The sequence below is a fragment of the Bacillus ectoiniformans genome, assembly GCF_016908875.1.
Classification (GTDB): Bacteria; Bacillota; Bacilli; order Bacillales; family Domibacillaceae; genus Bacillus_BX; species Bacillus_BX ectoiniformans.
Window position 1 is genome coordinate 115,343 of record NZ_JAFBES010000003.1, and the last position, 230,686, is coordinate 346,028.

The window sequence follows — 230,686 nt, forward strand, 5'->3', positions numbered from 1 at the left end:
TGCTGGCATTGTATAAAGACTGCCTAAAGCCATCATCGTCGTAATGGATGCTAATTTGATTTTTTGTTTCATAATTCTCTCCCTTTGCCTAAAATTAGTTTGTTTACCCTTTTCACAAAAACTATAACATGAAAAATAAGGGCATTTGCTATGTAATTGTTGGGCTTATTGCCAATAATTTAAGATTGATTTTTTGAGGGTTTATAGTAAAGGGCAAGAAAGCTTGTCTGTGAGACTCCTGCATTGATCATCTTAAGCCGAGGAGCCGCTGATAGAATGCGAAAAGCCGCCGATAAAACCGAAAAGCAGCTGATAGAACCTCAAAAAACCACGGATAGAGTGTCAAAAAGCGTCCATACCGAAAAACCCAGAATCATTCCATATATGTGGCGATCATCCTGGGCTATCTATTTAAGATTTGCTTTAGAAAAGAATAAACTATCGTTTCAGTGCCTGCCATCTGTAGGAACGGACTTAAATTTCGTGTACATCTATTCTAAGTGAAAGGTGATTTCTTTGGCTGCTTGTTTGGCATTTAAGCGTGCTTGCTCTCTAGTTTCACCAGTGGCGAGCACATACGCATAGCGGTGGCCCATGGACATCGGCACAGATAAATACGTTCCTTTTCTAGGTTTAATATACACTTCCACAACCCCTGGCGAATTAAGCGCACGGTTTCTGCCAGTTACTCTTTGAAGCACGCCGCCTTCATCAAGAGTGACGTACTGGGCGAAAACGGGCTTCGTATGTTTAGTTTGAAAGTCTGCTTTCTCCCCAGCTACCATTTTCAATGTTTCTGCTACCACATTCACTCCATAGGCTGCTTCAATGATACGATTCATCGCGCCTCCAGAAATACGGGGGTTGATCTCAATCAGCTTCCAGCTCTCAGGTGTTCCCCGAAGTTCGACATGCAAACTGCCATCACGGATTTTTAACGAATGGGCGATTGTAATTAAGACTTCCTGCAGGGAGGTATGAACTTTTTCAGGAGGATTGACCCATACATTGTATCCTGTAACGATAAAGCGTTCGGCTTTTAGAATCTCTTGTTCCAAAATAGCTAAGATTTGTGGGACGCCATTTTGAACGACGGCTTCGATAAGAATTTGTTCGCCTTCTACATACTCCTCAATCAGCAAAGGGGTTTTTGGGTCTTGTTTCCTAAGTACATGAACCGCTTTATAGAACTGCTTTTCATTCTCGACCAGGATGACATCCTTAGACCCGGTGGAATAAGGAGATTTAAGGATAAACCTCTCAATTTTTAACCTTTTCCAAATGCTTTCAATATCCTCATCAGGTGAAATAATTCGATAAAATGGAGTGATGGAGGAATTCTTCAGCGCTTTGCGCGTTTCCAGCTTATCTTCCATTTTAAAAATGGCTTTCGTACTTATTCGGCCGATTCCTAATTGGTCAGCGAGTTTAGCAGCTTGATAAACATACGTATCAACAAAGCTCACAATTGCTTGAATCTCTTTCCCTTGTTTTTCAAGATATCGAACGACGTCGATTACTGCTCCTGTTTCAAAGGATTCCATATATTGCATGACATGTACATCAGGATATTCGCTTCGTTGTTCTATTGCTTTTTGTCGTGTGGTCAAGAGGATCGTGTGGTACCCCAAACTTTCAGCTGCGCGAATCGCGTCGCGGCTTGAACCGGACTTATTAGTCTCGAGAAAAATGATGCTCTTCATATTGTCCTCTCCTTTTAGAAAAAGATCACTTACATAATGTATGACAGACACAGCCAGAACGTTATTTAATATCAAAAATTATTTTCGGAGAGAAAGCCTGCCGGGCATTTTGAATGGATGAGGGTGAGAAGGCGGACATGACATGTTATGATAAGACAAAATACCGGAATACGGATGGGATGATTCTATGTATAAAGAAAAAAATATAAAAGTAAAAAGTCAGCACGTAAATAAGTTTCAAAAAGGATACCCGCTTATTTTTAAAGAAGCGCTCTCAGATCCGCGTCTTCTTCAAGAGGAGGGGCAAATCATTAACCTTGTTGACGGCCGCAATCAATTTATCGCTAAAGGATATTACGGAAGACAGAACAAAGGATACGGCTGGGTGTTAACGAGAGATGAGCGAGAGGACATTGATCAAGCGTTCTTCAAGAAGAAAATTACTAAGGCACTCAACCACCGTTCACACTTATTTCAAGATGAAGAAACCACGGCTTTTCGCGTATTTAACGGAGAAGGAGACGGTATTGGCGGCCTGACCATTGACTTCTTTGACGGATATTATTTAATTAATTGGTACAGTCACGGCATTTATCAGTTTAAACAAGAAGTGGTGGAGGTCCTGCAGCAGACAGAGACATATAAAGCAATTTATGAAAAGAAACGGTTTGACGTGAAAGGACAATACATAGAAGATGATGATTTTGTCTCTGGTGAAAGAGGGCAGTTTCCGCTTATGGTAAAGGAAAATGGCGTGAACTTTGCCGTTTACTTAAACGAGGGCGCGATGGTTGGTGTGTTTCTGGATCAGCGTGAAGTCAGAAAAAGAATCAGAGACGCTTATTCAGATGGGAAAAACGTGTTGAATATGTTTTCTTACACAGGCGCTTTTTCTGTATTCGCAGCAGCTGGAGGGGCGTCAAAAACAACCAGTGTCGATGTAGCGAACCGCAGCCTCGCAAAAACAATTGAGCAATTTTCTATCAATGGAATGGATCATGAAGCGCAAGATATAATCGTCGAAGATGTCTTTAAATACTTTAAGTATGCGGTGAAGAAAAATCTTACGTTTGATTTAGTGATTTTAGATCCGCCAAGCTTTGCGAAATCGAAGAAGCATACATTTAGTGCATCCAAAGACTATAAAGATCTTTTAAAGGATACGATAGCTATTACAGAGAAAAATGGCGTCATTGTGGCTTCAACGAACTGCAGTACGTTTGATATGAAGAAGTTTAAAGGGTTTATTGATGCCGCCTTTAAAGAGTCTGGCGTCAATTACAAATTGCTAGAGGAATATTCTCTTCCGGAGGACTTTAAAACGATCAAAGAGTTTAAAGAAGGAAATTATTTGAAAGTCGTTTTTATCAAAAAGTATTAGAATAGCGGGTTTAACGTCAGGGTATTTATTCACACGGAGGGGTGGCATGGAGCGTCAATTAGAATTAAAGTACGACATTATGGACGTGAGTCTGCTGGCGGGGAAGATTATGCTTGAAAGCGGGGCAGAAACCTATCGGGTAGAGGATACCATGGGACGGATCGCTAAAGCATTTGGCATCAGAGAATCACATAGCTACGTCACGCCAACAGGGATCATGTTCTCGATTGAAACAGCTGAACCAACAAAAACGAAACTGATACGTATATCTAATCGTACCACTGATTTACAGAAGGTCAGCTTGGTCAACAGTATCTCAAGGAGAATCAGCAACGGTGATTTATCGGTGGATGATGCCTATCAGGAGCTGCAAGAATTACAGAAAACAGGTATGGCCTTTCCGCTGGCTGCCCAGATTATTGCAGCGGCTGTGGCAAGCGCTTGTTTCTTAATTATGCTGCAAGGAAGCTGGACGGATTTCATACCTGCCATGCTTGCGGGGGGCTGCAGCTTCTCCGTCTTGATTTATGTAAGCAATCATGTGCAGATTAAGTTTTTCTCTGAATTTATTGCCTCGCTATCTGGGGGGCTATTAGCTTACTTTTTGTACTGGACAGGTGCAGGTGCGGAGCTGGATAAAATTATTATTGGGTCAGTCATGCCGCTTGTTCCCGGCCTTCTGATTACCAATGCCGTGCGGGATTTAATGGCCGGTCATTTAATATCCGGCCTTGCAAAAGGGGCCGAAGCCTTTCTGACTGCTTTTGCGATTGGCTCTGGAATAGCTGTGATTTTGACGATATTCTAAAGGTAGTATCCAAGCAGGCACGCTTTTGAGAGGAAGATGTGAATGGTAATTGCAGTTCATATAGTCATGAGTTTTATTGCTTCTGTTTCGTTCGGTATTATTTTCAGTGTGCCAAAGGAATCTCTGTTAAAATGCGGATTTGTTGGCATGGTGGGCTGGATGATTTATTTTTTAATGACACTTAATGGGGTAGATGCTGTGCCTGCTACGGTGATTGCCGCTTTTGTGATTGCAGTGATCAGCCAGATCTATGCCAGAGCGTATCGAACGCCAAGTATTGTATTTACAGTGGCTGGAATCATTCCGCTTGTTCCAGGGGGGATGGCTTACAATGCGATGCGGCATTTCGTTCAAAATGATTACAGCACCGCATTAAATATGGCAGCGAAAGCCTTTATGATTTCCGGCTCGATTGCCATGGGGCTCGTATTCTCAGAAGTGATTAATGAATTAATTAAAAATAAACGATCGGTGAAGTTATAAATGGAGCTGTCTCATAAACTGAGGCAGCTTCTTTCTTGTCACGCTTTCCGTCTTCGCGCATAGGATAGAACGATGATATGTAAAGCATTGAAGGAGAGAGGGACAAAGGATGAAAAATCCTTCCTATTATTTTAGGAATAATATGTATGTACTTGATTATATAAGAGGAGATGTGACGGGGGACGGAGCGAACGATCGCATCTTTTTAATCGGTCAAAAAGAAAATTCACAAGCAGCCTTCGCTGACAATATTATGATGGTTATTCAAAACGGAGCGACGGGTCAATATATGACTCTGCCGTTAAAAGAAAATGCAGGATATGGAGCGAGCTTGTTTTTAGCTGATTTCACGAAAGATAGCGTATTAGATATTCTAGTAAGTATTGATTCGGGCGGCAGCGGCGGCTTAGCCTATTACTATATTTATTCAGTCAGTAAGAATCAGCCGGTATTAATTTTTGACTTTGAGGTGTTTAATCAGGCTTTTCCATACACCGTCCGCTTTTTAAACGGATATAAGCTTGAAGTGGTCAATGTAACGATGAAGGAACAGTTTATTCTTGATATTACGGGGAGAGGCCAGGAATATTTAGATGAAATTTATAAGCCGGATGGGACACTGAAAGAACCAATTGAAGGCTGGGTAAATCCGCTTGGAGGCTTGTTTCCCATTGTTCGCGATAAGAAAGCTGGAACCTATGATCTGTTAGCTATGCAGCGAATTGTAGGAAGATATAACGCGGATTCATTTGGATATGCCCAGACATTTTTAACGTGGAATGGCAAACACTTTGTGGCGATGAGCGCAGATGTAGCGGTATTTGGCAATGACATCAGCAAGGAGCAAGGCGATTAAGGACAATGAGGGGTGAGAGACAAGTGTCAGTATTCAATCCTGAAAAACTGTTTGTAGAATATAGAGGCCAAACAACAGCTGTTTCTCCGATCGTTCCGAGAAAGTACACGCTGACCCACTCGGATATAACCGGAGATTTATTCTTAACGGTTGGTCCTGCATTTGCTTTTGATAAAATAAATGAAATGAGAGATGAAGTGCTGGCAAAATGGCAGGTGAAGCCTTCTCCAGCCTTAAAGGTCTATCTGCACGTCGATGGGGCCGTCGGAGGACAGCAAGTAACCGCTTTTCGCGATGCTATTTTTAGGCGTGAACTGCCTCTCGCGCTTCAGGCGATTCGCTTTGGTGACCGCGCCTTTTTTATGGCGCACCCAGAGTTCGATCAAGCGCCTATCCTGGTCGCCTTTCAATCGAAATGGCCTCAATATAACAGAACGGAGTATTGGGGCACACCGGCAAGCTATCGGACAGATGCTGGTATTCAAAGGAATTAGTGAGAATAGAGGATATCGGCGACTTTCACGATATATCGGCAACTTCGGCGTTTATATCGGCAACTTTCAAGATATATCGGCAACTTAGCTTTTTTATCAGCAACTTTAAGAATATATCAGCAACTACCACTTTTCATAATATAAATAAACAAGCCGCCGTTCCCTAACAGGAATGGTGGCTTGTGGCAGTTTACTCTTCTATCGGTTCAATATGAACATGCGTATGTTCAATCTGAAACTGATTGAACAAGGCTTCTTCGATATCTTCGGTGATCTTGTGGCTTTCGATCACATTCAGATCGGCTTTTACACAAATGACGGCATCCACAAGAGTGTGCGTGCCGTGAGAACGGGCTTTCACATCACGAACAGCTAATACGCCGGGGATCTGTCTAATCGTCTCTTTAATTTCCATTAACAAATGCTGATCGAATCCGTCTGTCAATGAATGAGAAGCTTGCATGAATATATCCCAAGCCGTTTTGATAATGATCAGACCAACGATTAGAGCTGCAATCAGATCTAGCCATTGCAAGCCAAACTGTGAGCCCATAATTCCTACGAAGGCGCCGATACTGACTAAAGCATCGGATTTATTATCTTCGGCCGCGGCTTTGATCGACTGGCTATGTATCTCTTTAGATAGTTTAATATTATAGCGGTAGACAAGATACATCACACCTGCACTGAATAAGGCGACCCACGCAGTCATGAGATCTGGCACATTCTTTTCTGCCACTAGAAAAGATCGTCCCGCTTCTAGCATTACTTGAAACCCGACAGAAATCATAATAAAAGCTGCGATTAAGGACGCGATTGTTTCTGCACGGAAATGTCCGTAATGATGGTCTTCATCAGGAGGTCTTTGGGCGATTTTTAATCCTATTAAGATAGCGATGGAGGCGATGACATCCGTTGTATTATTGAACCCATCTGCCTGAAGGGCTTTAGAGTGTCCGATATATCCAGCTGCAAGCTTTATACAAGATAGAGAAATGTACGCTATAATGCTGATCCAAGCACCTTTTTCTCCTCTTTTCATTTCCTCATATCTTTCCATTTACAATCCCCCAGGCGCAAGGTGCGCTATTTGAATTATAAGCATACCAAGCAAAGGCTGAGTGGGTCTATAGCAACAAGGTTGCCTAAGGGAAAAGATTCTAGACTCGCGAAATTTTGAGGTGGAGAAAAGAAAAAGCGAAACAGACGTTAATCCGTTTCGCTAAAGAAATCGAGTGAAAGTTCTTTCGGTGTATCTTGTTTAGAGTTGGCAGAGTCATCTGTTTGATGACGGTTCGATTGCATCTGCCACATTTTTGTAGAAGCTCTGGTCTCTGTTTGCTGGTTATATTGAGATCGTAATGACTTAGCTTTTTCATTGGCTGACTTAATATCAACAATGGGCGAAGAATATTCTACTGTATGAAACCTAGGATATAACCACGGTTCATGAATATACTCCGAAGGAACGGAAAGCAATTCAGGAAGATGCTGCTTAACGAATTTCCCATCCGGGTCATGCTGTTTACCTTGATTGACAGGGTCGAAAATAGGAAAATCACTTTCTTCTAAGACTCCTGCATAAAATTCGACTTGGTGATTCAAGATGCCAGGCTGATAGTCTAGTGATAGCTGAGCAAGTGCAGAAGCCGGCTTTTGCCAATCTAAGAGCAATGTGTTGCATGCGAAGGAAATGAGCATCGCACGTGAACGGAAGTTGAGCCAGCCAGTATCACGCAGGGCTTTCATCGCCGCATCAATCATAGGAATTCCAGTTCTTCCTTGGAGCCAATATTGGTACATTTCTTCCTTCCATTTGCGAGCGTCATTCAGACCAGTGTGAGAGTCTTCTGACTGGCGATTATGTTTTTTGTGATAATAGATCATGGACCCAACGCTTGATTGGAGTCTGGAAATGTAGGATGACAGCTGTTTCTTGTGGGAGATATTGTCTGAAGATAACAAGGCTTTTTCTGCACGCTGTACCACCTGCCTTAGAGAAATGTTTCCCCATGCAAGGTAGGGTGACAGTCGGCTGCTTGAAATCCCTGCTTCAGCAGGTTTCTTTCGGTTCTGTTGATAATGCTGAAAGCGAGAGGTGAGAAATGTATTTAACGTTTCTTCTGCATTGCGCTCTCCGCCTGTCTGCCCCCTTTTAAGCAAGAGTCCTTCTACATAATAATGATCAAGCGGTGCAAGACTGGGTGCCAGTTGATTTGGAACCTGTGCTTTTGATATTTTAGTTAGTTTGTCAGGCGGCTGAATAAGCGGCTGGCTCATAAAGCGATGCCAAGATGTTTGAACATCGTCAATATGAGCCAGCTTTTCAGAGCCGAACATGCTGTATTCCTTCCATTCGAGCTGATGATTGTCCATCCAGCTTTTCACTCTTCGATCTCTTTCACGGATCGAGGGAGTAGCCGATTCCTCCTCTGAATAAAGGGTGAAAGGTCCGGCTGTATCATAAATCGATTGAAGGAGGTCTTCCATTTTTGCTATTCCTGTATATAACGGGACGCCCCGGTCAAATAAACTTTTAGATAAATCACTTAAACTTTCTTTAATAAATTGAAAGTGGCGAACCGATAAGTCATTTTGTTCCCAGATGGAGGGTTCAACTATATAAATAGGCAGCACAGGCTCACCGTGCTTAGCGGCTTGCACGAGCGGTTCATGGTCAAGAACCCGTAAATCCCGCTTATACCAAATTACATGAATCATAATGTTACCACTCCTGCCTAATCTCATAAGTTAGTTGTTATCCTAGTACATACATACCCGGATTTTTGAAATCAAACGCACAGCAGGAGCAATTTTAGATTCTCTCTCACTTGTTGCTTAAAACCTGTTGGATCACTAAATTGGTGATATTCGGTACGATTTCAAGCGAATAATTCATTTCTAACCTCTCAAATTTTTTGTGAGCATCCAAACCATAAGGGCCAATATTAATCACAGGGACGTTAATGTCTCGAATATCATTGTAATTGACGAAATGCTTGGTTCCCCAGCCTGGATTATTATCGATCACCGCTTGGATGCCTGCCTCATCATCACTTAGTGCAACGAAGCTCATATCTGAAATGTACGGGAAGAAATTCCGCGTAACAATGGGATGAGGATAAGATTCCTGCATGGCATCCACTGCTGTGTTTAGCGCTTCTATTAAGCGGGATTCTAACTCATTCTTTCCGGTCATTTCAATCCTTGGCGAATAAAGAGAAGAATAGAAAAGAATCATTGCCGGGCTTTTGTCCTTCATCCATTGCCAGGATTCCTCTACCACACGGGCTGCGAACATGCGGGTATCGAGTGAGTCATCGCGAAGCAGGCTTTCTTTAAATTGCTGCATGTGAGTGATGTAGCTATCACCGAATTGCTCTGTTAATTCAAGTTCCATTTCTTCGTAAGTAAGAACTCGCGGCTTCCATATCATTTCTCGAATTGGCTCTCCGCTCACTTGACCGTACTGTTTATAGCGTTCTTGATACTTATGAAGCGCGCGATCAAAGGCAATTCTAGCCTGCTCTTTTAATCGATCCAGCACATCTTTCGGCGTCCATGAATAGATAAAGAAATTATAATATACATAAGCTGATAAAGCTGTTTGCACCGTATAAGAAGGCTTTAAATCTGATTGTTTCAGAGAGACGGGAGGCACAGTGATCTCTCCATAGGCTTCATTGCATAGATCGGGATTGTAATTAATTTGGCTTGTTAATTCAGCTGCCAAAAAGTTAGGATCCAATCCCTCAAAGCAAGAACCGACATGTGTTTCTGAGCCAGTAATGAAAAACGATGGAAGAAGCTTGCCGACGGTTCCCTTGTAAATATAACGATTCGGGTCGCCCTTAAATCTTGGTGCTACAAAGTCAGAATTAATGGCGGCAACATAGTCGAAGCCGTGTTCTTTTTTCCACGCTTTCAATTCTTTTAAAGCGGATAAAATACCATGGGAGCCGTCTTCTTCGTCACATTCTGAAACGAGAACTAAATTGCCCTCTAGTTCTTCTGGATGCTCAGAATAGTATTTTAATAGATAGAGGTGGCTTGCTAACCCGCTTTTCATATCAAGCGAGCCGCGGCCAAACAGCCATTCTCCAGATTCTAAATCCTCTTTCACCTCATCCGGCACGGTCTCGGTCTTTAACTTCTCCATTAGGCTGTCGGGGTCGCAAGCGAGATCCTGAAGCTGGTTAAAGTCTTCAATCCCGACGGTATCCATATGCCCCATTAATATCACGGTTTTTTGACTGCTGCCTTTGGTGCCTTTGACGAAAGCCAGCACATTGTATCGTTCCCTTTCGTCACCAAGAGTCTGAGTTTTGCATACATAAGATGGATTTTTTATAAAGTAAGGAAAAGAAGAAATTAAGGTCAGCAAGGTTTGAGCCATCTCTTTTTCTCCTGGTGTATTCACCACGCTTTTTACTTGTACAAGCTGTTTGGTTAAAAACAATACTTCGTCTCTGCAATGTAACATGATGTATTCTCCTTTTCGTAGGACTGTTGGATTTATTATTAAGCCTACAGAATAGACAAAATTTTGTAAAATCTAATTGTTTGTCTTATAAGAGAAAAATTAGATTGAAGCAAATAACGAATTGTGGTATTGTTTATGTAAACGGTTACATATAGTTTTAAAGGAGAGGAAAGCGGTGGCTACTATTAAAGATGTGGCAAAAGCAGCAGAGGTTTCAGTTGCGACAGTATCTCGCGTGCTTAATAAAACAGGGTATGTGCATGAAGATACGAGAAAGCGCGTGGAAACAGCGATTAAAGAGTTGAATTACAGTCCAAATGAAGTTGCAAGATCGCTTTATAAAAGGGGATCTAAGCTGATCGGGTTGCTGCTTCCTGATATTACGAATCCTTTCTTTCCTGAGCTTGCGCGCGGTGTGGAAGATGAGGTGCAAAAGCAAGGCTACCGCTTATTATTCGGAAACAGTGATGAAAACATAGATAAAGAACTCGAATATATTCACACATTTGTTCAAAATCATGTCGCGGGGATTATTTCAGCGACCGACCAGGCAGGGAAGTTAAATTATCAGCATTTAAAGATCCCTTCTGTATTCTTAGACCGGGCATCTGATGGGGAATTCTCAGTGTATGCGGATGGAAAAGAGGGAGGAAGAATCGCGGCAAGAGAAATCGTTCAGCGAGGAAGCCGGAAAATCACTGTCTTAAAAGGGCCCGTTCACGTTCAGCCGGCACAGGATCGCTTTCAAGGAGCGCTTGAAGTGTTAGGGGAATCGAATGTAGATTTCCATGTGATGACAACCTCTTCTTTTTCGTTTCAAGAAGCGAAGCAATGGGCAGAAGAACTGTTTACCAAATACCCGGAAGCCGATGGGGTAATTGCTAGCAATGATATCACTGCAGCGGCTGTCATACACGAAGCCTCACGCTTAGGAAAAATGATTCCCGAGGACGTACAAATTATTGGTTTTGATGATATTCCGCTTAGCAGCCTGCTGTTTCCGTCTTTATCTACAATTAGACAGCCTGCCTATGATATGGGCAGAGAAGCAGCAAAGCTATTACTATCGCAAATCGCTAATAAGCCGATAGAGTCCCAGCACATTAAGCTGCCAGTAACATTTATAGAACGAAACACAACAAGAAAGGTTGATAACAATGGTTAAAATTGCAGTCGTTGGCAGCTCGTCAATGGATTTAGTGGTAACATCTTCTATCCGGCCTGGAGCAGGCGAAACGGTTCTTGGTGAATCGTTTCGAACGGTTCCAGGAGGAAAAGGAGCGAATCAAGCAGTAGCGGCAGCTCGCTTGGGAGCGGAAGTATATATGATCGGCTGTGTAGGGGACGATCATTACGGAAAAGAAATCATTGAGAACTTCCGTAGAAACGCAGTTCACACGACCTATGTGGAACCGGTTACCGAAATGGAAAGCGGAACGGCTCATATTATTTTAGCTGAAGGCGACAACAGTATTGTGGTGGTAAAAGGTGCCAATGATTATGTAACACCGGATTATATTAAAAAAGCGCAATCGGTGATTCAAGACGCCGACTTAGTCATGATTCAGCAAGAAATTCCGGTAGAGACTGTTGAATATGTCAGTGAAATGTGTGAAAGCCTGCAGGTGCCAATGCTTCTGAATCCCGCGCCAGCACGACCATTGCCGCAATCAATTATTGACCGGGCAGCTTTCATTACACCAAATGAACATGAAGCGGCCGTTCTTTTTAACGGTATGAGCCAAGTGGAAGCGCTCAAAAAATATCCTAACAAAGTGCTGATCACAGAAGGCAAAGCAGGTGTCAGGTATTTTAACGGAACAGAAGAAGTAGTTGTGTCATCGTTTCCGGTAGAAGCGGTAGATACTACGGGTGCCGGGGATACGTTTAATGCGGCCTTTGCGGTAGCTGTGGCTGAAGGAAACAGCTTAGAAGAAAGCTTGAGATTTGCAAACCGGGCAGCCTCACTTTCTGTTACTAAATTTGGCGCGCAAGGCGGGATGCCGATGCGGAAAGAAGTGGAGGATCAGTTATGAAAAAACAAGGGATCCTAAATAGTCATATTTCGAAAGTTCTTGCTGACTTTGGCCATACGGACTGGCTTGTGATTGCTGATGCAGGTCTGCCAGTGCCAGATGGCGTGATGAAAATAGATTTAGCCTTAACTTTAGGAACGCCAAGTTTTGTGGAAACGGTTACTGCTGTGGAAAAAGATATGGTCATTGAAAAAGTGATTGTGGCAGAAGAGATTGTGACGGCGAATGAAGCCGCAAGCAGTTATATAAAGGATCAATTTAAAGAAACGAAGATCGAGTATGTTTCGCATGAGTCGTTTAAAGAAATGACCAAACAAGCGAAGGCGGTGATTCGAACGGGGGAAGCAACGCCTTACGCGAATTGCCTATTACAAGCAGGTGTAATCTTCTAGAAAGAGGTGAGTGCCATGAAAATTGAAATGACAAATATCCATAAAGCATTCGGGAAGAATCAAGTGCTGACAGGCGTCGATTTTGACCTGCTGCCTGGAGAAGTGCACGCGTTAATGGGTGAAAACGGCGCCGGTAAATCTACCTTAATGAATATTTTAACGGGTCTTCACAAGCGTGATCAAGGAACGATCAAGATCAACGGCGAGGAAAGCACCTTTGCAAGCCCGAAAGAAGCGGAGAAAAGCGGAGTAGCGTTTATTCATCAAGAATTAAATATATGGCCGGATATGACAGTGCTTGACAATTTGTTTATTGGCAAAGAATTACGGACGGCATTAGGGCTGTTAAAAACAAAAGAAATGAAAGCGTTGGCACAGAAGCAATTCAATAAGCTGTCCGTATCGATTCCGCTTGAACAGGAAGCAGGGCAATGTTCGGTCGGCCAGCAGCAAATGATTGAAATTGCCAAAGCATTGATGACGAATGCAGAGGTCATCATTATGGATGAGCCGACTGCTGCTTTAACAGAAAGGGAAATTGAAAAGCTATTTGAAGTGATCAACGCCCTTCGAAAAGAAGGCGTATCGATTGTCTATATTTCTCATCGGATGGAAGAGATCTTCGCCATTTGTGACCGAATTACTGTCATGCGCGATGGAAAAACCGTCGAGACGCAGCCAATTCCCGAAACTTCCTTTGATGAAGTCGTGAGAAAAATGGTCGGGCGAGAGATCACGGACCGATTTCCGGAACGAAAGCCGGTACTTGGTGAGACAGCTCTTGAAGTCAAAGGACTGACAAAGTCAGGCGTCTTTTCGGATATCCATTTTTCGGTCAAAGCTGGAGAGGTTGTTGGCGTATCTGGCTTAATGGGGGCAGGCCGCACAGAAATTATGCGGGCAATATTTGGTCTCGATGCGTATGACCATGGGGAAATCAAGCTGTTTGGCCAATCGGTCCAGCTGAAAACACCGCAGCAGGCAGTTGAACATGGCATTGGCTTTATAACAGAAGACCGAAAAGGAGAAGGGCTGATACTAGATTTTTCTATTAAAGATAACATCGCCCTTCCGAACTTAGTCAGCTTTGCGCCCAAGGGATGGATTGATGAGAAAGGCGAGAAGGATTTTGTTGATTTGCTGATCAAGCGCTTAACGATCAAAACAGAATCTGCAGAGACGAGCGCAAAGAACCTTTCGGGAGGAAATCAGCAAAAAGTGGTGATTGCCAAGTGGATTGGCATCGGACCGAAAGTGCTTATTTTAGACGAGCCGACAAGGGGAGTCGATGTCGGTGCGAAGCGGGAAATCTACCAGCTGATGAACGAATTGACGGATAGAGGAGTAGCGATCATTATGGTGTCCTCTGAACTTCCGGAGGTTCTGGGCATGAGCGACCGCATACTCGTCGTGCACGAAGGCAGAATCAGCGGCGAGCTGACGAAAGAAGAAGCTACTCAAGAAAAAATAATGACGTATGCAACAGGAGGGCAGTAACATGACGACGAATGGAATTCAGCCTGTAGGAAAACTAAACCAATTCAATACGTTTACCCAAAAGCTTGGGCCGCTTCTTGGCTTGTTCATATTAATTGCGATTGTATCTATTTTAAATCCAAGCTTTTTAGCTCCTTTAAATATTTTAAACTTGCTGAGACAAGTAGCGATCAATGCCTTAATTGCCTATGGAATGACTTTTGTTATTTTAACAGGCGGAATTGACTTATCTGTCGGTTCGATTTTGGCGCTTTCAAGTGCATTAATGGCCGGAATGATTGTATCTGGCATCGACCCGATGTTAGCGATTCTAATCGGTTGCTTGTTAGGAGCGGTCATGGGTGCCATTAACGGATTGTTGATCACGAAAGGAAAAATGGCTCCGTTTATTGCGACACTCGCAACAATGACCATTTTCCGCGGACTGACATTAGTTTATACAGATGGTAACCCGATCACGGGCCTTGGAGACAACTATTTATTTCAACTGTTTGGACGAGGATACTTTTTAGGTATTCCGGTGCCGGCTGTGACGATGGTGCTGGCCTTTGTGGTTCTGTGGGTGATTCTTCATAAAACGCCATTTGGACGAAAAACCTATGCGATCGGCGGCAATGAAAAAGCGGCGCTGATCTCAGGTATTCATGTGACAAAGGTAAAAATTATGATCTATTCCTTAGCTGGTTTACTTGCAGCACTTGCAGGAGCCATCTTAACATCTCGATTAAACTCTGCGCAGCCGACAGCGGGAACGTCTTATGAACTCGATGCGATTGCTGCGGTCGTACTTGGCGGAACAAGCCTGTCTGGAGGACGCGGCTTAATCGTCGGCACGCTAATTGGCGCATTAATTATCGGTACACTGAATAATGGATTAAACCTGCTTGGCGTTTCATCATTTTTCCAAATGGTGGTCAAAGGGATTGTCATTCTGATTGCTGTCTTAATTGACCGCAAAAAAGCCGCATAGGAGGCCTTGAAAATGAAAAAGATTGGAATCTTGCTGCTGTCGGTTTCTTTGCTTCTTTTAGGAGGCTGTTCTTTGCAGCCGCCTGAATGGGCAAAGCCGGCTACAAAGGAAAAATTAGAAGATATTAAAATCGGATTATCCGTTTCTACTTTAAACAATCCATTCTTTGTCTCTTTAAAGAACGGAGTCGTGCAGGAAGCGAAAAAGAACGGAATGGAAACACTTGTGGTTGATGCCCAAAATGACTCGGCGAAACAAATTAATGATGTAGAAGACTTAGTTCAGCAAGGGGTAGACGTGCTGTTAATTAATCCAACCGATTCATCAGCGATCTCGACTGCTGTTCAGTCAGCTAACAATATCGGCATTCCTGTGATCACATTAGATCGCTCAGCTGAAAAAGGAGATGTCGCTGCGCTTGTCGCTTCAGATAACGTGAAAGGCGGAAGAATGGCGGGTGAATTTATCGCCAAGCAAGTAGGCGAGGGAGCAAAGGTCGTTGAATTGGAAGGAGTTCCTGGTGCCTCAGCTACACGTGAGCGGGGGAAAGGCTTCCATGAAATTGCTGATCAAAAGCTCGATGTGGTGGCGAAGCAATCCGCCAATTTTGACCGGACAAAGGGGTTAACTGTCATGGAAAACCTACTGCAAGGAAACCCGGATATTCAAGCGGTCTTTGCGCATAACGACGAAATGGCATTAGGTGCAATGGAAGCCATCAGCAGTTCAGGAAAAGATATATTGGTCGTAGGCTTTGATGGAAATGAAGATGCCATTCGTTCTGTAGAAGCGGGACAATTAGCAGGAACCGTCGCCCAGCAGCCGGAGTTAATTGGCGAGTTAGCTGTACAAGCAGCAGGCGATGTTCTTAAGGGCAAAAAAGTAGAGAAAACCATTCCTGCCCCTTTAAAGTTAGAAACGAAAGAATAACAGCAGGCAGCCACAGGGCTGCCTGTTTTAATTTTGCAAGAAGCGGGTGTTGGAGAGACGAGTAACCTTGATCCATTTTTATAAATTCATGCGCACATTCAGGATGAATCCACATAGAATGGCTAAAAATAGTCATTACTCATCATGATAAGACTTTGGCTTTGACAACAAAAGTTGCCTTGGTGCAAAATAGGAACAAAGAAGAAGGTTTAGCTATATGACTATTGGCAGTTGATTAAGTTAGTGAAGAAAGGAACGGATCTATATGTTTATGGATTGGTTTTCAGGATTAAATCCAGCTGTGCAGGCTTTATCAGGCGGGATGTTGACTTGGGGGCTAACGGCTCTTGGTGCATCGGTTGTTTTTTTCTTTCGCACCATTAATAAAACAGTGATGAATATGATGCTTGGGTTTGCGGCAGGCGTCATGATCGCAGCGTCTTTTTGGTCACTATTGGCTCCGGCGATTGATTTCAGTGAACAAAATGGTCAAATACCATGGCTGGCGCCAGCGATCGGCTTTTTACTAGGAGGTTTATTTATCCGCCTCATGGATTTTGTCGTTCCCCATTTACACCTTGGAACGAAAGAGGATCAAGCGGAAGGGCCGCAAACACAGCTTAAAAAATCGACCTTATTATTTTTAGCGATCACACTCCACAATATTCCAGAAGGCTTAGCGATTGGCGTGGCTTTCGGTGCAGCAGCGATTGGATTGAATGATGCTTCTTTAATAGGAGCAATTGGTTTAGCTATTGGAATTGGCATTCAGAATATGCCGGAAGGGGCTGCTTTATCGGTACCTTTGCGTGGAGAAGGGATGTCCCGTCTCAAAGCATTTAACTACGGACAGCTTTCAGCCATTGTGGAGCCAATCGCAGCGGTCATTGGTGCAGCAGCCGTTATAATGGTTCAGCCTATCTTGCCATATGCTTTGGCATTTGCTGCGGGCGCCATGATATTTGTTGTTATTGAGGAGCTGATCCCTCAATCTCAGTCTGCACGAAGTACGGATCTTGCCACGCTTGGTGCAATGCTTGGATTCACAGTAATGATGATCTTAGATGTAGCGCTTGGATAAAAGAAAGGAGCCGCCTCAGTGAATGAGATGGCTCTTTTTAGCGTGTCCAGCCAATCTCGCTAGGAGCTCGGGAAAAAGATCAGGCACCATAAAAGGCCAATAACGCCATTTTTGGTACCTGTCTATTTGTCTGTCGCTCCTGAACAGCGCGATTGGCTTTTCGGTTAAACGGCTTTTTCTGCGGATTGCTCAATCTTGTCCGCAAGTTTGATATATAATTCATGAACGGGTGGATCTTCAGTGATGGTTACATCAATTTTAAATCCATTCGTGTCTAATAAACAATGATGATCTTTGGCCCACTTGTACATAAGGCTGAACGACTTCCAAACCGTGCTTTGAGATCCTTGATGTTCGAAAAAAATGCAGGACTGCGAAGGAATTGTGAAGTCCTCCATTCCTTCAGGGATTGACTCATAGCTGTTTACTTCAGTTCCCACAAAATGAGTGACGCGAGTGCCGACTTTTTTGATGCAAACATTGATTAAGTGGTCATCCACTTTAAGTGAAATTTCATCTGCACGTTCGCGAAAATTGTTCTGGAGAATCGGCAGCTCTTTAGCTAAGGCAGCTTCTTCAAACGTCTTAGACAGACCCACGACTTTTACTTCCTTTAACTCAACAATCTTAGGTACCATTTGGATCCCTCCGCTCGTTGATTAGTTTCTCTTACTATCATACTACGAATAACGGAATCTTCCGACAATTTTATTAAAAAATATTGAAATGGGGTCAGACCCCCGGCGCTTTAACGCGCTGAGGGTCTGACCCCATTTTCATTATTTCATATCGCGTACTTTAACGAGCTGTTTTCCGGTGTTTTCTCCGCTGAATAATCCAATAAAGGCTTGTGGTATGTTTTCGAATCCGTCTGTAATGGTTTCTTCATACGTCAGTTTTCCTTCTTGCAGCCATTTGGATAAGAACTTAAATCCTTCGTTGAAGTGTTCTTTAAAGTCTCCGACTGTAAAACCTTGAATCAATGCACTGGATTTAATCAGATGACCTTGAATACGCGGCCCTTGATCGTTTGGCTTGTTATAAGAGGAGATCGCTCCGCATTGGACGATTCGGGCGAATTTATTCAGGAGCGGGTAGACGCCATCGGAAATCTCTCCCCCGACATTATCAAAGTAGACATCCACACCATCTGGACAAGCATTCTTCAAAGCTTGAGCAACATTCTCTGTCTTGTAATTGATTACTGCGTCTGCGCCAAGCGTCTGTTTTACGTACTGGACTTTATCGTCTGTGCCGGCAATGGCGACTACACGAGCACCAGCGATTTTGGCAATTTGCACGACTGCGGACCCTACTGCGCCAGCCGCACCTGAGACGACTACGGTTTCTCCTTCTTTTGGCTTTCCAATATGCATTAAGCCAAAATAGGCGGTTAAGCCAGGCATGCCCATGATGCCAAGAGAGGCGGTCACAGGTCCAAGGTCAGGGTCAATCTTTCTTAATCCTGCAGCTGATACTGCCGAATATTCTTTCCACGGAAGCATCCCGGTCACAATGTCACCTTTCTCAAATTCACTTGAAAGAGATTCAACGACTTGGGCCACAGCGCCGCCTTCAATAGGTTCGTTCAATTGAAACGGAGGAATGTACGATTTCCCCTCGTTCATTCTTCCTCGCATGTAAGGGTCCACCGATACATATAAAAGTTCGACTAGCACTTCACCGTCGTTAGGAGTTGGGATGACTGTTTCTGTTATTTTCATATGATCCTCACTAGGCTCATTTTCAGGGCGTTTCACTAAAAGTATTTCGCGATTATTACTCAAAAGTCTCACTCCTCTTTTTTAAAATTCTGTTCCTATCATACGCCTATCAACAGTTTAAATTCAAAGATTAAGGACTGACATCAGAAAACACACTCGCTCGTTTAAGGAATTTCTGAGGAGGGAATAAAGCTGTATATCCTATGTGATGCCTAATTTTAAGGAATGTTTAAAAAAGGATTCTCATCTAAAGGTGGGGGGCAATTGAGATGAAAACGCAAGTGTGTATCTCTGGAGGTGGAATCGCGGGATTGACTCTCGCTTTAAAACTGGCTCAGTGCGAGATAGATGTAACTGTGATCGAAAAAGATCGTACGCCAAGTGTGAAGTATAAAGGAGAGCTTCTGCAGCCGAAAAGTCTGGAGATATTATCAAAAATTGGGCTTTATGAAGAAGTGTACAGCCGCGGATTTCCGCTTAAAACGACGGCGATTAAAGAAATAGATGGAGATCGTGTGCTAAAAGAAATTACCTTTCACTATAACGCGGTAGATCATCCATTTAATTATGCACTAATGGTGCCTCATGAGACGCTCAAAAGTGTGATATTAGAAAAAGCCAAATCCTTCCCTCATTTTCATTACTTGCGTCCAATGAAGTTTACCGGATTTAAAGAAGAAGGAGTACATAAACGGACAGGGATGCTCGAGAGTAAAGAAGAAGGTGCCATAGAGATCGAAGCGGATTTCTTTATTGGAGCAGAAGGAAGGATTTCGCCTATTCGAAAAAGCTTAGGAATTCCGTTGAAAGATACAGAGTATAACCATTATTTCTTGACCGTCAGTTTTCCGAGGCCGGAATCATTGACGGAAGCCATCATGATCGTAGAGGGGCATTATTTTCTCGGGCTTTTCCCACTGCCTGACCAGCAAGTCCGAACCGTTCTTTTAATTAAACCGGAAGAGTATAAACAGATGAAACGGGAGGGGCTGCCTTCATTCTACGATTGCTATACCCGCTTGTTTCCAGATTTAGATGGCTATGTACAGCAGATTACAAGCTGGAAGGATATTCAGCTGATGATCCCGATTCGTCATAATGCCAAATGTTATGTAAGTGGAAATTGCGCCTTAATGGGGGATGCCATTCACAGTGTCCACCCCATGGCAGGAGAAGGAATGAATTTAGCCATTCAAGACGCTCATACGCTTGGAGATTTGCTTTGCTGTATGTATGAAAACGGCGATTTACGCCCTGAGCAGTTAAAGCTGTATGAAAGTGTCAGAAAGCCGCGTGCTGAATATTTATCGAAGCTGAGTCATCAGTCTGCGCTGGCCTATTCCTACTGGCAACCGTTTTGGAGAAGAATCCGCACCCATGTGCTGAAACGGATGGAAACGACCCCTTCTCTTCACTTTAAACAAATGCTGAATATTTCAGGACTTGGCATATGGAAGGAAACGTGGATTGACCGGCTCGTTCAGATCGGGATGCTTCCAAAAGGCGTGCTCCCAAAAGTCACAAATCAAGAACGGCATTTATTCGATGAGAAAGATGAACAGCCATGGAAGTTTCAATCATAGACAGTTGTAACGGAGGAGAGATCGTATGATAGCAGAATATAAAATGATGTGGGAAGCGCGTACTTGGATGAAAAAAAACGAATCCTTCTTGCCTACTTGGCATGCATATGTAGGATATACATTAGATTTATTCGACAAGTTTCGTAATGGAGCAGACCCCGAAGACGTCATCAGAGAAAACGGATATGATGAAAATCTGTTTTACTCCTGGTGTGATGCTGGACTTGTGTTAGGTCATTTAAAAGGTGATGGTGAAAACGTGAAATCATCGTCTCGCATGCTGAAATACTTTACTAAAGAAAGTGAACAATGCATCGGCGAATTGCTGAAAGAAATGATTGAAATGCATATGCCGGCGTTAATGAATTATCCGGAAATGATTGAAACGAAGCAGAAGAATCGTTTTTGCGGTGAGGAATATGGGCAAACGGTTGCTGCGACATCTTCTCTGATCGAGAAAAAAGCCTTCTCGTATGTGTATGAAGATACAGCTGCACAAAAACCGAAGTGGGTGCTTGATGTTGGCTGCGGAACAGGCGGCTATCTCATGAAGCTTGCCAGAAAGATGAACAAGGGGATGTATGTGGGTGTAGATATTAGCAAAGAAGTCGTAGAGACAGCCCGAAAGAAGGCGAAAACACGAAATCTGGATCATAAAGTCAAATTTTATTATGCGGATATTGAAAGCTGGGATGTTCCGCATGGTATGTTTGATGTGATTATGATGAATAACCTTCTTCACTATTACTCTCCCGATGCGAGGGAAGAGCTGTTTAGCAAAGTGTCGCAATATCTAAGTCCAAATGGAACGATGATTGTGATTACTCCTCTCTATTTAGAAAGAGGAGGACAACCTTTCTCCGCCGCATTTAATTGCTTTATGACCGCCCATGATAACTTATACCCGCTGCCGCGCAGAGAAGAGCTGGTTCATGATTCAGAAAAAGCTGGATTAACGCTTCATTCCATGAAAACGATTGTGAAAGAAGGCAGCTGGTATTATATGAGTTTTAAAAAGAGCTGAATTAGTTGTATAATAGAAAAAATCTGAAAAAGGGTCTGTTCTCCAATGGCTGATGATCCAGCATAGGAGACCAGCCCTTTGTTGCTGAAAAGGAGAAAGAACATGACAATAGCGTATTTTAACGGAAAGATTGTAGAAATGGATCAGCCGGTTGTCCCAATTGATGAGCGCGGCCATCAGTTCGGTGATGGTGTCTATGAAGTCATAAAGGTGTACAAAAATAAGCCGTTTATGATGAAAGAGCATATGGATCGATTATATAAAAGTGCCGAAGCCATTAAGCTGACGATTAATGAAAGCCGTCAGGAAATGGAAGAGCTTTTACATGATTTAATCCAAAAGAGCGGATTGGAAGATGCAGAAGTCTACTTGCAAGTGACCAGAGGAATTGCCCCTCGAAATCACTTGTTTCCAACATGCCCAAGCTCACTTTCTGTGATTGTGAAACCGCCTCGCCATTTGCCGGAAAAAGCACGGACGGAAGGAGTAAAGGTGCATCTGACAGAAGATCTAAGATGGAAGAAGTGCTATATTAAATCATTAAATTTATTGCCAAACACTTTAGCGAAGCAAGAAGCATATGAAAATGGCTGTTTTGAAGCGATTCTTGTTCGAGATGGTTACATAACGGAAGGCTCAAGCTCTAATTTCTTTCTTGTGAAAAATGGGGAATTAGTGACAACGCCTTTATCAGATTCAATTCTTCACGGAATTACCCGTCTCGCAGTGAAGCAGATTGCAGAAACAGATGGTATTCCTTTTGTCGAAAAGCACCTAACGCCAGATGATTTGTTTGAAGCAGATGAAGCGTTTGTGACAAGCACAGGGGTAGAGGTGGCTCCGATTACAACAGCGGATGGCCATACAATTGGCAGCGGTCAAGCAGGTCCGATTTCTAAAAAGCTGTATGAAAAATTTATTGAACTAACTAAATAAAACATAAAAAAATAGACCTCGGAAATCGCTCCGGGGTCTAATTAACTTTTATAACTTATGGAAACCTTCTTCATCTAAATACTGCGCCGCTTCTTTATAAGAAGTAAATGTGCCATCCAGGTTCGGTCCAGCATAGACATTCCATAAATCTTCTTCCTCCGCTACTAGCGTTAAGATATGATGGTCGGCGTTTACCCATATTTCCTTAAAATCCTCTACTGGTTCTTCAGGTTCGTTTCCTGGAGTAAGAGAATAAATCGCCTCTTTAATCAATACCCGCAGCTCTTCTTCAGAATACTCCCGAATATTCACTAATCCTTTAGAATCTGTTTTCACACCTTTAACTTCACCAGCATAGACGAACCCATTTCCATTCGGATGAAGGTGATAGACGATATTCTTCTTATCAGATTTACTGTTTTCGAAATGAAAGTTCACTCGTCCAAGTGACACATTTCTGCGTTCAAGTTCAGGGAAGGATTCAATAATAGATAGTTTTTCATCAAATGTTAGCATATAGCCTCCGTATGTTTTCATAGTGTGTTCATTATAACATATGGAGCGACCTCCGCTTTATTGGCAATAATAAGGATTTTTTTTTATTAAATTAAAGTAAATAAGTAAGTGAATGGGCTTCTTTTTTGATAAAATGAAAATAATGTAAATATTAATTTAGCATTTTCGACAATATTCTTTTTAAATAGGAAGGTGGCAGCTGAATGATAAATAAAGAAGAATATGCACTCATCCAACAGCTGCAGCAAAGAGTAATGGAGTTGCAACAAAATGAGCAGCTCCTTACCATACAATTAGAAGGGGCCTCGGCATTTAACCATTCGATATTAGATGCTTTGCCCATTGATATATTTCTGCATGACGAACTTGGAAAAACTGTTTTTATGAATAAAGAAGGCTGCAAGCGCCACGGCAAACCGCTGCATGAACTGGTTGGTAAGACTGTTTATGATTTTTTTCCGAAGCAGATCGCTGACGTGCTGCGAAAAGATGACCTGAAAGTCTGGCAGACAAAGACGCAATTGATCAAGAGTGTGAAGGTGGAGTTTAGCGGAAAGCCTGTTCATTTATTAACAGGCAAATCCATTGTTCGAGAAAATCAGACCAACAAAGAATATTTATTAGGCTATGCTCTGGATGTAACAAAACAGATTCAAGCAGAAGAACAGGTTGAACACATTGTCTATCACGACTCACTGACAGGCCTTCCCAATCGGTGGTATATAGAACAGAATGGGGAAGAATACCTGCAGGATACAGAAGGGTGTGCGGCTATGCTGCTTCTTGATCTGGATCATTTTAAAGTGATCAATGACAGCATGGGTCATCAAGCGGGAGACTTACTTCTGCAAAAGGTAGCAAGCCGGCTAAAAGAGCTGGAAGAGAAAAATATCATGCTGGCACGCTTAGGTGGGGATGAATTTGTTTTCATTCTAAAAGGTGTGTATGGAATAGATAAGATCTGCGATTTCAACGAGAAGATCATTCAAATATTATCTAAGCCTTTTACTGTAGAGGAGAAACAAGTTACGATTACTCCGAGCATTGGGATCAGTCTCTATCCTAAAGATGCAACGACAATTTTTTCGATGATCAAGAATGCGGATATTGCTATGTATCATCTAAAGGAAAAAGGAAGAAACGGCTATCAATTCTTTACAGATAATATGAAAGAGTCCGCCAATCATCGGATGGATATGGAAATATTATTAAGACAAGCCATTGATAAAGAAGAATTTATTTTGCATTACCAGCCTAAGCTGCACTTAGGAACAGGGAAGATCTATGGTGTGGAAGCATTGGTCAGGTGGGATAGTCCCGATCATGGATTGCTATACCCAGGAAGCTTTATTGAACTGGCTGAAGAAACGGGGCTAATCGTTCCTTTAGGGGAATGGGTGTTAAGAGAGGCCTGCAGGCAGTGTCGGGAATGGCATGATTTAGGTTACAAGGATTTGACGATCAGTGTAAATGTCAGTGCGCAGCAATTTAGAAAGCGCGACTTAGAAGAAACAGTTAAAGACGTGTTGGAAACGACAGGCCTTGATCCCAAAGCGCTCGAACTTGAACTGACAGAAAGTACGGTGATGGAAAATCCGGTTGAAGCCGCTGCCGCACTTAAGCGTCTTCAGAAAATGGGGATCTCAATCTCTATTGATGATTTCGGCACAGGTTTTTCATCATTAAATTACTTGAAGCATTTTCCGATCAACACATTAAAGATCGATCGATCGTTTATACAAAATGCAGAGAAAGATAATGCAGATGCGGCTATTACGCTCGCTGTCATCACGCTTGCCCATAATTTAAACCTGAGTGTAGTGGCGGAAGTTGTAGAGAATGAGCTGCAGCTTGATTTTGTTACCAACGCTAGATGTAACGGCGGACAAGGTTACTTTATCAGCCGTCCCCTAGATCGGGAAGCAATGATAGAATATTTAAGGATAAATGAAGGTGGCAGATAAGGAAACAGCCTTGTCTGCTACTTTTTTTACCATTTAAATTTGTGTACGGCTCTTAAATTACATACACTATAAGAAAAGAAAGGAAGAGTGCTTTTGATGATCATAAAAAAAGTGGCTGCTTCGGTTTTTGCAGCTATTCTTATAATCATTTCCACTGCGCCAGCTGCAAGCGCTTCTTCTGGCATCAATTATTTAGCGCTTGGGGATTCTTTAGCGGCAGGTCAAACACCCAACAGAGAAATTGGGGCCAGTTATACAGATTTAATTGCACTCGCCCTAGGTCAAAGCGGCAGCCTGGAGAATTTCTCTAAACAATTTGCGATTCCCGGCTATACGACAGGTCAAGTGCTAGAGCAGCTTAAGAAGAAAGAAGTACAGAAAGCGGTTAAACAAGCAGATTTAATGACTATTTCTGCGGGAGCGAATGACTTACTGCGTATAGTAAAAAACGATTCAGTCCGTGGAATCCTAACGTATGACGCGATACCAGCTGCGTACTCATTGAATAAAGTTCGAGAAAATTATGTATTGCTTTTTGAACAGCTGAATCAATTGAACCCTAATGCAGACATCTATGCAATGGGATATTATTTTCCTTATCCGCATGTACATGATCAGCATAAGCCTTCTGTCAATGAGCAGCTACAGATATTAAATCAGATCATACAGCAAGAAGCAGAGCGGGCAGGAGCAACGTTTGTACCTGTTGCAGACTCATTTGGAACTAGCGCTAAGCAGCTGATTCCTAATCCAAAGGATGTCCACCCTTCAAGTTCAGGTTATTTAGAGATGGCGAATTCCTTTTTAGCTGTTTATAGACCTGGTGGAATGAAGATCCCGGCGAGTGCTTTAGATCAGCTGCCGCCACCGGTCTCCTTTTCAAAACTGAGGGAGCTTCAACCGCAGACAAGCAGTGAAAATGAAACCGAGGCAGAGATAGAGGCTGATGAAACGGAAGAAGGCCAGGAGAACACGGCAGAGCCTGAAGAGGTTTCACAGAGCTCTCAGCAGGCTCCGCTGCGAGCGTGTTCTAAACAAGAAGTGCTCGCTATGAATTAGTAAACCTGTGATCATATGCAGCAAAAAAGCCCATTTTTCTGATAGCAGAAAATGGGCTTTTTCAGGGTTATGCGTCTATTTGATGATCTAGAGGTGAGCGAGAAGAAGTTAATTGCTTCTCTAGCCAGTTCTTTCCTTCGACTAGGCGAGTCACAAGCATGGCACAAACCGTATTGCCGGTTGAATTTAAAAGAGTGGCTGGTGCATCAATAATCGTGCTAATGACAGCGATAATCGGCAGTACCTCTGGAGGAAAGCCGAACACACTCAAAATCAGCATCTCTCCAATCATGCCTCCGCCAGGAATGGCTCCCATAACAGCTCCTACTAAGAAAGAAACAGCTAATATGCTTAATATACTTGATGGAGTGACTAAATCTTTGCCAAATAAGCTAAATAAGAAGACAATTTTTAATACGCCGCCAAATACAGATCCGTCTTTGTGGGTATTGGCTCCAAGTGGAATAATGGTTTCAGCGATATCTTTAGGTACGCCCATTTTTTTAACGGCAGCCAAATTGACAGGGATGCTCGCCGCGCTTGAACAGGTAGCGATCGCTGTAACGGAAGGTGTAATCGCGTGCTTCCAAAAAACTTTGACTCCCTTTTTTCCGCCCGCAATAAATGCATATAGCGTAAAGAATCCAAAATAATAAATGACCGTTAATCCTAGATATAACACGAATGTGCGAACGTAGCCGCCTAAAATTTGCGGGCCTAACTCGCCAATGACAGCTGCAAAATAGCAGCCAAGACCAATCGGCGCATAATACATAATAATGGAGACAATGCGCATCATGACCGTGGTTCCTGATTGTAGAAATTCTGCCATCGGTCGGCCTTTTTCTTTAGACATCGCTGTGGCCAGTCCAAAAAGAATAGAGAAGACAATTAATTGCAGCATGTTGCTTTTAGACAGCAGCAGGTTGAAGTCAGATACCGTAAACGTTTGAACGAGCTGATCAGGAAGAGTGACATCTTCTGTCTCTGTATCCACCGGTTCTGATTCGGCCATTAATTGCTGAATGGAAGAAAGATCAGTTTTCTCAAGTGGGTTGAAAAGAATGGCTCCTGTATAACCCAGTACAGCTGAGATCGCTGCTGTTGCCAAAAATACGAGAAAGATGCTTCCCATAATTTTTCCCAGTCGCTTCATGCCGTCCATATTAGCAATAGCGGAAGCGATGCTGAAAAATACCAGCGGCACGATAATCATAAACATTAAATTTAGAAATAAATCCCCAAAAGGCTTAACTACAGCGGCATCAGGTCCAAATATAACACCTGCGGCTCCCCCGATGACAATGGCGCCTAAAAGAAGAAAAGTGAATTGATAGTTTTTCCAAAACCGTTTCAAGTTGTGTTCCAGCCTTTCTGTAAGTCGGTTAATTATGCAACTTATCTATGATAAATCTTTTCCAGTAAAAAGAAAAGAGCGACTTCAAATGCCGACGTGTATCGACATTTTTAGCCGCTCTCTTACTCATTTTTTGATTAGATAATGCCTTGTGCTTGCATTGCATCTGCTACTTTAAGGAATCCAGCGATATTTGCTCCGACTACAAGATTTCCTTCGTAGCCGAACTCAGATGCCGCTTCTACACTGTTGCGATAGATATTCTTCATGATTGTATGCAGTTTTTCATCTACTTCTTCAAATGTCCAAGGCATTCTTGCGCTGTTTTGAGCCATTTCAAGAGCAGAAACGGCTACGCCGCCTGCGTTGGCTGCTTTAGCTGGGCCAAATAATACTTTGTTGTCCAAGAATACGTCTACTGCTTCTAAAGTTGAAGGCATATTTGCACCTTCCCCAATCGCTTTCACTCCGTTCTTGACTAATGTTCTAGCCGCTGCTTCATCAATTTCATTTTGTGTCGCACAAGGAAGAGCGATATCGCAAGGGATGTTCCAGATACCCGTACAGCCCTCTGTATATTGAGCTTCCGGATGTTCTTTCACGTACTCGCTGATGCGTTCTCTTTCAACTTCTTTCAAACGCTTAACTGTGGCAAGGTTGATTCCGTTTGGATCGTAGATATAGCCGCTGGAATCGCTGCAAGCCACAACTTTAGCTCCAAGCTGTGTCGCTTTTTCGATCGCATAAATGGACACATTACCTGAACCAGAAACGACAACTGTTTGATCTTTAAAGCTGGAACCGTTTCCTTTCAGCATCTCTTCCACGAAATAAACCGTTCCGTAACCAGTTGCCTCTGTACGCGCTAAGCTTCCTCCGTAATTAAGGCCTTTTCCTGTTAATACACCTGCATGGAAAGCGCCTTGCAGACGTTTATATTGTCCGAACATGAATCCAATTTCACGGGCGCCGACACCGATATCACCAGCTGGAACGTCTGTATCAGGACCGATATGCTTTACTAATTCTGTCATAAAGCTTTGAGTGAAACGCATCACTTCAGCATCCGACTTTCCTTTTGGATCAAAGTCAGATCCGCCTTTACCGCCGCCGATTGGCTGGCCAGTTAAAGAGTTTTTGAAGATTTGTTCAAAGCCAAGGAATTTAACAATGCTGGCATTCACAGAAGGGTGAAAGCGCAAGCCGCCTTTATAAGGACCGATCGCACTGTTAAATTGAACACGGAAGCCGCGGTTGACTTGAACTTTACCATGATCATCTACCCAAGGAACACGGAAAGAAATCACGCGTTCTGGCTCAACCATACGCTCTAAAATTCCGCTTTCCATATATTTAGGATACTTTGCGAAAACAGGAACAAGTGATATGAAAATTTCTTTTACTGCCTGATGAAATTCTGTTTCGCCCGGATTGCGCTTTTGTACAGTTTCAAAGACTTCGTTTATGTAGTTTTGAGCAGTTTGCAACGCGTTTTCTGTCATCTCTTTAGTAATTGTCATGATAATCTCTCCTTATCGCCTTTTGTGAATTTTTTGAATTATTTATTATATCTTCATGTTACTTCCAATTGACCAATCTCGTCAATGCCGTAAAGTCATGGCATTAATGCCATATTGATATAGAATGTGGTATTTATATAAAATATGCCAATTCACCTTTATTAGTTTGGAATATATCCTTTAAGTACAAGAATTAAACAATGGGATATAAAAGAGTAAATGTCTGATAGGAGACGTGCAAACAAGACAAAATAGGGGAAACCCCCTATCGTATAAAATACAGTCAATCACTATGATAAATGTATAAACAGTCCTTAAAACTAATTTCATACTTTTCAGACGAGAGTAAGAAATAGGGAGGAAGATAGAATTGGATAAACATTTCAAAATCATTATTGTAGGCGGGGGATCAGCTGGAATCAGTACAGCTTCAAGGCTGTTGAAAGGAATGAAAGCGCTTGCTAAAGAGGTAGCTATAGTGGATCCTGCAAAAAATCATTATTATCAGCCGCTATGGACGCTAGTAGGAGGAGGGGCAGCCAAGAAAGAAGCTTCTGAACGAACGATGGAAGAGGTGATTCCGGAAGGGGCGGTGTGGCTTCAAAGCGCGGTTGCGTCTTTTGATCCTGAATCTAACTATATTAAACTCACAAATGGAGAATCAATTTCTTATGACTATTTGATTGTTGCTGCTGGTATAGAAGTGAACTGGGATGGCGTGAAAGGGTTAAAGGCTGCGATTGGCAAAGATGGAGTTTGCAGCAATTATTCTTATGACTATACCGATTATACATGGGAAGTTATCCGGAAGTTTAAAGGCGGGAATGCCGTTTTTACACATCCGGCTACACCAGTCAAATGCGGGGGAGCCCCTCAAAAAATTATGTATCTAGCAGAAGATTACTTTAATCAAAGCGGAGTCCGAAATCAAACCAATGTCTTTTTTGGATCTGCTAACCCTGCCATTTTTGATGTGCAAAAATATCGAGATACATTGGAAAAGGTGATCGTTCGAAAGAAGATCGATGCCCGGTTCCGGGAGAACTTAATTGAAATACGTGCAGATAAAAAAGAGGCCGTATTCGAAAACCTGGACACCCAAGAACAGACGGTCGTTCCATACGATATGATTCATGTCACGCCGCCTATGCGTGCCCCGATGTTTATTCAAAACAGTCCCCTTGCTGATGAAGGCGGCTGGGTGGATGTGCAGCCATATACACTTCAGCACAATACCTATGAGAATATATTTGGAATTGGAGATTGTGCGAACCTGCCTACCTCTAAAACTGGCGCAGCCATTCGAAAGCAAGCACCGGTTGTAGCTGAGAATGTACTGGCTTTACTGAAAGGTGAGCCAATGAAAGCCCAATACGACGGTTATAGCTCCTGTCCGTTAGTCACCGGATACAACCGATTAGTGCTGGCAGAATTTAATTATAAAAAGGAACCAACTGAATCTTTCCCGCTCAATCAAGCATTAGAGCGCCGCAGCATGTACATGATGAAAAAAGATTTACTCCCTGTTATGTACTGGGATGGAATGCTAAAAGGAATTATGTAAGGAAAGAGGTGGGACAGTGGCAACTCATGTTGAAAATCGTGACTGGACGGACGAGCTTGACAGCAAGGAAGTACAAGAATCCCTTCAAGTATTACTCGCGAAGCTGCCTGATCTTGTATCAAAGCTTGAGCAAGCGGACCGCGTATTCGCATTTGGTCAGGCAGTATTGAATGACGACCGAACGATGGAAACAGTTAAGAACAAAATGGACCAAACGAACCTTAATCTTGACACGTTAGAGGCGGCTATTCGCCTGTTGGAAAAACTGCCTGCATTGCTGGAATTAATAGAAAAAGTAGAACCTATCATTCAATTTGCTGAGAATGTTCTGAAAGACCAGCAATCTATGGAATATTTACAAAACAGTGCAGAAGGATATATGCAGCCAATCCGTGAAAAAACAGAAAAAGGCAAAATCCTATGGAAAGAAGTCCAGCTCAGAGCTGAGACGAACACTCAGAATATATCTATTTTCACCATTTTGAAATGGATGAAAGATCCTAATGTGCAGAGGAGTCTATCCTATGTGCAAGGTTTAATCGAAGTTTTGCCAAAGTTAAATAATAAATAGGGGAGAGTGAAAGGGATGTTGTTACGTTATTTTTATGATGAAAAATTGGCTCATGCGTCTTATCTGGTAGGTTGTCAAAGAACGGGTGAATCCATTGTCATTGATGCTTCAAGAAATATTGAACAGTACGAAGAAGCAGCCAAAAAAGAAGGATTAAAACTGACAGCAGCTGCAGAAACTCACATTCATGCAGATTTTGTGGCAGGTTCTCGTGAAATGGCGGATCGTTTTGGTGCAAAAATGTACGTCTCAGATGAAGGAGATGAAAACTGGAAGTATCAAAACCTTGATGGCATCGACCATCAGCTATTAAAAGACGGAGATACATTCAAGATCGGGAATTTAACGCTAGAAGTCATGCATACACCGGGCCATACACCAGAAAGTATTTCGTTTATTTTAACGGATAACGGCGGCGGAGCAGACCGTCCGATGGGTATTTTTACAGGTGATTTTGTGTTTGTTGGAGATATCGGCCGTCCGGACCTGTTAGAGAAAGCGGCAGGATATATGGGTACTGCTGAGGCGGGGGCTAAGCAGATGTTTGTATCTGTAGAACGATTTAAGCAACTTCCTGATTATTTGCAAGTGTGGCCTGCTCATGGAGCGGGGAGTGCATGCGGTAAATCGCTCGGTGCTGTGCCATCTTCTACTGTAGGTTATGAAAAGATGTTTAACTGGGCTATGCAGTTTACAGAAGAAGCTCCATTTGTTAAGGCATTACTTGAGGGGCAGCCAGAACCTCCAAAGTATTTCGCTGTAATGAAGCATGTGAATAAAGTGGGAGCTGCATTGTTTAAGGATCTGGAATTGCCGGTTGAAGCGGATGATGCATCCGTGTTACAAGCATGGATAGAGAAAGGCATGGTCATTGATACACGAGTTCCGGCGAAGTTTGCAAAAGGGCATGCAGAGGGAACGATCAATATCCCGTTTAATAAGTCATTTACAAACTGGGCGGGCTGGCTCGTGAATTACGAAGCACCTCTGTATGTATTACTTGAAGAAGAAGGACAATTACCTGAAATCTTAACCGCCCTTCGTTCCATTGGAATTGACAAAACAACGGGCTGGATGAAGGTGAATGCAGCTTTAGAAGGAATAACCCTTGAGAGTTATGATGAAATTGAGCCTGGAAATGTCAAAGAACAAGTGGAAAATGGGGAAGTGACAGTTCTTGATGTCAGAAATCTAACAGAATGGGAGGAAGGGCATATTCCAGGTGCTGTTCATGTCATGCTTGGCACGCTGCCGAACCGTTTAAATGAGGTTCCTCAAGACCGGCCGATCTTAATTCAATGTGCTTCAGGTATGCGCTCTGCTATTGGGGCAAGCATTCTTCAAGCAAGTGGAATAAAAAATGTAACAAACTTATCAGGCGGATTCCAGCGCTGGAGTAAAGAAGTTCAATTAGTCTCTCAAATATAGTAGAAAGGCCGCCGGTTAAAAGGTTAATAACCGGCGGTTTTTTGTATACAATGAAAGAATATCATTACTCTAAAAGGAGAGCGGGAATTGGAAAATTACCATGTAGATCAGAAATATCTTCACCAAATTTTTGAGCATATCCAGGATGGGATCATCGTCATGGATCAGCATAGAGAAATATTGATAATGAATCCTGCAGCGAAACGCCTGACAGGCTGGAAAACAGGAGGATCTGTTCCGTTTTGCTCCTATTGTAAGAAACGCAGAGTAAAAGATGACAATAACCGCTGTTATTTAATTGCACGAGACGAAGTTCCTTATTTTTTATCACAAATGCCCGTTTATCATGGGAACAAGCTTGATGTGGAAATGAGCACAGCACTTATTTATCATGATCCAAAACAGCATAAAAAAGAATATTTACTCGTGCTTAGAGATCAAACGTTAAGGCAGAAAGAAGAAGAAGTACGCATGTCAAAGCAAATGATCAAAAAGCTGATTGAAGCACAGGAAAAGGAACATAAAAGGCTTGCCCATGAACTTCATGACGGCGTCAGCCAGTCCTTATACACCGTGTCTGTCGCTTTGCAGGCAATTGAATCAAGAGTTGATGATGCCCGCCTTCATGAGTATTTAAATGAAGTGAGAGCAGAACTTGAAAAAGCAATGTCTGACATCAAAGCCTATTCTCATCAGCTTCGTCCGACCAGTTTAGACGGCCTTGGATTAGTTTCTGCATTAGAAACATTGATTGAATCGGTGAAGAATACGTCCTCCCTACATATCCATTTTAAAACAAATGTAACTGAACGCTTACCTTCAGCAATGGAAATCAACATTTATCGAGTGATTCAAGAAGCGCTCCATAATACCGTAAAGTATGCAGACTCTCATCACGTATATATTTTACTGTGGAAAGAACATAATCAATTGATTATCGAATTTCAAGATGACGGAAAAGGGTTTATTTTAGAACAGGCCAAAGGGGGACTCGGTCTCCAGCATATGAGAGAAAGAATCGGGCAGCTGAATGGAAGCCTTTATATTGAATCTGAACCCGGAGACGGAGCAAGAATAACGGCGAAGATCTTATTAACAAACTCTTAGAACATCTGCTGCTCCTTTAGTTATCGTTAGAAAATATTAAAGAATAGAAGGAAGATACGAATGATAAAAGTGATGATCGTAGATGACCATGATTTAATTAGGAAAGGGATAATCCTGCTTTTAGAAAACTATATAGACATTGAAGTGGTGGCAGATGCGGGAGATGGTCATAACGCACTGGTGTTAGCCATGCAGCAGGAGCCTGACGTTGTGCTTATGGACATTTCTATGCCTAATGGGATAGACGGCTATACGGCAGCCAGGCAAATGCTGCAGCAGCAGCCAGCTATTAAGATTATTCTCTTAACGATGCACGATGAAGAAGCGTATATCCGTAAAGCGATTCAGACAGGGGTAGATGGATTTATTCTAAAGAAAAGCCAGGGAAGTGAACTGTATGAAGCGATTCAATATGTCTATCATGGACGGAAATACTATAATACAGGATTAACTGAAGCGCAGCTTGAAAAAATGTTTAAATCAAAAGGGGAATGTGCGTCTGTGCTCACATTAAGAGAGCAGGAAATAACCCGATTAACTGTGCTTGGCTACACGAATAAGGAAATGGCAGAAAAGCTTCATATCAGTGCGAAAACGGTAGAAAATCATAAATCTAATATTATGAATAAGCTTGGATTAAAATCTAAGCACGAATTCATTCAGTACGGGATTAAAAACCATTATATAAATGTCAATTGACGATAGGATTTCCCCATCAGTGATCCATCTAGAAAGTCTTCAGTGGATTCTCTTTCTATAGGGGGACGCCCCTATTTATAACTATATAACTTCCTTCTATACTTGAGAAAGGTGAGGATATTCGACCGATTGAACAAAGTATAAGGCAGCTGAGGGAGGTAAAAATGGATCTTTACTATTGGGGGATTATATTTTTAATCGGTTTTATTGGATCGTTTATTTCGGGCATGGTAGGGATCGGCGGTTCTATTATAAAATATCCGATGCTTCTATACATACCGCCGCTTTTGGGGTTTGCGGCGTTTACGGCTCATGAAGTATCAGGGGTCAGTGCGGTGCAAGTGTTTTTTGCCACAATTGCCGGAGTATGGGCTTATCGCAAGAGTGATTATTTAAATAAAACATTAATTATTTATATGGGATCGGCGGTTCTAATTGGAAGCTTCATTGGAGGATTCGGCTCAGAAGGGTTTTCAGAAGAGGTCATCAATGTTGTCTACGGTATTTTAGCTGCACTTGCCGCTGTGATGATGTTTCTGCCTAAGAAAAACTTAGACGATCGTCCGTTAAGTGAAATTGTCTTTAATAAATGGCTGGCCGCTTTCCTGGCATTTGTGGTAGGGATTGGAGCCGGAATTGTCGGAGCAGCGGGAGCCTTTCTGCTAGTGCCAATTATGCTGGTCGTTTTGAAAATACCGACGAGAATGACAATCGCCAGTTCATTGGCTATTACCTTTATCTCCTCCATCGGATCAACAGCTGGAAAGCTTATGACGGGGCAAGTGTTATTTATGCCGGCGCTTATTATGGTAGTAGCGAGTATTTTAGCGGCACCGCTTGGGGCAAAAGCAGGGCAGAAAATGAACACAAAAGTTTTACAATGGCTGCTTGCTGTTTTAATAGCAGCGACAGCGATTAAAATATGGATAGATATCCTATAGAAAAAAGAGAGGTTCTGCAAAAGGTATACTTTTGCAGAACCTCTCTTCATTTTATCCTACTATGCCAAGCGTATTTAAGAAGACAAGAACAATGACAGCAGGCACGGCCCATTTCATTAACATCAACCAAACAGAGAAGGTGCCAGATGATTGAGTCCGTCCTTGCATAAATTCTTTTTCGACGAGAGATTGATCCATTCGCCAGACAATGAATAGGGCAATCAGCAAGCTCCCGACCGGCAAGAGAATATTACTGACGAGATAATCTGTTGAATCAAATACATTCTTTCCGAAAATCTGAATATCTGCCAGTGTACTGAAAGAAAGAGCAGCTGGAATACCGGCAAAGAAAACGATGATTCCTGAAATCCACGCGGTTTTCTTTCTTGAGCGTCCTTTGTTTGTAAAAGCTGCCACAATTATTTCTAATAGGCTGAAAGAAGAAGTAAGGGTAGCAAACAAGAACAATAGTAGAAAGATAAATAAGAACAGCTCGCCAAGCGGCATTTGTGAAAATACAGATGGCAATACAATAAACAAGAGACCCGGACCTTCTGTCGGCTCGTAGCCAAACGCGAACACGACAGGGAAAATGGCTAGTCCCGCAAGCACTGAGACAAAGATATTCATGATCGCAACAGATCCTGCGGAAGAAGGGATGCTGATATCTTTTTCTAAATACGAGCTGTATGTCACCATGCAGGAAAATCCAACAGCAAGCGAGAAGAAGGACTGTCCAAGCGCATAGAGCACAGACTCTCCTGTTATTTTAGAAAAATCCGGCTGAAGAAAGAAACGAACTCCTTCCATAGCCCCTTCAAGCGTTAAAGCGCGGACAACTAGGACGATAAAAAAGATAAATAAAAGCGGCATCATATATTTGCTGGCTTTTTCGATTCCGTTTTGTATCCCGGAAGACACGACAATCATATTGATAAGCAGAAAGATAGCTAAACCAGTTATGGTAATAAGCGGAGAACCGGTAATTTGTCCAAACAGTGCACCGTAATCGGCCTCGCTCTTAATCACTTGTCCGCCTAAAGCTGTTACCGTATAGGTTAGTACCCAGCCCCCCACTACGCTGTAAAAGGAAAGCAGCAAAAAGCAGCCAGCAACACCTAGTTTTCCGACGATGGTCCACACACTGTCAGGCGCCAGTTTTCTGTAAGCACTGACGGCTTCTTTGCCCGAGCCTCGTCCAATAATAAATTCTGAAATCAGCATAGGAAGCCCAATTAATAAAGTAAATAAAATAAATAGCAAAAGAAACGCTCCGCCGCCGCTTTGGCCGGTAACATAAGGGAATTTCCAGATGGCACCAAGTCCAATAGCAGCTCCGGCAGATGATAATATAAATCCGAGCTTAGAGGACCACTGCTCTTTTTTCTCCATACATACACTCCTTACATGCGAATCACACTATAGCTTCGTACGCAAATCCCATAATTCAGGGAAGAAGCGATGATCCAGCACTTTCTTTAAATAAGTAACACCAGAGGATCCGCCTGTCCCCATTTTAAATCCGATAATTCGTTCGACTGTTTTCATGTGGCGAAAGCGCCATTGCTGGAGCCAATCTTCAATATCAATTAATTTCTCTGCCAGCTGGTACAAGTCCCAATATTGATCGACGTTTTTATAAACGTCAAGCCAAGCGGCTTCAACAGTTGGGTGGCCTGTATAAGTAATAGAAAAATCTCTAGTAAGTAAATCCGGGTCAATTGCGAACCCAGCTCTGGCCAGCGCGTGAATTGATGCGTCATAAATGCTTGGAGCCAAATACGCTTGTTCTAATATACCATGAAGCTCTGGGTCTTTTTGATAAATTGATAAAATGTGGCTTGTTTTGTAACCCAGCATAAATTCGATTTGGCGGTATTGATAGGATTGAAAACCAGAAGCCTGTCCGAGCTTTTCGCGGAATTCCATGTATTCAGCTGGCGTCAGCGTAGAAAGAACATCCCAAGCCTGAATGATTTGGGTTTGAATCTTGGATACGCGAGCAAGCATCTTAAAGGCTGGCTGAAGTTCACCCTTTTGTATCAGGTCGATCGCTGCCTGCATCTCATGAATAATTAACTTCATCCATAATTCACTGACTTGATGAATGATAATAAACAGCATTTCATCGTGATGGCCGGAAAGTCTCGTTTGAGAAGAAAGCAGCTGGTCGAGTCCTAAATATTCGCCATACGTCATATTATTGCTGAAATCTGTATGAATATGTTTTTCTTTATCAAACGGCTGATTAGATGAGGTCAAAGGGATTCCTCCTTATTTGTCGTTTCGATTGGCCGAAGTACCGCGCGCACAGGACTGCCGTCTGCTCCTTCAAGCGGAAGCGGCAGAGCAATCAGTTCATAGTTACCGGGGGAAACGTGGTCCAGCAGCGCATTTTCTAAAATATGAATGCCGTTTTGGTGAAGAGAATGATGGGCGGCCATTTCCTTGCTGTCTAATGGATCAATTGATGGCACGTCTACTCCTAGTAACACGATTTGTTTTTCTTTTAAAAAGGGACCAAGGTTCGGATGAATGGGAATCACTTTCCTAGGAAATATATTTGGCTGATTAGGTACGGATGTTTTCAGGAGAAGTCTTGACTCTCCATCTAATTGAAGCGCTTCCAATTCTTTTCTGCCAATCATCTCAAAAGACGAAACGTCGATCACACGGGCAGGTCCAATAAATGGGTCAAGCTCTAGCTCAAGTATGGTTTTCCCCTGGTCATCAAAATGGAATGGAGCATCTATATGTGTACCGGTATGCAAGCTAGTCGTCATTCGGCCGATGTTGACCGAACCTGTTTGCTGTTTGATATAAGTGAGTTCATATACAAAAGGAACATCACCAGGCCAATGGGCCACAGAATTGGTCAGCGGCTGTGAGATATCAATCCACTTCATTAAGCGACCACATCCCGTTCGTTAGGATATTTTTTATACTCTTCATTTTTCATAATATCTTTAAGGATTTGAACGGTGTTCCAAACGTCAAGAAAACTATTATACAGAGCAACAGGAGCCAGACGAATGCCATTGGGTGATCTGAAATCCGGGATCACATGACGATCTTTTAATGCTTTGCAAATTCGGGCAGCTTCAGGGTGTTCGAGAAACAGGTGGCCTCCGCGCTTTAGATCGTCTTTCGGATTTCTGATAATCAGTCCGCTGTCAGTAAGCTCTGCGCTAATTAACTCCATCATGTAACGAGTCAGTCTTAACGATTTCTGTCTGATTGCATGAATGCCTGCTTCTGCAAAAATGTCTAACGATCCAATTAGAGGAGCTGCACTAAAAATATGAGGTGTGCCCATTTGAAACGCACCTGCGTGTTCGGCATGATCCAATTCATGATCCATATCGAATTGCTTCTCTTTCTTTGAACCAAACCAGCCAGCAAGGCCAGGGGATGTGCCGAAATGTCTTTTATTCACGTAAAGAGCGGCTGAACTCCCTGGGCCGCCATTTAAATGTTTGTAATTGCACCAAAAGGCGAAGTCCGTGCCCCATTCGCTTAATTCGTGGGGAACCGATCCGATAGAATGGCAAAGGTCAAATCCGATCAATATCCCTCGTTCATGAGCCTCTTTTGTTAATCGCTTCATATCAAGAATTTGTCCGCTCCGATATAGTACGCTCGGTAAAATAATAAGCGCCACATCCTCTTTCATGGCTGCAATAATCTCCTCTTCATTCAAGGTCATCCCATCAGTGCTTTTAACTTGGATTAAGTGTTCATCCGGAGAGTACCCCTTATATCGAAGCTGACTTTTAATCGCATAAATATCAGTAGGGAAGGTTAATTCGTCCGCAAGAATCTTCGTTCGGCCGTGATCTGGACGATAAAAGGTGGCTAGCAGCTGATGCAGGTTAGAAGTAGTGGAACCTGTAACGATTACTTCCTCTTTTGCAGCACCTGCAAGAGGAGCCATTCTTTCTCCCAGCATTTCTGATAAGTAAAACCACGGATTCTCTCCCTTTGTCCAGCCGTCAATTCCAAGTGCCTTCCAAGATTCCAGCATCTTTAACAAAGACTGTTCAGCACGTTTAGAAAGCAAACCAAGCGAGTTGCCGTCTAAATAAATTCCCTCTTCGATAAAGTAGAATTCACTGCGAAAGTGAGCTAATGGATCTTGTTCATCCATTAACAGAGCATATTCTTTATTTACATCAATGGGTTCGCTGTACATTTACATCCCCCTTTTTTAATTTTTGTTTAATTCTGTTAATTAACTATAATTCAATGGGGGTAATTAGGTCAATGAGGCCTGTTTTTATTTAATTAATAGGAAGGTTTTAAAAAAATATTCCGCATTTGTGGAATTTTCCGTTTTGGCGGAATTTATATGCGATATTATTCCGAAAAAACGGAATAACTTAGAGGTGAAAGGGAGAGGAAGGTGACAAAAAATTACCGATAAATTTTGTCTAATTAACGACTTTTAGGATTTTGAGAGAAAAAGAATGAAAGTTGGCATACTAATTGCAATAAAAGTACTAAAGAATTGTTTGTTTATTTTAATTGAAAGCGTTTGCTTTTATAAAGGAGGTACATGAAATGGATTTAATCATCATTTTGCTCGCTTTAGGTTTGCTGATGTTTGTAGCATATCGGGGCTTTTCCGTTATCTTGTTCGCGCCGATCTGTGCACTATTAGCGGTTATGCTGACGGAACCAAGCCATGTCTTACCATTCTTTTCTAATATTTTCATGGAAAAAATGGTTGGTTTCATTAAGCTGTATTTCCCTGTATTTTTACTAGGGGCTATTTTTGGAAAGATCGTTGAGATGTCAGGCTTGGCTGAGTCCATTGCCAAAACCATTGTTCAATTAGTAGGGGCTAAGCGTGCAATATTAGCGATCGTGTTAATGGGCGCGATTCTAACATATAGCGGAGTCAGCTTATTCGTTGTTGTATTCGCGGTTTACCCATTCGCTAAAAATCTGTTCCGTGAGGCGAATATTCCGAAACGCTTAATACCAGGAACCATAGCACTCGGAGCATTCACATTTACAATGGACGCACTGCCGGGTACACCGCAAATTCAGAATGTTATTCCGACGACGTTCTTTAAAACAGATATTTATGCAGCACCCACACTTGGAATTTTAGGTGCGATCTTCGTTTTAACGGTAGGTATGCTTTACCTTGAGTCACGCCGCCGAAAAGCGGCTAAAGCAGGGGAAGGGTATTTCGGTATCAATAATGAAATTGAGGAAGAAGAAGATTCGAATGCAGATGAAGCACCGGCAGAAGAAAATCCATCGACAGCTAAGAAAATTCTTGCCTTTGTTCCGCTTGTACTTGTCGCTGTCATGAACAAATTCTTTACAGAAACACTGCCTAAGCTATATCCAAACGGATTTGATTTTACCAAAATTGGGTTAGACTCGTATGGGAAAATCGACTTGTCAACTGTCCTTGCTATTTGGTCCGTGGAATTGGCTCTCGTGACAGGGATTGTGGCTGCACTATTATTCAACTGGAAACGTGTAACGATCAATTTCAAGGCTGGACTAAACACAGCCATTGGCGGCGCGCTTTTGGCTGCTATGAACACGGGTGCTGAATATGGGTTCGGGGGTGTCATCGCCTCACTTCCAGGCTTTACGGTTATCAGTAAAGGCATATCAGAAACATTCACGAATCCGCTCGTTAACGGAGCCGTCACGACGACCACGCTTGCTGGTGTGACTGGTTCAGCATCAGGCGGAATGGGGATTGCGCTAAGTGCGATGGCTGATAAATATATGGAAGCCATCACTCAATACAATATTCCTCCAGAGGTCATGCACCGTGTCATTTCTATGGCATCAGGCGGAATGGATACTCTTCCTCATAATGGAGCGGTCATTACGCTGCTGGCTGTTACTGGCCTGACTCACCGTCAGTCTTACAGAGATATTTTTGCCATCACAGTCATTAAAACATTAGCTGTATTCTTTATTATTACTGTTTATAACTTAACAGGATTGGTTTAATACAAAGACAAGAGGAGGACGTTTTTTATGGGGAAAGGAAAAATTTTCGACTCATTTGATGATGCGGTACAAGATATTCAAGATGGAGCGACACTTGTTGTAGGAGGTTTCGGATTATCCGGAATTCCAGAGAAATCGATTCTTGCTATTCAGGATAAAGGTGTTAAGGATCTGACAGTTGTGAGCAACAACTGCGGAGTGGATGACTGGGGACTTGGACTTTTGCTTGCGAATAAGCAAATCAAAAAAATGGTTGCTTCTTATGTTGGGGAAAATAAGATTTTTGAGCAGCAGTATTTAAGCGGAGAATTAGAAGTGGAACTGGTGCCTCAAGGAACACTTGCTGAGCGGATGAGAGCAGGCGGTGCAGGAATTCCTGGTTTCTACACAGCAACCGGTGTCGGCACGGCTATTGCAGAAGGGAAAGACCATAAAGAATTTGATGGAAAAATGTATTTGCTCGAGCGGGGAATTGTTGGGGATTTCGCTCTTGTAAAGGCATGGAAAGCGGATACGATGGGGAACTTAGTGTTCCGAAAAACAGCTCGCAACTTTAATCCGGTAGCAGCGATGGCAGGCAAGATCACGATTGTGGAAGCAGAGGAAATTGTGGAAGCAGGAGAATTAGATCCAGATGAAATCCACACACCAGGCATTTATGTACAGCGAGTGTTAAAAGGGGAAAATTACGAAAAAAGAATCGAAAGACGAACGGTCAGATCATAAGGGGGAGGAAGTCAAATGAGTGATGTTCGATTAAAGATTATTAAACGTGCGGTAAAGGAAATTAAAGATGGAATGAATGTCAATTTAGGCATCGGCATGCCAACATTGGTGGCTAATGAAATTCCAGATGATTATCAAGTGCTGCTTCAATCAGAAAATGGATTATTAGGCATTGGTCCTTACCCTGCAGAAGACCAAGTAGATCCTGATCTAATCAATGCCGGTAAAGAAACAGTCACGGCAGCGCGTGGAGCTTCTTTCTTTGACAGTGCCGAATCATTCGCTATGATCCGCGGCGGACATATTGACTTAGCGATTCTTGGCGGAATGGAAGTGGCTGAAAATGGTGATTTAGCTAACTGGATGATCCCTGGCAAGATGGTAAAAGGCATGGGCGGCGCGATGGATCTAGTAAATGGAGCAAAGCGTGTGGTTGTCACGATGGAGCACACAAATAAAAAAGGTGAATCTAAAGTAAAAAAAGAATGTGAATTGCCATTAACTGGACAAGGAGTAGTAAATCGCTTAATTACAGATTTAGCTGTTTTTGATTTCACAAATGAGGGAATGATATTAACCGAACTTCAAGAAGGCGCAACACTTGAAGAGGTAAAAGAAAAAACGGCTGCAGCATTTACAGTAAGCGAGCAGCTTAAATAGGAGGACTAGACAATGGCAGATATGTTAAAGGGAAAAGTAGCTATGGTGACAGGATCAGCGAGCGGTATCGGACTTGAAGTAGCTCGAGCTTTTGCAAAAGAAGGAGCAAAGGTCGTTATTTCGGATTTAAAAGAAGAGGCGGCAATGAAAGCAGCAGAAGAATTAAAGGCGCAAGGATATGAAGCGGCTGCTGTAGTCTGTGACGTGACGAATGAACAGCAGGTGGAAGACAGCTTTAAGTTTACTGCAGATACATTTGGTAAGTTAGATATTTTAGTGAATAATGCGGGTCTGCAGCACGTTTCACCAATCGAAGAATTTCCTACAGAGAAATTTGAACTTTTGATTAAAGTGATGCTGACAGCTCCATTCATGGCCATTAAAAAGGCACTGCCGATGATGAAAGAGCAAGGCTACGGCCGAATCATTAATATGGCTTCTATCAACGGATTAGTCGGTTTCTCAGGGAAAGCAGCTTATAACAGTGCCAAGCACGGTGTGATCGGTTTAACGAAAGTAGCAGCTTTAGAAACAGCTGAGCACGGCATCACGGTTAACGCGTTATGCCCTGGATATGTGGATACGCCGCTTGTGCGAGGCCAGCTGACGGATTTGGCTAAAACGAGAAACGTTGAGCTTGAAAGTGTACTTGAGGAAGTTATCTATCCATTAGTTCCTCAAAAGCGTCTTTTAGGTGTAGATGAAATTGCTGATTACGCTATATTCCTGGCAAGTGAAAAAGCAAAAGGAGTGACCGGTCAAGCGGTCGTTCTTGACGGCGGGTATACAGTTCAATAACAATAAATAATAAAACATAAAGAGTGACTCTTGCAGGCCAGATCAAACTCGAATGAGAAAAGATCTGAAAAGACATGGCAAGGGTCACTCTTTTTGGCATGGGACAAATGTTTATCTGCTTTAATGGTTGTAGTATGATAAGTAGTAGATCAAAAACGAATCATTCGGCAAGGAGATACAGAATGAAACATTCATCGAGTAAATTGCCCTATGAATGGCTCGAAGAAATCATTAACTTAGCGGCTGAGTGGGTAGTCGTTGTAGACTGTGATGGAGTCATTTTATATATAAATTCAGCATACTGTGACTTTCTTGAGACAAGTGTGAAAGAGGCTATAGGCAGGCATGTCACAGAAGTCATTGAAAACACGAGAATGCATATTGTGACGAAAACAAGACAGCCTGAAATTGCTTCGATTCACTCCATTAAAGGCAGTGAAATGATAGCTAACCGCCATCCGCTATTTGTGAACGATCAGCTGGTTGGCGCAGTAGGCACAGTGATGTTTCGAAACTCAGAGGATTGGCTCGCTTATTCGAAAAAGGTTCAGCCGCTGTTAGAAGAGTTGAAATATTATAAAAAGCGCTTTGAAAACGAGTTGAAAAGCAAATATAGCTTTGATGATTTAATCGGAGAGAACGAACAATTTGTCAACGCAAAGAAATTAGCTCAGCGGGTGTCAGGAAGCCAGTCAGCGGTTTTGCTGCTGGGGGAATCTGGCACAGGTAAAGAATTGTTTGCTCACGGAATACATGGAGCCAGCAACAGAGGAGTCTTTCCTTTCGTTCGAGTCAATTCTGCTTCGATCCCGGAGCATTTATTAGAATCTGAATTGTTCGGCTACGAAGAAGGAGCATTTACAGGAGCTAAAAAAGGCGGCAAAAAGGGAAAGTTTGAGTTGGCACATCGCGGGACCATTTTCTTAGATGAGATCGGGGATATGCCTCTTGCTATGCAAAGTAAATTGCTTCGGGTTCTTCAAGAAAAAGAAATAGAGAGAGTAGGCGGTCAAACGCCAACACCAATTGATGTAAGAGTGATTGCGGCAACTCACCGAAACTTAGAAGAAATGGTGAAAAGGGGCGAATTTCGTCAAGATTTGTATTACCGGCTGAACGTGATGAAGATTGAAATTCCTTCATTAAAACAACGAACAGAAGATCTAGAAGCCATCGCTAACGTTTTGCTAAAGAAGCTTGAAAAGAAGTTTAACCGCCAGCATATTACGATCTCCCCTGAAGTAATTAACCGTCTCTTGCTTCATTCCTGGCCGGGAAATATCCGAGAGTTAGAGAATGTGCTTGAACGTTCGGTCAATGTGCTTGATGAGAATGTGATTCGAAGAGCACACCTCCCTTTGTATTTGAGGGAAGACATTCAGCCTAACGAAGCGGATGAAGAGGCACAAGACGCATTCAAGAGAGATCCTGCGGGAATTTTGCCGCTTAAGCAGACATTAGCGGCAGCGGAAGTGAAAGCATTAAAGCAAGCGTTAGCCGCAGCTGACGGAAATAAACAAGAGGCAGCCAAAATTCTAGGAATAAGTAAAACGAGTTTTTACGATAAATATAAGTTTTACGGCTTATGAAAGAAAAGTATGTAAATTTTCAAAAAACGATTCCAATCAATTTTTTGTTGCAGTATAATTGATAATCAACATGAAAAGGCAGGGTAATTTTAATGAAGATAAATGTACAGGACAAACCTTTTGTTCAACAGGAGAAAATGGGGAATCGCGGCAGACTGCTGGTTAAATGTCCGGACCGTCCAGGAATTGTAGCAGCCATTTCTAAATTCTTGTTCGAACATGAAGCAAATATTATAGAATCCAACCAATATTCGAATGATCCGGAAGGTGGAACATTCTTTATTCGGATTGAATTCGAAGCGCCGAATTTAGCAGAAAAAGCAGCAGCTATGGAAAATGATTTCCTGGCTTTATCTGAAAAGTTTGAGATGGAGCACCAATTTGCTTACGGAGAAGGCAGAAAGAAAACAGCGATTTTTGTGTCGAAAGAATCTCACTGCCTGCTTGAATTGTTATGGGAATGGCAAAGTGGAGATCTAAAGACAGATATCGCGCTAGTGATCAGCAACCATGAAGATACGAGAGGCATTGTCGAGTCTTTAGGCATTCCGTTTTATTATATTCCAGCGAATAAAGATATTCGCAAACAGGTAGAAGAAGAACAAATTAAGCTATTAAAGGAACATGAAGTCGATTTAATTATCCTCGCTCGTTATATGCAGATCTTAACTTCTGACTTTGTGGATCATTTTCCTAATCAAATCATTAATATTCACCATTCATTCTTGCCGGCGTTTATCGGTGCTAGACCATATGAGCGCGCTTACGACCGCGGAGTGAAATTAATTGGGGCAACTTCTCATTATGTGACGAATGATTTAGATGAAGGTCCAATTATCGAACAGGATATTGAGCGTGTGAATCACCGAGATCATGTGCCGGGTTTAAAAAAGATAGGCCAATCCATCGAACGCCGTGTGCTTGCTAGAGCAGTGAAGTGGCATTTAGAAGACCGCGTGATTGTTCACGGAAATAAAACCATCGTTTTTCATTAAAAGAGTCCAGCGGCTTCCTAAATAGGAAGTCAGCTGGACTTTTTTTGTTACACCGCTTTGTATAAATGAACCCTGTTTTTGCCGGACTGTTTGGCTTGAAACATCGCTTGGTCCGCTTTTTTAATAAGAATTTCGGGGTGATCGCCGTGTTCAGGGTATAGGCTGATGCCAATACTTGCAGATACAGAAGCGTGGGCCTCGTGAATTTGGAAAGGCTGTGATAGTGTTTGGCCAATTCGTTCGGCAATATCTTGTGCTTCTGTTTCGCTCTTTAAGTCACGAAGAAAAATTGTAAATTCATCCCCGCCTAATCGTGACACGACATCTGTTTCACGCAAGCAGCTTTTAATCTGCTGAGCCACATGCTGTAATAGAAGATCGCCCCCATCATGCCCAAGCGTGTCATTGACTTGTTTAAATCCGTCCAGGTCAATAAATAGAATAGCGGACAAGCGTTTAGTCGCGTGTTGAGGAGAGAAGGCTTCATTCATCGCTTTATAAAAGAAGGCCCGATTTGGCAAGCGTGTCAGCGTATCTTCATAGGCAAGTGTCATAATTTCTTGTCTGGATGTTTCTAGAGAAGTGAGGAATGCATTAAATTCATTTTCTAAAGAAGATATTTCATCGTTTCTATTAATGGTTATTCGAGAAGATAAATCATTGCTGTGACGAATTTGGGTCACCGTATGAGCGAGTTCCCGAAGCCGCTTAAACACGGATTTATCTAAAAAATACAAGCTAATATTAAATAGTACAACTGCTGCGGAAGCTAGCAGAAGTAAAAGAGAGACGACACTGCTCTTTCCCTGCATAAAGAATGAACGTTCATTCGGCAGGCGGAGCGCGATATTATTTTCACCGTGTATATCGGTTAAGATCGTATAGGCCGCTTGATTAGAACTGTCGTATGTTTCAACCCATATCGGCGCTGTTTCTAATGATACAGGCTTCTTTGGCAAGATGTGAGCTGGAATATTTACTTCTTGAATGTCTTCAAATTCGGCAGGCAGAAGTGTTTTTTCTACTAGCCGAGACAGTACTTGTTTATCGAGAAACCGTCCGGTAATCATCGTGCCGGCAGATGGACCGGAGAAATCACTTTGCAGAATCGGCTGCGCTACAACGAGCATGGGGCCTTCTGGCAAATTAACAATGCCAGTAACCGTTTGGCTGCTAACGAGTACGGTGTCTTTCTGTACCATCTTCACTAAGCTTTGGGATACCTTTTCAATTTGTTTAGTTTGTAAATTATACCCGCCTTGATAAAGAATGTCTCTATTCTTATTTAATAAAATAATTGCGTTAAACCGGTTAATGCCAAACGTTTCTTTCGAGAAATTTGCATTCTCATATAACGGATTTGGGTTATTCGCATATCGATAGGTATCATCCCAAACGGCATAATCCTGGGTTTTATAAGTAAGTTGATCTTTCGAATCCGAAAGAGAAAGCAGTACGCGCTGCATATCCTCTTTAAGATTTTCTTCCTCAAGCCGAGAAAAGTTCCCTAAGAGAAGATAGTTGGCGGCAAGGTACAAAAAAAGCAGGCTGAGAAGCAAAGCGGCTGTAAAAAAAATAATTATTTTTTTTCGAAGTGTCATGTCAATCTTTTCTCCTACTGTTCAAAATCGTTTCGTGATACTTTTACCCCATATTGATCCTCTCGAAACGGGTACTTCCCTGTAAACAAACAAAAAATAAACTAATTGTAAATAATGTAAGGGTTTGCATTTGACGAATCTCTTTTATTAGGATAGATTTACTTTGAATTTAACCTAAAAAGTATTTTACAACAAGGAGGGATTTTATGAAAAGAATATTTATTATCCATGAAAATAATGAGTGGACGATTCATTTGACCAACCGTTTAGATGAGCTTGGGCTTCCATATGAGGACTGGTTTTTAAATAAAGGGATAGTGGATATGACAACTGAACCTCCCGAGGGTGTGTTTTATAACCGAATGAGTGCTTCTTCTCATACACGAGGTCATCGCTATGCGCCTGAGCTGACGAATGCGGTGCTGTCATGGCTTGAAAGTCATAACCGCCCAGTAGTGAATGGAACGGGGGCGCTACGGTTAGAAGTCAGCAAAGTGAATCAGTATCTGGAGTTGAACAAATTCGGTATTCGAACGCCGAAAACAGTGGCAGCGGTTGGAAAAGAACAGATTATTCAAGCTGCGGAGAAGTTTAATGGGCCGTTTATCACGAAACACAACCGGGCTGGAAAAGGTCTGGGAGTTCAGCTTTTTCACACGTTAGATGCGTTAAAAAGCTATGTGGAAAGTGAAGATTTTGAGGAACCGATTGACGGTATTACCTTGATTCAAGAATATATTCAAGCGCCTGAGCCTTATATTATTCGCTGTGAGTTTATTGGCGGCCGCTTTCTATATGCGGTACGTGTAGATACATCTGAAGGGTTTGAACTATGTCCGGCAGATGCTTGTGTAATTGAGGATTTATTCTGCCCGGCTGAAGAAAAAGAGGAAAAAGCGAAATTCGAAATTATTGAAGGGTTTGATCATCCAATTCTCGAAAAATATGAGGCTTTTTTAGCAGCGAATGGGATACAGGCTGCCGGGATTGAAATGATTCAAGATGAGCAAGGTGAGATCTACACGTATGATGTAAATACAAATACGAATTACAATAGTGAAGCAGAAGAGAAAGCAGACAAGTTCGGTATGCTCGAGCTTGCGAAGTATCTTGGATCGCTTTTGAAATAATAAAGAATAAGGGCCAGCCGAAGCTGACCCTTATTTCTATTGAATCGTAAACCGGACAATGACTGGATATTTTAACGCCTTTCCGCTTGGAGAGGTAATGGTCGTGTCGATGTACAAATAGTAAACGCCTTTTGAAACATAGCCTTCGGCTGGAGGCAGAATTTGCACCGATTTCTGATCTTCACTTACGATCAGGGAAGTTCCTTCGATATATTGTCCATCGTGTCTGACAAAGACGCTTGAAGCATTCGCTGACTCAGGAAGGATGGTTCGGCTGAAACGGACAAGCAGTGTTTTATTAGAAGGCAAATCTAATAGGGATGAAAATTCTACTAAACCAAGCTGCTGGCGGATGTAGTCAATCTGTTCGGTTAAAGCCAGCTTTTCTTCACGATCTGGCATGCGTTCAATCGTATAGCGCGCCGCATCATAGTCCCATAGCTTGCGAGTTTCATCCGCTTTAGCCAGCTGATCAGTCGCTTCTTCAAGCTGAAGCAAAAATTCTTCATCTGCATTTGAACTTGGTGTAGAAACGACTCCGTCTTGGTAAGCAGGCATTCCATATCCATACCAAGGATCTCTTCCAGACACTCCGAGATCAGCAGTATAGCTGAGCAGGCTGCTGCGAAGCTGTTCAGCCGTGGCGTTAGGGCTGGCTTGCTTTAATAAAGCGAGTAAGCCTGATACATGGGGAGCCGCCTGAGACGTTCCATCCATTTTGGCATATTGGCCGTTAAGGTACGTGCTGATAATACCCACGCCTGGAGCTGTATATTCTACTTCGGCGCCGACAGAAGAAAAGGATCCTCTTTGCATATATTGGTCAACGGCTGAAACAGCAATCACACTGTCGAATTTCCCTGGGTAATTTACAGAGTTACCAGTCCCGGAAGCATTTCCACTGTTTCCGCTTGCCCCAACGAGCAAAATCCCTTTTGCATATGCCCGGTCTGATAAGTCTTTCATCAGCTGGGAATATGAATTGGTACCGAGACTTAAATTGATAATATCCATATTATTCGCAATCGACCAATCGATTCCTTCTAAGATATCCTGCAGTGTACCTTCTCCTTTTTGGTCCATGACTTTCACTGAATAGATTTCTGAATCAGGCGCAATTCCAACGATTCCTGATCCGTTTTTCTTTGCTCCTATAATGCCGGCTACATGTGTGCCATGACCGTGGTCGTCTCTCCATGAAGAGGTGTAGTTCACAGTTGAAACTCCTCCGGCCACCTGTAGTTCAGCATGATTAGCAATCCCTGTGTCTATCACCGCTACTTTCAATCCTTTTCCCGTCAGGCCGCTTGAGAATGCTTGAGAGGATTTCATCGCTTGAAACCCCCATTGGGATTCCTCTTTCGTAGAGAGAGCACTAGCAGATTGTGACTGGACTTGCTTTTCGGTTAATACTTGCTTATTAGAATTGGCTAAGTGAAAAACGGTGTTTTTTTCAATGTACGCAATGTCTTTATCTCTTTTCAATTTTTTGATTGTCCCATTTGTCATCGTTGTAGACATAGCAGGCACCGTTTTAAATTGATGGTCGACTTCTTCGCTTGTTTGAGCGGCTTTCTTTTTTCCGGCGGCGTTTTTATAAACCACAATGACTTCTTGTTCAATATTGTCATTGGCATAAGTTTGGAGATTAGAGTGAAGCGGCATTAGGCTTAAGGATGCAGCTAAAAACGGAATGGATAACCGCTTAAATAATTTATTCATAGTAAATTCCTCACAGTTGTTTTTAAAATGGTTAAAAAAGTAAAAAAATAATCTTAATCTTTAATCTATGTTTATATCGGATTATATAAATGAGAATGAAGTGAAACTTAAGTTTTAGAAATGAAGATTTTGTGAAGGTCTAATTGACGATATAGGAGATAATTGGTATAGTATATATAATTTTTCAGAATAGTTGTTTATTTGTTAGCAGAGGAGAGAGATGAGATGAGCAAAGTGAGTGTAGAAGAGGGTTATTTTGGACAGTTTGGCGGCAGTTTTGTTCCGCCGGAAATGAAAAAAGCATTGGATTATATTGCTGAACAATTTAATAAATATAAAGATGACCCAGAATTTAATGAAGAATTTAAATATCATTTAAAAGAATATGTCGGCCGGGAAAATCCGTTAACTTATGCCTCGCATTTAACGGAACAGCTTGGCGGAGCGAAAATCTATTTAAAACGTGAAGATCTGAATCATACCGGTTCTCACAAGATTAATAACGTAATGGGGCAGATTCTGCTCGCGAAGAAAATGGGTGCGAAGCGAGTCATTGCGGAAACAGGAGCAGGCCAGCACGGGGTAGCCACGGCAACGGTGTGTGCGATGTTTGGCATCGAATGTGTGATTTATATGGGTGCAGAAGATACGCGCCGTCAAGCATTGAACGTCTTTCGCATGGAGCTCTTAGGGGCAAAAGTCGTTGCGGTAGACAAAGGCCAGGGACGGTTAAAGGATGCTGTTGACGAAGCATTAAATGACTTGGTAGAAAACTATGAAAATACATTCTACCTGCTGGGATCAGCTGTCGGTCCTCATCCGTATCCAACGATGGTTAAGCATTTTCACTCGGTGATCAGCGAAGAGTCTAAGCGCCAAATTCTTGAAAAAGAAGGCCGCCTGCCGGATGCGGTGATTGCTTGTGTCGGCGGAGGCAGTAATGCGATTGGGGCTTTCGCTCATTATATAGATGAGCCTTCGGTGCGACTGATCGGTGTCGAGCCAGATCAAGCGGCGGCTTTAACGAAAGGCAAGCCAGCGGTTATTCATGGATTTAAGTGTTTAGTATTAATGGATGAAGAGGGGAATCCGCTTCCGACTTATTCTATAGCAGCGGGGTTAGATTACCCGGGAATCGGACCTGAGCACAGTTACCTGCAGGAATCAGGAAGAGCAGAATATTACACAGTAACAAACGAAGAAGTGTTAGCTGCTTTTCAAACATTGTCTCGTACAGAGGGGATCATTCCTGCTTTAGAAAGTGCGCATGCTGTGGCTCATGCAGTGAAATTGGCACCAACGCTTTCTAAAGATCAAATTTTGATACTGAACATTTCTGGCCGAGGCGATAAAGACGTTGAGCAAGTGTTTGACATGCTGAAAGATCAATAAAGCCAATTTGAAAAGCCATCCGGTCTAAAATCGGATGGCTTTTTGCGTGGTGACTTTTTGCTGCTTAGAGTTGGTCCGATAAATAGGCAGAGAAATTTCGCTTAATTCAAAAATAGCATGGAAAATAGTTTAAATAGACGGAGGGATTCCGGTTATTGACTCGAAAAACGTGATAATGGAGGATTTTACTTTGAATAGCCGGAAAATCTACCCTTATACACCTGTAAAATGAGCTTCATTCTATATATAACCGGATATTTTCCGCTTAGCATAGGTTACTCAAGCCTCTCAAGAAAAAACAGGGCTATTCACTTTTTTAAACATACCCATATTCAACATTCACAGTGGCGGTAATGGTTAGTTCCCCAGGCTGCAGAGGAGGGGCTGAACTTTTGACGGCAAATTGGGCTTGAAATGGGACAGGTCCGGACACGCTGGAAATTTCCTGAATCGACACTGGAACTTTATTCAGTGTGATGCCTGCCGTGGCTGCGAGAGCGAGGGCTTTTTGTTCTGCGTCTTTATAGGCGGCAGCGAGTGCTTCATTGTAAAAGGCTTCGGAGTTAGAGAGGGAGAATCGAACGTTTGATACGGTGTTCGCTCCGTTCTTAACGGCAGTATCTAATACTTGGCCCGCTTGCTCCATCGATGTTGTGATTTGGAGAAGGTGAGTGACTTGGTACCCTCTGAAGACCTGCTTTCCTTCAATATAATCATAGAGAATATCGATTCTGTAATCTTCGGTTTTTATTTGTTCTGGCAGAATCGCGAGGGCAAGAATGGCAGAAATCATGTTAGATACAGTTTCAGCACTGGTTTTTTGAGCGGTGTCAGGATTTGAATCCTCCGTAACAAAACCGAGCGTGAGAATCGCTCGGTCTGGTGCTGCCGTTCTCACGCCTTCTCCTGTTACCTTTAATGAATGATCTGCACGCCGCTCGCCTTCAACATGAGGTGGGTTCATCTTTGACCTCCTTCTGAGATCCTTCTCTTAAATTAGAGATTTTGCATTAGCCGTTTAGCGATGGCCTCATAATGATCTTTCGTAATGCCGGGGGCAAATTCTTCTGGCAAATCATCTAAATTCGGGATAGGAGCTCCTTTTGGGGTTCCTTCAATAACTTTAAGCTCTTGGCCGTTTTCAGGATTTGTTCCTTTCCAGATCTTTCGGATATCTTTATAGTCTGTTTCGCTCCACGTGTAAAGGATATTGTTTAATCCTTGCTCTTCATATTTTTTCGCATAATCAAATTTAGAGTTGTCGAGGTTTGGAATTGGCAACATTTTTGTCACGTCTGTTCCTGTGGCTATTTCAATAGCCTTTGCATAGGCAAGAATATGAGTGCCGCCGCGGACAAGCAAATAGCCGATCATTTCTCTCGCGGTCGGATGATCTGTCATTTCATACACTCTCATTTTGTGAGTTCTGGCTCCGGTTTCAAGGAAGAAGTTATGGAGCAAATCGAGCACTAAGTTTCCGCTGTTAAATACATTGTTTCCCGTCCACGGCTGGCCCATGGAGTCTCCTGGTATGGAAGCCTGAGCAGTTGCGATATAGTGCTGAGTATTGCGCTTGTTTAATCCGTTTTGTAAAGGAGTAATATCAGGGTCTCCAGGGAAAGTCAGATTAGTCGAAAGCAAATTAATAGTATTGGACACTAATTCCACATGACCGAATTCTTCCGCTGTAATACTGGCCACTAAGTCGTAAAATGGACGCAGCTTTTTCTTCTGGCGAAAGTTAAACGACTGAAACATGTAATTGTTCAACGTCGACATTTCACCGAATTTACCACCGAGTAATTCTTGAACGGCAGCGGCTGCATTGGCATCTCCATATTCGGGAACAGTTAGCTCAATGGCCATTTTATCCATTCGTTTAAACATAGTACCGCCTCCCCTTAATTAGGAAATACCCAAACAATTTGCTGGATCCGAACGAAAAATGGTGTGCCGCTGACCTCAATAACTACATGATCCGGCATGACCGTCTTTAATGAGCCTCGCAGAGATCCTTGCATGGTTTGTACGGTTACTTCTTTCCCAATAATGGTTTGCAGCGTTTGATACACATAAGGGTCAATTAAACTGAAAAAGCTTGGTTGAGATGAATTCATCGTCATCCACTCCTCTATATTCGTTTCAACTCTCTATAAATATGTGAAGGGATTGAAAATAATGAATGTCCATCAAGGATTTTCAAAAGGGCACAGAAAAACCTCAGGCGATGGTATAGCCTGAGGCCGAAACTATCTTATTTTCTTTAAAAGTCTTCGATGGGAACGAAGAGTGGATAAATAGTAAAAGAAACTGATAATGAATAACGTACCGCTACCGTAAAGCAATATACTCTGCTCAAATAGACTGGCGATCCCTCCGAAAATTAAGCTTATGATCATAAAATAGAAGGCGTCTCTCTTTTTAGAAAGCACATAGGTTTGCTCTAGCGCCAGCCGATCTTTCGTCTCTATCCATTCCCGGTATTGTCTAGGTTCGTCGAGTGCCTGCTGAATTTGTCGCGGCAATGAAAGAAGGGGACGGATAGACTGATTAAAAACTTGTAAAGCTTGCTTTCCTGCACTTTTCCCTTTCTCTGCCGAATTTTCATTGATCCATTTAAGAACAAGGGGTTTTCCCACTTCCAATAAATCAATATGTGGATCTAATATGTGCAATATTCCTACGAAAGTCGAAACAGCCCGTCCTAAAAAAGCGAATTCACTTGGCAGCTGTATAGGCTGTTTTTTGACTATTCTTTGAATATCCTCTAGGATTTGCTGAACGACATAGTCATCCATAGCGGTTAAGTCTTGTTCGGTATAAGTATGGATCAAAGTGGTAATAACTTTTTTTATCTGGTTCTTATCCGCTGAAGGAAGGAGGAATCTGAGTCTTTCTAACGCTATTAGTACCTGGTCGTAATTTTCGACAATAATCCCTTCTACTAATTGTCGAATATAGGTGGCATCTTCTCGATTGACTTCACCTACCATGCCAAAGTCAATTAAAATAACCGTGCCATTAGGCTGAATCAAAATGTTTCCTGGATGGGGATCAGCATGAAATTTCCCTTCCTGCAACAGCTGTTCTAAGAAGATCGAGACGAGCTGTTTGGCTAAATCGTGACGGTCAATCTTGTGCTTAGAGAGGAAGTTTAAATCGGTAATCCGTGCCCCTTCGATCCATTCCATCACGAGAACGCGTTTGGTGGAATAATCTTCGTAATAAGCAGGAATATCGACGCCGGGTGTCGATTGATATCGCTTTTTAAAATAAAGGCCATTTTGCAGCTCTTTCCGGAAATTTAATTCCTGTCCAATGACAACCGTCATTTCGTGATAGAGGGAGGAAAGGTCGGTCTGTTTGCCGAAAGAAGTAAATCGATTAGCAAGCCACATCACAATTTTGACGGCTTTAAAATCCGTTAAAATAATTCGTTCTATTCCGGGCCGCTGTATTTTAATAGCTATCATGTCACCATTGGGCAATTGAGCGCGATGGACTTGCCCGATTGACGCTGATGCAGCCGGCTGCTCGTTGATCTCCGCTACAACTTGGTCATAAGGACTGTTCCATTCTTCTTCAAGCGTCTCTTTTGCTTCTAGCCAAGGCACGCTCGGCACGCGATCAATTAAGTCTTCTAATTCATGAATAAAGACAGGAGGCATGATATCGGCTCGTGTACTCAAAAATTGTCCAAGTTTAATCAGTAAACCTTCTAAGTGAAGAGCCGTTCGTTTATATTCAGAGGCTTGTCTTTTTAAAAGAGCTTCAAAGCGGTCGTTCACTTGTCTGTTCCAGTTACGTTTATGTCTTTTCTGAAAGTAAACCACTTGTATAAAGAACTTTACAGCCATGCTGACAATAATTACTATGCGATAGAGAGATATGTTTTTCATATCGTTCGTCCTTTCTGGCAAAGATCAAGCGTTTGTCTGTATTGTAAAACAAATGGATTCTGTCTGTACAATAATAGGTGCATAAGAAGTAGCACCTGTATTTATTATCTGTGTTTAATACCAAGTATTAAATTTATTGACAAATTAGAAAATGGAGTGGTACGATTAGGCATAGTGAAACTGTAAATAGTCATTAGGGGATCTATTGTTTTCGATCAATTTTAGAAATGAGGGAATGTAAAAGTGAAAGATGATCTTCAATCATTTGGCTGGTACGCTGCGCGTGTCGCACCGCACCTTCCGAAAGAAGCATTTAAACCGGTTCCTGGTAGACTTTGGGGTGGTCTTGCTTATTTGCTTGTTGTTACAGCAGGGATTTTAACAATTGCATTAACTGACTTTAATATATGGACGAACCTACTCATTGCCTTAGTTCTTGGCGGCTGTTATGCAGGAATGGGGCTTCTTGGACACGAGATTCTCCACGGAACGGTGGTAAGAAAAGCGTGGATTCGCGATTTAACGGGCGCGATTGCCTTTGCTCCATTATCGACAGGGCCTCGCCTTTGGAGAAAATGGCATAATATGACGCACCATATTCATACTCAGGATGAGAGTAAGGATCCGGATGCCTGGCCGACGATTGAAGAGTTTGCAAGCAGCAAATTTCTTCAAAGAATGTATCGTATGCCATTTTCTATTCGTGCTTTCTTGGGACTAGCTTTCTTGGCCATCACGTTTACCTTTCATTCAAGCCGGATGTTCGCTAGGTTTATTTCTGAATTTAAACCAGAAAAACGCGCGGCTGTTTGGATGCAACTGATTATTCCTTGGACAGTATGGATTGGATTATTGGTATGGATAGGGCCTGTGAAGTGGATTTTCGCCTTCTTGATTCCGCTGCTAATCGGAAACTTCATCGTAATGGCGTACATTTCGACCAACCATCGTTTAAATCCATTAACTCCGGTTAATGATCCATTGGCTAACAGCTTGACAGTGACGGTGCCTAAATGGGTAGATTTTCTGCATTTTAACTTCTCCTACCATACAGAGCATCACTTATTTCCGGGTATGAGTTCTAAGTATTATCCGCTTGTAAAAGCAGAGCTGAAGAAGCGCTGGCCGGAACGTTATCATGAGATGCCATTAGTAGAGGCGCTTGCGACGCTGTACAAAACACCTCGTATTTATAAGACAAAGACTGAATTGGTTGACCCTTATCCTGACCGTACATATGGCACTTTAGGACACGGCCTTGACCCAAAAGATATTCAGGAAAAGCCAAAAGAACTGAAAGAAAATTCAATAGCCAAAAACCCTCGTGATTCAATGGGCGGTTAATGATTGAAAGGCTCCAAGCCAGAAGTGGTAGGGAGTCTTTTTTTTGTGCATAATAAGAAACAGAAAAACAAATGCAATTCAAGCGTTAAGCATGAAAAAAAAGGGGGAAAAAGATAAGATAGGACTATACAAAAAATCAGTATAGAAGTGAGGCGTTTATGTTCGATTCCCTATTATTTAACTTAATGATTATTGGATTAATTGGTGTTGTTTCACAATGGATTGCCTGGCGCTTTCGCATGCCTGCTATTGTTGTTATGTCTTTAGCTGGGCTGGCCATTGGACCGATGTTTGGTCTGGTTAATCCGAAAGAAGTGTTTGGTGATTTATTTAAGCCGTTCATTGCGATGGCTGTGGCTATTATCTTATTTGAAGGAAGTTTAAATTTAGACTTTCGGGAGATTCGTGGAATTGGACGGCCGATTACGAGGATTGTCACTCTTGGCGCATTTATTGCTTGGATCTTAGGATCACTTGGTGCGCATTATGTGGCGGGCTTATCTTGGGCGGTGGCGTTTGTCATCGGCGGCTTGTTTATTGTGACAGGGCCTACTGTTATTTTGCCTTTACTGCGGCAAGCAAAGCTTAAGCCGAGAACAGCAGCCATTTTAAAATGGGAAGGGATTGTGGTCGACCCATTCGGAGCGCTTCTAGCGGTCTTCGCTTTTGAATTTATTCAATTTTTAACAGGGCAAGTAAATGTGACGACTTTGCTTCTATTCTTGGCTGCTTCCACCTTTGCAGTGGTGTTAGGCTGGGCATTAGGGAAATCAATCGGAATCATGCTTGAACGCGGGCATATTCCCGAGTATTTAAAGTCTCCCATTGTGCTTGTAGCTGTCATTGCGTGTTTCGCTATTTCGGATGAAGTCATGCATGAGACAGGACTGTTAGCTGTTACGGCAATGGGAATGGTTATGGCCAATATGCATATTTCTTCCATTAATGATATGCGCCATTTTAAAGAAAATATTTCTATACTGTTGATTTCCACTATCTTTGTTATGCTGACAGCTTCTTTATCAGTAGACACATTAAAGCAAATAATGGATATTCAAATTATACTTTTTGTGCTGCTTATGCTGTTTGTTGTTCGCCCATTATCGATTTGGGTCTCTACCATAGGAACAGATTTAACGAACAAGGAAAAAGCGCTGGTCGGGTGGATAGCTCCGCGAGGTATTGTGGCCTTAACCGTCTCAAGTTACTTTGCCAGTTCATTGCTCGAAGCGGGATATGAAGATGCCAAGATTTTAACTTCATTAACGTTTGCTCTTGTGTTTGCAACCGTATGCGCACATGGGTTCTCAATTGGCTGGCTTGCACAAAAACTAGGCTTAGCTGTAGACGATAAGCCAGGTGTGCTTCTAGTCGGGAGCAGTAATTTCTCAGTTAGACTTGCTAAAACCCTTGATGATCTGAACATTCCTGTCTTAATTGCAGATGCTTCTTGGCAAAAGCTGCATGCCGCAAGAACAGCAGGAGTTCCGACGTATTTTGGAGAAGTTCTATCGGAACAAACAGAGTATCACTTAGATATGAACCCATATGAACACTTAATTGCAGCGACTGATGATGATGCTTATAACGCTTTAGTGTGCAATACATTTATTCCAGAAATCGGCCGAAACAATTTATATCAATTAAATAACTATGTTGATGGTCAGCAAAAATCTAATGATTTTGGGCATACCATCGGAGGCCGTTCGTTATTTACAAAAAATACGACATGGCTTGATTTAAATACGAAAGTGAACAATCATTACGTTTTTAGAAAAACAGAGCTGACTGAGCAATATACGTACAAACAATATTTGAGTGAACGAGATGATTCAGCTATTTTACTGTTCATTTTAAAATCAACAGGAAAGCTTGAATTTTACACGAAGAAAAACGAAGTAAAAGGAGAAACGGGCGATGTCGTTGTCAGTCTGTCACCTCCAAGCAAGGAAATAAATAAAATTAAAGAAAAAATAGCTGAACAGAGAAATGGAAAGTAGAACATCAAAAAACACACGAATGCCAAAGTGCATTCGTGTGTTTTTTGTTTCGGTGTTGTCTAGTAAAATGCGGTAGGAGCTCGGGTCAAAAGACCTTATCCCTTAAAGGCAAAGAACCCTTTTAGAGATAAGCCTATTTGCCAGTCGCACCTAAACAGCGCATTTTACATTTCGTCATAATCCTTCTTAAAGAGCAATTCCCGAGGGACTTCTGTGCCTCTTGCTCCTCGGATATCTACTTCACTGGCTTCGGTCGGATAAAAAATGAGGAAGCTTTCTGGGATGACGGTCGCCATTTTTTCAGGAACTAATTCTAATTGTGGATGCCAGGCAATGGTTCCTTTTCTGGCACTTATAACAATCACTAGATCATTTTTTCTTAACTCTTCTACTCTATCCCGATAAAGCTCTTCCCAGCTCTCAACAGTTGTGAAAACAGTTGGCGTAACAGGTTTTATATGATTAAACACCTTTTGGAAAATTTCCTTTTCACCCCTGAGCAAGAGGCAATGGATCGGTGCATTCAGCTGGGCGGATATTTGCTTAATGATCTTCAAGCTATCTTTAAACCCAGGCTTTTGATGAACGTTTTGCGGAATTAAAAGCACAAGTCGATCCGTTGTATTGAGCGGGTGCCCAAGCTTAGCAATAATCGTTCGCTGGTTTGTATGGTCAAGGAAATTATCAATGACACCGCCAAACAAGCGTTTCTCCGTTGATTTTAAACCGTTCCAGCCAGCAATGATAGTGGTAATTCTCTCTTCCGCTACTGCTCGCTCGATGCCTCTTCCCACGTTTTCATCGACTCGTGTCAGCAAGCGAACGGGAACCTCTGCACCGGAACAGTACATGACGGCATGCCCAAGCATTTTTTCAGCCCTTGCTACTTGATGCTCTGCTTGTTTGACATCTTTTCTTACTACACTGAGGGGATAGAGAGGTTCCTCAGTCATTTTCGCTTGGCGAATGACAAAGGCTAGATCTAACAGGGATTCCATGGTGTCGGGATTAGCCACAGGGATAAGGATGCGTTCTGGGCTCTCCACTGTGCTTTCCTCTTCTGCCTCATCAGCCGTAGATAATTTTCTACCGTACTTTTCTGTCATGTAAGGACCAATAATACATGTGACAAGAATCATGATAATGACTGCGTTTACCGTAGCCTGATCAAGCAATTCCAGTTGGAAGCCGATGAGTGTAGATGCAAGGGTAGCGGCTGCTTGAGAGATCGACAACCCAAAAATGACCCGGTTTTCCGCTTTAGAGTAGTTATAAACTTTAGAAGCAATCCAACCGGCTAATGCTTTACCGATAATCACGCCTGCTAAAATAAGCAGGGTCAGAATCCAAGCACTAGGATCTTTCATTAACACCTTTAAGTCCATCAGCATTCCAACGGATAATAAGAAGAATGGAATAAACAAGGCATTAGCAGAAAATCGAATTCTATTCATTAAGACGCCATGATCATAAATGTACCGATTTAAAGCAAGACCTGCTAAGAAGGCGCCAATAATCGGCTGCAGACCAGCGAAAAGAGCTAAAGAACCTGACACAAATAACACAGTCATGACGAAATTAAACTCAAGTGTACCTTCATTATGGGAATTGCGAAAGAACCATTTAGAGATTTTAGGTGTGCCAATCATGATAAATAGAACGAACGCCACAGTGGATAAAGCAAGTGTAATCCCAAATTGCAGGCTTAGTTCACCAGAAGCAGCACCTGCTATTACTGCTAAGAAAAGCATGGCTAGTGTGTCTGTCATAAGCGTGCCGCCAATGGCAGTTGTTACTGCTTTATTTTTGGCAATTCCAAGTCTGCTTGCGATCGGGTAGCCAAGGAGTGTGTGTGAACCAAGTATTGATCCGAGCAGAATAGCGGCAGCCCAGCCAAATTCTACATAAAGACCGATGGCCGTACCAAAGATCAGCGGAATAAAAAAGGACAGGAGCCCAAATAAAATACTGCGATGGCGGTATCTCTTAAATCCATCGATATCAAGCTCCAAGCCGGCTATGAAAATGATAAATAATAAACCGACGGCTCCAAGCAATTTAATTGTTTCGTCAAGGGCAAGCAAGCCGAATCCATTAGGTCCAATAATTATACCGGCAACGATCGGTCCGATAATTCCTGGTATTCTCAACTTATTCATAATTAACGGAGAGACAAGAAACACAATAATCGCTATGCCGAAAATAATAACAGGCTCTTGTACTGGAATATTCATTTGCACGCACCTACTTTCTTGATGTCGGAATTTTTAGGACTGAAAACACTAAAGTTAATATACTTCCCGTTGTTTGATTAAATGCAGTTTTCAGATACTTTATTATATAGAGTAGATCGGTATTTGCCTAGTAAAAAGGCGGCTCATATTGAGCCGCCTTTTATGACAGTTAGAGATAGGGTTTCGTTTTTTTATCATTATTTTATATTAACGCCAGGCGGCTTCAGGACTTGTGCGTCGTTTGCTTGAGATTAGGAAAATGGGTTTTGCAACATCCGCCGCCTTGCCGACGTTATCAATAAGTATGGCTATAGTCTTTGGCTTCTGCCATTTTCATCGTACCTTTAGAAGCGTAGTTTGTATGCCAGGAAAGAGCCTTTTCCAAGATGTGAGGAGTTTGGCCTCCGCGCTGTTTCGCTTCTTCAAAGTAAGCGGACAGCTGTTGTTTATATTGCGGGTGTACGCAATGATCAATGATCTTGCGTGCTCGTTCACGAGGAGCCAATCCGCGAAGATCAGCATATCCTTGTTCAGTCACCAATACATCTACATCGTGCTCCGTATGGTCCACGTGTGAAACAAACGGTACAATGCTCGAAATATTTCCTTCCTTAGCGATAGACTTCGTGACAAAGATCGCCAAACGGCAATTGCGGGCAAAATCACCTGAGCCCCCGATGCCATTCATCATTTTTGTACCGGAAACGTGAGTAGAATTAATATTTCCATAGATATCAGCTTCAAGAGCCGTGTTAATCGAAATTAGACCCATGCGGCGAATCAGCTCTGGATGATTAGAAATTTCCTGCGGACGCAGAACGAGCTGATCGCGATACTTATCCAGCTGAGGAAACACCTCAGCCATTTTTTCCTTAGATAAAGTAATCGAACATCCAGAAGCGAAACGGACTTTCCCGCTGTCCAGCAGATCAAACACAGCGTCCTGCAGAACTTCTGAATAGACTTCTAGATCTTCGAATTCAGAATCCAGCAGCCCGTGCAGAACGGCATTCGCTACAGAGCCAATACCAGACTGAAGCGGAGCCAGTGACTTGGTTAACCGGCCGTTGCTGATTTCTTCACGAAGAAAATCAATTAAATGGGCAGCCATTGTCGCCGTCTCTTTATCTGGTGGAACGATCGTGGACGGAGAATCTAGGTCATCTGTTAATACAATTCCTTTAATTTTGTTTACATCGATGTGAATGCCTGTCGTACCAATTCGGTCATTCACTAATGTTAATGGAATCGGTAAGCGCTCTCCTTGGTTACCTGTATCATAAATATCATGAAGCCCTTCAAGTGCAGCTGGCTGAGCTAAATTAAGTTCAATGATAATATTTTTTGCTTTTTCAAGAAAAATAGAGGAATTGCCGACAGAAGTGGTTGGAATGATCACGCCATCTTCTGTGATAGCCGTTGCTTCTACAATCGCAAAGTCGATCGGATTTAACACATCCGCACGAACCCATTCAGCTACTTGAGATAAGTGCTGGTCTGTAAAATACATGTCCCCTTGATTAATCTTCTTGCGCATCGAAGAGTCAGCTTGAAATGGCAAACGTTTGTTAATAATTCCGGCCTCAGCCATTAGCTTATCAATATCGAATCCGAGGGAAGCCCCAGTATAAACATCTACTTTAAACGAGTCTTCTTTAGCGCGATCCACTAGGGCCATGGGCACTGCTTTCGCATCTCCTGCTCTTGTAAATCCGCTTAATCCAAGTGTCATGCCGTCTTCAATCCAAGAAGCGGCCTCATCAGCTGTGACAATTCTTTGTTGTAAATCAATATTACGCAAGCGATCCGTAATACGTTGGTTCACCGCAAATCCCCCTTGTCGCTTTTTTAATATTCTATCAATTTAATGATTAGCTCTCATTCGTTTTGGAATGAAAAGCCTTAAAATAGAGACAAAGCAGAAAATAAGCGGCATAAAGCACGAATTAATAATTTAATGCCTTTCGAAATGTACTTGAATAGGTTTGGCTTACCGGGATTTTCATTCGATTCTTCATAATGAGCAGGAAAGTAGAATGAGAATCGGGCTGAATTTCTTGAATATGATTGACGTTTACAATATAAGACCGGTGAACGCGGATGAATAAATCATCAGGAAGCATAAATTCAAGCTCCGTTAAATTCAGTTTGTGATAGCCGTCCCCGTTCAGCGCCTGTACTTTTGTTTTCCTATTTTCCGCTTCTAAATAAATAATTTGTTCATATGGAACAGGGTACCAGCGGTCTTCCGATTTAATAGTAAAGAAATTAGTTGAGATAGGAGTAGGTTTAGCAGGGAAAATGGTAGTAATAGCACCTGTCACTTCCTCGCCGTCAAAAGTAGGCACAGACATGGCGTAATAGGGAATCCCATACACTTCACTGTCAATATATTCGGACACCTGGTGTTTTTCAGCAATAGCTTTTGCTGTTACGCTGCCTTGTTTCACAGGTTCTCCCGGCTGAATATGCAGATCAACTAATTTACTTGGCTGATAATAAATAAATGTCTTCGCGTTTGAAACAGCCACCGAAGTATTAGATGGGAAAAATTCTTTCATCACTTCCATAATGGCTGATGTCGTATTATGATCCATAGTTTTCATCTCACCTCTTTTTTAGATTATACTTATTGCATACCGATTTTTAAAGAAGGGGTGTCCGTTGTGAGCAAAGCCAAGACAAATGCGATGAGAATGCTTGATTCGAGCAAGGTTCCATACGAAGTCTATACATACGATTCTAATGATGGAAAGATTGACGGAGTATCTGTCGCAGCGAAAGTTGGAAAGGACCCAAAGGAAGTATATAAAACACTTGTTACTGTCGGAGCAAGTAAACAGCTTTATGTGTTTGTCATTCCGGTAGAAAAGGAGCTGGATTTAAAAAAGGCGGCAAAAGCAGCAGGAGAGAAAAAGCTAGAAATGCTTCCGGTGAAAGATATTCAAAAACACACAGGCTATATTAGAGGCGGATGTTCGCCTGTAGGAATGAAGAAGCTGTACTCGACATTTATAGATGCTTCCTCGTCAACTCTGGACCGGTTGGTAGTCAGCGGCGGTAAGATCGGCGCTCAAATGGAGCTGGCTGTAGATGATTTAAAAAGGGTGATAAAAGCAGTCAATGAGTATGAATTAACAGTCAATGAGCAATAGGTTTTATCGTCTAAATAGTGTGAAAAATAACTATATTTTTACTTTTTATGGAAGATCATCTCGAGAGAAAAAATCAATGAAAATTGTGTGAAGGATATGTTACTGTTATGTGTGTTTTTTATAAAATCACTGTAATAGGGGTACTCTTTTTATATGGATTTTATATAATAGGCTCATAACTTAAGAACAGGAAGTGAATGAAAGTGATCGTTGAAAACCTTGTGGATTCTAAAAGCTATTTTACTGGTGAAATGAAAGAAAATTTTATGGTGATTTATGAGAAGCTGCAGCAGTCAGACGCGATTTTTAGCGAGAATGGTTTTGAAGAAATTGAAGGCGATACTGCTGAGTATGTAAAAATCATGAAAGATCCTGGAGAAGAGTGCTGCTTGAAGAGTATTAAAAGCTACAAGATTGGCCGGGAATTTAAGTGTGTAGATGATGTGCTAGCCAGTATTAAAGAAGCCCACCGAGACATTTTTAAATAAGCCACATGTTTCTAAAACGATCGTTTAATAGATAGAAGAGAGCGTTCCATCAGCTATTGCTATGGAGCGCTTTTTTTCGTTAGGCAACTTGTTTGTCAGTAAAAATGTTCATGTTTTTTCAGCATAAAGCATATAGATAAGGGATGGAAAAAAAGGATAAAGAGGTGTGAGCATGAGCAGTAAAACCATACGATATTTCACAAAAGGAAACACGGCTAAAGGTTATTACAGTTTGCTTGACACGAACTTAAAGGATATGGAGCGGCTGTTTATTTTAAAAGGCGGCACGAGCTCAGAGAATTTAACTTGTATGCAGCAGCTAGAACAGCATTTATTAAAAGCAGGGGAACGGGCAGAGTTCATTCATTGTTTAACTGCTCCTGAGCAGCCCGAGGGCATTGTCCTGCCAGAGAAAAGAACGGCTATTGTGATTGAATCCACGCTTGGCGCCACTAATCCTTCTTCGATAGCCAAAGATGTTCAATTCATTACATTAGAAGATCGTGCATCCAAGCAAGAGACGCCTTTGCAAGCGGAGCGGTATGAGATCGCCCATAAAAATGCCTATGCTTGTTTTCAGCAGGCGCTCGCTGTTCATGATGAGTGGGAACATATATATATCAGCCACTTAAATAAGGAAAAAGCGAATGAGCTCGCAGATACAACCATTCAGCAGCTATTTGGGGAAAAAGAGGCTAAAAAGAAAGCCACGGTTAAGCGTCGGTTCTTAGGGGCGGCTACCTTTAAAGGGGCAGTTGATTTTGTGCCGGAATTAACGGAGGGCTTATCGGCCAGATATTTTATTAAAGGTCGTCCCGGAACAGGAAAATCAACCATGATGAAAAAAATCGCAGCAAAAGCCGAAGAAAAAGGATTTGACACAGAAATATATCATTGCGGATTAGATCCTGACAGTTTAGATATGATTATAGTCCGCGAACTTGGATTTGCGATTTTTGACAGCACGGCTCCGCATGAATATTTCCCTGAAGGTCCGAATGATCACCTCATAGATGTCTATCAAGAAGCGGTGGTAAGCGGCACAGATGAGAAATTTGAAGTGGAGCTGAATGAGATCTCTGGGCGCTACCGGGAATGGATGAAAAAAGGGACGGCTTTTCTTGAAGAAGGCAAACGCTCTCGAGAAGAGGCCGAGGAACTTCAAGGGAAAGAGATCAACCCATCCGTTATTGAGCAGATATGCAAAGAAATCCTTCACAGGCTTTAAATAAGTATATTTCCAGGGAAATATACATGATTTTGTCGAATGATTGTATCTTACGCTGGTTATAGTCATTACACATAAGAAACGCTCCCGAACAGTGTATTCGGGAGCGTTTCGTTAATTATTCCATAAAAAGTTTCCAACAAGCCGATCAACTTTTACACTCTCATGTAATCCGCTATGCGAAATGCTGCGGTCGTCAATGATCGTTTCTTTATAATTAGAGGCAGGAACAATCTTTTCTAATGCCTGTGCGCTTTTTACCGTCACTAGTTGGTCTCCGGTGCCGGCAATGGCATATACTTCAACTTCTGTTGGAAAATCCTTGCGATGTTTATATAAATCTTGCAAGGCTTTTGAGTTTGGCATTAGGTCGTACTTTGCCTCTCCGTTATTTTTTTCAAGATATTGTCGATTCTTCAAGCCGTTAAACGGGCTGCCGATGGCAATGAACTTCTTCACTTTTGGGTAGGAAGAGTCCTTTGAGTAATCTTCCAAATATTTAGTTGTAATTAAGCCTCCCATAGAATGACTGACAATATTCATCTGGCCAATATCATATTTTTCCTTTAAGACATACATGACTTTTGACAGCCAATAAGAGGTGTCCTTAAAGCTTGCCCGATTGCTTTCAAAGTGCACTTGAATAAAAACATTATCATTCGCATCATACGAAGAAGGCTCTGTGACTAAAACATTCCCTTCCTTCGTTACTCGGCAGATTAAGCTCTTTTTCCCCCAGCCATATTCATGTTCAAAACGGTAAAGCATGCTTTGAAAAGAATGGAGAGTTCCTTTATATCCGTGTACAAAGACAGTGGCTGTATGCTCCGAATCGTTATTTTGCGACCGTGCAGAATCGCTGCGAGACAATAGATAATAGCTGAAAGAAATCAGAACAATAATGAAAACGGCCATAATTGAATTTTTTTTCAACGAAAAAATCTCCTTTGTCCATCTAAGTTGTTATTCTCATGTTGCAGGCAGCAGAGCGAATTTTATAGAAAGAAAGCTACACTTATACCTATTAAACCAGCGGTAAGCACGTAAAAAAGCATGGGAATCATCGTCATTCGAATGATTGCTCCTTCCTTGCCGACTAGACCTACGACAGAAGCGGCTGCTACTACATTTAATACACAAATCATATTGCCGGCGTTAGATCCAAGCACCTGCAGCGCTAGGATGAGTTCGGGATTCATGTCTAATTGGGCGGCAGCGCTAAATTGAAACAGTGAAAACATCATATTGCTGAATGTGGCACTTCCAGAAATAAATGATCCAAGCGATCCAATGAGAGGAGCGACAATTGGCCATCCATTTCCAACTGAATTAGATATAAGAGAAGCCAGCTCCAAAGGCATACTCAGCAAATCAGCTTGGTTCACTCCAGAATTAATGAAGATTCTGACCATTGGAACAGCTGAACCTAGAGCGATGGCGCTGCCAACGAGCGTGCGAGCCGACGTCTGCAGGGTTTCGCTCATTTCATTCCACTTCATTTTATGAATGAAAAACGTAATCAATACCACCGCAATAAATACTGTACCCGGAAGATACAGGGGTTCAAACGAGGTACTTATTGGTGTATTTAAAATGTTGCTCCAGCCAACCTTGACAGACTGCAAAGCAGATTTAAATGGAAGTACATTTAAACGGGTTAAAATAAGAAAGACAGCTACTAATACATATGGCACCCAAGCCAGCCACAAAGGAAGCGGCTGTTTCTGCAAGGAAGATTCATTTGCCTTGCTTGCCTTTTCTTCTGACTCAAAGCCCCACGCAGCTTCAGGAAGCAAGAAGCCTTTTTTAGCCGCAGGTACAACAATAGCTAGGCCGACCAGTCCACCTATGATAGATGGAAATTCTGGACCAAGCAGATTGGCTACGATAAAAGCAGGAACGGTAAAGCTTAATCCAGCAAAAAGGGCAAATTTCCATAAAGCTAAGCCTTCTTTCCATGAACGATTCTTGCCAAAGAAACGAGTCAGCATGGAAATCAGGATCAGAGGAATAAAGGTTCCAATGAATAAATCGATGGTTGATGCTTGAACCGCGACACCTTGCAGGTATTGTTCAAGTGTTTGATTCTGTGCAGAGAGAACAGGAGCCACTTCTTTCGCAATGGAACTGCCCTGCTGAAGCCCTTGATCAACACCGACTATGATGGGGGTTCCAACGGCTCCAAAAGAAACGGAGCTGCTATCCGCAATTAAAGCAAGTGAAACGGCAGCGAGTGGTGGAAATCCTAGTGCCACTAGCAAAGGGGCACCTATGGCGGCAGGAGTTCCAAATCCGGCGGCGCCTTCAATAAATGAACCGAATAGCCAAGCGATGATAATTAATTGAACCCTTCGGTCGGGAGAGATACCGATAAAGCCTTTCCGTATCGAGTCCAGCGCACCGCTTTTTGTCAATGTATTCAGTAATAATATCGCGCCAAATACGATCCAAAGAATGGATACGGCGATGATCATCCCTTCAATAGTAGCCGCTGCAATATGAGTAGCCGGCACTTGCCAAATGAAGTAGGCGAGAAGGGCTGAAGCGATAAGACTAAGCGGCATCGCCTTTGCAGCGGGAAGTCTTAATAATACGAGTAAAATGAAAACAGCTAAAACGGGCATAGCTGCCGTTATGATCTGAAGCACATTCATATTTTTTCCTCCTTGTCTTGCAGATATGCTCAAAGATATCATTTAAACAGGTGAATAATTTTTCCAAAACGTGAAAGGTCTAACATCATACTTCTTCATTATACTAAAATACTTTTAGAGCTAAAGAGCTATCCTCCCGATTTTTATGAAATATTTAAGAAGGAAACCTAGCAAGTTATACCCTTTACCGATAAAATTAATTAATAGAAAAATCAAAAAATTAGGAGGTTGAATATGAGGGAATTCGTTGGAAAATGTGAAAAATGCCAGAAAGATATTTATTGTTTAGATGGGTTTTTAAATGGAATGAAGATAGAGGGAGCACTGCTCTGTTTTGAATGTGGAGAGGAGAAGAGTGATTTTAAAAAAACCCCCTCACAATCCTAAAAAGGTCTGAGAGGGAGTGAATGATAAAGGCCTGTTAGACTTCTTTTGTAGCCATGTCTCTGATTTCTTTACGCTTATGATACAAATTAGTCGCAATCGTTTTGATTACGGCATAGGTTGGGATGGCTAAGATAATTCCCCAGATACCGGCGATGTTTCCGGCAGCTAAAATAAGGGTGATCACTGTTAATGGGTGAATATCTAGCGCTTTTCCCATGACATTAGGTGAAATTAAGTTCGATTCTACTTGCTGCGCGACTAGCATAATAATGGCCACATAGATGACCATTTGCGGATCTTGAGTCCAGGCAACGAATATCGCTGGAATGACGGCAAGGTAAGGGCCGAGAAAGGGAATGACATTCGTCACCATGCCGACGATCGCTAAGATCAGAGAATAGTCGAGACCAATGATTAAATATCCGATTAGAAGCATGACACCAACCAGGAAGCTGACTAGCAATTGTCCTTGTACATAAGACTTTAAGGTTTCATCAAGGTCCTTCAAGGTTTTTCTTACCCATGCTTTGCGGTCTCCCGAGAAAAACCCTGCTATAAATGGAGCGAATGCTTCTCTGTCTTTCAACATATAAAATAAAAAGAAAGGAACTAATACAACTAGGATCACTGCTTGGAGCAGCCCTTGCAGAAAGGTGATGAGCCATGTGCCAAGTGACATGGCATAGCTCTCAATTTGACCAGCCGCATCTTCTAATGATTCAATGGCGAACTTTGGCAGTCTTTCTTTTTGGGAAATTAAGTAATCAATTCCTTCTTCCGCTGTTTTCGTCATCTGCGGAACATTCTTTACAAGCTTGGATACCTGATTGTTAAAAATAGGTCCGACAATGGCATAAATAATCCAAAAGGTTAGGCCTAAAAGTATAAATACAGATAAAATGGCGGCCCAGCGCGGCAATTTTTTGTCTTCAAGCCAATTGACTAAAGGACGGGTTAAATAGAACAGAACGCCTGCGAAGATAAGCGGCAAAAAAACGGTTTTAGCCACGATATACAAAGGACTGAAAACGTCGCGTATATCTCTAAAAAGCATAATAATTAACAAGAAAAGTATGATGGCAATTCCTGTTTGAAACCAGGTTTTATTGGTCACGTTAACAAACACTTCCTTTCGATGTGATCTTTCATTCTAGTATACTAATGATTTTTACTTTTTGCTTTATTCAAGCCTTTTACTTAGTTGAAAAAAGCAAAGAACCTGTCCTAAATGAATCAGACAGGTTCTTAAATATGCGCCCATCTCGTGATTAGAAAATTAAATGAGCGGCGGCAGCGATGATAGGTAATGTAATAAGGGTTCTTAATAAGAAAATAATAATTAGGTCTTTTAAGTTAACGGGAATCTTTGAACCGAGCAATAGACCGCCCATTTCGGACATATAAACCAATTGTGAGACAGATAAACAAGCGATAACAAAGCGTGTTAATTCACTTTCAATATCCGCTCCGATGATGGCCGGCAAGAACATATCGGCAAAGCCAACCATGATGGTTTCTGATGCGGCAGCTGCTGATGGAATTTGCAATAGCTCTAATAAAGGAATGAAGGGAACACCTAACCATTGGAAAACAGGTGTATATTCCGCAATAACTAAAGCAATCGTTCCAAGCGCCATGACAACAGGTGCTACACCAAGCCACATATCAAAAACGTTTCTGAAGCTATCTGAAACAACTTCTGAGGGTTTATTTTTCTTCGCTTGCACAACAGCTTGTTCAAACCCATAAGAAATAGGTGAATAGCCAGATGGAATGCTTTCTTCATCGCCCTTTCTCTCGTCATCATTAATAAAGGTATCTCCTTTGTTAGCTAAAGGATAAATGCGAGGCAAGATCAAGGCGGCTATAATTCCAGAAACAATGACAGTTACGTAAAACGGGATAAAGTAACGCTCAAGTCCTACTTGAGAAATCACGACTAAACAGAAGGTAACAGAAACCACAGAAAAGGCAGTACCCACAATAGACGCTTCTTTTTTCGTATAATAGCCTTGTTCGTACTGTTTGCTCGTCAATAAAACGCCAATCGTTCCATCACCTAACCATGAAGCTAAACAATCGACAGATGAACGGCCAGGAAGCTTAAACAGCGGTCGCATAATTTTCGTTAAAGAATAACCAACGAATTCAAGTAAACCAAAGTTCAATAGTAATGGAAGAAGAAGTCCAGCAAATAAAAATGTAGAAAACAAAATGGCCAGTAAGTCATTTAAAAGCAGCCCGCCAGTAACATCTGAATGAATGATTTCTGGTCCGACTTGATACAAAGCCATAAAGGCAAAAATAGCACCAATGACACGAATCACTGCCCAAACAGTTGATATATCGAACAATGTCGCTAAGAAAGCCGATTTTCTAACGAAAGCCGGGCGGAAAAGCTTAACAATGACTGTACCTAAAGCCGCAGCAATGATTAAATACGTCATGATGGCAGGAATATAATCACCGATCCATCCCTGTAAAGAATCTGATAGCAGGGCAATCGGAATGGTTACCCCGTCTTCAGTTGGAAGCGGCACCATGAAAAAAGCTAATCCTATTAATGAAGGAATAATAAACAATAATATAGAAGATAAAGAAAATTTATTGGCAGATTGCATATTGTGACGTCCTCTCGTTGTATGTTTGTATAATTATTAATGATTATTCATTTTAATTCATTTGCGCATAAAAATCTATGGTCTTTCTTGTTTTCATAATATATAAATAATTTGTAGTTTTCACTTGAATATATCACATGAAAGTCAACATGAAAAGTAGTTTTGTCACAATATTGACAAGAAATTATTTGGTTTTGAAAAGTTCAAATACAGCAAAGAAGAATTAGCCAATAATTGTCTTATAATAGGTAATAAAGACCATAATTGGAACGGTTTAAAGGATTAAGATTTGGGAGTGGACAGGATTGATACAAACTTTATTTTTGAATATTGCTGTACTTGCGTTTGGTGTATTCCTTGCTGGTATTATTTTGCAAAAAATGTCTGTGCCATCTTTGAAATCGACTCTAGTTATAGGAGTATTAGCTGGATTGCTTGGGTGGGAATTAATGCTTTTATCATTAAAGCTGGACTCACATACGGTGTCGGATATGAGACATATTGTGACAGTCGCAGCTGCTGTATACATCGGGCCGCTCGCAGGCCTTATTTCGGCTATTGTGATTGCGGCGGGAAGAATTATTTTATTTGAAATTTCACCGCAAGCTTTACTGGCCGCAGCTAATATGGTTCTAATAGGGATTATTTGCATGGCTGCTTCAAGATTAAAGTGGAGCAAAAGAGCCGTATTTATGCTATTTATTTTAATTGGGGAAGGTATTGTATGGATTTCGCTATACATTAATTTAGAAAATCACGCCGGTTATTTCACATTACTTGGCTTTCGTTTGTTTGTCTCTGTCATAGGAGGCTACTTTATATATAGGCTCATCGAATATGTAATTAAAACGAATTCTCTATTTATGCAAAATATGACTGACGCCAATACGGATCATTTAACAGCTTTAGGCAACCGTCGAAGCTTTGATAAAGAATTAAAGCTTCTATTTCAGCAATCAACTGATAAGAAGCCTGTTCCATTCTCGTTAGTCTTATTCGATATTGATCATTTTAAGAAGTTCAATGATCAGCATGGCCACGTAGCGGGGGATGAATTGCTCAGGTCACTAGGGAAAATTGTAGATGATGTTGTTGGTGATGCGGGCAGTGCTTACCGTTACGGCGGAGAAGAATTCTGTTTAATTATTAAACAGAAGGCTCATAAAGAAGCGGTGCTTATTGCAGAGAAGCTCAGAAATCGGATAGCGCGTTCTTCATTTACGGTCAACCAATTAAAAGTAAGAGTAACGGTTTCCATAGGTGTAGCCTCCTTTCCAGAGAAGGTTAGCCAGCCGGAAAGAGTGTTAACAGAAGCAGATCAGCTGCTTTATGCTGTGAAAGAAAGCGGAAGAAATCAAGTGGGGTATTAATGGCTGTATAAAATGGAAGGGCAGACGGTTCATCGTAACTGTTTGCTCTTTTTTATATAATTTCACCAGCTTGCGCATGATAATGACAACTCATAAGCGTATGAATGAAGAGATAAGAAAAAGCATGTTACAATATTTTCGTACAATAAATTCCAATATTGAAGGTGAAATCATGATTAAGTGTATAGCAACAGATATGGATGGTACTTTATTAAATGGAAAAATGGATGTCAGTGAGCAAAATCGAGAGGCTATAAAGAAGGCTCAGTCAGAAGGGGTCGAAGTCATTGTGGCCACAGGCCGTTCTTATTCAGAAGCGCGTTTTGCTTTAGACGAAGCAGATATTGATTGTCCAATTATTTGTGCGAATGGAGCGGAAGTGCGCGATGAGTTTGGAAATATAGTCAGCCAGGCTTATATGGAAAAAAGCCAAGTACATGACATTTATCAAATACTAAAAGAGATGAATCTTTATTACGAGCTTTATACCAATCAAGAAACATATACGGCGAATTATGAAGCGGCGTTAGATATAATGGTCGATGTTTATCTAACGGCACACACAGAAGTGCCGAGGGAAGAAATTCGAGAAGCAGCAAAAGAACGATTTACAAAAGGTCACGTTCACCTTGTAGACGACTATCAGCAAGTGATTGATGACGAATCACAATTCATCTATAAGTTTCTTGTGTTTTCTTTCGACAAAGATGAATTAGAAGAAACGGCTAGCCGTTTGAACAGAATTGCCCGTTTGACGGTAAGTTCTTCAGGGAGTGAAAATCTTGAACTGACTCATTGTGACGCGCAAAAAGGCATTGCTCTAGAGAGGTTCGTCGATAAGAAAGGCATCAAACTTGAGGAAACCATGGCCATTGGAGATAACTTTAATGATGTATCCATGCTAGAAAAAGTGGGTCGGTCTGTGGCAATGGGGAACGCTCTTCCTGAAATAAAAGCGATATGTGATTATGAAACGTCTTCAAATGATGAAGACGGCGTAGCAGAGGCTATTATCCAAGCACTAACCACTGACACGCGTACTATTGAAAAAAGATAGGAAAATAAGACATAAAGAGCGCTTTTTGCGTTCTTTTTATCATATATTTTGCCATGTTTTGATAGCTGCCGACAGGGAAAAGGTGAACAAAAAATGAAGGGAGAATTAAATGGAGCAGCTGTTTACTTTAGTGCTGGCGGTTGGATTTGCTATTATTCACTTCACCTCAAAATATATGAGATTTTTAGAAGTTGTGCCGCGAAGCCGATTTTTATCTGCGGCAGGAGGAATCGCCGTAGCATATGTTTTTCTTCATATACTCCCTGAGTTAAATGAGCATCAAGAACGAGTGGGACATGTGAGTCTATTTAAGAAAGAAATATATGTATTCGCGATGGTCAGTTTAGCCATATTTTATGGATTAGAAAAAATGGTCACAAGAGATAAGAGCCGGAATGTTTCTAAAGGCACATTCTGGGTTCATATGACTTCATTCACGATCTATAACGCATTAATTGGATATTTACTTGCACAAGGTGAATTTGAAGGGGTTAAAGGCTTGCTCTTTTATTTCATCGCAATGGCCGTTCATTTTATTGCCAATGATCATGGATTATATGAAACCCATAAGGAATCCTATAACAAACGGGGACGGTGGGTATTATCCGTCGCTATCCTCGCGGGCTGGTTTATAGGTGTTTCTACGAAGATCCATGAGAGCGCCGTTGCGTTTTTATTTGCCTTTATAGCAGGCGGCACGATCTTAAATGTTATGAAAGAGGAGCTCCCTGAAGAAAAAGAAAGTGATTTTCGGGCCTTTTTTGCAGGGCTTTTTATCTATTCCCTGTTGTTAACTGTGAAAGTCTAGATAAGAGGCAACTATATGAACACATAGAAAGATGGGAGAGGAGTGAAGTAGCAGTGAAATGGTGGGAGAAGGCAGTCATTTATCAAATTTACCCTAAAAGTTTTGCTGATGCGAATGGTGATGGCATAGGTGATCTAAAAGGTGTGCTCACGAAACTCGATTATTTATCTGAACTAGGAGTGGATGCAATATGGCTCACCCCGGTATATTGCTCTCCTCAGAGGGACAATGGCTATGACATCAGCGACTATATTCAAATAGATCCATTGTTTGGGACCATGGAGGATTTTGATCAATTGCTTTCGGCTGCCCATAAAAAAGGTATTAAAATCATTATGGATATTGTAGTTAACCATACTTCAGACGAGCATTCATGGTTTAAAAAAGCATTAGCCGATTCTGACAGTCCATATCGGGACTACTATATCTTTAAAGATGGAAAGGAAGGGGGAGCGCCGAATAACTGGACTTCCTTTTTTGGCGGAAGCGCTTGGAAACAAGCACCTGACGGACAATATTATCTGCATTTGTTTGACGAATCTCAGCCGGATTTAAATTGGGAGAACGAATCCTTACGACAAGAGTTGTATGAAATGATGCGCTATTGGCTTGAAAAAGGTGTCGATGGGTTTCGCTTAGATGTCATCAATCTTATTTCTAAAGAGCAATCTTTTGCAGATGATGCGTCAGACGCCACTTCGAAAGGAAAAAGTTCTTTCGTACATGGGCCGCGTCTTCATGAGTATTTAAGAGAAATGAATCATGAGGTATTTGCTCCTTATCAGGCAATGACTGTAGGAGAAATGATGTCCATGACACCTGAATTGGCTGTTGATTATACAAAGCAGGAGCATGAGGAGCTTGATATGGTATTTATGTTTAACCATATGCAGGTTGATCAAGAAGGAGAGAAATGGAACGTCAAGCCATTTGATTTTATTCAGCTGAAGACCATTTTGTCTGAGTGGCAAGTAAAGCTTCTAGAGCATGGCTGCTCGAATGCCTTATATTGGTCTAATCACGATCAGCCGCGCGTACTGTCAAGGTTCGGAGATGAAGGGGAGTGCCGGATTCAATCAGCCAAAATGCTCGCAACGGCTTTGCATATGCTGAGCGGAACGCCATATATTTATCAAGGCGAAGAAATCGGCATGACGAATGCCCATTTTGATTCACTTTCTGATTATCGTGATGTGGAAACATTCAATATATATGAGGAAAGAAAAGCGAAAGGAATGCCGCATGAAGCTATCATGAAAGGCATTAAGGCAATGTCCAGAGATAATAGCCGAACGCCTATGCAGTGGGATGATACGGAGCACGCGGGGTTCACAGCAGGCGATCCATGGATTCGTGCAATGGATAATTACCAGGAGATCAATGTAGAAAACGCATTAAACGATCCGGACAGTATCTTCTATCATTATCAGACATTAATTAGGCTGCGCAAAGAGCTTGAAGTCATTTCAACCGGGAACTACATTCCGCTTCATCTCGATCACCCTTCTGTTTGGGCCTATGCCCGGATAAACAGTAAAGAGGCAGTAGTGGTAGTGAACAATTTTTACAAGGAAGAAACAGATTTTATTATCCCGTTTGAGCTATTGCCAAAGTTGAAAAACCCGCAGATCATCCTATCTAATGAAAAACAATCGCCTCTCCCGGGTGAATCCGGAAAACTTCACTTAAAGCCGTATGAATCGATTGTTTATCAATACGAAAGGTAAAAGGATAGCTTGAACAATTTTAACTGAGAGAACAATGGCATTCGGTGACACTATTCCAGTCAAGCTCATACAATAGTACAAGAACTTTTGCAGGGCTTGAGCAAATAGCAGAATTTTTTATATATTTCGGCTTTTACCTATCTATGCAAGGGTTCATATGTTAAAATACTTTTTAAAACTTACACAAAGAAGGGGAAAATTGTGAGCAAAGCCTTAACGAAAGTAAAAGTTGAAGATATCGTGGTTGCGAACCAAACACTTAAAGATGTAGTGGTGAAAACACCGCTTCAAAAAAATGAATTACTATCAGCAAGATATCAATGCAATGTGTACTTAAAGAGAGAGGACTTACAGACGGTCCGCTCCTTTAAATTGCGTGGAGCTTATAATTTCATACATAGCCTCACAGAAGAAGAACGAGCGAAAGGGGTTGTGTGTGCCAGTGCAGGCAACCATGCGCAGGGTGTGGCTTATTCATGTAAACAGCTGAATATTAAAGGGAAAATCTTTATGCCATCCACAACTCCGAGACAAAAAGTGTCACAAGTGAAGCTTTTCGGCGGAGAGCATGTGCAAGTGGTGTTAACTGGTGATACATTTGATGATTCATATACAGCGGCGAATGAGTACTGCATAAATGAAGGCATGGTCTTCATCCATCCGTTTGATGATCGCCGCACGATTGCGGGCCAAGGAACCGTTGGTGTAGAAATTATGAATGATATGCATGACCCTGTAGACTATGTTTTCTGTTCAATTGGCGGAGGAGGACTGGCTGCAGGTGTCGGGTCGTATATTAAAAGCATCAGTGCCCAAACAAAGATTGTTGGTGTAGAGCCTGAAGGCGCGCCTGGCATGAAAACATCATTAGAAAACGACAAGGTGGTCAGATTAGACCGGATTGATCCGTTTGTTGATGGCGCGGCCGTGAAGCAGGTAGGCGACTTGACAATGGAAATCTGTAAAGAAGTTGTAGATGATATTGTCATCATTCCTGAAGGAAAAGTTTGTACAGCCATCTTGAATCTGTACAATGAAAATGCGGTGGTCGCAGAACCAGCAGGAGCGTTATCTATTGCAGCTCTAGATTTTTATAAGGATGAAATTAAAGGAAAGAATATCGTATGTATCGTTAGCGGCGGCAATAATGACATTGATCGTATGCAGGAAATTAAAGAGCGTTCACTGATCTATGAAGGATTGAAACATTACTTTATTGTTAACTTCCCTCAGCGAGCAGGTGCGCTTCGAGAGTTTATGCATGAAGTGCTCGGTGCGCAGGATGACATTACCCGCTTTGAGTATACAAAACGGACTAATCGAGACGAAGGACCGGTTCTCGTTGGAATTGAATTGAAGTATAAAGAAGATTATTTCCCACTAATTGAACGAATGAAGCAAAAAGGCTTCCCATATAAAGAAATTAACAATGATCCATTTTTATTCAATCTGTTAATTTAATCAAAAACGAGCTGCCTAATGATGGGCAGCTCGTTGTTTACTCTTTAAATGAATATGTCCAAAACCGTTCAAATTTAACTCGTTTGACGGTTTCTTCATCGTTTTTAGCCAATTGAGCTTCCATTTCTTTTAACAGCCAGATCGTTTGCGAAATATGAGCACGCATTGCATCCATCTTTTGATCAAAGACGTGACTGATATCGTACACAATATCCGGTTCCCCTAGTTTTTCGAGTGTATCATTAGAAAACGCAACTAGATGAAGTTTAGGGCGGTCGGCTTGATTCATTTGTTCAACAGCTCGAACCACAGCCCGTGCAGTGGCTTCGTGATCCGGGTGAACGGAAAAGCCTGGGTAAAAGGAAATGATCAGTGAGGGATTTAATTCATCGATCAAATCAGTAACGAGTTTGGTCATTTTTGCGTCATCTTCAAATTCTAATGTCTTATCCCGAAGACCCATCATTCTAAGATCAGTAATGTTTAAAGCCTCTGCTGCCTTTTGCAGTTCAACTTTCCTGATTTCAGGCAATGATTCGCGCGTGGCAAAAGGGGGATTGCCTAAATTTCTGCCCATTTCTCCGAGTGTTAAGCAGGCATATGTAACAGGTACATTCATGTTTGTATAAGTAGCAATCGTTCCTGACACCCCAAAAGCTTCATCATCCGGGTGCGGAAAGATCACCAGCACTTGGCGTTCTATTTCAATTTCCTTTAACATGTGAAGGGCTCCTTTCCTTTTTTGCTTATTTGAATGGTGTTTCTCCTATTTGAAGGGCTACAGCCAGCTTCCCATCAAAATCATGGCCAGCTAAAAGCATTCTTCCTTGTTCGTCATAGCCGAAATGGGTTAATCCCTCTGCATATACCCAGCCGATTTCAAGCTTTAAGCCTACTCGGTAGGGACCTTCACCGACGATCTTTCCATGTTCATATGCCAGCTTAGCGTTTCGAATATAGGCGCCAGCAGAGAAAAACTTTTCGTTAAAGTGAGAAGCGTAAGCACCATTTGTCGTTTCTAAATGGATATATACTTCTTTATTCGCGAAATCATCAATGGATTCTTGTACTTTTGAAACAATGATAGGCTCCATCATGTTCCTCCTTATAAGATTGGTATCCTTCATTTTACTAGAATCTTGAGGGGAAAGCGAAATTTGAGCTTGAAAAAAGAGGCCGTTTACAACAGCCTCTTCCTCAACATTATTTGTCCATTTTGTTGTAAGCGCCGTGCATAACGGGACCTACATATTGGTTTAATTTAAATCCGTGGCGGATCGCCGCATTCACGAATTCTTTGGCATTGGCTACAGCTTCATGAACAGGCTGTCCGTTTGCCAAGTTAGAAGTAATGGCAGCGGCGAATGTACAGCCTGCTCCATGATTATAAGTTGTTTCTACCTTTTCAGCTTCAAGAACAGCAAACTCTGAGCCATCGTAGAAAACATCAACAGCTTTCTCATGCTCTAGCTGCTTGCCGCCTTTAATCACCACGTTTTTTGCTCCGAGGTCATGGATTTTCTCCGCTGCTGCTTTCATATCCTCAATTGTGCGGATCGGCCCCACTCCAGATAACTGCCACGCTTCAAAAAGGTTCGGAGTGACAACTGCTGCAATCGGAAGCAAGAATTCGCGCATCGCATCCGTTGTTTCAGGATTTAATACTTCATCTTCCCCTTTACATACCATGACCGGGTCGATAACGACTTTATCGATGCCGTTTGCCTTGATATGCTTGGCTGCAAGTTCGATAATTTCAGGTGTAGCAAGCATTCCGGTTTTAAGTGCATCAATGCCAACAGACATCGCTGTTTTTAATTGTGCTTCCAACGTATCTAAAGAAAGCGGGTGCACACCATGATGCCAATGGTTATCGGGATCCATTGTAACGACCGTAGTTAATGCCGTCATACCGTATACACCATGCTCCTGGAATGTTTTTAGATCTGCTTGAATGCCGGCGCCTCCGCTCGTATCGGAACCGGCAATTGTTAATGTCTTTTTCATTGTCATGTTGTTAAACCCTCCTAAATTTCATCAACCAACATATTACGAAGAAGTATGAGGCTTCATTATTTAATATGTAATAATATTTTAAAAAATAAAACCATTTAACACAAGGAAGAAAGTTTCAGATTGGAAATTAGCAGGAATGCATTAAGTTCTTTAAAGGGAAAAGAATAGTGTCAAATGGGCGCCGTGGGGTATAACATAGACAGGTAAGGAGGGGTTATATGTCTAAAAAAATACTGACAAATGATTGGGCACCATTACTAGAGGAAGAATTTTCGAAGCCATATTATTTAAAGCTAAGGGAATTTTTAAAAGAAGAATATACAAATCATGTCATATATCCTGCGATGGATGACATATTTAATGCTTTACACTATACGCCTTATGAGGACGTGAAAGTAGTGATCTTAGGACAAGATCCTTATCATGGACCAGGTCAGGCCCACGGGTTTAGTTTTTCGGTGATGCCGGATGTTCCATTGCCGCCTTCATTAAGAAATATATTTAAGGAATTGCAAGCGGACGTTCAATGCGATATGCCGGCAAGCGGCAATTTGCTTCCTTGGGCCGAACAAGGTGTTTTGCTGCTTAATACGGTGCTGACAGTTCGGCAGGGAGAAGCGCATTCTCACCGCAGGAAAGGCTGGGAAACCTTTACCGATACAGTCATCCAAACGCTCAACGACAGAGAGAAACCTATTGTGTTCATTCTGTGGGGAAGACCTGCCCAAACCAAGCTCGCACTTATAGATGAGACAAAACATCGAGTGATTCAATCTGTGCATCCGAGTCCGCTTTCAGCTAGACGCGGCTTTTTTGGCAGCGCGCCATTTTCCCAAGCGAATGCATATTTAAAGGAAATAGGAGAGAAACCTGTCAAATGGTGTCGCCTTCTAAATGAATAATCAGCATATTCTGATGTTTCACGTGGAACATTGACAGCTATCGACACGGTTATATTGGCAGAACATATGGACTTAAAAGAAATACGTCATGAGAGATAATTTTTTGTTAAAATAAGAAGAAAAAGGTTGGGGGCACGTGAGGAGGGAATCAGTTGCAGCAGAAAGTCAATTGCTTTGAATGCAAAAACTTTTTTGTGACATGGGATCAGCGTAATCCGCGCGGCTGCAAAGCATATGGATTTAAGACAAAGCAGCTGCCGTCCATCGTTGTTCAGCAGGCATCAGGACACCCTTGCTATAAATTTTCTCCGAAACAGCCAAAAGGTAAATGAACCATGCCATTTAATATAAGAAAGAGATATGTTCATTTTATTAATAGCATCATTCTCATGTTATGTATGAATGTGATCGGAACCATTGGGTTTATGTACTTTGAGCAGCTATCTTTTTTTGATGCGCTCTGGCTGACAGTGATTACGGTGTTAACCGTCGGATATGGCGATACCATTCCAGTTACGGATGCGGGTAAATGGTTTGCTCTCATTATTATACCGGTCAGTGTTGGGGTGGTTTCCTATTCCATTGGTTCCATAGCTTCTTTAATCGTCGAAGGAGAATTGTCAACGTCAGTGAGGGTGAGGAAGATGAAGAAGAAAATTGATCGTCTTGAAAATCATGTCATTGTCTGCGGGCTGGGCCGTGTCGGTGAACAGGTCCTAGAACATACAAGGGAAAGAAAAGATATGCAAGCGGTGTTCATTGATAGAGATGAAGAGGCACTTGATAAATTTTTAAACAATGAAGAGTTATATATTGTCGGAGATGCGACGGAGGATTCTGTTCTAAAAGAAGCAGGGATTGATCGTGCCTCTGCTTTAGTTGCGACGCTACCAAGTGATTCTGATAATGTGTTTATTACGTTAACCGCCAAAGGTTTGAACCCGGATATTCAGATTATTGCCCGTACAGAAAGAGAAGCGACGGTTGCCAAGCTGAAAACAGCAGGTGCTTCCAGAGTCATTAATCCTTCTTTAATTGGCGGCAAGCAGATGGTGATGTCGATTTTAAAACCGTTAAGTGTCCAGTATATCGATATGGTGCTTTCTGCCGGACACCATGAATATGGCATTGAGGAGATCTTAGTGAAGGATGGATCGCTGCTCGCAGGCCGCTCATTAAAAGAATTAGATATACGCAATACATATAATGTGACAGTTGTGGCACTTTTAAGAGAAGATAACATGATGGGAACGCCTAAAGCAGATGACAGGTTCCTGGTTAATGATAAGATAATAGTGTTTGGTTCTGATGACGATCTTCTTCAATTTGAAAAAGAGATTACACGCTGACAGGAGGGACAAAATTGAATATTTCACATCAGTCTGTTTTAAGCAGGATTGAACAAGAAGTGCGAAAAGCAAAACAGGCAGAGAAGAGCGATTCCGTAAAGCAGCACTTATATACGATCAAAACATTGTGTGAAGTCATGTTAGATACTCCTGGTGAAACAGGGAGTCAAAGTTTTAAGCCTTCCATCACTCCGCAAATCCAGCCGATGGTACAATCGCCATTGCCACAGAAACCTGCGGTAACGATCAATCAAGAAGAGAAGCTGGAAACAGAAGACGGAGCGAATGGTGATTCCATTTTTGATTTTTAAGGAGAGATGAATGAATGAAAGTTTTTATTATAATTGGAGCAATTAATGCCTTCTTATCCGTAGCATTAGGGGCATTCGGTGCGCATGGTTTAGAAGGAAAGGTAGAACCTAGATATTTAGATATTTGGAAAACGGGTGTTCAATACCAGATGTTTCATGCAACCGGTCTGATTTTAGTCGGAATCCTGATCGGCCAGATCTCACCAAGCTCGTTGTTAAACTGGTCAGGCTGGGCGATGCTGATCGGAATTATTTTATTCTCAGGCAGCTTGTATGTACTGACATTGACGAAGATTAGTGTGTTAGGTGCGATTACTCCGCTCGGCGGCGTAGCATTTTTGGCTGGATGGGTATTATTAATTATGGCGGTTGTAAAAAGCTAACTCACTAATGTATAACTAAAGGCAGCCTGGGTTCTTACAAGGAACTCAGGTTGTTTTTGTTTGAGGCAATGAATGAAAAACCCCGAAGAGCGAGGGAGAGGTCCGTGTCTTCGGGGCGGATAAATATAAATTAGATGTCATTATCTCGGCGGATAATTCGTAAGCGGCACGTTGTTGTTAAACGGATATTCATATTCAATTTCTTCATCAAATGTGATGTAATCTAAGTAAATCATCGGCAGTAAATAACGCATTCCAGTCTGGGGATCGCTTAGAATCAGATGGTCACGGCCGGCTGCTTCGATTACACCTTTAAATACCTTCGCATTCCATTCTGAGTTATTCTCGAACGTCATATAAACAGTAGCGACTTTGCCTCGATTTAGTCGTAATATATTTTCAATATATGATTCCTCTACAGGCAGCATCTGCCCTGGCATTTGCGAGCCAGTTCCTGACCCAGGAATCGCACCGCCTGATGGAGTTGTGTAAAAAGGGGAGCCGTAACCCTGTTGATAGCTTGGCATTGTGTACATTTGATAGGGATTCATTTGATATTGCATAGTAAGAAAACCTCCTCGTAAATTTATAGTTAATATACCGTAGGACATGCAGACTGAAGCGGTGTGAAAAAGCAATGCGATTTAAATCGGCCGGAATTATTTTGGCCGTACCATTGGGCAGGACAGTTGCCTTCTGGACGGAAAAACCAAAGAGAGTTTGAAGCAGGATGATAGCGTCCGCCTTTAATAGTTTTACGGGCTAAATCAATATCCTGCTGGCGAGCTCTTTGGTAGAAGTAGCCTTTTTGAGTCGCTTCAAAGCCGCCAGGACGCTGGTACACCATGTTTCTAACAGTCCGGATGTCTTTAAAATCAAGGCAATCCGCGCGCACGCGATTCACTCCAACATTTCCAACCATCAGCATGCCCAGCTGGCCTTCACCTTCTGCTTCAGCTCTCATTAAACGCGCAAGAAGCTTGACGTCTTCCTCGTTGTAGGGAATAACCATTCGCTTCCACCTCACTTTTTCGAACGGCTTATCACTTAATATGTATGTACGAATTAGTGATTCATGACAGGCTTTTTTCATAAAATAAAATGTCAGCCGTTGAGTTCGGCTGTTCAACTGTCCTCTTTACTCATGAAAAAAAGCCGAAAATTTTAAGTGTGACCTTAAAATTTTCGGCTTATCTTATTGATTAATTAACGTGCAGCATTTGAGCAAGCTTTTCTTCTGTCATCAAGTTTCCAACGAAGAAGGAGCCAAACTCACCGTAACGCGCGCTGACTTCGTCAAAGCGCATTTCATAAACTAATTTCTTAAATTGAAGGACTTCATCCGCAAACAATGTCACGCCCCACTCATAATCATCAAAACCAACGGAGCCAGTGATGATTTGCTTAACAAGACCTGCGTATTGGCGGCCGATCATGCCGTGGCTTTTCATTAGAGCGCCGCGGTCTTTCATCGGAAGCATGTACCAGTTGTCTTCGCCTTGGCGGCGTTTATCCATTGGATAGAAGCAAATGTGCTTCGCCTTTGGAAGCTCTGGATACAGGCGAGCTCTGATTTGCGGATTTTGATAAGGGTCTTCCTCAGAAGATAAGTAATTGCTCAGTTCAACGACTGATACATATGAGTAGCTAGGAATTGTGTACTCGGCAATTTTCAATTTGTTAAATTCGTTTTCAATGGCATTTAACTCTTCCATCGTTGGACGAAGAATCATCAGCATGAAATCGGCTTTTTGACCGACGATGCTGTAGAATGCATGGCTGCCTTCTTTTGCCTCATGTGCTTTGTTCAATTTATTTAAGAAGCCTTGGAATTCATGAATTGCTGTTTGGCGCTCATCACTTGAAAGCATCTTCCAAGTCGCCCAGTCAATTAGCCTGAAATCATGCAGGGAATACCAGCCATCTAGAGTTTTTGCTGCTTCGCTCATGTCATTCACTCCTATGTAAAAGTTTGTCTTCTTACTTAATATATCACAAACTTACCTGTGAATTCGAAGCATACTCCTTATTTCCTGATGATTAATTAAGGGATAGCTGGGAATAGTAAAAAGTGGCGAGATTATTTTTTGAAAAGTAGAACTTTTGTCTGCGAAATTGAAAAAATAGCATTTTATCTTGAATTTTGTTATGAGTGGAGTATGCTAAAAATGGATGAAACATGAGGAGGACATACATTGAGTAACTTATTTACAACATTGAAAGAAAAGGTAAGCGGAACAGATAGAAAAATCGTGTTTCCTGAGGGATTAGATGAACGAATTTTAACAGCAGCCAGCCGTTTAGCCGCTGAAAATATATTGACACCAATCTTAGTTGGTAAAGAAGAGGAAGTAAAAGCAAAAGCGACAGAACTTTCCCTTTCTCTTGAAGGCACCGAAATATATGACCCTAGTACGTATGAAAAGTTGGATGAATTAGTACAATCTTTTGTTGAACGCCGTAAAGGCAAAGCAACGGAAGAACAAGCACGCCAAATTTTAATGGATGCAAATTATTTCGGAACGATGCTCGTTTATAACAATCTTGCACATGGCTTAGTGAGCGGAGCGATTCACTCGACAGCGGATACGGTTCGCCCAGCCCTGCAGATTATCAAAACGAAGCCGGGTGTAACGAAAACATCAGGTGTGTTTATTATGGTGCGCGGCGATGAACAATATGTGTTTGCGGACTGTGCCATTAATATCTCTCCAGACAGCCAGGATTTAGCGGAGATTGCGGTTGAAAGTGCGAAAACGGCGGAAATGTTTGATATTAACCCTCGCGTCGCTATGTTAAGCTTCTCAACGAAGGGATCTGCGAAGTCTCCTGAAACGGAAAGAGTAGTAGAGGCAGCTCGTCTTGCGAAGGAGAAAGCGCCTGAATTGCTTGTGGATGGCGAATTCCAATTTGATGCGGCATTCGTTCCATCAGTGGCGAAGAAGAAAGCGCCAGATTCTGATATTCAAGGGGACGCAAATGTGTTTGTCTTCCCAAGCTTGGAAGCAGGAAATATTGGGTACAAGATCGCTCAGCGTTTAGGCAATTTTGAAGCGGTCGGTCCGATCCTTCAAGGATTAAATGCACCAGTAAATGATTTATCACGCGGATGCAATGAAGAAGACGTGTACAAGCTGGCATTAATTACAGCTGGACAGTCTTTATAAGAAAGAGAGAAAGCCGGCTGTTGCCGGCTTTTTTTAAGAGAATGAACAGATTTTTCGGGTGAGGTAAAGGAGATTGGCAGATGAGTAAAGAGTTAGAGCTGTTAAGACAAAGAGAATGGCGTTTGATCGATCAATCAAGCCTCGGACCGATGTTCGATGCGCTGCAGTCGTTTGCCGCAGATGATACGCTATGCACATCTGTGGGAGCAGGGCAAAGTCCTGCTGTTGCAAGAGCCTGGGTTCATCATCAAACGATTGTGCTAGGAATACAGGATACGAAGCTGCCTGATCTTAAGGATGGATTGCAGCTGTTAAAAGACGCTGGCTTCCGTGTTATTGTCCGCAATTCTGGCGGTTTGGCTGTAGTTCTCGATGAAGGAGTATTGAATCTTTCACTGATCTTTCCTGATACAGAAAAGGGAATTGATATCGACCGCGGATATGAGGCTATGCTTTCGTTAATCAAGCAAATGTTTAAAGAATTCCCTGTAGAGATTGAGGCGTTTGAAGTGGTAGGTTCCTATTGTCCAGGCAGCTATGATTTAAGTATCGGAGGAAAGAAATTTGCCGGCATCTCTCAGCGCCGCCTTCGAAATGGTGTCGCTGTGCAGATTTATTTATGCATCAATGGAAGCGGGGCAGAACGGGCGGAACTGATCAGACGGTTTTATGAGGCTGGGAAGCAAGGAAAGGCAACCAAGTGGGTATTCCCCGATATAAAGCCGGAAACGATGGCTTCCCTGTCAGAGCTTCTGCAAAAAGAATTAACGGTTCAAGATGTCATGCTCCGTTTTTTGACCGCACTGAACGGATTTGCTGACCATTTGTTTGCGAGCTCTCTGCAAGAACAGGAGTTGGAGTGGTACCAAGCCTATTTACAGCGGGTCACAGAACGTAATGAAAAAGCACTGTTGACTGAATGAGAAAGGAAGAAAGAGCTGCCTTCAATTGTTTGAACTCTGAGATCAAACAATTGAAGACAGCTCTGGCACATCCATCTATTATTCGGCCATCTTCTCTAGGTTTCCATTGCGATCCATCTTAAAGGCCGTGGTATTCGGATCTTCTTCATCGAATAGAACCAGCTTTCTCGCACGGTTCATGATCTTCATAAGCGTTTCGTAATCTTCCTGCATCGTTTCGGAATTTTGTTCTAGCTGGCGTACGCGGCTTTCAAGCCTTTCCTTTTCTTGGTTCATAGCGGCAAGCTCTTGCTTCAATCTTGCATTCTCTTGTTTTAAACGATCCGACTGATAATGCGTGCCTGCCATATTTTGCAGAAAAACGATCACTTTCTCTAGTGAAAGTTCACTTGTTTCAGAGGCGGACGGCTTTAAAGGCAGCGACAGAGGCTCAACAGCTATTTCTGTATCGCTTGCAAGCGGCTGGACAAGTGCTTCTACTTCTTCGATCGATGGAGCCGGTGGCTGGTAGAGTAGCTTCTTCTTACCGCTTTGTTCTTTTCCAAGCAGACGATTGCGTTGTTTTCTTTGTTTTTTTGCAAGACTTAGAGCTTGCTCGTATTGATGGCGGACGACGGCATTCCATCTGAAACCGCACGCAGCGGATGTGCGATTTAATTGATCTCCAACTTCTTCAAATGCGTTTAATTGTGTACTTCCTTCACGAACGTGGCGAAGAACCGTTTCAGCTAGCAATAAATCATTCTCCTCAGACCATGCATCTTGTCTATTTTTCATGTTTATTCAGCTCCCTTAATTTGTTTATTGTTTGTTAGCTACAGGATGGGCATAATGGAATAGTTTTATACAATATGAAAAATAATTTTTTTCTGATAGTTTCACTGTTTCTTGGTATGAAGCCTAATGCTGGTTCTATGCAAACTTGCAAACGAGCCGTATTCAAGGTAAAATACCGTTTAGCTTCATTTTGAAAAAAGAAGGGATTGTATATAGATGGCAAACGAATTTCGAGTTTGCGATGACTGCCAGGCAGTTAACTTGAAAACGCTGTTGCCTAAGCTGAAGGAAATCGATCCGGAAGCGGCAATTGATATTGCCTGTCAGTCTTATTGCGGACCTGGGCGTAAAAAAACATTTACTTTTGTCAACAATCGTCCACTAGCAGCGCTGACAGAAGATGAACTGATGGAAAAAGTAAAGAAAAAGCTAAAGAAATAAATTGGAAATCACCTGCCGACTCGTTGGATAGGGTGATTTTTTGTTTGTCTGGCTCAAGTCAGTAAAAAAAGTATTTTTATAGGATGTAATTAAGTATATGCAGCGACCCCTATTTTTCTTCCTAATTGTCAAGGTTCCGTTCATCTATTCGGGGGATTTTTCGCTATAATGGAGACATGATTGATTAGGAATGGGGGTACAGAATGGAATATTCAAAGAAAAAGCTAGAAGAAGAAAAGGTATTTAAAGACCCTGTTCATCGGTATGTCCATGTGAGAGATCAAGTCATATGGGATTTGATTGGGACAAAAGAGTTTCAGCGTCTGCGCCGGGTTCGGCAGCTGGGTACGACTTTCTTAACTTTTCACGGAGCTGAACACAGCCGCTTTAACCATTCCCTTGGCGTCTACGAGATCGTCCGCAGAATTGTAGATGACGTGTTTGCCGGACGGCCAGAGTGGAATGTGGAAGACCGTTTGCTGTCTTTATGTGCGGCCCTTTTACATGATGTTGGGCACGGTCCGTTCTCTCATTCCTTTGAAAAAGTCTTTCATCTTGACCACGAAGAATTTACGAAAATGATTATTTTAGGCGAGACAGAAGTGAACCGAGTGCTCGCAAAAGTGGACGTGGCCTTCCCTGGAAAAGTAGCGGAAGTGATCGGGAAAACGTATGAAAATAAACTGGTTGTCAGCTTAATTTCGAGTCAGATTGATGCGGACCGGATGGACTATCTTCAGCGCGATGCCTATTTCACAGGAGTCAGCTACGGCCACTTTGACATGGAACGGATTTTGAGGATTATGCGTCCGCGCGAAGATCAGGTTGTCTTTAAGCAAAGCGGAATGCATGCGGTAGAAGACTATATCATGAGCCGCTACCAAATGTACTGGCAAGTCTACTTTCATCCGGTGACGAGAAGTGCAGAAGTGCTGCTTTCTAAGATTCTGCACCGGGCTAAGGAACTTTATTTGAATGGCTATACATTTAAACAAGATCCGTTTCATTTCCATTCGATTTTTAAAGAGCAGTACACCTTGAAGGACTATTTAAAGCTGGATGAATCCGTCATGCTCTATTATTTTCAAGTGTGGGAAGAAGAGGAAGATCCTATTTTAAGTGATTTGTGCCGGCGTTTTGTAAACCGCAATCTTTTTAAATATGTTGAATTTGATCCGGCGAAAGAGTACCGCAAACATAGTGAATTAGAATCTTTGTTTAAAAAAGCCGGAATTGATCCGGACTATTATCTTGTGTTTGACTCTTCTTCGGACTTGCCGTATGACTTCTACCGGCCGGGTGAAGAAGAAGAACGACTGCCTATTTATTTGCTGATGAAGAACGAGGAGCTCCGGGAACTGTCAAGGGAATCAGATATTGTCGATGCCATTTCAGGGAAAAGAAGAACGGATCATAAGTTATATTTTCCTGCGGATTTATTGGATGATGAAACATCGAAGCGAAATATTAAACGACAGATAAAAAGCATATTGGAAATTTAAGTTTTTGGGAATGAAGAAGCGGGAGTTGAATAATGTGTTAAAAGAGCATGCAAAATTACTGGGAGCCTTTGCTGCCTGCGGAGAAATTACTGGACGGAAGAAACTGCAGAAAATGATTTATATCGCAAAAAAGATCTCTTTTCCCTTTCAGGAGAAGTTTCAGTTTCATTTTTACGGGCCTTATTCTGAGGAATTAACGCTAAGAGTGGAAGAGCTTTGCAATATGGGGTTTATTGAAGAAGTGAGGGAAAAGAAGGGCGGTTACTATCAATACCGTTATACAGTGACGCCAGAGGGAGCAGACTTCTTGAAGCATACGGAAGTAGCTATTCCTTCTTTAAAGGAAACCGTGACTGAAATGAATGGACAAAGTGCGAGATTTCTAGAACTCGTGTCTACGGTGCTCTACTTTGATCACTTGAGCCGGGAAGAAGTAGCGGATAAGATCTTTACGTTAAAAAGGAAGCAGCGCTACACAGAAGAAGAAATTGACCAAGCTTACGATTATATTGAACAATTGAACAAACAATTGACGCATTAAAAGATAAAAGGAGTTTGCGGTCATCTGCAAACTCCTTTTTACAAGCTGCGCCTATTCTTCGTCGCTTAATCTCTTTCCTGCTACGGCATAGTGATTTTTAGGCATTTCTTCAATGAAGACAGCAATTTTTTCAAGAGGTGCTCCCGTTGTTTCGCTCACTGCAGCGGTTACTTTTTCTGCTAAGGCTTTCTTTTGATCCTCTGTGCGGCCTTCAAGCATCTTTACAGTTACATATGGCATTTGTATTCGCTCCTTTTCTAATATGTAAAATCATACTCAAGTAAGATTGTATTCTTTTCTGACCGGACAGGCAACATTGAAAGGGAAAGGCAAATAGTAGAATATTCAGCTGGAAATCAGTTAAAATGAAGAAATGACTAGAACGTAAAGCAGGAATATCGCTGTGTAACGGATAATTTATGTAAAAGGAGCTTATAATTTGGAGAGTTTTTTAGCATTTTCATTAGAAGAGCTGCCATTTGTGGTGGTCTCGCTCATTGTGGCTTTTACGGTGCATGAATTTGCTCATGCGTATGTGGCCTATAAATTTGGGGACGATACAGCGAAAGACCAAGGCAGGCTGACGTTAAATCCCATCCAGCATTTAGACCCAATTGGAACGATTTTAATTTTAATTGCGGGGTTTGGGTGGGCGCGTCCTGTACCCGTCGATCGCCGTAACTTTCAAAATCCGCGTCTAGCTGGTGTTTTAGTGTCATTAGCAGGACCGATGAGCAATTTTATTATTGCACTGATTGCCTATGCGATTCTATTCTTTTCGCTGGGAGGAGGCATTCCTCCATTTTTCTTAGACATGCTGAATATGATGGTGTGGCTGAATGTCGTCTTGTTTGTGTTTAATTTGCTGCCATTCCCGCCGCTTGACGGGTATCGGATTATTGAGGACTTATCGCCGGCGTCTGTGCGGGTGAAACTGTCTCAATATGAACAGTACGGGACACTCATCTTTTTAATCGTAGTCATTACACCTTTATACCAATATACGATTCAACCAATTTTCAGTACGATCATGCCTGCTGTCTTGCAGGGGTTTAATAGCATTTTTATGACATTGTTTGGCTGATGAAGCGAGAAAGGGGAGGTTTTTTTACATGGAAAAGAAGAAAAAGGTTGGCTTTAATATTATTAAAAACGATCCGACAGATGGACATAAAGGGTACGGAAAAGGGGCGCTTAGCCTTGAAAATGTGTCGCCGGTATTTATTGATGTCAATGAGGGAGAAGCTTTCATTGATGTAGGCGCTATGCATGCCCGCAGTGCGGTGGAGAAGGGAATTAAGTTTCTTCCGAATAAAGAGGATGTTCCTGATGCGAAACCTTTCTGGCTTGTGTGGGTGACGATTGACCATCGCGGTGAGGGTCCTTTTTACGCAGGCGTGACGGCTTGCGAAATGACTGTTAACCGTGAGATTCGCCGGGGATATAAATCTCTTCCGGAGCACGTCAACCGCATGGATAAATCGCTGAAAAGCCAGATTATTGTTGAGCATATGGATGACCGTTCGAAGGAAGTGCTGAAGGATTTCCTGCAATCTCATAACGCAGAGATGTGGGAGCATTCTAGCGAAGAATTAAAAAATGGTTTGAGTGTTTAATTTGTTCCAATATATTACTTTTTAGTGAACAATGTTTGAACGTTTTTTGAAATCATTGTTCACATCTTGCCGAATAATAGGAAAAAAAGTACACTTAAGGCAATGCATAAAATGCATAAGCTAGGACATTAAAAAACCCCGGGACGCACACCCGGGGTTTTTTAGTTTGTCTAAAAATGCAAGTGAGCAGCGTGTGGACGTTACGCGCTCCATGATTTAGGCGGTTGCCGATAAATTCACCGAAGTTGCTGATATATGGCCAAAGTTGCTGATAAAGTCGTTGAAGTTGCTGATATATGGTCAAAGTTGCCGATAAACCGACCAAAGTTGCTGATATCCGTGTAAAGGTACTGAAAATCAATTCTTCCCCCTTAAAAATGAGCCGATGATGGATCACTTTAGAATAAATAGGCAAAAACAACCTGATTTTCTCCGAATTTTCTTTGTGTTTTATCGGGGGATCAACGCCTATAGGCTGTCTAACGGCGGCTTTTAAGATTCTATCGGCGATTCACCATCTGACTCAAAATATAGCCTATTTGCCTGTCGCTCCTGGGCGAGTACGTTTTGCTTTTCTTTATTGTCTAGCAAAAGCCGTTAGGTGCTTGGGACAAAAGATCTTCTACCCTAAAGGCACAAAACGCCTTGAGGGTAGAAGCCTATTTGCCCTTCACACCTGAGCAAACGGCTTTTGCTTTTCTACCTAAACATCGGAAACCATCGCTCTAGCCAGCCTGGTTCTTCTGCTTTCTTTTCTTTTGGTTTTTTCTTTTTGGTGTGTTCTACGCAGTATTCTTCGGGTTCGGTTCCTTTAATGAAATACATTGTTCGGGAAGAGGGGCATCCGTCTCCGGCAATTTGGCCGCTTTCCGGGTTCACATTGACCGCTATGACTCCATCTGGCGTATCAAAATCCTTCGCTTTTTTGCCTTTGTGTGCCCGCTCCATAAATTCAATCCAGATTTTTTTTGCATAAGGCTTATCTTGGGTCTTCGTAAAGTTTGCCCCGTTGTCATAACCTGTCCATACTCCAGCCGTCAGCTCCGGGGTGAATCCGATCATCCAATAGTCGTACTTCGTCGATCCGGATTTTCCGGCATAGGGTCTGGTCATCTTAGGCGCAAGTGATTGACCTGTCACTTTGGCATAGCCGCTTAGCTGTTTATCAAACATGCCCGTCATCATATGGGTAAGGATCGCCGTTTGCTGAGGATCAAATCGCTGTTCCTGTTCAGATTCATGCTCGTAGATCACTTCCCCAAAAGCATTCTCCACCCGCTTGATAAAAATCGGCTCTTGGTATTTCCCCCCGTTCGCAATCGTGGCGTAGGCATTGACCATATCAAGAACCCTTACTCCAGATGTTCCAAGAGCGAGAGAAGGTACTTTTTGTAAAGTAGTAGATATCCCGAACCGCTTAGCCGTTTCGACAAGTGTTTTCGGTTTTAAAAATAAGTGTGTTTTCACCGCGTAGACGTTATCCGAAACCGCCAGTGCCTGTTCCATCGTCACTTCTTTCTCCGCATAGCGATGATTAAAATTATGTGGCGTGTAGATGCTTCGGCCATTGTCATAACGGAATGTGGACGCTTCACTTCGAAGTGTGGTCGCAGGTGTGAAGCCATTTTCTAACGCTGCATAGTACAAGAAGGGCTTAAAAGTGGACCCGGGCTGCCTAATTGCCTGTACGGCCCGGTTATAAGAACTCTCATTGTAATCACGGCCGCCCACCATAGCTGTGACATAATGATTCTTAGGTGAAATCGCGACAAACCCAGGCTGAATGTCAGAGTGTTCATCGATCGTGTCTTTCATAACCTCTTCTGCAATCTGCTGATGTTTAACATTTAATGTGGTGTATACACGAAGGCCTCCAAGGTCAATTGTTCGTTTATCAATTCCTAATTTATTTGCTAAAATGTTTTGAACCGTATCGCGAAAGTAGGGAGCTATTTCAAATTTGGAATGAAGATGTTTTCCAGTGATGGCAAGTGCCTCAGATGATGCCAGCTGCATTTGCTGGTCGTTAATAGCTTTAGTTTTTACCATTTCCCGGAGAATCAGCTTTTGCCGCTCTTTTGCTTTCTCTAAAGAGACAACAGGTGAATAGATGCCAGGACCTTTTGGAATACCAGCTAATAGACTTGCTTCTGCTAAACTTAACTGACTCGCCGATTTCGCAAAATAAAATTGGCTCGCCGCTTCAATTCCGTAAGCACCGTGACCATAATAAATCGTATTTAAATAGCCTTCTAAAATTTGCTCCTTTGAATAATTCATTTCCAAACGCATCGTATAAGCCGCTTCAGACAGCTTGCGTTTCCACGTTTTATCATGGGATAAGAATAAATTACGGGCATACTGCTGGGTAATCGTGCTCGCTCCCTGCACTTTTGCCATCGCTTTAATGTCAGCAATCGCTGCTCCAGCCATACGCTTATAGTCAAAGCCGCTGTGGTCAAAGAATTTTCGATCTTCCACCGCCAGAGTCGCTTCAATAAGAGCAGGAGAGATCTCATCCAGCTGCACCCAGTACCTTTTTTCCCCGGCGTGGCTTTCACCAATGACCGAACCATCTCCTGCTAAATAGAGAGTAGATTGCGGGACAGCAATTTCAGGCTCTCCTAAATATTTTATATAAAGATAGCCTGCACCAACTAACAGAATAAGAGACATACACAGAAAGAAACTGATAAACAGAAAGGCGCGGATCCATTTAATTGTTTTATGAGATGCTGACAGGGTAATGACTGTCATATAAGCTAACCTGCCTTATGAATAAGATTACTATTAGTATGGAAAAAACTCTTGGTCACTAAACGTCAAATGGAAATATTCTATGAAATAAAAAATTCACTTGAAATTTTGCCGTATTCTACTATACTTTTTTCAGTACACATCGAGCATAATGTTATTTGGATAAATGTACTCTCAAATGAGAAAGGAAGATGAATATGAGTGGTTTATGGTATACAGAAAAGCAAACGGATGCTTTTGGCATTACAATGAAAATTAAAAAGACGCTGCATACAGAGCAAACAGACTTTCAATATTTAGAAATGGCTGAAACAGAAGAATGGGGCAACATGTTGTTCTTAGATGGAATGGTCATGACGTCTCAAAAAGATGAATTCGTTTATCATGAAATGGTGGCGCACGTTCCATTATTTACTCACCCGAACCCTGAGAACGTATTAGTTGTCGGCGGTGGAGACGGCGGCGTTATTCGTGAAGTGCTGAAACACCCAAGCGTGAAAAAAGCGACACTTGTCGATATCGATGGCAAAGTCATTGAATTCTCAAAGAAATTCTTGCCTGAAATTGCAGGAGAATTAGAAAACGAGCGCGTTGATGTGCAAGTCGATGACGGTTTTATGCATATTGCTAAAAGTGAAAATGAATACGATGTTATCATGGTTGATTCCACAGAACCAGTTGGGCCGGCTGCGAACTTATTTACAAAAGGCTTCTATGCTGGAATTTCTAAAGCATTAAAAGAAGACGGTATTTTTGTCGCGCAAACGGACAACCCTTGGTTTAAAGCAGACTTAATTCGCGAAGTTCAGCGTGACGTGAAAGAAATCTTCCCGATTACTCGTCTGTACACAGCGAATATTCCAACTTACCCAAGTGGAATGTGGACATTCACAATCGGTTCTAAAAAGCACGATCCGCTAGAGATCAGCGAAGACCGCTTCCATGAAATCAATACGAAATATTATACAAAAGAACTTCATAAAGCAGCATTCGTACTTCCGAAGTTCGTTAAAGATTTAACAGAATAATTGAAGAAAGCGGGGAACGATCATGCGTTTCGATGAAGCCTATTCTGGCAAAGTATTTATTGGCAGCCATCCCACCTACGAAGACAGCAAAGCCGTATTATACGGGATGCCGATGGACTGGACGGTAAGCTACCGCCCGGGGTCTCGCTTCGGCCCGGCGCGTATTCGTGAAGTATCTATCGGACTAGAAGAATACAGCGCCTATTTAGACCGTGAGCTTGAAGAGATTAATTATTATGATGCAGGGGATATCCCGCTTCCATTCGGAAATGCGCAAAGAAGCCTGGATATGATTGAAGAATACATTGACGGCTTGCTGGAGGATGGGAAATTCCCACTTGGTATGGGTGGAGAGCATTTAGTTTCTTGGCCGGTGATGAAAGCCGTGGCTAAGAAATATCCGGATTTAGCGATTATCCATATGGACGCCCACACGGATTTGCGTACTGAGTATGAAGGAGAGCCATTGTCACATTCTACGCCAATTCGCAAAATTGCCGATCATATCGGACCATCTAATGTTTATTCATTCGGGATTCGTTCAGGCATGAAGGAAGAATTCGAATGGGCAAAAGAGAACGGCATGCATATTTCTAAATTTGATGTGCTAGAGCCATTGAAAGAAATCCTGCCGACTTTAGCCGGACGTCCGGTGTATGTCACAATTGATATTGATGTGCTAGATCCTGCGCACGCTCCTGGTACAGGAACGGTCGATTGCGGAGGTATTACATCAAGAGAATTACTAGCTTCCATTCATGAGATCGCCCGTTCAGAAGTGAACGTTGTAGGCGGAGACCTAGTAGAGGTGGCTCCAGTTTATGATGCGTCTGAGCAAACAGCTAATACAGCGAGCAAGCTGATTCGCGAAATGCTGTTAGGCTGGGTGAAATAAGAGACGGTTTCTGCGGAACTGGCTCATATTCTAAATATCGAGAACAAAAAACCGGAAATGTCAGCACATTTCCGGTTTTTCTTATATCAACAAGTGCTCTCAATTTTGATTAAAAATCCTTTAGGTCATTTAACTTGTATTTCCCGAGAATGCCCATTTCGTCAATGTGGCGGCGCGCTTCTGCATCACCGAATTTATAGATTAAAGCATACACCGTAATTAATTCACGGTCGTAGTGATCATCCGCTTTGTCATTAGAATAGTCAAGAAAGGGAACATGGGCACGGACAAAGGTTTCCAATTCGGCATTGTATTCTTTATTAAATGCAGATCTAATATGTGCTGCTTCCTGTTCAGTAGCCATAATGCGAAAATGTCCTTCACCTTCTGTATTAGGTAACACTTCTTTGCTGCCCGGATCTACATAGTATTCGCGTCTTTGTTCATCCATACTTTCATCTCCTCTTTTACTAGGCTTTTTAAGTTATTACCACTATTGACGATTCTTTAACCACGGGATGCGATAAAATTTTATTTTCCGCTTGTTCATTGCATTTTTAAATGAACCTTTTTATAATTAGTTAGTTATAGAGATGAAAAATATTAAAGGACGTGAAAAGCTTGGCCACTGATCAGCCATCACATATTCCTGTAAGTATTCATTTGAAAACGACCGTGGAACATGAAGGTGAGAAGGAAAGCTTTGAATTGTCACTAATCGGGACGTTTATTCAAAAGAATCAATCTTACTTCTTAAAGTATGATGAAATTCAAGAAGAAGGAACGATCCATACGATTGTCAAGTTTTCTGAAGGACAAGCACTTATTCTTAGAAGCGGTGCGGTAAAGATGCGTTTGGCTTTCAATCTTGAAGAACAATTAAACGGTTCTTATGAAAGTCAGTATGGCACACTGTTATTAACGACTGATACACAAAAGCTAGTTTCTAGCCGTACATATAATCAATCATTGCTCGAAGGATCTTTTGATTTGAATTATCACTTGATGATGCAAGGATCACCGGTTGGCCGGTATTCGATGAGCATACGATTCTTGGAAAACAAGGAGGAGTAAAAGAATGAATATTGCAGAAAAGGTTCAAGAGGATTTAAAAGCGGAAATTAAAGCAGCGGTATTAAAAGCGGAACTTGCGAAAGAAGAAGAGATTCCTGCGGTTATTTTAGAAGCGCCTAAAGATAAGTCTCATGGGGACTATGCAACGAATATGGCGATGCAATTGGCTCGAGTGGCTAAGAAAGCACCTCGCATGATTGCTGAAGCATTAATAGAGAATTTTGATTCTACAAAAGCATCTATTGAAAAGATCGAAATTGCAGGACCTGGTTTTATTAACTTCTACATGAATAATCAGTACTTAAGTGACCTGTTGCCGGGTGTTTTGAAAGAAAATGAACAGTATGGAAAAACGAACGCAGGAAACAATCAAAAAATCCAAGTGGAGTTTGTTTCTGCCAACCCGACAGGAGATTTACATTTAGGACATGCCCGCGGAGCAGCGGTCGGTGACTCTCTATGTAACGTTCTGGAAATGTCTGGTTATGATGTAACGAGAGAATATTATATCAACGATGCTGGTAACCAAATTCATAATTTGGCTTTATCAGTAGAAGCTCGTTACTTCCAAGCGCTTGGTCAAGATAAAGAAATGCCGGCAGATGGATACCACGGAAAAGACATCGTAGGGATTGGCCAAAAGCTTGCTGAAGAGCACGGAGACAAGTTTGCTCAGATGTCAGAAGAAGAACGTTTTAAAGCGTTCAGAGAATACGGTTTGAAATATGAAATGGAAAAATTAAAAACAGACTTGAAGAATTTCCGCGTCGATTTTGATGTGTGGTATTCCGAAACGTCTTTATATGAAAATGGCAAGATCGATGAAGCCCTTGCTACATTGCGCGAATTAGGCCATATCTACGAGGAAGAGGGAGCAGTTTGGTTCCGTTCTACACCATTCGGAGATGATAAAGACCGCGTGCTGATTAAGAATGATGGCACGTATACGTATTTAACACCTGATATCGCCTATCATAAAGATAAGTTTGAGCGCGGCCATGAGAAAGTCATCAATATCTGGGGAGCGGATCACCACGGCTATATTCCGCGTATGAAAGCAGCGGTTGAAGCGCTTGGGTTTAAAGCAGACAACTTAGAAGTAGAAGTCATTCAGCTTGTTCACCTGTTTAAAAATGGTGAAAAAATGAAAATGAGCAAGCGGACAGGTAAAGCAGTAACGATGCGTGAATTAGTAGAAGAAGTGGGCTTAGACGCCGTGCGTTATTTCTTTGCGATGAGAAGCGGAGACACGCATATGGACTTTGACCTTGATTTAGCGGTATCTGAGTCCAATGAAAATCCAGTCTATTATGCACAATATGCCCATGCGCGGATCAGCAGCATTCTTCGCCAGGGAGAAGAGCAGAACCTGACAGTTGATGCAGAAGCAGATTTATCTCTAATTGGAGCAGAGAAGGAAATCGATTTATTAAAGAAAATCGGAGACTTCCCTCAAGTCGTAGCAGAAGCGGCGGAAAAGAGAATTCCGCACCGAATCGCGAATTATACGCAAGAGCTAGCTGCGGCATTCCATAGCTTCTATAATGCTGAGAAAGTTCTTGATCCAAGCAACGAAGAACTTTCTAAAGCACGTCTTTTGCTAATCAAAGCGGTCCAAATTACGCTTAGAAATGCCCTTAAATTAATTGGTGTGTCCGCACCTGAAAAGATGTAAAACTTGCGTGCAGCGCCTGGGTATTTTTTACTTTTTAAAAACTGTTTTCACATATCGCTATCTTTTTTCAGATAGGCATGCTATACTAAGTTTAATTATTGTTGTTCGGTATTGAATGTTAGAAAAATGGCTAAACAAAGTGATTTTTGTCTATAATGAATATCTAGAGCAAGAATATTAATACGATTGTGGTTCATCCACGCACAGGAGGAAATTAACATGGTACAAGGTACAGTAAAATGGTTCAACGCAGAAAAAGGTTTCGGTTTCATTGAAGTAGAAGGACAAGACGACGTATTCGTACACTTCTCTGCTATTCAAGGCGAAGGTTTCAAATCACTTGAAGAAGGCCAAACAGTTCGTTTCGAAATCGAAGAAGGTCAACGTGGACCTCAAGCTGCTAACGTTCAAAAGTAAGCAGTTCTAATAAAAAGACTCCCAATTTTGGGAGTCTTTTTTGCGTTCTTTCAAAGGCTGCTTTCCATACCTAAGCGGCACTTCCCTAAAGGTAAGGCCGCAAGACGAAAGCAATATTTTCTTTTATTTTACCCACCCAGCTAGTTCGCTCTAGATCAGACTGCGTTAAACGATAGGAATTTTTTATATCTTTTTGAATGACGGGTTTGATCTTCTCCATGAATTCAGGGCTATAAATGAAGCAGTTGCATTCAAAGTTGAGTGAAAAGCTTCTTTCATCGAAATTGGCCGTGCCAATATCACATACTCGGTCATCAACCATTAACACCTTGGCATGATAGAAGCCTTTCTGAAACTGATAGATTTCCACATTTTCATTAGCGAGCATTTGACGCAAAAAAGGATAAGAGCCTTCTTTAACGAGAGGATGATCGGCATGCTTAGGAATTAATGCAGTTACTTTCACGCCTCTTTCTATGGCTTGCATTAACTGAGAAAACACCAGTTTAGAGGGTACAAAATAAGGTGAGCCGATAAAAATGAAATCTTTTGCCTCTGAAATCAATTCAGCGAATTTCTTTTCTAAAACCCCATTTTGCGAAGGGAATATCTGATGATTCACTGCTTCTTGGCTGTCTTTATAAACAACCTGGCTGTCTTTATTTAATTGAGGCCGGCCTTCTTGATTCCAGTCATGCAAAAATTCTTGCTCAAGATCAGCTACACCTTCTCCGGTCAGCCGCAGGTGATAATCACGCCAAGGACAAAGCATAGGGTTTTTATGCTGGTTAATGTATTCTCGTCCAACATTAAATCCGCCTAAATAGCCAATTTGATGATCAATCACGGTTATTTTCCGATGGTTTCGCTGCTGAAGCGAGAAAAAGAGAAATGGAAATTTTGGTTTTCCAAAAAAATCCGTGCATACTCCTGAGTTCTTTAATTCCTTCAGCATGAACTTTGGAACTTTTCTGCTTCCGAGCCAGTCCATTAATAAATAGATTTTTACCCCTTCATCCGCTTTTTCTTTCAATAACTGCAAGTATTCTTTGCTGAAATCATCATTCTCAATAATGTAAAATAAAGTATAAATACTTTCTTTGGCTTGGCGTATATCTGTATAGAGCTGCTCAAACAGTTCAGTCCCGCTGCAGAAAAAAGAAATATGACTTTGGCGGACCGGATAACAGCGCTCAACGGCTTTGGTTTTTGCTTTTTTCCTTCCAAGATATAGATCAAGGAACACCCAGACAAGTATAAGAAGAATAATGGTCACCGCTATAGTCATGTTCTTCGTCCTTCCGATAAAATCATTAAAAGTAGTCTGCCCTAAAAATATAAAAACAAAAATAGGATTGATGAGCGAAAGAAAATTTTTAAATTATTTTAAATAATTGGTTGACTGAATGCTCATTCATAATATAATAGAGATATAAACATTCTGAAAATTTATTCTGTTTGCAATGTTTGCGGAAAAAGGGGGACAAAGATGATGACATCTTGGAAAGGAGAGAACGGGGTATGAATGGATTATTATGGGTGAATTTAATTGCAACCATTCTTGTAATCGCTTACGGTGCCTATTTATTCGTGTACTTGCTAAAAACGCGATACGAATTCATAAAACTAGGCAAGAAACAAGAATTTGACAATAACGTAAGCGAGCGCCTTAAAAATATTTGGGTGTATGTGTTCGGACAGAAAAAGCTTTTAAAGGACAAGAAAAGCGGTGCGATTCACGTCATGTTTTTCTACGGCTTTCTGCTTGTTCAGCTAGGAGCTATTGATTTTATTATTAAAGGAATTGTTCCAGGGGCGCATCTTCCTCTAGGTCCATTATATGAGGGGTTTAAGTTCTTCCAGGAGATTGTCACTTTAGTGATTCTAGTCGCTGTGGTTTGGGCTTTCCACCGCCGCTATATTGAGAAGCTTGTCCGTTTAAAACGAGGCTGGAAAAGTGGACTAGTTCTTATATTTATCGGATTGCTTATGTTATCTGTATTAGTAGGAAATGGCATGGACTTGATCTGGCATGAAGGACAGGATGTGCACTTTACGTGGTGGGAGCCTGTAGCATCAAGCATTGCCGTAGCATTTGCAGGAATTGGCAAGCTTCCGGCTATTGGTGTGTTCTACGTGTCATGGTGGATTCATTTATTCGTTCTATTAACATTCTTAGTTTATGTTCCTCAATCAAAGCATGCTCACTTAATTGCTGGGCCTGCCAATGTATATTTCCACCGTCTGGACCAGGCAGGGACATTAAAAGCGATTGACTTTGAAGATGAATCTCAAGAGTCATTTGGGGTAGGGAAAATTCAAGATTTTAATCAACTACAGATGATTGATTTTTATGCCTGTGTGGAATGCGGCCGCTGTACAAACATGTGCCCGGCTACAGGAACAGGAAAAATGCTTTCGCCAATGGATTTAATCGTCAAGCTTCGTGATAACTTAACGATGACAGGTGCTGCGGTTACAGGTAAACAGCCTTGGGTTCCGGCATTTGCTTTTTCTAATACGAAAGGCAATCAGCTGGCCATGGCGAGTGCGGCACAAGGAGCTGGAGCAGAAGTAGCGGCGGACCTTTACCATCCGAGTCTAATTGGCGATGTCATTACAGAAGAAGAGATTTGGGCTTGTACGACTTGCCGAAACTGTGAAGATCAATGTCCAGTAATGAATGAACATGTGGATAAAATTATTGACCTTCGCCGTTACCTCGTATTAACAGAAGGAAAAATGAATCCAGATGCCCAGCGCGCGATGCAAAACATCGAACGTCAAGGAAATCCTTGGGGATTAAACCGTAAAGAGAAAGAAAACTGGCGCGACCTTCGCGATGATGTTCGCGTACCAACAGTGAAAGAAATGAAAAAAGCAGGGGAAGAGTTCGATTACTTACTATGGGTTGGTTCTATGGGTGCCTTTGACAGCCGAAGCCAGAAGATCGCTTTATCCTTCGCGAAATTATTAAACGAAGCAGGCGTCAAGTTTGCCATTCTTGGGAACAAAGAGAAGAATTCCGGTGATACGCCTCGCCGCTTAGGAAACGAGTTCTTATTCCAGGAGCTTGCAACAGCCAACATTGCTGAGCTTGAAAAAAATGAAGTGAAGAAAATCGTCACGATTGATCCTCATGCCTACAATATCTTTAAAAATGAGTACCCTGAATTAGGGTTTAAAGCTGAAGTGTATCACCATACAGAACTGTTGGATCAGTTAGTCAAAGAAGGCAAGCTGAAACCGCAATATGAGGTAAATGAAACGATCACGTTCCATGACTCTTGTTACTTAGGACGATACAATGACGTGTATGATCCTCCGCGTGAGATATTAAAATCGATTCCTGGTGTGAAATTGGTAGAGATGGAGCGCAAACGCGAAACAGGCATGTGCTGTGGAGCTGGCGGCGGTTTAATGTGGATGGAAGAAGACACAGGTCACCGAATCAATGTGGCTCGTACCGAACAAGCTTTGGCTGTTAATCCATCTGTGATCAGTGCGGGCTGCCCGTATTGCTTAACGATGCTGTCCGATGGTACGAAAGCGAAAGAAGTGGAAGAAACAGTATCCACATATGATGTAGCGGAACTTCTTGAAAAAGCGGTCTTCGGCCCTTATCAAGCAGTCGCAGAACCAGAGGAAGAAGAAGTAACAGAGGCAGATACGGAAGTTACGGTTCAAGCAGAAAACGAACTGAACGAAACACCAGCTGATTCTGAAGAAACAGCAAAAAATAATCCAACATCGCTTCACTAAATAGAAAAAGGGGTTGATCTAATGGGAGCAGCCCCTTCTTTCTAAGTAAAAATATAAATTTTCAATATTTTCAATTTTATTATTTAAATTTATTGGATTTTCTTTTAAAATAAACAGTATGAGAAGTAAAAAATGGCATCGCGCCTTTTTTTATGTTAATCTTTCGAGCGAGCGTTCAGTCAAAATTGGAAACGGTTACGATAAGCAGAGGAAAGACAATTAAAGGAGGAGAAAAGAATGGTAAAAACAGTAATTATTGATGGAGCACGTACACCTTTTGGAAAATTCGGAGGAGTAATGAGTTCTCTAACAGCTTCACAGCTTGGCGGAGTTGCGATTAAAGAAGCATTAAAACGTGCGGGTGTCAGTGCCGATCAAGTAGACGAACTGATCTTTGGCAACGTATTGCAAGCCGGACAAGGACAAATTCCTTCAAGACAGGCAGCGAGAGAAGCAGGAATTCCATGGGAAGTGAAAACAGAAACAATTAACAAAGTGTGTGCATCCGGTCTTCGCAGTGTCACGTTAGCGGATCAAATCATCCGTGCAGGCGATGAAGAAATCATTGTTGCTGGCGGAATGGAATCAATGTCTAATGCGCCTTATGCGATGCCAAAAGCTCGCTGGGGATTAAGAATGGGTGAATCTAAGCTTGTCGACTTGATGATTCATGACGGATTATCTTGCAGCTTTACAGGTGTGCACATGGGTAATTACGGAAACAGCACAGCAGAAGAGTTTAACTTAACGAGAGAAGAGCAAGATGATTGGGCAGTACGCAGCCATGAGCGCGCAGTAGCAGCTATGGAAGCAGGCAAGTTTGAAGAAGAAATCGTAGCAGTAGAAGTGCCGCAGCGAAAAGGGGAGCCAGTCGTTGTGACACAAGACGAAGCGCCTCGTAAAGATACAACGAAAGAAGTGCTTGAAAAACTGCGTCCGGCATTCGGCAAAGACGGCACGATTACAGCAGGAAATGCACCTGGCATTAATGATGGAGCAGGCGCACTTGTATTAATGAGCGATGAGCGTGCTGAAAAAGAAGGAAAAACACCTTTAGCTACAGTGATTGGCCATGCAGAAGTGGCTGTTGAAGCAAAGAATTTTCCGCAAACGCCAGGGCTTGTTATTAATGAAATCTTAAAGAAAACTGGAAAGTCTCTTGAAGAAATCGACTTATTTGAAATTAACGAAGCCTTTGCTGCGGTGGCTTTAGCCAGCGGAAAAATTGCGGATCTTGATCCTGAAAAGGTCAATGTAAACGGAGGGGCAGTTGCACTAGGACACCCAATCGGAGCAAGCGGAGCGCGAATTATTTTAACATTGGCTTACGAATTAAAACGCCGCGGCGGCGGTATTGGTGTAGCAGCGATCTGCTCAGGCGGAGGCCAGGGCGACGCCATTATGATCGAGGTTAAAGGCAGCTAATTGAAACTAGACTAGAGGAGGCACAAAGAAAGGTACATAACTATTCCTTTTTTTAAGCCCTCCTCTTTTTAAAGAGAACGTACAATTACTTACGAGGGGGAGAAGAAATGAAAGTCAAAAAATTAATGGTCATTGGCGCAGGGCAAATGGGGTCAGGAATTGCTCAAGTTTGTGCGCATGCAGGGTATGAAGTCATTCTAAATGATATAAAAGAAGAATTTCTGGAACGGGGATTAGGTGTGATTGATAAAAATCTTTCACGCCAAGTGCAAAAGGAAAGAATGACTGAAGCCGAGAAAGAAGAAGTCCTTGGCCGCATTGAAAAGTCTACAGATCTGCAAGATGCGAGTGGCGTAGATCTTGTCATTGAAGCGGCGGTTGAAAACATGGAAATTAAGCGTAAAATTTTTGCTCAGCTGGATGAAATCACGCCAGAGCATACGATTTTAGCTTCTAATACTTCTTCATTACCGATTACAGAAATTGCCGCAGCTACAGACCGTCCGGAGAAAGTGATCGGCATGCATTTTATGAATCCGGTTCCGGTTATGAAGCTAGTAGAAATTATCCGTGGTCTAGCTACTTCCGATGAAGTGTATAAAACAATCGAAGATATGACAAATACGCTCAATAAAGTGCCAGTAGAAGTAAATGACTTTCCTGGCTTCGTCTCCAACCGAATTCTTATGCCGATGATCAACGAAGCGATCTACACGCTATATGAAGGTGTGGCAACGAAAGAAGCGATTGACGATGTCATGAAACTTGGAATGAATCATCCAATGGGACCGCTCACACTTGCAGACTTTATCGGACTAGATACTTGCCTATACATTATGGAAATTCTGCATGACGGATTTGGAGACGATAAATACCGTCCATGCCCGCTGCTTAGAAAATATGTAAAAGCTGGCTGGCTGGGCAAGAAATCCGGCAGAGGCTTCTATACGTACGAGTAAAAAGTTGGGCTAATCAATCACGCAGGTATGAAAATGGAAGACGCCAATTAATCACAACAAAGGCAACAGGGGGAGAAGAGCATGGAATTGCGATTCACAGAAGAGCAGGAAATGATGCGTAAAATGGTCAAAGACTTTGCAGAAACGGAAATTGCTCCTTTTATTGAGAGAATGGAAGATGGAGAATTCCCTCGTGAAATACTTAATAAAATGGCTGAGCTTGGCTTAATGGGAATTACGATTCCTGAAGAGTATGGTGGAAGCGAAATGGATTTTACTTCTTACATCATTGCTATTCATGAACTGTCTAAAGTCAGCGCAACGGTAGGGGTGATTCTGTCTGTTCATACATCAGTCGGAACGAATCCAATTCTTTACTTCGGTACAGAAGAACAAAAGCGCAAGTACGTGCCAAAGCTTGCATCAGGAGAGTTTTTAGGTGCTTTCTGTTTGACAGAACCAAGCGCGGGTTCAGATGCAGCCAGTATGAAAACAAAAGCAGTGAAACAAGGCGATCACTATATCATTAACGGTTCAAAAGTGTTTATTACAAATGGTGGAGAAGCAGATACATATATTGTTTTTGCTTCGACAGATCCGAGTGCAGGCGGTAAAGGGGTGTCAGCATTTATCGTTGAGAAAGATACACCAGGTTTAATTATCGGAAAAGACGAGCATAAAATGGGTCTTCATGGTTCACGGACACTTCAGCTTACTTTTGAAGATATGAAAGTGCCGGCCGAGAATCTGTTGGGGCAAGAAGGAGAAGGGTTTAAGATTGCCATGGCTAACCTCGATGTGGGACGAATCGGGATTGCCGCACAATCCTTGGGGATCGCTGAAGCATCATTAGAGGAAGCCACAAAGTACGCGAAAGAGCGCCAGCAATTCGGAAAACCGATTGCAGCTCAGCAAGGTCTGGCATTTAAACTGGCTGATATGGCAACAAATGTGGAAGCAGCTAAGTTACTTGTTTACCGGGCAGCGGATCTGCGCACGAAAGGTCTACCGTGCGGCAAGGAAGCATCCATGGCGAAATTATTCGCATCAAAAACAGCTGTTGAGTCAGCGATTGAAGCCGTTCAAGTACATGGGGGATATGGGTACACGAAAGAATATGCGGTCGAACGTTACTTCAGAGATGCGAAAGTGACTGAGATTTATGAAGGAACAAGCGAAATTCAAAAATTAGTCATCGGCAAGCATTTAACCAAATAAAAGGGCGGGGGAAAAGAGAATGAACTTCCAATTAACTGAAGAACACGAAATGATTAGAAAAATGGTGCGCGACTTTGCTAAGAATGAAGTTGAGCCTACAGCGGCAGAGCGTGATGAAGAAGAGCGCTTTGATATGGACTTATTCAAAAAAATGGCGGAGCTTGGCTTAACGGGGATTCCTTGGCCGGAAGAATACGGCGGCATCGGAAGCGACTATTTAGCCTACTGTATCGCTGTTGAAGAATTATCACGTGTCTGTGCGTCAACAGGGGTTACATTGTCAGCTCATACCTCACTTGCAGGCTGGCCTGTTTATAAATTCGGATCAGAAGAACAAAAGCAGAAGTACTTAAAGCCAATGGCCCAAGGGGAAAAAATCGGAGCCTATGGATTAACTGAGCCAGGTTCAGGATCCGATGCGGGCGGCATGAAAACAACAGCTCGTTTAGATGGAGATGAGTATGTCTTAAATGGATCTAAAATCTTTATTACGAACGGCGGCATCGCTGATATTTATGTCGTGTTTGCATTAACAGATCCATCATCTAAACAACGCGGCACAACAGCATTTATCGTTGAAAAAGACTTCGCAGGCTTCTCTGTTGGAAAGAAAGAAAAGAAACTGGGCATTCGTTCTTCACCAACAACAGAAATTATCTTTGAAGATTGCCGAGTGCCGAAAGAAAACGTACTTGGTGAGGAAGGCGATGGCTTCAAGATTGCCATGATGACACTTGATGGCGGCCGTAACGGAATCGCTGCCCAAGCGGTAGGCATTGCACAAGGGGCATTAGATGCCTCTGTCGAATATGCGAAAGAGCGCCAGCAGTTCGGCAAGCCGATTGCTGCTAACCAAGGAATCTCATTTAAATTGGCAGATATGGCTACAAGCGTAGAAGCTTCCCGTCTTTTAACGTATCAAGCAGCTTGGCTTGAATCTGAAGGACTGCCATACGGTAAAGAATCGGCCATGTCTAAATTAATGGCTGGTGATACAGCAATGAAAGTATCAACTGAGGCAGTTCAAATCTTTGGAGGCTACGGCTATACGAAGGACTACCCAGTTGAGCGTTATATGCGCGATGCGAAGATTACACAAATCTATGAAGGTACACAAGAAATTCAGCGTCTTGTCATTTCAAGAATGCTAACGAAATAAGGCAATTACTTTTTATAAGTTAAGAGGAAACAGAGAATCATGCGACAGGGTGAGCTGGCTAGTTGAACAAGGGGAGTCAGTCCCTGGCGCATGAACTCAGACCTATCTTATAAAGGCCCTTAATAAGGCGGTTGATAGATATGAACGAAAACAATAAACGAAAAGTCCATGCGTCTGTTAAAGATGAGCAGCTGATCCAAAAAAGGCGGAACGAAATGATTAGGGGTGCCGTTACGCTTTTTAAGCAAAAGGGATTTCACCGAACAACGACAAGGGAAATTGCTAAAGCTTCTGGATTCAGCATAGGCACTTTATACGAGTACATACGGACGAAAGAAGATGTACTCTACTTAGTCTGCGACAGCATTTATGATCAGGTAAAAGAACGGCTGCAGCAAATTGATACGGAAGCGGGTACGATTGAAAACCTGAAACTAGGGGTTGGCTATTACTTTAAAGTAGTTGATGATATGCAGGATGAAGTGCTTGTCATGTATCAAGAAGCGAAATCCCTTTCAAAGGATGCGCTGCCTTATGTCCTGCAGAAAGAAATGGAAATGGTCGGGATGTTTGAAACACTGATTCGGTGCTGTGTCGAGAACAATGAGCTGGAAATGGATGAACGAACCATTCATATGCTCGCTCAAAATATTTTTGTACAAGGACAAATGTGGGGATTCCGTCGCTGGAGTTTGAGGAAAGCGTTTACAATAGACGACTACATCGACTTGCAGACGGATTTGCTTTTTGCTGGTATTGATGGATACCGAGTGAAAAAATAAGGGGGAGAAACATGAGTCAAACAGTGGAAATATATAAACCGAAACACCATATTCGATTTGTTACAGCTTCCAGTCTTTTTGATGGACATGATGCTTCAATTAATATTATGAGACGAATTTTACAAGCCAGCGGAGCAGAGGTCATTCATTTAGGGCATAACCGTTCAGTAGAAGAAATTGTGAATGCGGCGATTCAAGAAGACGTGCAGGGGATCGCGATTTCTTCTTACCAAGGCGGGCATGTAGAATACTTCAAATACACCTATGACTTGCTGAAAGAAAAGGGCTGTTCGCACATTCGCATTTATGGCGGAGGCGGCGGGGTTATTATACCAAGAGAAATTCAAGAGCTTCATGACTATGGGATTGCCCGCATCTTTTCACCTGAAGACGGCCGTACGAGCGGGCTCCAAGGGATGATTAACCGGATGCTTGAGGAATGTGATTTTCCAACAGCAACAAGTGCTGTAAAAGCAGAGTTAGATGAATTAAAAACTGGTGCAGCACCTGTCATTTCTAAGCTGATTTCATTAGCGGAGGATCAAGTCGATGCCGATCCAGCTTCACAGGCAGAGACGAAAGAAATTTTAGAACAGATTGATGAAATGAAGGCGAATGTGCCAGTCGTAGGGATCACAGGCACTGGAGGAGCAGGAAAAAGCTCATTGACAGATGAGTTAATCCGCCGCTTCTTAAATGAACTTCCGGACAAAAAGGTCGCGATTCTTTCCGTAGATCCGACGAAGCAAAAAACGGGGGGCGCCTTGCTCGGAGACCGGATTCGCATGAATGCCATCTTCTCTAATCGTGTATTTATGCGCAGCTTGGCCACCCGTAATTCTCGTTCTGAATTATCATTAGCTATTAAAGATGCGATTGCAGTAACTAAAGCAGCTGGCTTCGACTTAATTATCGTTGAGACGAGCGGGATTGGCCAAGGGGATGCGGAAATCGCTGAAATTTCTGATGTATCGATGTATGTAATGACGAGCGAATTCGGTGCCCCGTCACAGCTTGAGAAAATTGATATGATTGATTTCGCTGACTTAATTGTGATCAATAAATTTGAAAGAAAAGGATCAGAGGATGCTAAGCGCCAAGTTCAGAAGCAGTACCAGCGCAGCCGCAACCTTTTTGACCAGCAGCTTGATGACATGCCGGTTTACGGGACGATCGCCAGTCAATTTAATGACCAAGGCACAAACGCACTTTTTGCGGCATTAGTGGACGTCATTAATAAGAAAGCAGGTACAGACTGGTCCACGTCATTCGACAAAAACGTCGATGTCGAAAAACAAAATGTCATTATACCGAATGATCGCCGCTATTACCTGCGCGAAATTACGGAAGCGGTTCGAGGCTACCATGGCAAAGCAGCGGAGCAAGTGAAAATTGCCCGGCGTCTGTTCCAGCTTGAAGGTGCGATCGAGGAGGTTAAGGCAAAAGAAACAAACAGTGACGTCCTGTCTTCCCTAGAAGCATTGAAAGCTTCGGTTGAAGAGCATTTAACGCCTGAATCTAGAAAAGTGCTGAATAGCTGGCACGAATTAAAAGAAAAATACTCCGGCAAAGAATTTGTCACGAAAATCCGTGATAAGGAAATCGTGACAGAATTAACAACGACTAGCCTTTCTGGTTTAGCGATTCCGCGTGTGGCGCTGCCTAAATTTGAAGATTACGGCGAAATCCTGCGCTGGGTATTTAAAGAGAATGTGCCTGGTGCCTTCCCTTATACAGCTGGTGTGTTTCCGTTTAAACGCAAAGGAGAAGATCCGAAGCGTCAATTTGCGGGAGAAGGAACGCCGGAACGAACGAACCGCCGCTTCCACTACCTGTCTAAAGATGATGATGCGAAGCGTTTAAGTACCGCTTTTGATTCAGTTACTTTATACGGGGAAGACCCAGATCACCGCCCAGACATTTATGGAAAAGTAGGCGAGAGCGGCGTCAGCATTTGTACGCTTGAAGATATGAAGAAGCTGTATGCAGGCTTTGACTTATGCCATCCGTCTACATCGGTTTCCATGACGATTAACGGCCCAGCGCCAATTATCTTAGCTATGTTTATGAACACAGCCATTGATCAGCAGGTGAAAGCGAAAGAAGAAGAACTCGGACGCACCCTGACAGTGGAAGAGTTTGGCGAGGTTCGTGCCCTAACGCTGAAGACGGTTCGCGGAACGGTTCAAGCCGATATTCTAAAAGAAGATCAAGGGCAAAACACATGTATTTTCTCAACTGAATTTGCCCTTAGAATGATGGGAGATATTCAGCAATACTTTATCGATCATCAAGTCAGAAACTATTATTCTGTTTCTATTTCTGGCTACCATATTGCAGAAGCAGGGGCGAACCCAATTTCTCAGCTGGCTTTCACACTCGCTAACGGATTTACGTATGTGGAATATTATTTAAGCCGCGGGATGAACATTGATGACTTCGCGCCGAATTTATCCTTCTTCTTCTCTAACGGTTTAGATCCTGAGTATACAGTGATTGGACGGGTAGCTCGCCGTATTTGGGCAACAACGATGCGTGATAAGTATGGAGCAAATGAGCGCTCGCAAAAGCTGAAATACCACGTTCAAACATCTGGCCGTTCTCTGCATGCGCAGGAAATTGATTTCAACGACATCCGTACGACATTGCAGGCACTCATGGCTTTGCAGGATAACTGTAACTCCCTTCATACAAATGCCTATGATGAAGCGATTACTACACCAACGGAAGAATCGGTTCGCCGTGCGATGGCTATTCAAATGATTATTACAAATGAGCATGGCTTATCGAAAAATGAAAATCCGCTGCAAGGCTCTTTCATTGCGGAGGAATTAACGGATTTAGTAGAAGAAGCTGTGTTAAAAGAGTTTGAGAGAATTAATGATCGCGGCGGTGTACTTGGCGCCATGGAAACGCAGTATCAGCGCGGGAAAATTCAAGAAGAATCCATGCATTATGAAATGCTGAAGCATACGGGTGAATTGCCGATTATTGGCGTCAACACGTACTTGAATCCAAACCCTCCATCAGAGGACGATATTAACAACATGGAGCTTGCGCGTGCGACGAAAGAGGAAAAGGAAACCCAAATTACGAATTTGAAGAACTTCCAAGAGCAGCATCAAGACCAAACTGAAGCAGCGCTTGCCCGTTTAAAAGAAGCAGCTGTCAGCGGAGGCAATATCTTTGCTGAGTTAATGGATACAGTAAAAGTAGCAAGTCTTGGCCAAATTACGAAGGCATTGTATGAAGTAGGCGGTCAATACAGAAGAAATATGTAACAATTTAGGTGGCTTATGAGTCCCAGACTGGCTTGTGGGAAAACGGCGGATGATCGCTGTATCTCGCAGGATTCAGAGACTGGAGACGGCGTAAGCCGCCTTTTTATATGTAAAGATTCAAAATACGCATAAAGAAAGCGTTTACTTAAAAGGAGTTATGGGCAAGCTAATAATAAAAAGACTGTGGGAACCGAAAAATCCAGTAATTAAATTTTCAAAAACTTTACACAGGAAATTCAGCTTTTCTTTTACAATGTAAGGGAGAAAGAAGTACAATAAACAGGATAAAGATGGGATGTGACAAGGTGAACCAAATGACAAGAACGATCGCAGTAGCTGCCTATATCATTGTTTTCCTTTGGCTCTATCATATGCAATTAGGTTCAATCCCCCTACTTCTTTTAGCCATCTATTTATTCTATAAAAGTTATCAAGAATGGAAAAAGCCAGCACGCCCTTATATTCAAGAAGAAACTGAAACGGCTGAAGAAACCCCGTCTGTAAAAAGGACACAAAAAAAAGCGGGAATCGTGACATAAATCTAGCATAAGCCCGCTATTTTTGTTTATAATGAAAAATATGCATTCTAATTATTGCCTTTTTCACTCAGAGAGAAGAGTGTTTGTAAATAGAGAAGGGACGTGCGAGAATTGAGTTTGAAACAATTGTCTAAAGAAGAATTAAAAGAAATGTCTTTTATTGAACTGGCACATGAAATTTTAGGAGAAAGCAAGCAGCCTTTAACTTTCCAGGAAATTCTAAATAAGATTCAAGGATATTTAGAGATTTCTGATGAAGAAGTGAAACAGCGTATGGTGCAATTCTATACAGATCTAAATATTGACGGCAGCTTTCTTACGCTAGGGGAGAACCGCTGGGGACTGCGCGCTTGGTATCCTGTGGATCAAATCGAGGAAGAAGCAGTATCTGCCGTGAAGACGAAAGCGAAAAAGAAAAAAGCTAAAAAAGCTGAAGTTGAAGATCTTGAGGACGAAGAAGAACTGGACTTTGACGAAGAAGATTTAGAAGAAGAAGTCGATGAATTAGAAGACCTAGTGGATGAAATTGATGGTCTGGATGATGACGATGATGAAGACGAGGACGATGATGACGGCTTCGATGATGATCTAGTCACAGACGACGATGATTTTGACTTGGATGATGACGAAGAAGATGAAGATGAAGATGAAGATTTAGACGAAAAATAAGATTTTTAATCTTTTCTTGACTTCTTTTAAGCGGAATTGTAGTATTTTATTTGGGCTCTTTAAAGAGAATTGCTAACGTTAATAACGCTCCCTTTACTTTTTAAGTAATCGGGGCGTTTTTGTGTTTTTAACCCTATATAAGCAGTGGATGAATGAAATCATATTAAGGAACAATAGATTGAAGGGGGATTTACAAGTTGACTAAATATATTTTTGTTACAGGCGGAGTAGTGTCGTCATTAGGAAAAGGAATTACGGCAGCTTCACTAGGGCGTTTGCTTAAAAACCGCGGATTAAAGGTGACAATCCAAAAATTTGACCCGTATATTAACGTGGATCCAGGAACGATGAGTCCTTATCAGCACGGTGAAGTATTTGTTACCGATGATGGCGCTGAAACGGATTTGGACTTAGGTCATTATGAGCGTTTTATCGATATCAACCTGTCTAAATACAGCAATGTGACAACGGGAAAAATTTATTCTACTGTACTCCGCAAAGAGCGCCGCGGTGAATACTTAGGCGGAACGGTACAAGTCATCCCTCACATTACGAATGAAATTAAAGAACGTGTCATGCGCGCGGGCAAGGAAACGAATGCAGATGTAGTTATTACTGAAATCGGCGGTACGGTTGGAGATATCGAATCATTGCCGTTCCTTGAAGCCATTCGCCAAATCAAGAGTGACCTTGGCCAAGATAACGTCATGTATATCCACTGTACGCTGATTCCTTACTTGAAAGCTGCCGGCGAAATGAAAACGAAACCGACACAGCACAGCGTAAAAGAGCTTCGCAGCCTTGGTATTCAGCCGAATATCATTGTTGTTCGTACAGAAATGCCGATTTCTCAAGACATGAAAGACAAGCTTGCATTATTCTGTGATATTGCTCCTGAAGCGGTCATTGAAGCGCTTGATGCAGATACACTATACGCTGTTCCTTTAGCTCTTCAAGATCAACACATGGATGACCTTGTTTGCAATCACTTGAAATTACAAGTACATGAAGCAGATATGTCCGAGTGGAAAGAGCTTGTAGATAAAGTTCGCAACCTGTCTAAGAAAACAAGAATCGCTCTTGTTGGTAAATATGTAGAATTGCAAGATGCTTATATTTCTGTTGCAGAAGCACTTAAGCATGCAGGCTACACGTTTGATGCCGATATCGACATTGATTGGGTCAACTCAGCTGAATTGACACCTGAAAATGCGGAAGAGGTGCTAAAAGATGCTGATGGGATCTTAGTTCCAGGCGGATTCGGTGATCGCGGAACAGAAGGTAAATTAGTAGCTATTCAATATGCACGTGAGAAAAAAGTTCCATTCTTCGGCATTTGCCTAGGAATGCAGCTGGCGTCTATTGAATATGCCCGCAATATGCTGAACCTTGAAGGTGCACATTCTTCTGAGTTGGATCCTGAAACGCAGCATGCGATTATCGATCTGTTACCTGAGCAAAAAGACATCGAAGATCTTGGCGGAACTCTTCGTCTTGGACTATATCCTTGTAAGCTGAAAAAAGGAACAAAAGCTTACGAAGCATACCAGGAAGAAGTGGTGTACGAACGTCACCGTCACCGTTACGAGTTCAATAATGAATTCCGCGAGCAAATGGAGCAAAAAGGCTTTATCTTCTCTGGTACAAGCCCAGACGGCCGTCTAGTGGAAATCGTCGAACTTGCTGATCACCCATGGTTCGTATCAGCTCAGTTCCACCCTGAATTTACATCTAGACCTACGCGTCCGCAGCCATTATTCCGTGACTTCGTAGAAGCAGCCCTTAAAAGCAACCAATAAATAATAAAAAGAAGCTGACTCAACAGATTGTTTAACGATCTTTCGAGTCAGCTTTTTCTATACAATGAGTGTACGTTCTTATTGTGAATAAATGTCCACTGGCATAGCTGTAGTCATTTTTGTACCGATTTTTTCAATAATCTTCTAAAATTTCATCGGTAGTCATTTTTAGCAAGTGGTAAATATATAAGCCTGCCATGGCAGAAGGGAAGCCTGTGCGGCCGCCTGAATCATCAGGCAGCATCCCTTTCGTTAGTTTCGTATCAATAAATATATCTGCCAAATCAGCTAGTGATGGCTCTGAATCAGCCTTTATTTGACCTGCTATAGCCACGAATGGAATCCCTTCAGCAGCAAGAGATTCTCCAATGGCAATGGCCTCTGGATCATTTGCCAATCGAGAGATGAGCAGCACCCGGTCCATTTGCTTAATTTGAGTATCTGATTGAAGCACGCGGGCATGTCTGAATGGTTCCGCTCCTTCAATTGCTTCATATTCAATGGCTTGCATTTCTTTTAAGCCTTTAATATATATATGGCCTTCACCGGCTGACGCTTGAGCTAAAAGGCGGGCTCCATCTTCTATAGAAAAGGCTTCTTTGTCAGATATTCTCTGCAAAAGACCCGTTAATTGTGTAGTAAACATTTTCAGCATCATTGATCACTCCTTCTAATCGTTGTGTTCATTATACATATAACCTTTTCTTGAGGAAAATCAGACAAACTTAATAAGTTTTATTTACAAGCAGGAGTTTCCCTCATATTAATAGAAATAATTAGTAAATAACCGAGTCGGTATAATCTGTTTTTTAATGAAGTGAGGGTAAATGACATGAATAAAAAGATTCTTATAGTAGATGATCAATTCGGCATTCGTATTTTATTGAATGAAGTGCTTCAGAAGGAAGGCTATACAACTTTTCAAGCGGCAAACGGTGTTCAAGCACTTGAAATTGCCAATGAGCATTCACCTGATCTTGTGCTGTTAGACATGAAGATTCCTGGTATGGATGGAATAGAAATTTTAAAAAGAATGAAACAAAAAGATGCGGATATTCGTGTCATCATTATGACAGCTTATGGTGAATTAGACATGATTCAAGAAGCAAGAGACCTGGGTGCTTTGACGCACTTCGCTAAGCCGTTTGATATTGATGACATTCGCAAGACAGTCAAAGAATATGTCACTAGAGAAAACGAACAAACAAAAAATTGACTTTTTCATGGCGCATTGGCTTCTGATTGGTAAAGGCTACATTATTTTGGTATGATACAAATGTAAAAAAATTAAATCTGTAAGTACAAGTTTTATTGGATTTGCTTACAGTCTCAAATCAAGGAGGAAAATAATTATGCCTTTAGTTTCCATGACAGAAATGCTTAATACAGCCAAGGACAAGAAGTATGCTGTTGGACAATTTAATCTGAACAACTTAGAGTTTACGCAAGCGATTTTACAAGCAGCAGAAGAAGAGAAATCTCCAGTAATTCTAGGGGTATCTGAAGGCGCTGCCCGCTATATGGGTGGATTTAAGCTTGTTGTTGAAATGGTAAAAGCCTTGATGGAAGAATATAAAGTAACTGTTCCAGTTGCGATTCACCTGGATCATGGATCAAGCTTTGAAATGTGTGCGAAAGCGATTCATGCAGGATTTACATCAGTTATGATCGATGGATCTCACCATCCGTTAGAAGAAAATATAGCATTAACGAAAAAAGTTGTGGAATTAGCTCACCTGCACGGAGTTTCAGTAGAAGCGGAACTTGGCCGTATCGGCGGACAAGAGGACGATCTAGTGGTTGAAGACGCAGATGCAGCTTACGCCATTCCTTCAGAGTGTGATCAATTAGTTCGTGAAACGGGTGTAGACTGCTTCGCTCCTGCACTAGGTTCTGTTCATGGCCCTTATAAAGGCGAGCCGAAGCTTGGTTTTGACCGTATGGAAGAAGTTATGAACCTGACAGGTGTTCCTTTAGTTCTTCACGGAGGAACAGGCATTCCAACGAAAGACGTTCAAAAAGCGATCTCACTTGGAACGGCAAAAATTAATGTCAACACTGAAAACCAAATCTCATCAGCCAAACGCGTACGTGAAGTACTAGCTGAAAAGCCAAACGAATACGATCCGCGTAAATACTTAGGCCCAGCTCGCGAAGCCATCAAAGAAACAGTAAAAGGCAAAATGCAAGAATTCGGTTCATCGGGTAAAGCGTAATATGAAAAGCAAAAGCCGTTTGCTCAGGTGTGAAGGGCAAATAGGCTTCTACCCTCAAGGCGCTCTTTGCCTTTAGGGTAGAAGATCTTTTGACCCAAGCACCTAACGGATTTTGCTAGACACACCGAAAAGCAAATTACGCTGTTCAGGAGCGACAGGCAAATAGGCAACTAACCAAAAGGCGTTTTGTGCCTTTAGGTTAGTTGATCTTTTGACCGAGATCCTAGCCCATTTTGCTAGACAGACCGAAAAGCAGAGCTGATCTGTAAGCGACCCATATATAGATGTACGAAACCGCCTTATAACAGTAGGGCGGTTTCCGTGCATATTTTCTTGTAATAGAAAAGCACTATAAAAACAACTTTCGAAATATTAAAAGTACTTTCAATATAAAAGAGAGTCCTAAGCTTCATTTACATAGGACAAGTCCGTTCGTTAAAATTAATAAGAAAAAAGGGGAATTTGAGATGAAAATTTTTATTGATACAGCCAACATGGAAGAAATTAAAGAAGCACATTCTTGGGGAATCCTGTCAGGTGTGACAACAAACCCGTCACTTGTAGCGAAAGAAACCGTTCCTTTCCACGATCGCCTTCGTGAAATTACGGATTTAGTGAGCGACTCTGTCAGTGCAGAGGTTATTGCTTTAGATGCAGAAGGAATGATTAAAGAAGGCCGTGAGTTAGCTAAGATCGCGCCTAATATTACGGTAAAAGTTCCAATGACGCCAGACGGCTTGAAAGCAGTAGCGACTTTGGCTAAAGACGGCATTAAAACAAACGTTACTTTAATCTTTAGTGCCAACCAAGCTTTATTAGCAGCAAGAGCCGGCGCTTCTTATGTATCACCATTTTTAGGCCGTTTAGATGACATTGGCCATGACGGAATGGATCTTATTGAAAACATTGCGGCAATCTTTGCGATTCATAATATTGATTCTGAAATTATTGCGGCATCGATCCGTCACCCGCAGCATGTGACTGAAGCGGCACTTAGAGGCGCGCATATTTCTACGATTCCTTTCAAGGTTCTTCAGCAAATGTTTAAGCACCCTTTAACCGATAAAGGAATTGATGCGTTCTTAGCAGATTGGGAACAAAGAAAAGCGAAATAATTCATCCAATTTTATACATGATTTCCCTAATACGGGATAAACTAAAATTAATCAAATGACGGTACAAACACCTGGGGTAACATCCCTTTTGATATTCTGTGCTAGTGCTTAAAGAAGGGAGTCAAATATGGAAAAGCTGAAAATTGCAGGAGGACATCCGTTAAAAGGCACAATTAAAGTCGATGGAGCAAAAAACAGTGCTGTTGCTTTAGTTCCCGCCACTATTTTAGCGGAGTCTCCAGTGACAATTGAAGGGCTGCCGGACATTTCTGATATTCATATGCTAAAAGGTTTGCTTGAAGAAATTGGAGGAGGCGTGACCTTTGAAGATGGGGAAATGAACGTGGACCCATCGAATATGATCGCCATGCCTCTGCCCAATGGCCGAGTAAAGAAACTGCGAGCCTCTTATTATTTAATGGGAGCCATGCTTGGGAAGTTTAAGAAAGCAGTCATTGGATTACCGGGGGGCTGTCACTTAGGACCGCGGCCGATCGATCAGCACATTAAAGGGTTTGAAGCCCTTGGAGCTGAAGTGACCAATGAGCAAGGAGCTATATATTTGCGTGCGAAAGAATTACGCGGGGCGAGAATATACCTCGATGTAGTCAGTGTCGGTGCAACCATTAACATCATGCTCGCCGCGGTCAAAGCGAAAGGCCGGACGGTTATTGAAAATGCCGCAAAAGAACCGGAAATTATTGATGTTGCGACGCTATTGAATAACATGGGCGCTAAGATTAAAGGAGCGGGCACGGATGTCATTCGAATAGAAGGTGTAGACAAGCTGAATGGCTGCCGTCACACCATTATTCCGGATCGGATTGAAGCCGGTACATTTATGATTCTGGCTGCAGCAGCAGGAGAAGGGGTCATTATTGATAATGTCATCCCGCTTCACGTAGAATCCTTGACTGCTAAGCTGCGTGAAATGAATGTTCCCATTGAAATTGGCGACGACAAAATATACGTTGGCAAAGCAGAAAAACTGCAAGCAGTAGATATTAAGACACTTGTTTATCCAGGGTTTCCGACAGACCTTCAGCAGCCTTTCACTTCTTTATTAACGAAAGCAGAAGGGTCAGCTATTGTAACGGATACGATCTATTCGGCACGATTCAAGCATGTAGATGAACTTCGGAGAATGAACGCACACATGAAAGTGGAAGGCAGATCGGCTATAGTGAATGGGCCTGTCCAATTGCACGGTGCGAAAGTAAAAGCCAGTGATCTTCGAGCGGGGGCTGCGTTGGTTATAGCCGGATTAATGGCCGAAGGAATCACGGAAGTCACTGGACTTGAACACATCGATCGCGGATATAGCCAGCTTGTAGAGAAATTAAGCAACATTGGCGCTGATATTTGGCGGGAAGAACTAAGTCAAGAAGAACTAAAGCAAATAAAAAGCTAATAATTTCTTCCCCTCCCTGTCGTTTAATTGTGTTACAATATATATGTTAATATGATATACGATTTAAAAAATATGCAGTTTGTAACACAGGAGGAAGACGATATGGAAAGAAGTTTATCTATGGAACTTGTACGTGTGACAGAAGCTGCAGCTTTAGCTTCCGCACGTTGGATGGGACGAGGAAAGAAAAACGAAGCGGACGACGCAGCGACTTCAGCGATGCGTGACGTATTTGATACAATCCCAATGAAAGGCACAGTCGTCATTGGTGAAGGCGAAATGGATGAAGCACCTATGCTATACATTGGCGAGAAGCTTGGTACTGGCTATGGCCCGCGTGTAGACGTAGCTGTTGATCCTTTAGAAGGAACAAACATTGTAGCTTCTGGCGGCTGGAATGCCTTAGCGGTTTTAGCGGTAGCTGACCATGGAAACCTTTTGCATGCCCCTGATATGTATATGGACAAGATTGCGGTAGGTCCTGAAGCAGTTGGACAAATCGACATCAACGCTTCTGTATTAGACAACTTAAAAGCAGTAGCGAGAGCGAAAAACAAGAACATTGAAGACGTGGTAGCCACTGTATTAAACCGTCCTCGTCATGAAGAAATTATTGCTCAGCTTCGTGAAGCAGGCGCGCGTATTAAGCTGATCAATGACGGAGATGTGGCAGGCGCGATCAACACAGCGTTTGATAAAACAGGTGTAGATATTTTGTTCGGTTCCGGCGGAGCGCCAGAAGGCGTTATTGCAGCAGTTGCTTTAAAATCTCTTGGAGGCGAGCTTCAAGGACGTCTGCTTCCTCAAGATGATGCGGAACTTGAGCGTTGTAAAGGAATGGGACTTGATGTGAATAAAGTGCTTCGTATGGAAGACTTAGTTCGCGGAGATGATGCCATATTTGCAGCCACAGGAGTAACAGATGGCGAGCTTTTGCGCGGCGTTCAATTTAAAGGAACATACGGCGAAACTCATTCCGTTGTTATGAGAGCGAAATCTGGTACAGTGCGGTTTGTTGACGGGCGTCACAGCTTAAGCAAAAAACCAAACCTTGTAATCAAATAATCTTAATATCCATTGATGAAGCAGCGGCAGAGCAGGCGATCTAGATCAGTCTGTGGCCGCTGTTTATTTCATCACATTTCATAGTAAAGTATCGCGTTGCTTCTTCTAGTGACTATTGTGCAGTGACTGATTGTACAAAAATATCCTCTCATACAATCCAATTGTTGATACATTCAATCCCAACGGTTAAAATAGATATGGTTTTTGAACCCTCTATATCATTATTATTTTTAACACACTACTCCCCTTATCATTTTAATTTAAAAATTATATAGGAGAGAACTAAATTAAAGCGTGGTGCCAAAATGGAAGAATTAACAATATCGTATTTAGAAAATTTAAAGTTAAAAGAGCTTTATGAATTAGCGCGGACATACAAGATTTCCTATTACAGCAAGCTGACTAAAAAAGAATTAATATTTGCTATATTAAAAGCCCGGGCAGAGGAGCAAGGATTTTTCTTTATGGAAGGCGTTCTCGAAATCATTCAATCAGAAGGTTTCGGCTTCTTGCGTCCGATCAACTATTCGGCAAGCTCAGAGGATATTTACATTTCCGCCTCACAAATTCGCCGTTTCGACTTAAGAAATGGAGATAAAGTATCCGGTAAAGTACGTCCTCCAAAAGAAAATGAGCGTTACTACGGATTGCTTCACGTAGAAGCTGTCAATGGGGATGATCCCGAATCTGCCAAGGAACGTGTGCATTTCCCTGCTTTAACGCCATTGTACCCGGATAGACAAGTTAAATTAGAAACAAGCCCAAGAAACCTTTCCACTCGAATTATGGATTTAATTGCTCCAGTAGGTTTCGGGCAGCGCGGTCTGATTGTTGCTCCTCCAAAGGCCGGAAAAACGATGCTTCTCAAAGAAATTGCCAATTCCATTACAACAAATAATCCGGAAGCCGAGCTTATTGTCCTATTGATTGATGAGCGCCCGGAAGAAGTAACAGATATCGAACGTTCGGTTCAAGCTGAAGTCGTCAGTTCGACATTTGACGAAGTGCCGGAAAACCATATTAAAGTGTCTGAATTAGTGCTAGAGCGTGCGATGCGCCTAGTTGAACATAAGCGTGATGTCATTATACTTATGGATAGTATTACTCGTTTAGCACGTGCGTATAACCTTGTTATTCCTCCAAGTGGACGAACACTTTCAGGAGGAATTGACCCAGCCGCATTCCACCGTCCAAAACGTTTCTTCGGGGCTGCCCGAAATATTGAAGAAGGCGGCAGTTTAACGATTTTGGCTACGGCTTTAGTCGACACAGGTTCACGTATGGACGATGTCATTTATGAAGAGTTCAAAGGAACAGGGAATATGGAGCTTCATCTTGACCGTTCACTTGCTGAGCGCAGAATTTTCCCAGCGATTGATATTAAACGTTCTGGTACGCGTAAGGAAGAACTGCTTATTGATAAAGGCCAGCTGGATATGATCTGGTCCATTCGCAAAACGATGTCTGACTCTCCAGACCTTGCAGAGAAATTCTTGCGCAAGCTGAGACAGACGAAGTCCAATGCCGATTTTATTGAGCAGCTGACAAGCGAAATCAAAACAAATGGCGCGTCAAAACGGATGTTATAAAAAAGCGGCTTCGCGGCTGAGAAGGTAAATTTAGAGGTCCCGTATTTATTTTTTAGCGGGGTGCAGGATAGAAAATGTATACTATTTTTTAGTTTGCAATTTTTGTCTGGCCTTGTTATAATAATGTCAGTGTGTTTAACAAATAAGTGCGGAGCTTTCCAACCGTGCTTTTTATACAAAACTCTGTTTCGAATGACTCAGGGCGGAAGGAGATGACAAAGATGAAAGCAGGAATTCATCCAAATTACAAAAAAGCTTCAGTGAAATGCGCATGCGGTAACGAGTTTGAAACTGGTTCTGTAAACGGCGACATTCGCGTGGAGGTTTGCTCAGAATGCCACCCATTCTACACTGGACGTCAAAAATTCGCTGATGCTGGCGGACGTGTTGATCGTTTCAATAAGAAATACGGCATGAAGAACAACTAATTTTAAACATAAGAAAACAGGTAAGGAGTTCATCTGCTTGCCTGTTTTTTATATTTTTACTGATAAAATAGGTGGAAATCAGGTATTTTTAAATAAGAACGTTCTGATTTCAAGTGCTCTTATTTAAAAATATCTGAAAAAAGCGGAAGACGCTTGATCAGGGGCAGCTAGACACATTTGTGGAATGAGTAGTGAAAGCGAGGACTTTTCATGTATGTAATGAAACAAACCGGATGGATCGAAGTTATTTGCGGAAGCATGTTTTCAGGTAAATCAGAAGAACTGATTCGTCGGGTGAGACGGGGACAGTTTGCTAAACAAAATATTATGGTATTTAAACCGGAAATCGATAATCGTTACAGTGAAAAGTCAGTGGTTTCCCATAATGGTTCTTCTTTTATCGCTAAACCTGTAGAAAGTTCTGCGGTCATCTTAGAAGAAGTGACTTCTGAGGTGGATCTTGTCGCTGTGGATGAAGTGCAATTTTTTGATGAAGGAATTGTACAAGTCGTTCAAACGCTGGCAGACCGTGGGCATCGGGTGGTGTTAGCAGGACTGGATCAGGATTTTCGAGGCGTGCCGTTTGGATCTATGCCCCAGCTGATTGCTGTCGCTGAGCTCGTCACGAAGCTTCAGGCTGTATGTGCTGTATGCGGATCTCCCGCAAGCCGGACACAGCGTCTGATTAATGGCGAGCCAGCAGGATATAATGATCCGGTTATTTTGGTCGGCGCAGCAGAAAGCTACGAACCGCGATGCCGTCATCATCACGAAGTACCTAAAACGGCAGCTTTTGCCCGAATGGAAACGCTCGAAAAAGAAAGCTGAGAATATCGGATAAACCTCCTTCAAACGGGTCAACCTAACGTGAAGGAGGTTTTTTTATGCGTCTATTTATGCTTGCTTGTTTATTCGTATTGACGCTTTCTGCTTGCGGAAAAGAAGAAAATTCTCTTTTTCACCAGCAAGAGGATCAAGCGGGAACAAATATGATCAATAATCAAGCGTCACAAGCAGAGAAGAAGGAATTAAATGACCGAGTGGATTTGTATCAAAACCCGAACTTCTTAGATTTATCTTCAGATACGTCAAAAGTGGGAACGGATGTGGATAAAGCAAGAGAAGTCATCAAGATCTATACGGATTATCGCCCGGGAAATGTCTGGGTCAATGGCAACCGTATGCAGGTTACTGTGTATGCTGAAAATCCAAGAGAAGTGAATCAAGCCGCTGTTCGCAAAAAATTAGTGAAAGCTTTGCCGAGATACGATATAGATGTTGAGGTAAAGGCAGAGAATCGATAAGACAAAGAGACGCACGAGACGTATTTTTTCGTGCGTCTTATTTGCTTAATACATAAATGATGTACAGTGAAATGTTAATAGGGGAATATAGGAACCAGTTTTGCAAACAGAATAAAAAAAGCGGCTGAGTAATTCCAAAATATCTGCAGCCATAAATGAACGAATAATTCCAACAGACGGCCGTGCTTTTATATGATTGTCTTGCCTTTTCCTATATAATATAATAAGAACATTATGGACGAAAAATTGAGGTGGATTTTATGTTCGATCGATTACAGTCAGTGGAAGATCGCTATGACAGATTAAATGAGCTTTTAAGTGATCCGGAGATTGTCAATGATCCGAAGAAGTTACGAGACTATTCAAAAGAGCAGTCGGATATTCAAGACACGGTTGAGACGTATAGAGAGTATAAAGAGGCGAAGCAGCAATATCAAGAAGCGAAGGCCATGCTTGATGATAAGCTGGATGCGGATATGCGTGAGATGGTGAAAGAAGAAATGAATGAGCTTTCCGAACAGCTGGAAAGCTTGGAAGAACGATTAAGAATTCTGTTGATTCCGAAAGACCCGAATGATGATAAGAACGTGATTATGGAGGTCCGCGGAGCTGCCGGAGGCGATGAAGCGGCATTATTTGCAGGCAGCTTGTACCGAATGTATAGCCGTTATGCCGAAACTCAAGGCTGGAAAATTGAAGTCATTGAAGCGAATGCGACGGGACTTGGCGGCTATAAGGAAATCATTTTTATGATTAACGGAAAAGGCGCTTATTCTAAAATGAAATATGAGAATGGAGCGCACCGTGTACAGCGCGTGCCGGAAACAGAATCAGGCGGCCGTATTCATACATCTACTGCAACGGTTGCTTGTCTTCCTGAGACGGAAGAAGTAGAAGTAGATATTCATGAGAAAGATATTCGTGTGGATACTTTTGCTTCGAGCGGACCAGGCGGCCAAAGTGTTAATACAACGATGTCAGCTGTTCGGCTTACCCATCTTCCTACAGGGGTAGTTGTATCTTGTCAGGACGAGAAATCGCAGATCAAAAATAAAGAAAAAGCGATGAAGGTTCTTCGTGCCCGCGTGTATGATAAATTCCAGCGCGAAGCTCAAGCGGAATATGATGCACAGCGAAAATCAGCGGTTGGATCAGGTGATCGCTCCGAGCGAATCCGGACGTATAACTTTCCGCAAAATCGTGTAACGGATCACCGAATTGGATTAACGATTCAGAAGCTTGATCAAATTTTAGAAGGCAAGCTGGATGAGGTGCTAGAAGCGCTTATTTTAGAAGAACAGTCCAGCAAGCTGGAAAGTCTGCAGGAGTAGCTATGACACAAAAAATATACGAAGCCCTCAATTGGGCTTCTTCTTTTTTAATAGAGCATGGACGAGATGCGAATGCTGGAGAATTGCTGATGCAATTTATTGTGAATAAGCAGCGCTCGGATCTTTTAGCTAGTCTGCACACAGAACTTTCTGATGAACAAAAGAGAACGTTTCATCAAGCGGTTCAGCGGCATGTGGATGGAGTGCCGGTTCAGCATATAATAGGATATGAGGAATTTTACGGCCGGCGCTTTCAAGTGAATAGTGATGTGCTGATTCCGCGGCCAGAAACAGAAGAGCTAATCTATCATTCTCTGAATATGATAAAAGAACATTTTCCAGCGAAAGAATTAACCATGGCTGATATCGGAACAGGCAGCGGAGCTATTGCGATCACGATGAAGCTTGAGATGCCTGAAATGAACGTGTATGCGGTAGACTTATCGGAAAAAGCCCTGCAAACGGCTCAAACGAATGGTCAAGGCCTTCAAGCGGATATTCATTGGCTGCAAGGAGATTTGCTCGCACCCTTTATAGAAAAAGGGATTCAATTGGATGTGATTCTGTCAAACCCTCCTTATATCCCTCTTTCGGACCGGGTAAGTTTATCAGAAGTGGTCATTGATCATGAACCAGAGCTAGCCTTGTTCGGCGGAACGGACGGACTAGACTTATACAGACGTTTTTGCTTGGAGCTTCCTAAAGTATTAAAATCAAGATCACTAGCCGGCTTTGAAGTGGGAGCAGGACAAGGAGTCTTAGTCGCAGACTTGCTTCAGAATGCTTTTCCAAAAGCGAGTGTAGAAGTAAAGTATGATATTAACGGCAAAGATCGAATGGTCTTTTTGAGGCTTTCGTAATTAATAGATTCTAAGAATGAAAAAAATATGAGATTGCGTGTTTAGGATATCCCTTTTCTGGCGAGACTGTTTGCCAGGAGGGGATAACAATGAACAAGTTCACAGCGGTACTTTACTTATTACTATTATCTATTGGAACGATCGTTAGTTTATATATACCAGACCAAGCAGCGGAAGCTGAAGAGACGATTGTCATTCCAAAAGAGGCGATCCGCCTACGGATTTTGGCTAATAGTGACAATGCTTCAGACCAAGATCTTAAACGAAAAATTAGAGATGCAGTAAATGCAGAAATTACGAAGTGGGTAGCTGACATTGAATCGCTGCCGAAAGCACGCGCTTTATTAAAAGAAAAGCTGCCTGAGATCCAAGCAATTGCGATGAAAACAGCGGAGGAAGAAGGGTCTTCTCAATCGGTTAAAGCGGAGTTTGGGAAAGTGAAGTTTCCAACCAAATTATATGGCCAATTTTTATATCCTGCTGGAGAATATGAAGCCATTTTAATTACAATTGGCGAAGGAGAAGGAGCGAATTGGTGGTGTGTTCTATATCCGCCGCTATGCTTTTTAGACTTCTCTAACGGAGCAGCTGTTGGTCCTGGCATTGAAGAAAATTCGGCTGAAGATCAAGAGAAAGAACCAGTGTATGCAGAAGGTGAAGTTCAAGTGCCAGAAGTGAAATTAGCGATTGTGGAAATCTTTAAAAGAAATAAGCAATAATAGACAAGTTTCGCTATTTTTCGAGAAAAGTTATAAACAGTTTATACTGAAACTGTGGAAGAAACCATTATTTATCTATTTTTCAGAAATTTATCCACATTCATCCACAGGGTTATCCACCGTATGTAAAGTTTTACACACAGATTGTGGATAAAAAGGTCAAGTTTGTGAATAAATGATGCGCATATTTTGTCTGGCATTGAGAAATATGTTGAAAACACTGGTTTATTGAGAGAATAAATGATTTTTAATATGTGAAAAATAAAGGTGAGAGCGATGGAAACAAAATATTGGCTTGTGGATAAAGATGTGGATTCATTAGCAACATATCCACAAATTAAAGAAGCGGCTGCTTTGCTTAGAGAAAATCAAGTTGTCGCTTTTCCAACAGAAACAGTTTATGGACTTGGAGCAAATGCAACTTCAGAAGAAGCATCTTCAAAGATCTTTGCGGCGAAGGGCAGGCCAGCGGATAATCCCCTTATTGTCCACATTGCAGACAGGGAGCAGCTGGATGATTTAACTGCTTCAATTCCTGAACAGGCGGAGCGGTTGATGGAGGCGTTTTGGCCAGGTCCGCTAACGATTATTTTTATGAAAAAAGACCAAGCGCTAGCCCGCCAAGTGACGGCAGGTTTAGAAACCGTAGCAGTGCGGATGCCAGATCACCCTGTAGCGTTAGCTGTGATCAGTGAAGCGGGATTGCCTATTGCTGCTCCAAGTGCGAATCGGTCAGGGAAACCAAGTCCCACATCAGCTAAGCATGTACAAGCAGATTTAGACGGACTAATCGCAGGAATCGTAGATGGCGGTGAAACGGGCGTGGGACTGGAGTCTACTGTGATTGACTGTACCGGGAAGATTCCGGTTATTTTGCGTCCGGGCGGCGTAACGAAAGAAGAGCTGGAGCAAGTGGTTGGAGAAGTAGGTCTGGATCCAGCTTTAAAAGATGAACTGGAAAAGCCAAAATCGCCAGGAATGAAATATCAGCACTATGCGCCAGACGCGCCTATGTATTTAGTAGAAGGCAGTCGTGAATGGATACAGGAGCTGATTCATCAGCAGCGAAAACTTGGAAAGAAGGTCGGGTTATTAACAACCGAGGAGCAAATGTCTTTTTACCAAGCCGATGTGATTCTGCCATGTGGATCTGAATCGAAGCTGGAGACAGTGGCGCGATCTCTCTATGAAGTTCTTCGAGCCTTTAATGAATCGGATGTGGATATGATTCTTTCCGAAACCTTTCCATATGAAGGGGTAGGGTCCGCTATCATGAACCGACTAGAAAAGGCCGCGGGTCATAGATGGCTTAGAGAATAAAGTGAATAGTAGAGCAAATTATGAGGAAAGTCTTTTCAGCATGGCTGAAGAGGCTTTTTTTATGTGAAAAATATCCATTCTTCATACTTAATGGCGGACATGCGTGCATATGTTGAAAGAGAAGCACGTCCAATGAGGAAGGGGTAGGAAGCAATATGAGCGGAGAATTACTTACACTATTAATGATGGCATTCGCACTAGGGATGGATGCATTTTCGGCAAGTTTAGCATTAGGGATGGCTCCGATCCGGTTAAAAAGGATTCTTTTTATAGGAATACTAATAGGGGTATTTCACGTCTGCTTGCCGCTAGCTGGAATGGCAGCAGGACAAATGCTTTCCAACACTTTTGGAGAAGTGGCAAGAATGGTGGGAGGGATCTTACTGCTGATACTAGGGGGGCAGATGGTGCTGTCTATTTTTAGGAAGGAAGAAGAAGCCGTTCGGGGAGTTGCAGGGTTCAGTCTGTTTTTATTTGCGCTCAGTGTTAGTTTGGACAGTTTTTCGGTGGGGCTGACTTTAGGTATATACGGTGCGAGAGCGGCAGTTGCTTTGACTTGCTTTGGAGCGGCGGCGGCTATTCTAACTTGGAGCGGGTTATTGCTCGGGAAAAAAGCGAAAAAATTTGTTGGGTCTTATGGAGAAATGATTGGCGGAATCGTCTTGCTTACCTTTGGTGTTAAGCTGTTGCTGCCATAAGAATGGATTGTAAAAAATAGAACTATTTTCCCCATTTATCATCAAATCTTATATAATAGAAGTAATGAATAGTTGGGGAAGGGAGTTCAGTTATGAGAGTGTTGTTTGTCTGTACAGGAAACACCTGCAGAAGTCCAATGGCTGAAGCGATGTTAAAGCATAAGCAAGAAAATTGGGAAATAAAATCTGCTGGCGTATTTGCCGCAGAAGGAAGTTCAGCATCGGAACAGACGAAATCGGTCTTGCTTGAAAAAGGGATCTCCATTGACCATCTGTCTCAAAGAGTTTCCCAAGAATTAATCGATTGGGCAGACGTGATTTTAACGATGACCAATAGCCATAAGCAAGTTCTGGCTGATTTATATCCGCCGGCAACAGAAAAAATACATGTATTGAATGAGTTTGTTGAAGGAGAGGCACGCGATGTGGCAGATCCTTTTGGAGGCACAATTGATGAATATAGACAGACCTATCTTGAATTAGATCAATTAATCCATCAGCTAATAAAGAAGTATTCAAATTGATGAGGGGATCAGAAGGGGGAAAGCTATGGAACGCAGCAATCAAACGTCATTCGGTCTAAGAAAGAAACTAGTCTTGCTTATTACCGTCCTTGCAGTCATAACGTATTCAACGAGCGGATTTTTTATTTATTACTTGTATCCTGCCTATTTCTCCTGGATCAATGAAGCTATCTTTACCGTCGTCACCTTGCTCATGGGAATTATGTGGTCAGGGATTCTTGCTTACTTTGCAGGCGGATATTTCGTGAAGCCGCTGCAAAGGCTGGAAACAGCGGCATTAGAAGCAGCGGAAGGGCATATTGAACACGAAGTGGAACTGCCGAAAAGTGATGATGAGATTCGTACACTTGCGGTGGCTTTTAACAACATGCTAAATAATTTACGCGGAATGGTTCACAGTATCGAGGGGAATTTCTCTTTGACGAATGACAGCGTGGTGAAGATATCGAATGAAGCTTCACAAGCTTCTCAAAAAGCCGAACAAATTGCGCGGACGGTTGATGAAATCTCAGTAGGAGCGGAGAATTCCGCCATGGCTATTCAATCAACGGCGGAATCAATTGAAGATGTGACGCACCTTGCCGCTGAAGTGCAAACAAAAGCGAAAAATTCAGCTGTTCAAGCTGAAGCGATGGTGAAAGATCTCCAAACGAACAAAAGAATTTTTGAGTCGCTGATCCAAGGAATGGAAAGACTTTCATCTGGTAATAAACAGTCTTTGCAAGCGGTCAAAGGGCTTGAAGACAACGCAAGAAAAGTAGAGCAGATTATTCAGCTTGTTGGAGATATTGCTGCTCAGACCAACCTCTTGGCATTAAATGCTTCAATTGAAGCAGCTCGTGCAGGAGAACATGGAAAAGGGTTTGCGGTTGTGGCAGAAGAAGTCCGCAAGCTTGCCGATGAAAGTGCCACGGCTGTGTCTGGTATTTCAGAACTGATTAAACAAATACAGCAAGAGGTTGATCAAGTAGTGCAAAGAATCTCTTCGCAGGTAAAAACAGTGAATGAAGAAGCGGACAAAGGATCGGCAGCAGGTGTCGCAATCGAACAGATGACGGACAAGATTCATGGAGTCGCTGATACGGTCAAATTGATTTCAGAATTAGTTGACCGCCAAATGAGCAGTATAAAAATTACATCCAGACAATCTCAAGAGGTTGCTGCCATAGCGGAAGAAACATCCGCAGGCGCTCTGCAAGTCACAATAGCAACCAAAGAACAAACGGAAGTCATGAATCATATTGAACAAGTGATTCTAGAGCTGAAAGACCAGGCTGAAGAATTGAAGTCTACCATTACCCAGTTCCGCGTATAAAACTTTAAAAATTCAGCAGGATATGACAAAATAAGCATATGGTACGTTTAGGAAGGGGAAGGTAACGATGAAGATTGCATTAGCTTCTGATCACGGAGGCGTGAATATACGCGAAGAGTTAAAAGGATTGCTTGACGAACTTGGATTAGAATATGAAGATTTCGGCTGCGAATGCGGAACTTCAGTGGATTATCCGGATTATGCCCTTCCTGTCGCAGAGAAGGTAGCAAATGGAGAGTTTGACCGCGGGATTTTAGTATGCGGAACAGGGATTGGCATGAGCATTGCGGCGAATAAAGTGAAAGGCATTCGCTGTGCTTTAGTACATGACCTCTTCAGTGCAAAAGCAACGCGTGAACATAATGACAGCAATATGCTGGCAATGGGAGAGCGCGTCATTGGACCAGGACTTGCGAGAGAGATCGCAAAAGTATGGCTGACAACAGAATATGAAGGCGGCCGTCATGAAAATCGTGTAGGTAAAATTAAAGAATACGAACAAAAATAGTCATTCGAGGGGATGAGCTAGTTGTTGGTAAAAGAGTTAGAGAGCCAGTTGACTCAAGTATTAACGGATTTTCAGCAGCAGGCGAAACTGCAAAAAGGGCAAACGTTAGTTATAGGCTGTTCTACATCGGAGATTGCCGGGGAAAGAATAGGGACGGCCGGAACGCTGGAAATAGCTGAAATGATCTATTCTAAGTTTCGCACATTTGCGGATGAAACCGGCGTTTATCTTGCTTTTCAATGCTGTGAACATTTAAATCGGGCGCTCGTCATTGATCAGGAATTGGCTGAACGAGAGCAGCTTGAAGCAGTAGCTGTAATTCCGGTTCGGCAAGCAGGCGGTGCGATGGCGGCATACGCTTTTGAGCAAAACCCTAACAGCGTTGTGGTTGAATTTATTAAAGCGGAAGCAGGCATAGATATCGGTGATACGTTCATTGGGATGCACTTAAAACATGTCGCCGTTCCGCTCAGAGTGAGCTTGAATCAAATAGGACAAGCCCATGTCACATTGGCAAAGACTCGTCCTAAACTCATAGGCGGTTCAAGAGCTGTTTATGAAAAAACGAATATAAATCAACAATGCAGCAGTTAATGTTAAGTTATTGCCGACTTTTTGTAGAAAGTCGGTTATTTTTTATAAATTAAATGGTCAATTACATATATTTCATTTGAAAGATAGTAGAAACATGTTAGAATGAAAGAGAATTTTTAAAATTGGCAATACATATTGTTGAAAATAATTTGAGATGAGCCGAAAGGGGATTAATAATGAGTAAAGTTGCAGTGCAAGACCCAGCAGTGTTCGAAGCCATTCAAAATGAACTAAAGCGTCAGCAGGAAAAAATTGAGCTAATTGCTTCTGAAAACTTTGTAAGTGAAGCGGTAATGGAGGCGCAAGGCTCTGTATTAACGAACAAATATGCAGAAGGCTACCCTGGCAAACGTTACTATGGCGGTTGTGAACACGTCGATGTAGTGGAAGACTTAGCTCGTGATCGCGCGAAGCAAATCTTCGGTGCCGAGCATGTAAATGTGCAGCCGCATTCAGGCGCACAAGCAAACATGGCAGTATATTTCACTATTTTAAATCAAGGCGACACAGTGCTTGGCATGAACTTATCCCATGGCGGCCATTTAACGCACGGCAGTCCAGTTAATTTCAGCGGTGTTCAATACAACTTTGTTGAGTATGGTGTAGATAAAGAAAACCAAATGATCGATTATGAAGATGTCCGCCAAAAAGCGGTAGAAAATAAACCGAAATTAATCGTAGCAGGCGCAAGCGCGTATCCTCGTGAAATTGATTTCGCTAAATTCCGTGAAATTGCGGATGAAGTCGGAGCTTATTTAATGGTGGATATGGCGCATATTGCTGGACTCGTAGCAGCAGGCCTTCACCAAAATCCTGTTCCATACGCTGACTTTGTCACAACTACTACTCATAAAACACTTCGCGGACCTCGCGGCGGGATGATTATGTGTAAAGAGGAATTTGCGAAGAAGATCGATAAATCGATTTTCCCTGGTATTCAAGGCGGCCCACTGATGCATGTCATTGCAGCAAAAGCGGTGGCGTTCGGTGAAGCGTTAGACGAAAGCTTTAAAGTGTATGCGGAAAACATTAAAAAGAATGCGAAACGTCTTGGAGAAGGCTTAACGAAAGAAGGCATTCAATTAGTCTCCGGCGGTACAGACAACCACTTATTGCTGATTGATCTTCAGTCTTTGGGATTAACAGGTAAAGTGGCTGAAAAAGTGCTGGACGAAGTGGGAGTCACAGTAAATAAAAACACGATTCCATTTGATCCAGAAAGCCCATTCGTAACAAGCGGAATCCGTATTGGTACTGCTGCGGTTACTTCACGTGGTTTCGATGAGCCGGCAATGGATGAAGTTGCTTCAATCATTGCGTTCACTTTGAAAAACCATGACGACGAAGCAAAACTTCAAGAAGCAAGCAAGCGTGTAACAGACCTTACAGCTAAGTATCCTTTATATAATTAATTAAAAAAACAAATCTGCGCATGTCGGCAGATTTGTTTTTTTTATTTTGGGGTGAAGAGGGGAGGGGGAGAAGGGGGGGGCTTGCCGAATCCGTCAGGTGAACAATTTCCTTCTATAATATATTGATAAACGATTTTGATTGTTCTTGTCCCGTTTTTTTTGTAAAATAAGATGGGGTCTTAATGAAGACCGGTTTATGAACGAGACGTTTGCTGCGAATGCGGCTTATTTTTTTGCCGGCGGCTGATAAAGCTGTTTAAAAAATTGTTTATGGACGTATAGTATTTAAAGATAAGGGAGCGATTATTTTGGGAAAAGTCTACGTATTTGACCATCCACTCATTCAGCATAAACTAACAATGATTCGTGATAAGAGCACAGGAACGAAAGAATTTCGTGAGCTAGTAGATGAAGTAGCTTCACTAATGGCGTTTGAAATCACTCGTGATCTTCCGCTTCAAGATGTAGAAGTAGAAACACCAGTTTGTAAAGCTAACGCAAAAGTCTTAGCTGGTAAGAAATTAGGGATTGTTCCAATCTTGCGTGCGGGTATTGGCATGGTTGATGGTATTTTAAAATTAATCCCGGCTGCTAAAGTAGGGCACGTCGGATTATACCGTGATCCTGAAACATTGCTTCCTGTTGAATATTATGTGAAGCTTCCAACAGATGTGGAAGAGCGTGATTTAATCGTAGTAGATCCAATGCTTGCAACAGGCGGTTCTGCTATCGAGGCAATCAATTCACTGAAAAAACGCGGTGCAAAAAACATCAAATTTATGTGCTTGATTGCCGCTCCAGAAGGGGTAGAAGCGATTAAAGAAGCACATCCTGAAATCGATATTTATATTGCTGCATTAGATGAAAAGCTAAATGAAAAAGGCTATATTGTTCCAGGGCTTGGAGATGCAGGAGACCGTCTGTTCGGAACAAAATAATCAATAAGTAGGTGCTCATACAATGAATCGCCCGATTAAGGTAATGACTATATTTGGCACTAGACCGGAAGCTATTAAGATGGCTCCGCTTGTGCTGGAGCTTCAAAAGCATCCGGAACATTTTGAATCAATTGTAACGGTCACAGCTCAGCATCGCCAAATGCTAGATCAAGTGCTGGCCATCTTTAATGTGAAGCCTGATTATGATTTAAACATCATGAAAGATCGTCAAACATTAATGGATGTCACCACTCGCGGCCTTGAAGGCTTGGATCAGGTGATGAAAGAAGTGAAGCCTGATATCGTTCTTGTTCATGGAGATACAACTACAACATTTATTGCGAGCCTCGCTGCTTTTTATAATCAAATAGCAGTTGGCCATGTGGAAGCAGGACTTCGCACTTGGAATAAATATTCACCATACCCTGAAGAAATGAACCGTCAGCTCACAGGAGTGATGGCGGATCTTCATTTCTCACCGACCAATCAATCTGAAAACAACTTGCTGAATGAAAATAAGAAGCAAGATACAATTTTCGTAACAGGCAATACGGCGATTGATGCATTAAAAACAACCGTGAAAGAAGGGTATGAGCATGAGGTGCTGACTCGTCTGGGGAATGACCGCTTGGTGCTGATGACAGCCCATCGCAGGGAAAACTTAGGTGAGCCAATGCGCAATATGTTCCGAGCAATTAAACGGTTAGTGGAAGAACAAAAAGATGTACAAGTTGTTTATCCCGTTCATTTGAATCCAGCTGTTCGTGAAGTGGCTGATGAAGTGCTGGGAAATGACCCGCGTATCCATTTAATTGAACCATTAGATGTCATTGACTTCCATAATTTCGCCTCAAGAGCGCATTTAATTCTAACAGATTCCGGCGGCGTTCAAGAAGAAGCACCTTCACTCGGGGTACCAGTGTTAGTTCTTCGAGACACGACGGAGCGCCCAGAAGGAATCGAAGCAGGAACGTTAAAGCTTGCCGGAGTAGAAGAAGAAAACATCTACCAGCTGGCTACTGAATTATTAACGAATGAATTAGCATACAAGCGAATGTCACAATCCTCTAATCCATATGGGGATGGAGAAGCATCTCGCCGTATTTGTGAAGCGATTAGATATTACTTTAAGCAAACGGATCAAAAGCCGGATCGTTTTACTATCTAGTGAGAAGAGAAGGGGGGCCTGTCGGCGACGGAGGCCTCCTTTTTTCTGCTTCACAAGCGTCATTTTAAACAAAATTTCAATCAATCAGACAAGGGTTAGAGCGTGTTTCTTCTATTAATAAAGTCTCTTTAATTTCAAGGGAAAACTTTTGATAATTTTGTGAAATATTCGTTACGGATTGTGATCTTTTTCACTGTAAACACATTGACATTAAAAAACCCCTATTGTATGCTTACAAAGGGTAAAGAACAATATAGTTTATACATAGTGTAAACGCTTTTTTTATTTGGATAAACAGGATACCATTGGAAGTCAGAGGTGGAATCTGATGATGAATCGAAGGAAGCTATTTCGAGCCATGGCCCTGTACAGTTCCATTTTAGCTCAGCTAGTCGGATCCATTCTAATTGGAATTTTTTCGGGACGCTGGTTAGATGGAAAATGGGACACAGAACCTCTTTTTTTAATCATCGGACTTTTAGTAGGTTTAGCAACAGGTGTATACTCCATGTTGCGTTCAGTCCGACATTTCTATTCGGGAGATTAGTATGATATGCCGGAACTCCAGCACACATTTGCAAGACACCGAAAGTATATACTCTACTTACTCTCCATGTTTGTACTCGGCTGGGGAATAACTCCTTATCAACCTGTCTTTGCGGGCCTCATCATCGGTACTAGCATCAGTTTTTTCAACCATTGGTTAATGGTCAAACGAATGGATCGTTTTGGCAAAGCGGTTGAATCTGGTCAAAAGGTTCCGTCGCTAGGTACTTTTTCAAGAATGGCATCAGCAGCTTTGGCTGCCATGATTGCTCTCAGTTTTCCTGAACAAATCCATCTTGTAAGCACAGTATTGGGATTAATGGCATCATATTTTGTCATTATGATAGATTTTATTGTTAAAAACTTAATAAAAAGCAATAACGGGGAAGAGAGGTGAAAAAAGTTGCATCATGAAGCTCCATTGTACAATTTGGAACTCTTTAATGGGTTGTCTCTTACTTTTAACTTATCCAACGTTTTGATGATCACAGTCGCAAGTGTTATTGTCTTTTTAATCGCTGTCATCTCTACGCGTTCCTTAGCTATGAAACCTACCGGAGTGCAAAACTTCTTTGAGTGGGTCATGGATTTTGTGAGAAACATTATTAAAAGTAATATGGACTGGAAAACAGGAGGGCGCTTTCACGTACTCGGAATAACGCTTATTATGTATGTGTTTGTTGCGAATATGTTAGGATTGCCTTTTGCCATTGTCATTGATAATGTCCTTTGGTGGAAATCACCAACAGCTGATCCAGTCGTTGCCTTGACTCTCGCTGTAATGATAGTGGCACTTTCTCACTATTATGCAATTAGAATGAAAGGCTTCGGGGAATACGGAAAAGATTTCGTACGACCTATGTGGTTCTTGTTCCCGTTAAAGATAATAGAGGAGTTTGCCAACACACTCACTCTTGGTCTTCGACTTTACGGAAACATCTTTGCAGGGGAAATCCTGTTAACATTACTAGTTGGAAGTCTAGCAACAGGGGTAGGCGGACATTTAGCCGCAATCATCCCAACACTAGCATGGCAGGGATTCTCAATCTTTGTCGGTGGTATCCAAGCATTTATCTTCACCATGTTAACGATGGTTTATCTGGCTCACAAAGTCAGCCATGATCATTAAAATATACCCAGTCCAAATTTGGACAAACCTATTTTCGAAAAAATAATATTTTCATACAATAAGGAGGAACTTTTAAAATGGGTCTTTTAGCAGCAGCAATAGCAATCGGTTTAGCAGCACTAGGTGCTGGTATCGGTAACGGTCTTATCGTATCAAAAACAGTTGAAGGTATCGCTCGTCAACCAGAAGCACGTGGTATGCTTCAAACAACAATGTTCATCGGGGTAGCACTAGTTGAGGCGATTCCTATCATCGCCGTAGTTATCGCGTTCATGGTACAAGGTCAATAATAACGGAATCTGCCGTATAGTGCGGCAATGAATCCGAATTTCTAGGCAATAAAACATACAACCGACCTCCACCCTCGAGAAGGGGGGCAGGCCGGTTGCTTAATAATGACGGAATTATGTTCCAAATGGCGAAGATCATTCCATGCGAACCTTCGCCATTCCTTTATGTACAATTACATCAAAGCAGCCAAGGAATATCCGGCATAAGCGTAAGCCAATTTCATAGCTTTCTCTTTTTCTAAAGAAAGCTGAAACTCTTGAAGGGAGTGAAATGAGCGTGTCAGCAAACGCATTTGTACTTGGTTCATCAGCTGGTTTTAACGGCGGTGACGTACTATTCCAATTAATCATGTTTATCGTATTGCTTGCATTGATTAAAAAGTTCGCTTGGGGTCCATTAATGGGCATCATGCAAGAACGTGAAAATCATATTGCAGGTGAAATCGAAGCGGCTGAAAAAAGCCGTGTAGAAGCTAATAAATTATTAGAAGAAACTCGTGCTGAGTTAAAAGCATCCCGTCAAGAAGCTCAAGCAATGGTTGAAAATGCGAAGAAGCTAGGGGAAGAACAAAAGAATGAAATCATCGTAGCAGCCCGTGCAGAAGCCGATCGCTTGAAAGAATCTGCGAAAATGGAAATTGAGCAGCAAAAAGAACAAGCAATGGCAGCACTTCGCGAACAAGTTGCTTCACTATCTGTATTGATTGCTTCTAAAGTAATTGAAAAAGAATTGACAGCAGCTGATCAAGAAAAACTAATCAATGATTATATTCAAGAGGCAGGGGAAGAGCGATGAGTAATTCCGCAGTGGCTAAACGCTATGCGCTCGCTCTATTCCAACTTGCTAAAGAACAACAGCAATTGGATGCAATTGAAGAAGAGCTTCGTGTAGTAAAAACCGTATTTTCGGATAATCAGGAGCTTTTACTTTTGCTTGAATCACCAAAAATGACGATTGACCAGAAGAAAGCTTTACTGCAATCTGCTTTCATGAAAGCATCACCTTTTGTGGTTAACACATTGATGCTTTTAACTGAACGTCATCGTGAAGGTCATATTACAGATGTGGCAGATGCTTACATACAATTGGCTAACGAAGAGCGCGGAATTGCAGAGGCAATTGTTGAGTCTGTTCGTCCGTTATCTCCGATTGAAGAAACAGCTGTTTCTGCAAAATTTGCAGCAAAAGTTGGTAAGCAATCGCTAAGAATCACGAATGTAATTGATCCAAACCTTTTAGGCGGATTAAAAGTACGCATTGGCAACCGTATCTTTGACGGCAGCCTTCGCGGAAAATTAAACCGTATGGAAAAGCAACTGACAGCAAGCAGCTAATCAAAAGCTTAAAAGTAATAACAATGAAAAAAACAATAAATTATGTGGGGTGAAATTCATGAGCATCAAAGCTGAAGAAATCAGTGCGCTGATTAAAAAGCAGATTGAAAACTTCCAGTCAGATATTACAGTAAGCGATGTTGGTACAGTTATTCAAATTGGTGACGGTATCGCACGTGCTCATGGCCTCGACAACGTTATGGCTGGAGAACTTCTTGAGTTCTCAACTGGTGTCATGGGAATGGCACAAAACTTAGAAGAAAACAATGTTGGTATCGTAATTCTTGGTCCTTACACAGATATTCGTGAAGGTGATGAAGTCCGCCGTACTGGACGCATCATGGAAGTACCTGTTGGGGAAGAATTAATCGGCCGTGTTGTTAACTCTCTTGGACAGCCTGTAGACGGTCTTGGCCCAATCAATACAACTAAAACTCGTCCAATCGAAAGCCCAGCAACAGGCGTTATGGACCGTAAATCCGTTCATGAGCCGCTTCAAACTGGTATTAAAGCGATCGATGCACTTGTGCCAATCGGACGCGGTCAGCGTGAGTTAATCATCGGAGATCGTCAAACAGGTAAAACATCTGTAGCGATCGATACGATTCTTAACCAAGCAGACCAAAACATGGTATGTATCTATGTAGCTATCGGACAAAAAGAGTCTACTGTACGTAACGCAGTAGAAACACTTCGTAAGCACGGAGCTCTAGATTACACAATCGTTGTTACAGCATCTGCTGCACAACCTGCACCAATGTTATTCCTTGCACCTTATTGCGGAGTAACAATGGGTGAAGAATTTATGTTTAATGGCAAGCACGTACTGATTGTATATGATGATTTATCAAAACAAGCAGCTGCTTACCGTGAACTTTCATTACTACTACGCCGTCCTCCAGGTCGTGAAGCTTACCCTGGTGACGTATTCTACTTGCATTCACGTTTACTTGAACGTGCAGCAAAATTAAATGATACATTAGGTGCTGGTTCTATTACAGCTCTTCCATTCGTTGAAACGCAAGCAGGGGATATCTCAGCTTACATTCCAACGAACGTAATCTCGATCACTGATGGACAGATCTTCTTGCAATCAGATCTATTCTTCTCAGGCGTTCGTCCTGCGATCAATGCCGGTTTATCAGTATCTCGTGTAGGTGGTTCAGCACAAATTAAAGCGATGAAGAAAGTAGCGGGTACGCTTCGTCTTGACTTAGCAGCATACCGTGAGCTTGAAGCATTTGCTCAATTTGGTTCTGACCTAGATAAAGCAACACAAGCAAAATTAAATCGTGGTGCCCGTACAGTTGAAGTATTGAAACAAGACTTGAATAAACCAGTTAAGGTTGAAAAACAAGTTGTGATTCTTTATGCCTTAACTCGCGGACATTTAGATGATATTCCAGTAGCAGATATTCGTCGTTTCGAAGAAGAGCTATTGGGCTGGTTAGATCACAACCACACGAACGTGTTAGATCACATTCGCACGACGAAAGAGCTTGCTTCTGATGATGAAATGAAAGCAGCCATCAACGAATTCAAGAAGACGTTTGCGAAATCCGAATAATTGACCTGAAGCGATGCCTGATTAGTTGATCTAGTCAGGGTCGGCTGGTCCATTTTGAAAGATGATTTAACATTATAAAAGGGTGGTGAGAACCAGTGGCATCGTTACGCGATATAAAGACTCGTATTACATCTACTAAAAAGACGAGCCAAATAACAAAAGCGATGGAAATGGTTTCCGCTTCTAAATTAAGCCGTGCGGAATCGAACGCAAAAGCATTCGTTCCTTATATGGACAAAATTCAGGAAGTGGTAGCATCGATCGCTCTTGGAAGCAAAGATGTAACACATCCGATGCTAGTCTCTCGCCCCGTTAAAAAAACCGGGTATTTGGTTATTACCTCTGACCGGGGTTTGGCGGGAGCTTATAACAGCAGCATTCTTCGCCTTGTTCATAATTTAATTAAAGAGCGTCATACGTCAAGTGATCAATATGTCATTATTGCCATTGGACGTATGGGAAGAGACTTTTTCCGCAACCGCGGTATGAATGTAATCTCCGACATTACTGGTCTTCCGGATCAGCCTAATTTTGCGGATATTAAAGATATCGTGAATAAGACAGTCGGTATGTTTGCCGATGGTATATATGATGAACTTTATATGTACTACAACCATTTTGTCAGTGCGATCCAGCAGGATGTCACCGAGAAAAAGGTTCTGCCTTTAACGGAAATCGCTAGCTCGAATAAATTGACTTCTTATGAGTTTGAGCCGTCTGCAGAAGAAATTTTGGAAGTTCTTCTTCCACAATATGCGGAAAGCTTAATTTACGGAGCGCTGCTTGATGGGAAAGCCAGTGAGCATGCCGCACGTATGTCAGCCATGAGAAGTGCAACTGACAATGCGAAAGAATTAATTAATGATTTAACATTGAAATATAACCGTGCGCGTCAAGCGGCGATCACTCAGGAAATTACTGAAATCGTTGGCGGAGCAGCGGCATTAGAATAGTAAGTTCGTGAAAACGGGACTGCGGCAGGGACGAATCAGCTGCAGCCTCCTTTCACACTCAAATGCTAGTTAGGAGGGAAAGAGATGAACAAAGGACGCGTTCTTCAAGTCATGGGTCCGGTTGTTGACGTTAAGTTCGAAAGCGGTCAGCTTCCTGAAATATACAACGCGTTAAAAGTGCAGGTTGGTGCTCGTGCGGGTTCTGCAGCAGCTGAATTAACTCTAGAAGTAGCTGTTCATTTAGGTGACGATACCGTACGTACAATCGCGATGGCTTCAACAGATGGATTACAACGAAATACTGAAGTATTAGATATGGGTCAGCCGATCTCTGTACCAGTAGGAGATATTACTCTTGGACGTGTATTTAACGTACTAGGTGAAACAATCGATTTGAACGATCCAATCGCAGGAGAAGCACGCCGTGATGCCATTCACCGCCTAGCTCCTACGTTTGAACAACTTTCTACTGAAGTAGAAATTCTTGAAACTGGTATTAAAGTAGTTGACTTACTTGCACCATACATCAAAGGCGGTAAAATTGGTCTTTTCGGTGGTGCGGGAGTAGGTAAAACCGTATTAATCCAGGAATTAATCAATAACATCGCTCAAGAGCACGGCGGTATCTCTGTATTCGCCGGTGTAGGAGAGCGTACTCGTGAAGGAAATGACCTTTTCCACGAGATGAGCGATTCTGGCGTTATCAGCAAAACAGCGATGGTCTTCGGACAAATGAATGAGCCGCCTGGAGCGCGTATGCGTGTGGCACTTACTGGTTTGACTATGGCGGAATTCTTCCGTGATGAGCAAGGCCAGGACGTATTATTCTTCATCGATAACATCTTCCGTTTCACTCAAGCAGGTTCAGAGGTTTCTGCCCTTTTAGGACGTATGCCTTCTGCCGTTGGTTACCAGCCGACACTTGCTACTGAAATGGGTCAATTACAAGAGCGTATCACATCAACAAACGTAGGTTCAGTTACATCTATCCAAGCAATCTATGTACCAGCCGATGACTATACGGATCCGGCTCCTGCTACAACATTTGCTCACTTAGATGCAACAACTAACCTTGAGCGTAAGCTTTCTGAGATGGGTATTTACCCAGCGGTAGATCCATTGGCATCTACATCTCGCGCATTGTCTCCTGAAATCGTTGGAGAAGAACATTACAGTGTTGCCCGTCAAGTACAGCAAACACTTCAGCGTTATAAAGAATTACAAGATATCATTGCGATCCTTGGAATGGATGAGCTTTCAGAAGATGATAAGCTAACTGTTCAACGTGCTCGCCGTATCCAATTCTTCTTATCTCAAAACTTCCACGTGGCAGAACAATTTACTGGTCAAAAAGGTTCTTATGTACCAGTTAAAGAAACTGTTCGCGGATTTAAAGAGATCCTTGAAGGTAAATACGATCATCTTCCAGAAGATGCATTCCGTCTTGTAGGTCCGATCGAAGAAGTCATTGCAAGTGCTAAAGAGATGGGTGTAGAGGTATAATAAGGGATCAGGAGGGGTAAGTAATGAAGACAGTAAAAGTCAGTATCGTCACTCCTGACGGCCCGGTGTACGAATCGGAAGTTGAAATGGTAAGCGCTAAAGCTCAAAGCGGTGAGCTAGGTATTTTGCCAGGACATATTCCGATGGTCGCTCCTTTACAAGTTGGCGCTGTCCGTTTAAGCAAAGGCGCTGGCAAACCTGAATTGGTTGCTATCAGCGGCGGCTTTTTAGAAGTTCGTCCGGACCAAGTGACGATATTAGCGCAAGCTGCTGAAACAGCTGAAAATATTGATATTGCCCGGGCAAAAGAAGCTAAGATGAGAGCTGAACGCCGGTTAAGCGACAAACAAGAGAATGCAGATTTTAAACGTGCTGAACTAGCGTTGAAACGGGCTATGAACCGTATTGACGTTTACGAAGGCAAGTTATAAAATGAGAAACCTTCCGTCTGTGCGGGAGGTTTCTTTTTTCAAATATTGAAATAGGCAGGTGATAATATGTATGAACAATTCGGCCAGCAAGCACTCTTTAGTATGGTTTCGCACCTCTTTTTTATAGGGTTAACATTTTGGTCCCTTCAGGCTCTGCGATATGAACAAGTTCTAAAAGCCAACCATATTGTACAAGCAAGATTATTATTTATATTATTGTCCCTCGCTATAGGATCAACGGTAAGCAACTTCTTTCTAGATTACTTCGTATGGTCCCGCCAACTGCCTCTTCTTTTTTAATAATAAAAAATACCTAGTTCTTCTTTCATGCTTGCATTTTTTTCGAATTTGTTTAATATTTTTTTAGGGTGGATTTTTTATCCTGCACATGGTATTTTCATGTTATGCGTGAATCGTTTCACAAGATTTATAGAGGATGCGAATTTCGCGCAATTCTCGTATGTTTTCTTTCTTTCCGGTGCATACTGGGAAGGAAGGAGATGAAGATCATGAAGAAGATTCTTACTATATTAATAGTTTTTAGTTTTATTCTGGTTAATTACGGGAATAGTACCATTGCACAGGATCAGACCGGCCTGCTTCAAATGACTGACGAAGTGAAGAAACAAGAGGGAAAGATTAACGAATGGATGATACATACCCGAGAAAAAACCAGCAGAGAGCAGATGAATGATGTGATTCGCAAGATCAAGACCCTGTTTCCGAACTGGGAATACTCGGATGTGCAAAAAAGCAAGAAAGATAGACTTGTGGCTGTTCATTCAAATGGACATATCCAGCAGCAAATTAAATTATCTTATGACAGTGACTACCAAGCAGCGGCTTATCTGATCTATACAGTGAAGATTACGGATGAATCCGCGCTGCGAAAGTTTATGGACGAACAATTTGATCAAACATATTCACAAATTTTTAACAACACACCTCCAATTTTCACTTGTATTCAAGGAGAATTCGGTGGTAAACTTGAGGAAGTTTTGCAAAATCAAATTTCCACATTACTATTGGTCTGGAAGGCTAAGAAAATAGAAGACATCTCAGAATCAGGGTTTTATTCATTATCCGCATTTTCAGAGCGCTTCAAAGAAACCCTTCCACTGCCATCACAACAAATGAATCTGCAAATTGGGCTTAGAGAAACTGGATTGGGTGCCGGGACAAACTTTGTAATTGGCACGCCGATCATTACGATTGAATATTAATATATAAATTGGACGCGGAGGGGAATACCTTGGAAAAAATTATCGTCCGCGGCGGACAAAGGCTGAATGGGACTGTTAAAGTAGAAGGTGCAAAAAACTCAGTTTTGCCTGTGATCGCTGCAACATTATTAGCTGGTAAAGGAAAGAGCATTATTCGGGATGTGCCGACGCTCTCTGATGTATATACAATTAATGAAGTATTACGCCACTTAAATTGTGTCGTGAAATTTGAAAACAATACAGTTGAAGTTGATGCATCAAATGAGCTGTTTGTTGAAGCACCATTTGAGTATGTTCGTAAAATGAGAGCATCTGTGTTAGTCATGGGATCTTTACTTGCACGTACTGGAAAAGCACGTGTTGCATTGCCTGGCGGCTGTGCAATTGGGTCAAGACCGATTGATCAGCATTTAAAAGGCTTTGAAGCAATGGGTGCAAAAGTGCGCGTAGAAAACGGATTTATTGATGCAGAAGTAAATGGCAGATTAAAAGGCGCAAAAATTTATTTAGATTTTCCTAGTGTGGGAGCAACTGAAAACATCATGATGGCTGCCGCTTTAGCGGAAGGTACAACTGTGCTTGAAAACAGTGCGAAAGAGCCAGAAATCGTTGATTTAGCGAATCTTTTAAATCGTATGGGCGGTAAAGTGGTTGGAGCTGGAACTGAAACCATTCGCATTGAAGGAGTAGAGCAGCTGCAAGGAGCGGATCATGCGATCATTCCAGACCGGATTGAAGCTGGAACGTTTATGACAGCTGCCGCTATTACAGGCGGAAATGTGTTAATTGAAGGTGCCGTGACTGAACATATGTCATCTGTTACATCCAAGCTAAAAGAAATGGGTGTGCAAGTCATTGAAGAAGAAAATGGTTTACGTGTCATTGGACCAGAAAAACTAAAAGCAGTTGATATTAAGACGATGCCTCATCCTGGTTTCCCTACGGATATGCAGTCTCAAATGATGGCATTGATGCTTAAAGCGGAAGGTACAAGTGTGATTACAGAAACAGTCTTCGAAAACCGCTTTATGCATGTAGAAGAATTCCGCCGGATGAATGCGAATATTAAAATTGAAGGCCGTTCAGTGATCATTAATGGCCCTGCAACTGTTCAAGGTGCCGAAGTAGCGGCTACTGATTTACGTGCTGGTGCTGCCTTGATCCTTGCTGGTTTAATTGGTGAAGGGTATACCCGCGTAACAGAGTTAAAGCATTTAGACCGTGGATATGTGAACTTCCATGGGAAACTTGCTGCGCTTGGGGCAGATATTACTCGTGTGAATGATGAGGAAGAAACTTTAGAAACAACAGAAGAATTTGCAGCAGAAAAAAATAGTTAAGGCATAACCTGCTTATCTTAGTGATAAGCGGGTTTTTTCATATTATACATAGAATATTTTCAATTTATACCGAGAAATATATACTTCTCTATTGTTGCCGCCTTTTTACATTTTTATTCAATTTTTAAACATAAACCTCTTTTTTTGCCCATATGTATATGATTAGCGCCATTTGTAATGGAGACGATAGATTGAACCGCTACAGATTGCTGCGCAAATCTATGAATGGAGGCATCCAGTGTGAAAAAATTTAACCCGCTATGGATCGGACTATCATTTCTTACGTTAATCGCTGTTATTATTCCTGCTCTGCTGGTCATTCCATTTGGCTCTAGCCATGAAGAAACCTTATTGGAAGAAAATATTCAGCCTAAACAGAATGAAGGATCACTCGATGAGTCACCGGTGGATGTAGCTGTCTTCCGTTCTCAGAAAAAACAAGTTGAGACGTTTCCGCTTGAACAATATGTGGCGGGCGTCGTATCAGCTGAAATGCCGGCTGAATTTGAAAAAGAAGCATTAAAAGCCCAGGCACTCACCGCAAGAACCTATATTGTCAAACATATGATGAGCGGCAGTATGGTAAACGACGGCAAAGCGAATGTCACAGATACAGTGACGCATCAAGTATTTAAGAGTAAAGAGGAGCTCCAAGACATTTGGGGAAAAGATTATGAATGGAAATCGAAAAAGATTGAAGAAGCAGTAAAGGAAACAGCGGGTAAGATTCTTACGTACAATCAGCAGCCAATCACCGCCTCTTTCTTCTCAACAAGCAATGGATACACAGAGAACTCAGAAGACTATTGGAGTGAATCCTTGCCCTATTTAAAAAGTGTGAACAGTAAATGGGATGAGGCTTCTCCTAAATATGAAGCTAAAAAGACGATGTCTGTAAAGGAATTCGAAAATAGGCTAGGCATTTCATTAAAGTCGAGTAAGGAAGTTGGCAGTATCTTGGAAAGAACATCAGGCAACAGAATTGCTAAGTTGAAGATTGGCGGCAAAGAGTTTTCCGGCAGAGAGATTAGAGAAAAGCTAGAGCTTCCATCATCTGATTTCAGCTGGGTTCGTAAACAAGAAGAAATGATCATTACAACGAAAGGGTACGGACACGGCGTTGGAATGAGTCAATACGGGGCGAACTTCATGGCGAAAGAAGGGAAAGATCACCAGGAAATAGTGAAGCATTATTACCAGGAAGTCGCTATTGATCAAGCGGATCGCTATTTAAACGTGGCAACCGCAAAAAAATAACTCCTTTGATCCAATAAACGATCAAGGAGTTAGGAACTCGCCCACCGGCTGAATTTGAGCATCATTTGAGTGATTCGGCTGCGTGGGTTTTCAAAATAGGTGTAGCGGACAATTAAATAACATATGAGAACGCCTGTTATATCTTTAACTGCGTCAATGATTGTAGCAGAGCGGTAGGGGACAAATGCTTGATGAATTTCATCTATTAAGCCATAAAAAGAGGCGATAATAGCGGCTGCTAAGTGTGTAGCGGTTGTAAAGCGGCCATTTGCTAGAAAGGCATTTACAATTAAACCATATAAAATAGCGAACTCAATCAGGTGGAGTGATTCTTTCATCCATCGGTCAACGTCATTTTGAGGCAATTGAACAATGGCATCATGAGGCAGGCCCGACATGACCCATATGGCAATCATATATAGAAAAGGTGCGATAGTGGACAAGCCTCTGGCAAATGATTTCATTATAGCGATCACCATCCTTTGCAATCTATTTGGCTGAATTTTATTGTAGCATGGTTTAGTTTTAAAATATTTTCACTTTTGTGGCGGTTTTTTTAACGTTTTCCTCTTTTACGTGCACAGCAAGAAATGCCAGAGGTGGAATCATAGAATAAATTACCTATTACTAAGAAAAGCTTCGGAAAAAAATAAAATAAATAGATTTCAGAAATATTTTCCAACGAAGGTATATAATTCTCCAATCCTGTTCAAACTGGTTGCTGAGGTGATGAACATGAGAGAGGGAGAAAAAAAGCCAATTCCCCCAAAAATGAAAGACTTTTTTAAGAAGCGCTGGGTATTTCCAGCAGTCTATTTATTGAGTGCCGCACTATTAATTTCTGGGTTTATCTGGTATCAAGTAGCAAGTGTAGACACAGCTAAAGAAGCAGATTTAGAAGGAAATGCGCTCATTGAAGAATTTGAAGAAGAAGCAGCAGAAGTGAATTCAACGATTGAGAATATCATGCTGCCGGTGAAAAATCAGAACGAAGCCATCGTCAAAACCAACTTTTACGATGAGAATGCTTCTGAAAAGCAGCAAGAAACGGCTTTAGTCGTTTACAACAATACGTATCACCCTAACACAGGGATGGACTTTGCAGCGAAGGACGGAAAAAGCTTTGACGTTACAGCTGCATTAAGCGGAAAAGTTACGCAAGTAAGAGAAGATTCATTGCTTGGGAATGTTGTTGAAATCGAGCATGGCAATGGCGTAGTGACTACGTATCAATCGATTCAAGATATCGGATTAAAAGCTGGTGACGAAGTAGCTCAAGGCGATGTGATTGGAAAAGCGGGTCAAAGTCTTTTCAATGAAAAAGCAGGCATCCACGTACATTTTGAAGTAAGAAAAGATGGAGTGGCGCTAAATCCGCAAGAATTCTTCAATAAACCAGTATCGGCGATTGAAGAAGTCGTCAATGAGGAGAAAGAAGAAGCGACTGAACAAGAAAACCAAGGTGCTGCTGAGGAAAGCAAGGATGCAGCTGAAGAATCAGAGCAAGAATCAAGCAAACTTGAAGATCAAAGCAATAGCCAAGAAGATACGAACGAGGAAAAAAGCAGCTCTTAATGAGCTGTTTTTTTTCGTATGCAGAAATAACCGCAGTAGTTATCATATTTTCCGGCTCGCGCTCGTATAGTAAGAATAAAACCTGCAATAGAAATTTAGAGGGAGTGTTTGAGGTGAGGGGTCGTTAGACGAGCAAACGCCGATTAGCAGAGTGAGCAGACTATATGCCGAAAAGAAAGAAAGTGAAAGCTTTCTTACCGCAGAAGGGATACATGCGGGACGATATTATTCAACGAAGCGAAAGCGAGTCTCATTTCACACGTCTCACATCCAATAAGGGAGGCGAGCGTTGTGCACGATTACATCAAGGAGAGAACCATCAGGATCGGAGAATATATCGTGGAGACAAGAAAGACCGTACGTGTAATAGCCAAAGAGTTTGGTGTATCCAAAAGCACCGTTCATAAGGATTTAACAGAAAGACTGCCGGAAATCAATGCGGAACTCGCACAGCGGGTCAAAGCCATATTGGATTACCACAAATCAATTCGGCATCTAAGAGGAGGAGAAGCGACAAAGAAAAAATATTTAAAAGAAGAAGCATTAAACTAAAGTTAAGCATCTGCCTCTTAATCGGGCGGATGCTTTTTGCTGTGACGGTCAAGCTGCTGTGTGAGAAGAGTAGAATGATGCACTTTGGCAGGAATAATTGGTGTTTTGGAAAGAATACGAGGTCAAACGGAAAGAAAAGAAGCCGGACTGGAAAGAATATCGAGCTAAACGGAAAGAATAAATGGCAAAATAGAAAGAATGCGGCGATATCGGCTGAGCGGAGATCGCTGAATCAAGTGATCGGCAGGAATCTGTAGCGTTTTGGAAAGAATAAGGAGCTAAGTAGCAAGAATATGAAGTGAATTAGAAAGAATAAATGGCAAAACAGAAAGAATGCGACGATACCGACTGAGCGGAGATCGCTGAATCAAGTGATCGGCAGGAATCTAGGTCATTTTGGACAGAATAAGGAGCAAAATAGAAAGATTATGCCGTGAAATAGAAAAAATAAATGGCAAAACAGAAAGAATATGACGCGAATCGGAAAGAATCAACCACCCCTTAGAGAGAAGACCTCGCGCAAACACCGCAAATCACCCCCAACGACCAAACGCCAAAAGTAATTTCCCCCCCATGCTCACAGTCAAGAAACAAAATATTAATAATTTATCAATTATTATACAATTTAGGATCATTTTTATTTCAAATATGATAAAATAAAAAATTGGGAAATATAACTTGTATCATATGAAAATTGACATAGAAACGATGAAAATGACAGCTGTTTTTATAAAAGGAGGTTACTTTATGCTCTCTAAAGATATTGGAATAGATCTTGGGACTGCAAATGTATTAATTCATGTAAAAGGCCAAGGGATCGTTCTTAACGAACCATCGGTAGTAGCAATAGATAAGAATACGAATAAAGTGCTGGCAGTTGGTGAAGAAGCTCGCCGCATGGTGGGCAGAACGCCGGGTAACATTATTGCGATTCGCCCTTTAAAAGATGGGGTGATTGCGGACTTTGATATTACAGAATCTATGCTGAAGCACTTTTTAACCAAGTTAAATGTAAAAGGAATTCTGTCTAAACCGCGGATATTAATCTGCTGTCCGACGAATATCACAAGCGTCGAGCAAAAAGCGATTCGTGAAGCAGCTGAAAAAAGCGGCGGGAAAACAATTTATTTAGAAGAAGAACCGAAAGTCGCAGCGATCGGAGCAGGGATGGATATCTTTGAACCGAGCGGCAACATGGTTGTTGATATTGGTGGCGGAACGACGGATGTAGCCGTTCTATCAATGGGGTCAATCGTCACTGCGTCATCCATTAAGATGGCCGGCGATAACTTTGATGCTGAGATTCTTAGCTACATTAAAAAAGAGTACAAGCTGTTAATCGGTGAGCGGACAGCAGAAGATATTAAAGTGAATATCGGAACGGTGTACCCTAACGGCCGAAATGAAGAAATGGACATTCGCGGACGGGATATGGTCACTGGACTTCCTCGCACCATGAAAGTGTATTCAGGTGAAATTGAGGAAGCTTTGAGAGAGTCAGTGGCTGTCATTGTTCAAGCGGCGAAAAATGTACTTGAGCAAACCCCTCCTGAGCTGTCAGCAGATATTATTGACCGCGGAGTCATTTTAACAGGCGGCGGTGCTTTGCTGCATGGAATGGATCAGCTTTTAGCGGAAGAATTAAAGCTTCCTGTTTTAGTAGCTGAAAACCCAATGGACTGTGTTGCGATTGGCACAGGAATAATGCTTGATAATATCGAAAAGCTTTCAAAAAAGAAAATTAAGTAATACAAGACAAGCGAGGCGGGTTTCCGTCTCACTTGTTCTCCTCTCAGTATAATGCCTTCATAGAAAATAAGCCCTTTGACTATAGTCTTTCATTCGCGGTAATCAACCAAGAACTGTCTCCTTCTTTCAATGGAAATTTAACAATTATTAATATTAGGTGGCACGTCACATTCAAGAGTAACTGCCTGGTCTATAAAATGTTATAATAAACCAAACAACCTAAACAATGAGGTGAAAGGATGTTTAGAGGATTTTATACAGCAGCATCCGGTATGATCGCTCAGCAGCGTCGGACTGAAATGCTGACTAACAACATGTCTAATGCGAATACTCCTGGCTATAAAGCCGACCAATCCTCTATGCGCGCGTTTCCTGAAATGCTCCTTCAGCGCATGGATCAAGTGTCAATACCGACAAAGAAGAAATTAAACCTGCCATTTGAGCCTCGCTTAGGGTCAGTGAATACAGGTGTTTATATGCAAGAAACGATGCCTCTTTTTGCACAGGGGGATCTTCGTGAAACAGGTGCTAAAACGGATCTAGCTTTATTAGATATCTCGATGCCGGTCAATGAAGAATCTGGCCAGAGCGGAATGGTTTTTTATACCGTGCAAGGCTCTGACGGAGTGACCCGCTACACGCGTAATGGAAATTTCACACTTGATGCAGAGGGGTACTTAACGACGGCAAGCGGGCATTACGTCCTTAGCCAACAGGGACAGAGAATTCAATTGAACTCTGACCAGTATACGGTCGATGAAACTGGACAAATTACTGAAAATGGCGCAGCGGCTGGACGAATAGGTGTCGCTTTAGCAGCGAATCCGAATGTTCTGGTTAAAGAGGGAGATGGATTATTTCGTTCAGAAGGCGGAGAACTTCCAGATGCGTATACGCAAAATGAAGCTCAATTTCAGATGAAACAAGGGTTTTTAGAAGCATCCAATACGGATGCTGCGAGAACAATGACGGATATGCTGACGGCTTACCGGGCATTTGAAGCGAATCAAAAAATACTAACTGCCTATGACCGCAGCATGGAGAAAGCCGCAAACGAAATTGGCCGCGTGAACTAAACTCCTAAAAGGTGGAAATGAAATGAACCGTACAATGATTACAGCTGTGAATACACTTGGTCAATTACAGCAAAAACTAGATATCATCAGCCATAATATGAGCAACGTGGACACGAATGGCTATAAGCGCCGTGAAGCGACGTTTGCGGAGTTAATCAATCAGCAGTCATTAAATATGCTTAGACAAGATCAGGAAATTGGCCGGTTAACACCTCCGGGCATTCGAGTCGGAGCGGGCGCCAAAATTGCTCAGTCTCAAGTCATAGGCTCGCAAGGCAGCTTGCAGACAACTGGACGCCAGCTTGATTTTGCCTTTACAAAAGAAAATCAATTCTTTAAAGTATTAGTGCAGGAAGATGGACAAGGTCAAGTTCATTACACTCGCGATGGAGCTTTCTCTGTGACGCCGGTCAATAATAATGAAGTGATGCTTGTTACGAACGAAGGCCACCCTGTGCTTGATGAAAATGATAATATCATCACGTTTAGTTCAGAGAACGGCCCAATTTCTTTGCGAGAAGGCGGAGTCTTAACTATAGGTGAGGCACAGACGGTTAACTTAGGCGTTGTGCAAGTCAACCGTCCGCAGTTTCTCGAGCAAAAAGGAGCCAACTTTTTTACACTTCCAGCGAATCCCGCTGTTCCGGAAGACCAAATCATGCGGAATTTAGCGGCTCTTGAACGAAATGAAATCGGCTTGCAGCAAAGTACACTTGAAAAATCAAATGTGGATTTTGCAAAAGAGATGGCTGAACTGACAAATGTACAGCGCTCTTATCAATTTCAGTCCCGTGCGATCTCTCTATCAGATCAAATGATGGGATTGGTTAACGGTATACGGTAGAGGTGAGGAAACTGTGACAGATAACTTAAGGAAAACGACTAAACGCACCCGTCTCACACCCCTCGGCCGTTTTGTCGTAGGTTTCTTTTTCTTCTTGGTGACTGCCACATTAGGAGCCATTGTAGGTTACAGTCTAATTGGAGAAGGAAACCCTTTAGAAGTTTTTTTACCATCAACATGGATACATTTAGTGGAAGTGTTGATCAATAGCATAGGTTAAGGTGGGGGAAATATGTTAGATATTCAGCAGATTAAAGAGATTATTCCGCATCGCTATCCATTCTTGCTCGTTGATAAAATCATTGAAGTAGAAGATGGAAAAAAAGCGGTGGGCATTAAAAACGTGACGGCCAATGAAGAGTTTTTTAATGGGCATTTTCCTGACTATCCGGTCATGCCGGGGGTATTAATTGTGGAAGCTTTAGCCCAAGTTGGCGCCGTAGCCATGCTGAAGAAAGAAGAAAATCGCGGCCGTTTGGCTTTCTTTGCAGGAATTGACCAGTGCCGTTTTAAGCGCCAGGTGACGCCTGGAGACCAGCTTCGTCTTGAGGTAGAGATGGTTCGCCTGCGCGGCTCTATCGGCAAAGGCAAAGCCCTAGCGACTGTAGATGGAGAAGTAGTTTGCGAAGCGGAGATTATGTTTGCACTTCAATAAGAAGAACGCATGAAAGCAGCCAGACAAAAGTCTGGCTGCTTTTTTATGGGGACTGTCCCCAAATCACTTGTAAAAAAGTGATTATTTTAAAAGAAAATGGGAATTATAAAAGATAGGCTGATCGATATTCAAATATGTAAAATAAAGGAGAGATTGATGATGAATAAAAGACTGTTGCAAATGATAGGAGGTTCTGCATTAGCGGCTATGCTTCTTGCAGGATGTGGAAATGAGGAGCCGGTGGAAGAAGAAAATCCGGCAGAAGAGGAAGAGATGCAAGAAGAAGAGACGCAAGAGGAAGAGCCGGCAACTGAAGAAGAAATGCAGGAAGAACCAGCAACTGAAGGAGAAAATATGGAAGAAGATATGCAGCAAGAAGAAAATCAAGTGGAAGAAAACGGTGACGTGGACGAAAGCGGCGTAACCGAAGAAGAGAATAAGTAAGAACAAAGAGGTCAGGTTTCCCCCATACAGTGGAGAGAGCCTGACCCCTTTTTCACATTTACACTTCGGTAAAATTATCCTCTTGTAGTTTGGCGAAAGGAAAATTAAACTATTTATAGTAGCAATCTGAAAATCAATAAAAGTTTTGTCATTTTCCCCTCCGTTATGATAAAGTAATAGACGATGTATTTTATTAAGAGTGGGAAAGTACAAGCTAGGAGGTACTTATTGCAAATGTTAAGTAATTTATCTCAAGGTGTGAAAATAAGTATCACTCGTTCGATCACAACTTCTTTCACGCAATATATGAATAGCATATCTTGGAGTGAAAAAGCATTTAACCTTGAAGATTTCGTTAGTGGGTGGAGAAATTATATTAACGAAAGCGCTTCATGGTATAGCCAAATCAGTGATGAAATGAAAGCTGACCCCGTGTTCCATCAAGAACTGGCTGGGAAGATTAATGAAGTGATCGACAAAATTTTAACGGAACCCGCATCACAAGAACAGCTCGATCAATTAAACACTCTTCAAAAAGAACTAGGCACAAGCTATGAGATCTCATGCAAGGCCGAAGCGAAATTTTTTATAGACTATTTAACTGAAGAACTAAAAAAAAAGCAGAGCCGTTAAGCCCTGCAGATGAAGCCGAATTAAAGGTAGCTTCTATTCTTTACTATCGTGCTTACGAGAAAGAGCTTCCACTGCTTGATTACAGTAAGCAGGATATTCAATATATAATCAGATTGCTTAATGTGACGATCAGAACGGGTGAGAACCGTTTGGAATCCGAAAACGTTCATTAAATATATAAATAGAAATGAACCTGGGCCGCCCATCAGGTTCATTTTGCTGTTCTTTTCGAAATGGGCACATTTTTACGCTTTTGAATGCGTGTATTAAATGAGTCAAGAAGGTCTTGGTCGCTAACGCCTTCCTCAATAAGGTCTGCGAGCACTTGCTTGGCGTATTCATTGCGCATTTGAAGCAGTCTTCCTTCAAAAATCGCACTAATTCCACTAGTTAAATACGTAACTTCCCTCAGCTGTACAGAGAAAATAGCCGGATCATTATCCGGGTGAGTAATTAATGCATGTACTTCAATTGCTTCTTCCTGATGCTGAATCTTCTGGAGTGTGTCATTGTAGGATTCACTCATAAACACCTCAATCAGCCAAGAGCGATGTTCGTCTTCGCGATTGATAATCAAGCCGTCAATCAATTCCACTTCCTTGATTTCACTGTGATCGTTTATAAAAAAGCCGGCAATTTTAAATGTTTTCATGAAATTTCTCCTTCCATCAGAAAAGGCTTATAAAAAAAGTATATCACGTTCCTATTATTAACTCCTACTCCCAACAAAAAAATTAAAAATATGCGGTTTTGTTACTTTCTAGCAGGAAATTCGACTCTTCCTCTAAGAAAGTGCCCTTTTTCAGCAAGTTTCTGCCGAGAAAGTAACATTTTCAGCATTTTACATTTTTAGCCTTCTGCTGATATGATCACATTAGCCTATAGGAAGGAGGAAAGCCCTTGATTAATCAAGTGACGCTTGTCGGAAGACTGACAAAAAACCCTGAGCTTCGACATACGCAAGATGGCCGTCCATTCTTGAATATGATCCTCGCTGTACAGCGCCCGTATCGCAATCAAGAGGGGGAAAATGAAACAGACTTTATCTATTGTACGGCCTGGAATAAATCAGCAGAAAACACGGCGAAGTATTGTCAGAAAGGAGCACTAGTCGGTGTCATGGGTACGATTCAAACGAGAAATTATGAAAAGGACGGCAAGAAAGTCTATGTCACAGAAGTGATGAGCCACACCATTCGCTTTCTGGGAAAGAAATCAAATGAGACACCTGAATTGCTGCCGATCATGACTTTTCCGCAATAGGAGATGAGAAAAATGTATGTGTCATCAGCCGCCGAAATGGAAAGCTTAGAAAGAAGATTAGAAGAAGTTACCTATTGCCTAGGGAAAAGCCTCGCTAGAATCCGCCAATTAGAAGAGAAAATGCTCCGTTTAGAGCAGGAATTAAAAGAATCTTCTGCGCCTCCTGTGATGCTTTAATCAAGCATATTCACCAACTTTAATCCTCTAATGATCCCCGAACTAACGAAAGGTCTGCCAGCCTCGCAAGTTCCTCGCAACAAAAGACCTGTTCACCCCTCTGAACAGGCCTTCTACATAAGCATTAACCGAGCTTTAACAGGTCTTCAAGTTCATGATCAGAGAGTTCGGTAATCCACTGATCACTTTTAATAATCTCGTCGTTAAGCGCTTGTTTCTTCTCAAGCATCGCATCTATCTTTTCCTCTAGTGTCCCGGTTGTAATCATTTTATGCACATGGACAAATCGATTCTGTCCAATCCGGTAGGCGCGGTCAGTTGCTTGATTCTCGACAGCCGGATTCCACCAGCGGTCAAAGTGAATGACATGATTGGCAGCTGTTAAGTTTAACCCAGTCCCGCCGGCTTTTAGTGATAAAAGAAAGACCGGAAATTCGCCATCTTGAAAACGTTTGACGAACTCATCACGCTGTTCCTTTGTCGTTGAGCCGTTTAAAAACGGAACGGAGAGGCCGAAATGTTTTGATAAGTGGGATTGAATCATCTCACCCATGCCGATATATTGGGTGAAAATTAAACAGCCTTCCTGACGAGCTACGATGTTTTCAATTAGTTCTGTGAGCTTATTCATTTTTTGAGACCGTTCGAGTACATGGACAGGCTGCTGTTCTTTCAAGTAAAGCGCTGGGTGATTGCACAGCTGTTTAATCTTATTCAGCATTTGCAAGATTAATCCGCGCCGTTCAAAAGCAGACAGCCGGCTGATCTCATCCATTGTATCCTTCACAAGCTGCTCATAAAGCACCGCTTGTTCAGCGGTTAGTGGACAGTATTCTTTTTGTTCAAGCTTATCTGGCAGGTTTAACTCCACTTCTGGATCCGTTTTCGTACGGCGCAATAAGAATGGCCGGATCTTCGCCTGCAGATGTTCAATCTTCGCAGTTTCTTGATCCTTTTCAATCGGAACAATGAAATTCTTTTGAAACTGCGGCAGAGTGTTTAAGTATCCATGGTTGGTAAAGTCAAAGATCGCCCACAGTTCTGATAAACGGTTTTCCATAGGCGTCCCGGTTAAGGCAATATGGTGCGCGCCTTTTAGTTTCCGAATCGCTTTAGACTGTTTCGTATGGGCATTTTTTATATTCTGTGCTTCATCTAAAGCAATCGAGCTCCAGTTTATTTCAGAAAGCGTGTCAAAATCCAAATGTGACAAGCCGTAAGACGTCAGGATCACATCAGACTGTTCAGCGATTTTCTTAAAGTCATCTCCCTGCGCGCGGCTGCTGCCATAATGAAGAGCTACCCGCAGGTCCGGAGCAAACCGTTCCAGTTCTTTTTGCCAATTGCCGAGTACTGATGTCGGACAGATAATCAGTGCTGCCGTCTCAGGCTGTTCTTTTTCTTTCACGTGAAGCAAATAAGAGATCAGCTGAATCGTTTTACCGAGCCCCATGTCATCGGCTAGAATGGCTCCGAAGCCGCAGGAGCGCAAGAACGCCAGCCAGCTGAATCCAAGCTGCTGATACGGGCGCAGTTCACCTTGCAGGGAGTCGGAAGCCGGCATGAGAGGAATCGTCGATACGTCTTTTAATTGGGTAATCATTTTTCTGAATGATCGGTTTAAATCAATTTGCACTTGAGCAAACATCCGAGCGTCGTTCCAATCATCCGATTCCTCTTCTTCATCAGGCATCAGCTCTTGTTCTAATAAATCCTGAATTCTTAGTCCTTCTTTTTTCGCTTTCTCCATAAAGGTTTGGATTTTCCGAATCATTTCAGGATCCAGTTGAATCCATTCTCCATTGACTTTAACGAGCCGGCGGTTTTCAGAAGCAAGCTGTTCAAACTCTTTCTCTGAAAAATCAGCACCATTCATCGAGAGGCGCCAATTGAAATCTAAAATGGCTTGTAATCCGACAAAGGATGGCCGGTGACTAGACCCTTGAGAAGCCACTTTAGCTGTCAGCGAAAGCTTCGTTTTGCGGACGCTTTCCCACCAGGAAGGCAAGAGGATCTTCACACCAAGCGTCATGAGCTTTTCGCTCGCTTCTGTTAAAAATAAAAAGGCCTGTTCTTCAGAAAGGTGAGTGTGAAGTTCATTCTCTCCAAGCCACGGAAATAAACGGAGCCAGCGCTGTTCTTCTTCTTTCGCTTCATGAAGAAAGGGAGCCCAGCTTTTCGGGTGGCGTCCGTTTAAATGAACAATCTTCTCGGGATCCTTCTTTTTAATTAAGATCGTTTCGAGCTGCCATTCATCTCCGTCAAGTTCAGGTTCCGTGAGACGCAAGCCGATAGAAAAAGGGGCTTCGCTTTCCTCCATACCCATCCATTCACGCCAGCGGCCTTCATCAAAGTAGCTATTCAACTCTTCGCTAGTTAATGCGCCTCCGGTAATTGCCTCTAATCTTTCAGCGGAAAGATGATTCTTGCCAGCCTCTCTAAACGCTTCTTCCGTACTTTTTTGGAAGATGCGGTCGACGAGCTCGCGATTAGTCATATGAGGGACGTGGATTTCCTCCCAAAATGAAGGCGAGAATTCATCCCACACAGAATCCGGCACCGTCCAGGTTAAACCTTCTTCATTAAAGTTCGGCAAAAATCCGCCCTCGGTTACGGCATCATATAACACAGGAGCCGCAGCCAAACTGAAATGGCCAAGTTCATCCCATTCCCAATGAATAAAGCGGTTAAATTGTTCGCTCTTGAATAAGGTGACCCATTGCCAGGAGGAAAGGACAATCCCTTCATACCCTTGATGCGTCATCGACTGCATACGTGAGCCGAAATAACTCTCCTCGTGAGCCAAGAATAATTGCTTGACCCATACACCTCTTGAAATGGTCCGGTTTTGCCTGTCAGTCGCACGCAGGAAAAAGTGTCCGTCGTCTAACCAATTGATATGAATATGAATAGATCTAGTGTTAAGCATCAACCAATTTTCCCCTTCTGCACTCTTCTTGGAAAGCCCGCAGGCGTTTCGTGTCATTTAATAAAGCGGAGAAATACCAATCCCACCGCTCTTGCTGCTTCAACTTCTTATAAATGGTCCGCAGCCGCTTTAAATATCGAACGGCTCGTTTATAGCTTTCACGATTGCGTTCTTCTACTAGCCTCAGTATGCCATGATGGTAAATGGGAAGAACTTCATGAGGCGCCTGTTTAGCTGCTTCTTTTAACCCCATTGTATCTAGTTCCATCAAGTCATAATTCATCCACAGCTGCAATTCAACCCATTCGCGGTAATCTCCTTGTGACAAAACGTAGGTGCTCAAATCCACGTAACTGTATGGGAGCAGCCGCATCAATATGTTTTTATAAAGCACAGGCTCTTTAGATGCCAGCCAATCGACGTCAATATACGTCAGGAACCAGTGAACGAATTGGCGCCGCTGATAGCCATCCGGCAGCTTCTCAATATAGCCTTCAAGCTTCTTATCTGCAATGGATAACAGCATGAGCGCTTTCTTATACTGCTTACTAGAGAAAGCTTCATAGAGCCAAAACATATAGAGATCAAGTTCAGCTTCCGGCAAGGTATCGGCCATTTTCGAAAAATCATCCAGCCGATTAGTTAGAAGCAGCTGATGCAGATAAGCAATAGTTACCGACGGGGACTTGTCGGAATCGACAAGTCCTTTCAACCGGTTCATTTCCTGTTTGCGCCACGCTTCTCTTTTAAAGAGAGAAGTCCATAAATGGCGGTACATATCTGTGCGTGCGACAGTAAACAATTGATAGCGCGAGGAAAGCAGTTCTCCGGTTTCCTCTCTTAAATAGTCCATATAGAAATCAAACTCAAAAGGCAGCGCGTGCACGCCGATTTCTTCCGCTGCATCCGCAGCTTCTTCCACTAGGTAAAATAAAAAGGAGGAAGCGGCCCGGTGCATGAATTCTTTCGATTCTGTTTGATGGTCTAATACATTCATGACATAGGTAAATAAACCAAAGCTCGAAAACAGCTGATAGAGCGGCTGCCATTCTCTTTTTAATGGCCGCTGTTTCAGAAGGGCCTCATACAAATTCTTTCCTTCGAATTCAATCATATGAGGATTCCGTTCGATCATTCTTGCATGAAGTTTCTCTTCCGCTGTTTGATGAATTCTCTCCATCCAAGATTGAGGACCATCATTCTCAGCCGGCTTCTTGGCCAGCAGTTCACTGGCTTTCATGATGCCGGGAATACCACTCAGCAAATCCTCAGATGAATCATTATTTCGCCAGTCCTTCATCCATTGATGCACAGAACCGTATTCATGATAAGCCTCGAGGAATACCGCCACTTGATGAACACACCAATACTCTTCTGCACAGGTGCACGTGCTGAAAGATGGAAATCCCAGATCAAGCGAGACTTTGTATTTTTGGCCAGGCATGATATTGCAAGAGGCTTCAATGCTGTCTGAATCCATTTGTTCTAAGGAAACGGCAGGAGAAGTAAACATTCGAAAGCCATCCTCCATGATGCGTGCGTCTCCCGGCAGTGCCGGACTTAACTCTACTTTTAATTCTGACCCGAAAGAGTCCAGGCGCTTCCTCAGAACCTGTTCATTACCAGCCATATCAAATGCCCCCGTTTTCTTTGATCAATTATCGTATCTCCCCATTATAAAACAAACAAGGGAAAGAGTTAAGGGCAGACGAAATTTGGTGAAAGGTTCGCGAGGATTCTTTACATGAAAAAGTGAATAATCTTTTTCTTTCTCTCATTGGAAAGCCTGTTATAATTAAGGGTAAATCGGGAAAATTGATTAATAACTCTTAAATGAAGGTAGGATTTTAAATATATGTCTATTTTACAAGCTGGAACGATAGTGACGCTCGATGTAGAAAATGAGTCGCCATTTGGCTGGTTTTTAACAGATGGAGAAGAAGAAGTCTTATTGCATCGCAGTGAAATGACGGATGACTTTGATCCGGATGAGCCAGTAGAAGTGTTTTTGTTTCAAGATAACTTAGGAAGATTAGCGGCTACAATGCACAAGCCAATCATTACGCAAGATAAATATGACTGGGTAGAAGTTGTCGGTGTCCATGAGAAACTGGGCGTCTTTGTTTCAATCGGCCTGAAAAAGGATGTACTTGTTTCAGTGGATGACCTTCCATTTATGTATTCTGTTCGTCCAATTGTCGGTGATCGTCTTTACTGCACATTGGTTCTTGACCGGAACGACCGTTTATTCGCTAAACCGGCAACAGAAGATGTGATGGAAAAACAGTTTGCGAAAGCAACGAAGAAAGATTACAACAAAGACATTACGGGTGTTGTATACCGCGCAACTAAAGCAGGAACGTTCATCATTACAGCAGAAGGCTATCGTGGATTTGTTCATGATTCAGAGCGTCAGGTAGAACCTCGCCTCGGCCAAAAAGTGGATGGCCGGATCGTCGATGTGAAAGACGATGGCTCCGTCAATGTGTCTCTTTTAGGGCGCAAGCAGGAAGTCCTGCAAGATGACGCAGAAAAAATCTTTGCTTACCTAGAGCAGCGCGGAGGCTCCATGCCATATGGAGATAAAAGTCTGCCGGAAGAAATTCAAACACGTTTTAACTTAAGCAAAGGCGCGTTCAAGCGCGCACTTGGCAAGTTAATGAAAGAAGGCCGAGTGTATCAGGAAGACAACTGGACACATATCAAGAAGGATTAAAGATTAAACCGCCAAGCTTCAGACTTGGCGGTTTTTCTTTGTGGAAACAATCAGCCCTAGTTCCAAAAAAAAAGCAGCCCGCGGGCTGCTTTACAATCACTCATAATCATTCGAAAGCTTAAACTTGTCAATCAAAGCAAAGAATAGGCTGAGCAAGATGGCAATAATCGTCGCTAAAGCCATACCTTTTAAGTGGAATGTGCCAAATGTAAGTGTGGCACCGCTTAAACCGATGACAAGTACGACAGTAGTTAAGATCATGTTCGTGGCTTTTGAATAATCTACTTTTGTCTCTACCAGCATGCGCAATCCGGATACCGCAATAACCCCGAACAATAAGAGGGAAATTCCGCCCATGACCGGTGTTGGAATCGTTGAAATCAGTGCCGCTAGTTTCCCAAGGAATGACAAGACGATCGCCATCACAGCTGCACCGCCGATGACCCAAGTAGAGTACACTTTCGTCAAAGCAAGAACGCCGATATTTTCACCGTAAGTCGTGTTAGGAGTCGAACCGACAAAGCCGGATAGGACAGTAGACACACCATTTCCTAATAGTGAAACGCCAAGACCGGGTTTCTTCATTAGGTCGCGTTCTACAATGTTTTGTGTGACAACTAAATGCCCGATATGTTCAGCAATAACAACTAAAGCAGCTGGAACAATGATTAGAATGCTTGCCCAGTCGAACTCTGGACGGTAAAACGTCGGAAGGGCGAACCATGCAGCATCTTTCACCGGCTGCATGTCCACCATGCCGAAGAAGGCCGCAATGACATAGCCTGAAACAATCCCGATCAGAATCGGAATGATTTTTAAGAACCCTCGGAACATCACATTTCCAAAAATCGTGATGGCTAGCGTTAAGATAGAAACAATCAGCGCATTTCGATCAGGAGACCAATTTTCAGCGGCATCCGCAGGTGGTATCATGCCGGCCATTTCCGCTGCGACTGGAACTAGTTCAAGTCCGATAACGGCAACAATGGCTCCCATGGCCGAAGGAGGAAAGACAACATCGATCCACTTTGTGCCAGCGACTTTGATTAATAAAGAGACTAGGATAAAGATAAGTCCGACGGCGATAAAGCCTCCTAGTGCGGCTTCATAACTCTTTGTCGCCATAACGGCGAAAACGGGGGAAAGAAACGCAAAGCTTGACCCTAAATAAGCCGGAATTTGTCCTTTACATAGGAAAAGGTAGATTAACGTACCGATTCCGTTCATTAATAGAATAGTCGCGGGATTTACACCGAAAAGAATCGGTACTAAAACAGTAGAACCAAACATGGCGAATAAATGCTGTAAACTAAGAGGTAATAATGCTAGCATAGGCGGGCGTTCATCAACTTGATACGTTCGCATGGGATCACTCCTTACACATATTGAAAAAACTCATAAAAACTATTAACAGTTTATACGAAAACAACGGAATTGTCTCGAAGAGTTTCTATTAAACTTTGTTACATTGTAATTAAAATGAAATATAATGGGGTTTTTTCTTCTTTTTGCAATAAATATGTAACTGAACGGAGACAGTGCTGTAACCTAAAGACTTCATTTCTCATGGTACAATAGTTCCTGTTAGATCAAAGGGGAGGTATTTAGTTCGTGAGAAAATTCTTAACAGTTTTGTTCGCTAGTCTACTATTTTTCAGTGGTTTTGCTTATGATGCTAGTGCTCAAGGGACAACATACACGGTGAAAAAAGGGGACACTTTATGGAAAGTTGCTACTCTACATAAGGTTACAGTGAATCAAGTGAAACAATGGAATAACTTAACGTCTAATACTATTCACGTAGGAAAAGTGTTGAAGGTGTCAGCTGTAAAAAATGTAACAGCGGCTAAACAAACACCACCTGCGAAACCAACAACAGTGAGCAACACGTCAAATAAAACAATTACAGTGACTTCAACTGCCTATACAGCAAGCTGCCGAGGATGCTCCGGCGTTACGGCAACAGGTATTAACTTAAAGAAAAACCCATTCGCTAAAGTGATCGCAGTCGATCCGAAAGTCATTCCGCTTGGCACGAAAGTATACGTAGAAGGCTACGGGGAAGCGATTGCCGGCGATAAGGGCGGAGCGATTAAAGGACATAAAGTAGACGTCTTTATTTCAAACCTTGGCCGCGCGAAAAAATGGGGAAAACGCACAGTGAAAGTAACGATTTTAGAATAGAGTCATTTAAAAACCGCTGATTCCAGCGGTTTTTTGTTTTGCGAAACAGCTTGATTGTAAGAGAGGCCGCATATAATTTGACCGAACCGCTGCCCCGTGCTAAGATTCAAAAATTAAAAGAGCGAAATGAACGTACTTTTTCTACTTTTCTATAAGCTGCATATACTAAAGAAAGGGAGGCGGTGAAGTGAACGACTATTACAGATTGGCCGAAAGTGTAAAATATACAAGAAATAAACGCAGAGTCATTTTAGAAGGAAAAGACGAGTCCCTGACTTTAATCGGTATGGGTCGAAGTGCGTTTGTGTTTAAAGTTCCTTCTGATAATAAAGCGTTAAAAGTGTTCTTTCCCGAGTTTAAGGCTATTGCTCAGGAAGAAGCGGAAATCTACCGAATGTTAAAGGGAATTCCTCAGTTTCCTGAATTGCATGAATCTGGAGACAATTATTTAGTCATAGATTACATAGAAGGGTTGACGCTGTTTGATTGCTTAACGCAGGGCATTCCGATTGATCCAGAGAAGATTCAAGAAGTGGACCGAGTGTTAATGCTTGCCAAGAAAAGAGGATTGAACCCGTCTGATATCCACTTGCGAAACATCTTATTCACGTCTAAAGGCGAGATTAAAATGATCGATGTCGCGAGGTTTAGACAGACGAAGGACTGCTTGCAATGGAGGGATTTAAAGAGGGCCTTTCACTGGTTTTATTTCAAGCCGTTTTGTCCAAAGAAGATTCCTGCCCATGTATTAAACATGATTGCGGCTGTTTATAAAAAGAGGCTGATTCCTTCACCTCACTAAAAAAGTGTCAGACTCAAGTGATAAGTCTGACACTTTTTTTATTTATTCACCCTGCTCAAGTGCAAGTAAAACGGTTTGGGCGAGCGTGTCCATTCCGAGGAAGATAGCACGCTTGTTAAAAGTCATCTCTGGATGGTGCAAGCCAGGTTTTAAGTCTGCGCCAATTCCCATCATCGCGGCTTTAATGTTTGGACGTTTAATCGTATAACAGTGGAAGTCATCACTGCCAGATGTGATTAAAGGTTCAGCTAACATGTCTTTGCCATGCGTTTGCAGAATCCCTTGGCGGATAAATTCTTCCGCTTCCGACGACACTTCTGCTCCAGGAGTGAAATCTCTCCATTCGTAATCAATTTTCACATCATAGAGCTGGATGATTTGTTCAATCGTATGCTCAACTGATTTCTGAAGATCTAATAAAACAGAGTTTTTCTGTGCCCGTACATCTAACCCAAATCGACCGGAGCCGGGAATAATATTTAAGTTCTGACCTCCCGCTTCCATGTACGTCATTTTCACCGAATAAGGTTCAAATGGGGAGAAATAGATCGTTTTCAATTGTTTATTTAAAGAAGACAGCACATCAATCGCGTTTGTTCCTTGATGCGGACGGGCGCCATGAGCATCGGGTCCAATTACTTTTCCTTTCAGGAAGGCGACTGCACCATGGTGGACGGCAGGAGTAATTTTGCCAAAAGGCAGCTCTTCTACTGGACGCAAGTGAATGCCGAATAAATAATCCACATCATCCACTACACCTTTTTTCACCATTTTAAGAGCGCCGCTGCCTGTTTCTTCTGCCGGCTGAAAAATAAAGCGCACCGTTCCGTTTTTGACTGCATCTTTCAGCTTAAGAATCGTTCCGATGACGATCGACATGTGCGCATCATGTCCGCAGGAGTGATTGGCTTGAAAGGAGCCGTTCACTTCTTGCCAAAGAGCATCTATATCAGCGCGGACAGCAACGACTGGCTTGCCGGAGCCAATTTCGGCAACCAAACCTGTACAATCATCGAATGTATAGGTCCGCACGCCTTCAGCTTTCAGCAAGTCTTCAATAAAAGCAGTTGTTTCTGTTTCTTTCCAGCTGATTTCCGGGTGGGTATGCAGGTGATGAAAGATGTCTAATATACGGCTTTCTAAATTAGTGTTTGTTTTACCCAACATGCATCCTCCTATCTTATTTGACCGTTGCTTTTGCGACGGTTAATTCTTCTAGTATATGTTCATCGATCTGAAGTCCGAGACCAGGCTGTTCACTTAAGTGTACATAAGGCACATCGTACTGTAAGTTTCCGATATCTTTAGAGAACAGCAGCGGACCGGTTAATTCCGTGCTCGTAATATTCTTTCTGGATATAGCTGCGTGGTACCCTGCTGCGGAGCCAATAGACGATTCAACCATTGATCCGATTTGGCAGTCAATGCCGGCATATTCAGCGGCTTTCGCCATATGAATCGCAGGGGAAATACCGCCGCACTTCATTAATTTAATATTGATTTTGTCGACCGCGTCTTTTTTCACCATCTCGATCAGCTGTTCACCATTTTGGATCGATTCATCTGCCATTAATGGAATGATGGATTGCTGCTTGAGGGCGGCAAGTCCATCGATATCTCCCATTCGAATGGGCTGCTCCACCCATGAAAGCTGAACGGGTTCTAACAGGCGCATAGCCCCAACAGCAGTGGAATAGGTGTGCCAGCCTTGATTGACGTCTACACGAATCGGCATATCGAATCCAACGGCCTCTCGAACCGCTTGTATGCGTTTAACATCCGTCATCGCATCCATTCCGACTTTTAACTTCAACGACTGGAAGCCTTGAGCGACGGCTTCTTTGGCTTTCTGTGCCATCACATCGGGTTCTTCAATGCTAAGAACTTTAGGATAGGTTAATTCATTATGGTATTTGCCGCCGATGATCTCATAGATCGGCTGATTTAATGCTTTGCCCATCAAGTCGTAGCAGGCAATATCAATCGCTGCTTTGGCAGCAGGATTCGATGCAATCGTTTGATTCATTATATGATGAATTTGTTCGATCTGAAATGGATGTTTGTCCATAACCGCCGGTAAAAGCAAGTGGCGGAGGATTTCGATGCATCCATGGAAGTTCTCCCCGGTTACATGTTCATCTGGAACAGCTTCTCCCCACCCAATTAATCCGTTATCTGTTTCTAACTTAATAATGATGGAAGGCATATAATGAAAGGTCGCATAAGAAATAATAAATGGCGACCTAAGCGGCAAGTGTATGCCGTATATATCTGCTTTGACAATTTTCATATCAGTCTACCCCTTTTTTCGTATGTATACCCTCTAGTATAAGCTATACATACAGGTTTAAAGAAGGTCACCGGGAAAAATTTTACGCAGGAGCCGGCTCAAATTTTTTCTTCATATAATAACTGAGAATGACAGCTGGAATAATGACAAAGGCCATTCCCAGGAAAGCAAGACCAGGTGTTTCTTTATATAAATACCCGCCTATGACAGTTAATAACGAGGTACTTAATCCCATGCCGAGTGAAGCGTAGATCCCTTGAGCGGCCGGGATTTGATGGCTGTCAAACTCTTGGTACAGCAAGCGGATAAAGGCATAATGCGCAAGACCGAATGTCAACGAGTGAAACAGCTGGGTGAAAATATAGACAAGGACACTTGGGAAGAAAAACAACATAGACCAGCGGATGATCGCGGCGATGGCTGCCACCATAAACATGCTCGATACTCTTGTATGTCTAAGCAGGCGATCCGCGACGCTGAAGAAAATAATTTCCGAAACGACAGCTACATTTAAAATAATTCCACCCCACACATTGCTGACGCCTAAATCCTGCAAATATAAAAATCCATAATTATAGTAAGAAGCGTGCGCGCCTTGGATCAAGACGCAAATGATCATTGAGATCACGAACCGTTTCGATTGAAAAAGGGAACTGAATGGTACTCGGCTTTGATCAGAGCGTCGTTTTAACGAATCCGGTGTGTGATAAAAGGCGGCTGCCACCATTAATAAGCATCCGAAAAGCATCACATAAATAATGGAATGTTCGCCGAAATATGCGGTGATGGCTCCGACAGCCAGCAAGCCGATCGTATAGCCAATCGAGCCCCATGAACGGCTTTTGCCGTAATGAATGTGCTCGCTTTGCATCATCATGGCGCCAGTGCTCTCAGTTAGCGGTAGCATTAGTGGATAAACGAGACTATAGAGCGTCATGGCCACGATCATGGCGATGAATGAGTCAAACGGAAGAAAGAAGCTGAGCATGACCGTGCTTAAAAGCGCGAATGCTTTAAGGAGAGTACCAACAGCAAAACGGCTTCCTAACGCAGGGAAAATGAAGAAGGTAGAGAATGAACGAACAAACAGCCCAACGGCGACGACTGTACTTGCGGCTTCGACCGTTAATCCTTTGCTGTCAATTAACCATACCGTCCAATAGGGCATGAAAATACCCCATGTAAAAAAGAAGGCAAAAAAGTTTAACGATAACCAATTCTGTGCTTTATACAATGCTGAAAACCTCACAATAAAAATAGTATCCTGCTATTATATCGGAAGCATATGGAAAAGTCATGAATCGTTCAGCCTTTCCAAATTCCTCCTAAAACGATATGATATTATTAGAATTGTGAAAATAACGGAACTGCCGAATGACAGATAAAAATAACAAAAAAGAAGGCGTATATGTAATGAGTTCAGAATCAAATGCAGGGCTGAAAAGAAAGTATACAACGAAAGATAAGGAGTTCTGGCGGATGATCGGCGCGCTTGTCTGTGCCTCGCTGATTACATTTGCGAATCTGTATTTTGCTCAGCCGCTGATGCCGGTGTTTTCGAAAGAATTTTCCATCACACCTGCCGAGTCGAGTTTATCTCTTTCACTGACAGTAATTGCTTTAATGGCAGGTCTATTAATCTTTGGGTTTTTATCTGACAGGCTAGGCCGGCGCAAGATCATGGATATAGGGCTGTTCTTATCAATGCTCCCGCTTGCTTTCATGCCATTTATTGATTCATTTGCCTGGCTATTAGTACTGCGCTTCATTCAAGGATTTTTCATTGCTTGTATTCCGGCGGCCGCGATTGCCTATGTGTCGGAGGAAGTGGCCCCAAGAAGTGTGGGACTTGGCATTATTCTTTACATAGCAGCTAATAGCATGGGCGGAATGCTTGGGCGTCTCGGCATCGGCTATATAGCGGATGCCGCCAGCTGGCAGACAGCTTTACTAAGTTTGCTGGGGGCGAATGTGGTGATGTACATTCTTTATCTATGGTGGATTGCTCCTTCTCGGTATTTTGAACCAAGTGAGCGGCCGTTTGCCGAAGACATTACGGGAATGCTTGCCCACCTTAAAAACCGATCGTTGATTCCCTTGTTTTTAGCGGGGATCATGTTGCAAATGGCATTCACCGGCCTCTGGTCATACTTACCATTTTATTTGCAGTCACCGCCGTTTGACTGGTCGCTAAAAATGATTTCTTTTACATATGCAGCGTATTTCGCGGGAGTGGTCGGCTCTATCACGGCGGGTAAGCTGTCCCAGTCCTTCCCGAAAACCAAACTATTGATAGCAGGGACCGCTTTCTTTATATCAGGTACATTGATGACACTGTTCCAATCGGGCACACTGATCGTCATCGGCTTATCCTTAAACTGCCTTGGCTTTTTCGTTGTCCATTCCTTGATGACCGCCATTGTCAACGAACGCGCCACGCACCACAAAGGCGGTGCCTCTAGCCTTTATCTTTTCAGCTACTACTTCGGCGTAGCCACAGGCGGCACCATCACCGCCTTCATCTGGCAAGCCGCCGGCTGGATCGGCGTCGTCTCACTAAGTTTGGTGCTGATTCCGTTTGTTTATTTGATTGGGGGTCAGTCCCCCGTCGCGTTAAAGCGCTAAAATATTTAGTCAATAATATCTTATTGCGTTATGTGAAACTTTTCTCCGTCTGATCCGTACGTACTATTAAGAGAAGAAAAGGAGAGGATCAGTGTGACCAACGCATTGAAATGGATCACAGGTGTCATGGAAGCAGTGCTCGGACTGCCGTTTATCGGCGCTTCAATTATTATCGGAAACTTGTGGGCGCCGCTTGGCATCATGGCCGTGCTTCATATCATCACTTTGTTGCTTGCCCTTCGTTCAGGCAAGAAGATGGGTGGAAGCATTCTCGGAATCACCACCTCTATTGTTGGCTGGATTCCAGGCGTCGGCATGGTCTTGCATATCATCACCGCCTTTGTCTTGCTGGCGGATGCGATGAGAGGGAAATAAGAAAAAGGGGTCAGTCCCTCAGCGCGTTAAAGCGCCGAGGGACTGACCCCTTTTTTCCCTTCTCGAGGCAAACTTGTTATAATAAACCATAGGGATAGTGATAATGGTCGGTGTTAATTGGAAATGTCGGCCAAAATCTATGAATCTATTAACGTTTCTTGGGAAAACACACACCGGGGGGATTGGATGAAGAAAATATATTTGCTTGCGGGAATGCTGTTTCTTATAGCGGCGCTTGCTGGCTGCAATAAAGTGCCAGCGCCTGAAGAGCGATTAAATGAATACGTCAAGCTTTGGAATGAACAGAAGTTTGAACCGATGTACAAAGATTATCTAGCGTCTTCTGCCAAAAAAACAGTGAAACAAAAAGAATTTGCCGAACGCTACGAGACGATCTACAGCGATCTGGAAGTGAAGAACCTGAAGATTACTTCGCTTTCAAAAGAAGAAACCGACTGGAAAGACAAAAAAGAGGTCTCCCTTCCTATCAAAGTGACGATGGATACCCTCGCTGGACCGATTTCTTTTGAAAAAAAGGTGCAGCTAAAGCTTGAAGAAAGAGAAGAAGGCGATAATTGGTTCGTAAATTGGAACTCTACCTACATCTTTCCGAAGCTTGAAAAAGGAGATAAAGTCCGGATTCGCACCATTCCTGGAGAGCGAGGCCAAATTTTCGACCGCAATGGCAATTCGTTAGCGATCAATGGACGCGGATATGAGGCAGGATTAATTGCGGGAGAAGCAGATGAAGCGAAGAAAAAAGAAGTCGCATCCCTTCTCGATCTTTCATCAGATTTTATCGAGGAGCAACTGCAGCAAAGCTGGGTACAACCGGGGCAGTTTGTCCCTTTGAAGAAAGTTTCATTATATAATGACAGCCTCATCAATCAGCTTCGTGGTATGCAAGGGGTTACCCTACAAGAACAAGCGATGCGGGAATATCCGTACAAACAAGCTCTTGCGCACTTAACAGGCTTTATCGGAGACATCACCGCTGAAGAATTAAAAGAGTTAAAGAATAAAGGCTACAACGCAGATGATCAAGTGGGCAAACGCGGTCTAGAACAGCTGCTAGAAGAAAAACTTCGAGAGAAAGACGGCAAAGAAATCTATATTGAAAAGCAAAAGGCGGAACCAGTGACCTTAGCTAAAACACCGGCCAAAAACGGTGAGGACATCAAAGTCGCCATAGACGCTGAATTGCAGAAGGTGATTTATAACCAATTAAATAATGAACCAGGGACTGCCGCAGCTATCCACCCGAAGACAGGTGAAGTGCTGGCTCTTGCCAGTTCTCCGGGATTTGATCCGAATGAATTTGTGCTTGGAGTCAGCACCGGCCGCTACACAGCCTTGCAGAACGACCCGCAGCAACCGCTGCTCAACCGCTTTGCGGCCGCCTATTCTCCAGGTTCAACGATTAAACCGATCATAGCAGGCATTGCTCTGAAAGCGGGAACACTCAATCCGAAAAATGAAAGAGAGATTACCGGACTGCAGTGGCAAAAGGATTCATCTTGGGGGAGCTATAAAGTCACACGGGTAAAAGATATTGGCGAGCCGGTGAATTTACAAGAAGCCCTCATTCATTCCGACAATATATATTTTGCCCAAACGGCATTAGAAGCAGGCAAGGACCGCATCACGACAGGACTAAAAGCATTCGGTTACGCGGATAAGCTGCCGTTTGAGTATCCGATCCGGTCTTCTCAAATTTCCAACAGCGGCGATTTAAATAAAACGGCCCTCTTGAGTGATACCGGCTACGGACAGGGAGAAGTGTTAAACAGCATGCTTCACCTGGCCTCCGCATACAGCGCGATCGTTAACAATGGAACGATGATGAAGCCGCTCCTATATGCAGAAGATGAAAAGGCAACATGGAAAGAAGGGTTGCTTTCTGAAAAAGGGGCGCAGCTGCTACAGCAAAATTTACGATTGGTTGTTCAAAAAGGGACAGCCAAAGACGCAGATCTGCCTGGAATGGAGATTGCCGGAAAAACGGGTACAGCCGAATTGAAATCAACGCAAGGAACGAAAGGAAAAGAAAACGGGTTATTCGTTGCTTATGACCAAAAAAACCCTCAGTTTGTCCTGGCTCTCATGTTTGAAGATGTCAGAGAAAAAGGGGGAAGCAAAGTCGCGGTGAAAGCCGGAAAAGCCATCTTTAAAGAGTGGAATGAAGTCAGCCCTTAAGTCCATAAAAAAAAGCCGTCCAGCCTATATAGGTGCTGGGCGGCTTTTTGCTTATAAAAATGACAATTTAAAGAAGGAAAACAAGGAGTATATTACTATTATTTAGAAATTATGTATTTTTTAGAGTTTTTTTAAAGGTGATCATTGGCGGGGTGTAGAAACTAACAGAGCAGAACCATAGGACTAACCTAGTGTGTATAAGGGTTAGTACAATCAAGACATAAATTTGACAATTTTTACTTATCTATATCTCTTCATAGATAAAAAGACAGGGCGATATAAACTATATAAAAAGTGAAACGGTTCACAATCTAATGGGGGAAAAGGAGTAATTGCGATGAAAAAGACATTAGTTACGTTTACAGCGGCAGCCATTCTTTCGACAGGTGCTGCGATGACGGCAGAAGCGGCAGCCAATCATACGGTGAAACCTGGTGAAACCTTGCATAGTATTGCGGTCAAGTACAAGACATCTCCAACCGTTCTTCAAGCGTTGAATGAGCTGCAAGGAACAACGATTTATCCGAACCAAGTACTGCAGTTAAATGGAAGCGTTCACTCGAGTTCATCAGAATCGGTGATGACGGCAAGTTCAACCGTTTACTCTGTAAAAGCGGGTGATACTCTTTCGAAGATTTCCCGTCAATTCCGAGTGTCTGTTGCCCAAATTAAGCAATGGAATCAACTTTCATCGGATGCACTGATGGTCGGCCAAAAACTAAAGTTATCAGGGGCAAAAGTGTCCGTGCCAACCACGCCATCGAAAACGGTTCCCGTTTCACGAGCAACCGGTTCGTATAAAGTAGTGAGCGGTGATAACTTAAGCATCATTGCGGCTAAGCATAAAATGAGTGTAGCACAGCTAAAGCAGCTAAACGGTCTTACTAGCGATGCCATTTTTGTGGGTCAAAAATTAAAAATAAGCGGCAAAGCTCCGGCAGTCACAGCCCCAGCTCCAAAGCCGCCTGCTGCGCCAGCGCCACAACCAGCTGCGCCGCCAGCGACCGGCACGTACACAGTAGTGAGCGGAGATAGCCTAGGTTTAATTGCGTCTAAATATAAAGTGACCGTCACCGCTTTAAAACAATTAAACGGATTAACCAATGACACGATTTTTGTCGGCCAAAAATTAAAAGTAAGCGGCAAAGCTCCGGCGACCACAGCCCCAGCTCCAAAGCCTCCTGCCGCGCCAGCACCGTCACCATCAAACGGTACATACACAGTGGTAAGCGGAGACAGTCTAGGTCTAATCGCTTCTAAGCATAAAATGACCATCGCAGCGTTAAAACAATTGAACGGATTATCAGGCGATACGATCTTTGTCGGACAAAAGTTAAAAGTCAGCGGAAGTGCGTCAGCACCAAGCCGTCCGCAGCCAAATACTTCACCCACACCAGCACCTCAGCCAGTAGCATCAAACGGCACTTATGTTGTAAAAAGTGGGGACAGCCTAGGTCTAATCGCATCCAAGCATAAAATAACGGTTACGGCGCTCAAGCAGTTAAACAATCTCTCAAGCGACACAATTTTTGTTGGGCAAAAGCTGAAAATCCAAGGGACAAGTCCGTCTGTTTCTACTCCGTCCATTGAAGTGCCGAGCAATAAGCCAGCGCCAAGTACATCATTCTCTGTGGCGAAACTAATTAGTGAAGCAAAGTCTCATATGGGCACGCCTTATGTATGGGGCGGAGCCGTGCCGAGCGGATTCGACTGCAGCGGCTATATTTACTACGTTTTTAACCAAGCTGGCAAGAAAATGCCGAGAACAAACTCAGAAGGCTTCTACAGCCGTTCGTTCTACGTGAATAACCCTGTGCCTGGGGATCTTGTCTTCTTCGAAAATACGTACAAAAAAGGGATATCTCATATGGGGATTTACCTTGGCGCTAATCAATTTATCCAAGCAAGTTCTTCACAAGGCATTACCATCACAAGCTTGGATAATCCATATTTTAAACAGCGCTTTGTCGGCTATAAACGATTTTATTAATGAATTTATTTATTAGTGAAAATGAACAATTGGACCTTTTTAATTTTAGCATCCGTGCGGCAAAAGGCCGTGCGGATATTTTTATTTTCTCTACCCTATTTCCTTTTTCATTAAACCAGCCTTCAAACAAAATGCTCCGCTTCCTGCCATATTTTTCTGATGCATAAAAATTATTGGTTTTTCAATAGGTGTCAATGTTGTACAATGGATATTTGAGTTATAATATAGTAGTTTATTGTGAGAGATATTGGAGGTGCAGGATTTGGCCATCAAGAAAGCAATAATTCCTGCTGCTGGTCTTGGCACGCGGTTTCTGCCTGCGACGAAAGCCCAGCCTAAAGAAATGCTTCCGATTGTCGATAAGCCGACAATTCAATATATTGTAGAAGAAGCTGTTCAATCGGGAATTGAAGATATTATCATTATCAGCGGAAGAGGCAAGCGAGCGATTGAAGATCATTTCGATAAATCGTATGAGCTTGAAGAAACTCTTGCGAAAAAAGAAAAATGGGAATGGTTAGAGATCATTCAAGATATCTCAAACTTGGCCAATATCCATTACATTCGCCAAAAAGAGCCGAAAGGACTGGGGCACGCCATCCACTGTGCGAAAAGCTTTATAGGCAATGAACCCTTTGCGGTGATGCTTGGTGATGACATCGTGGAAGCCGAAGTCCCGTGTCTTGAACAACTCGTACATATGTACGAACAGCACCCTGGGACATCGATTCTTGGGGTTCAGCAGGTGCCCTTTCATGACGTATCCAAATACGGCATCATCGAAAAGGATCGGCAGTTATCTGAGAATCTGTTTCGGATTAAAAGTGTCGTTGAGAAGCCCTTACAGGAGGAAGCTCCTTCGAACTATGCGATCATGGGACGGTATATTCTTCAGCCGCAAATATTTGATTTGCTTGAAAATATTGCCCCAGGAGCAGGGGGAGAAATCCAGCTGACCGATGCGATTCGAAAACTGACCGACACTCAAGACGTCTTGGCTTACTATTTTGAAGGCAACCGTTATGACGTCGGAGATAAACTGGGATTTATTAAAGCAACGATTGAATTAGGATTAAAAAGACAGGATTTACGCGAGGACTTATTAACATACCTAGAAGATTTGCTTAGAGCAGAGAAGGGATAAATGAAAATGAAACTTGCGATTGCTGGCACCGGATATGTTGGGCTAGTAACGGGTGTATGTCTGGCGGAAGTCGGCCATACAGTTATTTGCTATGACATTCAGGAAGAGAAAATTTCGCTTCTTTCAGAAGGAAAGTCGCCCATTTATGAACCGGGCGTTGAAGATATTATTAAAAAAAATATGGAAGAATCACGTCTGTTTTTTACTACAGATCCAGGGGAAGCCTATAAAGAAGCAGATTGCATTTTTATTGCGGTAGGAACACCCGAAAGTGAAGACGGTTCGGCCAATATGCAGTTTGTAGAAGAAGCTGCGATGACCATTGCCAGCCATATTAAACCAGACAGCACAGTGGTCATTAAAAGCACAGTGCCTGTAGGCGTCAATGAACGCATCGAAGATTTGATCTTTGAACATAGCGGCCATCGGATTTCCGTAGTATCTAACCCTGAATTTCTTCGAGAAGGTTCAGCGATTCATGATTCCTTTAATGGAGACCGGATTGTGATTGGTGCTAATGATCAACTAGCAGGAGACCTGGTAGAGAAAATTTACCAGCCATTTAATATTCCCGTTGTTCGAACCGATGTCAGAAGTGCCGAAATGATTAAATACGCATCAAACGCATTTCTAGCGACAAAGATCAGCTTCATCAATGAAGTGGCTAACCTTTGTGAAGCGACAGGAGCTAATGTGGCAGATGTCGCTAAGGGAATGGGCATGGATAAGCGGATTGGCGAACAGTTCTTAAGAGCAGGGATTGGATTTGGCGGTTCTTGTTTTCCAAAAGATACAAAAGCTTTGCAGAAACTTGCGGGTGACTATCATTATGATTTCAAAATATTATCAGCTGTCATTGATGTGAACAGCCGTCAGAAGCTAAAGCTTTTCGAAAAGGCTAGAGAGTTTTATCCGGAAATGACCGGGAAAAAAGCGGCCATCTTAGGACTGTCATTCAAGCCAAATACCGATGATATCCGCGAAGCCCCTTCCATTGAGCTATTAAATGAATTGCTGCTTGCAGGAGCGGAAGTAGAGGTCTACGATCCAATTGCGATGAAAAACGTCGAAACCATTTATGGAAATAAAATTAACTATGCCTCTTCTGCAGAGGCATGTTTACAAGATAAAGACGTTGCTTTTATTGTAACCGAGTGGGAAGAAATTAAATCGATTCCTCTTGAAAGTTACCGCACCAAAATGACGGTGCCGAATATAGTAGATGGGCGCAACTGTTATTCGCTTGAAGAAGCAGCGGCATCTGGGATTAACTATCTATCGATCGGACGCCAGATGATCAAATCAAGCCAGCACTGTTAATATAAGGAACAACCAAAGGGCGGAAGACCGCTATCACCGAGAGAGAAAGTCCGTTATAATAATCAGGTGGTTAACTTTTTAACCTGTTGAAAGGAAGAGTCAACTATGTCTAAGAAAATTTGTGTTGTAGGGTTAGGTTATATTGGATTGCCTACAGCCGTTATGTTTGCGAACCACGGCATGCAGGTGCACGGTGTGGACGTGAATAAGCGAGCAGTTGAAATGATTAATAATAAACAGCTTCACATTGAGGAAAATGGGCTGGAAGAGCAGCTGACGAAAGCGGTAGACCAAGGGTTATTCCAAGCATCGACAGAACCGGTGGAAGCAGATGTATTCATCGTTGCTGTTCCGTCACCGATCAATGAAGATAAAACGGCCAATCTTTCGTATGTGCGTCAAGCGACAGAAGCGATAGCGCCATTTGTGAAAAAAGGCAGTCTCGTCATTTTAGAATCAACTGTGCCTCCGCGTACAGTCGAAGATGTGATGATTCCAGTACTTGAAAAAACAGGCTTAACAATTGGAGAAGAACTGTTTATTTCCCATTCACCAGAGCGAGTCATTCCAGGCCGTGTATTTGAAGAATTGGTTAACAATGACCGTATTGTCGGCGGGATTAACGAAGCTTCTTCTCAAATGACGAAAGAGTTATATGAAGTATTTGTTAAAGGCACCATTCATTTAACAGACGCGACAACAGCGGAATTGGTTAAAGTAATTGAAAACACCTACCGCGATATCAACATCGCGTTTGCTAATGAATTGGCGAAAATCAGTGAAAATATCGGTGTCAATGCGTGGGAAGCTATTCATTTAGCGAACTTCCACCCACGTGTGAATATTCACTTCCCAGGTCCAGGTGTTGGCGGCCACTGTATCGCGGTTGATCCGTGGTTCTTAGTGGAGCAGCAGCCAGAAACAGCCAAGCTTGTACATTTAGCTCGCCAAATCAATGACTCTATGCCAGGCTATACAGCCGAAAAGGTTCAAAAGACATTGCAAGAGCGAGGAATTCAGCATGGACGTGTCGCTGTCTTCGGATTAGCGTTTAAAGCCAATATTGATGATATGCGCGAAAGTCCATCGCTTGAAGTCATTGAAAACTTAAAACAAATGAATGTGGATCTAACCGTTTATGATCCGCACATTAAAGAAAATAAACTGCCACATCAGACACAAGAGCTGAACGAAGCGGTATCTCATGCAGATATAATTTTAGTGCTGACAGACCATCAGAATTTTAAAGAGTTGAACCCTGAGGAATTGAAAGACTCCGTTCGCTCAAAAATCGTGATCGACACGAAGAACTGCTTGCCAAGAAGCAAGTGGGAGCAAGCTGGATTTGAAGTTCTTGTACTCGGTGACTCGAAAAACATATAAATAAGATGGATCTCACAGAATAGGTGATGAGATGAAGGAAAATTTCTTAGGAATTGATATTTGCAGTATGACGTATAAGGAAATTACGGATTCGATTTTTAAGCGAATCGACGAGAATAAAAAGTCATTTATCGTGGCGATTAATCCGGAGAAAATTATGAAAGCTCAAGAAGACAGAGATCTTCATAAGCTTTTAAACAAAGCGGATTATCAAATCCCGGATGGTGTCGGCGTCTTAATTGCTTCACGGTTAAAAGGCGGCAATATTCGTGAGCGGGTCACAGGCATTGATATGATGATGACCCTTTGCCGTGAAGCAGAACAGCTGGGCAAATCCGTATTTCTCTACGGGGCTAAACCGGGCATTGCAGATGAAGCGAAAGTGAAGCTTGAGGAAATGTTTCCGCGTCTTTTAGTTGCAGGAACGCTAAATGGTTATGAGAAAGATGAAGCAGTCATTAAGCAAACGATTAATGAGGCGAATCCGGACATTATCTTTGTGGCGCTTGGAAGCCCTGCTCAGGAATATTGGATTGTGAACCATATGCCGCACCTGGCACCGAAAGTGTATCAAGGTGTCGGAGGATCTTTCGATGTTATTTCCGGCAGAATCAAGCGTGCACCGGCTCTTTTCCAACGCTTTGGGATGGAGTGGCTGTACCGGTTGCTGAAAGAACCTTGGCGGTGGAAAAGACAAGTCATTTTACCGATGTTCTTAATCAAAGCGATGAAGGGCAAGTAAGATGAGTAAATTGAAAATAGCGAGCCTTTTGCTTTTGGTTTCCACTGTTTTTCTTAAGTTTTCAAGCATGATTCGTGAAATGGTCATTGCGGGTTTATTCGGAAAGTCATATGAAGCCGACGTCTACTTCGTCGCAATGACGATTCCGAATGCACTGGTACTATTTTTACTGACAGGAATGAAAGAAGCCTTTTTGCCGAGCTATTATAAATTTGAACGCGAGGGAAAAGGCTTCAGTCATTTAACGAATATCGTAAAAGGCACGTTTTGGATTGCTTTGATCGTCTCTTTCATTGGAGCAGCCATCTCGCCATTGCTCGTCCGGTTTTTATATCCGGAGTTTGCCAAGTATGAACACGGAATGGAGATTGCCACCTGGACAGCCGTGCTGTACTTCTTCTCACTGGCGCTTGTCGGTGTGAATGCGGTCTATGAAGGATACTTTGACGCGCGCAAGAAATTCTCGTTCTCCGTATTTTCACAAACCATTGTCGTTCTCAGCACGATTGGGTTTGCGATTCTTTTTCATGATTCATTAGGCATTTATGGCCTGCCAATCGGTTATTTAGTCGGTACGTTCCTGTCGTTCTTATTAAAGCTGTTTGTCATGAAGCCGAACCGATTCCTCAACTGGAAGCAGAAAATGGACAAGCAGGAAGTCCGCCAGTTTTACGCCATCTTTTGGCCGGTGGGACTGACCATTGCGGTTGGCCAGATCAATCTAATGGTCAATATGTTGTTTGCTTCAAGGCTTGGAGAAGGGGTCGCTTCTGGATTAAACTACGCTTTCCGGCTTGTGAATATTCCCCAGGCAATTTTTGGGGTCACGATTGCGACGATTATCTTTCCGATTCTAGCGCAGGCGAAATCGGACCAAAACGATGCCCTATTTAAGCGGGGAATTGAAAAAGGCTTAAACTATATGTTCTTATTTTTAGCCCCGACTGTAATTGGCATGTTGCTGTTAATGGAGCCGATTGTCCGATTAGCCTATGAGCGCGGTGCCTTTACTGCGGAAGCGACAGCCCAAACGACGCTGTTTGCGGCTTTTTATATGGGGTCGGTTCTCTTTTACAGTATTCAGGCTGTCATTGCCAAAGGGTTTTATACACTTGATAAAGGCCACTTAATGATGCGGATCGGTCTGTTGTCTGTGGTCATCAATATTATTTCTAACTGGATCTTGTCTAAATGGATGGGTCCCGAAGGCTTAGCGTTATCAGCTTCCTTAGTCGGGATGATCTATTCGATTATTACATTTACGACGCTGTATAAATTAATGGGCGGCTTTTCGCTTCGTCATATCGGCAGCGAGTATGTAAAAATTATTCTTGCCACTTCAGCCATGGCGGCTCTGCTAATAGCAATCGACCGTTATTTACCGGTTGCTGAGCTCCATGACGTGATTTATTTAGCCATCATGGTAGCCATTGGAGCAGGTGCCTATTTTGTCGCCTTGTTCTTAACGAGAAGCACATCAATGAAAGAAATGCTAAGAAGGGGAGGGAAAGAAACTTCTTCTTAAGAGAGGAACTTCTACTTCATGAATATGAAACAAATGTTAGGTAAAGTAAATCGTATTGATACCTTTTCGCCTTACTTTTTTATGCCGTTTATCTTAATCATCTATTTCTTCACGAGTCTATTTGACTTCTATCGCTTTGATTATTTTAACGTGCAGAAAAGCATTATTCTGCCGGTGTTTGTCGGGCTGGCAGCTTATTATGGAGCGGTGTATCTTGCAGATAAGAAGAATTGGATGTTCCCGTCATTTGGACTTTCCTTTTTAAAAGGGAAAACGATCATTTTCTTATATTTATTAGGTGCGATTGGCTTGGTTGCCTATGCGATCATGCTATTTACCGGCCAAGTCGGAATTTCTGATGAGTCGGTTCGCCGAAATTTAGATCCAAAGCTGAATTTCCTAAGTTCATTCTTATGGTATGCGGTCTTGTTCCTGCTATGCCACCATATTTTAAAGCAAAAGGAACTAACAACGAAGAAGAAGCTGACGTACGGCGGAATTTTAGTCGGAGTCCTAGGGTTATTCGTCTTAATGGGCTACCGTACGCCGATTATCGTGATGTTCTTCACTTCATTTATCGTGTTCCACTATATTATTAAACGAATTAAATTAACGTGGTTTATCGGCTTCTTGGTGATTATCGGCATCCTGTTTTCAATGTTTGGCTTCATGCGTATTTTGACAGAGGATACGACGAAGGAGTTCAACAAGCGGGAAGGCCCGAAAGTTGAGTTAGAAGAGAAGAAAGAGAATGACAATTTAGCGATCCAGCGCAAAGTGAATGAAACACCGAAATGGATTCGCGCGCTGAATAGTGAAAGTGTTACTGGTCATATCGTGTTAAGCAAGATTATGGAATATACTGATGAACATGGTTACTTATATGGTGAGCTTCATAAGGGAATCTTCTCTACAGTCATGCCGGGAGAACAAATTTCGCCGCGAATGATGGTGACTGAAATGGTGAATTCCATCAGTACCGAAGAAGGAAAATACATTACCCGTCCAGGCCGTACAACTACGCCGACATTCCTTGGCCAATTGTATGCTGAGGCTGGATATATAGCGATCGTCATTGGTTTCTTCCTATATGGATTAATGGTTTCCATGCTGTATAACCAAGTGAAGAATACCGGAATTAAATCGTATCAAACAGTAGGCTATGCGTTCGTAACCACAATATTTACGATATCCATGCACACGGGATTACTCGATCTTGTGTTCCTATTGATGATTGCTTACGCGATCGCCTCGACCAGCATCGAGAAAGAAGTAAAATATAGTTGAAAAACTAATTGTACAATACTAGATAAGATGGTAAAATAATCATGTAGAGATAGTTATTTCCTCTTATTTATACATGATAATTTGGTTGGAAAAAGCCCATGAAAGACGCCGGCAGCCGGTGTCTTTCTCTTTTTTTGCTTTTGGGGTCAGACCCCCGCTGCGTTAATGCGATAAAGTAAGCCTCCGCTATACATGGCGAAAATCTAATTTAATCTCGCTAATATTATGTATTAGTTAAAAGGAAAAATATATTTTATTAAAATCAATACCTAAACACCACCCCAAAAAAAGCTGACTCATCCTGCCGCATCCATGCGAGCCGGTGAGTCAGCCTTTTTTATTTAATTTTGCGGCGGGTACGCTTTCCAGCGGCTAAGATCAATGTCTTCTTTCGTGATCATTTCTGCTGGGAAGATAAACGTCCAAGGTTTGCTTGTATTCGATTTCACTTCTAAGTTATCTAGCTTGAAACCGCCTTTCGCGATCACTTCTTGAGAGGCATCTTCAACGATCAAAGGAAGCTGCTGAAGCGTAATGTTCTTGTCGCTGCCGTTGCGGATCAGCATCGTGATGTGAAGATTGCCATCTTCTTGCTTCACAGCTTGAAGCCCCATAAAATTCACTTCACCTGGTTTTGGCGGTTCGATGTCGCGAATCAGCTGCTGTAATTTTTCCTGGCCCGCGGCTTGTAAACTCTTTTCCCAAGACTCATCTAAATCCAATGCGTGCGGCTTCTTTAATTCGAAAGCTAGTGTCCAGCCCGTTTGCGGAAACTCGGTCGCAAACAAGTCTTCTTTAGCAAACACAAATGCCCAAGGGCGGCTGCTTTCGGCTGGAATTTCTCCAATTTGACTCAAATCAAACGTTCTACGGGCAAGCTTTATACCATCTGGACCTAATAATAATAGCGGCGTTTCCTGAAGCTTAATTCCTTTCGCTAAGCTGTTGCGAACAAAAGCGGTGACTTCCACCTTATCTTCATCGGCACGCAGTTCAATGCCGGCAAGAGAAATTTGGTTCGGCTTCAGCGGCTCTAATTCATTATTAAGAAACTGAAAGTAATACTTTTCTTCAGAACCAATCTCCACATCGGGATGATAAGAAATAGCCGTCTGCACACTAGCTTCCGAACCCGCTGTTTCTTCACCTGTTAGTTCTTTCGAAGAAATGTGACTGTCTTTTCCGGCTTTTCCTTTTTTTCGATTGAATAGATTAAACATACTGTTCCGCCTTTCAAAGAGGGGAGCACACCACCTGCAAAGATGGAGCAGATGGCTTCTTGCGGTCCCTTACTTATTTTTTTCTTTAATCGCAGTAAACAATTTCGCCAATTCGCGGCTCACGTCTTGTTCTAACTCATAATACATTAGGCTGAATAGTTCCAGTGCTTCCCGCTGATACTGACGCATCGGATCTTCTTGGCTGTAGCTGCGAAGTCCCACGCCTTCTTTTAAACGTTCCATCGCATCAATATGAGAGAGCCAATGCTGATCGAGAAGGGCAATTAAGAAGCGGCGAATACTTTGATGCTTCGTTTCATCATCCACCATGCTATCCAGTTCCTCTAAATAAGGCACTTTCAGCTCTTCAGCAAGCTGCTGAATGTCTTTCCGTCCAAAATCCTCATTCGACAGAGAGATCTCTCCGCTCGGCAACACCCGGTTTAACTTATTCTCGAGCTTTCCAAGATCCCACTCAGAATCCTTCAGGTCTTCTGGTGTATAACGCTCAATCACTTCTTTGACATAAGATTCGACCATCGTTTTGGCAATCGGCAACACTTCTTGTTGGCTTAACAGGCGATTGCGCAAATCATAAATTGTGTTTCGCTGAACATTCAATACATCATCCAGCTTTAAGTTGTATTCGCGGATCGAGAAGCTCGAGCCTTCGACTTGGCGCTGTACACGGTCAACGAATTCGTGAATATTCTTCTTCTTCACTTCGCCAATCGAGTCTGTCTTCACAGAGGCAGACAGCTTATCGACTTCTTCGCGGGCAAAGCGTCGGAACATATCATCCTCTAATGAAATGAAGAACTCCGTCATACCTGGATCGCCTTGGCGTCCAGAGCGGCCTTTCAGCTGATTGTCGATTCGGCGCGATTCATGGCGCTCGGTACCGACGACGTATAAACCGCCGAGTTCACTAACGCCTTCACCAAGCATAATGTCAGTTCCGCGGCCAGCCATATTCGTAGCAACCGTAATTTGACCTTTCTGTCCGGCAAGTGAGATCAAGCGAACTTCCTGCTCGATGCTTTTCGCATTTAACAATTCAAATGACAGCTTTTCTTTCTTTAAAAAGTCAGCCACTTTCTCTGACTGCAGAATAGAGGTGGTCCCGATTAATACCGGGCGTCCGGCAGCATGCAATTCTTTCACCTTATTAGCGACAGCCGTATATTTTTCCTCAGTCGTACGGAAGACGCGGTCAGGCAGATCAATTCGCTGAATCGGGCGGTTCGTCGGAATTTGTACAACGTTCATGCCGTAGATTTCCTGGAATTCTTTTTCTTCCGTTTTCGCTGTTCCTGTCATACCAGAAAGGGTAGGGTACATCCGGAAGTAGTTCTGAATTGTAATTGCTGCCTGGGTCTTATTCTCTTCTGTTACTTCCAAGCCTTCCTTCGCTTCAATCGCCTGGTGCAGACCATTGCTGAGCGTCCGTCCTTCCATCGGGCGGCCGGTGAACATATCGACAAGCAGCACTTTTCCTTCTTTCACGATATAATCTACGTCTCTCTCAAACATCATCCGCGCCCGAAGTGATTGAATCATATAATGATAGAGTGTTTGATGCTCTAATTCATAGAGATTGTCGACGCCGAAGCCTTGTTCAATTTTATTAATGCCTTCCTCGGTGAAACTGACTGTCTTAGTTTCTTCATCGAAGGTAAAATGCTCGTCTTGCTTAAAGCCTTTAATAATGCGGGCGCATAAATAGCTCAGCTCCATACTGATGCCTGTTTTTCCGGCAATGATCAGGGGTGTCTTCGCTTCATCGACGAGCACGCTGTCGACTTCATCGATGATCGCATAATGGTATGGACGTTGCACGCGCTGGCGATCATCATAGACCATATTATCCCGTAAAAAGTCGAATCCGAACTCGGTGCCAACTCCGTACGTGATATCTGCCTGATAAGCGAACTGCTTTTGTCCCGGTTCCATCATCGGCAGATTCAAGCTAACCGTCAGCCCCAAGAACTCGTGGATTTGCCCAATTAACTCCCGATCACGGCGAGCTAAGTATTCATTCACCGTAATGACGTGAACGCCTTTGCCTTCAAGCGCACGCAAATAGCTCGGAAGGGAAGCGACAAGCGTTTTTCCTTCTCCCGTAGGCATTTCAGCAATATTTCCCTCTGCAAGTACCAGTCCGCCAATCAGCTGCACATCATAGTGGCGCATGCCAAGTACACGTTTCGCTGTTTCACGAACAACCGCAAAGGCTTCTGTTTGAATATCAAACACACTTTGGCCACTCTCGATCGCTGCTTTAAATTCAGCGGTCTTGCCGCGCAGGTCCTGATCGGATAATCCTTCCATCACTGGCTCTAACGCATTTATTTCGTTCACTAGCTTCCAATATTTCTTTAAGCGTTTTTCATCCGTTTGTCCTAGAAGCTTCTGAATATATGAAATCATCTTTTTCTCTCCTTGCACTCAAAAGTACCTTATCCTTTAGTATAACACTGGTATTTTCCATTTTCATTATGCGCTAAAAAAAATTACCTATAAACAGGTAAAAATTTCAAATAGCAGACAATTCATTTACTATTTTATTAAAATAATGAAACTTTTTCCTTTCTGATTCGTTTATAGTAGAGTAGCAGGAATTGAAAATATTGGAGGTTACATAATGAAACGCATGAAAAAAGCGACCGCACTTACGACGGCGGCATTGCTGACGGTTCCAGCCATTGTTCAGGCAGCTCCAAATGAACAGGCAGAAGGCGGAACAGCAGCGGTTAAAGAAATTAAACAATCAAGCCAAGAGCGCCAAACCAATAAGTATATGCAGCAGCAGGAGCAAGAACAGCGACTTAGCACTGATACGCTGATTATAAAGTATAGCAAGCCGCTCGCGAAGCCTGTTCACCAGCGCGCTGGGGTGAAAATCCTTCGTTCTTACCCGGCACTGGGCTATGATGTCGTGCAAGTGAAGTCAGAAGATCGATTGAAAGAAACAGCGGCTTACTATAAGAAGCAAAAAGCTGTCACTGCGATCACACCGAGTGTGAAATATAAAACATTGGCTTCTCCAGACCCGAAATCAGAGAGTATGTATCATCTGCAGCAGCTAGAAATCGAAAAAGCGATGAAGCTAGCAGGCAAGCATGATGTGACCGTAGCAGTCATTGATACGGGAGTGGATGTTAATCACTCTGAATTAAAAGGTCAGCTGCTTCCGCCATATAATGTGGTTCGTCCGGCGAATGGCGCGAAAGCAGATCTTCACGGCACACATGTAGCAGGGATCATTGGCAGTAAATCCGATAACGGCATCGGAGGAAAAGGCATCAACCCGAAAGCGAAGCTGCTTCCGATTGATGTGTTTAACGGCAGCATGTTCACGAATGACTATTTAATTGCCGAAGGGATCAGACACGCGATTCAAAAGAATGCAGATGTCATTAATATGAGTATCGGTTCTTCAATGTCCTCCCCAATTTTGCAAGAAGCCATTGACGAAGCATTAGAAGCAGGCATTACTTTAGTAGCGGCCGCAGGAAATGAAGCAACGGATGCTTATTCGTATCCAGGAGCATACAGTGGCGTCATCAGTGTTGGTTCCACAAATGAAAAGAAAGCCTTATCAAGCTACTCTAATTACGGTCCGTCTGTGGACGTAGTGGCACCGGGAGAAAACGTGTACAATTCGGCTTTCAATACGAGAAAAGGGTCTACTTTCATGAAGCTAAGCGGTACATCCATGGCTTCCCCAGTCGTAGCAGCCGTTGCTTCACTCATCAAGACGAAGCACCCGGATTTAACAGGCTATGAAATCGAAGCCATTTTGGAAAGCACAGCAACCGACTTAGGTGCAAAAGGGTATGACGCGAAATTTGCCAATGGGTTAATCAATCCAGAAGCAGCGTTAAAATATGATATCAAAAAACTGCCAAAGCGTGAGGAATATGCAGCCAATGAACAGTTGGAGAAAGCGAAGACCTTAAAGCCTGCGCCAAAAGCAGAGGTAAAAGGGTCATTAACGAAGCCTGAACAGAAACAGTGGTATAAAGTTGATTTGAAAGAAGGACAGTTTCTGCAAACGGTACTGTCTGGCAGCGAATTATACGACTACGGCATGGAGCTTTACTTCTATCCGGGCGGTGAAGCAAGTGAAGACGTGGAGCCGGTGAAAATTAACCGTACGCAAGCGGGGGCGGATGAGGCATACTTGTATGAAGCAGTAGAAGATGGCGCGCTTGTCATTGCGGTAGAAGACATGAATGGTAACTACAATGTCTCTGGACAATCTCCATTTACATTGAAAACGGAGATCTTCACGAACTTAACAGAAGACGAAGCAACAGCCGAGCAGCCTGTAGCGATCGATAAACTTCCTTATAAAACGAAGGAACACCGTCTGTTCGCAAGTGGTGAGATGCCAGACTCTGACTTTTTCACCTTTACAGTTGATGCTCCGCAAGTCGTGTCTCTATCTGTTTCGGGCCTTCCGGGTGTAGATTCTGCTATGAGCATCTATATGGAAGAGCCGGCGATCATAGTTGAAGATGAAGAAGAACTGCCTGCAGATGTTCCGGCTGAGACAGAGGAGCCTGCCGAAGATCCTTCTGCTGAAATGCCGGAAGAAGAAATGGGTCCAGCGTTTGTCCGTAATAAAAATGGAGCGGGTGAAGGAGAAAAGCTATCTTTCCAAGCGGTTCCTGGCTTAACGTACAAAGTAGAAGTCACGAACAATAACCTGGCTGGGTTTGATTTCGGCATGGATCTGTCCTTCTTATTCGGCATGACTCCGGCAATGGATGAACTGTATGCAACAAGCTCTGCCTATCCATATGAGCTAAAAGCGGAAATAGCGAATCTGCCGGAGGATGAAGATGGGCTGCCGATGTATGACATTCCGGACTTTCCGGTAGGTGATGGCATGGCACCGCCTGTTACGCCACAAGACTATCAGGAGCAGCTGCAGTCAAGGAAGGATATTTGGCAGGACCTATTAACCGGTCTTTTATCTGGACAGAAAGAAGCGACTGCAAGCGAAGTAATGGATAAAGCGCTGACGATCACTGAAGGAGAAAATGTTGAAGGCTACCTGCAGATGATGGGCGACATCGATTATTACAAATTTAAACCGCAGAACAATGCCATTTTTGAAGTCAGCTTAAATGGCAATGGCGACGCGAGTCCGATGGGAACAGTCTTTGAATACGATGAAGAATTGCAAGAACTGATTCCGCTTGCAGATGTTGGAGCAAGCTTTAGTCTTTTCTCTTTACTTGGAGGCGGAGCAGCAGGTGAAGCGAAAGCAGCCATCGCGCTGAAAGCCAACAAAACTTATGTCATCTCCACAACGGATGAAATGGGCAATGTTGCAGCTGATCCGTACAGCTTGAAAGTGAAGAAGCTGACAGACGCGCCGAAGGAAGACGATAAAGATCAGAACGAAATGCTCCGTGCGAAAGTGTTAAAACCGGGCATGAAGCATACGAATTATTTAGCGTATGCGGATGATATCGACTACTATTACTTTAAAAATTATGGCAAAGAACAAGTCTACGGATTAATGGTTGAACCGCAAGCCTTTGGCAAAGAAGTGAGTCAATTGCCGGCAGACCTGCAAACGCCATTAATGCTTACGGGTATGGTGATTGAAGATACAAACGGCAATATGCGAATTGACGATAAAGAAGCCATGAAGTCCGTCACATTCGGACCTGACTTTATGGATATTATTAAAATGGCTTTGTTAAATGAAGACCTTCCGAGCGCCAATACATCTATTAAAGCCAAGGAGAAAACAGGCTATTTCGTGGTTGCCAACAATATGATGGCTGGCACGCCGACATTACAGCCATACCAAGTTCAGCTCGTCGATTTGAATAAAAAAGATGAAGATCAAATGACACAGCTGTCGAGCGGCACGCCGAAAAAACCGATTGCAATGAAGAAGCAAGGCACTGAATGGGTAGGTAAAGCCTACATGAACGCAGGAGCAAGCTTCGGTGATGCCGACTTCTTTGACCTAAACGTGGCGAAAGAACAGGCAATGCGCCTAAGCGTAGATATGGAATCAGGCCTAGACGGCAAATTGACGGTCATGGATGCGAAAGGTAAAGTCATCGTAAGCGTTGACCGCTACGGAGAGAACGATACCGAAGTGATTTCCAGCCTGAAGCTGAAAAAAGGCAAGTACTTCATCAAAGTAACAGAAAGAGACAATAAAGCTTCGACGAAAGAGTATACAGTGAAAGTGAAATAATTAAAGTGCCCGGTTCCTTTTCATTAGGTGCCGGGTATTTTTAGTTTGTGAGTCTATTCTCCTATATATAGAAGGGAACAACAAATATTTTCATAGTTTGATACAATAGACAGAAGCTGCTAGAAAGAGAGGGGAATGAAATGAATAATTGGCGAGCACTGATGTTTTTGGTCTTATTACTATTATCATGGGGAGTCACTGAACAAGCTCATGCCCATGTGACAGATGAAACGAAGTCTTTTAAGGCTCAAAGCGAGTTTGAGAGCCGCTACACACTCGTTGCTTCTTATAAAGGAGCAAGCGGTGTCACGTTTAAAAGCTACAGTACGAAATGGGGAACCGATAAGCTGAAGCTTCTGGAGCAGGAGCTTTTAAAGAACAAGCATGGGTCGGAGCTATCGTACCTGCAGGATATTATGATCTTCCCGGATTACCCGAGCGGAGAAGGCGTCATGGGGATGTACTATGCTGAGTATGAGTACAATCAAGGGAAATATACGTATAATAAAGGCCGCAAGATTCATCTGTACGGCGGCAATCAATACACGACCGTTCCCTCTCTTGCCTACACAATGTCTCATGAATATGGACATCATTTAACTTATTATCAGCTGGTTCAAAAAGAACAGCTCGATGTTGACAGCTGGAAGCAATCGAATTATTACAAATCAAGAAGCTTCTCCCGCTACCCGAAAATCCATACAAATCCAACCGGAGACTACATATGGAATATGGCGGAGCAGATGGCAGAGGACTATGTGCAGTTGTTTGGGTCAGAGCTTGCCATATCGAAATATTTACAGATGAACACAGACGTAGCGCCGCCATTCGAAACACCGTCGATCTATTCTTATTGGGCGACGCACTTCGGAAGTCAGTTTAAACAGCCGGCACCACTTTCTCTCTACTTAACCGGCTATAAGAAATACACCAATTCTACCTACGACTTAGACTTGTCAATGAAATACCCGGCATCAAGCAAGCTGTTCCTGAAAGGGGAAAGCAGCTCCAGCAAGCAGGTATCGGCATTGATGGGTGAATGGCCGACGGGACAAGGAGATTTCAAGATCTCATTCGGCAACCGTCCATTTGAAGTGAGCGGCTATATGCTTGATGCGAAATTCTCACCAGCGATTAAGCTGCAGGCGATTCAGCACAACGGTACAGGGTATAACCGAGGATCTGGATTCTTAAATATTCCTTATGCAGCCATTGATTCAGTCGTCACGGATAAAAGCAAGCTGATGCCGCAAACCGCAGCTGAAATCAAAGGTGCGATCACAAAAGCGGCGAATGACCGCGGGATTCCAGCAGAAATTCTAAAAGCGATCGCCTATCAGAAATCAGGCTTAAAGCATTGGGATACCACTGGGAAAGCAGTCCTTTCAGCGGAAGGTGGCATCGGTGTGATGGGTATTAATCCAGAAGCCCCCGGCTGGAAAGAACAGAATCTTGATGTAAATCGATTAAAAACAGATGTGCATTATAACATTCAATCAGCGGCCAATTACTTAGTAAAGCAGTGGAATAATACCAACCTTCCGAAAGTAAATAAACACGAAATGAATAAAATAGAAGATTGGTATTTTGCGATATTGGCCTATGACGGGGTAAAAGGAGCGAATCTTCCAGGAGAAGGACATACCCCATTTCAAGAAGCAGTCTTTACGACTATTAGAAACCATAGCCAGCTGCCAATAGGAAAGACACCAGTGATTGAAGCGGCTATTGATGAAGGAAGCGGTCAAGTAACATTTAACCAAATGCAATACCAATGGCCGACGGCAACACCAACGAAGCAATCTTTTGAAAAGAACCAGACAGTTTATACTTCGAAAGAAACCGTTTTAGAAACAGCTATTGGCAAAGGTGGGGAGAAGGTACTGAGCTTCACTCCTTATCAGATTACTGATATACAAGAAACAAACGATCCGAAAGTGCACACGGTCTACTATGGGGTCAGTGGCCATACTGGAAAAGGGTATGTATCGTGTAATGGATTAGCTGCAAATTCGAAGGTGACGTGGCTGAAGGATTTAGACCGCCCGGAAGTCCAAAGAGCGGTCACTTATCTACAAATAAAGAACATCATTAACGGCTACGGCGATAGTACTTACCGTCCGAATCAGCAATTATACCGTCGCCACGCAGCCAAGCTGCTAGTCGATGCCTTAGACCTTAAGCTTCCAGCCGGCTATCAAATGCAGGCAAAAGACATGAAGCCGGGCGACTTAAACTATGAAGAAATGAAAATCGCGGAAGCCCATGGGCTGATCGGCCAAGGCAGCGACCTGCGTCCAAATGAATTTCTATCAAGAAATCAAATGGCAGCCATCTTAATCCGAGCCTACGGCAAAGAACTAGCTCAGCCGTCAACCCAAACTAACATTCAAGACGTGCCAAAAGGTTTCTGGAACTACCCAGCGATCAACCAGCTCAGCTTTAACCAAATCACCATTGCTAACCCGTATCGTTTAAATGATATGGTCACACGATCACAATTCGCCCTGTTCCTAGAGCGGACGATCAAGAAGGTAAACTAACAAAAAGCGCTTAGAACCTGCTCTGGTTCTAAGCGCTTTTTCGTTAAAGCAGCGGTCCAAATTCATCCTCTAACCCAAACAAAAAGCCTCTCGGAATCCCGAGAGGCCATCACTCATCTTCTATTAATATAACGCTCTGTAAAGGAATGTAACAAACTGTGCTCTTGTTACTTTATCCTCTGGATGGAATGAGCCGTCCGGATAACCTGTTGTTAATCCGCTGGCATCTAATGTTTTGATGTAGTTGCGCGCCCAGTGGTTCGCAGGTACATCAGTAAACTCTTTGCTTGACGATCCTTTTAAGTTAAACGCATTCACCATAACCTTCGCCATCTGTCCGCGTGTTAATACATCATTTGGACGGAAGCGGTTGCGGCTATCTCCTGAGAAGATCCCTTCAGTAGATACCGCATTGACAACGCCTACTGCCCAGTGAGGACCAGTTACGTCTGGGTATTTCGGTGTGCGGTTATTCATTCTCATATTAAATGTTTCAGCTAAAAGAGCCGCAACATCCGCACGCTTGATAAAGTCGTTTGGACGGAAGTAGCCGCTTTGGTAGCCGACAACAATATTTTCTTGTCCTAATTTTGAAACAGCTGGGTAGATCCAGTGGCTTGAACCAACATCGCGGAACTGGCCGGCTTGACCGTAATGGGCAAGAACACGTTTCGCTCCAACATATTTAGATTTCCAGTAAGTATTGCTTAAAGTAGATGTAGAAACACCTTTTGATGAGGAAGATTGAATAAATTCGTTATTCCCCGCATAAATTCCAACGTGGGAGATGCCGCTGCCGCTTGTGTTGAAGAAAACTAGGTCTCCAACCTGCAGCTGGCTCTTCGAAACAGGTGTTCCAGTTTGGTACATTTGTCTTGAGGTTCTAGGTAATGTAACCCCGATCTCTTTATATACTTGGCCGATATAGCCTGAACAATCAAATCCGTAAGGTGTCGTGCCGCCCCATTTATATGGGACTCCAATATATTTCTTAGCGATCGGAACTAAGCGATCATAATTCGATGATGCGCTCGCTTCCAGATTCGGCACGAGCAAAAACAACAATGCAGTAAATATTACAACAAATAGCCTCTTCATGGTAAAAGCTTGTTCTCCTCTCTCTAATGAAACAATGAAAATTATTTCAACTGTATAATTTCGGTTACTTTTTTCTCTATTTTTCCACCCGAGAAATATTCTAGCATAGATTCATAGATTTAAACGTTACAGTTGAGTAACAGATTTACAAGAAAAATTGAAAGGAAAAAGCCTTTATTATAGGAAGAAACACAGAAATAAGAGGTTTAATGAGGAGAAAAATGGGGAAATACATAGGTTTTTGTAACATAATTGAAATATAAAGTTGATAGGTGATTAGTATAAATGGCAGTTGTAATAGATGATGAAGAAAACTGGTTGAATATAGAATAGATACATACCTAGGGATAAGATCCTTTATTTCTTCTGATTTGGAAAAAATAATAATATATTTGATAAAATTTTCTAAAAAACTATTGTTTTTGGAAAAAAATACGGTAAAATTACTCATGAGACGAAAGAAGTGAATTAGTCAGAGAATATGACAATAATTTTGCGTAAAGCAGGTTTTTGTAATCTGTTGACACATTTCTTTTATCCATATATACTAAAATATGTATTTGTTACCAAGTCTACTTAAGAGTGTCATATTTTACATATCCTCTTAACAGACTTACCATATTAGACATTTCTTGAGGAGGAAATAATTACATGGCTAACCAACCAAAGTCTTACCGCAAGTTCGTTGCAGGATCTGTAACTGCTGCTTTAGTAGCAACTGCAGTATCTCCAGTATTCGCAGCAGAAACACAATTCAAAGATGAGGCTGATTTCGGTTCTCATAAAGACAATATCTATAAAGCAGCTGAACTAGGTCTTGTTAAAGGTTACACTGCTGGTGAAAACGAAGGCAAATTCATGCCAAACACAAGCGTGAAACGTGGTCAAGTAGTGAAAACTCTTGCTCGTCACCTTGAAGCTGTTCACGGAACAGTTGACACAGCTGGTGTTACACCATTCGCTGACGTTCCTGCTGACTATGCGGATCAAGAGCTTTACGAAGCATCTTTGATCGTTAAGAAATATGGTACATTCGAAGGCGTTAACAACAACCTTCTTCCAAACAACAACATTTCTCGTCAAGCAATGGCGAAAGTTTTAGTTAAAGCTTTCAACCTTGTAAATGATCCAGAAGTTGAAAACAAAGTAAAAGATCTTGAAGCAGCTGACGAAGAGTTCCGTCCGTACATCGAGATTCTTTCTAAAAACGGTGTAACAGCTGTTTCTGAATATAACCCTAAATCTCACGTTTCTCGTGCGCAATACGCTTCTTTCTTAGTTCGCGCAGTTGATGCAGAACCAGCTCCTGATGCTCCAACTGTTACTGAAATCAAATCAGAAGACAGCACTCACCTTCTTGTTACTATTAAAGGCGATGTAGATTCTGTTGAAGCATCTGATTTCGTATTTGATGGTGACCTAGAAGTGAAAGACGCTGAAATCGTTGCAGCTCCAGTTAAAGCAGCAGCTGCTCAAGATGCAGAATTCACATATGTACGCCTTACTACTTCTGAGCAAGTAGCTGGCAAAGAGTACAAATTAGTTGAATTCATGGACGAGAAAATTGCTGAGGACGATCAACCAGCAGTAGTGGTTCCAGCTCCTGTGGCTCCGGCTGTTGAGAGTGTAATGGCGAATAACCTTAAAGAGGTGCAGATTACATTCAATAAAGAAGTTGATGTCACAAACGCCGCGTTTAGTATTACAGATGTTAAAACAGGTAGCAGTAAATTTACGCAATCAACATCAACAGTAAAATTAAGTCCAAATAAGAAATCTGTCATTCTTACTACAAGTAGTAATTTAGTGAATGGTGACTTTTACAATGTTTCAGTTAAAGATGTAGTCGTTAAAGACTCAAAAGAACCTATTAAACCATTCTCTACTTCAGTTAAACTAGATGATAAGACCGCTCCTGCTATTGAAGAAATTAAAGCTTTAACTACTTCTACAACGACAAGAGCTATTAATGTTAAGTTTACTGAACCTGTGTCATTTGGCCTTGTTAAAATTGGTGATGATATAGCTACTGCTTCAAATCCTTCTGGTGATCAGAAAACTTGGACTTTTGCGTTAGCTAATTCTTCAGCTAAAGATTTAGAAGTTGGTAAATCATACGAATTAAATATCGCCGGATTAGCTGATTTAGCAGGTAACTATGCTTCAAATCCATTTAAACAATCTGTGACAGTAGTTCGTGATGAAGTAAAACCAACATTTACATTGCAAGCAAAAAATCCGAAGCAATTTGATATTGTTTTTGATAAAGAAATGAATTCATCTGTAGCTTATGATTCAATTGTAGTTAAAGACTCTAACGACAATGTACTTACACAATCTAATTTAGCGACACTTGATACAGATGATAAGAAGACATTCCATGTAACATTAAATAATAGCCCTATTGCATCTGACAAAACTTCAGCTGAAATTTCTGTTACAGTAAAGGGATTAAAAGATACTGTTGGAAATACTATTTCTGAAAAAACAGAAAAAGTTACTCTTGCTAAAGAAGCTGTAAAACCAGAGTTTAACGGTGTTCGCGTACTTCCAGGTACTGATAATAAAATTGAAGTAGCTTTCAGTGAAAAAGTTATGGGCGTGGATAATACTGATTTTGTATTAACAAACAGTAAAGGTGACGTAGTTGCGACTTCTAGCCTAACTAATGCTAGCAGTGATTCAGATAATAAGGTTGTGCTTACTACAGCAGCAGCTTTAGCAAATGACACTTACAACTTAGCTCTTAAAGTAGACACTGTTACTGATACTTCAGGGAATAAAAATGCGGCAAAAGCATTGAAGTTTTCTTATAATGGTGCGGTGGCTCCACAGCTAGTAGCAACAATCGATTCAGATTTCGATGGAGCTACAACTTCTGCAGTGTTAGATTCAACTACAGCTAATCGTAAAGTGTTGGTTAAGTTTAACCAAGCAGATGTTGTAAATGGAATTGATAAAACTACAGGAGATTATAAGCTTGGAGCAGCAGATAACCTTGCTAACTATACTGTTAATGGTTTAGCGCTACCTGAAGGAACTACAGTTACTTTCAATAACGTTACTACTGTATCCGGCGGCGTAGGCGATACTGCATTAATTGATTTCAGTGCTGTTACAGATACAAAGAAATTACCAACCGAACTTGTTAAAGGTGGTAAGTTAATAATTACAGCTTCGAATGTTAAAACGGAAGCTAACTCTACTATTGCTTATACTAGTAATGAAGTAACAGTAGTCGACAAAACTGCTCCGAAAGTTAATTCAGCGTTCTTAACTGGAAATTCAACAGATGGTTACAAATTAACTGCTGTGTTTAGTGAAGAGCTATCAGTTGCTGATAAAGCAGAATTTGTTTTAAAATCAACTGAAGGTACACCGGTAACTATTACTCTAGATGACGCGACTATTGTATCGGCGGACAAAAATAAAGTTGAGTTTAATATTATAGTTGACAAAGCTAAAGTTGCTACTGCAATTGCTGCTTCTGCTGGATTTAAATTAACTACCACTACAACTCCAGCAAATACTAAGGATACTGCTACAACTCCTAATGCTTTACAAGCAGAAACAACTGGACTTGATGTAGTAAATTATTCTAACTAAGGAGGGGGCTTGTCACTCCCTGTGGAAGGCTCTATGGAGAGAAATCTCTGTGGAGTCTTCTTGTTTGTTTAAATTCTTTTTAATTTTTTTCCTTTCGAATCTAAAATCTCCTCGTTATACTTTCTATGAAAGCAAATAACACGGGGACACGTGGGACACGGGGACAGGTACCACGTCCCACCTGCTCGAAAGAGTAGTCCTTAAGGAAGGTCTTGTGGAGAGAAATCTCTGCAAGGCTTTTCTTTTGTCTTTAATCCGTTTCAACTGATTCTTCAAGCATAGAGGGACACGGGGACAGGTACCTCGTCCCACCAGCTCGAAAGAGCAGTCCTTAAGGAAAGCCTTGTAGAGATTTCGATCTCTGCAAGGCTTCTTTTTTTGTTTACTTTCTTTTATAAAAATTTTTCTTTTCCCCTTCGAATCTAAAATCTCCTCGTTATACTTTCTATGAAAGTAAATAACAGAGGAGTGGGAAGAGATGAAACAAGGAAAAGTATGGCTAGTTCGGCCATTGGGTAAGAAGACAGCATTTCAAACTTATTTGAAAAAGAGCTATATGGAAGTTGAATATTCGCTGCCGAAAAGCGAGTTACAGTTGTTGTTAAAATATAATGAAGAAGATTGTTTAGATAAGAAGTTTCGAGATGTAGCGTTTACGGAAACTGGTATCAGTATGCTTGCATTTCAACGATGGATGAAAACAGACGACGTTGTTCTAGTCGCTGATGGCACGGATCGCTTTCGAATTGGACTAATCAAGGGAGAATGTTTCGAGGGACACGGGGACAGGTACCTCGTCCCACTTGCTCGAAAGAGCGGCCCTTAAAGAAAGCCTTGTGGAGAGAAATCTCTGCAGGGCTTTTTCTTTTAATCGAGATAAATTTTTAGAGAGCATTATATGCTGGGAAACCATTGATAAATAAAACTTTGTTTACTTTTCTTTGTAACGTTATTTGATTCACACATTCTTAACTTTAAGTTTTCATTGACAAATAATAGTATATTTTATACACTTCATTTATAACCATTTAATTTAGAGTCTTATAAACGAATTGTTAGGAGGCGTCAAAATGAAAATATCAACAAATTCAATTATTCAGAAGATAGATAGTGATTTTACAAGCATTTATAAGCCTTTTTCTAAATTTCCGAATTCAGGTCATATATGGGATTCATGTATAAAGGCTGTGCAAGATGAAAAACTAATGAGTCACATAATCTTTTGTAATGATGTATTACAAATTCCACCTGTTAAAGTTTTCTTAAAAGCAACTAATACATTAGACCAAGAATTCACCAATTTTGAGAAGAAAGCCATAGGAGCTTTTTGGGGATTTATTTTTAAGTTTGTATTCAATTATAGGCTACAGAAAGATAACGTACCTATACATTCGAAAGGTGTGAAAAAGGCTGCCTATTTTTATGATGTAGCTGATTCCGTAGAAATAACAAAGGAGTAATAATATAATGAAGAAAATTAAAATTGTCGTAGGAGCAACGCCTATGGGTGCTTATCAAGTTCATCTATTAAATGAAGGTAATGTTCCTAAAGAAAATAAGGTATGTAATTCTTTGAGTGAAACTGTAAATATGGTTGAGTACCTTAAAGATGAATATGAGCAATTGGGTTACATGATAGAACTAAGAGGCATCCAAATTTAATGGAATATTTTCAATTAAAGGTAATATTGCTCTGCAGGGAAGGGACACGGGGACAGGTACCTCGTACCACCCGAAAGTTCCAGAAGCCTTGTAGAGATTCCAATCTTTGCAGGGCTTCTTTTTTTGTTTGTTTTCTCTTAGAAAACTTTTCTTTCCCCCTTCGAAACTAAAATTTTCTCGTTATACTTTCTATGAAAGTAAATAACAGAGGAGTGGGAAGAGGTGAAACAAGGAAAAGTATGGCTAGTTCGGCCGCTAGGGAAGGAAGGGACACGGGGACAGGTTCCTTGTCCTACCAAAAAGTTCCAGTGGGAGCCTTGTGGAGATTCCGATCTCTACAAGGCTTTATTCTATTTTTCAAAGAAGATTTTAAATAGAATTGTGATAGAATGGAAGAGCAACTGAATATTGTGAGGGTGGTTGGTTGTCGTTCTTCTTTCCTTTTAGGAAAGGAGGTGATAATCATGGAAACATTTCTTGAAATCATTCGTGAAATTTTGAAGGGAATTGTGCGGGAAGTTGCTGCGCATACCTTTCGAAAAAACGTTTTAGATAACAAGAAAACCACCCCGCGCCGTAGGAAGCAAAAGGGTGGTTCACAAAAATAAACTTATTTTTAAACAACCACCACCCTGACGGTAGAAGTTGCAAGGAGAAGTGTTAGCGCACTTCTCTTTTTTATTATATTCCCATTATACATTAAATAAACCATGGAATAAAGTAAGGACACGGGTCCGGATGCTTCGTCCTACTCATTGTTCAAAAACAATGTCCGTGCGTCACCAGATTCGCCCTCAACTTTCTATAAGACTAATTTAAAAAATTCTAGATCATGTGCAGGATTTGCTCCCATTTTGTCGAATCTACTCTATAACTCCAAAAGTACTTCCTCTACACTACTATCATTTTCCCACTACACAAACTCTGATCATTCTCACTCGCTGCATCATTTCTTCAATAAAAAGGAGGCTTTTCTTTGACTGTAAAAATTTCAAGTGTTGGTCTGCGCGGCTTAGAAGGCTACCGCGTCCAAGTAGAAGTGCAAATATCCGGCGGTATGGATGCGATGGTCATTGTCGGTCTCCCGGATGCCTCTGTAAAAGAGTCAAAAGAGCGAGTGTTATCGGCTATTCGCTCAGTGGATTCGGATGGTGCAAGGCAAAAAATAGTTGTTAATTTATCTCCATCCGAACAAAAGAAAAACGGTCCTATTTTTGATCTGGCTATTGCCATTGGGATACTGAAGGAGATGGATCATATAAAAGCAGAAATACCTCCTGATACTTTGTTCATCGGCGCTTTATCTTTAGATGGAACCATTGAGAAAGTAGAGGGAATGCTGCCAGCGTTACTTGTTGCAAGAAGTTTAGGATATAAAAAAGCCTTTCTTCCTTATGATCCGCTGATCCCGATCGATATGCTAGAAGGATTGGAATGCGTCGTTGTTGACCATATACGTGATGTGCTACAGCATCTCTCCGGACAAATTTCTTTGCCGCTGCAGACAGAAAGGCCGGCAGATCAACATATAGAGATTCCGTACACACACCCAAAAGATTTCACCGATATTATTGGTCATGAACAGGCCAAGCATATATTAGAAGTAGCTGCTGCAGGCGGTCATAATGTGCTGATGAGCGGTCCTCCAGGCTGCGGAAAGAGCATGCTGGCAGAAGCCTTTCCCTCTATTCTCCCCCAGCTGACGAAACAAAAGCAATTAGAAGTGATCAGTCTATACCAGCTTGCCAAGGAGCAGCTGACTAACCCGCAAATCTCTCCCTACAGACACCCTCATCACTCCGCATCTTCTGTTGCAATTATTGGCGGCGGATCTTACCCAAAGCCCGGAGAAATTTCATTAGCTCACAACGGAGTGCTGTTTCTTGATGAAATGGCCGAGTTTCCAAAAAAGACATTAGATATGCTTCGTCAGCCTCTCGAAATGGGAACAGTCACTATTAGCCGTGCTCACTCAACTGTCACCTATCCAGCCTCTTTTATCCTCATTGGCGCCATGAACCCCTGTCCCTGTGGATTTCTCGGTTCTCACGACCATTATTGCACATGCACCCCGAAACAAATTCAAATGTATCGGAATCGGGTGTCGGGGCCTGTGTTGGATCGGATGGATATTTTGCTGGCACTGAAGCCGGTTCATCTTGATCAGGAGCACAGAAATGGTGAATCTTCCGCAGCTATTCGCGATCGAGTGAAAAAAGCACAGGAGCAGCAATTTTCTCGTTATGAAGGACAATTTTACAATGCAAAAGTGCCTTTTGAGATACTATCCAGGACCAGCCCTCTAAAGGAACACCAGCGCAAAATGATTGCGAAGGCAGCCGCCAAACAGCATTGGAGCAACCGTGTCCAAATCAAGATCATTCGCTTAGCAAGAACAATTTCAGACCTAGAAGGCAGCATCCACATCACTGACGAATCTGTATGGAAAGCCATTCATATAAGGGAAACTAGCAATCAAAAAGGTCTGCAGGTCGTAAGAGAATAGAAAAATTCCTATAGTGGAAGTGATGTCATGCCAAGAAAATCAAGGAGAAAAGGCAGCAGCGGAATCTATCATATTATGATCCGAGGCATAAACAGGCAAACCATTTTTGAAGAAGAAGAGGATAAATTCAAGTTTTTAGAAGTGCTGAGTAAATATAAAGGCAAAAGCAATTATCAAATTTTTAGCTATTGTCTAATGGATAATCATGTTCATTTATTAATGAAAGAGTCAGAGGAGGAAAGTATCTCAGAATCGATTAAAAGAATTAGTTCAAGCTATGTGTATTGGTACAACTGGAAATATGCGCGCTGCGGACACCTATTTCAAGAGCGCTATAAAAGTGAAGCGGTCGATACGGATTCTTATTTCATGACCGTACTAAGATACATTCACCAAAACCCTCTCAAAGCTGGCCTAGCAAGAACTGTATTTGAAAGCAAGTGGACCAGTCTTCACGAATATCTCCACAAAACCTCCCTTGTAGATATCGACTATGCACTCTCCATGTTTTCTCCTAATCGAAAGAAAGCGATCGAGCTTTTCATCCAGTATATGCAAGAGAAGAACGATGACAAGTGTCTAGATGATTGGAGAAAAACCATGATCACTGACAAAGAAGTAAGAGATCAAATGCGTAAATTAGGCGTTGAAAATATGAGTGCCCTGCAACAAATGGAAAGGGAAGATCGAGATGAGGTATTAGCAGCGCTTAAACAGCTAGAAGGAGTGTCAATTAGGCAGATCTCCAGAGTAACCGGATTTTCAAAAAGCGTGGTTCACCGGGCGGAGGACAGAGGGACAGGTTCTTTGTCCCAATAAAATAAAGCAAAGAGGTTAGTTGCTCTAGAGCACTAACTTCTTTTTGCGATTATAGAAAGACTCTTAAGTTGCCTCTAGTTGAACAAGATGACCGGTTCCTAGCCACTCTTCCAATTTTAGAAAAATTTGATATTATAATATTAAGAAAAACATCCAATTATAAGGGAGATCAATATGGAATTATTCCTTCTTATTGCTACATTTATTATTGTAATAAATTTTGTTGGAAAGAGTGGAAGAAGCTCGAGAGTGAAAAAGAATGACAATACATTGTTACAGCAAACGATGGAATTTCAGCGCCAGACGATGGAACAGGAGGCTATGGAACAACATCAAAGATTTATGGAACAAAGTCAAAGAGATATGGAAAGGGGGGACAGAGGGACAGGTCCCTCGTCCCGGACGAACTAAAATAAATTTTATGTAAGTAAAGAGGTTGGCAGCGTACCAACCTCTTTTTTGCTATGTGAAAACTTGTTCAGCTGCCTTGCAAAAACTCTAATATTTCATTCAATCTCTCTAAGAAAGATTACTTTATAGTCTAAATGGTGAGACAAGGGACCTGTCCCCTTGTCTCACCCATGTCTCACCTTTATTTTTTGGTAATACTCAACATTGTAGCTTTAGATACATCATTTCCAACTAATGTAACAACCCCTAATAAACCATAGAGTTGTAGGCTTATGGAATCGCCTGCTGCTAAATTGACTGTAACTTTCTTCGTTAAGTAATTAGCAGGTACTGCAGCAGGATTAAATTCACTATTTGGAAGCAAAGAACCGTTTAATAAGATCTTAGAACTAACAAAGAGTTCTGTAGTGAGATATACCTTGTACTCTAAATCGTAAGTGCCAGATTGCTGGACTGTGAATACGTCATTTGCTGGGTTTACAGTCACAGAGTTTAATTGCTTATTATCAGGTAACGGAACATTTGATCCTCCGAGCGTTACCATTACATTTGATCCTGATGTATTTTGAGCTGAACTTGCGATTATACTATTCTCGTTTTATCCGACTCTACCTCGGTTTATAACGAGCCTTCACCGTGCAGGCCACTTTCATGGCACACGGCGATCCGTCAAAAGAAGTTCTTTGTTACTTATTTCCCCAAGATAAGTATATTCTAATTTTACACACCATATCAATAAAATTTTTGAAAATAAAAAATAATTGGGTCAGATCTAATTCCTTTGCCAAAAAGGTTAGTAAAGGGACACAGGGACAGGTTCAATGTCCCGAATAATTAATCTTAATTTACCTATAGCAAAAACTCTAATACATCACTCAATCCTCTAAGAAAGGGAAGACTAATTTACTTTATGATCTGGATGGTGGGACAAGGGACCTGTCCCCTTGTCCCCCTAACAATGTACAGATTTTGTTCAGAATTAAACGGTAAACTAGTACAAATGAAACATACGGGTGGATCTGCTGTTCTATTCTGAATTTGTTAAAGAAAAATACAAGACCCACCCGTTCTTTTGTTTCACGGAAAAGGAGGGTATTTATGCCTAAAAAAAGAAAAGAGAAGTTCTTTTACTCAGCATTGTCTATTTCAGTAGCCGCCGGTGCTTTAACTGCCGTTGCACCTTCAGTAAGTGCAGAACAGCATAAGTTTACAGATGTTAAAGCAGAAGATCATTTTTATGATGCCGTGAACAGTCTGCATGTACGGGGAGTAATCAATGGGTATGACAGAGAGTTCCGTCCTTATGCGAAAGTCACTCGTGCACAAGCAGCGAAGATTATTGCAATGGCTCTCAACATGAATACAAAGAATATAAAAGATCCTGGCTTTAAAGATGTGCCTAAAAAAGACTGGGCCTATGAATATGTAGCTGCGCTTTCGAACGCTGGAATTATGAAAGGGTATGGAGACCAATTCAAGCCGAATGAACCTTTGTCACGCGCACAAATGGCAAAAATTATTGCGCTGTCGTTTAAATTAGGTACTGAAAAACTTGAAAAATCTCCATTTGAAGATGTAAAAACGACAGATTGGTATGCGGAGTACGTGAAACCGTTAGTAGATAAAGAGATTACAACTGGCACAACCCCTACAACGTTTTCGCCTAATCAGCCTGTCCTTAGAGGTCAAATGGCGTCATTTATTTACCGAAGTGAACATGTAACCAAAGGAATACAAGTAAGATCTGAAATTACCAATATAACCAATCAGGATATCGTAACAAAAGCGGGCACTTATGCCTTACCGGCAGATTTGAAAGGCTGGCTGAATTCCGCTAATTTAGCTGCTTTAAAAGGCGGCCAAATTAATTTGACCGTAAAAGATGGAAAAGTAGAAAAAGTAGAGTCGGTTGAACTTAAAGAGAGCGGCAAAGCGAGTTCCGAATCAAGTAAGCCTTACGCAGACCACATGGTATTTGATGCAAAAGGTGCAACAATTCAAGCAGATGTCATTGTGAGTGCAGATTACTTGACGCTGAAAAATGCGAAAATTAAAGGAGATCTTAAGCTTGGAGAAGGAGTAAAAAATTCTTTTTACTCAGATCATTTAACGGTTGAAGGAAAAACAATTGTCGCTGATGAAGTGAAAGCCTCTGCCCAGCAAACAAATAAATTCTATCAATCTTTAACTTATAAGCAATATGCAAGCAAACTTCAGGAAAAAACAGCGGTCAATAATCAAATTTCAATTATTTTTGACAATTCAAATTTAGGGGCAGTTCAAGTAAATAAATCGAACGTAAATGTGCAGCCAAAGGGCTCCTCTAAGATGGGATTGGTTTCGCTTTCTGGAAATGTTACCTTCAGAGCAGATGATTCAGTGGTTATCCCAAGAATCGTGATTGAAGACGGCGTTCAGCATGTAGTGGTTGACTCAGATGTAGCAGAGATAGTTGTAGAAGGCAATCAAAGCATTACCATTTCAGGCAGTGGAGATTTCGGGAAAGTAGTGGCTGATCAAAGTTCTACCGTTACCGTGCAGACATCTGGAACAGTAGGTACACTTCAAACAGCAGACAAAACGTCTAGATTTGTACTCGGCAACAATACGAAAGTGAAGAACCTGGTTCTCCCTCCAGGTGTCAAGCCGCAAGAGGCCATAAGCAATTACGAGAACGTAAAGAACAACGTGGATCAGATTGGCGGAGTGAAAAACCCTGATGTGCCTCCACCGGCCACCGGAGGCGGAAGTGTACCTGACCGAATGGCTCCAACGGTAACTGCGCAGAACCAGTCGATTGCTAGTGAAGCCGATGCATTGATTACAAGCACAGAAACTGGTGCCGTTTACCTAGTGCCGGTGGGAGCAACCCCTGCAACCAAAGCCGATTTAGACACACTTGTGACTGGAGGAACAGCCAAAACAGCCAATGTCACTTCAGCTAATACAAGTGTAACGATTTCAACTACTGGATTAACTATTGGAGCCTACAAACTCTATGCAATCGATCGTTCTGGCAACGTATCACAGCCAGTCTCAATTACAATTACCAAACATCCAGCGGTAGTGGCGGTTGAGTCGGCTATCGAACAATTAAAAAATAAAAACGACTTTACTTTCAACGATCGTCCGGCTTTCTATAGCGCTGAATACAGCCATTATGTATTGACAGATAATCAAAAAGCACAAGTAGATGCTGGAGCAAAGGTAAAGTTAACCAGCTTAAAAACATTGATTGACGGTTGGGAAAGAGATGGCAGCGGTGCTGACGTCACAGACTCGAAAGTCAGCTATGATAAAGACACTGGTCAGCTCGTACTAAATATAAATGATGGATTAAAAGTGACCTCTATAGATTTAAGCCGAATAAAAATTAATAGTGGCAATGGCAGTGTTGAATTAAGTGGAGCGTATTCAGTGCAACACAATAAAGTAACCATTACACTGCCGGCAGCGAAGAAAACAGAGGTGAATAATCTCATTACAGCTGCTGGCGGTATCGGTAACACATGGATCCATTTAGGTGGCGGCACGTTACTGAATGAAAAACATGTACCAGCGAAGCTGACCAAATCAGACATTCCATTAGAGTCTGGCCAGATTGCTTCCGTAGATCCAACTGTTAACTCAGTCGAATTGGCTATCGATCAGCTGCCAGATGTAAATTCATTCACTTTCAATGACCGTCCGGCCTTCCATAGTGCGGAATACAGCCATTTCTTGTTGACGGAAGATCAAAAATCGCAAGTATCTGCTGCACATGTGAAAAAGCTAAGTGACCTTAAAACATTAGTCACCGATTGGGAAACAAACGGAAGCGGCGCAACTGTCACGGATACTAAAGTCACGTATGACCAAACAACAGGCCAGCTTGTACTGAATGTAAATGATGCAACGAAAGTGGCTGCAGTCGATCTCAGCAGAACGAAAGTTAGTTATGGAACAGCGAACGTTACAAGTTTAGAATTAGCTGGTACTTACGTAATAGATGGCAATAGAATTATCATTTCTCTTACGGACAGTAAAAAAGCAGAAGTGGACAACCTTATTACAAATGCTGGTGGTGTTGGAAACACATGGATTCACCTAGGTGACGGCTCACTTTTAGATAGCAAACAAGTGCCAGCGAAACTGACGAATGCTGATATTGCGCTAGAAAAAGTGCCGACGACGACAGGAACATTGCAAGTTTCTGCTGCCACAGTGCAAGAGAATAGTACAGTGGATGTGACAGTCACAGATGCCGACCTTAATAAAAATCCAAATGTAATAGAAAAAGTAAATGTATTAGTTGGTAACGAAACACTAGAGCTGACTGAGACGGGTAATAACTCGGACAGTTTTACTGGAACAACAGCAAGTTTACCATCGGGTTCAGTGATTATTACTTACGTGGATAAATATGATGTCAATGGCAATGAAAACACAGTATCTAAAACCATTACAGTCACTCCTCAACAAAACTAAACGAAACGTTACTTTATAAGCTAGCAAGCTAGTGAAAAAAGTGGAAAGGCTCTGTCTTTAAAATAGAGACTCCTTTCTAACTGTTATGTACCAATTGACAGGGGAAGTTCCTGTTCTTGCTCAACAGTCAAAAAAGCAAGTGCCTAATCCTCCTGGGTCCAGTGACGCGCTGATACGCGGAAGGGGCTAAGTCAGGTGAAGTCGTACCCAAATCTGGGGCGGGGCTCTTTAAAAGACAGCTATGGCCAGGCAGACGAATCCATGCAGGCAGGGTGAGGTAATAAATGTCGCGGATTGCTAGGAGTTCGGCATTTATCCATGCATTTGAAATAGTGCAACGGCGGTCAGTGTAATTGACTGTTAAACTGGCCGTTCTCATACCTGAATAGTGGAGGCCTAAGGCTGTCAAAACAAGGGATGGACATAACGGAACGTTTGAAGTTCTCATTGAAGAGGTGAATCAGCACCACAGAAGCAATGAGGATGGCAGCGGGTTCATAGTAGCGTTGATCACATGCCGCTTGGACTTGTATGGCAACATACGAGAAGGACAAAACATGTCGGAGCGAAGGAACTCAGTCAGTAGTAAGTTCTTAAAGCTTATTTCCCCAAAATTAAGCTTAAATAAGTGAAACAGGAGGACGGTTCTTTTGATTCACTTTTACCGGAGAAACAAAACAGCGGGAACCGTTCATATGTCCTAGCTGCTGATCGCACGCCATATGCGGTGAAAGCCGCTTGTATGGTGTAGGCTCGTGATAAATCTACATCTTGTAGAATAAGGCGAGAATAGCAATACATTCAAAGTTTCAAGCATCGATTTTAAAAATGGAACGGGTAAAGAAGCGGCTTTGGATTATGGTGATCAAATTGTTATTACATTTAGTGAAGAGATCGACCCAACAACTATTCATCGTGATCTAACAATAGGTGGCATGGTCAACCCAACGACACTGAATGAATTAGCCATAAACACTGACGCATATTTTCAAAAAATGGAGTTTACTGGTTCGAAAATAAATGATTTTCAAATTGGAACATTTAAAGTTGTAGGATATGTAATAATTAGGAGTAATGATCCCGATATAGATTACATTTCACTTGATGAAACGGGAACGATCCTCACTATAGATAATTTTAGGAACGTTCCTAATTCCTCCACTACATCAAGCCAATATGCTGACGCTTCAGAATCTGAGTATATTGAATTTACTCCAAGCGCAACAATAAAAAATAAAGACGGAGTTCCAATTGATACGAATGCAAAAGTAAGAGAAGCGAATGGCAGCAAACATTTCTAAGTGGAAGCGATACACAGGTATGGACCTTGTAAGATTGAAACAGAAGAATCACCCTCCACTGTTTCAAAATCAATTAGGGGAAATAAAGCAAGAAAAAAACTGACGGATCGCCGTGTGCGGTGAAAGCCGCCTGCATGGTGAAGGCTCGTTATAAAACTGAGAAAAAGAAAAGGTATAAGACGAGAATAGCGCACCACCCGTGTCAAGTGATACAACTGCACCTACTGCAATAGTTAATTCTACAGCCTCCAATGGTTCCAATGGATTCTCTATTACGATAGATGAAGAAGCAGCTGTTACTATTGGTTTTCATAATTCTATAAAATATAGAGGCGCTAGCCTTACATCTTCTGTAGTTGGAAAGGAAGCAACATTTAATATTGGTGCTCCCGGAGCGGTGAATAATAATCAAATATACTTCAAACTTACCGATATTAATAATAATGAACGTTATTATATTGCTGAAATGCATTCTGGTAAATGGATGATTTTTGAACTGCCGTTTTTCCAACCAGATCAACCATAAAAGTGAGACGCAGGGACAGGTCCCTTGTCCTCTCTCACTAGGGACCCCTTGTCCTCCTAATCTTCAAAGAAATATTATTCTGTTACTCAGCAAAAATGCTATACTACTTACTAGATATTGTAAAAGGATAAACAACAAGACACCCTGCCCTTCGCATGAGATTGGAGCAGGGTATTTTTGAAAAGCGGGAAGGTTTTCAAGTTACATCTGCGCGATAGAGATGTAATGTGAGAACTTTCTCCCCTTTGTCATTAAGGTGGAGGAAAAAGATGAAGTTGAGGTTAAATTTAATCTTATTATTTTGTGGAGCGTTAGTGTTTTTAGTAATGTTTAGTGTCTATTTTATTCAAATGAGTAAAGTGAAGGAAGCGGTCGCTGTCTCGGGAGTGGTGGATCTCAAGGAGCTAAAGCTTGCAGAGAATGAAGCGGTAAAGTTGCATGGAGAGTGGGAATTTATCCCGAATCGGCTAGTGGATTCAGAAGGGTTTGAGACAGCAGATGAGAAAGACTTCGTATCTGTCCCTTCACTTTGGTCACATTACACAGTCAAAGGACAATCCGTGCCAAAGCATATGGCAGGCAGTTACCGGCTGCGTGTGAAGCTTCCGGCCTCTCAACAAGTTTTGGGAATCAAAACATCTAATATCCGTATGTCCCATGCCTTATACGTGAACGGAAAACTTGCTGGAAACAGCGGGAAACCTTCTGAGAGCGGCTCTCTCTACCAGCAGCGAAATACCCCTTATACTGCTTATTTTTATGCTGATAAACAAACACTGGATATCGTTGTTCAAGTAGCCAATTTTCATTATGCCTCTGGCGGAGGGATCATGGGCTCTATTTATCTCGGCAGCAGCCAGTCTATTAGTAATTTAACGAATACGACTCTTGCATATGATTGGATCATGTGTGCCGCTTTTTCAATGATGGCGATTTATTTCTATGGTTTTTATTTGCATATGCAACAGCATCGAGAGCTATTTTATCTGGCACTTTTTTCAGTATCAATATTTCTCTATACGCTGACCCATGGAGAGAAAATTCTATCCGTTCTTCTGGAGCAGATGCCATATGATTGGTTTGAACGGCTGCAAGGTGTATCCACAATTGCAATAGGTGTTTTCTTGCTGCTTTATTTTGTGAAGGCGCTGCCCGATTATACCCCAAAAGCAACGGCCAACTTCTTGGTTAGAATAGGATATCTCTTGATTGGAACAGCTCTATTGCCTGTTCACATTAATTCACATTTGCAGTATCTATATTCTGTTTATTTACTTAGCGTGTTTTTAATAATCATTTGGATTCAAGTCCGTGCCGTTCGTTCGAAAGTAACCGGAAGCTCCTACTTAGTCATCAGTTCGGTCGCCATTATTCTTTACTTTGTAGCGGGTACCTTTAATGTATCGAGTGAGACGGATTTAACTGTTTTGCCCCCCATTCTGCCATTTGCCTATTTATTAATGCTTTCTTTATTCATGGCGCTCAGATTTTCCGATACGTATAAAAAGAATGAAATGCTATCTGAAGCATTGCTGAAAGCTGACGAGTTTAAAGATGAATTCTTGGCAAAAACGTCACATGAATTCCGTACACCTCTGCATGGAGTCAGTATGATTTTACAGTCGATGCTTGATTCTCATGAGGAACAGGGATTAACTGACGAACATCAAAGGAAATTAGGGCTAGTCGTACAGATTGCCAAGCGTCTGTCGGCGTTAGTCAATGACATTCTGGATTTATCCAAGCTTAAGCAAGGAGAATTGGCCATTAACACTCAGGCAGTGGATATTAAAGCGACCGCTGGCAGCGTTGTCGAAATTTTTTCGTACATGGTGAAAGCAAATGTTTCATTAAAAGTTCAAATATCAGACCAACTATCACCTGTGATTGCGGATAAATACCGAATGAGACAAGTTTTCTATAATTTAATTGATAATGCAGTGAAGCATACGAGTTCAGGTGAAATTACCATTTATGCTTATGAGAAAGATGAGCGGATCATTACTGTTATTTCAGATACAGGAAGCGGGATTGAGCAAGAACTGCTTCCAACATTATTTGACCCTTATCAGCAAAGCGCTACCTCCAGGGAAGATCATTCTGGCATTGGGCTCGGATTAACAATCACCAAGCAATTAGTGGAACTTCAGTCTGGAGAAATATGGGTAGAATCAGAAGCTGGTGCAGGCACAAGTGTCTATATTTCCTTGCCAGTGAGCAAGGAGTCGGAAGTAGAACTAGATTGGTCTCCGACAGACCACAGCAACCCTCAAGACCATTTGCAATTCCCTTATCTGTATGCTCAGCCAGGAAAGAAAGTAATGATAGCTGAGGATGATGCTGTTATTCTATCGGTGATGGTGGAAACATTGCAAGAAGAAGGCTATTATGTCATTGCTCTTTCCCAAGGAACAGAAGTGGTTAAGATGTTAGAGACTCACCCGGATATAGATCTATTAATTTTAGATATCATGATGCCGGGTCTCTCAGGTTATGAAGTAGCACGTGAAGTGAGAAAACGCTATTCTATGACTGAGCTGCCTTTGTTAATGCTGACAGCAGCCATTCACCCGGAAGATATGATCGCAGCGTTTGATGCAGGTGCCAATGATTTCTTGCAAAAGCCTTTAGATTATACGGAATTAAAAACAAGAATGAGAAATCTTCTGCTAATCAAGGAATCTGCACAGTCGGCGGTTCAAATGGAAGTGGCGTTTTTGCAGGCACAAATTCGTCCACATTTCTTATATAATGTTCTTAACTCGATTTTAGCTTTAAGTTATGTAGATGTGGATCTTTCTAGAAAGCTGATCACCGATTTCGCGACGTTTTTAAGAGGTAGTTTTCACTTTTCAAATACTCAGGAGAAGGTACCGCTGTCGAAAGAGCTAGCTTTAATTAAAGTTTATGTAGAAATTGAAAAAATCCGTTTCCCGGAAAGTTTTGAGTTTATCATTCAGATGGATGCGGCGGTGGAAGAAGATGTTCCACCGCTAATTTTGCAGCCGCTGATTGAAAATGCCATTCGGCACGGAGTCAGTAAAAAACAGGTAAAAGGAGAAATTACTTTAACAATCAGTAAAGATGAGAAATTAGAGATTACCATTGAAGATAATGGAGTTGGAATGTCAGAAGCAAAGCTGAATGAGCTCTTAACCGAATCATCGCCAAATGGAATTGGAGTAGCTAACATTGTAAAGAGAATCCGAAAAATACATGGAGCATCTATTACAATAACGAGTGAATTGAACCAGGGGACGGCTATTACTATCTCTATTCCGGTTAAAGAACAGGAGGACGCTTAAATGTGGAAGGCTGTGCTAATTGATGACGAACCATTAGCTCTGCTTTTATTAAAGAATCTTCTTCAAGAGATTAGTCAATTAGAAGTCGTTGGAACGTTTACATTAGCAGAGGAGGGACTTTTAGAAATTACGAAATTAACTCCGGATATTGTATTTTTAGATATAGATATGCCTTCGATCAACGGGATTGAGGCGGCCCGGCGGGTAAAGACATTTGCGCCTCGAACTGAAATAGTATTTGTCACCGCATATGATCATTTTGCATTAGAAGCGTTTGATGTGCATGCTTCAGGCTATTTACTGAAGCCAATTCAGAAAGAGCGTTTACAGTCCTTGCTTTCACATATACTGGACAGGCGGGATGTGCTACAGGCTGAGGTGAAGGTTGACCGGCCGCTGTGTGCCTATTTTCTCGGCCAGTTTATGCTGATGGATGAAGAGGGGGAACTCGTCAAGTGGCGGACGAAAAAGGTGAAAGAATTGTGCGCGTATTTGCTTCATAAAAATCAGCCTGTGGACCGTTCCCTCATTTTAGAAGATTTATGGCCGAATCAGCCGTTAGATAAAGCGGTGAACTTATTGCACACCACTGTGTATCAATTAAGAAAAAAGCTAAAGGATATTGGGTATGAGAAGGCACTCCAATATTCTGGCGCCAGTTACTCACTAGAGTTACCGCTAAAGAAAGATACAGACCCTTTATTAGCGGCACTGGGCCAGCGAAAAGTCACTGATGTACTTTCATTCACCTCTTTGTATACAGAAGATTATCTGCAAAGAGAGGGATATCCGTGGATTTCTGCTTACCAAGAGTCTCTTCGCAAGAACTATGTACAGAAACTTGAAGGGCTTCTTAAAGAAGAGAAAAAAGACGAGAAACGCCTGAATATTCTAGAGAAGCTTTATCAGCTTGAACCTTTGCATGAAACCTCTACTTATCAATTTTTAGAATGCCTGATTAAATTGAAACACTCAACGCAAGCCAGGCAGACTTACGAAGCATATACTGATCTTCTCAAAGAAGAGCTAAATTTATCTCCTAATTATGCCACACAACAATTAATGCTCAAGATCGCCACCGAATAGTGGGACAAGGGACAGGTCCCTTGTCCCAGGTTTTTTTTCTGAAATGCAGGAATTAAATTTATTTTGTAGAATCTTTCTAATCGGGGAAATAAGTAAATAGAAAAGAAATACTGCTGATAGATCGCCGTGTGCGATGAAAGTCGCCTGCACGGTGAAGGCTCGTACGAAAACCAAAAGGTATAAGGCGAGAATAGCAATTTAGTTTTGCATTTAACGTTCGATGACACGACTATTGATCATTCAGGTTACGGAAACAATGGAACCATTACGAATCCATTCAACATATCTTACGATGAGGGAGCAGTTGGAAGGGCGATTGAGTTTAATGGGTTTGATCAAAGGGGAAGTGTGAATACACTACCTAGCCCATCCCTTGTATTTGATAAAGAAATGACCGTTTCCTACTGGGTAAGAATGGATAGTTATGAAGGGAAAAATGGCGATGGATTTCGAGACAGTTATGGTGTTCACAGTATATTTGTAAAAGGAGGAGAAACAAGGCTCATTAATTATTTGTATACAAAAGATACAAAACGAAGCAACCTTGGTCTTCCTGGCATAGGGGTTGATGCACTTGCTGACTTTACTCTTGGCACATGGGTACACATTTCTTATGTTATTTCCGAAAGCAGTGCTAAAGCATATGTGAATGGTATACTAACCGACCATGAGGCTTTAACTGCTCCAGCTAATTTCGGTCCTTCTAATCCGTATGGAGTAACGATCGGATGGATGAATAATGATTGGTATCCAGTAAATGGTGCAGTTGATGACTTCAGAATGTATAATACGGCACTGTCTGCTATTGAGATACAAGATCTATATGAGCTTGGGGACTAAATCCAATTGAGAGATAAAAGTGAATTACCAGTAGCATAAAGAGAGTACATTGTCCCATCTAATAGTTTCAACAGAGACAGGTTCACTGTCCCAAATCATTAATTATAATATACCCATAGCAAAAAGAGGTTGGGACTGCCAACCTCTTTTTGCTATGGGGGAATCTAGTTGTTCTGGCAAATCCCCAAAGGTTAAGTCTAATGTACTTTATACTTTTTGATCTGGCTGGCGGGACAAGGGACCTGTCCCCTTGTCCCCCAGGTTTATCCCATATTTCCGAACACTTCTCATCAGCAAGGACTGAGTGATTCCCAACTCTTCTGCCGCTCTTCTAGTTGACTTGAACTCCGAATATGCTTCTTCAATCATCTTTCTCAATTGTTTCCAGTACACTGGTCATAGATGTACCTTGTCCGTATTTCTTAAGATGAAAGGTTTCCCTATTTTGGAGGTACAGAGGGACGGGTCTCTTGTCCCATTGATTATTTTAAAAATCAGCAGGAATATTAATTACTTTATAGTATTATAAATAATTGTAATATTATTTACATTTTATTCATGTTATTTAGGTAATAAGGTGGATTCCGAGAATATTGGGAGGCAAACATGGAGGAAAACAAAAGAAATCAAAAAAAATTATTTGTTTGGGCAGTGGCTGCGACTGTTTCAACAAGTGCTTTAATTTCAGCTCCAGCTTCAGGGCTCGCAAAAGGGGATGCGGGCTTTAAAGATGTTGTAAACAATGAAGAGTTAATAGCTGCTGTGAAAGAGTTAAATAAAAGAGGGGTACTGAAGGGCTACAATGATGGAACTTTCCGGCCGGATCGTTCTTTAACAAGAGCACAATTCTCAAAAATCGTTTGTTTAATAATGGGTTTAAAAGAAACAGAAAAAAAGGTGCCTACTTTCAAAGATGTAAACACAACGGATTGGCATTTTCCTTACATTGAAGCACTTACAAAAGCAGATGTTGTCAAAGGATATGGGGAGTCCTTTAAACCTAATCACCCTGTCAGCCGTGCACAAATGGTGAAGATGTTAAGTAAAGCTTTTGATCTTAAAGCGGGAACACTGAACACAAGTCCTTTCAAAGATGTGAAAAGCAGCGACTGGTTTTCGGTCTATTTGCCTGAACTGTTGAAGTGGGACCTGATAGAAGGGGCGACACAAGATACCTTTGCTCCGAATAAGCCGGTTAATCGTGGAGAAACGGCCATATTTATGTTCCGCATGATTCATTTTATTGAACAAACACAGAAAGAGACCACTCTTTTAGAAGTTTCTAAAAATGAAATTCATACAAGTAAAGGCGTCTACACTTTAAATGAGGCCGATAAGAAATGGTTGCATTCCTCTAATGCAGAAGCGTTAAAAGGAGCTAAACTGAAAATTAGCACGAAAAGGGACCAATTAATTCGAGTCGAAGAGATAGAATTGACTGCAAGTCGAAAAGAGAGCAATAGTGGAGTAACGAACGGGTATATCATTTTCGATGGAAGTGGCGGAGAGCTTCCAGGGAAACTTATAGTAAACGGTGATTTTATTTTACTAAGAAATATGAAAATAAAGCAGGATCTGATTGTTAGCGAAGGAGCCAAACATTCTTTGCGCGGAGAAAACATTGTTGTTCTTGGAAATACAGTAGTGGCTGACTCAAAGAATATGAGTGTGCAATCAGCAAAAGAAAACATGCGTACCACCATGGTTGATTCTACATTAAATAACTTACAGGTTGAACGCGCGATTAATCTTGAACTTAGCTGCTCAACGGAAATCAAATCCATGCTTTTTTCCGAAAATGTGTCTCTATTAGAGAGAAGCTGCGGTGCTCCACTTCCGAACATGACCATTCAAAAGAAAGCTCAAAATATAGATATCCAATCAGATGCGAATGATATTTCTATCACCTCTCCCACCAACCTTACTGGAAAAGGCAATGCTAAAAAAGTGACTGTTTCCACAGGTGGAGCCGTGGCGATCAAACCGGAAGGGACGATTGACCGGGTAGAAATAACAAGTGAAAAAGCTGAACTTCATATCGGGGAAAAAACAATTATTAAAGAACTTATTTTACCAGGGAATAAAACGGCTAAGGATATGATGAAAAATTATCAAACGATAAAAGAGAATATAAAGAAAATTAATGGGTCTGACAACCCTGATCTAAATCCACCTTCTTATGGGGGAGGAGGCGGCAGCGCTCCTAAGGTAGATAAAAGCAGATTGGTAGAGTTGATTACCGAGGCAAAAGGTTACAACGGAGCTGAATACTCCACTGTTAGATGGGAAACGTTCCAAAACATTCTTACTTCAGCTGAAAGCACAGCCAATAATAAAAATTCAACACAGCCACAGGTGAACACAGCTGAAGAAGAATTAACAAGTGCGATAGAGAATCTAACTAAACCAGGATTGACAGGGCAAATTAAACTTACTGCCGATACACTAGAAAGCGGCGGTGAAATTACTATTGAACTGAGGGATAATGATCTAAATGTAAATTCAGATACTTCTGACCACGTGAAGATACGCATAAACGAAGAGGAAATTATCCTAGTGGAAACCGATCCTGACTCCGGTACATTTAAAGGAACGCACACCATTAAACCGGCTGATGTAAAGCCATTCAATTTTGTTTACACAGATGAAGTACAGTTAGATGGGAAGAGAAGGGTCGTAAGCGAAGTTCTGAATGAACTAAGTAGTGAAAAATCTCTTACTGTAAAAGAGCCTGCAAATGGAATAACAATTGAAAATAAAGTGATAGTGATTCCTCGTAATGTAATGACAGAGAAAACGGTAGAAGACTTTTTAAATTTGTTTGAAGTTCCATCTACTGCTACTGTCACGGTAAAAGATAAAGCGGATGGGGCCATGATGATCGAAGACCACTTAGTTGTGAAGGCTCAAGATGAAACAGAAGACAATTATACTATTGTTTATAGACCGCCAGCCCTCCGTTTAAATGAAGATGGGGATGTGTATGGATTTCTTTTTGAAGATGAAGAAGAAGATCCTGAGTGGAGTCAGGCGATCCAGTCTGTAGAAACAGATGATTCGACTTTTACTCGAGAAGATCTAGATATTGGAGAATCAGAAATTAGGTTTAAAAATGGACCGGTAAACAGTTTTTCGTTTGTGATCAAAGGAGAGAATTATAAGGATGTAAAATTGAGAAGAGGAGGTATGGAGCTTCCTCCAGAAATGGATTTCAATGTTACTCCCGATGTTGATAGTCTATCAATAGATTGGGAAAGCCTCGGGGATGGTTATACGTATGAAGTTGTCTTGTTCAACACAAACATTGACATTCCGCCCATTTTTAGTGGGGAATTAAATACTACAAGTTATGCTTTCTCTGAACTGGAACCTGACAAAGAATATTGGGTGGTTGTTGAGGCATTTTTTGAAAATGATGTAGATCCTTCTTATCAAGGAATGAGAGAAATAAGAACTTTACCAATTGAATAAATTTGAGTGTACGCCCTGATTTCTTATGAGAAATTAGGGTTATTTTTTGGGAGGAAAATAGAGGTTTTTGAGATTGAGTAAAGTGTTGAAATAAACAATCCTGTAAACAGATAGAGAATGTACCTATGAAGTTGCTCCAGCTTAATATTGAAGAAGGTGACAAGGTATATGGAAAATAACTTTCGAGTAATATTGACAGATTTCGACGGAATTAATTTGTGAGGAGTATAATAATAATTTTTAAAAAATTGTAATAACACTAATAAATTCACCTGTTCATTTAATAGTCTGTTAGATAAATAAGTATATAAAAATAATTACTTTAATCATGATATTCATATGAGTAATAATACCTAACTAGGGATTTGTAGATAATTATTGTAAATATGGTAAAATATTCATTGCGATAAGTCTATTGAACTATTAACTAGGAGGGTGTTTATGTCTAAGACTAAAAAACAAAAGTTTTTCTACTCAGCTTTATCCGCTTCAGTAGCAGCAGGTGCGCTTGTTTCCTTTGCTCCTCAAGCAGGTGCGCAAGAAAATACTAACTTCACAGATGTGAAGGCAGCAGATCATTTCTATGAAGCTGTAAAAAGTTTAAATGCTCGAGGTGTCATTAAGGGGTATGAGGACAAAACTTTCCGTCCTTATGCAAATGTTACTCGTGCGCAGGCAGCCAAAATTATTGCTATGGCCCTGAACATGAATACTAAAAACGTGAAAGATCCTGGCTTTAAAGATGTACCTAAAACGGATTGGGCTTATGGTTATGTAGCTGCATTAGCTAATGCTGGAATCATAAAAGGGTATGGCGATCAATTCAAGCCTAATGAACCATTATCACGTGCACAAATGGCCAAAATTATTGCTTTATCCTTTAAATTAGAAAGTGGTAAATTGGAGAAATCTCCTTTTAATGATGTAAAAACATCAGATTGGTATGCAGAATTCGTAAAACCATTAATAGAAAAAGAGATTACAACGGGTACGACTCCGACAACGTTCTCTCCTAATAAACCTGTACTTAGAGGACAAATGGCATCCTTCATTTACAGAAGTGAGCACGCAACAAAAGGACTTGCTGTTACATCTGATATCACCAATATCACTAATCAGGAAATTGTAACGGAAGCGGGTACATATACGCTATCAGCTGATTTGAAAAAGTGGCTAAATCCAACAAACCTAACTGTTTTAAAAGGTGCAGAAATCACTTTAGTAGTTAAAGATGGGAAAGTAGAGAAAGTAGAGTCAGTTGAACTGACAGCTAATGGATCAGTGAGTACAGATTCTAATAATCCTTATGCTAACCACGTAGTATTTGATGCAAAAGGTGCGGTTATTGACGCTGATATTATTGTAAATGCTGACTATGTGTCGTTGAAAAATGCCACGATTAAAGGTGACCTTCACCTTGGTAAGGGTATTGAAAATTCTTTCTACTCTGATGGCGTGAAAGTAGAAGGGAAGACAGTCGTTTCTGATGAAGTGAAAGCTTCTGCACAGCAAACGAGCAAGTTCTATAAATCATTGGCTTACAAGCAATATGTAAGCAAATTCCAAGCTGCAGTAACAGCAAATGCTAAAGTAACAATCGTATTTAATAATTCAAATCTAGGAACCGTTCAAGTGAGTACATCTGGTGTCTCCTTCGAATCGACAGGTTCCTCAACTGTAGGTTCTGTATCACTTTCTGGAGATGTTACATTTAAAGTAGCTAACTCTGTTGTCATTCCTAAAATTGTGATAGCAGCTGGTGTTCAAAATGTAGTCATCGATTCAGATGTAGCGGAAATTGTAGTGGAAGGCAACCAAAGTGTAACCATTACAGGCAGCGGAAACTTTGGCAAAGTAGTGGCTGACGGAAAATCTACAGTTTCTGTTCAAACGACTGGAAGAGTAGGCACGCTTCAAACAGCTGATAAAGACTCCAAGTTTGTATTGGGTAACAATACGAAGGTTGATAATTTAGTGCTGCCTGTTGGAGTTAAGCCGCAAGATGCAATTAATAACTATGACAGCGTGAAAGGTAATGTGGGTCAAGTTGGAGGAGTGAAGAACCCTGATGCGACAGCTCCAACACCGCCTGCTGGTGGTGGAGGCGGTGGAGGTGGTGTAGTTACACCGACCATTGGCTTTGGACCAGCAGTAGCAACAGGAAACTTTGGTAACGAAGCGAACATTAATGAAATGATGAATGCGCTGTTCTCAAATACAAGCAGTGTTGTACAAGGTATTGAGATTAAACCGATTTTCAGTGTTACCAATAAAACTATAACTGTTAACAGTGATAATGTGACACAAGGTTTATTACAATGGATCACCACTCAATGGGGTGATAGCTCTATTCCAGTAACGATGAATGTCAGTGGAGGAGTACCGACAGATAAACAAAAAGATGCAAATTGGAATAATAAATATACGTTATGGATCAACTTGAATGATCTGATAGCAGGAACTAGCAACCACGAAGTCGTGATGACTAATGGTAGAAAAGCATCGTATAGTCTGGCGGTTACTGGAAAATCTGCAGAGGTAGAGGCAATGATTGCAGCGTTACCTGAAAAAGAGAATTTCAAATATAATGATCGTCCAGCTTACTATAGTGCTGCTAATGAGCACTTTATCTTAAACACGGATTTAAAGCATAGAATTAAACCAGCTTCTTTACAAAAACTAGATGATCTTAAAGCTTTAGTTGTTGATTGGGAAGAGAATGGCAGTGGTGCCAAAGTAACTGATACTAAAGTGGGTTATGACAAAGACGCAGGTAAGCTTGTATTGACGTTGGAAAATGCTGAAAAAGTCGCCGCCGTGGATATTAGCAGACTTAGAATAAATTCTAACTTGGATAATAATGGAAGTATCGAGCTAGCGGGATCGTATACAATGGAAGGTAACAAAATCGTGATCACGTTAACAGACGATAAAAAGTCAGCAGTAAATACTCTAATTACAAGTGCGGGTGGAATTGGAAACACATGGATTCATTTAGGTGATGGTTCACTATTAAACGATAGAGAAGTCCCGGCGAAGTTGTCGCCAGCGGATATCGCTTTAGAGACTACCGTATTAACAGGAGCTGAAGTAACAATTGCAGACTACGTCACGTATAAAGTAGAAAAAGGTAGCGATACTTATAAAGGTGTGCAAGCAAGAATCTACTTAACGGATGCGGAAATAGCTAAGCTGAAGACTGGAGATCGAGTAAAGGTAAGTTTGATGAAGGGAAATGAAGTTCTAGCAACTAGTATCTCTAATTCAGGCAAAAACCTAGGAAGTGATATCTTTAAAAACGAGTTTGAAGGACAAGGAAACTATGCATCTACTTTCTTTACGCCAAATCATCCGTATCCATCTGGAAGCTGGACTACGTCAGAATGGACAGCAACAGCAAACGATAAACCAACGGGAGTAAAGGTAGAAATTATTCGCAATGATGTGGCAGTTTCTACAGTGGTAGAAACTAAAAACTTAAATGAGCAATTTAAAGATGGGTCAAGTCAAGAAACTATTTCGTGGGAAGAAGTAATTCAAGCATCTTATCCAGAAGTAACGATTGCAGATTATGTCACATATAAAGTAGAAAAAGATAATAATACTTATAAAGGTGTGCAAGCTAGAATCTATTTGACGGATAAGGAAAAGACGAAGTTGAAGGATGGAGATCAAGTAAAGGTAAGCTTGATGAAGGGAAATGAAGTTCTAGCAACTAGTACTTCTAAAGAGGGTAAGGATCTTGCAACAAACATCTTTCTAAATGAATACGATGGACAAGGAAACTATGCTTCAACAATCTTTACTCCAAACCAAAAGTATCCATCTGGAAGCTGGAATACAACAGATTGGATAGCAACAGAAGATGACGAACCAACAGGAGTAAAAGTTGAGATTATTCGGAATGGAGTAGCTGTCTCAGAAGTATCAACTGAAAATAAGGCGTTGAACGAATCGTTTACTGATGCAACAAGTACAGAAGCCATTCCATTTAGTGACTTGTTCCAGCATAGTATCGATCGTTCAGTAACGTTGGATTCAAATTTATCTGAAAATACAGTGGTGCAATTTGGTACTAATTTTTCTCAACCGGCATTAAATGCTAAAGATGGAACGTATGGTTTTAAATTAGTATATGATGACGAACAATCCGAGTCGCTGAGAAATTGGTATGACACTCATAAAAAACCAAATGTTGAAACAGTGCCAGCATGGTATACGTACCTACTAAATACAGTGCCGACTAGTGCAGAGGATACTGAAGTAAATGCCATGTTCAATCTAGTAAAATCAGGTACGGGATGGAAAATTCAAGATGGAACACAAGCGGCAGAAGGAGATCCAACTCTAGCAGATACAGGAATGATTATTCCTAACGGGTTCCCTTCTGGAATCTATACCTTTAAAGGAATGATAGAAGGAACAGAAGTAACAATAAACATTACAGTAGAAAGCACTCCTCAACAAAACTAAACGAAACGTTACTTTATAAGCTAGCACGCTAGTGAAAAAAGTGGAAAGGCTCTGTTTTTAAAATAGAGAATCCTTTCTAACTGTTATGCGCCAATTGACAGGAGAATATCCTGTCCTTGCTCAACAGTCTTTGAAGCAAGTGCCTAATCCTCCTGGGTCCAATGACGCGCTGATACGCGGAATGGACTAAGTCAGGTGAAGTCGTACCCAATAAATAATTGGGGCGGGGCTCTTTAAAAGACAGCTATGGCCAGGCAGACGAATCCATGCAGGCAGGGTGAGGTAGTATATACCGCGGATTGCTAGGAGTTCGGTATTTACCCTTGCATTTGAAATGATGCAGCGGCGGTCAGTGTAATTGACTGTTAAACTGGCCGTTCTCATTCCTGAATAGTGGAGGCCTAAGGTTGTCAAAAGAAGGGATGGACATAACGGAACGTTTGAAGTTCTCTTTGAAGAGGTGGATCAGCACCAGTGAAGCAAGGAGAATGGCAGCGGGTTCATAGTAGTGTCGATCACATGCCGCTGGGACTTGTATGGCAACATGCGAGAAGGAGAAAACATGTGGGAGCGAAGGAACCCAGTCAGTGGTAGTTGTTCTATCAAGCTTATTTCCCCAAAATCAAGCTTGTTTGAAAAAGGTAGCTTTCGGGTTGCCCTTTCCAAATCAAAATAGAACTATACTGTTGATGGCACGCCGCATGCGGTGAAAGCCGCTTGTGCGGTGTAGGCCCGACCGAAAGCTGTGGAAACGCAGTATAAGGCGGGAATAGCGCAGCCTTAATGGCAGTGAATGCGGCAACAGATAAATCAACAATGGTAACAGCACTGGAAACTAATGCTTCAGATTTAGGTATCAACGTGACAACAGGTGACTACGCTGCTCTTGATCTTGGTAAGAAACAGTCTGTTGCGAATTTTGTTCTAGATCGTAAAGGAACAGAATATCAAACGGAGGCAACTGTTCAAAGCACTTTTAATGCAGGTCTTGCATACGAAACAGCAAAAGTTGCTTTTTCAACTAAGTTAAAGTCTGGAACTGATGTGGTTTCTAATGATGTAGAAGCGATGATTGATGCTTATAAAGCTGTTGAAACTTTCGATGGCGAAGCATCAGAGGTAATTACAAATAATATCAATATTCTTCAGCCAATTGTTGAAGATGTTAACAAATTTATTGCGCTTAATGACTTTGCACAATTGAACGGAGAACCATCACCAACAAACTCAGCATACACAATTAATGTAGATAGCTTGACTAGATTCCTTACAGAATTCCAAGTTTATATTACCGCTGCACCAGCCCTGACAAATTTTAATTTGCAAGCTAATGTTGGAGAATTGACTGGCAACTTTGAGAACGGTTATGTACTTAAAACTGATGGTAATTCTCAGACCCCTCATGTTCTTACATTTAACGGAACTGGGTTTACTAAAGATCTTGCCAATACAGAAGTAGAAGTAAAGCTGATAGATCTAGGGGATGGTTTGACTGCAGAGAACTTTACAAATCCTACAACTGGATATTATAAGGACAAGTCTGAACCATATAAAACTTATCTAAATAATGCTATTGAGGGTACCGAAGCATTTGCTTACATCATCGCTAATAATTATGATAATACAGTAAGATTACAAGATGCAGCTCAATGGGATCTCAATGATAATGCAGAAGTAGGGATGGTTATTCCTGGTGATTACCCAACTGGTATCTATACATTATCTTTTGAGCTTGAGGATGCATTAGGGAATACAGAAACTTATACTGTAACTTTGGAGATTGATAGATCAACAGCAATATAAGTTGATGAGGTACAAGACTGAAGGGACACAGGGACAGGTTCCGTGTCCCACCAAATAAATTCTAAAGATCCTTGTGGAGATTCTGATCTCTGCAAGGATTTTTAAGTTAAGTAAGATTAATTATTACCCTACTTTTAAGACCGATCAAAGTAGTTTCAAATTGGATTTTTGATTTTATCCAAGTTTATTATAGTTAAATATAGCTATTAAATTTGAAAATAAAGGTGAATTTATGAGAAGAATAGGTCTTGTTTTAGCAGGTGGTGGAGGGATAGGAGCATATCAAATCGGGGTTTGGTAAGAACTTAGAGAGTTTGGTATAGAAAAATCCATCACTGCTGTAGCAGGAACATCAGTTGGAGTTTTAAATACGGCTTTATTTGTACAAGGAAATTTAGAAAGAGCAGAAGATGTATGGATGAATATTACACGGGAAAAGATTTTAACTGTTGATCCATCCAGACTATTGCTCAGTGAAAAGAATCGATTGCCAAAGAAGTTTTTGTCAGTGTTAGAACCTGCAGTCACACGATTGATCGGTCATGGTTGGTGTTCACGTGATCGGTTATTGGAAATTATCCAGCAAGCCGTTGATTTATCAATTATTTCAAGTTCGCCTATTGCATCCTTTGCCACATCATTCAAGATCCGAAGCATTAAGACGTATAGACAGTAAACAGGTGAACATGACTCATAATGTTCGTATGATAAATTTTGATACCCAGTAACTTTCCAATTATGGTAAGATTATCTTGTAATTCAATAATTGGAAAGAGTGATAGTGAGATGAGAACACGATGTTAAGGAATTTCATTGGCGGTTTATCTTTGCCTCTTATTTTGCTCTTATCGGCCTGCGGTACCGATATAGACGACTTATCGGAAGGGACACAGGGACAGGTTCCGTGTCCCACCAAATAAATTCTAAAGATCCTTGTGGAGATTCTGATCTCTGCAAGGATTTTTAAGTTAAGTAAGATTGATTATTATCCTACTTTTAAGACCCGATAAAAGTAGTTTCAAAGTAAGCCCGAATTATAAAAAAATAAACGCACCTTTTGGTACGCACATCGAATAGCCGTAAACCCCTCGTTTTTTTGGGATATACCGCTATTTTATTTTTCCGCATGTTTCTTGGATCTGTTTTGACCATGGCAAATAATCACGCAAAACCTCTGGACGCTGATGGATATCCAGATTGGGCAGATCTGAAAATAGCTTTACAAGGTACCGATAAAAATCTATGCCATTTGCTTTGGATGTTTCTGCGAGACTTAGACAAATCGCATTCGCTTCCGCGCCAGCTTCGCTGACGGAAAAGAGCCAGTTTTTTCGGCCGATGACATTTGGCCGGATTGCATTTTCAGCTGGATTATTATCGATTTCGATTCGGCCATCATTCAGGAAGGCTTTCAGGCCGGCCATTCGATTAAGCGTGTAGTCAGCTGCTTTGGCAAGGGCGTTTTTCCCCGAAGAACGGGGAAGTTTCCACCCACGCTAAAAACTTTTCAACCACGGGTTTTGAATGTTTTTGCCGTTGTTTCCTTCTCTTGCCCGGAGACAAATGCTTGAATTGCCTTTCCAGTCGATACAATTCATCACAATAGCTGACGTCGATTTGACCGTTTTTACTTTCAGCTTTCAGCCAGTACCGGCGGACGTGCGACCAGCAATTGGCGAAGGTAATACCCGCTATTTTGCCGTAGGCGGAATAGCCATCGCAGATCATCGTTCCGGAGTACCCTTGGATAAAACCTTCGAGGACAGAGCGAGCCCGTGATAAAGAACTTTGGAATAAAACAATCTCAGGTCCTTGGCTCGGTACACTACGATACACCCAATTATAAGCATTGGCTTGTCCTGATTTTCCATCCGAACGATGAATGATTTGCCCGTACGTTTCATCGGCATGCAGCACGGATTTAGACAGTAACTGCGCCTTCAATGTTTCGTACACTGGCTGAAGCCAATCGCGCGATGCACGAATCACCCAATTGGATAGGTTTTTATCATTTGTGTTCAGGCCATGCCGTTCCCATTCCTTTACCTGCCGGTAAAGAGGCAGGTACTGGGCAAATTTATCGTAGATGACTTTGCCCAATACACTAGGGCTGGCGATACTGCGCTGAATGGGAGGCTGCGGTGCTTTCCCGCGCTTGATCTGCGCTTTTTGTGAAGAGTTGCCTTTGCAGTTTTTGCATTCATAGGCATGTTCAATATGCTGGATTTTCTTCATTCTCGCCGGAATAAATTCAGCTTCTTCGCGTACCATGGTGCAGCCGATTTCCTTCATTTGCCCTTGGCAACAGCTGCATGTGGTGTTTTCTGGGTGATGATGGAGGGACACAGGGACAGGTTGCTTGTCCCACCAAGTAATGTAATTCCTATCTCTGGAATGATTTTTAAGTTGAGTCACCTGTCCTTTTAAAAGAAACAATCCTGACTTCTGAGTGAAGATTATGAAGAAACCTTTCAAAGAAGAGTTGGGAAGTTTAAAAAAGGATTTTCTAATTTAATAGTTCTTGCAGTGAAGCGAGAACCCAATTGTTGCTTTAGAAAACAAGAAAACCTTAAGAAACACGACGATGTTTCTCGAATTTCACTAGACCCGAAATAGCCGACTCCGTAGAAGAGTCATTGCTCAACGAAACTTTCTCTATTTATAAGAGAGAGTTTTTATTTTGGATTGATTCATATAGTTCGTCTACCTCCTAGATTTTTCAAAAATCAATATCACCATAAATTCCCATAATGGTATAATAGTCATAGAGACGATAAGTTGAAAGGGGCAGGGTAGAACTTGGAGTCAGCTAATCTGCATCATTCCGTTTTTAACATTGAGGAAAAGAGAAGAGAACTGGAGCAGCAAGGTTTAACCCGCGTTGAAGTGAAACGAAGGGTTGAAGATCGTTATCGTATGTTTTCAAAAAAAGGAGCATTTACCTGCCTATGCTGCGGAAAAACAGTAAATATGAATTTAACGAAGGATGCTGGAAGACCATTTTATTTTAGGCATAATGATGAAAGTGAGTGCTCTTATTCCCAAAACACGAAAACGTACGAAAAGCAACTGTCTAAGCTTGAGGATCCTTCGAAGAAAGATATTGGCCTCACTATTTTTCGAGAAATATTAGAAGGGGAACTGAAGCCTTATGGGATAACCATTGACCGAGGTTACCATTATAAAAAGAAGCTTTCCTTTATTCCAGACTTCATTATCCAATTCCCACACTCGGATAAACGCTGGGCAGTTGATTATTTTACGGCAATCGGTCAAGGGGCAAATTCCAGAAGCTATGCCCGTCATTTATCTCAACGCATGAAAACATATGAAGAAGAAGGCTTTAAAGTCTTTTCTTTTGTAGATAGCAGTTGGCTCTCATTTTTAGAAGAGACGAACAAAGGTACACTGCTGAATGCTGAGACTCATGTGACTAGTAAAAACCATGAAGATGACTTATGGGATACATTCTTTAATGAAAATATTCAAGGAGAGTTACTCGACTTTTTCAAGATTGAAACAGGGTTTGATAGTGGTGAATGTGATACGAGAAATATTGCATATGTAGATATTAATAACCGCCATTGTACGATTCTTCGCTTCCTGCCGATTTCTAAGCATGAAAGGAATATCACTTTTTATAAGTTATCTTCTTCCGTAGTGCCGCTTACTAAAGCATTAAAAGTTAATGCAGAACAGGATCAATTTATACTTTCTGAGGAGAATGAAGAGGAGAAGAGGAATAATTTTCTTGAAGAAATAATCGAAAGGAAAAACAATTCGCTACAGAGCAGGAAATGCTGAAAGAAAAGCGAGAACGAATAAGAGTGGCTGAAGCAAAACAAAAGACACGGTTATGGAATTGGGATGAAGAATGGACAGAACAAAGGGAAAATACTAAAGAGCTGGAAGATGAGGAAGTTGAAAAAGAAATGCAAGAAAGAATGAGAAGAGCGGCTTTAAGACCGATCGAGGTTCACCCAGATAGATGGCAAGATAGAAGCCATCATACGTATCAGTCAAATCTAGAACAAGCGGGCTATCAAACGACTGTAGTTCAATTGGAAAAAGAAAAGAAAGAGAAGGTACGAGACCTTTTGCTGACACAGCCTATAGCAGGAGAGCTTTATATAGGTGGCAATAGGGAGGATTGGCGGAAAGTGGTTTTAAAGTGGGTCAAAGACCATCAATCAGGTAACACTATTGTTGTATCAATGCAGAACCTGATTGCCTATATGAAGAGCTTTGGAGTCACCTTCCACCAGAATGATCAACTCGTTGAATATCCCATAAAAAACTTCCTTATCTACTATGAAAAAACGTTAAAAGCAGAACTAAAGAAAAAAATTGTTGTTGAATTTGAGTGAAACGCAGGAACGGTCCTTCGTGTTTCATCTCTACCGTGGGAATGAAATAGAACAACCGTCCCTTTGTTTCTAGGAGGTTTTAAAAAGATTGGTCTCAAAACTGAAAGGAAAATACTCTTTGAATGAACAAGCATTAAAATTCATCTTAGACTTTGAAAGAACTGTAACGTATGGAACAAAATTTAAAAATAAGCAGCTAGTAGATATTTTTTAGACAAACAAAGTTTAACCAACCTGTATTTGATACTTATATTGAAATGCGGTAAGTAAAGCGCTCTGGTACGCAATTAAACGGAGCTGCAGCTGGGGTATAGAAAGAGGAGTATACACAAAAGTTTTCTTGTCTGATCCCGACAGGAGTGTTTACATTCAGTTTCTAAGTGAGAATTTGTACAATGTACTTTTGTTGAAGAATCAAATCAAAGATGAAATTTTAAAAGCTTATCATCTTAGTGCAAAAGGAATTGGTGATAGTCTATATTACCTTACAGAAAGTTATTACAGGCAATTGGGTACATATAAAGGAAATCATAGCATGACAGATTTTATCACGTCTAACGCGAAGGAGTGTTTAGAGTCTGGGCAAATTTCAAAGAAGTTAGTGTACGAGCATATGATTTCTAAAAATCTATACATCAAGGAGATTGTGCAAGCCGCTAAAAAAGGGGAACTTAGAGAAGAAAGAATTTATGAACTTTTATTAAATTACTATTATGTTTGTACCGTTACTGTGGAGGAAGATAAAATTCTGCCTTCAATAAAAATGGATGACAATTGGGATAGTAAAAATCCGTTTTACAGGTATGAGAAAATAGGGATAACTTTCATGCGCAATGTGGAAAGGTATGTTTAGATAATCAGGAGGACGGTTCTTATTTGGCAGATCTGTCTGTTTCAGATAAATCATCAATTCAATCACATATCTAGTAATTGTAAATTAATATAATCATTAAGGGAGAAAGATCAGTGAAGAAACTAAGTCTAGGTATAATTTTTTTAATTTTTTTATTAAGCGGCTGTAGTCAAGCAATACCTGAAGAAGTAGATGAGTATCGTTTAAAGCAGTTAATTGCTGCTACTTTTCATGACAAATCATTAGAAGCGAATTTTAAAAACATTACAATAAATGAAGTAGCCAACTTTTTATTAGAGAAGGAGCAGAAAGAGAGATTTCTTTATGTATTAGGAGGTCAATATGCAACGAAGGATGAACTTGTTAGTGACCCCGCTTTTATGAGACAGTTATCACTAGCTTGGGGTGAAGGAGATTTAAAGTATCACGTTCAACTTCCAGGAGATAAGCAGCAGCTTACCACAACTTTTAGTGCCACCACAATGACAGCTTATAATATTTCTTATTTAGTCAATATACCAGCGAAAATCGCAGCTAATTATCAAACCAATAAGCTACTTTTAGAATACAAAGGTGAAGAAGTACTAGAGGATGTAGTGATAAAAGGATCATTTTATTATTTTTTAGGTTTGGATATTTTCTATGCTATTACTGGTGGAATACTAGCCTTTTTTATGTTATTTTTTGGATTTTTTATCGGCCTTCTATATAGCCCGATTCAAAGCTTCTTAGATGTATTTCCTATTTTCCTTGATTTCGTTAAGACCTTTTACTATTCGATTAAAAACTTTTAAACTTATTCAGTGACTTATCCTACCGATATTAAATGGAAAAGTAGTTTTTTTATATAGCTTGTTCATTAACTTCTTTCATATGAGTTTGTTTCTTGAGCTTTTGGTTTATTAGTTAATTATTGGAAGGAAATACATATGAATGGTATGTATAAGTCACAAGTAAGTGATTGTTCAATAGAAAGTAAGAACATTTTTAATTTAGCAACTCAATAATAAACTTTGTGAAATTTTTTCTCAGTATTGTTACTCTTGAAAATAAAAGGTAAAATATACCTATTATTAATAATGTACCTAGGGAAAGAGGAGGATTAAAATGATTATAAGGGCAATGGTTTATGGTGCAATAATCGGATTAGTGTTTGCGGTAATTTATTGTATTTCGGAGAGGACACTTGATTTTAACACATTGACAGGAGCACCGTTTTTAGGGGCTATCTTAGCAATACCTACAAGAAAATGGATACTAAGAACGTTTTGGATGTAACGTTAAACTAAAAGATTTTCATCAGTTTACAATTTAAGACGTTATGGTGGCTTTATAATAAGTAAACTGCAAAACGGTGTTTGTCAACGTAGTTTTCGTGTCCCTCTGCTTTAGTATTTTTTCTAACCTCGTTTGAATACCTTCTTTATAAAACGCGGGGAAGGTTCTCGTTTTTTCATTCGAGAGCCGAAATATAAACTTACCCAATAATCTTTAAATAAAAGGCTTTCTCTTGTTGTAGGAGAGAGTTTTTTGTGTTGAGTTGCTGGAAATACTCGAAAAGGAACCTTACCCATAGATATTCGAAATAATTGATACAGAAGATGATCTAAGAAATGGACACGTTTAAATCGGAATATAAAAAATCTTCGTAATATAGGTACTAATTCTAGGTGCAAAGAGCTGAATTAGTTGGCCCTTTCTAAGTTGAAGTTCGTGCAGTAAGTTACACTGGTAAGATTTGTTGGTTTATGTTCAATAGATGTTCCTTTTATACTTTTATCTTCAATACGCATGCATACCTAACTAATGCAAAGGAGGTATTCTTTCGGTGAGTGTGAAACACAAGAACCGTCTCCACTGTATCATTTCATCAAAAAAAATAAAGTCAATTCCATTTATTTATTGTTTATCCATCTTTTGTCATATAAACTAAAGTAGTAGGAAAATAGTAACTTCGTATATTAGAAGGGTGTGAGGATTTGGATAAAAAATTCCGGGTATTTTTAGCTTTTATGCTTGTATTAAGT

Annotated in this window: 204 protein-coding genes and 1 pseudogene (2 of these 205 cut by a window edge); 152 read left to right on the forward strand and 53 right to left on the reverse strand. The window is 41.9% G+C overall.

Translation table 11 applies throughout. The annotated features are described in order from the left end of the window. A protein-coding gene (locus JOC78_RS05750) for an NlpC/P60 family protein (protein WP_204553551.1) crosses the window boundary here: on the reverse strand, positions 1 to 72 show its beginning. Its footprint begins 945 nt before the window's first position; 72 of the gene's 1,017 nt are visible here — the first part of the coding sequence; its start codon is at positions 70 to 72; its stop codon lies beyond the left edge, outside the window. Between the two features lie 419 nt (positions 73 to 491). Continuing rightward, positions 492 to 1,703 (reverse strand): ATP-grasp domain-containing protein, encoded by a 1,212-nt coding sequence (locus JOC78_RS05755; protein ID WP_204553552.1) that lies wholly within the window; start codon positions 1,701 to 1,703, stop codon positions 492 to 494. 187 nt (positions 1,704 to 1,890) lie between these two features. Here JOC78_RS05755 and JOC78_RS05760 point away from each other — a divergent pair, with 187 nt between their 5' ends. From JOC78_RS05760 to JOC78_RS05780, 5 genes are all read left to right on the forward strand, one after another. Further along, a complete protein-coding gene (locus tag JOC78_RS05760; RefSeq protein WP_204553553.1) occupies positions 1,891 to 3,084 on the forward strand; it encodes a class I SAM-dependent rRNA methyltransferase in 1,194 nt (397 codons plus the stop codon). 46 nt (positions 3,085 to 3,130) lie between these two features. After that, complete coding sequence (locus JOC78_RS05765; protein ID WP_204553554.1) at positions 3,131 to 3,892, forward strand: threonine/serine exporter family protein; 762 nt, start codon at positions 3,131 to 3,133, stop codon at positions 3,890 to 3,892. A 42-nt stretch (positions 3,893 to 3,934) separates the two neighbouring features. Further along, positions 3,935 to 4,375, forward strand: a complete 441-nt coding sequence (locus JOC78_RS05770; RefSeq protein WP_204553555.1) for a threonine/serine exporter family protein — start codon at positions 3,935 to 3,937, stop codon at positions 4,373 to 4,375. 109 nt (positions 4,376 to 4,484) lie between these two features. Beyond that, entirely contained in the window at positions 4,485 to 5,231 is a 747-nt protein-coding gene (locus tag JOC78_RS05775) for a VCBS repeat-containing protein (RefSeq protein ID WP_204553556.1), read from the forward strand. Positions 5,232 to 5,254: 23 nt separating this feature from the next. Further along, on the forward strand, positions 5,255 to 5,725 hold the full coding sequence (locus JOC78_RS05780; protein WP_204553557.1) for a staygreen family protein: 471 nt from the start codon (positions 5,255 to 5,257) through the stop codon (positions 5,723 to 5,725). Between the two features lie 190 nt (positions 5,726 to 5,915). Here the strand turns inward: JOC78_RS05780 and JOC78_RS05785 are convergent, their stop codons facing one another. From JOC78_RS05785 to JOC78_RS05795, 3 genes are all read right to left on the reverse strand, one after another. Next, entirely contained in the window at positions 5,916 to 6,785 is an 870-nt protein-coding gene (locus JOC78_RS05785; RefSeq protein ID WP_204553558.1) for a cation diffusion facilitator family transporter, read from the reverse strand. A gap of 149 nt (positions 6,786 to 6,934) precedes the next feature. Next, a complete protein-coding gene (locus tag JOC78_RS05790; RefSeq protein WP_204553559.1) occupies positions 6,935 to 8,446 on the reverse strand; it encodes an FAD-binding domain-containing protein in 1,512 nt (503 codons plus the stop codon). Positions 8,447 to 8,552: 106 nt separating this feature from the next. Continuing rightward, the gene (locus tag JOC78_RS05795; RefSeq protein WP_204553560.1) at positions 8,553 to 10,208 is read right to left on the reverse strand and encodes a M20/M25/M40 family metallo-hydrolase; all 1,656 of its coding nucleotides are present in this window, start codon (positions 10,206 to 10,208) and stop codon (positions 8,553 to 8,555) included. Positions 10,209 to 10,383: 175 nt separating this feature from the next. On the opposite strand from JOC78_RS05795, the gene JOC78_RS05800 reads away from it, so the two are divergent. The 7 genes from JOC78_RS05800 to JOC78_RS05830 all read left to right on the forward strand — a co-directional run bounded on the left by JOC78_RS05800 (position 10,384) and on the right by JOC78_RS05830 (position 17,114). Further along, complete coding sequence (locus JOC78_RS05800; RefSeq protein WP_204553561.1) at positions 10,384 to 11,373, forward strand: substrate-binding domain-containing protein; 990 nt, start codon at positions 10,384 to 10,386, stop codon at positions 11,371 to 11,373. Further along, positions 11,366 to 12,244, forward strand: coding sequence for a ribokinase (gene rbsK / locus JOC78_RS05805; protein WP_204553562.1), 879 nt, complete (start codon positions 11,366 to 11,368; stop codon positions 12,242 to 12,244). The genes JOC78_RS05800 and rbsK overlap by 8 nt, the downstream gene beginning before the upstream one ends. Next, the gene (rbsD, locus tag JOC78_RS05810; protein ID WP_204553563.1) at positions 12,241 to 12,636 is read left to right on the forward strand and encodes a D-ribose pyranase; all 396 of its coding nucleotides are present in this window, start codon (positions 12,241 to 12,243) and stop codon (positions 12,634 to 12,636) included. The genes rbsK and rbsD overlap by 4 nt, the downstream gene beginning before the upstream one ends. A 15-nt stretch (positions 12,637 to 12,651) precedes the next feature. Further along, a complete protein-coding gene (locus tag JOC78_RS05815) occupies positions 12,652 to 14,133 on the forward strand; it encodes a sugar ABC transporter ATP-binding protein (protein WP_204553564.1) in 1,482 nt (493 codons plus the stop codon). Position 14,134: 1 nt separating this feature from the next. Then, complete coding sequence (gene rbsC, locus JOC78_RS05820; RefSeq protein WP_204553565.1) at positions 14,135 to 15,103, forward strand: ABC transporter permease subunit; 969 nt, start codon at positions 14,135 to 14,137, stop codon at positions 15,101 to 15,103. Between the two features lie 12 nt (positions 15,104 to 15,115). Further along, positions 15,116 to 16,033, forward strand: coding sequence for a ribose ABC transporter substrate-binding protein RbsB (rbsB, locus tag JOC78_RS05825; RefSeq protein ID WP_204553566.1), 918 nt, complete (start codon positions 15,116 to 15,118; stop codon positions 16,031 to 16,033). Positions 16,034 to 16,298: 265 nt separating this feature from the next. Further along, positions 16,299 to 17,114: a ZIP family metal transporter gene (locus tag JOC78_RS05830; RefSeq protein ID WP_239587023.1), complete on the forward strand. Its 816-nt coding sequence runs from the start codon at positions 16,299 to 16,301 to the stop codon at positions 17,112 to 17,114. A gap of 164 nt (positions 17,115 to 17,278) precedes the next feature. Here the strand turns inward: JOC78_RS05830 and JOC78_RS05835 are convergent, their stop codons facing one another. Both JOC78_RS05835 and JOC78_RS05840 read right to left on the reverse strand, forming a co-directional pair. Then, on the reverse strand, positions 17,279 to 17,752 hold the full coding sequence (locus tag JOC78_RS05835; RefSeq protein ID WP_204553567.1) for a GyrI-like domain-containing protein: 474 nt from the start codon (positions 17,750 to 17,752) through the stop codon (positions 17,279 to 17,281). Positions 17,753 to 17,893: 141 nt separating this feature from the next. Further along, positions 17,894 to 18,901, reverse strand: a complete 1,008-nt coding sequence (locus tag JOC78_RS05840; protein WP_275582004.1) for an NADP-dependent oxidoreductase — start codon at positions 18,899 to 18,901, stop codon at positions 17,894 to 17,896. A 206-nt stretch (positions 18,902 to 19,107) separates the two neighbouring features. Between JOC78_RS05840 and JOC78_RS05845 the strand changes: the two genes are divergently transcribed. From JOC78_RS05845 to dat, 3 genes are all read left to right on the forward strand, one after another. After that, positions 19,108 to 20,421, forward strand: a complete 1,314-nt coding sequence (locus JOC78_RS05845) for an FAD-dependent oxidoreductase (protein WP_204553568.1) — start codon at positions 19,108 to 19,110, stop codon at positions 20,419 to 20,421. Between the two features lie 25 nt (positions 20,422 to 20,446). After that, a complete protein-coding gene (locus tag JOC78_RS05850) occupies positions 20,447 to 21,445 on the forward strand; it encodes a class I SAM-dependent methyltransferase (protein ID WP_204553569.1) in 999 nt (332 codons plus the stop codon). Positions 21,446 to 21,547: 102 nt separating this feature from the next. After that, positions 21,548 to 22,381 carry a D-amino-acid transaminase gene (gene dat, locus JOC78_RS05855; RefSeq protein WP_204553570.1) on the forward strand — a complete coding sequence of 278 codons (834 nt, stop codon included), beginning with the start codon at positions 21,548 to 21,550 and terminating at the stop codon, positions 22,379 to 22,381. 48 nt (positions 22,382 to 22,429) lie between these two features. On the opposite strand, the gene JOC78_RS05860 is transcribed toward dat, so the two are convergent. Continuing rightward, complete coding sequence (locus JOC78_RS05860; protein ID WP_204553571.1) at positions 22,430 to 22,897, reverse strand: hypothetical protein; 468 nt, start codon at positions 22,895 to 22,897, stop codon at positions 22,430 to 22,432. Positions 22,898 to 23,100: 203 nt separating this feature from the next. Here JOC78_RS05860 and JOC78_RS05865 point away from each other — a divergent pair, with 203 nt between their 5' ends. After that, positions 23,101 to 24,861, forward strand: a complete 1,761-nt coding sequence (locus JOC78_RS05865; RefSeq protein WP_204553572.1) for a sensor domain-containing protein — start codon at positions 23,101 to 23,103, stop codon at positions 24,859 to 24,861. Positions 24,862 to 24,957: 96 nt separating this feature from the next. Further along, entirely contained in the window at positions 24,958 to 25,920 is a 963-nt protein-coding gene (locus tag JOC78_RS05870; RefSeq protein WP_239587047.1) for an SGNH/GDSL hydrolase family protein, read from the forward strand. A gap of 67 nt (positions 25,921 to 25,987) precedes the next feature. On the opposite strand, the gene JOC78_RS05875 is transcribed toward JOC78_RS05870, so the two are convergent. Both JOC78_RS05875 and gdhA read right to left on the reverse strand, forming a co-directional pair. Beyond that, on the reverse strand, positions 25,988 to 27,277 hold the full coding sequence (locus JOC78_RS05875) for a dicarboxylate/amino acid:cation symporter (RefSeq protein ID WP_204553574.1): 1,290 nt from the start codon (positions 27,275 to 27,277) through the stop codon (positions 25,988 to 25,990). Between the two features lie 137 nt (positions 27,278 to 27,414). Then, positions 27,415 to 28,797, reverse strand: coding sequence for an NADP-specific glutamate dehydrogenase (gene gdhA / locus JOC78_RS05880; RefSeq protein WP_239587024.1), 1,383 nt, complete (start codon positions 28,795 to 28,797; stop codon positions 27,415 to 27,417). Between the two features lie 364 nt (positions 28,798 to 29,161). Here gdhA and JOC78_RS05885 point away from each other — a divergent pair, with 364 nt between their 5' ends. From JOC78_RS05885 to JOC78_RS05910, 6 genes are all read left to right on the forward strand, one after another. Then, positions 29,162 to 30,361: an NAD(P)/FAD-dependent oxidoreductase gene (locus JOC78_RS05885; RefSeq protein WP_420829912.1), complete on the forward strand. Its 1,200-nt coding sequence runs from the start codon at positions 29,162 to 29,164 to the stop codon at positions 30,359 to 30,361. Positions 30,362 to 30,377: 16 nt separating this feature from the next. Beyond that, positions 30,378 to 30,932: a helical membrane plugin domain-containing protein gene (locus tag JOC78_RS17715; protein WP_204553576.1), complete on the forward strand. Its 555-nt coding sequence runs from the start codon at positions 30,378 to 30,380 to the stop codon at positions 30,930 to 30,932. 15 nt (positions 30,933 to 30,947) lie between these two features. Then, a complete protein-coding gene (locus tag JOC78_RS05895; protein WP_204553577.1) occupies positions 30,948 to 32,360 on the forward strand; it encodes an MBL fold metallo-hydrolase in 1,413 nt (470 codons plus the stop codon). Positions 32,361 to 32,447: 87 nt separating this feature from the next. After that, on the forward strand, positions 32,448 to 33,467 hold the full coding sequence (locus JOC78_RS05900; RefSeq protein ID WP_239587025.1) for a sensor histidine kinase: 1,020 nt from the start codon (positions 32,448 to 32,450) through the stop codon (positions 33,465 to 33,467). A 60-nt stretch (positions 33,468 to 33,527) separates the two neighbouring features. Continuing rightward, positions 33,528 to 34,166, forward strand: a complete 639-nt coding sequence (locus JOC78_RS05905) for a response regulator (protein WP_204553578.1) — start codon at positions 33,528 to 33,530, stop codon at positions 34,164 to 34,166. A 164-nt stretch (positions 34,167 to 34,330) separates the two neighbouring features. Then, positions 34,331 to 35,107: a sulfite exporter TauE/SafE family protein gene (locus tag JOC78_RS05910; protein ID WP_204553579.1), complete on the forward strand. Its 777-nt coding sequence runs from the start codon at positions 34,331 to 34,333 to the stop codon at positions 35,105 to 35,107. Positions 35,108 to 35,158: 51 nt separating this feature from the next. Here the strand turns inward: JOC78_RS05910 and JOC78_RS05915 are convergent, their stop codons facing one another. The 4 genes from JOC78_RS05915 to kynU are packed head-to-tail and all read right to left on the reverse strand — an operon-like array spanning position 35,159 to position 39,299. Further along, entirely contained in the window at positions 35,159 to 36,499 is a 1,341-nt protein-coding gene (locus JOC78_RS05915; RefSeq protein ID WP_204553580.1) for a sodium-dependent transporter, read from the reverse strand. Positions 36,500 to 36,526: 27 nt separating this feature from the next. Continuing rightward, positions 36,527 to 37,369: a tryptophan 2,3-dioxygenase gene (kynA, locus tag JOC78_RS05920; protein WP_275582005.1), complete on the reverse strand. Its 843-nt coding sequence runs from the start codon at positions 37,367 to 37,369 to the stop codon at positions 36,527 to 36,529. Next, a complete protein-coding gene (gene kynB, locus JOC78_RS05925) occupies positions 37,366 to 38,013 on the reverse strand; it encodes an arylformamidase (RefSeq protein WP_204553581.1) in 648 nt (215 codons plus the stop codon). The genes kynA and kynB overlap by 4 nt, the downstream gene beginning before the upstream one ends. Then, positions 38,013 to 39,299, reverse strand: coding sequence for a kynureninase (gene kynU / locus JOC78_RS05930; RefSeq protein WP_204553582.1), 1,287 nt, complete (start codon positions 39,297 to 39,299; stop codon positions 38,013 to 38,015). Before kynU ends, kynB begins: the two co-directional genes overlap by 1 nt. Before the next feature lie 368 nt (positions 39,300 to 39,667). Here kynU and JOC78_RS05935 point away from each other — a divergent pair, with 368 nt between their 5' ends. The 6 genes from JOC78_RS05935 to purU all read left to right on the forward strand — a co-directional run bounded on the left by JOC78_RS05935 (position 39,668) and on the right by purU (position 45,860). Beyond that, positions 39,668 to 41,092, forward strand: coding sequence for a GntP family permease (locus JOC78_RS05935; RefSeq protein WP_204553583.1), 1,425 nt, complete (start codon positions 39,668 to 39,670; stop codon positions 41,090 to 41,092). Positions 41,093 to 41,119: 27 nt separating this feature from the next. Beyond that, the gene (locus JOC78_RS05940; protein ID WP_204553584.1) at positions 41,120 to 41,818 is read left to right on the forward strand and encodes a CoA transferase subunit A; all 699 of its coding nucleotides are present in this window, start codon (positions 41,120 to 41,122) and stop codon (positions 41,816 to 41,818) included. A 15-nt stretch (positions 41,819 to 41,833) separates the two neighbouring features. Next, the gene (locus JOC78_RS05945; protein WP_204553585.1) at positions 41,834 to 42,478 is read left to right on the forward strand and encodes a 3-oxoacid CoA-transferase subunit B; all 645 of its coding nucleotides are present in this window, start codon (positions 41,834 to 41,836) and stop codon (positions 42,476 to 42,478) included. A 21-nt stretch (positions 42,479 to 42,499) separates the two neighbouring features. Beyond that, positions 42,500 to 43,276, forward strand: a complete 777-nt coding sequence (locus JOC78_RS05950) for a 3-hydroxybutyrate dehydrogenase (RefSeq protein ID WP_204553774.1) — start codon at positions 42,500 to 42,502, stop codon at positions 43,274 to 43,276. A gap of 182 nt (positions 43,277 to 43,458) precedes the next feature. Further along, positions 43,459 to 44,865, forward strand: coding sequence for a sigma-54 interaction domain-containing protein (locus tag JOC78_RS05955; RefSeq protein WP_204553586.1), 1,407 nt, complete (start codon positions 43,459 to 43,461; stop codon positions 44,863 to 44,865). A 92-nt stretch (positions 44,866 to 44,957) separates the two neighbouring features. Beyond that, positions 44,958 to 45,860, forward strand: a complete 903-nt coding sequence (gene purU / locus JOC78_RS05960; protein WP_204553587.1) for a formyltetrahydrofolate deformylase — start codon at positions 44,958 to 44,960, stop codon at positions 45,858 to 45,860. Between the two features lie 47 nt (positions 45,861 to 45,907). Here purU and JOC78_RS05965 read toward each other — a convergent pair whose 3' ends face one another. Then, on the reverse strand, positions 45,908 to 47,461 hold the full coding sequence (locus tag JOC78_RS05965; protein ID WP_204553588.1) for a sensor domain-containing diguanylate cyclase: 1,554 nt from the start codon (positions 47,459 to 47,461) through the stop codon (positions 45,908 to 45,910). 206 nt (positions 47,462 to 47,667) lie between these two features. On the opposite strand from JOC78_RS05965, the gene JOC78_RS05970 reads away from it, so the two are divergent. Further along, positions 47,668 to 48,591, forward strand: coding sequence for an ATP-grasp domain-containing protein (locus tag JOC78_RS05970; RefSeq protein ID WP_204553589.1), 924 nt, complete (start codon positions 47,668 to 47,670; stop codon positions 48,589 to 48,591). A 36-nt stretch (positions 48,592 to 48,627) separates the two neighbouring features. Here JOC78_RS05970 and JOC78_RS05975 read toward each other — a convergent pair whose 3' ends face one another. Continuing rightward, positions 48,628 to 50,313 (reverse strand): S8 family peptidase, encoded by a 1,686-nt coding sequence (locus tag JOC78_RS05975; protein WP_204553590.1) that lies wholly within the window; start codon positions 50,311 to 50,313, stop codon positions 48,628 to 48,630. 225 nt (positions 50,314 to 50,538) lie between these two features. Here JOC78_RS05975 and trpB point away from each other — a divergent pair, with 225 nt between their 5' ends. Then, positions 50,539 to 51,705 (forward strand): tryptophan synthase subunit beta, encoded by a 1,167-nt coding sequence (gene trpB, locus JOC78_RS05980; RefSeq protein ID WP_204553591.1) that lies wholly within the window; start codon positions 50,539 to 50,541, stop codon positions 51,703 to 51,705. A 316-nt stretch (positions 51,706 to 52,021) separates the two neighbouring features. Here the strand turns inward: trpB and JOC78_RS05985 are convergent, their stop codons facing one another. The 4 genes from JOC78_RS05985 to JOC78_RS06000 form a co-directional block, all read right to left on the reverse strand. After that, positions 52,022 to 52,669: an SIMPL domain-containing protein gene (locus tag JOC78_RS05985; protein WP_204553592.1), complete on the reverse strand. Its 648-nt coding sequence runs from the start codon at positions 52,667 to 52,669 to the stop codon at positions 52,022 to 52,024. A gap of 32 nt (positions 52,670 to 52,701) precedes the next feature. Next, positions 52,702 to 53,592: a manganese catalase family protein gene (locus tag JOC78_RS05990; protein ID WP_204553593.1), complete on the reverse strand. Its 891-nt coding sequence runs from the start codon at positions 53,590 to 53,592 to the stop codon at positions 52,702 to 52,704. Positions 53,593 to 53,606: 14 nt separating this feature from the next. Then, entirely contained in the window at positions 53,607 to 53,828 is a 222-nt protein-coding gene (locus JOC78_RS05995; protein WP_420829904.1) for a YuzF family protein, read from the reverse strand. A 126-nt stretch (positions 53,829 to 53,954) separates the two neighbouring features. Beyond that, positions 53,955 to 55,604: an ABC1 kinase family protein gene (locus tag JOC78_RS06000; RefSeq protein ID WP_204553595.1), complete on the reverse strand. Its 1,650-nt coding sequence runs from the start codon at positions 55,602 to 55,604 to the stop codon at positions 53,955 to 53,957. A 243-nt stretch (positions 55,605 to 55,847) separates the two neighbouring features. Between JOC78_RS06000 and desB the strand changes: the two genes are divergently transcribed. Beyond that, positions 55,848 to 56,948: a Delta(10) desaturase DesB gene (gene desB / locus JOC78_RS06005; protein WP_204553596.1), complete on the forward strand. Its 1,101-nt coding sequence runs from the start codon at positions 55,848 to 55,850 to the stop codon at positions 56,946 to 56,948. Positions 56,949 to 57,106: 158 nt separating this feature from the next. Further along, the gene (locus JOC78_RS06010; RefSeq protein WP_204553597.1) at positions 57,107 to 58,948 is read left to right on the forward strand and encodes a cation:proton antiporter; all 1,842 of its coding nucleotides are present in this window, start codon (positions 57,107 to 57,109) and stop codon (positions 58,946 to 58,948) included. A gap of 164 nt (positions 58,949 to 59,112) precedes the next feature. On the opposite strand, the gene JOC78_RS06015 is transcribed toward JOC78_RS06010, so the two are convergent. From JOC78_RS06015 to JOC78_RS06025, 3 genes are all read right to left on the reverse strand, one after another. Beyond that, entirely contained in the window at positions 59,113 to 61,182 is a 2,070-nt protein-coding gene (locus tag JOC78_RS06015; protein WP_204553598.1) for a cation:proton antiporter domain-containing protein, read from the reverse strand. Positions 61,183 to 61,477: 295 nt separating this feature from the next. Then, positions 61,478 to 63,007 (reverse strand): succinate CoA transferase, encoded by a 1,530-nt coding sequence (locus JOC78_RS06020; protein ID WP_204553599.1) that lies wholly within the window; start codon positions 63,005 to 63,007, stop codon positions 61,478 to 61,480. Positions 63,008 to 63,128: 121 nt separating this feature from the next. After that, positions 63,129 to 63,779: a LytTR family DNA-binding domain-containing protein gene (locus tag JOC78_RS06025; RefSeq protein ID WP_204553600.1), complete on the reverse strand. Its 651-nt coding sequence runs from the start codon at positions 63,777 to 63,779 to the stop codon at positions 63,129 to 63,131. A 69-nt stretch (positions 63,780 to 63,848) separates the two neighbouring features. On the opposite strand from JOC78_RS06025, the gene ybaK reads away from it, so the two are divergent. The 3 genes from ybaK to JOC78_RS06040 all read left to right on the forward strand — a co-directional run bounded on the left by ybaK (position 63,849) and on the right by JOC78_RS06040 (position 66,053). After that, positions 63,849 to 64,337 carry a Cys-tRNA(Pro) deacylase gene (gene ybaK / locus JOC78_RS06030; protein ID WP_204553601.1) on the forward strand — a complete coding sequence of 163 codons (489 nt, stop codon included), beginning with the start codon at positions 63,849 to 63,851 and terminating at the stop codon, positions 64,335 to 64,337. Between the two features lie 197 nt (positions 64,338 to 64,534). Next, entirely contained in the window at positions 64,535 to 64,825 is a 291-nt protein-coding gene (locus tag JOC78_RS06035; RefSeq protein ID WP_204553602.1) for a hypothetical protein, read from the forward strand. 172 nt (positions 64,826 to 64,997) lie between these two features. Next, the gene (locus JOC78_RS06040; protein WP_204553603.1) at positions 64,998 to 66,053 is read left to right on the forward strand and encodes a hypothetical protein; all 1,056 of its coding nucleotides are present in this window, start codon (positions 64,998 to 65,000) and stop codon (positions 66,051 to 66,053) included. Between the two features lie 114 nt (positions 66,054 to 66,167). Here JOC78_RS06040 and JOC78_RS06045 read toward each other — a convergent pair whose 3' ends face one another. Both JOC78_RS06045 and JOC78_RS06050 read right to left on the reverse strand, forming a co-directional pair. Continuing rightward, the gene (locus tag JOC78_RS06045; protein ID WP_204553604.1) at positions 66,168 to 66,986 is read right to left on the reverse strand and encodes an alpha/beta fold hydrolase; all 819 of its coding nucleotides are present in this window, start codon (positions 66,984 to 66,986) and stop codon (positions 66,168 to 66,170) included. A 62-nt stretch (positions 66,987 to 67,048) separates the two neighbouring features. Then, entirely contained in the window at positions 67,049 to 68,707 is a 1,659-nt protein-coding gene (locus JOC78_RS06050; protein WP_204553605.1) for an L-lactate permease, read from the reverse strand. 234 nt (positions 68,708 to 68,941) lie between these two features. Here JOC78_RS06050 and JOC78_RS06055 point away from each other — a divergent pair, with 234 nt between their 5' ends. Beyond that, positions 68,942 to 69,094: a hypothetical protein gene (locus JOC78_RS06055; RefSeq protein WP_204553606.1), complete on the forward strand. Its 153-nt coding sequence runs from the start codon at positions 68,942 to 68,944 to the stop codon at positions 69,092 to 69,094. Positions 69,095 to 69,128: 34 nt separating this feature from the next. Here the strand turns inward: JOC78_RS06055 and JOC78_RS06060 are convergent, their stop codons facing one another. Further along, positions 69,129 to 70,208 (reverse strand): AI-2E family transporter, encoded by a 1,080-nt coding sequence (locus tag JOC78_RS06060; RefSeq protein ID WP_204553607.1) that lies wholly within the window; start codon positions 70,206 to 70,208, stop codon positions 69,129 to 69,131. A 154-nt stretch (positions 70,209 to 70,362) separates the two neighbouring features. Continuing rightward, positions 70,363 to 71,715, reverse strand: a complete 1,353-nt coding sequence (locus JOC78_RS06065) for a YjiH family protein (RefSeq protein WP_204553608.1) — start codon at positions 71,713 to 71,715, stop codon at positions 70,363 to 70,365. Between the two features lie 305 nt (positions 71,716 to 72,020). Between JOC78_RS06065 and JOC78_RS06070 the strand changes: the two genes are divergently transcribed. From JOC78_RS06070 to ilvA, 5 genes are all read left to right on the forward strand, one after another. Then, on the forward strand, positions 72,021 to 73,085 hold the full coding sequence (locus JOC78_RS06070; RefSeq protein ID WP_204553609.1) for a GGDEF domain-containing protein: 1,065 nt from the start codon (positions 72,021 to 72,023) through the stop codon (positions 73,083 to 73,085). 172 nt (positions 73,086 to 73,257) lie between these two features. After that, positions 73,258 to 74,142, forward strand: a complete 885-nt coding sequence (locus JOC78_RS06075) for a Cof-type HAD-IIB family hydrolase (RefSeq protein ID WP_204553610.1) — start codon at positions 73,258 to 73,260, stop codon at positions 74,140 to 74,142. A gap of 109 nt (positions 74,143 to 74,251) precedes the next feature. Then, a complete protein-coding gene (locus JOC78_RS06080) occupies positions 74,252 to 74,950 on the forward strand; it encodes a hypothetical protein (RefSeq protein WP_204553611.1) in 699 nt (232 codons plus the stop codon). Positions 74,951 to 75,003: 53 nt separating this feature from the next. After that, positions 75,004 to 76,677 carry an alpha,alpha-phosphotrehalase gene (locus JOC78_RS06085; protein ID WP_338023174.1) on the forward strand — a complete coding sequence of 558 codons (1,674 nt, stop codon included), beginning with the start codon at positions 75,004 to 75,006 and terminating at the stop codon, positions 76,675 to 76,677. 198 nt (positions 76,678 to 76,875) lie between these two features. Further along, a complete protein-coding gene (gene ilvA / locus JOC78_RS06090) occupies positions 76,876 to 78,138 on the forward strand; it encodes a threonine ammonia-lyase IlvA (protein ID WP_204553776.1) in 1,263 nt (420 codons plus the stop codon). Positions 78,139 to 78,175: 37 nt separating this feature from the next. On the opposite strand, the gene bshB2 is transcribed toward ilvA, so the two are convergent. The 3 genes from bshB2 to pdxK form a co-directional block, all read right to left on the reverse strand. Next, positions 78,176 to 78,859, reverse strand: coding sequence for a bacillithiol biosynthesis deacetylase BshB2 (gene bshB2, locus JOC78_RS06095; protein WP_204553612.1), 684 nt, complete (start codon positions 78,857 to 78,859; stop codon positions 78,176 to 78,178). A gap of 25 nt (positions 78,860 to 78,884) precedes the next feature. Beyond that, positions 78,885 to 79,232 (reverse strand): YojF family protein, encoded by a 348-nt coding sequence (locus JOC78_RS06100; protein WP_204553613.1) that lies wholly within the window; start codon positions 79,230 to 79,232, stop codon positions 78,885 to 78,887. A gap of 109 nt (positions 79,233 to 79,341) precedes the next feature. Then, complete coding sequence (gene pdxK / locus JOC78_RS06105; protein WP_204553614.1) at positions 79,342 to 80,151, reverse strand: pyridoxine/pyridoxal/pyridoxamine kinase; 810 nt, start codon at positions 80,149 to 80,151, stop codon at positions 79,342 to 79,344. 221 nt (positions 80,152 to 80,372) lie between these two features. Between pdxK and JOC78_RS06110 the strand changes: the two genes are divergently transcribed. The 5 genes from JOC78_RS06110 (at position 80,373) to JOC78_RS06130 (ending at position 83,099) form a co-directional block, all read left to right on the forward strand. Further along, positions 80,373 to 81,056, forward strand: coding sequence for a uracil-DNA glycosylase (locus JOC78_RS06110; RefSeq protein WP_204553615.1), 684 nt, complete (start codon positions 80,373 to 80,375; stop codon positions 81,054 to 81,056). Positions 81,057 to 81,208: 152 nt separating this feature from the next. Next, complete coding sequence (locus JOC78_RS06115; protein WP_204553616.1) at positions 81,209 to 81,388, forward strand: uracil-DNA glycosylase; 180 nt, start codon at positions 81,209 to 81,211, stop codon at positions 81,386 to 81,388. A 3-nt stretch (positions 81,389 to 81,391) separates the two neighbouring features. Next, positions 81,392 to 82,405 carry a potassium channel family protein gene (locus JOC78_RS06120; RefSeq protein ID WP_239587026.1) on the forward strand — a complete coding sequence of 338 codons (1,014 nt, stop codon included), beginning with the start codon at positions 81,392 to 81,394 and terminating at the stop codon, positions 82,403 to 82,405. A gap of 14 nt (positions 82,406 to 82,419) precedes the next feature. Beyond that, the gene (locus tag JOC78_RS06125) at positions 82,420 to 82,716 is read left to right on the forward strand and encodes a YwdI family protein (RefSeq protein ID WP_204553617.1); all 297 of its coding nucleotides are present in this window, start codon (positions 82,420 to 82,422) and stop codon (positions 82,714 to 82,716) included. A 14-nt stretch (positions 82,717 to 82,730) separates the two neighbouring features. Continuing rightward, on the forward strand, positions 82,731 to 83,099 hold the full coding sequence (locus JOC78_RS06130; protein WP_204553618.1) for a DUF423 domain-containing protein: 369 nt from the start codon (positions 82,731 to 82,733) through the stop codon (positions 83,097 to 83,099). A gap of 140 nt (positions 83,100 to 83,239) precedes the next feature. Here the strand turns inward: JOC78_RS06130 and gerQ are convergent, their stop codons facing one another. The 3 genes from gerQ to hemQ all read right to left on the reverse strand — a co-directional run bounded on the left by gerQ (position 83,240) and on the right by hemQ (position 85,048). Beyond that, positions 83,240 to 83,662 (reverse strand): spore coat protein GerQ, encoded by a 423-nt coding sequence (gene gerQ, locus JOC78_RS06135; protein ID WP_204553619.1) that lies wholly within the window; start codon positions 83,660 to 83,662, stop codon positions 83,240 to 83,242. 29 nt (positions 83,663 to 83,691) lie between these two features. After that, a complete protein-coding gene (locus JOC78_RS06140) occupies positions 83,692 to 84,111 on the reverse strand; it encodes a cell wall hydrolase (protein ID WP_204553620.1) in 420 nt (139 codons plus the stop codon). Between the two features lie 190 nt (positions 84,112 to 84,301). Continuing rightward, positions 84,302 to 85,048, reverse strand: coding sequence for a hydrogen peroxide-dependent heme synthase (hemQ, locus tag JOC78_RS06145; RefSeq protein WP_204553621.1), 747 nt, complete (start codon positions 85,046 to 85,048; stop codon positions 84,302 to 84,304). 246 nt (positions 85,049 to 85,294) lie between these two features. On the opposite strand from hemQ, the gene pta reads away from it, so the two are divergent. Both pta and lipL read left to right on the forward strand, forming a co-directional pair. Beyond that, the gene (pta, locus tag JOC78_RS06150; RefSeq protein ID WP_204553622.1) at positions 85,295 to 86,266 is read left to right on the forward strand and encodes a phosphate acetyltransferase; all 972 of its coding nucleotides are present in this window, start codon (positions 85,295 to 85,297) and stop codon (positions 86,264 to 86,266) included. Between the two features lie 80 nt (positions 86,267 to 86,346). Further along, on the forward strand, positions 86,347 to 87,189 hold the full coding sequence (gene lipL, locus JOC78_RS06155) for an octanoyl-[GcvH]:protein N-octanoyltransferase (RefSeq protein ID WP_204553623.1): 843 nt from the start codon (positions 86,347 to 86,349) through the stop codon (positions 87,187 to 87,189). Between the two features lie 78 nt (positions 87,190 to 87,267). Here lipL and JOC78_RS06160 read toward each other — a convergent pair whose 3' ends face one another. Continuing rightward, on the reverse strand, positions 87,268 to 87,966 hold the full coding sequence (locus tag JOC78_RS06160; protein ID WP_204553624.1) for an RsfA family transcriptional regulator: 699 nt from the start codon (positions 87,964 to 87,966) through the stop codon (positions 87,268 to 87,270). A gap of 216 nt (positions 87,967 to 88,182) precedes the next feature. On the opposite strand from JOC78_RS06160, the gene JOC78_RS06165 reads away from it, so the two are divergent. The 3 genes from JOC78_RS06165 (at position 88,183) to JOC78_RS06175 (ending at position 90,450) form a co-directional block, all read left to right on the forward strand. Beyond that, positions 88,183 to 88,407 carry a YuzB family protein gene (locus tag JOC78_RS06165; protein ID WP_204553625.1) on the forward strand — a complete coding sequence of 75 codons (225 nt, stop codon included), beginning with the start codon at positions 88,183 to 88,185 and terminating at the stop codon, positions 88,405 to 88,407. A 203-nt stretch (positions 88,408 to 88,610) separates the two neighbouring features. Next, positions 88,611 to 89,909, forward strand: coding sequence for an HD domain-containing protein (locus JOC78_RS06170; protein ID WP_204553626.1), 1,299 nt, complete (start codon positions 88,611 to 88,613; stop codon positions 89,907 to 89,909). Between the two features lie 34 nt (positions 89,910 to 89,943). Beyond that, positions 89,944 to 90,450, forward strand: a complete 507-nt coding sequence (locus JOC78_RS06175; RefSeq protein ID WP_204553627.1) for a YwgA family protein — start codon at positions 89,944 to 89,946, stop codon at positions 90,448 to 90,450. 51 nt (positions 90,451 to 90,501) lie between these two features. Here JOC78_RS06175 and JOC78_RS06180 read toward each other — a convergent pair whose 3' ends face one another. Beyond that, positions 90,502 to 90,690 carry a 2-hydroxymuconate tautomerase gene (locus JOC78_RS06180; protein ID WP_204553628.1) on the reverse strand — a complete coding sequence of 63 codons (189 nt, stop codon included), beginning with the start codon at positions 90,688 to 90,690 and terminating at the stop codon, positions 90,502 to 90,504. Positions 90,691 to 90,889: 199 nt separating this feature from the next. On the opposite strand from JOC78_RS06180, the gene JOC78_RS06185 reads away from it, so the two are divergent. Both JOC78_RS06185 and JOC78_RS06190 read left to right on the forward strand, forming a co-directional pair. Then, a complete protein-coding gene (locus JOC78_RS06185) occupies positions 90,890 to 91,534 on the forward strand; it encodes a site-2 protease family protein (protein WP_204553629.1) in 645 nt (214 codons plus the stop codon). Positions 91,535 to 91,562: 28 nt separating this feature from the next. Further along, positions 91,563 to 92,066, forward strand: a complete 504-nt coding sequence (locus JOC78_RS06190) for a YwhD family protein (RefSeq protein WP_204553630.1) — start codon at positions 91,563 to 91,565, stop codon at positions 92,064 to 92,066. A gap of 699 nt (positions 92,067 to 92,765) precedes the next feature. Here the strand turns inward: JOC78_RS06190 and JOC78_RS06195 are convergent. Continuing rightward, positions 92,766 to 94,823: a transglycosylase domain-containing protein gene (locus tag JOC78_RS06195; protein ID WP_204553631.1), complete on the reverse strand. Its 2,058-nt coding sequence runs from the start codon at positions 94,821 to 94,823 to the stop codon at positions 92,766 to 92,768. Positions 94,824 to 95,020: 197 nt separating this feature from the next. Here JOC78_RS06195 and speE point away from each other — a divergent pair, with 197 nt between their 5' ends. Then, entirely contained in the window at positions 95,021 to 95,851 is an 831-nt protein-coding gene (gene speE / locus JOC78_RS06200; protein ID WP_204553632.1) for a spermidine synthase, read from the forward strand. A gap of 22 nt (positions 95,852 to 95,873) precedes the next feature. Next, on the forward strand, positions 95,874 to 96,746 hold the full coding sequence (gene speB / locus JOC78_RS06205; RefSeq protein ID WP_204553633.1) for an agmatinase: 873 nt from the start codon (positions 95,874 to 95,876) through the stop codon (positions 96,744 to 96,746). A gap of 109 nt (positions 96,747 to 96,855) precedes the next feature. On the opposite strand, the gene JOC78_RS06210 is transcribed toward speB, so the two are convergent. Beyond that, positions 96,856 to 97,197, reverse strand: a complete 342-nt coding sequence (locus JOC78_RS06210) for a hydrolase (RefSeq protein ID WP_204553634.1) — start codon at positions 97,195 to 97,197, stop codon at positions 96,856 to 96,858. 170 nt (positions 97,198 to 97,367) lie between these two features. On the opposite strand from JOC78_RS06210, the gene JOC78_RS06215 reads away from it, so the two are divergent. The 3 genes from JOC78_RS06215 (at position 97,368) to JOC78_RS06225 (ending at position 99,912) form a co-directional block, all read left to right on the forward strand. Beyond that, positions 97,368 to 97,820 (forward strand): YwiB family protein, encoded by a 453-nt coding sequence (locus tag JOC78_RS06215; protein WP_239587027.1) that lies wholly within the window; start codon positions 97,368 to 97,370, stop codon positions 97,818 to 97,820. Between the two features lie 4 nt (positions 97,821 to 97,824). Next, the gene (argS, locus tag JOC78_RS06220) at positions 97,825 to 99,495 is read left to right on the forward strand and encodes an arginine--tRNA ligase (RefSeq protein ID WP_204553636.1); all 1,671 of its coding nucleotides are present in this window, start codon (positions 97,825 to 97,827) and stop codon (positions 99,493 to 99,495) included. A 219-nt stretch (positions 99,496 to 99,714) separates the two neighbouring features. Beyond that, positions 99,715 to 99,912 (forward strand): cold-shock protein, encoded by a 198-nt coding sequence (locus JOC78_RS06225; protein ID WP_204553637.1) that lies wholly within the window; start codon positions 99,715 to 99,717, stop codon positions 99,910 to 99,912. 85 nt (positions 99,913 to 99,997) lie between these two features. On the opposite strand, the gene cls is transcribed toward JOC78_RS06225, so the two are convergent. Then, positions 99,998 to 101,200 carry a cardiolipin synthase gene (cls, locus tag JOC78_RS06230; RefSeq protein ID WP_204553638.1) on the reverse strand — a complete coding sequence of 401 codons (1,203 nt, stop codon included), beginning with the start codon at positions 101,198 to 101,200 and terminating at the stop codon, positions 99,998 to 100,000. 233 nt (positions 101,201 to 101,433) lie between these two features. On the opposite strand from cls, the gene JOC78_RS06235 reads away from it, so the two are divergent. The 10 genes from JOC78_RS06235 (at position 101,434) to JOC78_RS06280 (ending at position 115,505) form a co-directional block, all read left to right on the forward strand. Beyond that, on the forward strand, positions 101,434 to 103,674 hold the full coding sequence (locus JOC78_RS06235; RefSeq protein WP_204553639.1) for a (Fe-S)-binding protein: 2,241 nt from the start codon (positions 101,434 to 101,436) through the stop codon (positions 103,672 to 103,674). A gap of 237 nt (positions 103,675 to 103,911) precedes the next feature. Then, positions 103,912 to 105,099, forward strand: coding sequence for an acetyl-CoA C-acetyltransferase (locus JOC78_RS06240; protein ID WP_204553640.1), 1,188 nt, complete (start codon positions 103,912 to 103,914; stop codon positions 105,097 to 105,099). A 107-nt stretch (positions 105,100 to 105,206) separates the two neighbouring features. Next, positions 105,207 to 106,058, forward strand: a complete 852-nt coding sequence (locus JOC78_RS06245) for a 3-hydroxybutyryl-CoA dehydrogenase (protein WP_204553641.1) — start codon at positions 105,207 to 105,209, stop codon at positions 106,056 to 106,058. Positions 106,059 to 106,139: 81 nt separating this feature from the next. Beyond that, on the forward strand, positions 106,140 to 107,276 hold the full coding sequence (locus tag JOC78_RS06250; protein ID WP_204553642.1) for an acyl-CoA dehydrogenase: 1,137 nt from the start codon (positions 106,140 to 106,142) through the stop codon (positions 107,274 to 107,276). 19 nt (positions 107,277 to 107,295) lie between these two features. Then, on the forward strand, positions 107,296 to 108,435 hold the full coding sequence (locus tag JOC78_RS06255; protein ID WP_204553643.1) for an acyl-CoA dehydrogenase: 1,140 nt from the start codon (positions 107,296 to 107,298) through the stop codon (positions 108,433 to 108,435). A 140-nt stretch (positions 108,436 to 108,575) separates the two neighbouring features. Continuing rightward, positions 108,576 to 109,217 (forward strand): TetR/AcrR family transcriptional regulator, encoded by a 642-nt coding sequence (locus tag JOC78_RS06260; protein ID WP_204553644.1) that lies wholly within the window; start codon positions 108,576 to 108,578, stop codon positions 109,215 to 109,217. Between the two features lie 11 nt (positions 109,218 to 109,228). Further along, the gene (icmF, locus tag JOC78_RS06265; protein ID WP_204553645.1) at positions 109,229 to 112,498 is read left to right on the forward strand and encodes a fused isobutyryl-CoA mutase/GTPase IcmF; all 3,270 of its coding nucleotides are present in this window, start codon (positions 109,229 to 109,231) and stop codon (positions 112,496 to 112,498) included. 314 nt (positions 112,499 to 112,812) lie between these two features. Continuing rightward, positions 112,813 to 113,037, forward strand: a complete 225-nt coding sequence (locus tag JOC78_RS06270) for a hypothetical protein (RefSeq protein ID WP_204553646.1) — start codon at positions 112,813 to 112,815, stop codon at positions 113,035 to 113,037. Positions 113,038 to 113,148: 111 nt separating this feature from the next. Continuing rightward, on the forward strand, positions 113,149 to 113,706 hold the full coding sequence (rpoE, locus tag JOC78_RS06275) for a DNA-directed RNA polymerase subunit delta (protein WP_204553647.1): 558 nt from the start codon (positions 113,149 to 113,151) through the stop codon (positions 113,704 to 113,706). A gap of 197 nt (positions 113,707 to 113,903) precedes the next feature. Then, a complete protein-coding gene (locus JOC78_RS06280; RefSeq protein WP_204553648.1) occupies positions 113,904 to 115,505 on the forward strand; it encodes a CTP synthase in 1,602 nt (533 codons plus the stop codon). Positions 115,506 to 115,638: 133 nt separating this feature from the next. On the opposite strand, the gene JOC78_RS06285 is transcribed toward JOC78_RS06280, so the two are convergent. After that, positions 115,639 to 116,160 carry a DUF2529 family protein gene (locus JOC78_RS06285; protein WP_204553649.1) on the reverse strand — a complete coding sequence of 174 codons (522 nt, stop codon included), beginning with the start codon at positions 116,158 to 116,160 and terminating at the stop codon, positions 115,639 to 115,641. A gap of 177 nt (positions 116,161 to 116,337) precedes the next feature. On the opposite strand from JOC78_RS06285, the gene JOC78_RS06290 reads away from it, so the two are divergent. The 35 genes from JOC78_RS06290 to spoIID all read left to right on the forward strand — a co-directional run bounded on the left by JOC78_RS06290 (position 116,338) and on the right by spoIID (position 147,594). Then, positions 116,338 to 116,721: a response regulator gene (locus tag JOC78_RS06290; protein ID WP_204553650.1), complete on the forward strand. Its 384-nt coding sequence runs from the start codon at positions 116,338 to 116,340 to the stop codon at positions 116,719 to 116,721. 136 nt (positions 116,722 to 116,857) lie between these two features. Beyond that, a complete protein-coding gene (locus tag JOC78_RS06295; RefSeq protein ID WP_204553651.1) occupies positions 116,858 to 117,721 on the forward strand; it encodes a class II fructose-bisphosphate aldolase in 864 nt (287 codons plus the stop codon). Positions 117,722 to 118,188: 467 nt separating this feature from the next. After that, the gene (fsa, locus tag JOC78_RS06300) at positions 118,189 to 118,836 is read left to right on the forward strand and encodes a fructose-6-phosphate aldolase (protein ID WP_204553652.1); all 648 of its coding nucleotides are present in this window, start codon (positions 118,189 to 118,191) and stop codon (positions 118,834 to 118,836) included. A gap of 127 nt (positions 118,837 to 118,963) precedes the next feature. Next, entirely contained in the window at positions 118,964 to 120,247 is a 1,284-nt protein-coding gene (locus tag JOC78_RS06305; protein ID WP_204553653.1) for a UDP-N-acetylglucosamine 1-carboxyvinyltransferase, read from the forward strand. Between the two features lie 102 nt (positions 120,248 to 120,349). Further along, positions 120,350 to 121,312, forward strand: a complete 963-nt coding sequence (gene glpX, locus JOC78_RS06310; protein ID WP_204553654.1) for a class II fructose-bisphosphatase — start codon at positions 120,350 to 120,352, stop codon at positions 121,310 to 121,312. Between the two features lie 305 nt (positions 121,313 to 121,617). Next, on the forward strand, positions 121,618 to 122,901 hold the full coding sequence (gene rho, locus JOC78_RS06315) for a transcription termination factor Rho (RefSeq protein WP_204553655.1): 1,284 nt from the start codon (positions 121,618 to 121,620) through the stop codon (positions 122,899 to 122,901). A gap of 221 nt (positions 122,902 to 123,122) precedes the next feature. After that, positions 123,123 to 123,329: a 50S ribosomal protein L31 gene (gene rpmE, locus JOC78_RS06320; protein ID WP_204553656.1), complete on the forward strand. Its 207-nt coding sequence runs from the start codon at positions 123,123 to 123,125 to the stop codon at positions 123,327 to 123,329. Positions 123,330 to 123,539: 210 nt separating this feature from the next. Further along, positions 123,540 to 124,157, forward strand: coding sequence for a thymidine kinase (locus JOC78_RS06325; protein WP_204553657.1), 618 nt, complete (start codon positions 123,540 to 123,542; stop codon positions 124,155 to 124,157). A 56-nt stretch (positions 124,158 to 124,213) separates the two neighbouring features. After that, positions 124,214 to 124,633 carry a hypothetical protein gene (locus JOC78_RS06330; RefSeq protein WP_204553658.1) on the forward strand — a complete coding sequence of 140 codons (420 nt, stop codon included), beginning with the start codon at positions 124,214 to 124,216 and terminating at the stop codon, positions 124,631 to 124,633. Between the two features lie 260 nt (positions 124,634 to 124,893). Then, positions 124,894 to 125,964: a peptide chain release factor 1 gene (gene prfA, locus JOC78_RS06335; RefSeq protein ID WP_204553659.1), complete on the forward strand. Its 1,071-nt coding sequence runs from the start codon at positions 124,894 to 124,896 to the stop codon at positions 125,962 to 125,964. A 2-nt stretch (positions 125,965 to 125,966) separates the two neighbouring features. Further along, positions 125,967 to 126,824 carry a peptide chain release factor N(5)-glutamine methyltransferase gene (gene prmC / locus JOC78_RS06340; protein ID WP_204553660.1) on the forward strand — a complete coding sequence of 286 codons (858 nt, stop codon included), beginning with the start codon at positions 125,967 to 125,969 and terminating at the stop codon, positions 126,822 to 126,824. Positions 126,825 to 126,913: 89 nt separating this feature from the next. Next, positions 126,914 to 127,543, forward strand: a complete 630-nt coding sequence (gene spoIIR, locus JOC78_RS06345; protein WP_204553661.1) for a stage II sporulation protein R — start codon at positions 126,914 to 126,916, stop codon at positions 127,541 to 127,543. Between the two features lie 276 nt (positions 127,544 to 127,819). Then, positions 127,820 to 128,863: an L-threonylcarbamoyladenylate synthase gene (locus JOC78_RS06350; protein WP_204553662.1), complete on the forward strand. Its 1,044-nt coding sequence runs from the start codon at positions 127,820 to 127,822 to the stop codon at positions 128,861 to 128,863. A gap of 155 nt (positions 128,864 to 129,018) precedes the next feature. Continuing rightward, complete coding sequence (locus JOC78_RS06355) at positions 129,019 to 129,561, forward strand: manganese efflux pump MntP (RefSeq protein ID WP_204553663.1); 543 nt, start codon at positions 129,019 to 129,021, stop codon at positions 129,559 to 129,561. Between the two features lie 92 nt (positions 129,562 to 129,653). Beyond that, complete coding sequence (locus JOC78_RS06360; protein WP_204553664.1) at positions 129,654 to 130,085, forward strand: low molecular weight protein arginine phosphatase; 432 nt, start codon at positions 129,654 to 129,656, stop codon at positions 130,083 to 130,085. A gap of 25 nt (positions 130,086 to 130,110) precedes the next feature. Further along, complete coding sequence (locus JOC78_RS06365; RefSeq protein ID WP_204553665.1) at positions 130,111 to 131,400, forward strand: methyl-accepting chemotaxis protein; 1,290 nt, start codon at positions 130,111 to 130,113, stop codon at positions 131,398 to 131,400. Positions 131,401 to 131,467: 67 nt separating this feature from the next. Next, on the forward strand, positions 131,468 to 131,908 hold the full coding sequence (gene rpiB, locus JOC78_RS06370; protein ID WP_204553666.1) for a ribose 5-phosphate isomerase B: 441 nt from the start codon (positions 131,468 to 131,470) through the stop codon (positions 131,906 to 131,908). Positions 131,909 to 131,929: 21 nt separating this feature from the next. Continuing rightward, a complete protein-coding gene (locus JOC78_RS06375; RefSeq protein ID WP_204553667.1) occupies positions 131,930 to 132,502 on the forward strand; it encodes a TIGR01440 family protein in 573 nt (190 codons plus the stop codon). A 176-nt stretch (positions 132,503 to 132,678) separates the two neighbouring features. Further along, the gene (gene glyA / locus JOC78_RS06380) at positions 132,679 to 133,914 is read left to right on the forward strand and encodes a serine hydroxymethyltransferase (RefSeq protein ID WP_204553668.1); all 1,236 of its coding nucleotides are present in this window, start codon (positions 132,679 to 132,681) and stop codon (positions 133,912 to 133,914) included. A 308-nt stretch (positions 133,915 to 134,222) separates the two neighbouring features. Next, complete coding sequence (upp, locus tag JOC78_RS06385; RefSeq protein WP_204553669.1) at positions 134,223 to 134,852, forward strand: uracil phosphoribosyltransferase; 630 nt, start codon at positions 134,223 to 134,225, stop codon at positions 134,850 to 134,852. Positions 134,853 to 134,874: 22 nt separating this feature from the next. Beyond that, positions 134,875 to 136,020, forward strand: a complete 1,146-nt coding sequence (gene wecB, locus JOC78_RS06390) for a non-hydrolyzing UDP-N-acetylglucosamine 2-epimerase (protein ID WP_204553670.1) — start codon at positions 134,875 to 134,877, stop codon at positions 136,018 to 136,020. Positions 136,021 to 136,348: 328 nt separating this feature from the next. Continuing rightward, positions 136,349 to 136,567, forward strand: a complete 219-nt coding sequence (locus JOC78_RS06395; protein ID WP_239587028.1) for an AtpZ/AtpI family protein — start codon at positions 136,349 to 136,351, stop codon at positions 136,565 to 136,567. Positions 136,568 to 136,573: 6 nt separating this feature from the next. Next, the gene (locus JOC78_RS06400) at positions 136,574 to 136,963 is read left to right on the forward strand and encodes an ATP synthase subunit I (RefSeq protein WP_204553671.1); all 390 of its coding nucleotides are present in this window, start codon (positions 136,574 to 136,576) and stop codon (positions 136,961 to 136,963) included. Positions 136,964 to 136,969: 6 nt separating this feature from the next. Then, on the forward strand, positions 136,970 to 137,695 hold the full coding sequence (atpB, locus tag JOC78_RS06405) for a F0F1 ATP synthase subunit A (protein WP_204553672.1): 726 nt from the start codon (positions 136,970 to 136,972) through the stop codon (positions 137,693 to 137,695). Positions 137,696 to 137,772: 77 nt separating this feature from the next. After that, positions 137,773 to 137,985, forward strand: a complete 213-nt coding sequence (atpE, locus tag JOC78_RS06410; protein ID WP_053368380.1) for a F0F1 ATP synthase subunit C — start codon at positions 137,773 to 137,775, stop codon at positions 137,983 to 137,985. Between the two features lie 271 nt (positions 137,986 to 138,256). After that, positions 138,257 to 138,781: a F0F1 ATP synthase subunit B gene (locus JOC78_RS06415; RefSeq protein WP_239587029.1), complete on the forward strand. Its 525-nt coding sequence runs from the start codon at positions 138,257 to 138,259 to the stop codon at positions 138,779 to 138,781. After that, the gene (locus tag JOC78_RS06420; protein ID WP_204553673.1) at positions 138,778 to 139,320 is read left to right on the forward strand and encodes a F0F1 ATP synthase subunit delta; all 543 of its coding nucleotides are present in this window, start codon (positions 138,778 to 138,780) and stop codon (positions 139,318 to 139,320) included. The genes JOC78_RS06415 and JOC78_RS06420 overlap by 4 nt, the downstream gene beginning before the upstream one ends. 58 nt (positions 139,321 to 139,378) lie before the next feature. Next, complete coding sequence (gene atpA / locus JOC78_RS06425) at positions 139,379 to 140,887, forward strand: F0F1 ATP synthase subunit alpha (RefSeq protein ID WP_204553674.1); 1,509 nt, start codon at positions 139,379 to 139,381, stop codon at positions 140,885 to 140,887. 95 nt (positions 140,888 to 140,982) lie between these two features. Next, complete coding sequence (locus JOC78_RS06430) at positions 140,983 to 141,840, forward strand: F0F1 ATP synthase subunit gamma (protein ID WP_204553675.1); 858 nt, start codon at positions 140,983 to 140,985, stop codon at positions 141,838 to 141,840. Between the two features lie 84 nt (positions 141,841 to 141,924). Next, the gene (atpD, locus tag JOC78_RS06435) at positions 141,925 to 143,343 is read left to right on the forward strand and encodes a F0F1 ATP synthase subunit beta (protein WP_204553676.1); all 1,419 of its coding nucleotides are present in this window, start codon (positions 141,925 to 141,927) and stop codon (positions 143,341 to 143,343) included. A gap of 23 nt (positions 143,344 to 143,366) precedes the next feature. Further along, the gene (locus JOC78_RS06440; RefSeq protein WP_204553677.1) at positions 143,367 to 143,774 is read left to right on the forward strand and encodes a F0F1 ATP synthase subunit epsilon; all 408 of its coding nucleotides are present in this window, start codon (positions 143,367 to 143,369) and stop codon (positions 143,772 to 143,774) included. A gap of 102 nt (positions 143,775 to 143,876) precedes the next feature. Continuing rightward, positions 143,877 to 144,074: a DUF1146 family protein gene (locus JOC78_RS06445; protein ID WP_420829913.1), complete on the forward strand. Its 198-nt coding sequence runs from the start codon at positions 143,877 to 143,879 to the stop codon at positions 144,072 to 144,074. Positions 144,075 to 144,283: 209 nt separating this feature from the next. After that, positions 144,284 to 144,997: a YwmB family TATA-box binding protein gene (locus JOC78_RS06450; protein ID WP_204553679.1), complete on the forward strand. Its 714-nt coding sequence runs from the start codon at positions 144,284 to 144,286 to the stop codon at positions 144,995 to 144,997. Positions 144,998 to 145,026: 29 nt separating this feature from the next. After that, the gene (murA, locus tag JOC78_RS06455) at positions 145,027 to 146,337 is read left to right on the forward strand and encodes a UDP-N-acetylglucosamine 1-carboxyvinyltransferase (RefSeq protein ID WP_204553680.1); all 1,311 of its coding nucleotides are present in this window, start codon (positions 145,027 to 145,029) and stop codon (positions 146,335 to 146,337) included. 240 nt (positions 146,338 to 146,577) lie between these two features. After that, a complete protein-coding gene (gene spoIID / locus JOC78_RS06460) occupies positions 146,578 to 147,594 on the forward strand; it encodes a stage II sporulation protein D (protein ID WP_420829905.1) in 1,017 nt (338 codons plus the stop codon). 29 nt (positions 147,595 to 147,623) lie between these two features. Here spoIID and JOC78_RS06465 read toward each other — a convergent pair whose 3' ends face one another. Next, positions 147,624 to 148,058 carry a VanZ family protein gene (locus JOC78_RS06465; protein WP_204553682.1) on the reverse strand — a complete coding sequence of 145 codons (435 nt, stop codon included), beginning with the start codon at positions 148,056 to 148,058 and terminating at the stop codon, positions 147,624 to 147,626. Between the two features lie 271 nt (positions 148,059 to 148,329). Between JOC78_RS06465 and JOC78_RS06470 the strand changes: the two genes are divergently transcribed. The 9 genes from JOC78_RS06470 (at position 148,330) to JOC78_RS06510 (ending at position 155,122) form a co-directional block, all read left to right on the forward strand. After that, positions 148,330 to 149,169, forward strand: coding sequence for a stage II sporulation protein SpoIIQ (locus JOC78_RS06470; protein WP_204553683.1), 840 nt, complete (start codon positions 148,330 to 148,332; stop codon positions 149,167 to 149,169). A gap of 291 nt (positions 149,170 to 149,460) precedes the next feature. Beyond that, positions 149,461 to 149,721 (forward strand): sporulation transcriptional regulator SpoIIID, encoded by a 261-nt coding sequence (gene spoIIID, locus JOC78_RS06475; protein ID WP_204553684.1) that lies wholly within the window; start codon positions 149,461 to 149,463, stop codon positions 149,719 to 149,721. A 747-nt stretch (positions 149,722 to 150,468) separates the two neighbouring features. Further along, positions 150,469 to 151,470, forward strand: coding sequence for a rod shape-determining protein (gene mreB / locus JOC78_RS06480; RefSeq protein WP_204553685.1), 1,002 nt, complete (start codon positions 150,469 to 150,471; stop codon positions 151,468 to 151,470). Positions 151,471 to 151,709: 239 nt separating this feature from the next. Then, entirely contained in the window at positions 151,710 to 152,546 is an 837-nt protein-coding gene (locus JOC78_RS06485) for a flagellar hook-basal body protein (protein ID WP_204553686.1), read from the forward strand. Positions 152,547 to 152,568: 22 nt separating this feature from the next. Then, entirely contained in the window at positions 152,569 to 153,390 is an 822-nt protein-coding gene (locus tag JOC78_RS06490; RefSeq protein WP_204553687.1) for a flagellar hook-basal body protein, read from the forward strand. A gap of 97 nt (positions 153,391 to 153,487) precedes the next feature. Continuing rightward, a complete protein-coding gene (locus JOC78_RS17450; RefSeq protein WP_338023179.1) occupies positions 153,488 to 153,610 on the forward strand; it encodes a DNA-directed RNA polymerase subunit beta in 123 nt (40 codons plus the stop codon). 12 nt (positions 153,611 to 153,622) lie between these two features. After that, positions 153,623 to 154,045 carry a 3-hydroxyacyl-ACP dehydratase FabZ gene (gene fabZ, locus JOC78_RS06500; RefSeq protein WP_204553689.1) on the forward strand — a complete coding sequence of 141 codons (423 nt, stop codon included), beginning with the start codon at positions 153,623 to 153,625 and terminating at the stop codon, positions 154,043 to 154,045. A gap of 159 nt (positions 154,046 to 154,204) precedes the next feature. Continuing rightward, entirely contained in the window at positions 154,205 to 154,489 is a 285-nt protein-coding gene (locus JOC78_RS06505) for a hypothetical protein (protein ID WP_204553690.1), read from the forward strand. 234 nt (positions 154,490 to 154,723) lie between these two features. Continuing rightward, positions 154,724 to 155,122 carry a hypothetical protein gene (locus JOC78_RS06510; RefSeq protein WP_204553691.1) on the forward strand — a complete coding sequence of 133 codons (399 nt, stop codon included), beginning with the start codon at positions 154,724 to 154,726 and terminating at the stop codon, positions 155,120 to 155,122. 211 nt (positions 155,123 to 155,333) lie between these two features. On the opposite strand, the gene JOC78_RS06515 is transcribed toward JOC78_RS06510, so the two are convergent. Further along, positions 155,334 to 155,774 carry a YwpF family protein gene (locus tag JOC78_RS06515; protein WP_204553692.1) on the reverse strand — a complete coding sequence of 147 codons (441 nt, stop codon included), beginning with the start codon at positions 155,772 to 155,774 and terminating at the stop codon, positions 155,334 to 155,336. A gap of 248 nt (positions 155,775 to 156,022) precedes the next feature. On the opposite strand from JOC78_RS06515, the gene JOC78_RS06520 reads away from it, so the two are divergent. Together JOC78_RS06520 and JOC78_RS06525 are read left to right on the forward strand one after the other, a co-directional pair. Beyond that, complete coding sequence (locus JOC78_RS06520) at positions 156,023 to 156,385, forward strand: single-stranded DNA-binding protein (RefSeq protein ID WP_204553693.1); 363 nt, start codon at positions 156,023 to 156,025, stop codon at positions 156,383 to 156,385. Between the two features lie 12 nt (positions 156,386 to 156,397). Next, on the forward strand, positions 156,398 to 156,562 hold the full coding sequence (locus JOC78_RS06525) for a hypothetical protein (RefSeq protein WP_204553694.1): 165 nt from the start codon (positions 156,398 to 156,400) through the stop codon (positions 156,560 to 156,562). A 124-nt stretch (positions 156,563 to 156,686) separates the two neighbouring features. Here the strand turns inward: JOC78_RS06525 and JOC78_RS06530 are convergent, their stop codons facing one another. Beyond that, positions 156,687 to 159,491 (reverse strand): DEAD/DEAH box helicase, encoded by a 2,805-nt coding sequence (locus tag JOC78_RS06530; protein ID WP_204553695.1) that lies wholly within the window; start codon positions 159,489 to 159,491, stop codon positions 156,687 to 156,689. Next, a complete protein-coding gene (locus JOC78_RS06535; protein ID WP_204553696.1) occupies positions 159,484 to 161,121 on the reverse strand; it encodes an SWIM zinc finger family protein in 1,638 nt (545 codons plus the stop codon). Before JOC78_RS06535 ends, JOC78_RS06530 begins: the two co-directional genes overlap by 8 nt. A gap of 225 nt (positions 161,122 to 161,346) precedes the next feature. Between JOC78_RS06535 and JOC78_RS06540 the strand changes: the two genes are divergently transcribed. Next, positions 161,347 to 162,207: a CvfB family protein gene (locus tag JOC78_RS06540; RefSeq protein WP_204553697.1), complete on the forward strand. Its 861-nt coding sequence runs from the start codon at positions 161,347 to 161,349 to the stop codon at positions 162,205 to 162,207. A gap of 96 nt (positions 162,208 to 162,303) precedes the next feature. On the opposite strand, the gene uraA is transcribed toward JOC78_RS06540, so the two are convergent. Next, positions 162,304 to 163,572, reverse strand: coding sequence for a uracil permease (gene uraA / locus JOC78_RS06545; RefSeq protein WP_204553698.1), 1,269 nt, complete (start codon positions 163,570 to 163,572; stop codon positions 162,304 to 162,306). Positions 163,573 to 163,818: 246 nt separating this feature from the next. On the opposite strand from uraA, the gene JOC78_RS06550 reads away from it, so the two are divergent. Then, positions 163,819 to 164,391, forward strand: a complete 573-nt coding sequence (locus JOC78_RS06550) for a 3D domain-containing protein (RefSeq protein ID WP_204553699.1) — start codon at positions 163,819 to 163,821, stop codon at positions 164,389 to 164,391. Positions 164,392 to 164,578: 187 nt separating this feature from the next. After that, positions 164,579 to 165,193, forward strand: a complete 615-nt coding sequence (locus tag JOC78_RS06555) for a protein kinase family protein (protein WP_204553700.1) — start codon at positions 164,579 to 164,581, stop codon at positions 165,191 to 165,193. Between the two features lie 42 nt (positions 165,194 to 165,235). On the opposite strand, the gene JOC78_RS06560 is transcribed toward JOC78_RS06555, so the two are convergent. The 3 genes from JOC78_RS06560 to JOC78_RS06570 form a co-directional block, all read right to left on the reverse strand. Further along, positions 165,236 to 166,357, reverse strand: coding sequence for a M20 peptidase aminoacylase family protein (locus JOC78_RS06560; RefSeq protein WP_239587030.1), 1,122 nt, complete (start codon positions 166,355 to 166,357; stop codon positions 165,236 to 165,238). Between the two features lie 16 nt (positions 166,358 to 166,373). Next, entirely contained in the window at positions 166,374 to 167,483 is a 1,110-nt protein-coding gene (locus JOC78_RS06565) for a mandelate racemase/muconate lactonizing enzyme family protein (protein WP_204553702.1), read from the reverse strand. Between the two features lie 82 nt (positions 167,484 to 167,565). Next, the gene (locus tag JOC78_RS06570; RefSeq protein ID WP_338023177.1) at positions 167,566 to 168,732 is read right to left on the reverse strand and encodes an MFS transporter; all 1,167 of its coding nucleotides are present in this window, start codon (positions 168,730 to 168,732) and stop codon (positions 167,566 to 167,568) included. A 164-nt stretch (positions 168,733 to 168,896) separates the two neighbouring features. Between JOC78_RS06570 and JOC78_RS06575 the strand changes: the two genes are divergently transcribed. The 10 genes from JOC78_RS06575 to JOC78_RS06620 all read left to right on the forward strand — a co-directional run bounded on the left by JOC78_RS06575 (position 168,897) and on the right by JOC78_RS06620 (position 182,070). Continuing rightward, complete coding sequence (locus JOC78_RS06575; RefSeq protein WP_204553704.1) at positions 168,897 to 170,108, forward strand: MFS transporter; 1,212 nt, start codon at positions 168,897 to 168,899, stop codon at positions 170,106 to 170,108. A gap of 93 nt (positions 170,109 to 170,201) precedes the next feature. Then, the gene (locus JOC78_RS06580; RefSeq protein WP_338023178.1) at positions 170,202 to 170,483 is read left to right on the forward strand and encodes a hypothetical protein; all 282 of its coding nucleotides are present in this window, start codon (positions 170,202 to 170,204) and stop codon (positions 170,481 to 170,483) included. Between the two features lie 186 nt (positions 170,484 to 170,669). Beyond that, positions 170,670 to 172,679, forward strand: coding sequence for a penicillin-binding transpeptidase domain-containing protein (locus tag JOC78_RS06585; protein WP_204553705.1), 2,010 nt, complete (start codon positions 170,670 to 170,672; stop codon positions 172,677 to 172,679). A 337-nt stretch (positions 172,680 to 173,016) separates the two neighbouring features. Then, positions 173,017 to 174,669, forward strand: a complete 1,653-nt coding sequence (locus JOC78_RS06590) for a C40 family peptidase (RefSeq protein ID WP_204553706.1) — start codon at positions 173,017 to 173,019, stop codon at positions 174,667 to 174,669. Between the two features lie 262 nt (positions 174,670 to 174,931). Then, the gene (gene galU / locus JOC78_RS06595) at positions 174,932 to 175,813 is read left to right on the forward strand and encodes a UTP--glucose-1-phosphate uridylyltransferase GalU (RefSeq protein ID WP_204553707.1); all 882 of its coding nucleotides are present in this window, start codon (positions 174,932 to 174,934) and stop codon (positions 175,811 to 175,813) included. Further along, the gene (locus JOC78_RS06600) at positions 175,814 to 177,133 is read left to right on the forward strand and encodes a UDP-glucose dehydrogenase family protein (RefSeq protein ID WP_275582007.1); all 1,320 of its coding nucleotides are present in this window, start codon (positions 175,814 to 175,816) and stop codon (positions 177,131 to 177,133) included. 105 nt (positions 177,134 to 177,238) lie between these two features. Beyond that, positions 177,239 to 178,516, forward strand: coding sequence for a nucleotide sugar dehydrogenase (locus JOC78_RS06605; RefSeq protein ID WP_204553708.1), 1,278 nt, complete (start codon positions 177,239 to 177,241; stop codon positions 178,514 to 178,516). A 31-nt stretch (positions 178,517 to 178,547) separates the two neighbouring features. Beyond that, positions 178,548 to 179,258: a WecB/TagA/CpsF family glycosyltransferase gene (locus tag JOC78_RS06610; protein ID WP_204553709.1), complete on the forward strand. Its 711-nt coding sequence runs from the start codon at positions 178,548 to 178,550 to the stop codon at positions 179,256 to 179,258. A 1-nt stretch (position 179,259) separates the two neighbouring features. Next, complete coding sequence (gene murJ, locus JOC78_RS06615; protein ID WP_204553710.1) at positions 179,260 to 180,783, forward strand: murein biosynthesis integral membrane protein MurJ; 1,524 nt, start codon at positions 179,260 to 179,262, stop codon at positions 180,781 to 180,783. Between the two features lie 18 nt (positions 180,784 to 180,801). Beyond that, positions 180,802 to 182,070, forward strand: coding sequence for an oligosaccharide repeat unit polymerase (locus JOC78_RS06620; protein ID WP_239587032.1), 1,269 nt, complete (start codon positions 180,802 to 180,804; stop codon positions 182,068 to 182,070). A gap of 341 nt (positions 182,071 to 182,411) precedes the next feature. Here JOC78_RS06620 and JOC78_RS06625 read toward each other — a convergent pair whose 3' ends face one another. Continuing rightward, positions 182,412 to 183,290 (reverse strand): accessory Sec system S-layer assembly protein, encoded by an 879-nt coding sequence (locus tag JOC78_RS06625; RefSeq protein ID WP_204553711.1) that lies wholly within the window; start codon positions 183,288 to 183,290, stop codon positions 182,412 to 182,414. Positions 183,291 to 183,359: 69 nt separating this feature from the next. Further along, positions 183,360 to 185,720, reverse strand: a complete 2,361-nt coding sequence (gene secA2 / locus JOC78_RS06630; RefSeq protein WP_204553712.1) for an accessory Sec system translocase SecA2 — start codon at positions 185,718 to 185,720, stop codon at positions 183,360 to 183,362. 214 nt (positions 185,721 to 185,934) lie between these two features. Here secA2 and JOC78_RS06635 point away from each other — a divergent pair, with 214 nt between their 5' ends. Then, complete coding sequence (locus tag JOC78_RS06635) at positions 185,935 to 189,522, forward strand: S8 family peptidase (protein ID WP_204553713.1); 3,588 nt, start codon at positions 185,935 to 185,937, stop codon at positions 189,520 to 189,522. A gap of 140 nt (positions 189,523 to 189,662) precedes the next feature. After that, positions 189,663 to 192,065 (forward strand): S-layer homology domain-containing protein, encoded by a 2,403-nt coding sequence (locus JOC78_RS06640; RefSeq protein WP_204553714.1) that lies wholly within the window; start codon positions 189,663 to 189,665, stop codon positions 192,063 to 192,065. A 123-nt stretch (positions 192,066 to 192,188) separates the two neighbouring features. Here the strand turns inward: JOC78_RS06640 and JOC78_RS06645 are convergent, their stop codons facing one another. Beyond that, on the reverse strand, positions 192,189 to 193,163 hold the full coding sequence (locus JOC78_RS06645) for a C40 family peptidase (protein ID WP_204553715.1): 975 nt from the start codon (positions 193,161 to 193,163) through the stop codon (positions 192,189 to 192,191). 651 nt (positions 193,164 to 193,814) lie between these two features. Here JOC78_RS06645 and JOC78_RS06650 point away from each other — a divergent pair. The 7 genes from JOC78_RS06650 to JOC78_RS06680 all read left to right on the forward strand — a co-directional run bounded on the left by JOC78_RS06650 (position 193,815) and on the right by JOC78_RS06680 (position 201,756). Next, positions 193,815 to 196,769 carry an S-layer homology domain-containing protein gene (locus JOC78_RS06650; RefSeq protein WP_204553716.1) on the forward strand — a complete coding sequence of 985 codons (2,955 nt, stop codon included), beginning with the start codon at positions 193,815 to 193,817 and terminating at the stop codon, positions 196,767 to 196,769. 478 nt (positions 196,770 to 197,247) lie between these two features. Then, positions 197,248 to 197,595: a hypothetical protein gene (locus JOC78_RS06655; RefSeq protein WP_204553717.1), complete on the forward strand. Its 348-nt coding sequence runs from the start codon at positions 197,248 to 197,250 to the stop codon at positions 197,593 to 197,595. A 244-nt stretch (positions 197,596 to 197,839) separates the two neighbouring features. Then, the gene (locus JOC78_RS06660) at positions 197,840 to 198,229 is read left to right on the forward strand and encodes a hypothetical protein (protein WP_204553718.1); all 390 of its coding nucleotides are present in this window, start codon (positions 197,840 to 197,842) and stop codon (positions 198,227 to 198,229) included. Positions 198,230 to 198,236: 7 nt separating this feature from the next. Beyond that, the gene (locus tag JOC78_RS06665; RefSeq protein WP_204553719.1) at positions 198,237 to 198,431 is read left to right on the forward strand and encodes a hypothetical protein; all 195 of its coding nucleotides are present in this window, start codon (positions 198,237 to 198,239) and stop codon (positions 198,429 to 198,431) included. Positions 198,432 to 198,895: 464 nt separating this feature from the next. Continuing rightward, a complete protein-coding gene (locus JOC78_RS06670; RefSeq protein WP_204553720.1) occupies positions 198,896 to 199,039 on the forward strand; it encodes a hypothetical protein in 144 nt (47 codons plus the stop codon). 368 nt (positions 199,040 to 199,407) lie between these two features. Beyond that, complete coding sequence (locus JOC78_RS06675; RefSeq protein WP_204553721.1) at positions 199,408 to 200,937, forward strand: YifB family Mg chelatase-like AAA ATPase; 1,530 nt, start codon at positions 199,408 to 199,410, stop codon at positions 200,935 to 200,937. 27 nt (positions 200,938 to 200,964) lie between these two features. Next, positions 200,965 to 201,756, forward strand: a complete 792-nt coding sequence (locus JOC78_RS06680; protein WP_204553722.1) for a transposase — start codon at positions 200,965 to 200,967, stop codon at positions 201,754 to 201,756. Between the two features lie 592 nt (positions 201,757 to 202,348). Here the strand turns inward: JOC78_RS06680 and JOC78_RS06685 are convergent. After that, on the reverse strand, positions 202,349 to 202,753 hold the full coding sequence (locus JOC78_RS06685; RefSeq protein ID WP_338023180.1) for a BclA C-terminal domain-containing protein: 405 nt from the start codon (positions 202,751 to 202,753) through the stop codon (positions 202,349 to 202,351). 512 nt (positions 202,754 to 203,265) lie between these two features. Between JOC78_RS06685 and JOC78_RS06690 the strand changes: the two genes are divergently transcribed. From JOC78_RS06690 to JOC78_RS06715, 6 genes are all read left to right on the forward strand, one after another. Continuing rightward, positions 203,266 to 206,634: an S-layer homology domain-containing protein gene (locus JOC78_RS06690; protein ID WP_204553724.1), complete on the forward strand. Its 3,369-nt coding sequence runs from the start codon at positions 203,266 to 203,268 to the stop codon at positions 206,632 to 206,634. 851 nt (positions 206,635 to 207,485) lie between these two features. Next, positions 207,486 to 207,935: a hypothetical protein gene (locus tag JOC78_RS06695; protein WP_204553725.1), complete on the forward strand. Its 450-nt coding sequence runs from the start codon at positions 207,486 to 207,488 to the stop codon at positions 207,933 to 207,935. A gap of 199 nt (positions 207,936 to 208,134) precedes the next feature. Beyond that, positions 208,135 to 208,461, forward strand: coding sequence for a hypothetical protein (locus tag JOC78_RS06700; protein ID WP_204553726.1), 327 nt, complete (start codon positions 208,135 to 208,137; stop codon positions 208,459 to 208,461). A 269-nt stretch (positions 208,462 to 208,730) separates the two neighbouring features. Continuing rightward, on the forward strand, positions 208,731 to 211,766 hold the full coding sequence (locus tag JOC78_RS06705; RefSeq protein ID WP_204553727.1) for an ATP-binding protein: 3,036 nt from the start codon (positions 208,731 to 208,733) through the stop codon (positions 211,764 to 211,766). After that, the gene (locus JOC78_RS06710) at positions 211,767 to 212,852 is read left to right on the forward strand and encodes a response regulator (protein ID WP_204553728.1); all 1,086 of its coding nucleotides are present in this window, start codon (positions 211,767 to 211,769) and stop codon (positions 212,850 to 212,852) included. It abuts the gene before it with no gap. Between the two features lie 204 nt (positions 212,853 to 213,056). Beyond that, complete coding sequence (locus tag JOC78_RS06715; RefSeq protein ID WP_204553729.1) at positions 213,057 to 213,692, forward strand: LamG domain-containing protein; 636 nt, start codon at positions 213,057 to 213,059, stop codon at positions 213,690 to 213,692. A gap of 207 nt (positions 213,693 to 213,899) precedes the next feature. On the opposite strand, the gene JOC78_RS06720 is transcribed toward JOC78_RS06715, so the two are convergent. Beyond that, complete coding sequence (locus JOC78_RS06720; RefSeq protein WP_204553730.1) at positions 213,900 to 214,061, reverse strand: hypothetical protein; 162 nt, start codon at positions 214,059 to 214,061, stop codon at positions 213,900 to 213,902. A 237-nt stretch (positions 214,062 to 214,298) separates the two neighbouring features. On the opposite strand from JOC78_RS06720, the gene JOC78_RS06725 reads away from it, so the two are divergent. From JOC78_RS06725 to JOC78_RS06740, 4 genes are all read left to right on the forward strand, one after another. Then, positions 214,299 to 217,163: an S-layer homology domain-containing protein gene (locus tag JOC78_RS06725; RefSeq protein WP_204553731.1), complete on the forward strand. Its 2,865-nt coding sequence runs from the start codon at positions 214,299 to 214,301 to the stop codon at positions 217,161 to 217,163. 441 nt (positions 217,164 to 217,604) lie between these two features. After that, on the forward strand, positions 217,605 to 221,636 hold the full coding sequence (locus JOC78_RS06730) for an S-layer homology domain-containing protein (RefSeq protein WP_204553732.1): 4,032 nt from the start codon (positions 217,605 to 217,607) through the stop codon (positions 221,634 to 221,636). Positions 221,637 to 222,419: 783 nt separating this feature from the next. Then, positions 222,420 to 223,439 carry a hypothetical protein gene (locus tag JOC78_RS06735; protein WP_204553733.1) on the forward strand — a complete coding sequence of 340 codons (1,020 nt, stop codon included), beginning with the start codon at positions 222,420 to 222,422 and terminating at the stop codon, positions 223,437 to 223,439. Between the two features lie 418 nt (positions 223,440 to 223,857). Next, the gene (locus JOC78_RS06740) at positions 223,858 to 224,115 is read left to right on the forward strand and encodes a hypothetical protein (protein ID WP_204553734.1); all 258 of its coding nucleotides are present in this window, start codon (positions 223,858 to 223,860) and stop codon (positions 224,113 to 224,115) included. 433 nt (positions 224,116 to 224,548) lie between these two features. Here the strand turns inward: JOC78_RS06740 and tnpC are convergent. Next, positions 224,549 to 225,779 (reverse strand): annotated as a pseudogene (gene tnpC, locus JOC78_RS06745) (IS66 family transposase); the annotation flags it as partial. Between the two features lie 459 nt (positions 225,780 to 226,238). On the opposite strand from tnpC, the gene JOC78_RS06750 reads away from it, so the two are divergent. The 5 genes from JOC78_RS06750 to JOC78_RS06770 all read left to right on the forward strand — a co-directional run. Continuing rightward, the gene (locus JOC78_RS06750) at positions 226,239 to 227,243 is read left to right on the forward strand and encodes a hypothetical protein (protein WP_204553735.1); all 1,005 of its coding nucleotides are present in this window, start codon (positions 226,239 to 226,241) and stop codon (positions 227,241 to 227,243) included. A 23-nt stretch (positions 227,244 to 227,266) separates the two neighbouring features. Continuing rightward, the gene (locus JOC78_RS06755; RefSeq protein ID WP_204553736.1) at positions 227,267 to 227,806 is read left to right on the forward strand and encodes a hypothetical protein; all 540 of its coding nucleotides are present in this window, start codon (positions 227,267 to 227,269) and stop codon (positions 227,804 to 227,806) included. 535 nt (positions 227,807 to 228,341) lie between these two features. Then, entirely contained in the window at positions 228,342 to 228,659 is a 318-nt protein-coding gene (locus JOC78_RS06760) for a hypothetical protein (protein WP_204553737.1), read from the forward strand. Between the two features lie 113 nt (positions 228,660 to 228,772). Beyond that, entirely contained in the window at positions 228,773 to 229,453 is a 681-nt protein-coding gene (locus JOC78_RS06765; RefSeq protein ID WP_204553738.1) for a hypothetical protein, read from the forward strand. A gap of 1,185 nt (positions 229,454 to 230,638) precedes the next feature. Further along, on the forward strand, positions 230,639 to 230,686 hold the 5' end (the start) of the coding sequence (locus JOC78_RS06770) for a carboxypeptidase regulatory-like domain-containing protein (protein WP_204553739.1). The gene runs 6,774 nt beyond the window's last position; the window shows 48 of its 6,822 coding nt (coding positions 1–48); its start codon is at positions 230,639 to 230,641; the stop codon falls past the right edge of the window.

Bases quoted from the DNA above. Each gene is read 5' to 3' on its own strand.
- JOC78_RS06210 (WP_204553634.1), bottom strand. From the start codon at position 97,197: ATGGATGAACAAAGACGCGAATACTATGTAGATCCGGGCAGCAAAGAA.
- JOC78_RS06645 (WP_204553715.1), bottom strand. From the start codon at position 193,163: ATGAAGAGGCTATTTGTTGTAATATTTACTGCATTGTTGTTTTTGCTC.
- JOC78_RS06055 (WP_204553606.1), top strand. From the start codon at position 68,942: ATGAGGGAATTCGTTGGAAAATGTGAAAAATGCCAGAAAGATATTTAT.
- argS (WP_204553636.1), top strand. From the start codon at position 97,825: ATGAATATTGCAGAAAAGGTTCAAGAGGATTTAAAAGCGGAAATTAAA.
- JOC78_RS05965 (WP_204553588.1), bottom strand. From the start codon at position 47,461: ATGACACTTCGAAAAAAAATAATTATTTTTTTTACAGCCGCTTTGCTT.
- JOC78_RS06490 (WP_204553687.1), top strand. From the start codon at position 152,569: ATGAACCGTACAATGATTACAGCTGTGAATACACTTGGTCAATTACAG.
- JOC78_RS06225 (WP_204553637.1), top strand. From the start codon at position 99,715: ATGGTACAAGGTACAGTAAAATGGTTCAACGCAGAAAAAGGTTTCGGT.
- icmF (WP_204553645.1), top strand. From the start codon at position 109,229: ATGAGTCAAACAGTGGAAATATATAAACCGAAACACCATATTCGATTT.
- kynU (WP_204553582.1), bottom strand. From the start codon at position 39,299: ATGTACAGCGAACCCATTGATGTAAATAAAGAATATGCTCTGTTAATG.
- JOC78_RS05830 (WP_239587023.1), top strand. From the start codon at position 16,299: ATGTTTATGGATTGGTTTTCAGGATTAAATCCAGCTGTGCAGGCTTTA.
- JOC78_RS06735 (WP_204553733.1), top strand. From the start codon at position 222,420: ATGGCAGTGAATGCGGCAACAGATAAATCAACAATGGTAACAGCACTG.
- JOC78_RS06255 (WP_204553643.1), top strand. From the start codon at position 107,296: ATGAACTTCCAATTAACTGAAGAACACGAAATGATTAGAAAAATGGTG.
- JOC78_RS06000 (WP_204553595.1), bottom strand. From the start codon at position 55,604: ATGAAAAACATATCTCTCTATCGCATAGTAATTATTGTCAGCATGGCT.
- JOC78_RS06415 (WP_239587029.1), top strand. From the start codon at position 138,257: ATGAGCGTGTCAGCAAACGCATTTGTACTTGGTTCATCAGCTGGTTTT.
- JOC78_RS05975 (WP_204553590.1), bottom strand. From the start codon at position 50,313: ATGAATAAATTATTTAAGCGGTTATCCATTCCGTTTTTAGCTGCATCC.
- JOC78_RS06605 (WP_204553708.1), top strand. From the start codon at position 177,239: ATGTCTAAGAAAATTTGTGTTGTAGGGTTAGGTTATATTGGATTGCCT.
- JOC78_RS06540 (WP_204553697.1), top strand. From the start codon at position 161,347: ATGTCTATTTTACAAGCTGGAACGATAGTGACGCTCGATGTAGAAAAT.
- JOC78_RS05785 (WP_204553558.1), bottom strand. From the start codon at position 6,785: ATGGAAAGATATGAGGAAATGAAAAGAGGAGAAAAAGGTGCTTGGATC.
- pdxK (WP_204553614.1), bottom strand. From the start codon at position 80,151: ATGACAATGAAAAAGACATTAACAATTGCCGGTTCCGATACGAGCGGA.
- JOC78_RS05915 (WP_204553580.1), bottom strand. From the start codon at position 36,499: ATGGAGAAAAAAGAGCAGTGGTCCTCTAAGCTCGGATTTATATTATCA.
- secA2 (WP_204553712.1), bottom strand. From the start codon at position 185,720: ATGATTTCATATATTCAGAAGCTTCTAGGACAAACGGATGAAAAACGC.
- spoIIR (WP_204553661.1), top strand. From the start codon at position 126,914: ATGAACAAGTTCACAGCGGTACTTTACTTATTACTATTATCTATTGGA.
- speB (WP_204553633.1), top strand. From the start codon at position 95,874: ATGCGTTTCGATGAAGCCTATTCTGGCAAAGTATTTATTGGCAGCCAT.
- JOC78_RS06635 (WP_204553713.1), top strand. From the start codon at position 185,935: ATGAAACGCATGAAAAAAGCGACCGCACTTACGACGGCGGCATTGCTG.
- JOC78_RS06360 (WP_204553664.1), top strand. From the start codon at position 129,654: ATGAGAGTGTTGTTTGTCTGTACAGGAAACACCTGCAGAAGTCCAATG.
- fabZ (WP_204553689.1), top strand. From the start codon at position 153,623: ATGTTAGATATTCAGCAGATTAAAGAGATTATTCCGCATCGCTATCCA.
- JOC78_RS06485 (WP_204553686.1), top strand. From the start codon at position 151,710: ATGTTTAGAGGATTTTATACAGCAGCATCCGGTATGATCGCTCAGCAG.
- JOC78_RS06690 (WP_204553724.1), top strand. From the start codon at position 203,266: ATGCCTAAAAAAAGAAAAGAGAAGTTCTTTTACTCAGCATTGTCTATT.
- JOC78_RS06285 (WP_204553649.1), bottom strand. From the start codon at position 116,160: ATGCTGAAAATGTTTACTACACAATTAACGGGTCTTTTGCAGAGAATA.
- JOC78_RS05765 (WP_204553554.1), top strand. From the start codon at position 3,131: ATGGAGCGTCAATTAGAATTAAAGTACGACATTATGGACGTGAGTCTG.
- JOC78_RS06575 (WP_204553704.1), top strand. From the start codon at position 168,897: ATGAGTTCAGAATCAAATGCAGGGCTGAAAAGAAAGTATACAACGAAA.
- JOC78_RS05955 (WP_204553586.1), top strand. From the start codon at position 43,459: ATGAAACATTCATCGAGTAAATTGCCCTATGAATGGCTCGAAGAAATC.
- JOC78_RS06100 (WP_204553613.1), bottom strand. From the start codon at position 79,232: ATGGAGCCTATCATTGTTTCAAAAGTACAAGAATCCATTGATGATTTC.
- JOC78_RS05970 (WP_204553589.1), top strand. From the start codon at position 47,668: ATGAAAAGAATATTTATTATCCATGAAAATAATGAGTGGACGATTCAT.
- JOC78_RS05950 (WP_204553774.1), top strand. From the start codon at position 42,500: ATGTTAAAGGGAAAAGTAGCTATGGTGACAGGATCAGCGAGCGGTATC.
- JOC78_RS05945 (WP_204553585.1), top strand. From the start codon at position 41,834: ATGAGTGATGTTCGATTAAAGATTATTAAACGTGCGGTAAAGGAAATT.
- JOC78_RS06270 (WP_204553646.1), top strand. From the start codon at position 112,813: ATGACAAGAACGATCGCAGTAGCTGCCTATATCATTGTTTTCCTTTGG.
- prmC (WP_204553660.1), top strand. From the start codon at position 125,967: ATGACACAAAAAATATACGAAGCCCTCAATTGGGCTTCTTCTTTTTTA.
- JOC78_RS06620 (WP_239587032.1), top strand. From the start codon at position 180,802: ATGAATATGAAACAAATGTTAGGTAAAGTAAATCGTATTGATACCTTT.
- JOC78_RS05815 (WP_204553564.1), top strand. From the start codon at position 12,652: ATGAAAATTGAAATGACAAATATCCATAAAGCATTCGGGAAGAATCAA.
- JOC78_RS05845 (WP_204553568.1), top strand. From the start codon at position 19,108: ATGAAAACGCAAGTGTGTATCTCTGGAGGTGGAATCGCGGGATTGACT.
- dat (WP_204553570.1), top strand. From the start codon at position 21,548: ATGACAATAGCGTATTTTAACGGAAAGATTGTAGAAATGGATCAGCCG.
- JOC78_RS06025 (WP_204553600.1), bottom strand. From the start codon at position 63,779: ATGGATCATAATACGACATCAGCCATTATGGAAGTGATGAAAGAATTT.
- JOC78_RS06590 (WP_204553706.1), top strand. From the start codon at position 173,017: ATGAAAAAGACATTAGTTACGTTTACAGCGGCAGCCATTCTTTCGACA.
- hemQ (WP_204553621.1), bottom strand. From the start codon at position 85,048: ATGAGCGAAGCAGCAAAAACTCTAGATGGCTGGTATTCCCTGCATGAT.
- JOC78_RS06650 (WP_204553716.1), top strand. From the start codon at position 193,815: ATGGCTAACCAACCAAAGTCTTACCGCAAGTTCGTTGCAGGATCTGTA.
- glpX (WP_204553654.1), top strand. From the start codon at position 120,350: ATGGAAAGAAGTTTATCTATGGAACTTGTACGTGTGACAGAAGCTGCA.
- rbsB (WP_204553566.1), top strand. From the start codon at position 15,116: ATGAAAAAGATTGGAATCTTGCTGCTGTCGGTTTCTTTGCTTCTTTTA.
- trpB (WP_204553591.1), top strand. From the start codon at position 50,539: ATGAGCAAAGTGAGTGTAGAAGAGGGTTATTTTGGACAGTTTGGCGGC.
- JOC78_RS06290 (WP_204553650.1), top strand. From the start codon at position 116,338: ATGAATAAAAAGATTCTTATAGTAGATGATCAATTCGGCATTCGTATT.
- cls (WP_204553638.1), bottom strand. From the start codon at position 101,200: ATGACTATAGCGGTGACCATTATTCTTCTTATACTTGTCTGGGTGTTC.
- JOC78_RS06760 (WP_204553737.1), top strand. From the start codon at position 228,342: ATGACAGATTTTATCACGTCTAACGCGAAGGAGTGTTTAGAGTCTGGG.
- rbsC (WP_204553565.1), top strand. From the start codon at position 14,135: ATGACGACGAATGGAATTCAGCCTGTAGGAAAACTAAACCAATTCAAT.
- JOC78_RS06740 (WP_204553734.1), top strand. From the start codon at position 223,858: ATGAATATTACACGGGAAAAGATTTTAACTGTTGATCCATCCAGACTA.
- JOC78_RS06165 (WP_204553625.1), top strand. From the start codon at position 88,183: ATGGCAAACGAATTTCGAGTTTGCGATGACTGCCAGGCAGTTAACTTG.
- JOC78_RS06565 (WP_204553702.1), bottom strand. From the start codon at position 167,483: ATGAAAATTGTCAAAGCAGATATATACGGCATACACTTGCCGCTTAGG.
- gdhA (WP_239587024.1), bottom strand. From the start codon at position 28,797: ATGACAATTACTAAAGAGATGACAGAAAACGCGTTGCAAACTGCTCAA.
- JOC78_RS05895 (WP_204553577.1), top strand. From the start codon at position 30,948: ATGTTGTTACGTTATTTTTATGATGAAAAATTGGCTCATGCGTCTTAT.
- JOC78_RS05935 (WP_204553583.1), top strand. From the start codon at position 39,668: ATGGATTTAATCATCATTTTGCTCGCTTTAGGTTTGCTGATGTTTGTA.
- JOC78_RS05985 (WP_204553592.1), bottom strand. From the start codon at position 52,669: ATGAACCCACCTCATGTTGAAGGCGAGCGGCGTGCAGATCATTCATTA.
- rho (WP_204553655.1), top strand. From the start codon at position 121,618: ATGGAAGAATTAACAATATCGTATTTAGAAAATTTAAAGTTAAAAGAG.
- JOC78_RS06705 (WP_204553727.1), top strand. From the start codon at position 208,731: ATGAAGTTGAGGTTAAATTTAATCTTATTATTTTGTGGAGCGTTAGTG.
- JOC78_RS05770 (WP_204553555.1), top strand. From the start codon at position 3,935: ATGGTAATTGCAGTTCATATAGTCATGAGTTTTATTGCTTCTGTTTCG.
- JOC78_RS06180 (WP_204553628.1), bottom strand. From the start codon at position 90,690: ATGCCATATGTAACTGTAAAGATGCTTGAAGGCCGCACAGAGGATCAA.
- atpA (WP_204553674.1), top strand. From the start codon at position 139,379: ATGAGCATCAAAGCTGAAGAAATCAGTGCGCTGATTAAAAAGCAGATT.
- JOC78_RS06420 (WP_204553673.1), top strand. From the start codon at position 138,778: ATGAGTAATTCCGCAGTGGCTAAACGCTATGCGCTCGCTCTATTCCAA.
- bshB2 (WP_204553612.1), bottom strand. From the start codon at position 78,859: ATGTTAAAGGAAATTGAAATAGAACGCCAAGTGCTGGTGATCTTTCCG.
- JOC78_RS06305 (WP_204553653.1), top strand. From the start codon at position 118,964: ATGGAAAAGCTGAAAATTGCAGGAGGACATCCGTTAAAAGGCACAATT.
- rpiB (WP_204553666.1), top strand. From the start codon at position 131,468: ATGAAGATTGCATTAGCTTCTGATCACGGAGGCGTGAATATACGCGAA.
- JOC78_RS06680 (WP_204553722.1), top strand. From the start codon at position 200,965: ATGCCAAGAAAATCAAGGAGAAAAGGCAGCAGCGGAATCTATCATATT.
- JOC78_RS06510 (WP_204553691.1), top strand. From the start codon at position 154,724: ATGTTAAGTAATTTATCTCAAGGTGTGAAAATAAGTATCACTCGTTCG.
- JOC78_RS06585 (WP_204553705.1), top strand. From the start codon at position 170,670: ATGAAGAAAATATATTTGCTTGCGGGAATGCTGTTTCTTATAGCGGCG.
- JOC78_RS06610 (WP_204553709.1), top strand. From the start codon at position 178,548: ATGAAGGAAAATTTCTTAGGAATTGATATTTGCAGTATGACGTATAAG.
- JOC78_RS06325 (WP_204553657.1), top strand. From the start codon at position 123,540: ATGTATGTAATGAAACAAACCGGATGGATCGAAGTTATTTGCGGAAGC.
- glyA (WP_204553668.1), top strand. From the start codon at position 132,679: ATGAGTAAAGTTGCAGTGCAAGACCCAGCAGTGTTCGAAGCCATTCAA.
- JOC78_RS05995 (WP_420829904.1), bottom strand. From the start codon at position 53,828: ATGACGATGAATTCATCTCAACCAAGCTTTTTCAGTTTAATTGACCCT.
- JOC78_RS05760 (WP_204553553.1), top strand. From the start codon at position 1,891: ATGTATAAAGAAAAAAATATAAAAGTAAAAAGTCAGCACGTAAATAAG.
- JOC78_RS06670 (WP_204553720.1), top strand. From the start codon at position 198,896: ATGGAAACATTTCTTGAAATCATTCGTGAAATTTTGAAGGGAATTGTG.
- JOC78_RS06190 (WP_204553630.1), top strand. From the start codon at position 91,563: ATGGAAAAGAAGAAAAAGGTTGGCTTTAATATTATTAAAAACGATCCG.
- rpmE (WP_204553656.1), top strand. From the start codon at position 123,123: ATGAAAGCAGGAATTCATCCAAATTACAAAAAAGCTTCAGTGAAATGC.
- JOC78_RS06665 (WP_204553719.1), top strand. From the start codon at position 198,237: ATGAAGAAAATTAAAATTGTCGTAGGAGCAACGCCTATGGGTGCTTAT.
- JOC78_RS06400 (WP_204553671.1), top strand. From the start codon at position 136,574: ATGCCGGAACTCCAGCACACATTTGCAAGACACCGAAAGTATATACTC.
- JOC78_RS06395 (WP_239587028.1), top strand. From the start codon at position 136,349: ATGATGAATCGAAGGAAGCTATTTCGAGCCATGGCCCTGTACAGTTCC.
- JOC78_RS05795 (WP_204553560.1), bottom strand. From the start codon at position 10,208: ATGTTACATTGCAGAGACGAAGTATTGTTTTTAACCAAACAGCTTGTA.
- JOC78_RS06525 (WP_204553694.1), top strand. From the start codon at position 156,398: ATGTATGTGTCATCAGCCGCCGAAATGGAAAGCTTAGAAAGAAGATTA.
- JOC78_RS06035 (WP_204553602.1), top strand. From the start codon at position 64,535: ATGAAAGTGATCGTTGAAAACCTTGTGGATTCTAAAAGCTATTTTACT.
- JOC78_RS06730 (WP_204553732.1), top strand. From the start codon at position 217,605: ATGTCTAAGACTAAAAAACAAAAGTTTTTCTACTCAGCTTTATCCGCT.
- JOC78_RS06355 (WP_204553663.1), top strand. From the start codon at position 129,019: ATGAGCGGAGAATTACTTACACTATTAATGATGGCATTCGCACTAGGG.
- JOC78_RS06140 (WP_204553620.1), bottom strand. From the start codon at position 84,111: ATGGTTATTCCCTACAACGAGGAAGACGTCAAGCTTCTTGCGCGTTTA.
- JOC78_RS05870 (WP_239587047.1), top strand. From the start codon at position 24,958: ATGATCATAAAAAAAGTGGCTGCTTCGGTTTTTGCAGCTATTCTTATA.
- JOC78_RS05755 (WP_204553552.1), bottom strand. From the start codon at position 1,703: ATGAAGAGCATCATTTTTCTCGAGACTAATAAGTCCGGTTCAAGCCGC.
- murJ (WP_204553710.1), top strand. From the start codon at position 179,260: ATGAGTAAATTGAAAATAGCGAGCCTTTTGCTTTTGGTTTCCACTGTT.
- JOC78_RS06240 (WP_204553640.1), top strand. From the start codon at position 103,912: ATGGTAAAAACAGTAATTATTGATGGAGCACGTACACCTTTTGGAAAA.
- JOC78_RS06515 (WP_204553692.1), bottom strand. From the start codon at position 155,774: ATGAAAACATTTAAAATTGCCGGCTTTTTTATAAACGATCACAGTGAA.
- wecB (WP_204553670.1), top strand. From the start codon at position 134,875: ATGAATCGCCCGATTAAGGTAATGACTATATTTGGCACTAGACCGGAA.
- lipL (WP_204553623.1), top strand. From the start codon at position 86,347: ATGAGTAAAGAGTTAGAGCTGTTAAGACAAAGAGAATGGCGTTTGATC.
- JOC78_RS06250 (WP_204553642.1), top strand. From the start codon at position 106,140: ATGGAATTGCGATTCACAGAAGAGCAGGAAATGATGCGTAAAATGGTC.
- JOC78_RS06015 (WP_204553598.1), bottom strand. From the start codon at position 61,182: ATGAATATTCCAGTACAAGAGCCTGTTATTATTTTCGGCATAGCGATT.
- JOC78_RS06295 (WP_204553651.1), top strand. From the start codon at position 116,858: ATGCCTTTAGTTTCCATGACAGAAATGCTTAATACAGCCAAGGACAAG.
- atpE (WP_053368380.1), top strand. From the start codon at position 137,773: ATGGGTCTTTTAGCAGCAGCAATAGCAATCGGTTTAGCAGCACTAGGT.
- JOC78_RS06075 (WP_204553610.1), top strand. From the start codon at position 73,258: ATGATTAAGTGTATAGCAACAGATATGGATGGTACTTTATTAAATGGA.
- JOC78_RS05850 (WP_204553569.1), top strand. From the start codon at position 20,447: ATGATAGCAGAATATAAAATGATGTGGGAAGCGCGTACTTGGATGAAA.
- JOC78_RS05905 (WP_204553578.1), top strand. From the start codon at position 33,528: ATGATAAAAGTGATGATCGTAGATGACCATGATTTAATTAGGAAAGGG.
- rbsD (WP_204553563.1), top strand. From the start codon at position 12,241: ATGAAAAAACAAGGGATCCTAAATAGTCATATTTCGAAAGTTCTTGCT.
- JOC78_RS06660 (WP_204553718.1), top strand. From the start codon at position 197,840: ATGAAAATATCAACAAATTCAATTATTCAGAAGATAGATAGTGATTTT.
- JOC78_RS06640 (WP_204553714.1), top strand. From the start codon at position 189,663: ATGAATAATTGGCGAGCACTGATGTTTTTGGTCTTATTACTATTATCA.
- JOC78_RS06050 (WP_204553605.1), bottom strand. From the start codon at position 68,707: ATGAATGTGCTTCAGATCATAACGGCAGCTATGCCCGTTTTAGCTGTT.
- JOC78_RS06625 (WP_204553711.1), bottom strand. From the start codon at position 183,290: ATGTTTAATCTATTCAATCGAAAAAAAGGAAAAGCCGGAAAAGACAGT.
- JOC78_RS06260 (WP_204553644.1), top strand. From the start codon at position 108,576: ATGAACGAAAACAATAAACGAAAAGTCCATGCGTCTGTTAAAGATGAG.
- JOC78_RS06120 (WP_239587026.1), top strand. From the start codon at position 81,392: ATGCCATTTAATATAAGAAAGAGATATGTTCATTTTATTAATAGCATC.
- JOC78_RS06110 (WP_204553615.1), top strand. From the start codon at position 80,373: ATGTCTAAAAAAATACTGACAAATGATTGGGCACCATTACTAGAGGAA.
- JOC78_RS05910 (WP_204553579.1), top strand. From the start codon at position 34,331: ATGGATCTTTACTATTGGGGGATTATATTTTTAATCGGTTTTATTGGA.
- JOC78_RS06600 (WP_275582007.1), top strand. From the start codon at position 175,814: ATGAAAATGAAACTTGCGATTGCTGGCACCGGATATGTTGGGCTAGTA.
- JOC78_RS06330 (WP_204553658.1), top strand. From the start codon at position 124,214: ATGCGTCTATTTATGCTTGCTTGTTTATTCGTATTGACGCTTTCTGCT.
- JOC78_RS06245 (WP_204553641.1), top strand. From the start codon at position 105,207: ATGAAAGTCAAAAAATTAATGGTCATTGGCGCAGGGCAAATGGGGTCA.
- JOC78_RS05940 (WP_204553584.1), top strand. From the start codon at position 41,120: ATGGGGAAAGGAAAAATTTTCGACTCATTTGATGATGCGGTACAAGAT.
- JOC78_RS06470 (WP_204553683.1), top strand. From the start codon at position 148,330: ATGAGAGAGGGAGAAAAAAAGCCAATTCCCCCAAAAATGAAAGACTTT.
- JOC78_RS06505 (WP_204553690.1), top strand. From the start codon at position 154,205: ATGAATAAAAGACTGTTGCAAATGATAGGAGGTTCTGCATTAGCGGCT.
- JOC78_RS06065 (WP_204553608.1), bottom strand. From the start codon at position 71,715: ATGCAATCTGCCAATAAATTTTCTTTATCTTCTATATTATTGTTTATT.
- JOC78_RS06445 (WP_420829913.1), top strand. From the start codon at position 143,877: ATGGTTTCGCACCTCTTTTTTATAGGGTTAACATTTTGGTCCCTTCAG.
- JOC78_RS06195 (WP_204553631.1), bottom strand. From the start codon at position 94,823: ATGACAGTCATTACCCTGTCAGCATCTCATAAAACAATTAAATGGATC.
- purU (WP_204553587.1), top strand. From the start codon at position 44,958: ATGAAGATAAATGTACAGGACAAACCTTTTGTTCAACAGGAGAAAATG.
- fsa (WP_204553652.1), top strand. From the start codon at position 118,189: ATGAAAATTTTTATTGATACAGCCAACATGGAAGAAATTAAAGAAGCA.
- JOC78_RS05865 (WP_204553572.1), top strand. From the start codon at position 23,101: ATGATAAATAAAGAAGAATATGCACTCATCCAACAGCTGCAGCAAAGA.
- JOC78_RS06010 (WP_204553597.1), top strand. From the start codon at position 57,107: ATGTTCGATTCCCTATTATTTAACTTAATGATTATTGGATTAATTGGT.
- JOC78_RS06160 (WP_204553624.1), bottom strand. From the start codon at position 87,966: ATGAAAAATAGACAAGATGCATGGTCTGAGGAGAATGATTTATTGCTA.
- JOC78_RS06465 (WP_204553682.1), bottom strand. From the start codon at position 148,058: ATGAAATCATTTGCCAGAGGCTTGTCCACTATCGCACCTTTTCTATAT.
- JOC78_RS06235 (WP_204553639.1), top strand. From the start codon at position 101,434: ATGAATGGATTATTATGGGTGAATTTAATTGCAACCATTCTTGTAATC.
- JOC78_RS05790 (WP_204553559.1), bottom strand. From the start codon at position 8,446: ATGATTCATGTAATTTGGTATAAGCGGGATTTACGGGTTCTTGACCAT.
- JOC78_RS06080 (WP_204553611.1), top strand. From the start codon at position 74,252: ATGGAGCAGCTGTTTACTTTAGTGCTGGCGGTTGGATTTGCTATTATT.
- JOC78_RS06720 (WP_204553730.1), bottom strand. From the start codon at position 214,061: ATGATTGAAGAAGCATATTCGGAGTTCAAGTCAACTAGAAGAGCGGCA.
- JOC78_RS06710 (WP_204553728.1), top strand. From the start codon at position 211,767: ATGTGGAAGGCTGTGCTAATTGATGACGAACCATTAGCTCTGCTTTTA.
- JOC78_RS06440 (WP_204553677.1), top strand. From the start codon at position 143,367: ATGAAGACAGTAAAAGTCAGTATCGTCACTCCTGACGGCCCGGTGTAC.
- JOC78_RS05860 (WP_204553571.1), bottom strand. From the start codon at position 22,897: ATGCTAACATTTGATGAAAAACTATCTATTATTGAATCCTTCCCTGAA.
- JOC78_RS06655 (WP_204553717.1), top strand. From the start codon at position 197,248: ATGAAACAAGGAAAAGTATGGCTAGTTCGGCCATTGGGTAAGAAGACA.
- speE (WP_204553632.1), top strand. From the start codon at position 95,021: ATGAGTGGTTTATGGTATACAGAAAAGCAAACGGATGCTTTTGGCATT.
- JOC78_RS05835 (WP_204553567.1), bottom strand. From the start codon at position 17,752: ATGGTACCTAAGATTGTTGAGTTAAAGGAAGTAAAAGTCGTGGGTCTG.
- uraA (WP_204553698.1), bottom strand. From the start codon at position 163,572: ATGCGAACGTATCAAGTTGATGAACGCCCGCCTATGCTAGCATTATTA.
- gerQ (WP_204553619.1), bottom strand. From the start codon at position 83,662: ATGCAATATCAAATGAATCCCTATCAAATGTACACAATGCCAAGCTAT.
- atpD (WP_204553676.1), top strand. From the start codon at position 141,925: ATGAACAAAGGACGCGTTCTTCAAGTCATGGGTCCGGTTGTTGACGTT.
- JOC78_RS06365 (WP_204553665.1), top strand. From the start codon at position 130,111: ATGGAACGCAGCAATCAAACGTCATTCGGTCTAAGAAAGAAACTAGTC.
- JOC78_RS06040 (WP_204553603.1), top strand. From the start codon at position 64,998: ATGAGCAGTAAAACCATACGATATTTCACAAAAGGAAACACGGCTAAA.
- mreB (WP_204553685.1), top strand. From the start codon at position 150,469: ATGCTCTCTAAAGATATTGGAATAGATCTTGGGACTGCAAATGTATTA.
- JOC78_RS06130 (WP_204553618.1), top strand. From the start codon at position 82,731: ATGAAAGTTTTTATTATAATTGGAGCAATTAATGCCTTCTTATCCGTA.
- prfA (WP_204553659.1), top strand. From the start codon at position 124,894: ATGTTCGATCGATTACAGTCAGTGGAAGATCGCTATGACAGATTAAAT.
- JOC78_RS06530 (WP_204553695.1), bottom strand. From the start codon at position 159,491: ATGCTTAACACTAGATCTATTCATATTCATATCAATTGGTTAGACGAC.
- JOC78_RS06350 (WP_204553662.1), top strand. From the start codon at position 127,820: ATGGAAACAAAATATTGGCTTGTGGATAAAGATGTGGATTCATTAGCA.
- kynB (WP_204553581.1), bottom strand. From the start codon at position 38,013: ATGAAGTGGATTGATATCTCACAGCCGCTGACCAATTCTGTGGCCCAT.
- JOC78_RS06535 (WP_204553696.1), bottom strand. From the start codon at position 161,121: ATGGCTGGTAATGAACAGGTTCTGAGGAAGCGCCTGGACTCTTTCGGG.
- rbsK (WP_204553562.1), top strand. From the start codon at position 11,366: ATGGTTAAAATTGCAGTCGTTGGCAGCTCGTCAATGGATTTAGTGGTA.
- JOC78_RS06170 (WP_204553626.1), top strand. From the start codon at position 88,611: ATGGAATATTCAAAGAAAAAGCTAGAAGAAGAAAAGGTATTTAAAGAC.
- JOC78_RS06725 (WP_204553731.1), top strand. From the start codon at position 214,299: ATGGAGGAAAACAAAAGAAATCAAAAAAAATTATTTGTTTGGGCAGTG.
- JOC78_RS06450 (WP_204553679.1), top strand. From the start codon at position 144,284: ATGAAGAAGATTCTTACTATATTAATAGTTTTTAGTTTTATTCTGGTT.
- JOC78_RS05990 (WP_204553593.1), bottom strand. From the start codon at position 53,592: ATGTTTAAACGAATGGATAAAATGGCCATTGAGCTAACTGTTCCCGAA.
- JOC78_RS05775 (WP_204553556.1), top strand. From the start codon at position 4,485: ATGAAAAATCCTTCCTATTATTTTAGGAATAATATGTATGTACTTGAT.